Here is a 224,403-nt window from a genome sequence, read left to right on the forward strand (position 1 = left end):
GAAGGCGACCTGATCGTCGTCCTGGAAGCCATGAAGATGGAACAGCCCCTCAACGCCCACAAGACCGGCACCATCAAGGGACTGACCGCCGAAGTCGGCGCCTCCCTCACCTCCGGCGCCCCCATCTGCGAGATCAAGGACTGAAGCGCAGCCGTACGGCGGTGAAGGCCGTACGGCGGTGAAGTGAGTCGGCCCCTGGCGCATGTCGCCGGGGGCCGGCCGCGTTCCGGGGACCGACGACCAGCCGCCCGCCTCGTGCGGGCCGGGCGCGTGGCGGGCCGGTCAGCGGCGCCGCAGGTCCGCCACGCGTCCGCGTTCGGCCGGGGCCGGTTCGGGCAGTGCCGTGGAGCGGAGGGGGGAGGCGCCCGGTACGTGGCTTCTGCGGGGTCCCGGCAGGGAGGTGCGGCGGCCCGCCGGGACCTGCTCACCCCCCGGGTTTCCGCTCGCCCCCGCAACGGCGATCTGGACGCCCTGGTCGGCGAGGGCCTGCAGTTCGGTGACCGCGCGGTCGTCGTGGGCCGGGGGCTCGTCGGTGACCAGGCGGGTGATCAGGTCCGTCGGCACGGTCTGGAACATGGTGTCCGTGCCGAGCTTGGTGTGGTCGGCGAGGACCACGACCTCCGCGGCGGCCTGGACGAGGGCCCGGTCGACGGATGCCGAGAGCATGTTGGAGGTGGACAGGCCGCGTTCGGCGGTCAGGCCGCTTCCGGAGAGGAAGGCCTTGGAGACGCGCAGGCCCTGGAGGGACTGCTCGGCGCCGGAGCCGACGAGGGCGTAGTTGGAGCCGCGCAGGGTGCCCCCGGTCATCACGACCTCCACCCGGTTGGCGTGGGCGAGCGCCTGGGCCACCAGCAGGGAGTTGGTGACGACCGTCAGGCCCGGCACGCGCGCGAGGCGGCGGGCCAGCTCCTGCGTGGTCGTACCCGCCCCGACCACGATGGCCTCGCCCTCGTCGACGAGGCTCGCGGCGAGGTCGGCGATGGCCGTCTTCTCGGCGGTGGCGAGATGCGACTTCTGCGGGAAGCCGGACTCACGGGTGAACCCGCCCGGCAGTACCGCACCGCCGTGGCGGCGGTCGAGGAGTCCTTCTGCCTCCAGCGCGCGCACGTCCCGCCGTACGGTCACTTCGGAGGTCTGGACGACGCGGGCGAGCTCACGGAGCGACACGGCACCGTTCGCTCGCACCATTTCGAGGATCAATTGGCGACGTTCAGCAGCGAACACGAAACTGACAGTAACCCCAGCGACCGTCTGGTTTCAGCAGTTTGCGGCGAATAGCAGAAGTTGTTCGCAGTGTGGGACGCGAAGTGGTATAGGGCGCCGATCGGTGCGGTTTCGCCACCTGTCGGCGCCCTTGCCCGCCTGACCAGCGGGAAGCCGGCCAAGGCCGTCAGCCCTCCGCGCTCGCCCTGCGGGTGTGCAGCTGCCGGGCGACTTCCGCGATCGACCCCGAAAGGGAGGGGTACACGGTGAAGGCGTTCGCGATCTGTTCGACCGTCATATTGTTGTCGACGGCGATCGAGATGGGGTGGATCAGTTCCGAGGCGCGCGGCGCCACCACGACACCGCCGACGACGATCCCGGTGCCCGGCCGGGAGAAGATCTTCACGAAGCCGTCCCGGATGCCCTGCATCTTCGCGCGCGGGTTGCGCAGCAGCGGCAGCTTGACCACGCGCGCGTCGATCTTGCCCGCTTCCACGTCCGCCTGCGTGTAGCCGACGGTGGCGATCTCGGGGTCCGTGAAGACGTTGGAGGAGACCGCCTTCAGGTCCAGCGGGGCCACCGCGTCGCCCAGGAAGTGGTACATGGCGATCCGGCCCTGCATGGCGGCCACGGACGCGAGGGCGAAGACGCCGGTCACGTCACCGGCCGCGTAGACGCCGGGGGCGGTGGTGCGCGAGACCCTGTCGGTCCAGATGTGCCCGGACTCGCGCAGCTTGACGCCGGCCTCCTCCAGGCCCAGGCCCGCGCTGTTCGGGACGGCGCCGACGGCCATCAGGCAGTGCGTGCCGGTGATGACCCGGCCGTCGGCCAGTGCCACCTCGACCCGGTCGCCGACGCGCTTGGCGGACTGCGCGCGGGAGCGGGCCATGACGTTCATGCCCCGGCGCCGGAAGACGTCCTCCAGCACGGCGGCGGCGTCCGGGTCCTCGCCCGGCAGCACGCGGTCGCGGGAGGAGACCAGGGTGACCTTGGAGCCGAGGGCCTGGTAGGCGCCGGCGAACTCGGCGCCGGTGACGCCGGAGCCGACCACGATCAGCTCTTCCGGCAGCTCGTCGAGGTCGTAGACCTGGGTCCAGTTCAGGATGCGCTCGCCGTCGGGGCGGGCGTCGGGCAGCTCGCGGGGGTGGCCGCCGGTGGCGATGAGGACGGCGTCGGCGGTGAGGGTCTCCTCGGTGCCGTCGGCGGCGGTGACGACGACCTTGCGGGACCCGTCCAGGGCCTGCATGCCCTCCAGCCGGCCGCGCCCGCGCATGACCCGGGCGCCGGCGCGCGTGACGGAGGCGGTGATGTCGTGGGACTGGGCGAGCGCGAGGCGCTTCACCCGGCGGTTGACCTTGCCGAGGTCCACCCCGACCACCCGGGCCGACCGCTCCAGCGGCGGGGTGTCGTCGGCCACGATGATCCCCAGCTCCTCGTAGGAGGAGTCGAAGGTGGTCATCACCTCGGCCGTAGCGATAAGGGTCTTCGACGGCACGCAGTCGGTCAGCACCGACGCTCCGCCCAGACCGTCGCAGTCGACGACGGTCACCTCCGCGCCGAGCTGGGCGGCCACCAGGGCCGCCTCGTATCCGCCGGGTCCGCCACCGATGATCACGATCCGAGTCACGTACTCCATTGTCCCGCACGCTTCAAGGTGCTACTGCCCGGGGGCGCCGCCGGGCCGCTCCCGTGACGCACGGGACGCGCGGGACGTCTGCCGTACCCTCTCCCCATGTCGCTCTATGCCGCCTACGCCGGCAACCTCGACGCGCGTCTGATGTCCCGCCGCGCCCCGCACTCCCCGCTGCGCGCCACCGGCTGGCTGAACGGCTGGCGGCTGACCTTCGGCGGCGAGCAGCTCGGCTGGGAGGGCGCGCTGGCGACGATCGTGGAGGACCCGCTGGCCCAGGTGTTCGTCGGCCTGTACGAGATCGCGCCGATGGACGAGGAGTCGCTCGACCGCTGGGAAGGGGTGGGGCTGGACCTGTACCGCCGGGTCCGGGTGCGCGCGCACACCCTGGACGGCGAGGAGCCGGCCTGGGCCTACGTCCTCAACGGCTACGAGGGCGGGCTGCCGTCGGCGCGCTATCTGGGCGAGATCGCCGACGCGGCGGAGTCGGCGGGCGCCCCGCACGACTATGTGATGGAACTCCGCAAGCGCCCCTGCTGAGGCCGGCGACCCGCCCCTTACCTCCCGTTTCGTCCGCCCTTTGTGGAAAACGACAAGGCAACGGACACAATCCCGTGCGCTCTGTCATCTACGCGCGTAGGCGAAGAGCGGTTACCCTCATCGGCGTGAACGCATCTCTTCTTCCGGACGACATCCAGGGCGACCCCTACGCCGCCGCCGACGCCGCCGCCGCGCGCCTGCGCGCCCTCACCGGCGCCGAGACCCACGACGTCGCCCTCGTGATGGGCTCCGGCTGGGCTCCGGCCGTCGACGCGCTGGGCGCCCCCGACGCCGAGTTCCAGGTCACCGAGCTGCCCGGCTTCCCGCCGCCGGCCGTCGAGGGGCACGGCGGCAAGATCCGCTCGTACTCCTTCGGTGACAAGCGCGCCCTGGTCTTCCTGGGCCGCACCCACTACTACGAGGGCCGTGGCGTCGCGGCGGTCGCGCACGGTGTGCGCACGGCGGTCGCGGCCGGCTGCAAGACCGTGGTGCTCACCAACGGCTGCGGCGGCCTGCGCGAGGGCATGCGCCCCGGCCAGCCGGTGCTGATCAGCGACCACATCAACCTCACGGCGACGTCCCCGATCGTCGGCGCGAACTTCGTGGACCTGACCGACCTGTACTCGCCGCGCCTGCGCGCCCTGTGCAAGGAGGTCGACCCCACGCTGGAGGAGGGCGTCTACGCCCAGTTCCCCGGCCCGCACTACGAGACCCCGGCCGAGATCCGCATGGCCCGCGTCATCGGCGCGGACCTGGTCGGCATGTCCACCGTCCTGGAGGCCATCGCCGCGCGCGAGGCGGGCGCCGAGGTGCTGGGCATCTCCCTGGTCACCAACCTGGCCGCGGGCATGACCGGCGAGCCCCTCAACCACGAGGAGGTCCTCCAGGCCGGCCGCGACTCGGCGGCCCGGATGGGCCAGCTGCTGGCGCAGGTGCTGGGCAAGCTGTAAGCGGACGCGGGCGCCGCGGCGCCGGTGACGGGACCCCCGTCGCGTCCGCCGCCCGGCCGGCGGTTTCCGGACGGGCGGGCGGGCGTACGGGGGTCCGGGGGCGAAGTCCCCAGCGACGACTAGGAGAGGTTGATCCCAAGGTGCACGACGATCTCATCGCCCGGGCCAAGGCCTGGCTCGCCGAGGACCCCGACCAGGAGACCCGCGAGGAGCTGGCCAAGCTGATCGACGCCGGTGACACGGCGGAGCTGTCGGCCCGTTTCAGCGGCACGCTGCAGTTCGGCACTGCGGGCCTGCGCGGCGAACTCGGCGCCGGCCCCATGCGCATGAACCGGAGCGTCGTCATCCGCGCCGCCGCCGGACTCGCCGCGTACCTGAGGAAGCAGGGGCAGGGCGACGGACTGGTGGTCATCGGCTACGACGCCCGGCACAAGTCGGCCGACTTCGCCCGGGACACCGCCGCCGTGATGACCGGCGCCGGCCTGCGTGCCGCCGTACTCCCCCGCCCGCTGCCCACCCCCGTGCTGGCCTTCGCGATCCGGCACCTCGGCGCGGTGGCCGGCGTGGAGGTCACCGCCAGCCACAACCCGCCCCGGGACAACGGCTACAAGGTCTACCTGGGCGACGGCTCCCAGATCGTGCCGCCCGCGGACGCGGAGATCGCCGCCGAGATCGACGCCATCGCCTCCCTGCACGACGTACCGCGCCCGGACGCCGGCTGGGAGGTCCTGGACGACTCGGTCCTGGACGCGTATCTGGCCCGTACGGACGCCGTCCTCGCCGCGGACTCCCCGCGCACCGCCCGCACGGTCTACACGGCCATGCACGGCGTCGGCAAGGACGTGCTGCTGGCCGCCTTCGCCCGGGCCGGCTTCCCCGAGCCGGTGCTGGTCGCCGAGCAGGCCGAGCCGGACCCGGACTTCCCGACGGTCGCCTTCCCGAACCCGGAGGAGCCGGGCGCGATGGACCTGGCGTTCGCCCGGGCCCGGGACACCGACCCGGACCTGGTCATCGCCAACGACCCCGACGCCGACCGCTGCGCGGTGGCCGTCAGGGACGGCGCCGACTGGCGGATGCTGCGCGGCGACGAGGTCGGCGCCCTGCTCGCCGCCCACCTCGTCCGCCGCGGCGCCACCGGCACCTTCGCGGAGTCGATCGTCTCCTCCTCCCTGCTCGGCCGGATCGCCGAGAAGGCGGGGCTGGCGTACGAGGAGACCCTGACGGGCTTCAAGTGGATCGCCCGCGTGGACGGCCTGCGCTACGGCTACGAGGAGGCCCTCGGCTACTGCGTGGACCCCGAGGGCGTGCGCGACAAGGACGGCATCACCGCCGCGCTGCTGATCACCGAGCTGGCGTCGGTGCTGAAGGAGGAGGGCCGCACCCTTCTCGACCTGCTCGACGACCTCGCCGTGGAACACGGTCTGCACGCCACCGACCAGCTGTCGGTGCGGGTCCAGGACCTGTCGCTGATCGCGGACGCGATGCGCCGGCTGCGTGAGCGGCCGCCGGCCGAGCTGGCCGGTCTGCGCGTCGTCCGGGCCGAGGACCTGGCCCGCGGCTCCGAGAGCCTGCCGCCCACCGACGGCCTGCGCTACACCCTGGACGGCGCCCGGGTCGTCGTCCGCCCCAGCGGCACCGAGCCGAAGCTGAAGTGCTACCTGGAGGTCGTCGTCCCGGTCTCCGCCCCGGCCGCCCTGCCGGCCGCCCGCGCCCGCGCGACCGAACTCCTGACCGCGGTCAAGCGCGACCTGTCGGCGGCCGCCGGCATCTGAACCACCACACACCTGAGCGGGTGCCCGTGCCTTCTGGGCACGGGCACCCGCTCAGGTGCGTTTCCGCGACCCCGAGGGGGTGCGGCCGTCCCTTCGCTCAGCCGGTCGCCAGCAGGATCGCCAGCAGCACCGCTCCCGCCGCCGCCGGGGCCATCACCTCGTAGGCCCACCGCACGCCGGTCTCGCCCTGCGCGGGCTCGGCCGTGCCGTGCTGGTCCAGGAGGTCGCGCAGGTCGTCCATCACCTTGTCGGTGTCGGCGCGGGTCGGCCCCGTGTCCGGGCCGCGCAGGGCGAACCCGCCGAGGCCCAGGCCGCTCGGCCCGAGCCCGCCGCCCCGGCCGCCCGGCGTCCCGCCCCGGGCCGCGTCCGCCGCCGCCCGCTGCTGCCGGCGCGCCGCCTTCTTGCGGGCGCGCAGCGAGACGGGGATCGCCCACAGCTGGTACTTGCCGCCGGACTTGGCGAGGACCTCGTTGGTGTAGCCGGAGCGCAGGCCGGCGACCTCCCCCCAGGGCAGGCTGATCACCCGGAACGGGTTGCGTACGCGCAGCCGCTCCTCGTTGGCGAAGACCGCCGGGCGGAGCGTGAAGGCGACGATCAGCGGCACGACCAGGATCAGGCCGGCCAGTGCCAGCCACGGGGTGCGGCCGTGGCCCTTGAACAGCGCGTCGAAGCCCAGCCAGAGCACGACCAGGAGCAGCAGCGCACCCCCCGCCAGCCCCAGGGGTGAACGGTAGATCCGGTCGTTGCCGGCGGGCACCGGAGGCTGTGACGCGGGTGACGGGTGGTCCGGGGTGGTCATGGGCCGATTCTGCCCCACACCCACGCCCCACCCCAGCCCCACCCGGACACCCCCGGCCAACGGCACGCCCACCCCCAGACGCCCCGGCCTACGGCACGCCCGGCCCCCGGACACCCAGACCGACGGCACGCCCGGCCCCACCCGGACACCGAGCCCCCGCCCCCCGTGTCCCACGCTCCGGGACTTCCCATCCGCTACGCGCGTAGATATGCTCGTCTGGTGACCATGCCCACTACCGCATCCTCAGCCCACGTTCTCTCGGACGTCGCCGCGTCCGACAGCACGCTGCGCCGCTTCCTGCACGGGCTGCCCGGCGTCGACGCGGTCGGCCTGGAGGCGCGCGCCGCGTCCCTCGGCACCCGCTCCATCAAGACCACCGCGAAGGCGTACGCCATCGACCTCGCCATCTCGATGGTCGACCTGACGACGCTGGAAGGCGCGGACACCCCGGGCAAGGTCCGGGCGCTCGGCGCCAAGGCGGTCCACCCCGACCCCACGGACCGTACGACGCCCACGACGGCCGCGGTCTGTGTCTACCCCGACATGGTGGCCGTCGCCAAGGAGGCCGTCGCCGGCTCCGGCGTGAAGGTCGCCTCGGTGGCCACCGCCTTCCCGGCCGGCCGCGCCGCGCTCGACGTGAAGCTGGCCGACGTGCGCGAGGCCGTCGCCGCCGGCGCCGACGAGATCGACATGGTCATCGACCGGGGCGCCTTCCTGGCCGGCCGGTACCTGAAGGTGTACGACGAGATCGTCGCCGTGAAGGAGGCCTGCGGGACGAGCGCCCGGCTGAAGGTCATCTTCGAGACCGGCGAGCTGTCGACGTACGACAACATCCGCCGCGCCTCCTGGCTCGGCATGCTGGCCGGCGCCGACTTCATCAAGACCTCCACCGGCAAGGTGGCCGTCAACGCGACCCCCGCGAACACCCTGCTCATGCTGGAGGCGGTGCGCGACTTCCGGGCGCAGACCGGTGTCCAGGTCGGCGTGAAGCCGGCCGGCGGCATCCGCACCACCAAGGACGCGATCAAGTTCCTGGTGCTGGTCAACGAGACCGCGGGCGCGGACTGGCTGGACAACCACTGGTTCCGCTTCGGCGCCTCCTCGCTCCTCAACGACCTGCTGATGCAGCGCCAGAAGCTGGCCACGGGCCGCTACTCCGGCCCCGACTACGTAACGGTGGACTGATCCCCATGGCATCCGCATTCGAGTACGCGCCCGCGCCCGAGTCCCGCTCGGTCGTCGACATCGCCCCCTCGTACGGCCTGTTCATCGACGGCGAGTTCACCGAGGCCGCCGACGGCAAGGTGTTCAAGACGGTCTCCCCGTCCACGGAGGAGGTCCTCTCCGAGGTCGCCCAGGCCGGCACCGAGGACGTCGACCGCGCGGTCAAGGCCGCCCGCAAGGCGTTCGAGAAGTGGTCGGCGCTGCCCGGCGCCGAGCGCGCCAAGTACCTGTTCCGCATCGCCCGCATCATCCAGGAGCGCAGCCGCGAGCTGGCCGTCCTGGAGACGCTGGACAACGGCAAGCCGATCAAGGAGACCCGCGACGCGGACCTCCCGCTGGTCGCCGCGCACTTCTTCTACTACGCGGGCTGGGCCGACAAGCTCGACCACGCCGGTTTCGGCGCGAACCCCCGGCCGCTGGGCGTCGCGGGCCAGGTCATCCCCTGGAACTTCCCCCTGCTGATGCTGGCGTGGAAGATCGCCCCGGCCCTCGCGACCGGCAACACGGTCGTCCTGAAGCCGGCCGAGACCACCCCGCTGTCGGCCCTGTTCTTCGCGGACATCTGCCGCCAGGCCGGCCTGCCCAAGGGTGTCGTCAACATCGTGACCGGTGACGGCCGGACGGGCGCCGCGCTGGTCGCCCACCCGGACGTCAACAAGGTCGCCTTCACCGGCTCGACCGCGGTCGGCAAGGAGATCGCCCGCACGGTCGCCGGTACGGCGAAGAAGCTGACGCTCGAACTGGGCGGCAAGGGCGCCAACATCGTCTTCGACGACGCGCCGCTCGACCAGGCCGTCGAGGGCATCGTCAACGGCATCTTCTTCAACCAGGGCCAGGTCTGCTGCGCGGGCTCCCGCCTGCTGGTGCAGGAGTCGGTCCAGGACGAGCTGCTGGACGCCCTCAAGCGCCGGCTGTCCACGCTCCGCCTCGGCGACCCGCTGGACAAGAACACCGACATCGGCGCGATCAACTCCGCCGAGCAGCTGGCCCGGATCACCGCGCTGGCCGAGCGGGGCGAGGCGGAGGGCGCCGAGCGCTGGTCCCCGGCCTGCGAACTGCCGTCCTCCGGCTACTGGTTCGCGCCGACGCTGTTCACGAACGTCACCCAGGCGCACACCATCGCCCGCGAGGAGATCTTCGGCCCGGTGCTGTCGGTCCTCACCTTCCGTACGCCCGACGAGGCCGTCGCCAAGGCCAACAACACCCAGTACGGCCTGTCGGCCGGCATCTGGTCCGAGAAGGGCTCGCGCATCCTGGCCGTCGCGAACAAGCTGCGCGCCGGTGTCGTCTGGTCCAACACGTTCAACAAGTTCGACCCGACCTCGCCGTTCGGCGGTTACAAGGAGTCGGGCTTCGGCCGCGAGGGCGGCCGCCACGGCCTGGAGGCGTACCTCGATGTCTGACCGTTTGAGTGTCTTCAAGACCTACAAGCTGTACGTCGGCGGGAAGTTCCCGCGTTCCGAGAGCGGCCGGGTGTACGAGGTGACGGACTCGAAGGACAACTGGCTGGCCAACGCCCCCCTCTCGTCCCGCAAGGACGCCCGGGACGCGGTGGTCGCCGCGCGCAAGGCGTTCGGCGGCTGGTCCGGCGCGACCGCCTACAACCGCGGCCAGGTCCTCTACCGCGTCGCCGAGATGCTGGAGGGCCGGCGCGAGCAGTTCGCGCGCGAGGTGGCCGACGCGGAGGGCCTGTCCAAGTCGAAGGCGGCGGCCGTCGTGGACGCGACGATCGACCGCTGGGTCTGGTACGCGGGCTGGACCGACAAGATCGCCCAGGTGACCGGCGGCGCCAACCCGGTCGCGGGCCCGTACTTCAACCTCTCCTCCCCCGAGCCGACCGGTGTGGTCGCCGTCGTGGCGCCGCAGGAGTCGTCCTTCCTCGGCCTGGTGTCGGTCGTGGCCCCGGTGATCGCCACCGGCAACACGGCGGTCGTGATCGCCTCCGAGAAGGCCCCCCTGCCGGCCCTGTCCCTGGGCGAGGTGCTCGCCACGTCCGACGTCCCGGGCGGTGTCGTCAACGTCCTGTCCGGCCGTACGGCGGAACTCGCGGCGCCCCTGGCCGCGCACCAGGACGTCAACGCGATCGACCTCGCGGGGGCGGACGAGGCGCTGGCCAAGGAGCTGGAGATCGCGGCGGCCGACAACCTCAAGCGGGTGCTGCGTCCCCAGCCTGTGGATTACTTCGAGACGCCCGGCATCGAGCGGATGACGGCGTTCCTGGAGACGAAGACGGTGTGGCACCCGACGGGGTCGCTGGGTGCGGGAGGGTCTTCGTACTGAGGTCCCGGGGCGCGTTCAGTGCCCCAAGGACGCGAGGACCGGCCCGGCCAGGGGCACGCTGCCCAGCGAGCGGGCCTGGGCCAGCGGAGCCGTCAGCATCCGGGTGCCGACCGGCTGGAAGTCGGCCACCTGGGTGCCGACGCCGTTGTCCAGCGGGTCGACGCCCGTGCCCGCCAGCGGGTTCGGCTTGAGGCCGGCGACCGGGCCGGTGACGTAGCCGACGATGCCCGTCACGGCGCGCAGGCCGGCCTCGGGGTCGATGCTGCCGGGGTCGGCCATGCGGTAGGTCACGCCCGAGCCGGAGACCGTCTCGGCGGACGCCGTGGCCGCCCCGGCGCCCAGGGCCGCCCCGGCGGCGGCGAGGACCACCAGGGCGCGCTGTGCGGCGGAGTGCTGGGGAGAAGCGTGTCGGGCCATCGTTGCTGCCACCTTCTGCTGCACTGGGTAATCGTGTCGGCACGAAGGGTAGTTGAGGCGGGGCTCACGCTCAAAAGCCGACCCGCGGGGTCGGCAGGCGGTCCGCCATACGTCAAACTGGTGTTCCGTGAGCATTCATCCTCCGTCTCCCGCCCGTGTCGTGCTGCTGTGCGGCCCCTCGGGCTCGGGCAAGTCCCTCGTCGCCGCCCGCTCCGGGCTTCCCGTGCTGCGCCTGGACGACTTCTACAAGGAGGGTGACGACCCGACTCTGCCGCTGGTGGAGGGAAGTTCGGACATCGACTGGGACCACCCGCGGTCCTGGGACGCGGACGTCGCGGTCGAGGCCATCGCCCGGCTGTGCGCCACGGGGTCGACGCCGGTGCCGGTGTACGACATCGCGCTGAGCGCCCGTACCGGCGAGGAGACGCTGCACATCGGCCGTACCCCGCTGTTCATCGCGGAGGGCATCTTCGCCGCGGAGATCGTCGGGCGCTGCCGGGAGCTGGGGGTGCTGGCGGACGCGCTGTGTCTGTCGCGCGGGGCGTTCACCACCTTCCGGCGGCGTTTCCTGCGCGATCTGAGGGAGGGCCGCAAGTCGGTGCCGTTCCTGCTGCGCCGCGGCTGGCGGCTGATGCGCGCGGAGCGGTCGATCGTCGCCCGCCAGGTGTCCCTCGGCGCGCACCGCTGCGACCGGGACGAGGCGCTGGGCCGGCTGGCGGCAGCGGCGGCGGGCCGTCAGGCGCGGCAGCAGACGCCGGCCTGAGCGTCGTAGCGGACACGCCAAGCCGCCCGAGGGCGGACAGGCGAAACGGGACTGGCCGGTCCCCCCGGTCCACCAGTCCCGTTCCTGTTCCTCCCCCGTATTCCCCCGTGTTCCCCCGTGGGCCCACCCCCCAGTGGTCCCCACTCCCCCCGTGTTCCCCCCTCGGGCCACTCCCCGGGTGGCCCCGCCTTCAGGCGACCAGTTCGCCGAAGGCGGTCTCTTCGTCCCGGCCGAAGCTGAGGACCTCGTCGTCGCGCAGCCGGCGCAGCGAGCGCCAGATGCTGGACTTCACCGTGCCGACGCTGATGCCGAGGATGTCGGCGATCTCCGGGTCCGTGCGGCCCTCGTAGTAGCGCAGGACCAGCATGGTGCGCTGGAGTTCGGGCAGCCGGGCCAGCGCCTGCCACAGCACCGCGCGCAGCTCGGTGCCGCGCATCGCGTCCGTCTCGCCGGGCGTCTCCGGCAGTTCCTCGGTCGGGTACTCGTTGAGCTTGCGCCGCCGCCAGGCGCTGATGTGCAGGTTGGTCATGGTGCGGCGCAGGTATCCGCCGACCGCGGCCTTGTCGCTGATCCGGTCCCACGCCCGGTACGTCGAGAACAGCGCGCTCTGCAGCAGGTCCTCGGCCTCGTGGCGGTCGCCGGTCAGGTGGTAGGCGGTGGCGTACAGGGAGGCGCGGCGCTCCTGGACGTAGGCGGTGAACTCCGCCTCCGACAGCGAACGGCGCTCCCCCGGGCCCTCCCCGTACGCGGTTCCCCCGTGCGTTTCCCCCGTGTGCGCGTCAACCACCGACATGTACGCCGGATGCTGACGCCCGGTGCCGCGAGCGCACCCCCGCCCGCTCACGGCACCGGACTTCTCGGTTCCCCGGTGCACGTCGTGCAGACGCGTGACCACTGCGCTGGTGCTGATGCTGTGCAGCGTGTTCATCTCGCGCTCCCCGTCGTGGACTTCCGGTGGATCTGTCGTACCGGGCCGTTCCGGCTCGCCGTCCGGCCCGTGACGAAAAGCCTGCCGGGGCGAGTTCATGGCCGTGTCCGTCGACTGTCACAGACCTGTCACAGGGGTCCCGCGGGTGTCCGGCCGTGCCGGTCACCGGCCGCGCACGGCCAGTCGCGATGGGCGAGGAGTGGTGCGGGCCGGTCGTACGACACCCCGTCCATGGGCCAGAATGAGGCCGTGCCTTCCCTGTTGCTGATCGAGGACGACGACGCCATCCGTACGGCCCTGGAGCTCTCCCTGACGCGCCAGGGACACCGGGTGGCCACCGCTGCCAGCGGCGAGGACGGTCTGAAGCTGCTGCGCGAGCAGCGGCCGGACCTGATCGTGCTGGACGTGATGCTGCCCGGTATCGACGGGTTCGAGGTCTGCCGCCGCATCCGGCGCACCGACCAGCTCCCGATCATCCTGCTGACCGCGCGCAGCGACGACATCGACGTGGTGGTCGGGCTGGAGTCGGGGGCCGACGACTATGTCGTCAAGCCGGTGCAGGGCCGGGTGCTGGACGCCCGGATCCGGGCCGTGCTGCGGCGCGGTGAGCGCGAGTCCAGCGACTCGGCGACCTTCGGCAACCTCGTCATCGACCGTTCGGCGATGACGGTCACGAAGAACGGCGAGGACCTCCAGCTGACCCCGACCGAGCTGCGGCTGCTGCTGGAGCTGAGCCGGCGGCCCGGTCAGGCGCTGTCCCGGCAGCAGTTGCTGCGGCTGGTGTGGGAGCACGACTACCTGGGCGACTCGCGCCTGGTCGACGCGTGTGTGCAGCGGCTGCGCGCCAAGGTCGAGGACGTCCCGTCTTCCCCGACGCTGATCCGTACCGTCCGTGGTGTCGGTTACCGCCTGGACGCCCCTCAGTGACCGGAACGCGAGAAGGGCTGCGCGGCTGGGCCGCGGGGCGTGGCGGAAGTCTGTCGCGGCTGCGGTTCACCAGTCTGCGGCTGCGCCTGGTGGTGGTGTTCGCGCTGGTCGCGCTGACCGCCGCGGTGTCGGCGTCGGGCATCGCCTACTGGCTCAACCGGGAGGCGGTGCTCACCCGCGCCCAGGACGCGGTGCTGCGCGACTTCCGGCAGGAGATGCAGAACCGCGCGGGCGCGCTGCCCGAGCACCCGAGCCAGGACCAACTCCAGCGCGCGGCGGGCCAGATGGCCGCCAGCAGCCAGCGCTTCAGCGTGCTGCTGGTCGCCACGGACGCCGACGGCAAGACGGTGTACGGCAACTCGGGCGGCATCAACGGCTTCGCGCTGGAGGACGTGCCGTCGTCGCTGCGCGCGGCCGTGACCGAGCGGCAGCGGGTGACCGACCAGAACAAGGAGCCGTACCACCTGTACTGGCAGCGGGTCGTGGACCACGGCACGCCGTTCCTGGTGGCCGGGACGCGCGTCATCGGCGGTGGCCCGACCGGCTACATGGCGAAGTCGCTGGAGCCGGAGGCCAAGGACCTCAACTCGCTGGCCTGGTCGCTGGGCATCGCCACCGGTCTCGCGCTGATCGGCGCCGCGCTGCTCGCGCAGGCCGCCGCCACGACCGTGCTGAAGCCGGTGCACCGGCTCGGGGTGGCCGCGCGCCGGCTCGGCGAGGGCCGGCTGGACACCCGGCTGCGGGTCTCCGGCACCGATGAACTCGCCGATCTGTCACGGACGTTCAACAACGCGGCCGAGGCGCTGGAGAAGCGGGTCGCGGAGATGGCCGCGCGGGACGAGGCGTCCCGCCGGTTCGTCGCCGACATGTCGCACGAGCTGCGCACCCCGCTCACCGCCATCACCGCCGTCACGGAGGTGCTGGAGGAGGAGCTGGAGGCGGAGACCGGCAGCATGGACCCGATGATCGAGCCCGCGGTCCGGCTGGTGGTCAGCGAGACCCGGCGGCTGAACGACCTGGTCGAGAATCTGATGGAGGTCACCCGCTTCGACGCGGGCACCGCCCGGCTGGTCCTGGACGACGTGGACGTCGCCGACCAGATCACCGCCTGCATCGACGCCCGGGCCTGGCTGGACGCGGTCGAGCTGGACGCCGAGCGCGGCATCCACGCCCGGCTGGACCCGCGCCGGCTGGACGTGATCCTCGCCAATCTGATCGGCAACGCGCTCAAGCACGGCGGGTCGCCGGTGCGGGTGTCGGTGCGGGAGGCGGAGGACTCGGTCGAGATCCGGGTCCGCGACCACGGGCCGGGCATCCCCGAGGACGTCCTGCCGCACGTCTTCGACCGCTTCTACAAGGCGAGCGCCTCCCGGCCGCGCTCCGAGGGCAGCGGGCTCGGCCTGTCCATCGCCCTGGAGAACGCCCACATCCACGGCGGCGAGATCACCGCCGCGAACTCTCCCGAGGGCGGCGCGGTGTTCACGCTCCGGCTGCCCCGGGACTCCTCGCCGCTGACCGAGCAGGACGGCGAAGACGGCGGGGGCGGCGGAAACGGCGGGGGCAACGGAAACGGCAAGGAAGGCAAGGGCGGCAAGGACGCGCGGGACGGCGCGGGGAAGGAGGGGTCATGACCATACGACGCCTGGTGGCACTCCCCCTCCTCGGCGCGCTGCTCACCGGCTGCGGCATCCGGGCCACGGAGGTGCCGACCGACTTCGGGGCGGCGCCGTCCCGGGTGCCGTGCTCGCTGGCCGGGCCGGACCGGTCCGCGCAGTCCTCGCGCGGGGTGCCGGTGCAGGTCTTCCTGCTGTGCGGGGCGTCCCTGGTCGCGGTGGACCGCACGGTGCCGGTCCCGGAGGGCACCCCGGACGCCCGGCGCCGGGTGATCGTGGCGCAGGGGCTGCTGGACCAGCTCGCCGCGTCCCCGTCGGCCGCGGAGCGCTCCGCGGGCTATACGACGTACGTCCCGGGTGCGCTCGGCGTGCGCGGGCCCGGCCCGAAGGACCCCGAGGACGCGCTCCGGCTGAGCACGGCACCCTCGCGCCTGTCCTCCCAGGCCCTGGCCCAGCTGGTGTGCACGCTGTCCGACTCGGCGGCCACGGAGGGCGACGGCTCGGTCATCCTGGGCGGCCCGGACGCGGGCCCGCTGCGGCGCTACGAGTGCACGGACGAGGTCCGCGACCACCCGGCCGGCACCCGGCCACCGTCCGGCGAGGTCACGGGGTAGACGGGGCGGTCCGGCCGGTGACCCCTCCGGGTGGTTCCCTCCGGGTGGTTCCCTACGGGGGATGCTCTACGGGGTCACGTCGGCGGTCGTCGGCGTGCCGTGCCGGAACGTCGGCGCGGCGGAGCGAAACGCCGTCCCGGCTCAGGCGAAACGTCGTCGGGGCGGAGGCGAAACGTTTTCACCCCGGAACCGTTTCGCACCGTGGCCGCGTCTAGGGGGGCGTGCAGCGTCAAGGCTCCATCGGCGGCAGCGCCGCGATCCGCATCCGTGTGACGGGGGGTGTCCTCCTCGCCACGCACCTAGCCCTCGTCGCCTGGCTGATGCTGCGCCCCCTGGACGTCCCCTGGGTGATGCCCCCGAATCTGCGCCCGCTGGCCGGGATCCGGGCCGATCTGGCGCTGGGCTGGCCCGGGGCCGCCCGGCCGCTCGGCGAGGGTCTCGGGCTGCTCGCCCCGCTGGGCGTGCTGCTGCCGGCGGCGCACGGCAGGCTCACCGTCTCCCCGCTCGCCTCGCTGCTGCGGACGGCCGCGGCCGGCGCGCTGATCTCCCTGGGCATCGCCCTGTTGCAGACCGGGGTGCCGGGTCGGGTGGTGGACGTCGACTCGCTGCTGCTGAACACGGCGGGGGTCGTGCTGGCCCACCTGGCCGTCGTACCGGCGGGCCGGTCCTGGCTGCGCCGGCGGGCGGTGCGGGAACCGGGCGCGGCGGCCGGACCGGCGGTCAGCATCGCGGAGGAGCTGTCTCAGGGCCGTACCCCGACGATTCCCAGGGTCGGGATCGCACCTTAGAGTGATGCTTCGTCCTCTTCGTCCGCCTACCGTGGAAGGCAGTTGAGGAGCCCGCCCAGGGCCCCGTCACCGGCTCGGAAGCGAGCCGACGACCACGGAGGAGCCGACATGACCGCCCTTTCCCGCCCCACCCACGGCCGCGTGATCGGCGGAGTCTGCGCCGGACTGGCCCGGCGCTTCGGTACCTCGGCCACGACGATGCGGGTGATCTTCCTGGTGTCCTGCCTGCTGCCGGGCCCGCAGTTCCTGCTGTACATAGCGCTGTGGCTGCTGCTGCCGTCCGAGGACAAGGCCCGCACCGCCTGGTGAGGCACCGAGCCGCCCAACGAGCGGCGGGGCGAGCACGGTACGGGGGCGCGGCCGGACGTGCCGGAGCGCCCCGCGTGACCTGCGGTGGCCGGGGTCAGCCGAGCGGAAGCCCGTTGACCGGCGTGCCCTTCGTGGGCAGGCCCTTGACCGGCAGTCCGCCGAGCAGACCGGCGACCGGCTTGGTCGGACCCTCGGCCACGGCGCGCTCGGCGACGGGCTGCGCGGCGACCAGCCCCTTGCGGGCGACCGGCACCGCGGCGGCGACACCGCGCTTGGCCAGGGGCTTGAGCGTCTTCACCGCCCCGCTGTCGGGCAGCGAGTCCACGACCTGCCCGGGCGGCAGCAGCTTCGTGACGGTGTCCAGGGTGTGGGCGGCGTCCGGGGCGGCCGGGGCCGCGTTGGCCGCGCCCGCGCCGAGGGCGGCGACGGCGGCGCCGAGGGCGGCGACACCGAGGGTCTTGGCAGCAGACTGCTTCATGGTGCATGCGTCCTTGCGTGCGGAGACAGGGGCTCACGAACGATCTGAGCGATCCACGACCGTAAACACCGCACACCATCCGCCGCAAACACCGAAATACGGACGCCGGGGGAGATCACACCCGTTTTCCGCGCCGCCCGCCCTGCGGTGGTCGGCCCTCCGAGCGGGCGGAACCGCTGGTAGGCGCGGTCTGCCGGAACAGCCATTCGGATTCCAGCTCGGCGTATCCGGGTTTGACCACCTCGTTGATCACCGCGAGTCTTTCATCGAAAGGAATGAACGCCGATGTCATCGCATTGACGGGACCGGCGGCCGGGCCGTCCTCCACCGGATCACCTGATCGTCAGCCCGCGTCCGGGTCCCGCTGCGATGCTTTTCCGTCGATACGCAACGGTGACCCGCCGTACGGGTTTCGTCCACCGCCCCTTCTGACACTGTTCTGTCATGGGACAGCAAGCGACGCCGGTGCGAACGGCCAGGCTGGGAAAGGCGGTCGGCCCGGCGCCGGCACCGGTGTGCGGAGCGGTGCTGCTGCTCCCCGACGGCGAGGAGGCATCGACCCGCCGGCCGTCCCCCGTGCGGCCGCTCTCCCTGATCCGCTCCCTGGGCCGCGCCCTCGCCCGGGCGGGCCGCGCCGAGGGGCTGGCGGTGCACCGCGTCCAGTACCGCTACCGCGGCTGGAACGGCGGCGAGGCGCATCTGGCGGCGGACGCCGAGTGGGCCACCGAGGAGGTCGTACGCCGCTACGGCGACGTCCCCGTGTGCCTGGTCGGTGTCGACATGGGCGGCCGGGCGGCACTGCGCTCCGGCGGTCACGAGGCCGTCAACTCCGTGGTGGCGCTGGCCCCGTGGCTCCCGGAGGAGGACGTGGCCGCTCCCGCCGAACCGGTGAAGCAGCTGGTGGGCCGCCGGGTCCTGATCGCGCACGGCACGAACGACGAGCGCACCGACCCGGAACTGTCGTTCCGCTACGCGGCGCGGGCGAAGAAGGCGAACCGCGAGGTGTGCCGCTTCGAGGTGCACTCCGACGGCCACGCACTGCACGGCCACCGCTCCGAAGTCCTCGCCCTGACCACCGACTTCGTCCTGGGCGCCCTGTTCGGCCACCCCGTCTCCCGCCCGGTGGAGGACGCCCTGGCGGCTCCCCCGCCGATCGGCCTGAGGATGCCGCTGGCGGCGGGGTTCGGGCGGTCGTTGCGGCGGTAGCGCGGGGTGCGGCTCGGCGGAAACCGTGCACCGGCCGGATCGGGCCGCCGGGAGGGGCGTCGGACTCGTCCGGTTCCCCGGCCGTGCCCGTCGTACGCGACCCCCTCGACGGAAAGCATCCCGCCCGCCCCGGTCGGCCCTGCCCTGGTGGGGCGCGCGTGGGCCGCTCGGCGCGCAACCGGCGGTGCGCCGAAGGGCCGGCGCCGGCGGCAGACCGCCCGCGGCGGCCACCGCCTCTCCCCTTGGGTTTCCGCGGACGGGAATGGCCCTCAGGGAAGGAGGTTGCCCCTTCTCGAGAGCAGGAACTTCTTGAACGCCGCCACCGGTGGGGTGTCCGGGCGGTCGGCCAGCCACGCCACGCCGATCTCCCGGGCCGCGCGCGGGGCCGTGACCGTCAGTTCGACCACGCCGGGGCGGGGGACCGTCGGCGGGGGCAGCAGGGCCACGCCGAGACCGGCCGCGACCAGGCCCCGCAGGGTTTCGGCCTCCTCGCCCTCGAAGGCGACCCTCGGCCGGAAGCCCGCCTGGCGGCACAGGTCGTCGGTGATGCGGCGCAGGCCGTAGCCGGGCTCCAGGGTGACGAAGGTTTCCTCGGCCGCCTCGGCCAGACGGATGCGGCGGCGGGCGGCCAGCCGGTGGTCCGCGGGGACGACCAGGCGCAGCTTCTGCTCGTCCAGGCGGCGGGCGACCAGGTCGGGGGCGTCGGGCACCGGCGAGGTGAGGCACAGGTCCAGCTCGCCGGCGCGCAGCCGCTCCAGCATCGCCTCGCCGTAGTTCTGCACGAGGCTGAAGCGGACGCGCGGGTGGTCGGCGCGGAAGGCGTGCAGCAGGCCGGGTACGGTCTCCGCGCCCATGGTGTGCAGGAAGCCGAAGGCGACCTTGCCGGTGGCCGGGTCGGCGTCCGCGCGGACCTCCTCGGCGGCCCGTTCGATCTCGGCGAGGGCCCGCTCGGCGGAGGCGAGGAAGGTGCGGCCGGCGGTGGTCAGGGAGACCGTGCGGCCGTGCCGGGCGAACAGCTCGACGCCCAGGTCCCGTTCCAGGCGGGCCATCGCGCGCGAGAGGGTGGACTGGGGGACGTTCAGCTCCTGCGCGGCCCGGGTGACGTGCTCCGTGCGGGCCACCCCGGCGAAGTAGGCGAGGCGCGGCGCGAGCAACAGCGCCATGTCTTCTGTGTCACTGAACGGTGACAGCCGGGCCCGTGAGCTTCGCTGATGCGCCATGGGAACGATTATGGCCGTTCCATGCATTGGACGCATGAGCCGCGTGGTCCTTACGGTCGAGGCATGTCTCCCGCCAGTACCGGGGCGTCCACCAGTGTGGGCGCCGTACCGTCCGTTCCCGTCCCCGACTCCTCCGGCTCCGACACCGGCGGCTCCGACTCCCGTATGACTCCGGGCGGCCCCGGCTACCGCCGGATGAGCCTCGCCCTCTTCCTCGCCGGGGTCGCGACCTTCGCCCTGCTGTACTCCACCCAGGCGCTGCTGCCGCTGATCTCCGGGGAGTTCGGGGTGGCGGCGAGCGAGGCGAGCTGGACGGTGGCGGCGGCGACCGGCGGACTCGCGCTGTTCGTGCTGCCGATGAGCGCCCTGTCCGAGCGGTTCGGCCGCCGTACGGTGATGACGGCCTCGCTGGCCGTCGCCGTCGCCGTGGGTCTGCTGGTGCCCTTCGCGCCGTCGCTCGGCGCGCTGGTGGTGCTGCGGGGCGTGCAGGGCGCGGCGCTGGCCGGTCTGCCGGCCTCGGCCACGGCCTACCTGGCCGAGGAGGTCCGGCCGAAGGCGCTGGTCACCGCGATCGGGCTGTTCGTGGCGGGCAACAGCGTCGGCGGCATGAGCGGCCGGGTGATCACCGGCTGGGTCGCGCAGGAGTGGGGCTGGCGGATCTCCGTCGGCGTCATCGGCGTCCTGGCGGTCGCGTGCGCGGTGGCGTTCCGGCTGCTGCTGCCCGCCCCGCGCCACTTCACGCCCGGCTCGCTGCGGCCCCGGGTCCTGCTCGGCACGGTCCGCGGCCACCTCGCCGACCCGCTGCTGCGCCGCCTGTACGCGATCGGCGCGCTGTTCATGACGGTGTTCGGCGGCGTCTACACGGTGATCGGCTACCGGCTGACGGCGACGCCGTTCGGGCTGCCGCAGGGCATCGTGGGCTCGATCTTCCTGGTGTACCTGGTGGGTACGGTGTCCGCCTCGGCCGCGGGCCGGCTGGTGGGCCGGTTCGGCCGCCGGGGCGCGCTGTACCTGGCGGGCGGTACGACCGCGGCGGGCCTGCTGCTGTCGCTCGCCGCGTCGCTGCCGCTGGTCCTGCTGGGGCTGGTGCTGATCACGGCGGGCTTCTTCGCCGGGCACGCGGTGGCCTCCTCGGCGGTCGGCAAGACGGCCACGCACGGCCGCGCCCAGGCTTCGGCGCTGTACCAGTCCGCGTACTACATCGGCTCCAGCGTGGGCAGCACGGTCGGCGCGCTGGCCTTCCGCACGGGCGGCTGGGCGGGCACGGTCGGCGTCGGCCTGCTGGCGGTGGCGGGCGTGGTGGCGATCACGGTGCTCGGTTCCGTGGCGGCGCGGCGGGCGGTGGCGCGCCCCGGGCGGGCTTCCGTACGGGCCGCGGCGCACTGAGACCGCCCCCCGCTGTGACCTCCGGGCACTGACGCCTCCGGGCACCGGGCGGCCCCCGCGCACCGGGCATTTTCCGACTCCGGCGGTCATTGTCGGTGGGCTGCGGTAGCTTCCGAGGTGCTGGGGCGCGACGGTGCGCCACCGGGACGGCCGCAGGGGTGGGTGGACGATGGGCAACGGAACGGCGACGGCGGACCTCGATGTCGCGCTGGAGAAGCACCGGACCGAGCTGACGGGGTACTGCTACCGGATGCTCGGGTCCTCCTTCGAGGCCGAGGACGCGGTGCAGGACACCCTGGTGCGGGCCTGGCGGAACTACGAGAAGTTCGAGGGCCGTTCCTCGCTCAGGTCGTGGCTGTACCGGATCGCGACGAACGTGTGCCTGGACATGCTGTCGGCGGGCAACAAGCGGGCCCGGCCGATGGATCTGTCGGAGGCCACCCCGCTCGCGCAGGCGGCGCTCAACCCGCGCCCGGACCACACCTGGCTGGAGCCGATGCCGGACGCGCGGGTGCTGCCGGCCGTGGCGGACCCGGCGGAGGCGGCGGTCGCCAAGGAGTCGGTGCGGCTCGCCTTCATGGCGGCGCTCCAGCAGCTGCCGCCCAAGCAGCGGGCGGTGCTGATCCTGCGCGAGGTGCTGGCGTGGAAGGCGAGCGAGGTGGCCGAGCTGCTGGAGACCTCGGTGGCCTCGGTGAACAGCGCCTTGCAGCGGGCCCGGGCCACGCTCGCGGAGCGGTCGGACGCGGGGGCCGAGGGGGCGGTGTCCGATCCGCTGGACGAGGAGCAGCAGAGGCTGCTGGAGCGGTACGTCAAGGCGTTCGAGGGCTACGACATGACGGCGCTGACGGCGCTGCTGCACGAGGACGCCATCATGACGATGCCGCCGTTCGACCTGTGGCTGCGCGGCACGGCCGACATCACCGGCTTCATGCTGACCATCGGCGCCTCCTGCGCCGGGTCCCGGCTGGTGCCGGTCCAGGCCAACGGCCTGCCGGCGTTCGCGCACTACAAGCCGGACCCGGAGAACGGCGGGTTCACGCCGTGGGCGGTGCAGGTGCTGGAGATCTCAGCCGGCCGGATCACCGGTTTCCACTGCTTCCTCGACACCCAGCGGTGGTTCCCGCTGTTCGACCTGCCCCTCCGTCTGGAGGCGGAGGCCGACCAGGCCCAGCAGGGCGACTAGCGCGGGACCGGCGTCCCGCAGCCGTATCCGCCCGCCGGCCCGGCGGGCGGTCAGCTCCAGCCGGGCGAGCAGATCGACGGCGGCCAGCCCCGGCGGCCCGAGCCCGCCCACATCACACACCACCACCCCGCCCGCCCCGCCCGCGAGCGCTTCCCGCACCCGGGCACACCACCCCGCCACCTCACCGGGACGGACGGGACCGCTCAGCACGAGCACGGCGACGGGCGTCTTGGCATCCACGTGCGGATAGACCGCCGGGGCGGCCGGAACTCATCGCGGGTGGGCCACCGCGACCGGGAATGCCGAACGGGACCGGTGCAGGTCCACCGGTCCCGTTCACCCGCATGGGGAAACCGCAGGTCAGGCGATGCGCTCCAGGACCACGGGGGTGGGCTCGAAGGCGGTGCCCGGGGCCGCGATGTCGTAGGAGTCCGTCACGGCCTGGAGGGCGTACTCGAAGCGTTCGGGGGTGTCGGTGTGGAGGGTGAGGAGGGGCTGGCCCTCGGTCACCCGGTCGCCGGGCCTGGCGTGGAGTTCGACGCCGGCCGCCGCCTGCACCGGGTCCTCCTTGCGGGCGCGGCCGGCGCCCAGGCGCCAGGCGGCGATGCCGATGTCGTAGGCGTCGAGGCGGGTCAGGACGCCGGTGGCGGGGGCCTTCACCACGTGCTGTTCCTTCGACGTGGGCAGCGGGGCGTCCGGGTCGCCGCCCTGGGCCGCGATCATCCGGCGCCAGACGTCCATCGCCGAGCCGTCGGCCAGCGCCTTCGCCGGGTCGGCGTCCTTCAGCCCGGCGGCGTCCAGCATCTCGCGGGCCAGCGCGAGCGTCAGTTCCACGACGTCCGCCGGGCCGCCGCCCGCCAGCACCTCCACGGACTCGCGGACCTCCAGGGCGTTGCCCGCCGTCAGGCCCAGCGGGGTGGACATGTCGGTGAGCAGCGCGACCGTCTTCACCCCGTGATCGGTGCCGAGGCCGACCATCGTGGACGCCAGTTCGCGGGCGTCCTCGATCGTCTTCATGAAGGCGCCCGAGCCCACCTTGACGTCCAGGACCAGCGAGCCGGTGCCCTCGGCGATCTTCTTGGACATGATGGAGGAGGCGATCAGCGGGATGGCCTCGACGGTGCCGGTGACGTCCCGCAGCGCGTAGAGCTTCTTGTCGGCGGGGGCCAGGCCGTCGCCCGCCGCGCAGATCACAGCGCCGGTGGTGTCCAGGACGTCCAGCATCTCCTCGTTGGAGAGCAGGGCGCGCCAGCCGGGGATGGACTCCAGCTTGTCCAGGGTGCCGCCGGTGTGGCCGAGGCCCCGGCCGGAGAGCTGGGGCACGGCCGCCCCGCAGGCCGCGACGAGCGGGGCCAGCGGCAGGGTGATCTTGTCGCCGACGCCGCCGGTGGAGTGCTTGTCGGCCGTCGGGCGGGACAGCGAGGAGAAGTCCATGCGCTCGCCGGAGGCGATCATGGCCGCGGTCCAGCGGGCGATCTCGCGGCGGTTCATGCCGTTCAGCAGGATCGCCATGGCGAGCGCGGACATCTGCTCGTCGGCGACCTCGCCGCGGGTGTACGCGTCGATGACCCAGTCGATCTGCTGGTCGGTCAGCTCGCCGCGGTCCCGCTTGGTGCGGATGACGGAGATGGCGTCCATGGCCATGGCTGGGGCTTCCTTCCGGGAGGTGCGAAGTGTGCGGCCCCCCTGCGAACGGTGCAGGGGGGCCGTACGGCGTTACTGGGTGAGATGGTCCGGGCCGAAGGCCTGGGGCAGCATCTCGGCGAGCGTCAGGACGCCCGCGGGGGTGTCCAGCAGCAGGTCCGGGCCGCCGAACTCGTACAGCAGCTGGCGGCAGCGGCCGCACGGGACCAGCAGGGCGCCGGCGCCGTCGACGCAGGTGAAGTGCGTCAGCCGGCCGCCGCCGGTGCGCTGGAGCTCGGAGACCAGGCCGCACTCGGCGCACAGGCCGAGGCCGTAGGAGGCGTTCTCCACGTTGCAGCCGGTGACCGTGCGGCCGTCGTCGACCAGGGCCGCGACCCCGACCGGGTAGCCCGAGTAGGGGGCGTAGGCGTGGGACATGGCCTCCCGCGCCCGGGCGCGCAGCGGCTCCCAGTCGAAGGCGGCGTCGTCCCGGGTCACTTGCCCTGGCCCTTCCGGTAGCGCATGCCGTCCGCCTTGGGCATCCGCAGCCGCTGCGCGGACAGCGAGAGCACCAGCAGCGTGACGACGTACGGGGTGGCGCCCACGAAGTCGCTCGGGACCTCGTCGGTGAGCAGGTACCAGACCAGCACCAGCACGGCCATGACGGCACTGACCACGCCCTGGACCACGGCCTTCTTGTACAGCTTCCAGCCGGCCAGCAGCGCCAGCAGGACGACCAGGAGCAGCAGCAGCGCGTGCACGGTGACACCGCCGTTGCGCAGCTGGAGGGCGTCGGAGTAGCCGAACAGGCCCGCGCCCATGGCCAGCCCGCCGGGCCGCCAGTTGCCGAAGATCATGGCGGCGAGACCGATGTAGCCGCGGCCCGCGGTCTGGCCCTCCAGGTAGGTGTGCGAGGTGACCAGCGCGAGGAAGGCGCCGCCGAGGCCGGCCAGGCCGCCGGAGACGGCGACGGCCGCGTACTTGTACTGGTAGACGTTGACGCCGAGGGACTCCGCGGCGACCGGGTTCTCACCGCAGGAGCGCAGCCGCAGGCCGAACGGGGTGCGCCACAGCAGCCACCAGCTGCCGACGAACAGCAGCACGGCCACGATCGTGATCACGGACAGGTTGGTGACCAGCCCGCCGACGATGCCGGCGAGGTCGGAGACCAGGAACCAGTGGTGCTTCTCAAGAGAGGCGAGGCCGTCGGACAGACCGGGGACGGTGATGTCGGGCAGCGAGTCCGCGGGCGGGGACTGCTTGGGGTTGCCGCCCTCCTGCGCCGCCGAGCCGTCGGCGAAGAACAGCTTGGCGAGGTACTGGGTGGCACCGAGCGCGAGCAGGTTGACGGCGACACCGGAGACGATGTGGTCGACGCCGAAGGTGATGGTGGCGACGGCGTGCACCAGGCCGCCGAGGACACCGAAGCCGATGCCGCACAGCAGGCCGAGCCAGGGGCTGGACTGCCAGCCGACCCAGCCGGCGCCGAAGGTGCCGAGGATCATCATGCCTTCGAGGCCGATGTTGACCACGCCGGCCCGCTCGGACCACAGGCCCGCGAGCCCGGCGAGGCCGATCGGCACGGCGAGGCCGAGCGCGGCGGCGACCTGGCCGGAGGAGTCCAGCTGGTTGGAGTCGGTGATCATCCGGACGGCCGCGAGGAGCAGCAGGGCGCCGGCGACGATCATGAGGACCTGGCCGAGGGAGCGGCCCGAGCGCTGGGGCGCGCCGGGTGCCTTGGGCGCCGCGGGCGGCGGCGTGTCGGTCATCGTGGCAGTCATCACGCCACCTCCTGCTTCTTCGTCGGGGCGGCGGCCTGGGCGGCGAGTTCCGCGCCGACCCGCTGCTGCTGGCGCTTGAGGCCGTAGCGCCGGACGACCTCGTAGGCGATCACGACGCACAGGACGATGACGCCCTGGATCACGCCGAGGATCTCCTTGTCGTAGCCCTGGAACTCCAGGTGGTTGGTGGTGCGCTCCAGGAAGCCCCAGAGCAGGGCGCCGAGCGCGATGCCGATCGGGTTGTTGCGGCCGAGCAGCGCGATGGCGATGCCGGTGAAGCCGATGCCGGTGGGGAAGCTGTTGTCGTACTGGTGGCTCTCGTTCAGCAGCGTGGGCATGCCGATCAGACCGGCCACCGCACCCGAGATGATCATGCTGGTGGCGACCATCTTCTTCACCGACACACCGCTCGCGGCGGCCGCGCTCTCGGACTGGCCGACGGTGCGCAGGTCGAAGCCGAACCGGGTGCGGCCGAGCACGAACCAGTAGGCGAGGCCGACGATCACGGCGACGACGATGAAGCCGTCCAGCACACCGGCCGGGCCGGTGTCGATGCTGAAGAAGAACGAGGACGACGGCAGCGGCTCGGTGGAGACCAGGGTGCCGCCCTGCTGGAGTTCGCCGAGCCGCTCGGGCTGGAGCAGATAGCCGATGACGGCGGTGGCGATGGAGTTCAGCATGATGGTCGCGATGACCTCGCTGACGCCCCGGGTCACCTTCAGCACACCGGCGATGGCCGCCCACAGGGCGCCGGTCGCCATGGCGCAGATCATGATCAGCGGGATGGCGATCCAGCCGGGCACGGCCAGCGCGCCGCCGAGGACGGCGGCGATGAACGCGGCGAGCCGGTACTGGCCGTCGACACCGATGTTGAACAGGTTCATCCGGAAGCCGACGGCGACCGCGATACCGGCGAGGTAGTACGTGGTGGCCTTGTTCAGGATGTAGACCTGGCTGTCGCTGGCGAAGCCGTAGCTCATCATGTCGCTGAACGCGGCGCCGGGGTTCTTGCCGGTCGCGAGGATCACCAGGGCGGTGACGACGAGCGCGGCGACGACCGCCAGCAGCGGCGCGGCGATGCCGAGGGCCAGCCGCTCCTTGTCGATGCGTGAGGTCAGCTTGTTCATCGCTCGTCGTCCTCTGTGTGCTCCAGGTGGCCGGTGGCCGCACCCGTCATGGCGGAGCCCAGCTCTTCGGGGGTGATGGTGGCGGGGTCGGCGTCGGCGACCAGGCGGCCCCGGTACATCACCCGCAGGGTGTCGGACAGGCCGATCAGCTCGTCCAGGTCGGCGGAGATCAGCAGGACGGCCAGGCCCTCGCGGCGGGCCTCGCGGATGTAGTCCCAGATGGCCGCCTGGGCGCCGACGTCCACACCGCGGGTGGGGTGGGCGGCGATCAGCAGCTTGGGGTGGTGGCTCATCTCGCGGCCGACGATCAGCTTCTGCTGGTTGCCGCCGGACAGCGAGGCCGCGGTCACGTCGATGCCGGGGGTGCGGACGTCGTACGACTTGACGATCCGCTCGGTGTCGGCGCGGGCCGCCTTGATGTCGAGCAGCGCGCCGCGCGAGTTGGGCTTCTCGCTGACGTGGCCGAGGATGCGGTTCTCCCACAGCGGGGCTTCCAGCAGCAGGCCGTGGCGGTGGCGGTCCTCGGGGATGTAGCCGATGCCGGCCAGGCGGCGGTCGCGGGTGGCGGCGCCGGAGATGTCGGCGCCGTCGAGCGTGATGACGCCCGCGTCGGGCTGCCGCATGCCCATGATCGCCTCGACCAGCTCGGACTGGCCGTTGCCCTCCACGCCGGCGATGCCGAGGACCTCGCCCTTGTGGATGGTGAAGGAGATCTCGTCGAGGATGACCCGCTCGATGCCGTCGAGGCCGGTCTGCGTCAGGTGGACGCCGTCCAGCGTGAGCATCGGGACGTCCGTGACGGTGGACTCCTCGGTGTCCGGGCTGGGCAGCTCGCTGCCGACCATCAGCTCGGCCAGCTGCCTGGGGGTGGTGGTGCGCGGGTCGGCGGTGCCGACGGTGGTGCCGCGCCGGATGACGGTGATCTCGTCGGCGACCGACAGCACCTCGCCCAGCTTGTGGGAGATGAAGATGACGGTGAGGCCCTCGGCCTTCAGCTCGCGCAGGTTGTCGAAGAGCGCGTCGACCTCCTGCGGCACGAGCACGGCGGTCGGCTCGTCGAGGATGAGGGTGCGGGCGCCGCGGTAGAGGACCTTGAGGATCTCCACGCGCTGGCGGTCGGCGACGCCCAGCTCCTCCACGAGGACGTCGGGCCGGACGTTCAGGCTGTACGCGTCCGAGATCTCCTTGATCCTGGCGCGGGCCCGGCCCCCGATGCCGTGCAGCTTCTCCGCGCCGAGGACGACGTTCTCCAGCACGGTGAGGTTGTCGGCGAGCATGAAGTGCTGGTGCACCATGCCGATGCCGCGGGCGATGGCGTCGCCGGGGTTGTGCAGGACGACCTGCTCGCCGTTGACCGTGATGGTGCCCTCGTCCGGCTGCTGCATGCCGTAGAGGATCTTCATCAGGGTGGACTTGCCGGCACCGTTCTCACCGCACAGGGCGTGGACGGTGCCCGTGCGTACGGTGATGTCGATGTCGCGGTTGGCGACGACGCCGGGGAAACGCTTGGTGATGCCGCGCAGTTCGACGGCAGCGGGCGGGCTGGACGCGTTGATGGCGCACTCTCCTCGGGGAAAGAGGCTGCGGGGAGGGGGCAGGCGTCGGCGACGCTAGCGCGGCAACTCCGCGCTACACGCGTAGAGTTGACACATTGTTATGGCTCGGCGAGGGGGCTGGGGAGGCCCCCGCGCCGAGCCGGGGTCCGAGCGGACCCATCAGGTCACGGGGTGGTCTTGACCTTGATGGAGCCGTCGACGATCTTCTTCTTCGCCGCGTCCAGCTTGGCCTGGATGTCGTCGATGAAGCCGCCGCTCGGGGACAGCTTCACGCCGTCCTGGGCGAGCGCGTAGGTGTGGGTGCCGCTCAGCGGCTTGCCGTCGTGGACCGACTTGACGAAGTCGTACACGCCGAGGTCGACGTTCTTGACCATCGAGGTCAGGATCGAGTTCTTGTACTTGGCCAGACCCGGGACGTTGTACTGGTCCGAGTCCACGCCGATCGCCCAGGCGCCCTTCTTGCCCGCGACGGCCTCGATGGCGCCGTTGCCGGAGGAGCCGGCCGCCGTGTAGACGACGTCGGCGCCGTTGTCCAGCATGCCCTGCGCGGCCTCCTTGCCCTTGTCGGGGCTGGCGAAGCCGGAGGTGTCCGAGCCGTGCGACAGGTACTGGGTGTCGACCTTGATCTTCGGGTCGGTGTCCTTGACGCCCTGGACGTAGCCCGCCTCGAACTTCTTGATCAGCGGGACGTCGACACCGCCGATGAAGCCGACGTGCTTCGACTTGCTCTTCAGCGCGGCGGCGACACCGGCCAGGTAGGAGCCCTGCTCCTCGGTGAAGGTGATGCTGTCGACGTTGGTGCCGTTCACGACCGAGTCGACGATGCCGAAGCTGGTCTTCGGGTACCTCGCGGCGACCTTGGTCATGGAGGCGGCGTAGGCGTAACCGATGCCGACGATCGGGTTGTAGCCGGCCTCCGCGAGGTCCGACAGGCGCTGCTCGCGGTCGGCCTCGGTGTCGGAGGTCTTGGCGGTCAGCTCCTTGATCTCGCCGCCGAACTCCGTCTTCGCCTTGTCGGCACCGCGCGCGGCGGAGTCGTTGAAGGAGCGGTCGCCACGGCCGCCGACGTCGAAGGCGAGGCCGACCTTGACCCCCTTGCCGCCACCGGAGGACGGGGAGGACTCCTTCTCGGAGGAGGTGCTGCCACAGGCAGTGGCAGTCACGGCGAGAGCTGCGGACGCGATACACGCAGCAGAAAGCTTGGCTACCCGGCGCACGGGAAGGCTCCTTCACCTGACCTGAGCGCCATGTCGGCGCTTGATGGGAGCACCTTGTCAGCGCTCCGGCCGAGTCGCCCCTTCGGCGTCGGCTTCGCGGCATCGTAACGCGCGTAGATGTCGCAAAAAACCCTCTCGGGAAGCCGTTATCGATTCGAGGCAAACACCGTCTGAACTCGGACTCCGGGTCGTATACGGGCCGCGTCGCCGTCCGTGTGCGAATGGCTTGCGTCCGTGTTGCGCCGCAGGGGGGAACGGCCCCGGGGACCCTCCGCCGGGGGCCGTGACACTACGGTCCTCCCGTCACCTCTCCGCCGTGGCCGCGTCCAGGAAGGCGGCGGCGGTGAACATCTCGACGCCCACCTTGATGGCGTGCTCGTCGGCGTCGAAGTCGCCCTGGTGCAGGTCACGGACCCGGTGCTCGCCGGGCCGGCGCACGCCGAGCCGGGCCAGCGCGCCCGGCACGTGCTCCAGGTACCAGGAGAAGTCCTCGCCGCCGAGGCTCTGCTGGGTGGTCTCCACCGACTTGGTGCCGCACCGGGCGACCATGGCCCGGTGCAGCAGCTCGGTGGACTGCCGGTCGTTGACGACCGGGGGCACCCCGCGTACGTAGGTGATCTCGGACTTGGCCCGGTGCATGGTGGCGACCTCGTCGATGGCCGCGTGCACGATGTCGGGGGCGTGCCGCCAGGTCTCCAGGTCCAGGCAGCGCACGGTTCCGGACAGCTCCGCGTGCTGCGGGACCACGTTCGGCGCGTGCCCGGACTCGATCCGGCCCCAGGTGAGGGCGAGCCCGACGCGGGTGTCGACCCGGCGGGCGATCAGCGCGGGCACGTCGACGGCGACCCGGGCGGCGGCGGTGACCAGGTCGGTGGTCAGGTGCGGCCGGGCGGTGTGCCCGCCGGGGCCGTCGAGCGCGACCTCCAGGCAGTCGCAGGCGCTGGTGATCGCCCCGGTCCGCAGTCCGATCTTCCCGGCCTCCACCCTCGGGTCGCAGTGCACCGCGAGGATCCGGCCGACGTCGGTCAGCACGCCGTCGGCGATGGAGGACAGGGCGCCGCCGGGCAGCACCTCCTCGGCGGGCTGGAAGACCAGCCGCACCGGGCGCGGCAGCAGGCCCTTGGCGTGCAGGTCGGCGAGGACCAGCCCGGCGCCGAGGACGACGGTGGTGTGCACGTCGTGACCGCAGGCGTGCGCGCGGTCGGGCACGGTCGAGCGGTACGGGCAGCCGTCCTTGGTGTCCGGGATGGGCAGCGCGTCGATGTCGGCGCGCAGCGCGAGCAGCGGTTCCCCGGGCCGCTCGCCCTCCGTGAGCCCGATGTCGCAGACGAGCCCGGTCCCGGAAGCGAGCACCCGGGGCCTCAGGCCGGCCCGTTCCAGCCGCTCCTTGATGGCGGCGGTCGTACGGAACTCCTGGTTGCCCAGTTCGGGGTGCATGTGCAAGTCGCGCCGGAAGGCGACGAGTTCGGCGTGCAGGGACTCGCTCAGCACGCCGGGGAGCACATCCCCCGAAAGGCCGGACTCGGACTCTTGCGACATCAATTGCTTCACCCTCTGAAGGGTAGGACGCCCGCTGATCAACTACCCCCGGAATGACGAAAGTTCAGTCCGTTAGGGGACGTAAATCTGACCGGCGGACGCATGGCTGCGGACTTTGGCGGGTAAACCCTCTGTTTCTCTCCTTCCACGCATACCACGCCTCGACGGGATCACGCGCGCCGTATCCAGGAACCGGACCCGGGGCATCCGGCTGGGACCGGTCGGCTAGAAGTGCTCGACCTGCTGCCCCTCCGGGACCTGGTAGCAGCCGGAGACGACATCGACGCTCAGCATCGGCGGGTTGTCCTTCGCCATCTGGGTGATACGCACGCTGGCCTTCTTCGCGTCGTTGTCAGCCGTGAGCCTCAGGTTCTTGTTTCTGCTGGTGTCCGGCCCGTACGCGACGATCTTCCAGCCGTGCTTCGGCAGCGCCTCCCTGAGCCGTTGCATGGCTGTCTCAAGGTCGCCGGGGGACGCCGGGGTGAAGCTCCATGGATGGAGAACCCGGAAGTACTTTTCCGGATCCTTGCCGGAACACTCCGTCACCGTCGCGCGACTGTCGGACGTCTTGCCCTTGACACCGATCAGGTCGTAGATACCGCTGGAAACAGCTTCCACCTTGTCCGCGGCGTCACTCGACGTGCTCGTGCCGGCGGAGGGGGTGTCGGAACCGTTGTCGGTCATGTCGCATCCGGTGAGGGTGATGAGCGCGAGGGGCATGGCGACCGCGAGGACGCCCAGCTTGATCTTCACGTCGGGGAGTCTCTCCTACTTCACATGATCCCAGGAACCGGGTGGCCCGAACGGCCCGTACGAGGGCTTCAGCTGCACGTCGTCGCCCTTTCCGACAACGACCAGCCCCTGGTTCAAGAGGCTGTCGGAGTCAGGGTTCCAGTACCCGCCGTGCCCATGGGTGTTCGTCTCCATCTGATTGGCACCGAAGCCCGGGTCGCTCGGGATGATGGTGCCGTCTCCCCCGAGGAAGGAGCGGCCCAGTTCCGGAACCGGATCCGAACCGCCCTCCTCGTTCCACACGTGCCCCTTGTGGACGTCCAGCTCGTCGGCGCCGGACACCAGGACACCGGGGCTGCCCGCGAAGACGACGTCGTCGGCGTTGAGGGTCCCCTTCTGGGCCGCGGCACCGATCAGAGTCGATCCGTAGGAATGGCCGATCACAGTTCGGTGCGGTGGTGCATCACCCGTGTGTGACGCCTCGAGTCCGTCCAGGAACTTGTTGAACGCCGGCGCACCGTTGTAGGCGTAGCTGTCGTGCCGCGCGTCCTTGACGACCTCGTCCGGCGCGTCGTAGCCCAGCCAGGTGATCGTGGAGACAGACTGTCCGCCGGACTTGGCGTGGGCCACCTCCCACAGGTTGACCATCCGGTTGATGTTGCCCTCGATGCTGTTCAGGTCGGACGTCGTACCGGGTACATAGACTGCCTGGTGGTCCGCGGTGTCGGGGTTGCCGTTGGCGACGATCGCGCGGCCGTCTTCATCGGCGCTGAATCCCAGCAGGTAGGCCTCGGGAAGCCCCCGCTCACCGGTTCTGTCGAAGCGCTCCTGGATCTTGTTGATGCCGTGGAGCGAATTGGTGAGGTGCTCGTAGCGCTCGCCGTACTTCTTGTGCCATTCCATCCACTCGTCGGTGTGCACCTTCGACGCCCAGCCGCCCCCGCCGTGGATGTAGGTCCACTCGTTCGCGGGCGGCTTCGGTATGGAGTTGAGTTCCAGTTGGTAGCGAGCCCGGGTCTCGTCCAGGACGATGCGGTTGGCCTCGTCGCGGACGGCGGACGGGATGCCGTCGAGCTTGCCGACGCTGTCGGGACGCAGCGAGACCCAGGCCGCGCGCTGCTCCTCGCTCAGATCCTTCCACCAGGCCGCGTTGTCCTTCGGGCTGCCGTCCTTGGGCGGCTGCGGCAACGAGTCGAGGTACTTCTTGCCGGCGTCGCTCACGCCGTCCTGGTCGGACTTTACGTCCGCCCAGTCCCGGTCCGAGACCTTCAGGTCGTCGTCCGCCTTCAGCGCGCGCAGCTTCGGGGCCCACTTGGCGTCCGCCTCGGCGGCCTCCTTCAGCGCGTCGCCGATCCGGTTCGCGAATCCGATGGCCTTGCCGAAGTTCGGGTTCGGGTGCTGGTGGATGGCCTGCTGCTCGATCGCGTTGGCCGTCGCGTCGGTCGAGCTGGTGGAGGCGGACACGGTGCCGCCCTCGGGGACCTTGCCGTCGACCTCCTTGCCGCCGGCCGGGAACGACACCGAACCGTCGGCGCCGACCGTGCACCCGGCCGCCTCGGCGTCCTGCACGGCCGCCTCCAGCTTCCTCTTGGCCGCCGCCATGTCGGAGGCGAAACCGTTCAGCGCGGTGCTGACCAGCCCACACTCGGTCTGGGTGTAGTGGAAGTTCTTCGACAGTTCCGCCAGCTCCGCCAGAGCGGCGTTCGCCGCCGCGCCCTCGAGCTTGTTGCGGATGCCCGCAGAGACCTTGTTGTCGATCGTGTCCTTGGCCGAGCCGGCCATCCCACTCACGGCCCGGTACCCGTCCGCCGCCTCCTCGTACTCGGACGGCTGGAAAGCCTTTAAGGTCGCAAGATCCATAACCTCCGGTCACCGGCCCTTCGCCTGGCCGCCGACCGCCTCGGTGTCCTTGTACCCGGCGCTGATCTTGTCCAGCTCCGACTTCACCTCCGTGTCGGACACAGCGAGGTCGAGGCCCGTCCGCTCAAGGAGTCCCCCCAGCGCGGCGCACCGGCCGTTCACCTTGCCGACGTACTGCTTCCAGGAGTCGTACAGCTCCTGCTGGGCCGCTGCCGACTGGCATCCGGCGGTGTCGCCCAGCCCCGCCTGCCCGTCGTCCAGCTTCCCCAGCGCCTTGCCGATGTCGTCCTGCAGGCCCGAGACGTCCGCACCAGCCGTCGCCCAGGCCTTCTTGTCGGACTTCAGGCGCTCGTAACCCACCCCCATGGGGTCGGCGTGGTTCAGCTGCATCCCCGTGGAGCCGCGGGCCGCGGCATCCGCCTTCAGTCGCTCCCACTCGTCCCACGCCATGCGTGATGTTCTCCCCGTTTGCCCGTCTCCCCGATTTCGGCGGCCCTCCGCCGTCTCATGCGGGTCGTGTGCACAACGTGAAGAGGGCTGCCGAGATGTTGTGAAGGAGGCTACCGAGATGTGACGACAGGGCGCCTGAGTATCCGTACTCATACCTCCGGCTAGGCCAGGCTCACCGCCGCCAGCCGGTGGACGTCGCGGGCCGTTCCGGTGACTCCGGACAGGAAGCCCTGGGCGCGTGGGGAGGCGGTGTCCGTGAGCCAGGCCGGGTCGATGTCGCACACCGCCACGCGCACCCCCGTGCCGGCCAGGGCCAGCGGGAGGGTGTGGACGACCGTGGAGGGGAAGCTGAGGATCGTCCGGCCGACGGGTCCGCGCCGGGCGATCAGCTCCAGCGGGAGTTCCGGGCGGACTATCTCCAGTCCCGTCTCGGCGGCCAGCCGGCGCAGCTTGTCGGGGTGCTCGCGGCGGTGGGCGAAGTAACGGGTGGCGCCGTGCGCCTTGGCCAGGGCGCGGACGGCCTCCAGATAGCGCTCGCCGTCCACCACCCCGGTCTCCACCAGCGAGGTGCCGACCATGTCGGCGCCGGCGGTGACGGTGGGCGGGCCGAAGCGGGCGCGGGTCCAGGCGAAGCCGTTGGCGGTGACGGTGACGCCGTCCGGGATCTCGGACACCGGCATGGAGGAGAACACCTCGACGCGCCGCCGGGCGTTCGGGGTGAGGCGGCGCCGGGCGGAGGAGGAGACCGGCGCGAAGAGCAGGTCGCGGGCGCCGGGCCGGCCGCCCTTGCGGTGCCAGCGGACCAGGCGTTCGCCGCGGGCCAGCTGGGCGACGAACTCCATGGTCGCGGTGCCGTCGTCGACCACGACCAGGTCCTTGGCCCGGGTGATCGTCAGCAGCAGTTGTACGTAGCGGGAGAACGGGTCTCCCATGACGATGCGGTCGGCCCGGCGCAGCACGCCCGCCAGTCCGCCGATGGTCTGGAAGGGCGCGGAGGCGCCGCCGCGTGCCTCCTCCCAGCGCACCCGGTGCCCGTCCTCCCGGGCCAGGTCGGCCATGCGGCGCAGCTGGCCCCGGGTCATGGGGTCGGTCGGGGCCAGCACGACGACGGTGAGGTCCGCTCCGGCCGCCGGCGCCCGGTCCCCCGGCGCCCGCCTGCCCAGCGCCCGCCGGACCGCGGCCCGCCGGGACTGCGGGGGCACGGCGCCGAGCGCGGCGGGCGCGGGCGGGGCCGGCTCGGGCAGGGCCGGCTCGGGCAGGGCCGGTACGGGGACGGCGGCCTGCCCCGGCAGCAAGGCGGTAGCCGGATCGCTGCCGCCCGGGCGAGCGGCCGCGGCCGGATCCGCACCGCCGGTTCCCGCTCCCTGCGCTCCCTGCGCGCCTTCCGCGTCCGGTGCTCCCGGCGCTTCCTGCGCACCGGCCGCTATCCGGCCCGCGTGCAGGTGGGCCCATTCCAGGACGTTCAGCAGCTGCACCGGGCTCTCCACGAAGGCGAGCGTGCGGGCGGGGGGGCCGGACTGACCGGCGCGGGGGCTCATCGGCGTACGACCGTCCCGTCGTCAGTGACCTGGATTCACACCGTGACCGGCTCGCCGGCCGCCGCGGCGATCTCGGCGTCCGCGACGACACCGGAGACCCGGCGCAGCTTCTTCATCGGGCCCATTTCGGAGTCGTAGACCTTCTTGACGCCGTCGCCGAGGGAGGCCTCGATGGTGCGGATGTCGCGGACCAGGCGCTGCAGGCCCTGCGGCTCCACGGAGGCGGCCTGGTCGGAGCCCCACATGGCGCGGTCCAGGGTGATGTGGCGCTCGACGAAGGTCGCCCCGAGCGCGACCGCGGCGAGGGTGGTCTGCAGGCCGGTCTCGTGGCCGGAGTAGCCGATCGGGACGTTCGGGTACTCCTTCTCCAGCGTGTTGATCACGCGGAGGTTCAGCTCCTCGGCCTTGGCCGGGTAGGTGGAGGTGGCGTGGCAGAGCAGGATGTTGTCGCTGCCCAGGACCTCCACCGCGTGGCGGATCTGCTTCGGGGTGGACATGCCGGTGGAGAGGATGACCGTGCGGCCGGTGGCGCGCAGGGCGCGCAGCAGCTCGTCGTCGGTCAGGGAGGCGGACGCCACCTTGTGGGCGGGCAGGTCGAACTTCTCCAGGAAGGCGACGGCCTCGGTGTCCCACGGGGAGGCGAACCAGTCGATCCCCTTCTCCTTGCAGTAGGCGTCGATCTGCCGGTACTCGTCCTCGCCGAACTCCACCCGGTGGCGGTAGTCGATGTAGGTCATCCGGCCCCAGGGGGTGTCGCGCTCGATGTCCCACTGGTCGCGGGGGGTGCAGATCTCGGGGGTGCGCTTCTGGAACTTCACGGCGTCACAGCCGGCCTCGGCGGCCACGTCGATCAGCTTGAAGGCGTTCTCCAGCTCACCGTTGTGGTTGATGCCGATCTCGCCGCAGATGTAGACGGGCTTGCCGGGGCCGACCTCGCGCGTACCGAAGGTGCGCAGACGGGACTGGGTGCTCATCAGGGGGTGTCCTTACTTGGGGAGGGAATCGAGAGAGGGGCCGAGGATCCAGCTGGCGATCTCCCGGATCGCGCCGTCACCGCCGGGGACGGTGGTGACCGCGCGTGCGGCGCCGCGTACGACGTCATGAGCGCTCGCGACCGCCACGGGCCAGCCCACGAGGGCGAAGCAGGGCAGGTCGTTGACGTCGTTGCCGACGTAGAGCACGCGCTCCGGCGCGATGCCCTGCTCCTCGCACCACTGCTTCAGCGCGAGGTCTTTGCGGTCGACGCCGTGCAGCACGGGGATCTTCAGCTTGCGTGCGCGGGCGGCGACGACCGGGTTCTGTTCCGTGGACAGGATCAGCAGCTTCAGGCCGCTTCGGCGGAGGGCCGCGACGCCGAGGCCGTCGCCGCGGTGCACGGCGACGAACTCCCGTCCCTCGGAGTCGATCAGCACCCGGTCGTCGGTCTGGGTGCCGTCGAAGTCGAGGACGACCGCGTCCACGTCGGCGGCGGTCGGCAGCGCGCCGGGGCGGTCCGCGTCGAAGAGCGGCGCGAGGGCGCGGGCCCGGGCGAGGTCGTGCGGGTCGTCGATCTCCAGGACCCGGGCGGGGTCGGTGCGGACCAGTTCGGTGCGGCCGAAGAAGCGGTGGCCGTGCGTGCGGAAGCCGGCCGCGTCCATGGCGTAGGCGGCGCCGGTCTCCAGGAAGTCCTGGGGCCGGTCCTGGCGGCGCGGGCGGTAGGACTTGTCGTGGTTGACGCCCGTGCCGCCCTCGGCCTCGGTGTCGCCGTCGCGCCAGACGAAGCCGTGGAAGGGGGCGACGGTGACGGCGGTGTCGGCGCCGTGCTCGACGACCGCGGCGGCCACCCCGTCGATGTCCTCCCGCAGCAGGAAGGGGCTGGTGCACTGCACGAGCAGGACCGCGTCGACGGCCGCGCCGTGCAGGGCCTCGTGGGTGTCCATGGCGTGCCGGACCGCGGCCTCGGAGGTGGCGGTGTCCCCGGCGATCGCGGCGGGCCGCAGGACGACCTCGGCGCCGGCCTCCCGCGCGGCGGCGGCGATGGCCTGGTCGTCGGTGGACACGACGACGTCGGTCACCAGCCGGGCGGCCCGGCACTCGCGCACCGCGCGGGCCACCAGCGGGACCCCGCCGACGGGGGCGAGGTTCTTCGCGGGCACGCCCTTGGAGCCGCCGCGCGCGGGGATGACGGCGAGCACCCGGCGGACCGAGGCGCCCGGGTCCGCTTCCGAGTGGGACATGGGCTCTACTCCTTGCGATGAGGTCACAGCTCGCCCATCCGCCGGATCACGGGGGCGACCCGCTGGACGCCGTGCCGGTAGGCGCCGCGGGCGGCGCGGCGCACGATCTGCCGGACGGGGCCGGGCGACTTGTCGGCGGCGGGCGCGCCGGGCAGCGGGACGCCGTCGGGGCCGAGGTGGTGGCGGGCGAGGATGCCGGGCAGATAGCCGGGCGCGGTCTCGGTGGTGTAGTAGGGGGCGAGGGGCGGCAGTGCGCCGGGCCGGTCGAGCAGCTTGGCGATGCGTTCGCGGGCCGCGTCGAAGGCGGTGGCGTACGACCCGTCGGCGGCGACGCCCTGCCGGGCCACCCACTCCTCGTCCGGCACCGGCCGGTGTCCGGCGTCCAGTTGGTCCCAGGAGGCGAGGCAGCCGGAGCCGGTGAAGTGGTGGTTGCCGAGCACCTCGCGCACCCCGAGGTCGGTGAGGACGGCCGTGGGGATACGGCGGTGCAGGGCCTCCAGGGCGGCGGTGGAGCTGACCGTGACCAGCAGGTCGGTACGGTCGAGCACCTCGCCCATGTGGCCGTAGACCAGCCGGAGGTTGGCGGGCAGGTCCTTGCCCTGGGCCAGCTTCTGGTACGGCAGTTCCTCGATGTGGGTGGTGTGTTCGCCGGGCTTGGAGCGCAGCTTGAGCAGCACCTCGCGCTCGGGGTGGCGGCGGGCGTGGCCGATGAGGCGGTCGAGCAGGTAGGTGCGGTCGCGGCGGCTGTCGGGCACGGACGGCTGGGCGGCGAACACCACGGTGTACGGGTCGTGTTCCCCGGTGTACGGGGCCCCGCCGAGGAAGGGCAGCGCGACCTCGGTGACGGCGGAGGCGTCGGCGCCCACGCCCTCGTACACGGCCCGGAACCGGTCGGCGTCGTGGCGGGAGTTGGCGAGGACGAGGTCCGCGCCGTGCCGCAGCAGCAGTCCGTCGGTGAGCTTCTCGTAGACGACGCCGACGTAGCCGGTGACGACCACGGGCCGCTTCCCGGAGCCCCAGGCGGCGCGCAGCCCGTGCAGCATCGCCTGGACGCCGCCGCCGACCAGGGCGAGGACGAGGACGTCGGGCGGCGCCTCGCCCATCTCGCGCAGGAACTCGACGCCGGTGACCTCGCGCAGGGAGTCCGCGCGGACGCCGACTTCCTCCAACTGGCGGGCGGTCGGCGTGGCGCGTCCGCGCAGCAGGTAGCCGTCGAGCCGGACCTCGGCAGCGGCGGGAGTGAGCCGGCGCGCGGTGAGCGCGCCCCACTTCCACCGGGTGTCGGAGTCCGCCAGGACGGCGACCCGCAGGGACTTCGTAGCACTTGCTGGCACGTCCAAGACGCTAGGAAGCGTGGGAGAGGAACCGCCCAACCGGAATACAACAAACGGTTAACAGCACATCGCCGAAAGGCGAACCGGCGCGCGACCGGGTGAAAAAACAGGGTGGTTCACCGCATTGCCACGCGCAGTTCACCGGAAATCAAGCAGTCGTCCAGAATGCGGGCCGGGCGTGCCTCTACCGTCGTTCGCGTGGTGAAGCTCTCGGTCATCGTGCCCTTCTACAACGTCCAGCACTACGCGCCAGACACGCTGAAGAGCCTGCGTGCGAACGCACGTGAGGATTTCGAATTCATTCTCGTCGACGACTGTTCGCGCGACGAGACGCCGGAGATCCTCGCGCGCGCGGAGCGCGAACTGCCCGGCGCGGTCCTGGTCAGACACGAGCAGAACGGAGGGCTGGCCACCGCCCGCAACACCGGCATCGACCGGGCCCGCGGGGAGTACCTGACGTTCCTCGACGGCGACGACTGGCTCGCCCCCGGCTACTACCCCCAACTGGTCGCTGCAATGGACGAGTTGGGGTGCGACTTCATCCGCACCGACCACGTCCAGTGCACCGGCCGGTCCCGGGCCATCCACCGGGTGCCGCAGGGCCGCCGCGGTGTGGTGCTGAACCCGCGGGAGGCGATCCTGCCCGCCGACCGCTCCACCTCCGTCGACTACGCGTACGCCTGGGCGGGCGTCTACCACCGCCGGCTGGTCGACCGGGGCCTGCTGCACTTCACCCACGGGCTGCGCACGGCCGAGGACCGGCCGTGGATCTGGAAACTGCACCGCGAGGCGGAATCCTTCGCCGCGCTCGGCCTGCTCGGCGTGTACTACCGGCGCGGTGTCGCCTCGTCGCTCACCCAGATCGGTGACGTCCGGCAATTGGATTTCATTCGCGCGTTCGACCAGGTGATCGAGGAAACGGCGCGTGACCCCGAGGCCGATAAGCTGCTGCCGAAGGCCGTGCGCACCTATTGCGCCATCATGGCCCATCACCTCGGATCGATCGAGAGGTTCGAACCCGCCGTGGCCCGACAATTGCGTTCGCTGAGCGCAGCCGCGCTGAAGAGACTTCCGCAGGACGTGCTGGCGCAGGTCATGGACTCGATGGACGCGCAGCGCGCGGGCCGGCTGCGGCGGCTGCGGCGCCGGCCCACGGCCGCCCGGACGGTGACCGTCTGATGCCCCGGACCACCCACATCTTCTGCGCCTCCACGCTGTACGGCGCGGCGACCCTGGCCGCCGCCCTCGACGCCGGACTGTTCGGGCCGGCCGACCGCCGGCTGCTGCTGGTCACCAACAACGCGGCCAATCCCGAGACCACGCCGTCCGTGGACCGGATGCCGGGCTTCACCCGCATCGCCGAGCGCTTCGACGGGGTGCTCTCCTGGAACGAGACCATCGCGCCGCTGCACCCCAGCGGCTGGGGGCCGCGCGCCAATGACATCCCCATGTGGGAGCGGTACGTACGGCTGCTGTGGGAGCTGGGCGACGACCAGGTCCGGCTCACCGTGGAGTCGGTGCAGGTCAACCCGGCTCTCGCGCTGTGCCAGCTGTTCACCGGTGCCCCCGTCGACGTCTACGCCGACGGCCTCATAAGCTATGGCCCCACGCGCGACAAGATCGACCCGTTGGTCGGTACGCGCATCGAGCGCCTGCTCCATCTGGACCTGGTCCCCGGGCTGACCCCGCTGCTGCTCACCGAGTTCGGGGTGCGCCCGGAGCTGGTGCCCACCGAGGCCTTCCTGAAGGTGCTGGGGCAACTCGCCGAGGACGACACGGAGTTGCCCGGTACCGGCGAACCACGGCCCGCCCTGCTCCTAGGCCAGTACCTCTCGGCGCTGGACATCCTGACCGCCGCCGAGGAGGAGGAGCTGCACCTGAGGATGGTGCGCGGCGCGGTCGCGCTCGGCCACCGCAGGCTGGTCTTCAAGCCGCACCCGGTGGCGCCCGCCCGCTGGTCCCGGATGCTCCAGCAGGAGGCGGACCGGCTCGGCGCCGAACTGACCCTGCTGGACGTGCCGGTGCTGGCGGAGGTGGCCTTCCAGCGGCTGCGTCCGGCGCTGGTCGCCGGCTGCTTCTCCACCGCGCTGTTCACGGCGGCCACGTTCTACGGCCTGCCCGTCGCCCGGGTCGGCACGGACACCGTCCTGGCCCGGCTCACGCCCTACCAGAACAGCAACCGGGTCCCGGTCACCCTCGCCGACGCGCTGCTGCCCGACCTCGGCGACGCCGGTGCCGTGACCGGCTGGCGCCCGCCCTCGCGGGAGCGGGTGGAGGAACTGGCCGCGCTGCTCGGGGCGGTGGGCTTCGCCATGCAGCCCAAGATCTACCCGGGGCTGCGGGGTGCCGCCGAGAGCTACCTCGCCCGGCACCTGGACGCGGACACCTGGCGCTACTTCAAGCGCCGCCGGCTGACCGCGCTGGCCCTGCCGGGTGCGGTGCCCGCGCAGCTGGCGTTCATCCCGCGCAACGCGACCGTGCGCAGGCTCGCCCGCCGGGCCCGCGCGCTCACCCCGCGCCCCAGACGCTGAGCCGAACCCCCGCCCCCACTGAGGGCGGGAGGCTTCCGTCCCCGCGTCACCGTCCCGTGCGTTACGTCATCCCGGGGACAGGTGTGCGGCAGGCGGGAGGGACCACGCGTACCCGGGTAGACGTCCGGCGCCCCCGTACCCGCGCGGTACGAGGTCCCGCCCGTCCCCCACGCGGAGGGTCCCGCGATGCACGCGTCCGACCTCGCCCTGTCCGCCGGCCCGAAGGATTCCGCTCCCGCCGCCCCATCGCAGCGGCCCGCCTCCCGGCTGCGGGCGCTGGACGGTCTGCGGCTGCTGGCCGCGCTGATGGTCTGCCTCTACCACTTCGCCGGGCGGGGCGGTCCGGTGGCCGGCGCGTGGCAGGAGTCCCCCGGCCGGCTCTTCCCCACGCTCTCCCGGGCCGCCGTCTACGGCTGTCTGGGCGTGCAGTTCTTCTTCGTCATCAGCGGCTTCGTGATCTGCATGAGCAGCTGGGGACGGACGCCCGGCCAGTTCTTCCGCTCCCGGGTCGCCCGGCTGTACCCGGCGTACTGGGCCGCGCTGCTGCTGGTCACCGGGGCCTGTCTGCTGCTGCCGGATGTCGTGCGGCCGGCGCGCCCGGACGAGTTCCTGGTCAACCTGACGATGCTGCAACAGCCGCTGGGCGTGCCCCGGGTGCTGGGCGTGTGCTGGACGCTGTGGGCCGAGGCGCGCTTCTACGTGCTGTTCGCCCTGTGCGTGGTCCGGCGCGGGGTCACCTACCGCCGGGTGGTGCTGTTCTGCGGCCTGTGGACGCTGGCCGGCGTGCTGGCCCGGGTCGCCCGTGAGCCCCTCCTGGACGAACTGGTGATGCCCGAGCACGCCCCCTTCTTCATCGGCGGTCTCGCGCTGTACCTGGTCCACCGCCACGGCGGCGACCCGCTGCTGTGGGGGATCGTCGCGGTCTCCTGGCTGCTCGGCCAGCACTCCTGCGTGACGGGCCTGTGGCACCCCGGCGCCCAAGGCGGCGACTTCCACCGGGACCCGTACGTCGTCCAGGCGGTCGTCACGCTCGCCTTCGCGGCCGTGGCGGTGGTGGCGCTGGGCCGGCCGCGGTGGGCGGACCGGCGCTGGCTGACGGTGGCGGGGGCGCTGACGTACCCCTTCTACTTGATCCACGAGCACCTGGGCTGGTTCGTCATCCGGGTGGTGCGCCGGGACGTGGGGCTCGGGCCGTGGCCGACGCTCGGTGTGACGGTGGCCGGGCTGCTGGGACTGGCCTGGCTGCTGCACCGGTTCGTGGAACGCCCGCTGGGCCCGTGGCTGAAGCGGGCGCTCCCCGCACCGTCGGCCGGGGCCCTCGCGGACGTTCCCTCCAGGCCTACCGCCGGCGGGCGCGGATCTGCTTCACGGCCTTGCGCACGGCGGGGTGGCGGCGCAGTGCCTCGGCCCGTACGGGGCTGCCGCCGGGCAGGCGCAGGCTGGTCAGGCGGCGCTTCTTGAAGTACCGCTGGTGGTCCGCGAGGTGGGCGGCGAGCCAGGCGGCCGCCTCCTCGCGCAGCCCGGGGTGCTTGCGGGACTGCATGCAGTAGCCGACGGTGCGCACCAGCGGGCCCAGTTCCCCGCCCAGCGTGTCCAGCGGCAGCGGGGTCCCGACCGTGTCGCGTTCGGCGTCGGGCAGGGCGGCGTCGATGAGGGTGAGCGGGATGCGGTTGCTGTTCTCGTACGGCGTGATGCGTTCCAGGAGCAGTTCGGTGCCGACCCGGGCGACCGGGATGCCGTAGAAGGCGGCGGCCGTCATCAGCGCGGTGGAGAAGCAGCCGATGACCAGTTCCGGCTTCAGGTGGGCGAAGACGGTCTCGGCGAGGACGGGTTCGCTCAGGACGGTCAGCCGGATCCCGAGTTCCTCCGCCGCCGCCTCCAGCGAGGTGTTGTAGACGGCGGGTGCGCTGGGGTGGGGCTTGAAGAGCACGGAGCGGTGCCCGGCGCGGGCGGCGGCGCGCACCATGCGGACGTGGAGTTCCTCCTCCTCGTCCTGGGTGATCAGGTCGATGGCCGAGAGGTACTGGCCGAGCAGCACGGCGGTGGGGCGGTGCTCGGCGGGGAGGCGGTCGGCGAGGATTCCGGCGCCCTCCTCCCCGATCCGGGCGAGCACGTCCACGATGGCCTCGTTCGGCACGGGTTCGGGCCGGACCCCGTACTCGGCCAGGAGCATCGGGCGCAGCCCGGGTATCAGGTCGAGGTGCAGCACGCGCGCGATGCGGCTGCTCATGCCGTGCGGGATGCGGTTGCGGGTGGGGCCGTAGCTCATCAGGCCGTCGGCGTACACGTGGATCGGGCTGTCGGCGAAGATGTCGGCGACCGCGCGGGAGGGGTTGGCCTGGATGGACTCGCAGGCGATCTCGACCGGCTCGTCACCGAGGTTCCAGGCGAGGCGTACGGCCTTCTCCCACATCACCAGGTCCTGGCCGCGCGGTGACCAGCCCGCCGGGTGGTGCGGGGCTATGAACTCGTTCCAGGAGCGGACCTCGTCGAACTCCGGGCGTATCTGCTCGAATCCGGCCATCCGGTCCAGCGGGGTGCCGACCTCGGGCACGGCCGCGGTGTTGCTGACCACGAGGATCCGGCGGTGCTCGGAGCGGGGGCCGAAGAGTCCGGCGCGCAGGGCGGCGGTGACGGTGGCGGCCGCGTACTGGGTGGCCGAGAAGAAGATCTGGGTGGTGCCGCTCATGCCGCGACTCCCTTCATTCCGCCGCGTATGCGCCTGAGGACCTGTACCCGCTCCTCGCCCATGCCGAGGAGGGCCTCGTTCAGCTGCTCCTCCGTCATCCGGTCCAGCACCTCGGCGGCCCGCCGCCGCAGCTCGGCGGCGACGGCGCGCTCGAACCGGTCGCGCTGGAGGAGCTGGTGGGCGATGACGACGCAGTAGTTGCGCAGCGCCTTCTTGCGCAGCCGGTCCGCCTCCGGGTCGTCGGCGAGTTCGGCGAGGACCAGGTCGAAGGAGCGGAAGAAGTCCAGCTGGCGCACGTCGCCGATCTGGGTCAGCGAGCTCGCCACGCCCCTGCGGTAGAAGACGCCGCGCAGGCTGGCGACGGCGTAGGACTCGGCCCTGCGGTGCAGTTCCCAGATCCAGGGCCGGTCCTCGGCGGTGCGCAGCCCGTCGTGGAAGCGCAGCATCCCGCGGTCGAGGAGGCGGCGGTGGTAGACGCCGGCCCAGGCGTAGGGGTAGTCGACCATCGTCGTGTCGTCCACCGGGAGGATCGAGGTGCGGGGGTCGAGCGGGGTGTGCCTACGGCCTTCCGGGGCCCGGTGGACCATGCGCTGGACGCCGGTCACCTGGACGTGGTCGGTGCGCACGAAGTCGACGTCCAGCCGTTCGATCCGGTCCACCAGGTCGGCCAGGTAGCCCGGGGCGAGCCAGTCGTCGCCGTCGAGGAAGGTGAGGTAGCGGCCTTCCGCCGCGTCGATGCCGGTGTTGCGCGCGGTGGCCAGCCCGCCGTTGCGCTCGTGCTGGATCACCCTGCTGTGGGGCAGCCGCTTCGTCAGTTCCAGCAACGCCTCGTACGTGTGGTCCTTGGTCGAGCGGTCCTCGATGAACAGGAACTCGAAGTCGTCGCGGGCGTTGTTGACGCAGCTGGCGACGGTCTCCGGGATGTAGCCCTCGACATTGAAGCAGGGGATGATCACCGACAGTCGCGGGGAACGGTTGGTCACACGGACACCTGGGCTCTCTCAGGGGCGGGTCGCTGCGACCGTAGAAAGCGCTCGCCGCCAGGGGGCGACATCCGCCGGAACGCGGGGTGAACGCGAGGTGGCGGCTGTCCTCGTTCAGCCGATCCCGTACCGCGCCGCGATCCCCGCGAGGAGCAGTTCCAGCCCCTCCTCGAACTGCTGGTCCCAGTCGTCGAAGAGCAGCTTCCCGGCCGCGGCGGCCAGGGGGTACCCGGCCAGCCGCCGGGCGCGCTCTTCCAGGTCGTACCCCTCGCCAGGGTCGTCGGGGAACGGCCGTACCCCCTGTTCCTCGGTGACGAAGCCGAGGGTGTACAGGTGCGTGGTGCGGCCCGCGTGCACGGCCTGGGCGAGGGTGAGGCCGGACTCCGTGAGCAGCCGCAGGTTCGCCTCCAGTTCGGGGGCGTGTTCGGTGCCGGTGAAGCGCGAGCCGCTGAAGACCCGGGCGCCGTCGCGGTAGCCGAGCAGCGCGCCGCGCAGGTGCCGGTTGATCTTCAGCAGCCGCTCCCGCCAGGTGTCGGCGGGGTCGAGCGCGGCCCCGGCGATCGTCCGCCGGTACATCTCGGTGGCCATCTCGTCCAGCAGCGCCCGCTTGTCCTTGAAGTGCCAGTACAGCGCGGGTGCCTTCACGTCCAGCTCCCGGGCGATGGCCCGCAGGGTCAGCCCCTCCAGGCCGGTCTCGTTCAGCAGCCGCAGGGCCGTGTCGGCGACTCGTCCACGGTCCAGGGGCGCGCGTTTCTCCGGCTTCACGCTTGACAGCTTAACGCCGTTAAGGGCAGGCTCGCCATCGACAGCACTTAACGTCGTTAAGGGGATATGCGATGGATGTTCTGATAGTCGGGGCGGGTCCGACGGGTCTGGCCCTCGGCATCGACCTCGCCCGGCGCGGGGTCGACGCGCTGATCGTGGAGCGGGCGGACGGGCTGTTCCCCGGCTCCCGCGGCAAGGCGGTCCAGCCCCGCACCCAGGAGGTCTTCGAGGACCTCGGCGTCCTGGCCGAGGCCCGCGCGGCGGGCGGCCCCTACCCGCCCCGGCTCCTCTGGCAGGACGGCGAACCCCTCGGCGCGGAGCCCATGTTCGACCCGGTCCCGGCGGACGAGGGCACGCCGTACACCGAGCCGCTGATGATCCCGCAGTGGCGGACGCAGGAGATCCTGCACGCCCGGCTGACCGCGCTGGGCGGCAAGGTCGCCTTCGGCCGCGAGGTGACCGGCCTGCGGCAGGACGCGGACGGCGTGACGGTGGACTGCGCGGACGGTACGGCGCTGCGCGCGGCGTACGTGGTCGCGGCCGACGGCGGGCGCTCGACGGTCCGGCGCGCGCTGGGCGTGGGGATGGCCGGGGAGACGGTGGACGCGGCCTCGTTCCTGGTGGCGGACGTGCAGGTCAAGGGCCTCGACCGCGACCACTGGCACATGTTCCGGGCGGCCGGGGAGATCGGCCTCGCGCTGTGCCCGCTGGCCGGGACGGACGACTTCCAGTTGCAGGCGCGCCTGGCGGAGGGCACAGCGCCGGAGCCCACCCTGGACGGCGTCCGGGCGCTGGTGGCCGACTTCACCCATCTGGACGCCGACAGCGTGACCGGGCTGCGCTGGATCTCCGGTTTCCGGTCGCGCACCGGGCTCGCGGACCGGTTCCGGGTGGGCCGGGTCCTCCTCGCCGGCGACGCGGCCCACGTGCACTCGCCGGCGGGCGGCCAGGGCCTGAACACCAGCGTCCAGGACGCCTACAACCTGGGCTGGAAGCTGGGCGCGGTGCTGCGCGGCGGGGCACCCCAGGCGCTGCTGGACACCTACGAGGAGGAGCGCCGGGCCACCGCGGCCGGCGTGCTCGGCCTGACCACGGCGGTGCACCGCGGTCAGGTGCGGCGCGGAGCGGCGACGGTGCAGCTGGGCCTGGGCTACCGGGAGTCGTCGCTCAGCGTGGAGGACCGCACGGCCCCGGCGGGGCTGCGGGCGGGCGACCGGGCCCCCGACGGCCGGGTGGACGGCACCCGGCTCTTCGACGTGTTCCGCGGGCCGCACTGGACCCTGCTCGGCGCGTCGGTGCCGGGCGTGCGGTCCCTCCCGTCGGCCCCGGAGTCCTACGGCCCGGGCGTCTTCCTGATCAGGCCCGACGGGTACGTCGGCTGGGCCGGCGAGACGACCGCGGGCCTGACGGAATACGCCGCACGCGTGGGCGGCCTGACGGCGCCGTAGCCCCGGCCCGGGCGGCCTGACGGCGCCGTGGCCTCACGCGCCGGCCAGGGACAGCTTCACCGCGAAGCCCAGGAACAGCGCGCCCGCCGCCGTGGTGGCCGTCGCCGACAGGCGCCTGCGGCGGCGGAAGGCGGCGGCGAGGCGGGTGCCGCTGAATATCAGGGCGCTCAGGTAGAGGCAGCTCGCGATCTGGGCGAGGGTGCCGAGGACGACGAAGGAGAGGGCCGGGTAGGCGTAGTCCGGGTCCACGAACTGGACGAAGAAGGCGACGAAGAACAGGATCGCCTTGGGGTTGAAGAGGCTGACGACGAAGGCACGGCGGAAGGGCCGCTCGTCGGCGGACTTCACGGGCGCCGCCTCCTCGGCGGCCGGTTCGCGGCGGTCCAGCCACAGCTGCCGGGCCGCCCGCAGCATGCCTATCGCCAGCCAGGTCAGATATCCGGCGCCGGCGTACTTCACGATGCCGAACAGCACGGCGTTGGCCTGGAGCAGGGAGGCCACCCCGGCGGCGGACAGGGTCATCAGCACGGTGTCCCCGCACCACACGCCCGCCGCCGCGGTGTACCCCGCCCGTACGCCGCGGCGGGCGGCGACGGACAGGACGTAGAGGGAGTTGGGGCCGGGCAGCAGCACGATCAGGATCAGGCCCGCGAGGTACGTGGGGAGGTCGATGACACCGAACATGCGGGGAGTGTCGCACGCGGGTACGACAATGGACCCGGACGGTCCGAAGAACGGTACGCGCGGCACGCCATCCAGAACGCGTCCGATCAGAACGTGTCCGATCAGAACGTGTCCGATCAGAACGTGTCCGAGGGAACGTGGCTCCCCCAGACCTCCCGCAGCGCCCCGCACACCTCCCCCACCGTCGCCCGGGCGCGCAGCGCCTCCCTCATCGGGTAGAGCACGTTGTCCTCCCCCTCGGCCGCCGTCCGCAGCGCGTCCAGGGCCGCCGCCACCGCCCGCCGGTCCCGGTCCGCCCGCAGCCGGGCCAGGCGCTCGCACTGCCGGGACTCGATCGCCGGGTCCACCCGCAGGGGCACGTACGGCTCCTCCTCGTCGAGCCGGAACCGGTTGACGCCGACGACCACCCGGTCACCGGACTCGGTCTCCCGCGCGATCCGGTACGCGTTCCGCTCGATCTCGGCCTTCTGCAAGCCCCGTTCGATCGCCGCGACCGCCCCGCCCGCCTCCTCGACCCTGCGCATCAGGTCCAGCGCGGCCTCCTCCAGGCCGTCCGTCATCCGCTCGACCGCGTAGGAGCCCGCGAACGGGTCCACCGTCGCCGGTACGTCCGTCTCGTGGGCCAGCACCTGCTGGGTGCGCAGCGCCAGCCGCGCGCTCTTCTCGGTGGGCAGCGCGATCGCCTCGTCGAAGGAGTTGGTGTGCAGGGACTGGGTGCCGCCGAGGACGGCCGCCAGGGCCTGCACGGCGACCCGGACCAGGTTCACCTCCGGCTGCTGGGCCGTCAGCTGGACCCCGGCCGTCTGGGTGTGGAAGCGCAGCATCCACGACCTGGGGTCGCGCGCGCCGAACTGCTCCCGCATCACCCGCGCCCAGATCCGGCGGGCCGCGCGGAACTTGGCGACCTCCTCCAGCAGCGTCGTACGGGCCACGAAGAAGAAGGACAGGCGGGGCGCGAAGTCGTCCACGTCCAGGCCGGCCGCGAGCGCCGTACGGACGTACGCGATGCCGTCGGCGAGGGTGAAGGCGATCTCCTGCGCGGGGGACGCGCCCGCCTCTGCCATGTGGTAGCCGGAGATCGAGATCGTGTTCCACCTCGGGGTCCGCGCGGTGCAGTAGCGGAAGATGTCCGCCGTCAGCCGCAGGGACGGCCTGGGCGGGAAGATGTACGTGCCGCGCGCGATGTACTCCTTCAGCACGTCGTTCTGGATGGTGCCGGTGATCCGGTCCGCGGTGACGCCCTGCTCCTCGGCGACCAGTTCGTACAGGAGCAGCAGCAGGGCCGCCGGGGCGTTGATCGTCATGGAGGTGGAGACCCGGTCCAGCGGGATACCGTCGAACAGCACCCGCATGTCCTCCAGCGAGTCGACGGCCACGCCCACCTTGCCGACCTCGCCGTGTGCCAGGGGGGCGTCGGAGTCGTGGCCCATCTGGGTGGGCAGGTCGAAGGCCACGGACAGGCCGGTGGTGCCGTGGGCGATCAGCCGGCGGTAGCGGGCGTTGGACTCGGCGGCCGTGCCGAAACCGGCGTACTGGCGCACGGTCCAGGGGCGGCCGGTGTACATGGTGGGGTACACGCCCCGGGTGAACGGGTACGCGCCCGGTTCGCCCAGTTTCCGCCCCGGGTCCCAGCCGTCCAGGTCGGCCGGACCGTAGACCGGCTCGATGGGCAGACCCGATTCCGACTCACGTGCCATGGCCGCCTCCGCGGTACGACGCGTACCCCTTCGGCCGTGCCCCGTCACACGGCGACGGACACGCGGCGCCGGACACGCGGCGCCGGACACGCGGCGCCGGACACGCGGCGCCGGACACGCGGCGCCGGGCACTCGGCGGCAGGCACCCGGCGGACGGAGTCGGCGGCGGCCACGCGGGGAAGCATCCCCGGCATGAGGATTACGGGGAGACCCGCCGCCCTGCTCGCGTCGGCCGCCGCGGTTTCCGCGCTCGCCGCCCTGGCCGGCTGCACCGTGCAGCCCCAGGACACCGACGCCAAGCACGGCCTGCCGGTCCACATCCAGTTACCCTCCAGCCCCGCCGCCGCGCCCACCGGCATGGCGGGGACCACACCGACCACACCGACCACGCCGACCACACCACCCCCGCCTGCCACCACGCCCACCCCGGCCGCACCTCCCGCGCCCCCGCCCCGGGTGCTGTGGGCGCACGGCAGCAGCGGCCCGGCCGTACGGGAACTCCAGGCGCGGCTGCGCCAGGTGGGCTGGCTGTCCGCCACGCCGACGGGCACGTACGGCCCGCAGACCGTGCGGGCCGTCCTCGGCTTCCAGGCCAAGCGCGGCCTGCCGGCGACCGGCAGGCTGGACACCGTCACCTGGCAGCGGCTGCTCGCCATGACGCACCGGCCGACGCGGTGGGAGCTGTACCCGATGGGCGGTCAGCCGGCCGCCGCGCCCGACGCGCGCTGCATGACCGGCCGGGTGCTGTGCATCGACAAGACCAGCCGGACCCTGCGCTGGATGATCGACGGGCGCACGGTGGACACGCTGTCCGTCCGGTTCGGCACCCAGTACACGCCCACCCGGGAAGGTGTGTTCAAGGTCTACTGGAAGTCACGGCACCATGTGTCGACGCTCTACCACTCCCCGATGCCGTACGCGATGTTCTTCAGCGGCGGCCAGGCGGTGCACTACTCCGCCGACTTCGCGGCGCGCGGGTACGCGGGCGGTTCGCACGGCTGCGTCAACGTGCGGGACGAGGCGGGGATCGCGCGGCTGTTCGCCCAGGTGAAGGTCGGCGACAAGGTCGTCGTCTCCCGGTGAGGCTGCGGGGCGCGGGCGGGACCGGGGGAACGTGTCCCGCCCGCGCCAGGTGCACGAGCCTTGGGGTACGGGGGGAACCCCGGCTCCGTGCGACGGCCGATGACCAGTCGGCTCACTCTGTACTGCGTCACGGGCTTCAAAAACGTCACACCTGGCGCGGAAGAATTTTCTCGCTCTGGCAAAACCGCAGGTCAGAGGGGTGCGGGCGGGGCGGTCAGAGTGCGGAGTGGGCGGTGTGGCCGGAGGGGGCGGAGTGGGCCGGGCTCGGCGCGGCGCCCGTCCGCGCGCGGTCCGGTCGGCCCGGACGCGGCTGCGAGTGATCCGGTCCGCCGGGACGCGGGGCGGCGGCGGAGGGGGCGGGCACGGCACCCCCGGGGCGTCCGCCGCCATGGCCGGGCTCCGGACGGACGGGACCGGCGCCGCTCCCCTTGCCCCGACCCTTGCCACCCTTGCCCTCTTTGCCCTTTTTAACCTCTTTGTCTTCTTTGCTGCTTTTATCCCTCTTGTTGTTGCCGGTGCTCCCGTCCTCCTCGTGCCCGGTACCGGAGGCACGGCCGTCGGCGGCCAGCAGGACCTCGCAGTACCGGCTCACGCGGGCGGCCCCGCCGGCCAGGTGCTCCAGGGCGCGCCGACGGCCGGTGTCCAGGTCCTCGCCGTCCCGCAGGGCACGGCAGGCGTCGGCGTCGCGGAGCCATCCGGTGCCGGGGGTGGTGGCGGTGTCCCGCTCGGGGGACTTGCGGGCCTCGTGGGTCTCGCCGGGCTTCGTATCCCGGCTGCCTCCGGTCCGGCCGCCCGGTGTGCCCTCGGCAGCGGGGGCGCTGCTTTCCGCTCCGCCGTCCGGGGCGGCCCGCGGGGACGGGGAGGCGAGCGGCCGTCCGGTGGCCGTACCGGCGGTGACGGCGGGGCGGGGCCGGGCGTCGCCGAACGGTGTCGGGAGCGCTCCGCTGCCGGCGGCCACGGCGACCCCGCCGAGCGTGCCGGCGGTCAGCGCGGCGGCGAGCGCCAGGCGGGCCGGGCGCGCCGGGCGGATCCGGCGGGGGCGCCGGGCCCGGATTCCGGTACGGGTCCGCGCGGCGCCGCGGATCGGGCCCGCGTCGGCGCCGGACGCCGGTGCGCGGGCGGCTGAGGGGGCGTGCGCGGCGGCGGTGCGCTCCGCCCCGGCGGCCTCGCGGGCCTTGCGGAACGCGGCCAGCGCGGCCTGCTCGCCGGGGAGCTCACCGGTGGCCGGGGCGGCCTCGGCGGACAGCGCGCCGAGCGCCCGGGCGAGGCGTTCGGCCTGGTCACGGGCCGAGGGGTCGACGGCTTCCAGCGGCTCACCGCGCAGCAGACGTTCCGCCGTCCCACGGTCCAGCCACTTGTCCTGCTCGTCGGCCATCACATGTCCTTCTGCGTCCGCGTACGCGTATGCGTCACAGTTGCGGACGTCACCGCGCCGCGGCGCGGTTCTCGCTGTGGCGGGAGGGCGTCGAGTCCGCCCGCCGATTCCGGATCCGCGCCGATCAGCTCCGCGAGCCGTTTCAGACCGCGGTGCGCGGCGGTGCGGACGGCGCCCGCGCGTTTGCCGAGCGTCTCGGCGGCGGTCTTGGCGTCCAGGCCCACGACCACGCGCAGGACGACGGCCTCGGCCTGGTCCTGCGGGAGCCGGGCGATCAGGGACAGGGTGCTGTCGGTGGCCAGGGCCTCGATGGCCTCGCCGGCCGTGTCGGACTCGGCGGGCCGGCCGGTCAGCTCGGTCTCGTCGCCGCCTATGGCCGGGCGCCGGCCGCGCATGCGTATGTGGTCCAGGGCGCGGTTGCGGGCTATCCGGGCGGCCCAGCCGCGGAACCGGTCGGCGTCGCCGCTGAAGCGGTCCAGGTCACGGGCGATCTGGAGCCAGGCCTCGGAGGCGACGTCCTCGGCGTCCGGATCACCGACGAGGGTGCGGACATATCCGAGCAGCCGGGGATGCACGGCGCGGTACATCGTGCGGAACGCGGCCTCGTCCCCGCCCTGTGCCGCGCGCACCGCGGCGGTCAGCTCCGCGTCGTCCCCCAGCACCGTACTCCCTTTACGCCTGTCCTCGGTCGGCGCGAAAGGCACGTTACGGCGTGAATGGGCCGCTCGTCCATGTCCATAGAAGATGCAACTAACTCGTGACCAGATGCGGATGTGCGGAAGGTGAGAACGGTGCGGACGTGATGTGGCGGGGTGTGACACAAACCGCACGCACGGCGCTGAAGGAAGTACGGGCCGCACGCGACCCGTACGCGCGACGGCCGGGGCCTCTCCTGTGGGGGGTGGCGGCCCCGGCCGTTGCCTCGCGGGCTCACGCCGGGCGTACGGCCGCTTCGGTGTCGGCGCAGTCCCACTCGCACTTTCCGGGATGGCCTTTGTAGATCGTGCAGGCCGACCCCAGGCGCGTTCTGGTCTTCAGGCAGACCTCGGCGTCGACGACCCACTGCATCCCCGGGTTGTCGAGCCAGCACAGGTACACGTCCCTCTCCAGCTCGGAGCCGCTGCGCAGCCACGTGGCGTGGAACTCGTGCTCTTCTCCGCCAAGCACACACCGGAGGTCGTCCAGGAACGCCCAGTCGACTTCACCGTGGTCGGCGCAGGGCAGTCGCTGTGCCCATCGGAAGGTGTGATCACTGATCTCGCAGGTGCTCGTGCAGCGCAAGGTCATCCCCGCACCACCCTCGCCTGCGCGCCGGCCTCGATGGTGAGCGCCAGCTCTTCGGCCGCCTCGATCCCGATGCACGGGATGACCAGGAAGCCGCCCGCGGAGTCGATCAGCACGTCCACGAGGGAGCCGGCCCGCATGATGGCCTTTTCGAGGCGGGCCCGTGTGTCAACTGTCCTTGGCGGGTGTTCCATTGATCGCCTCCTCCGGGTGCCGCTCCCGCAAAGTGAGCCCGTCGCGCAGGAGATGGAGGATTTCGCGGGCCTGGTACACGTTGCAGTCCCCGAGGCGCACCACCCAGCGGCGGTCCTCGGCGGGGGCCAGGCGGGTGTGGAACTGCGGAAGCCGGATGCCCGCCTTCTCCAGGGTCTCGGCCAGGGCGAAGGTGGTCTCCCCGACCTCCAGCACCTGCCTGATCCCCAACTTGGGGATCTCTTCACCGCCGGGCTTCTCGCCGTCAACCTGAGCCGACTCTGTCAGTCTTTCGGGCACGATGATTCCTCTCCGTAGTGCTGCGACTACCGGACAGGTTCAGCATGGGACCACGCCTGGAAAGCGTTCAACGTGTTGGCAGCGAACGGAAGGTTGGTGAAAGACGCTTGAACCGCAAGGAGTTGAACCCCGACGCGTCACCGCAAGCGGCCTACGGCGCGCGTCTGCGCAGCCTGCGGGAGGCTCGCGGCTGGACCCAGGAAGACCTGGGCACCCGGACCGATTACTCCAGCGTGCACATTTCGGCCGTCGAAACTGGCCGCAAGCCTCCGACCCTTCGCTTTTCGCGTAGCGCGGACAGAGCATTCGGCCTCACGGGAAGCGCGGATTCGTTCGAGCGCGAGTACCGGCAGATCCGGCACGGCAACCTGCTGGAGGGCTTCCCCGAGTTCGTCAAGCACGAGGGCAGGGCGGCGGAAATCCGGCTGTACGAGATCGGGATCATCCCCGGCCTGCTCCAGACACCGGAGTACGCGCGTGTCCTGGCGGACAGTGCCGTGCACCGAGGGACCATCACGCCCGAACAGGCGGAGGAACGAGTCTCGTTCCTGGCGCAACGGCAGGCGGCCCTGGAGCATCCCCGCCACCCCACGATGCTGGTGGTGATGGATGAGAGCTGCATCCGCCGACAGGTCGGCGGACCCAAGGTCATGAGGGCCCAGCTCGACCGGTTGATGCAGTTCGCCGAGCTGCCGAACACCGTGCTCCAGATCGCACCCTTCGACATGGGGGAGCGTCGCCCGTTCGACCTGCCCATGACCTTATTGACGATGCCGGACCTGTCCGTGATCGCGTACGCGGAATCCCAGACGCGAGGCCACCTGGAGCGCGAAACGGCAGCCGTACTGCCCCTGTTGGCGGGCTACCATCAGTTGCAGGCAGATGCTCTGCCCCAGGCTGCATCGGTGGCCGTGATCAAAGAGGCATGAAAGGGCACCCCGTGACGACCGAGTCCCCCCGCTGGTTCAAGTCCTCCTACAGCAACAACGGCGGCCAGTGCATCGAGGTCGCCACCAACCTCGCCGCCGCCCACGACGTGGTCCCCGTCCGTGACTCCAAGAACACCGACGGCGCCGTACTGAACTTCACCACCGGCACCTGGTCCTCCTTCATCGCGTACGCCGCCGCACAGAGCGTCTGAAACCCCGCTCGTGAACGCCTCCTCCTTTCGCTGTAGTGGGAGGAGGCTCACTCTTCATCCAAGCGGCATGAAAGGGCACCCCATGACGTCCGAGGCCCCCCGCTGGTTCACGTCCTCCTACAGCGACAACGGCGGCGCCTGCATCGAGGTCGCCACCAACCTCGCCGCCGCCCACGACGTGGTCCCCGTCCGTGACTCCAAGAACACCGACGGCGCCGTACTCAGCTTCACCACCGGCACCTGGTCCTCCTTCATCGCGTACGCCGGTCAGCCACGTCCACGCCCGTCTTCCACGGCCCCGTCCCCGGCGAGTTGGCGGGCCAGCCGGCGCAGGCCCCGGTAGGCGGCCGTACGGACGGCGCCGGGGCGTTTGCCGAGGACGCGGGCGGCGGCCGGGCCGTCGAGGCCGACGACCACCCGCAGCAGCACCGCCTCGGCCTGGTCCGGCGGCAGCGCGCGCACCAGTTCCAGCGCCCGCTCGGTGGACAGCGACTCCAGGGCCTGCTCGTGGGTGCTGTGCCGGCCGGGCAGGTCCAGGGCGTCCTGTTCCAGCGGCGCGGGCCGGGGCCGGGTCCGCTGCCGGCGCAGGTGGTCCAGCGCGCGGTGCCGGGCGATGGTCGCGGTCCAGCCGCGGAAACCGGCGCCGTCGCCCCGGAACCGGTCGAGGTCCCGGGCGATCTCCAGCCATGCCTCGGAGGCGACGTCCTCCGCCTCGTCACCGACCAGGCCCCGCAGATAGCCCAGCAGTCCCGGGTGCACGATCCGGTAGGCCACCGCGAAGGCGGTCTCGTCGCCGTCCTGGGCCCGTGCCACGGCCGCGCCCAGCTCCCCGTCCCGCGGCTGCGGGCGGCGGGGTTCGACTCCCTGGCCCAAGACCGTCCTCGTTCGTGCCGAGTTCCTGGCCACTGCGTGGCGCCTGCCTCAACGGTTGCGACACGCTCCGGCCGTGTCGGTCGCCCTCCACGATCATCAGCGTCGGCCCCGACGGAAGTGTCACAGCGGAACGACGACCAGGGAAGGAAGGCCGGGGAGGAAGGCAGAACACCCGGGGAAGCCCGCCTCAGCTCCCGGCCGTCGCCTCCCGGCACAGCAGCCCCAGCGAGCCGTGGCCGCCGTAGCAGCGGCGGGCCTCGTCGATGGGGTCCCACAGCCGGCCGTCGGGGGTGCGTATCCAGTGCTCGCCGCCCGTCGCCCACCACTCGGCGCCGGTCCGGCGGACGATGACCTCGCCGGCGTAGGCGCCGAAGCCGCGCAGGACGCTGCGGACGGCCGCGTACGGCGCCCGCTCCCGGCGTATCTCCTCGATCATCCGGTCCACCCGCCACAGGCTCCGCGCCGAGTAGTCGAGCCGCACCCGGGCGCCCTCGCGCATGGTCGCCACCGCGTCCGCCGCCCAGCGCGCGGGTTTCACCGCGACGCGCGGCCTGGTCTCGCGGCGCGCGGGCCCGTACGGGGCCGTCGGACGGGCTGTCGCACCGGCCGGCACCGGGCCGGTGGCGTGGGCGGTCACATGGGCTGTCGCTTCGGCTGTCATGTGGGCTGTCACATAGGGAAGAGCGGTCCGGGGCGGGGTCGCGTCACAGGGTTCCGCCCTGTTTCGCCAAACGTTTCGGCAACCGCCGCAGGACCGCCCCACGACCACCGCACGAAGGTCACAGGCCCGCCCGCGCCCCCGCTTCCGCCGTGTTGCGCGCCCGGCGCGAGACCACCGCGCGCAGCACCCGGCGGCCCTCCACCGTCACCTCCAGCGCCCGGCGCAGCCCCTGGGCGCCGTGGTCCGCGAGCAGTTCCAGGACCATGGCCTGCCGGCGCAGCTCGGCGGCGACGAGCGGCGACGCACCGGCGTCCCCCGCGTCCGCCCGGAGGGCGTCGTCCCCCGCCGCCGGGTCCAGCAGCCGGTGGACGCCGAGCGAGGCGACGGAACAGGCGTCGGCCCAGGGCCGCAGCGCGTCGGCGGTGCGCTCGGCCGGGGCCGACTCCAGCATGCGGTGGACGAGCAGCGCGGCCTCGTCCCCGGCGGGCCGCCCGGCGCCGAGCAGGTCGCGGGCCCGCGTGAGCTCCCCCGCCCAGCCGGAGCCGTCGGCGAGGCTCGCCCACAGCGGTCGCAGCACCTCGTCGTCGCCACCGAGCAGCGGAAGGCACCGATCAAGACAAGCCAGCCCACCGGCGGCCAGCGCGCGTTCGTCGGCCCGTGCGATCAGTTCCACCAGGCTCATGGAAAGCCTCCCTCACCAGGGCACCGACCGGTACGGAGCCCGCACTTCCCCTTACTGCGTGCGACGGCGCGGGAGTGTCACAGCGGTCGGTTTTCAGCCAATCGCCGGGGCGGGGAAGGGCGTCTCGCCCGAGCGCAGCTTCCGCTCCTGCAACCCGGTCAGCTTCAGGACCACCAGGACGGCGAGGACCGCGGCCGCGATGTCGAGCACGTCGGAGACCAGCATCGCCTGGGCGGCGTCGTACAGCTCGTCCGCCGTCTCGGCACGCCGGGAACGCGTGTCGGCGAACCGGCCCACCAGGAGGTCGACGAGCCACAGCGTCCACCAGGCGTTGACCAGCGCGTGCCCGGACCGCGCACCCCAGGGGCCGCTGGCGTCCCAGGAGTCCGCGACGATCCGGCGCGGGAACCAGAGGTTCACCACCGGGCAGAACCAGGCGCCGATGGTCCAGCCGAGCCGCAGGCGGTGCCGGGAGGCGTCGAACACCCCGGCGTTCACCCGCACCCGCCACAGCCAGCACAGATAGACCACCATCGTGGCCACCAGCGCCACGCCCTGGAGGATGCCGGAGAGGCCGTAGAGGTCGTCCGCGTGATCGGCCCGGCCGATCACGTCACCGCCCACGACGCCGTCGGCGAGATCCCTGGTCACGTCCATCTCCAGCAGGTCCGCGTAGCAGGCGAACAGGTCGGTGGCGACGACCAGGCCGAGCAGCACGGCGGTGGCCCGGGCGAGCGCGGCCGGCGAGCGCGGCCAGGCGCCGGGCGGGGCCGGCTGCGGGTACGGCGGCACGGGCATGGGCGAGGTCATGACGAGGTCCCCCCGAGAAGACAGAAGAGAGGCGGGACGGCGCGTGGTCCTCCCCGGACCGGGGCGCCGCCCGATGGCACCGGCACGTACGGCGCCGGCGAGCGCGGACACCGGAACATACGGTCGCGCGCCCCCGCGCGTCCACCCTGTTCTCTCCCCCGCCCGGTACGCTCCCCGTTCTCAGCCCAACCGGTCCGCCAGCTTCCGGAAGTCCGTCCAGGACAGCGCGGGCCGGTCCGGGTTCCACAGTTTCTGCACGGTGGCCCGCAGCGGCATCCGGATCCCGGCGGCGACCTGCGCCTGCGTCTGCGCGTGCGGGAAGTCGCACCACACGGCGAACGACCCGCCGAGGATCTGCCCGTCGTAGCGCGCGGGCACGGCGGTCCGGCCGCGCACCACCCTCGGGGTCCACTGCTCGTAGATGCGCTGTCCGGTCGGATAGACGAAGGTCTGCGGCTGGCCGAGCACGTAGTAGAGGAACTCGTCGTTGTAGTTGAGCAGCTGCCGGCCCGCGCTCAGGTACTCGGCCGGCGGCCGGGCGCCGATCTCCTTGCCGGTCCAGTAGGCGACCTGGAGCGAGGGGTCGGCCTGTACGGAGGTACCCCGGAAGAAGCCGTCGTTCCAGGCCCGTACGGTCCTGCCGTGGGCGCGGACGGTGGCGGCGCGGTCGTTCAACCAGCCGGTGGTGAGGTCGGCGACCGTCCCGCCGGGGCCGTACTTGCGCTTCGCGGCGGCGGCCAGCTGCGGGTACGACGCCTGCGGGTCGCGCGCCATCAGCGCCTGGTACTCGTCGCCGCCCAGGTGCCACCGGCCGCCGGTGAACAGGCCGGCGTACTCGTTCAGCAGGTCGTCCACGAGCCGGGCCGAGGCGTCCTTGGAGATGTCGACGGCACCGCGGAGCACCACCCCGTTCGCCTTGCGCAGCCGCAGGTCGGGGTGGGCGGCGAGGACCGCGCCCAGGTGTCCCGGGGAGTCGATCTCGGGGACGACGGTGATGTGCCGGCTTGCCGCCAGCGCCACGATCTTCTTGACCTGCGCCTTGGTCAGGTGGTCCGGGGAGACGATCTCGGGGTGGCTGTCGGACTCGATCCGGAAGGCCTGGTCGTCGGAGAAGTGCAGGCCCAGCTCGTTGAACTTCAGGTCCCCCAGCTCGCGTATCCGGTCCTCGATCCAGGCCGCGGAGAACGGCTTGCGCGCGATGTCCAGCATGAACCCGCGCACCTGCTTGGCCGGCTGGTCGCGCACGACGCCCTCCGGTGCCGTGCCGCCGCCGCGGACCTCCTGCTTCAGGGTGCGGGTGCCGTAGAAGACCCCGGCCTCGCCGGGCCCGGTGATGTCGACCCGCCCGCCCCGGACGGTCAGCGTGTACGACTCCTGGTTCCCGCCCCCGCCGCCGAGCGCGAGCCGTACGTCGCCCGCCCGGGCGTCGTTCCGCTGCCCCGCGTACGCCAGCCCCAGCTCCCCGGCCACCAGCCGGCCCTCGTCGGCCAGCGCCGGATCGGCCACCACCACCCGCGCGCCGGGCCGGGGCCGCCAGCCGGGGCCGCGCTCGGGAGTGTGCGAGCGGACCGCGGGTATCGTGCGCGGCGCCTTCGACAGCGGGTACGACCGGCTCGGGCTCGGCGCCGCCGACGGGGTGCCCGGTGCCGTGGGTCCCGTGCCGGTGCCCGTACCGGTGCCGGTGCCGGCCACCCGGCCGGAGGCGGACCGGCGCGCGTCGTTCCCCGGCGGCGCGCTACCGCCGTCCGCCGAGGCCCACACGCCGACGCCCGTGCCGAGCGCGACCGTCCCCGCGAACGCGGCGGCCATCACCGCCCGCTTCCGTATCACCTGCCGCGCCGGTCCCCGGCGCCCACGCCTGTGCTGGGTCACCCTGCCAACGTACGACCGTTCCCCGGTTCAGCGGTCAGCCGGACGCAGCGAAACTCTGCCGTTCGAGTGAAATTCCGTTATCGCTCGGACACCGTATGACCACTCTCGATAACCTGACGACACTCACATCCTTCACACAATCCCCAGCCGCACCACACGTGACGCGAGGACCGACGCTGCCCGCCCACCCTCTGCCGTACCTCCCCAAGCCGCTCGACGCCTTCAACACCGCGTCCGCCGACGAGGCGCGCACCCTGCTGCTGCACTGTCTGCGCAGCCCGCGCTGGTCCGACCGGATCGCCGCGCACCGCCCCTACCCCGACCTGGACTCCCTGCTGGCCGCGGCGGACGAGGCGACGTACGACCTGTCCCCGGCCGACCTCGCCGAGGCCCTGGCCGGCGAGCGCCTGCCCGAGCTGCCCGAGGACACGTACTCCGCGGCCCACACGGCCCTCGGCGCCGCGCACGCCGCCTACGAGGCCCGGTTCGGCCACACGTTCGTCATCTATCTGGGCGACATCCCCGCGGACGAGGTCATCGACCACATCCTCCAGGCGATCCGATCACGATTGGCGAACGATCCGGAGGACGAGCGGGTGGTGGCGGCGGAGCAGCTCCGCCGTCTCGCGAAAGGAAGAATCGCGGCATTTCTCAGCGTCGCGAGGAGCCGTGCGACCAGCCACAACGCTCCCGCACCGGGTAGATAACCGGACACACCGCACCGGGCTAGCCCAACCGCGTGCCACTTTGATCACACCGGTAGGCCCCCCGTCAGCCACGGCGCGTCGCCTCGCTACGATGCTGGGGGCCGGTGGACCGTACCCGGCCGGGCCCGACCGACAGAGAAGCCGGCGCGGCCCTAGTCCCCGCACCCGGAGGGTTCTTCCGTGCCGGCTGGAACGCTGTACCGCGGCCGGGAAGGAATGTGGTCCTGGGTGGCTCACCGAGTCACCGGCGTCCTCATTTTCTTCTTCCTGTTCGTTCACGTGCTGGACACCGCTCTCGTGCGTGTCTCCCCCGAGGACTACGACAAGGTCGTAGCCACGTACAAGACGCCGATCGTCGCGCTGCTGGAGTACGGCCTCGTCGCCGCCATCCTCTTCCACGCGCTCAACGGCCTGCGCGTCATCGCCGTCGACTTCTGGTCGAAGGGCCCGCGCTACCAGAAGCAGATGTTCTGGACCGTGATGGGTGTCTGGATCGTCCTGATGGCCGGGGCGATCTACCCGGTCCTCGGCCACGCGTACCGCGCACTCTTTGGGAGCTGACGCCGATGTCCACGACTGAAACCCCCGCTTCCGGAGTCGGCCCCGTGGAGGGCGCCCCCGTCTACACCGTCGACCACCCGGCCCCGCTGATCGAGGCCCCGCGCAAGCGCACCAAGAAGACCCCGAAGTCCACCCGGGGCAACTTCGAGCTGGCGGCGTGGCTGTTCATGCGCCTGTCCGGCATCGTGCTGGTCGTCCTCGTCCTCGGCCACCTGCTGATCCAGCTGGTGCTGGACGGCGGTGTCTCCAAGGTCGGCTTCGCCTTCGTCGCCGGCCGCTGGGCGTCGCCGTTCTGGCAGGTCTGGGACCTGGTGATGCTGTGGCTGGCGATGCTGCACGGCGCCAACGGCCTGCGCACGGTCATCAACGACTACGCCGAGCGGCCGGCCAGCCGGCTGTGGCTGAAGGCACTGCTCTACACCGCCACGGTGTTCACCATCCTGCTGGGCACGCTGGTGATCTTCACCTTCGACCCGAACATCCGCTAGGCACGGGGCTGCGAGAATCATGAAGATCCACAAGTACGACACCGTCATCGTCGGCGCCGGCGGCGCGGGCATGCGCGCCGCCATCGAGGCGACGAAGCGCAGCCGCACCGCGGTCCTGACCAAGCTCTACCCCACCCGCTCCCACACGGGCGCCGCGCAGGGCGGCATGGCCGCCGCGCTCGCCAACGTGGAGGAGGACAACTGGGAGTGGCACACCTTCGACACGGTCAAGGGCGGTGACTACCTGGTCGACCAGGACGCCGCCGAGATCCTGGCGAAGGAGGCCATCGACGCCGTCCTCGACCTGGAGAAGATGGGCCTGCCGTTCAACCGGACCCCGGACGGCACCATCGACCAGCGCCGCTTCGGCGGCCACTCCCGCAACCACGGCGAGGCCCCGGTCCGCCGGTCCTGCTACGCCGCGGACCGCACCGGCCACATGATCCTCCAGACGCTGTACCAGAACTGCGTCAAGGAGGGCGTGGAGTTCTTCAACGAGTTCTACGTCCTGGACCAGCTGATCACCGAGGTCGACGGCGTCAAGAAGTCCGCCGGTGTCGTGGCGTACGAGCTGGCCACCGGCGAGATCCACGTCTTCCAGGCGAAGGCCGTCATCTACGCCTCCGGCGGCTGCGGCAAGTTCTTCAAGGTGACGTCGAACGCCCACACCCTGACCGGTGACGGCCAGGCGGCGGTCTACCGGCGCGGCCTGCCGCTGGAGGACATGGAGTTCTTCCAGTTCCACCCGACCGGCATCTGGCGCATGGGCATCCTGCTCACCGAGGGCGCCCGCGGCGAGGGCGGCATCCTGCGCAACAAGGACGGCGAGCGCTTCATGGAGAAGTACGCTCCCGTCATGAAGGACCTGGCGTCCCGTGACGTCGTGTCCCGCTCCATCTACACGGAGATCCGCGAGGGCCGCGGCTGCGGTCCCGAGGGCGACCACGTGTACCTGGACCTGACCCACCTGCCGCCGGAGCAGCTGGACGCCAAGCTGCCGGACATCACCGAGTTCGCGCGGACCTACCTGGGCATCGAGCCGTACACGGACCCGATCCCGATCCAGCCGACCGCGCACTACGCGATGGGCGGCATCCCGACGAACGTCGAGGGTGAGGTCCTGGCGGACAACACCACGGTCGTCCCGGGTCTGTACGCGGCCGGCGAGGTCGCCTGTGTCTCCGTGCACGGCGCCAACCGCCTCGGCACCAACTCGCTGCTGGACATCAACGTCTTCGGCCGCCGCGCGGGCATCGCCGCCGCCGAGTACTCGGCCAAGGCCGACTACGTGGAGCTGCCGGAGGACCCGGAGTCCTTCGTCGTCGAGCAGATCGAGCGGCTGCGCACCTCCACCGGCAACGAGCGGGTGGCGACCCTGCGCCGCGAGCTGCAGGAGACCATGGACGCCAACGTCATGGTGTTCCGCACCGAGCAGACGATCAAGACGGCGGTCGAGAAGATCGCCGAGCTCAAGGAGCGCTACAAGAACGTGGCGATCCAGGACAAGGGCAAGCGTTTCAACACGGACCTCCTTGAGGCGATCGAGCTGGGCAACCTGCTCGACCTGGCCGAGGTCATGGCCGTCTCGGCCCTCGCCCGCAAGGAGTCCCGCGGCGGTCACTACCGCGAGGACTACCCGAACCGCGACGACGTCAACTTCATGCGCCACACCATGGCGTACCGCGAGGTCGGCGCCGACGGCTCGGAAACCGTCCGTCTCGACTACAAGCCGGTCGTCCAGACCCGCTACCAGCCGATGGAGCGTAAGTACTGATGGCTACCCCTGTTCTGGACAAGGCGGACGCGGCCGGCCGGCCCGAGCCCGGCTTCGCCGACTCCCCCTACATCACGGTCACGTTCCGCGTCCGCCGGTTCAACCCGGAGGTCTCGGCCGAGGCGACCTGGGAAGACTTCCAGCTGGAGATCGACCCCAAGGAGCGGGTCCTCGACGGTCTGCACAAGATCAAGTGGGACATCGACGGCTCCCTCACCTTCCGCCGGTCGTGCGCGCACGGCATCTGCGGCTCGGACGCGATGCGGATCAACGGCAAGAACCGCCTTGCCTGCAAGACGCTGATCAAGGACATCAACCCCGAGAAGCCGATCACGGTCGAGCCCATCAAGGGCCTGACGGTCCTGAAGGACCTGGTCGTGGACATGGAGCCGTTCTTCCAGGCGTACCGGGACGTCATGCCGTTCCTGGTCACCAAGGACACGAACGAGCCGACCCGTGAGCGGCTGCAGTCGGCCGAGGACCGCGAGCGCTTCGACGATACGACGAAGTGCATCCTCTGCGCCGCCTGCACCTCCTCCTGCCCGGTGTTCTGGAACGACGGCCAGTACTTCGGTCCGGCCGCGATCGTGAACGCCCACCGCTTCATCTTCGACAGCCGTGACGAGGCGGGCGAGCAGCGCCTGGAGATCCTCAACGACCGCGACGGCGTGTGGCGCTGCCGCACGACCTTCAACTGCACGGACGCCTGCCCGCGCGGTATCGAGGTCACCAAGGCCATCCAGGAAGTCAAGCGCGCCCTCATCACGCGCCGCTACTGACCTGCCGAGGCACCGCCGAGGGCCCCGCTCCGCCACGGAGCGGGGCCCTCGCGCGTGTCCGGGAGCCACGCCCCGCCGAGCCCCACCACAGTCCGCTGCGGTGGGGCTCCTCGCTTCCCGGGGACCGGGATCCTAATGTGACGACATGTCAGACGAAGAGTCGTACGAACTGCTCGGCTTCGACAACGTGCTGCTCCCCGTCGGCGACCTCGGCGAGGCCGTCGCCTTCTACGAGCGGGCGGGGTTCACCGTGGGCTTCCGGCTGGACGAGGCCGGCATCGCGGTGCTGAAGGTGGGCGCGGAGACGCCCGGCATCCTGCTGCGCTCCGAGGAGGGGCTGGGCCGGCGGCCGCCGCACTGGCCCTCGCCGCGCATCTGGCTGGAGGTGCCGGACGCGCGGGCGGCGGCGCGGGAACTGGCCGCCGCCGGCATCCCGGCGCTGGACGAGATGACCCAGGGCGCCACCGGCTGGACCGTGGAGTTCGCCGACCCTTGGGGCAATGTCCTGGGCTTCACGGACTACACCAAGCGCCCGGCACTGGCCCGCCGGAGCTGAGCCCCACCCCTCGGTTGAACGCGTTCAAAAACGGGTCTAGAGTCGTCCCTGTCAGCGTTTTGAACGCGTTCAAGAAGGGGTGGGGCATGGACCGCACCGTCATCGCCTACGTCATCTACCTGGTCGTCAGCGTCGCGCTGACCATCTGGGTGGCCCGCACGCTCAGCCGCAACGGACGCATCTTCCTGTCCGACGTCCTGCGCGGCGACGAGAGGCTCGCCGACGCCGTCAACCACCTCCTGGTCGTCGGCTTCTACCTCGTCAACCTCGGCTTCGTGGCGCTGTACCTGAGCGATGACGACACGGTCCAGGACACCCGCGGCATCTCCGAGGCCCTGTCCACCAAGCTGGGCGTGGTGCTGCTGGTCCTCGGCGCGATGCACCTGGGGAACGTGTACGTCCTCAACCGGATCCGCCGGCGCGGGATGCTGGAGCGCGAGCAGCTGCCCCCGGTCCGCCCGCAGGAGTGGATCGCGCCGAGGGCCGGGGCGTGACCGGCGTGACCCCCACGACCACCGCACCGGAGCGGGACCCCGCCGGGGTCCCGCTCCGCGGGCTGACCGTCCTGTACGACGACCGGACCGCCGTGGGCCTCCACCTGTGCGCCTGGCTGGCGCGCCGGCCCCGGCTGGTGCCGCTGGAGCTGCTGCCGGCCGGTTCGGCCGCGGCCCACGCCCGCTTCCCCGGACTCGGCCCCGGCGACCCCCTGCACGAGATCACCGTGGTCGGCGACTCCGGGCAGGTCTACCGGGGCTCGCGCGCCTGGATCGTCCTGCTGTGGGCCCTGCGCGAGCACCGCCCGCTCGCCCACCGGCTCGCCGACCCGGCCGGCGCCAAGGAGGCCCGCGGTGCCGTCCTCGCCGCGGCGAAATGGCGGGGGCCGCGGCAGCCCGGCGCCCAGTGGGGCGGTCGGGTCCACCAGCGGGCCGACGGCTGGTCCTACCACCCGGTGACGGGTTGGACCTACGCACCACCGTCCCGGGCGGGGACCGGTCCCGCCACTCGTTAGGCTCCTACCGTGCCCGCGAAGAACGACGGCCCCGAGGCGGCCGGACCCCACAGCAGCAAATCCGAGCAGACCCGCGCGCTGATCCTGCAGACCGCGATGCGGATGTTCCAGGAGCGCGGCTACGACAAGACGACCATGCGGGCCATCGCCAAGGAGGCCGGGGTCTCCGTCGGCAACGCCTACTACTACTTCGAGGGCAAGGAACACCTGATCCAGGGGTTCTACGACCGGATCGCCGCCGAGCACCAGGCGGCGGTCCGGTCGGTGCTGGAGCGGGAGACCGACCTGGAGGCGCGGCTCGCGGGAGTGCTGACCGCGTGGCTGGACATCGCCCGGCCGTACCACGAGTTCGCGGTGCAGTTCTTCAAGAACGCCGCCGACCCCGACAGCCCGCTCAGCCCCTTCTCCCCCGAGAGCGAGCACGCCCGCGAACAGGCCATCAGCGTGCACCGGGAGGTGCTGGCCGGGTCCAAGGCCAAGGTGGCCCCGGAACTGCGGGACGTCCTGCCGGAGCTGATGTGGCTGTCGCAGATGGGCCTGGTGCTGTACTGGATCTTCGACCGCACGGAGAACCGCGAGCGCAGCTACCGGCTGGCCCGGCGCGGGGCCCGGCTGACCGCGCGCGGGGTGGCCCTGGCCCGCTTCCGGGTGCTGCGGCCGCTGGTCATGGAGGTCCACGAGCTGTTCACGGACTTCCTGCCGGGCATGACGAGGGTCCTGCCCGACCCGGGGCGCGGGGAGCGGGAGAGCGGGTGATCACTTCCGGGTGAAGGCGCGGGAACGGGACACGTGGTCCGGGGACTGCCTACGATGATGCTCTCGACACCAGCCCCCAGGAGGCACGCGATGTCCGCTGCATCCGTCGAGCAGCCCTTCGACGCCGACGAGCCGTTCTCCCTGACGGCCATCGCCGACGAGATCATGGAGCGCCATCCGGGCTACCGCGTCGAGATCATCGGAGGCCACCTCCTCGTGACCCCTTCACCGGATGCCCCGCACGCCCGCGCTCTGACCGACCTCATGATCCCCTTCCTCGCCGCCGGATTGCACGGCGAGGAGACCGCGGTCCTCCAGAACGTCGCGATCAAGATTCCCACCGGTGCCGAGGACTACTGCATCCCCGACCTGGTGGTCGTGGACGCCGACGTCGACGACCACCTCATCGAGAACAACGCCTACGACCCGGTCTGCTTCCGCCTCGTCCTGGAGGTCACCTCCAATAACTGGCGGGACGGCCTGAAGACCAAGGTCGGCGCGTACGCCGAGGCCAAGGTGCCGGTCTATGTGGTGGTCGACCGCAAGCACCAGCGCCTCCACGTGCTCACCGAACCCGACGGGAGCGAGTACACCAGCCACCGCGTGCACGCCCCCGGCGAGACGGTGACGCTGCCCGACTCGGTCGGTACCGACGTCGCCCTCGACGTGGAGCAGATCATCAAGGCCGGTCAGAAGAAGTCCGACTGAGCGGACCCCACCGCAGCCCGAACACCCCCGCGCCCTCCCGGGCGCGGGGGTTTCCGTATGTTCGCTATGAGTTTCGGCGCAGTGCGCGCACTCCGCGCAACCCGATGACGCCGATGACCGTCCCCAATACGAAGGAAACGACCGCCAGCAGCAGGTGCACCCAGAAGTACGCGGTCGGGTGACCGTCGTCGAAGGCCAGACCGCTGCCGTCCTTGACGAGATTCTTGACGAAAGTGACCCAGATGACCCAGCTCCACACCCCGAAGGCGAGCAGGAACCAGGAGACAGGGCGGCTGAGCTTCATGAGTCCAGTATCGCCGTCCGGGGTCCGGGTCCGTGCCGGGGGTGCGCGCGGGTCCCTGCTCGTCGCCTCCGCCACGCTGTTCTCCCTGGCCGTCACCGCGCCCGCCGCCCTCGCCGCCCCCTCCCCCACCACGAGCCCGACGGCCACTCCCCCGGCGCAGATGTCCACCCTCGGCGGCGCCCGGCTCGGGATGCCCGGCACGCAGGTCAACCTCGCCCCCGGAGTGCCGGTGCTGCCCCAGGGCCTGACCGCCCGCTCCTGGATCGTCTCCGACGCCGAGTCGGGCCAGGTCCTGGCCGCGCACAACGCCCACTGGCGGCTGCCCCCGGCGAGCACGCTGAAGATGCTGTTCGCGGACACCGTGCTGCCCCGGTTCCCCAAGGACACCCGGTACAAGGTGGCCCCGGCCGACCTCAAGGGGGTGGGCGACGGCTCCAGCGTGGTCGGGGTGAAGGAGGGCGTCACCTACTCCGTGCGGGACCTGTGGCTCGGGGTGTTCCTGAAGTCGGGCAACGACGCGGTGCACGTCCTGTCCGCGATGAACGGCGGGGTGGAGCGGACCGTCGAGGACATGCAGAAGCACGCCGAGGAACTCCAGGCGCTGGACACGCAGGTGGTCTCGCCCGACGGCTACGACGCGCCGGAGCAGGTTTCCTCGGCGTACGACCTGTCGCTGATCGCCCGCTCGGGCCTGCAGAAGAAGGACTTCCGCGACTACTGCTCGACGGTCAGCGCCAAGTTCGGCGCCACCGAGATCCGCAACACCAACCGGCTGCTGAGCGGGGACAGCGACGTGCCGGTCTACCAGGGCATCGCGGGCGTGAAGAACGGCAACACCACGCACGCGGGCGCCACCTTCACCGGGGTGGCCGAGCGCGGCGGCAAGGTGCTGCTGGTCACGGTGATGAACCCGGAGAAGCACGACCACAACGAGGTCTACAAGGAGACCGCGAAGCTGTTCGACTGGGGCTTCCAGGCGGTCGGCAAGGTGAACCCGGTGGGAGAGCTGGTGCCGCCGAGGAGCGCCGCGCCGGCCGGGTCCGCCTCCTCGGCGAGCCCGCAGTCGCCCGGCACGGGCGGCGCGCCGGGGGCGAAGGCGGCGGCGAGCGCCCCCGTCGCCTCCGGCTCCAGCGGCGTCGGGACCGCCCTGGCCATCGCGGGCGGGCTGCTGGTGCTGCTCGGCGGCGGGGCGTTCCTGGTCAACCGCCGGTGGCCGCTGCCGGACCTGATGCGCCGCCGGTCCCGTCCCTGACGTCGGCGGCCTCGGCGGCTTCGGTGACCTCGGTCTCCTTGCTGCCCGTCGCCGTCCAGGCGGCGCAGAACAGGACGAGTTTCGCGGTGAAGTTGATCCACAGCAGCAGGGCCACGGGGACCCCGAACGCGCCGTACAAGCTCTTCGCGGCAACCCCCTGGACATAGCCGCTGAGCAGCAGTTTCAGCAGTTCGAAACCGACCGCGCCGAGCAGGGCGGCCACCAGCAGGCGGCGGCGCGGCGGCTCGACCCCGGGCAGCAGGGTCAGGACGTAGAGCAGGACCAGGAAGTCGGCGAGCACGGCGACGACGAACGCGGCGACCTGCAACAGCGCGGTGCCCCAGCCGTGCTCGTCCAGGCCGAACTGCCTCGACACCAGGCCGACGGCGGCCGAGGCGAGGGTGGAGGCGGCGAGCGTGACCAGCAGGGCGCCGCCGAGGCCGAGCAGGATCACGGTGTCCTTCACCTTGGCCAGCACCGGGTTCTCCCCCTGGTCCGGCAGCTCCCACACCGCGCGCAGGCAGTCCCGGACCTGGCCGACCCAGCCGATGCCCGTGAACAGCAGCGCCGCGCCCGCGATGACCCCGACGGTGCCCGCGTTCTGCGCCAGGGAGGTGAGGTCCAACTGCTCGGACAGGCCCGGGAACTGGTCGGCGATCCGCTGCTCCACGGTCTTCTGCCGGGCCGGGCTGAGGGTGGCGGCGGTGACGGCGGCGGCCACGGTCAGCAGCGGGAACAGCGCCACGAAGCTGACGAACGTCATGGCGGCGGCCAGCCGGGCCCACTTCACCCGGTCCAGCCGTTCGTAGCACCGCCACGCGTGGGTGATCGTCAGGCGGGTGACGATCGGCCCGATGCCGGGCAGCCTCTTCAGCCAGTCCATGATCCGACTCTGCCCGCTGCGCGGGGATGCCAACACCGCGTTTCGCCGCCGGAACGGTCATATGGGGGCGATACGGTCATCTGTCATGAAGGATGCCACCGAACTGCCCCGGTCCCTGCTCGTCCTCGGCGGCACGTCCGAGATCGCGCTGGCCACCGCGCGCCGTCTGATCGCCCGCCGCACCCGCACGGTGTGGCTGGCCGGGCGCCCCTCGCTCGCGCTGGAGAACGCGGCCGGAAGCCTGCGGGCGCTGGGCGCGGACGTCCGCACCGTCGCCTTCGACGCGCTCGCCCCCGAGTCCCACGAGGGCGTCCTCGGCAAGGTGTTCGCCGAGGGTCCGGTCGACATGGTGCTGCTCGCCTTCGGCATCCTCGGCGACCAGGCGCACGACGAACGCGACCCGGTCCGCGCGGTCCGGGTCGCCCAGACCAACTACACCGGGGCCGTCTCGGCGGGTCTGGTCGCCGGCCGCGCCCTCCAGACCCAGGGCCACGGGTGGCTCGTCGTGCTGTCCTCCGCCGCCGCCGAACGCGCCCGCCGCGCCGACTTCATCTACGGCTCCAGCAAGGCCGGCCTGGACGCCTTCGCCCAGGGACTCGGGGACGCCCTGTACGGGACGGGCGCGCGGGTCATGGTCGTACGCCCCGGCTTCGTGCGCACCCGCGCCACGGCGGGCCGCCCGCGCAGCCCGCTCGCCACCACCCCGGAGGCGGTGGCCGCGGCCGTCGAACTGGGCCTGCGCCGCGACGCGGAGACGGTGTGGGTGCCGGGCACGCTCCGCCTGCTGACGGCGGCCCTGCGGCACACGCCCCGGGCGCTGTTCAGGCGGCTTCCGCTCTAGCGTCACGGGCGGGTCACTGCGGGACGCGCGGCGCGCACACCTCCGCGTGTCCCGGCTGGACCGGTACGACCGGCCCCCCGAACGTGTACTCGCGCAGCTTGCGCCAGACACTGTCGGCGCCCTGTTCGTACAGCGCGAAGCCGGTGCACGGCCACTCGGCCTCGTAGTCGGCCAGCTCCTCGAAGGCGCGGTCCATCGCCGCCTCCTCGATGCCGTGCGCGACGGTGACGTGCGGGTGGTACGGGAAGAGCAGTTCGCGCGCCAGCGGCCCGGACGCCTCCCGGATGCGCTGCTGGAGCCGGGTGCACGCCTCGGCGCCCGCCACGACCCGGACGTAGACCACCGGCGACAGCGGCCGGAAGGTGCCGGTGCCGGACAGCCGCATCGGGAACGGCCGGCCCGCCGCGGCGACCTCGGTCAGGTGCGCGTCGACGGCGGGCAGGTCGGCCTCGTCCACCTCGGTCGGCGGCAGCAGCGTGACGTGGGTGGGGATGCCATGAGCCGCGGCGTCGCCGAAGCCCGCGCGCCGCTCCTGGAGCAGGCTGCCGTGAGGCTCCGGGACCGCGATCGACACGCCGATCGTTACGGTCCCCACGTCGTCTCCTGTCGTCGCGTCTGTCGTCGTCTCGGCCGCCTGGCCACGGCCGTTGGCATCGACTGTACGGCCACGGGTGCCCCGTGGGCAGGCGCAGCGGAAGTGATGTGCAGCGCTCCGCCCGCGCGGACCCGTGCGGTCGTACGCCTCAGTGCTTGGCCGGGAGGAAACCCACGCGGTCGTACGCCTGGGCGAGGGTCTCGGCGGCCACCGTCCGCGCCTTCTCGGCGCCCTTGGCGAGGATCGAGTCCAGCGTCTCGGCGTCGTCCAGGTACTGGTGGGTGCGCTCGCGGAACGGGGTGACGAAGTCGACCATGATCTCGGCGAGGTCGGTCTTGAGCGCGCCGTACATCTTGCCCTCGTACTCCTGCTCCAGCTCGGCGACGGTCTTGCCGGTGAGCGTGGAGTAGATGGTGAGGAGGTTGGAGACGCCCGGCTTGTTCTCGGTGTCGTAGCGGATCACCGTGTCGGTGTCGGTGACCGCGCTCTTGACCTTCTTGGCCGTGGTCTTCGGCTCGTCCAGGAGGTTGATCAGGCCCTTCGGCGTGGACGCCGACTTGCTCATCTTGACCGCCGGGTCCTGGAGGTCGTAGATCTTCGCCGTCTCCTTGAGGATGTACGGCTTCGGGATCGTGAAGGTGTCGCCGAAGCGGCCGTTGAAGCGCTCGGCGAGGTCCCGGGTCAGCTCGATGTGCTGGCGCTGGTCCTCGCCGACCGGCACCTCGTGGGCCTGGTACAGCAGGATGTCCGCGACCTGGAGGATCGGGTAGGTGAACAGGCCGACGGAGGCCCGGTCGGCGCCCTGCTTGGCGGACTTGTCCTTGAACTGGGTCATGCGGGACGCCTCGCCGAAGCCGGTGAGGCAGTTCATGACCCAGGCGAGCTGGGCGTGCTCGGGGACGTGGCTCTGCACGAAGAGGGTGCAGCGGTCGGGGTCCAGGCCCGCGGCCAGCAGCTGGGCCGCGGCCAGGCGGGTGTTGGCGCGCAGTTCCGCCGGGTCCTGCGGGACCGTGATCGCGTGCAGGTCGACCACCATGTAGAAGGCGTCGTGGGACTCCTGCAGGGCCACCCACTGGCGGACGGCGCCGAGGTAGTTGCCGAGGTGGAACGAGCCAGCCGTGGGCTGGATGCCGGAGAGCACGCGAGGTCGGTCAGCCATGTTTTTCATTGTCGCAGAGAGTGTGAGGGGTTCGGTGCGTGGGGAACCGCGGGCCCGGCGTGGCCGGGCCCGCGGTTCCCCACGCCCCTTACGGGGCGCTTCAGCCGAGGTCGACCTGCGGGTACAGCGGGAAGCCCGCGACCAGGTCCGTGGCGCGGCGGGCGATCTCGTCGGCGACCTTCTCGTCCAGGACGTGGGCCGCCTTGGAGGGCGCGCCGGACTTGGTGGTGCCCGGCTCGGTGGTGGTCAGGACGCGGTCGATCAGGGCCGCGACCTCGTCCATCTCCGCCGTGCCGAGGCCGCGGGTGGTCAGCGCGGGGGTGCCGACGCGGATGCCGGAGGTGTACCAGGCGCCGTTCGGGTCGGCCGGGATGGCGTTGCGGTTGGTGACGATGCCCGAGTCGAGCAGGGCCGCCTCGGCCTGACGGCCGGTGAGGCCGTAGGAGGCGGCGACGTCGATCAGGTTGAGGTGGTTGTCGGTGCCGCCGGTGACGAGGGTGGCGCCGCGGCGCATCAGACCCTCGGCGAGGGCGCGGGAGTTGTCCACGATGCGCTGGGCGTAGTCCCGGAAGGCGGGCCGGCGGGCCTCGGCGAGGGCGACGGCCTTGGCGGCCATGACGTGCGGGAGCGGGCCACCGAGGACCATCGGGCAGCCGCGGTCCACCTGGTCCTTGAGGGAGTCGTCGCACAGCACCATGCCGCCGCGCGGGCCGCGTAGCGACTTGTGGGTGGTGGTGGTGACGATCTGGGCGTGCGGGACCGGGTCGAAGTCGCCGGTGAGCACCTTGCCGGCGACCAGCCCGGCGAAGTGCGCCATGTCGACCATGAGGGTGGCGCCGACCTCGTCGGCGATCTCGCGCATGATCCGGAAGTTCACCAGGCGGGGGTACGCGGAGTAGCCGGCGACGATGATCAGCGGCTTGAACTCGCGGGCCTGGGCGCGCAGGGCGTCGTAGTCGATCAGGCCGGTGGCCGGGTCGGTGCCGTAGGAGCGCTGGTCGAACATCTTGCCGGAGATGTTCGGGCGGAAGCCGTGGGTGAGGTGGCCGCCGGCGTCCAGGGACATGCCGAGCATGCGCTGGTTGCCGAAGGCCTGGCGCAGCTCGGCCCAGTCGGCGTCGGTGAGGTCGTTGACCTGGCGGACGCCGGCCTTCTCCAGGAAGGGCAGCTCGACGCGGTCGGCGAGGACGGCCCAGAACGCGACGAGGTTGGCGTCGATGCCGGAGTGCGGCTGGACGTAGGCGTGGCGGGCGCCGAAGAGTTCGCGGGCATGCTCGGCGGCGAGGGCCTCGACGGTGTCGACGTTGCGGCAGCCGGCGTAGAAGCGGCGGCCGATGGTGCCCTCGGCGTACTTGTCGCTGAACCAGTTGCCCATCGCGAGCAGGGTCGCCGGGGAGGCGTAGTTCTCGGACGCGATCAGCTTGAGCATCCCGCGCTGGTCGGCGACCTCCTGGCCGATGGCGTCGGCGACGCGCGGCTCCACGGCGCGGATGACGTCGAGGGCGGCGCGGAAGGCGGTGGACTCGGTGGAGAGGGGGGCGGCGTTCTCGGGCATCGGGGACCTCCGGACGGTGTGCGTACAGCGTTCACGTTCGGCCCAGGCGCACGGCACTCTTACCGCTCGGGCCGCTCCCTGATGGTCCGTCCCATCCCAGCGCGCCAGTCACGGCCCGGGTGTCAGCCTACCGGGCGCGCCGGGAGCCGAGATCCCGCGTCCACCATGCGAGTGGGGTTAAGAAGGAGGTCATCGTCGTATCCGGGCCGATCCGGGAGGGTCCGTGACCGCTGCCGCCGAAGACCTCATCGCCCTCGCCGAGGCGCACTGCGCGCCCACCTACGCTCCGCTGCCGGTGGTGCTCGCCACCGGTGAGGGGGCGTGGCTGACGGACGTGGCGGGGCGGCGGTACCTGGATCTGCTGGCCGGTTACTCGGCGCTGAACTTCGGGCACGGCCATCCCCGGCTGGTCGAGGCGGCCCGGCGCCAGCTCCAGCGGCTGACGCTGACCTCCCGCGCCTTCCACCACGACCGGTTCGCGGCGTTCTGCGCCGAGCTGGCGGAGCTGTGCGGGATGGAGATGGTGCTGCCGGCGAACACCGGCGCGGAGGCGGTGGAGGGCGCGATCAAGACGGCCCGGAAGTGGGGCTACCGGGTGAAGGGGGTGCCCGCGGAGATGGCGAAGATCGTCGTGGCGGGCGGCAACTTCCACGGCCGTACGACGACCATCGTCAGCTTCTCCACGGACTCCGAGGCGCGGGCGGACTTCGGGCCGTACACGCCGGGGTTCGAGATCGTGCCGTACGGCGACCTGACCGCGCTGCGCGGGGCGCTGACGGAGAACACGGTGGCGGTGCTGCTGGAGCCGGTGCAGGGCGAGTCGGGGGTGATCGTGCCGCCGGCCGGTTATCTGGCGGGGGTGCGGGAGCTGACCCGGGAGCGGAACGTGCTCTTCGTCGCCGACGAGATCCAGTCCGGGCTGGGCCGGACCGGGCGGACCTTCGCGTGCGAGAACGAGGGGGTCGTGCCGGATGTGTACGTGCTGGGCAAGGCGCTGGGCGGCGGGATCGTGCCGGTGTCGGCGGTGGTGTCGAGCGCGGCGGTGCTCGGGGTGTTCCGGCCGGGTGAGCACGGGTCGACGTTCGGCGGGAATCCGCTGGCCTGCGCGGTGGCGCTGGAGGTGATCGCGATGCTGCGGACCGGGGAGTACCAGGAGCGGGCGGCCCGGCTGGGCGAGCGGCTGCACCGGCTGCTGGGCGAGCTGGCCGGGACGGGCCGGGTGACGGCGGTGCGCGGGCGGGGGCTGTGGGCCGGGGTGGACGTCGCCCCGGCGGTGGGTACCGGGCGCAAGGTCGCCGAGCGGCTGCTGGCCCGTGGGGTCCTGGTCAAGGAGACCCACGGGGCGACGATCCGGATCGCGCCTCCGCTGGTGATCGGCGAGGAGGATCTGGACCGGGGCGTGGAGCAGCTGCGGGCGGTGCTGTTCGAGGCCTGATCGGCGCGGGCCTGATCAGCGCAGGGGGAGGTCGGTGCCGTGCTCCGCGGCGGGCCGGGGACCGAAGAGGCGCCGGTCGGATTCCTCGATGGCCACGTCGTTGATGCTCGCCTCGCGGCGGCGCATCAGGCCGTACGCGTCGAACTCCCACAGTTCGTTGCCGTAGGAGCGCCACCACTGTCCGTCGGTGTCGCGGCACTCGTACTGGAAGCGGACGGCGATGCGGTCCTCGTGGAAGCTCCACAGGCTCTTGCGCAGCGCGTAGTCCCGTTCGCGGCGCCACTTGTCGGTGAGGAAGGCGACGATCTCCTCCCGGCCGGTGAGGAACCGGTCGCGGTTGCGCCAGACGGAGTCCTCGGTGTACGCGAGGGCCACCCGGTGGGGGTCGCGGGTGTTCCAGGCGTCCTCGGCCGCCTGGACCTTCTGGCGGGCGGTCTCCAGGGTGAACGGCGGGTAGGGCGGGCGGGCTTCGGGCACGGCGGTCTCCTCGGGCAGGTCGGAGCAGAGGGGGCGGAAGCGACGGGTGGAGAACGGTCGTTCTCCATCGCTGCGGCTAAGGTAGAGAACGACCGTTCTCAACGTCAAGGAGACACGAGGAGCCCCGATGCCCGCCCCCGCCACCGAGGAACGCGACCGCCTGGACCGCGCGGCCCTGCTGGACACCGCCGAGGCGCTCTTCTACGCGCACGGCATCCAGGCGGTCGGCATGGACCGGGTCCGGGAGGCGTCCGGGCTGCCCCTGAAGCGGATCTACCGGCTGTTCGCGACGAAGGAGGACCTGGTCGTCGCCGTGCTCCGGCGGCGCGACCGGCGCTGGCGGGAGAGCCTGGCCGCGCACGTGGAGCGCGTCGCCGGTCCGCGCGAGAGGGTGCTCGCGGTCTTCGACTGGCTCGCCGCGTGGTGCGCCGAGCCCGGCTTCCGCGGCTGCGCCTGGATCAACGCCCACGGGGAACTGGGCGCGGCCTCGGAGGCGGTCCTGACCGAGGTCCGCGCCCACAAACGCGCCTTCCACGACCAGTTGTCGGGCTGGGTCCGGGCCACGGGACTCCCGCTCACCGAACCCGTGTACCTGCTGGCCGAGGGAGCCATCGTCACGGCGGGCATCACGGGCGACCCGTCGGCGGCGGGGCATGCGCGCAAGGCGGTGGAGGCGTTGCTCCGGGGCGCGGCCGACTAGAGGATCACGTGCGGCAGGAAGCGGGCGTACTCGTCGGTGATCAGGCCGGTGGACTCGCGGATGCCGAGGCCCGCCGGTTCGCCGGCGACGACCCAGGTGCCGAGGACGACGTGGTTGCCGTCGAAGGCGGGGAGGGGGGCCAGCTGCTGGTAGCAGCAGGGGTCCTCGCGGGGGGCCGGCGGGGTGCCGGGATCGTGGACGGTGATGCCCGCGCCCTCGCGGCCCAGCAGGGGCTTGGCCACGTAGCCGGTGGTGGTGGCCAGTTCGCGGGGGCCGTCGAGGTAGGCGGGCAGGAGGTGGGGGTGGCCGGGGTACAGCTCCCAGAGGATCGCCAGCAGGGCCTTGTTGCTCAGCAACATCTTCCAGGCCGGCTCGATCCACAGGGTGCTGCCGGTGCCGCCGCCGTTGTCCAGGGTGTCCAGGACGTGGGGGCCGAAGGAGTCGGTGGTGAGCCACTCCCAGGGATAGAGCTTGAAGATGCCCCGGATGAAGCGGAGCCGGTTGTCGACGAAGCGGCCGGAGAGGGAGTCCCAGCCGATCTCCTCCATGGCGAGCCAGTCCGTGGTGAGACCGGCCTGCTCCGCCGTCTCCTTCAGATAGGCGACCGTCATCAGGTCCTCGCCGAGTTCGTCGGCGGCGGAGTGCGCGAAGTGCAGGGGCGCGCCGGGCGGCAGCAGCGCGGCCTGGGCACGCCAGGCTTCCACCAGGCGTTCGTGCAGGGAGTTCCACTGGTCGGCGCCGGGAAAACGTTCCTCCATCCAGAACCACTGCGGGGAGGCCGCCTCCACCAGCGAGGTGGGCGTGTCGGCGTTGTACTCCAGCAGCTTCGCCGGGCCGGTGCCGTCGTAGCGCAGGTCGAAACGGCCGTAGAGGGAGGGCAGTTCGGCACGGCGGTGCCAGGACTCGGTGACCGCGGCGGCCACCCGGGCGTCGGTGATGCCGAGGTCGGCCAGCCGGTCCTCGGTCACGATGTGGTCCGCCGCCGCGAGGCACATGCGGTGCAGTTCCGCGACGGTGTCCTCCAGCGCCTCGACCTCCTCCAGGGAGAAGACGTAGTAGGCGCTCTCGTCCCAGTACGGGTGCAGGGAGCCGTCGGGGTGGCGGGTCAGGGGGTAGATCAGGCCCTGGGCCTCGACGGTCTGCTGCCAGCCGGGGCGGGGGGGCGTGGTGCGGCGTTCCATGCGTCCCCTCCGGTCAGCCGCCGGAGCTGCCGTGGCCGCCGCCGAAGCCGCCGCGGCTCACCCCGCCGCCGCCGTTGTCGTACGACGAACCACCCGAGCTGCTGCTTCCCGAACCGCCGCCCGAACCACCGGACTTGGTGAAGGAGCCGCCGTCGACCCAGCCGTTCTTCTCCTTGCCGTCGTAGTACCAGGCGGCGTTGACCGGCCGCTTGGCGCCCTTCTTGACGGGCTTCTTCCGGCCGGAGGAGGAGCCGCTCCCGCTCGTCGTCTTGCAGTCCTTGTCGGAGACGACCTTGTAACCCTTGGAGACGTTGTAACTGTCGCGGTCCACACAGCGTTTGTCCGGATCGGACGAGCAGGCGGTGAGGGCGGCGGCCAGCAGGCCCACACCGCCCAGGACGACCGTGCCGGAGCGGAGTTGCCTTCCGGTGTGCGCCATGGTGTGTCTCCCCCGTCGGATGAGTGTTCGGCGGTCAGCCTAGAGACGCGGCGCGCCCACGCCCAACCGGGGGTGGCCTCCGGGCGCCCGCGCCGCCTTATGGCAGTACCCGGCACAGTGCCTCCAACGCTCCCGTCCACGCGCTGTCCGAGGGGGTGCCGTAGCCGACCACCAGGGCGTCCGAGGGGTCGGGCGGCGCGTCGGTGTGGCGGTAGTAGGACAGGCCGTGCAGGGCCAGGCCCTGGAGGTCCGCGGCCTGGACCACCGGCTGTTCCAGGCCCGGCGGGAGGCGCAGCACCGCGTGCAGTCCGGCCGCGATGCCGGTCACCCGCACCGTCGGCGCCCGGTCCGCCACGGCCGCGGTGAGGGCGTCCCGGCGGCGCCGGTAGCGCAGCCGGGCGGAGCGGACGTGCCGGTCGTAGGCGCCGGAGGTGAGGAACTCGGCCAGCGTCAGCTGGTCCAGCGCCCCTACGGTGTCGACGTGCCCCTTGGCCGCCACCGCCTCCTGCGCGAGGGCCGGCGGCAGCACCATCCAGCCCAGCCGCAGCCCGGGCGCGAGGGACTTGCTGGCGGTGCCCAGGTAGACCACCCGGTCGGGGTCCAGGCCTTGGAGGGCGCCGACGGGCTGGCGGTCGTAGCGGAACTCGCCGTCGTAGTCGTCCTCCAGCACCAGTGAGCCGGTGCGCCGCGCCCAGTCCACGACGGCGGCCCGCCGGTCGGGGTGCAGCGGGGTGCCCATCGGGAACTGGTGGGCCGGGGTGAGCAGGACCGCCGCGGCGCCGTCCGGCGGGCGCGGGTCGGTGCCGAGCGCGTCGTAGGGCAGCGCGGGGGTGGCCAGGCCCGCCGCGCGCAGCAGCCGCCAGTGCACGTCGAGGCCGTAGGACTCCACCGCGACCGTGTCCGCCCCGCGCGCCCGCAGCAGGGTGCCGAGGACGCGCAGGGCGTGCGAGGTGCCGGCGGTGATCACGACGGTGTCCGGGGTGGCGCGCACGCCCCGGACCCGGGCCAGGTATCCGGCGAGGGCGGTGCGCAGTTCGCGCCGGCCGCGCGGGTCGCCGTAGCCGAGGGCGTCGGAGGGGGCCGTGGCCAGCGCCCGGCGGGCGGCCTTGAGCCACTCGGCGCGCGGGAAGGCGGCGAGATCGGGGGTGCCGGGGACCAGGCTGTGGGCGGGGCGGCCGGGCTCCCGGCGGCCCGGCCCGGACGGGGCGGGCGGCGGGGCCACCACCCGGTCGGCGACCCGGGTGCCGGAGCCCTGCCGGGCGGTGAGCCAGCCCTCCGCGACCAGGTCGGCGTAGGCCTCGGCGACGGTGTTGCGGGCGATGCCGAGGTCGGCGGCGAGGGTCCGGGAGGACGGCAGCCGGGTGCCGGGGGCCAGCCGGCCGGTGCGCACCGCGTCCCGCAGGGCGTCGGTCAGGCCCCGGCGCAGGCCCCCCGCGAGAGCCGGTTCGAGATGCAGGTCGACGCCCAAAGTGGCCCAGGATTCCGCCATGGGAATGGACCATACCCCTGGGCTGCCTCGCTCCTAGGGTCGAAGACATGAGCACGCACGAGGAACCCGTCACCTACGCCCCCGAAGAGCCCGCGCGGCTGCGCTGGGCCCAGCACGCGCCCGAGGTCTACAAGGCGATGATCCAGCTGGACGCCGTCGCCAACCAGGGCCTGGACCCCCGGCTGCGCGAGCTGGTCAAGATCCGCGCCTCCCAGGTCAACCACTGCGCGCGCTGCCTCGACATGCACTCCAAGGACGCCCTCGCGGCCGGCGAGAGCGTGGAGCGGATCGTCCAGCTCGGCGCCTGGGAGGAGTCCCGGCACTTCTACACCGAGAAGGAGCTGGCGGCCCTGGAGCTGACCGACGCGATCACCGTCCTCACGGACGGTTTCGTGCCGGACGAGGTCTACGAGCGGGCCGCCAAGCACTTCGACGAGGCCGAGCTCTCCCGGCTGATCGCCGCCATCGCCGTGATCAACGCCTGGAACCGGTTCGGCGTGTCCACCCGGACGCCTCCGGGCCACTACCACCCGGGGCAGCACAAGTGAACCGTACCCAGCTGCTGGACCCGAAGGTCGCCCAGGCGATGGCCGCGGTCAGCGCGGCGGCCAAGAAGGGGCTCGGCGATCCGGGCCTGGCCGAACTGGTGATGATCCGCGCCTCGCAGATCAACCACTGCGCGTTCTGCCTCGACATGCACCTGGGCCTGGCCCGCAAGCACGGGGAGTCCGAGGACCGCATCCACTTCCTGAGCGCCTGGGAGGAGACCGAGGACCTCTACAGCGAGCGGGAGCGGGCCGCGCTGGCGCTCACCGAGGCGGTCACCGTGCTCACGGAAGGGTTCGTGCCCGACGAGGTGTACGAGGCCGCCGCCAAGCACTTCGACGAGGCGGCGCTCGCCCACCTCATCGCCCTGATCACCGTCATCAACGGCTGGAACCGCCTGATGGTCAGCCGCCGTGTGCCACCGGGAGGGCGGCAGCCATGAGCAAGGCGGAGCAGTTCCGCGCCCTGCACCGGGGGCGCGCCCCGGGTGATCCGCTGGTGCTGCCCGGGCCGTGGGACGCCGCCGCCGCGCGGGTCCTCGCGGAGGCCGGTTTCCCGGCGCTGGCCACGCCGAGCGCCGGGGTGGCCGCCTCCCTCGGGTACACGGACGGGGCCACCCCGGCCGACGAGATGTTCGCGGCCGTCGCCCGGATCGCGCGGGCGGTGGACGTACCGGTCTCGGCGGACGTGGAGGGCGGCTACGGGCTCGCGCCCGAGGAACTGGTCGAACGGCTGCTGGAGGCCGGCGCCGTGGGCTGCAACCTCGAGGACTCGGACGGGGGTGTCCTCAAGGACCCGCACGCGCACGCCGAGTTCCTCGCCGGGGTGCGCCGGGCCGCCGCCGACCGGCTGTTCGTCAACGCCCGCATCGACGTGTTCGTGCACGGCGACGGCGATCCGGAGCGGGCCATCGAGCGGGCCGCGCTGTACCGCGCGGCGGGCGCCGACTGCGTCTACCCGATCCTCGCCCCGGCCGAGCTGGTGCCGCTGCTGCGGTCGGGGATCGAGGGCCCGCTGAACCTGCTGGCCCGGCTGGACGGGGACGGCCCCTCGCCCGCCGCGCTCGGCGAACTCGGGGCCACCCGCGTCACGTTCGGGCCGGGCCTGCAGCGGCGGACGGCGGCCGCGCTGCGGGAGATCGCCGCCGGGCTGCTGCCGTAGGCCGGGCAGGCCGGGGGTGTCCGGTCAGGGCAGCCACTTCTTCCACACGGACGGGTGGCTGTCCACCCACTTCTCCGCCGCCTCGGCCGGCGAGAGCTTCTGCTCGGCGATCATCAGCGACACCTCGTTCTGGTCCTCGGTGGTCCACCGGAACTTCTTCAGGAAGGCCGCCGCCTCGCCGCCGGACTTCGCGAAGTCCGCGTTGAGGTACTTCTTCAGCGGGGTGTGCGGGTAGCCGCAGGCGACCTTCGCCGGGTCGGCGTCGCAGCCCTCCTTGTGCGGCGGCAGCCTCACCTCCGTCATCGGCACCTTCTCGAACAGCCACTGGGGTGCGTACCAGTACGTCAGGAAGGGCTTCTTCTCCTTGGCGAACCGTTTGATCTGGGTGATCTGCGCGGCCTCGGAGCCGGCGAAGACGACCTGGTAGTCCAGCTTCAGGTTCTTCACCAACGCCTTGTCGTTGGTGACGTAGGACGGGGAGCCGTCCATCAGCTGTCCCTTGCCGCCGCTCTCGGCGGTGCGGAACAGCGGGGCGTACTTGTCCAGGTTCCGCCAGTCGGTGATGTCCGGGTGCTGCCTGGCGAGGTACGTCGGCACGAACCAGCCGATGTGGCCGGTCACCCCGAGGCCGCCGCCGGGCGCGACCGTGCCCTTCTCCTCGACGTAGCGCTTCTCCTGCTCCGGGTGGCCCCAGTCCTCCAGCAGGGCGTCGACCCGGCCCTGGCTGAGCGCGTCCCAGGCCGGCACCTCGTCGACCTGGACGGTGTCGACGCGGTAGCCGAGCTTGTGCTCCAGGATGTACTGGGCGACGGCCGCGTCGGACTGCGCGCCCACCCAGGACTGCACGGACAGGGTGACCGTCTTCGCGCCCCGGGCGTTGGCGAACGGGCTGGCCTGTTTGGTCATGTCGGCGGCGCCGCAGCCGGTGGTCAGGGCCAGGGCGGCCACGGCGGCCGTGATCGCGATGCGGCGCATGTCAGGCTCCCTTCCCCGCGCGGCCCCGGGCCGGCTGGGTCACCCGGTCGAGCATCAGGCCCAGGCAGACGATGGCGGCGCCGGCCACCAGACCGGTGGCCAGGTCGCCCTGGGCGAGGCCGAAGGCGACGTCGTAGCCGAGGGCGCCGCCGCCGACCAGGCCACCGATGATGACGACGGCGAGGACCAGGACCACGCCCTGGTTGACGGCGAGCAGCAGCGCGCGCCGGGCCAGCGGGAGCTGCACCTGCCACAGCTGCTGCCGTCCGGTCGCGCCCAGCGAGCGCGCGGACTCCAGCGCCGCCTGGTCGACCTGGCGCAGGCCCTGCGCGGTGATCCGGACGACGGCCGGGAGGGCGTAGACGACGGCCGCGGCGACGGCGGGGGCGCGGCCGACGCCGAACAGGGCGACGACCGGGATCAGGTACACGAACTGCGGCATGGTCTGGAACACGTCCAGGACCGGGCGCAGGGCGCGGTCGACGCGGGCGCTGCGGGCCGCGGCGATGCCGGTGGCCAGGCCCAGTACGAGGGTGACGGCGACGGCGGCCAGCACCTGGGAGAGGGTGTCGAGCGACGGCTCCCACACCCCGAGCACACCGATCGCGGCCATGGCGAGGACGGCGGTCAGCGCGGTGCGCCAGGTGCCGATCGGCCAGGCCAGGGCGGCGACCACGAGCAGCACCGACCACCAGGGCATCCCTTGCAGCCCGGCGCGGACCGGGTCCAGCACCCAGGTGGTGAAGTGCCCCGCCCAGTCGGCGGTGCCGCCGACGACCGGGACGCCGGAGTAGAGGTGGTCGGTCATCCAGTCGACGGCCCGGTTGACCGGTGCGGCGATCTCCAGGGACCAGCCGGCGGGCCAGTCGGTCGCGCCGAGCAGCCGGGCGGCGAGGGCGGCGGCCACGGTGCCGGCCAGGAGGACGGCCCAGGCGACGAGCCCCGTCCGGGCGCCGGTCTCCGGGCGGGCGGTGCCGTCGCCCGCCGCCGAGGTGAGCCGGTCCAGCACGATCGCGAGCAGGACCAGGGGGATGCCGGCGGCGAGGGCCGCGCCGACGTCGACCGAGGCGAGCGCCTGGTAGACGCGGTCGCCGAGGCCGCCGGCGCCGATGACGGCGGCGATGACGGCCATGGACAGCGCCATCATGATCGTCTGGTTGAGGCCCAGCAGCAGCTCCTGGCGGGCCAGCGGGAGGCGGGCGGTCAGCAGCCGCTGGCGGCGGGTGGCGCCGAGCGACTCCACGGCCTCCAGGACTTCGGGGTCGGCTCCGCGCAGGCCGAGCGCGGTGAGGCGGGCCATCGGCGGGGCGGCGTAGACGACGGTGGCGAGGACGGCCGCGGGCACGCCGATGCCGAAGACCAGGACGACGGGGAGGAGGTAGGCGAAGGCCGGGAGCACCTGCATGGTGTCCAGGACCGGGCGCAGGGCGCGGTCGAGCCGGTCGGAGAGGCCCGCGGCGAGACCGAGGAGCGCGCCGACGACGACGGAGGCGAGGACCGCCACGACCATCAGGGCGAGGGTCTGCATGGTCGGCACCCACATGCCGAGGGCTCCGCAGGCCAGGAAGGCGACGGCCGTGCCGGCGGCCAGGCGGAGACCGGCCAGGCGCCAGGCGAGCAGGGCGCCGAAGACCGTGACACCGGCCCAGCCCGCCGCGAGGAGGGTGAGGTAGACGGCGCGTACGGCGACGACGACCGCGTTGCTGAGGTGGCCGAGGAAGTACAGGAACAGCGGGTGGCTGTCCCGGTTGTCGATGACCCAGTCGCTGGCGGAGGCGAGGGGTTTGTCGAGGCTGACGGTCAGGGAGTGCGGCCAGGTGCCGTTGCCCCAGCGGCTGAGCACGGGGAGGAGGACGGCGGTGAGCAGGGCGAGGAGGAGGAGTTTGGCGGCGGCCCGGCTCCTGAGCAGGCGGGGGGCCTTGGTCCGGGCGGTGGGGAGACTGAGCGTCGCCATCAGACGGCCTCCCGGGTGCTGCTCGCGGGGGCCTCGGGTGCCGGGCGGCGGTCGCGGCGGTCGCGGCGCTCGCCGGGTGCGGGGTTCCCCGGGGCGGGTGCGTTGCCGGCGGCACGGGCGCCTGCGGCAGAGGCGGAGGCGTCACCGGCGACAGGGGCGGGCGCGTCGCTCACCGCCGTGGCGGTTCCGGCCGAGGCGGGTGCCGTGATGGTTCCGGCCGGGGCTTCGGGGGTGACGCCCGCCACGACGCCCAGCAGCCGGTCGTGGTCGACCACGCCCAGGCAGCGGCCCGCGTCCATCACCCGGGCCGGGGCGCCCGCCCGGGCCACCGCCTCGATGGCCTCGGCGACCGTGGCCTCGGGGCGCAGGGCCGGGCCGTGCGCGGCGTCCTCGGGGGACACCGGGCGCATGGCGGTACGGCAGGTCAGCACCTGTTCGCGGGGGACGTCCCGGACGAACTCGCGGACGTAGTCGTCGGCCGGGGCGCCGACGATCTCCTCGGGGGTGCCGAGCTGCACCACGCGGCCGTCGCGCATCAGGGCGATGCGGTCGCCGAGTTTCAGGGCCTCGCTCAGGTCGTGGGTGATGAACACCATCGTGCGGCCCTCCTCCCGGTGCAGCCGGGTCACCTCGTCCTGCATGTCCCGGCGGATGAGGGGGTCCAGGGCGCTGAACGGCTCGTCGAAGAGCAGCACCTCGGGGTCCACGGCCAGGGCCCGGGCGAGGCCCACCCGCTGGCGCTGGCCGCCGGACAGCTGGCCGGGGCGGCGCTTCTCCATGCCGGCCAGGCCGACCTTGGCGACGAACTCGGCGGCGCGCTCCCGGCGTTCGGAGCGGCCGACGCCCTGGATCTCCAGGCCGTAGGCGACGTTGTCGAGGACGGTGCGGTGCGGGAGCAGCCCGAAGTGCTGGAAGACCATCGCGGCCCGGTGCCGGCGCAGTTCGCGCAGCCGGGCCCGGTCCATCGCGCGGACGTCCTCGCCGTCGATGGCGATGGTGCCCGCCGTCGGCTCGATCAGCCGGGTCAGACAGCGGACCAGGGTGGACTTGCCGGAGCCGGACAGGCCCATGACGACGAAGACCTCGCCCTTGCGGACGTCGAAGGAGACGTCCCGGACGGCGGCCGTGCAGCCGGTGCGGGAGCGCAGCTCGGCGGGGGTCAGCGCGGTGAGCTCCGGGTCGGCGGGGACGCGTTCGGGCTTGGGGCCGAAGACCTTCCACAGGCCGGACACCGAGAAGACGGGCTCGGCCGTGGTGGGCGGCTTGCGGGTGGGGACGGTGAGGGTCATCGCAGGTCACCTCCGATCAGGTCGACGGCCTTCTCCCCGACCATGAGCACCCCGATCATCGGGTTCACGGCGGGCATGGTGGGGAAGACGGACGCGTCGGCGATGCGGATGCCGTCGAGACCGCGGATGCGCAACTCGGGGTCCACGACGGCGAGTTCGTCGTCGGCGGCGCCCATCTTGCAGGTGCCGGCCGGGTGGTAGACGGTGTGGGCCGCCTTGCGGGCGTACTCGCTCAGCTCGGCGTCGCCGGTGACCTCCGGGCCGGGGCACACCTCGCGCTTGAGCCAGCCGGCCAGCGGCTCGGCCTTGGCGACCTCGCGGGCGATGCGGATGCCGTCGACCAGGGTCCGGGCGTCGTAGTCGTCCTCGTCGGTGAAGTAGCGGAAGTCGAGGGCCGGCTTGACGGAGGGGTCGGCGCTGGTCAGGTAGAGGCGGCCGCGGCTCTTCGGCTTGGGGATGTTGGGGGTCATGGAGACGCCGTACTCCGGCCGCTCGTAGCCGAGGCGCTCCGGGTTGTCGGTGAACGGGATCTGGTAGAAGTGGAACATCAGGTCCGGTCCGGCGTGCTCCGGGTCGCGGCGCACGAACAGGCCCGCGTCGGAGTCCATCGCCGAGTTCTCCGGGATCGGGCCGTGGGTCTCCCAGACGATGACCGACTCGGGGTGGTCGAGCAGGTTCTCGCCGACGCCCGGCAGGTCGTGCACGACGGGGATGCCGAGCGCTTCGAGGTCGGCGCGGGGGCCGATGCCGGAGTGCAGCAGCAGGCGCGGGGAGTCGACGGCGCCCGCGCACAGCACGACTTCCTCGCGGGCCCGGATCAGCAGCTCCTCGCCGTCCTTGGTGCGCACGTGCACGCCCTCGGCGCGGGTGCCGTCCAGCCGCAGCTTGTACGCCCAGGTCTCCAGCAGGATCGTCAGGTTCGGGCGCTCGTCCATCACCGGGTGGAGGTAGGCGACGGAGGCGGAGGAGCGCTTGTTGTCCTCCGGGTGGTAGGCGAGGTCGAAGAAGCCGACGCCCTCGGTGAACGGCGCGCGGTTGAAGCCCTCGACGCGGGGTACCCCGAGCGCCGACCGGGCGGCGTCGACGAAGTCGCGGGCGATGGCGTTCCGGTCCTTCTCGTCGACGGAGACGATGTTGTTCTTCAGGCGCGCGAAGTAGGCCTCCATGGGGACGGCGCCCCAGCCCTTGGCGCCGGCGGCCTCCCACTCGTCCCAGTCGGAGGGCAGGGGCTTGAAGGAGATGAGGGTGTTGTGCGAGGAGCAGCCGCCGAGGACGCGGGCGCGGCTGTGCCGGATGTGGGAGTTGCCGCGGGGCTGCTCCACCGTCGGGTAGTCGTAGTCGAGTTCGCCGCCGAGCAGGCCCATCCAGCGGCGCAGGGTGAGGACGTCGTCGCGGCCGACGTCGCTCGGGCCGCCCTCGATGACGGCGACGGTGACATCCGGGTTCTCGGTGAGGCGGGAGGCGATGACGGACCCTGCCGTGCCGCCGCCGATGACGACGTAGTCGTAGACGTGGGGGGTGGTGTCGGGCATGGGGGTACTACTCCAGGGGCTCTGCTCGGTTCGGAGGTGAGGAGGTGCGGGGCGGAGGTGCGGAAGGGCTGACGGAGGCCGGCCGGTGGGCCGAGGCGATCGGCCGGCGGGCTGAAGGGGGGTCAGCCGCCGGCCGGGCGTCAGCCGGCGAACCAGCGCACCGGCTTCGGCGCGAGGTTCTGGTAGACGTGCTTGGTCTCGCGGTACTCGGCGAGCCCGGCGGGGCCCAGTTCGCGGCCGGTGCCGCTCCGGCCGAAGCCGCCCCACTCCGCCTGCGGCAGATAGGGGTGGAAGTCGTTGATCCAGACGGTGCCGTGCCGCAGCCGGGACGCCACCCGGCGGGCCTTCGCGGTGTCCGCGCTCCACACCGCGCCGGCCAGGCCGTACTCGGTGTCGTTGGCGAGGCGGACGGCCTCCTCCTCGGTGCGGAAGGTCTCGACGGTGAGGACCGGGCCGAAGACCTCCTCGCGGACGACGCGCATCTCGCGGTGGCAGGCGTCGAGGACGGTGGGCTCGTAGAACCAGCCGGTCGCGGGGCGCTCGGGTGACGGCTCGGGCCGCTTGCCGCCGCAGCGCAGGACGGCACCCTCCGCCAGGGCGGAGGCGACGTACGCCTCGACCTTGGCGCGCTGCTGCTCGGAGACCAGCGGACCGCACTCGACGCCGTCCGCGGTGCCGCGGCCGAGCCTGATCTTCTGGGCGCGGCGGGCGAGTTCGGTGACGAAGCGCTCGCGGACGGACTCCTCGACGATGAGCCGGGCGCCGGCCGAGCAGACCTGGCCGCTGTGGATGAAGGCCGCGTTGAGGGCCTGGTCCACGGCGGTGTCGAAGCCCTCCTCGGTGGCGCAGGCGTCGGCGAAGACCACGTTGGGGTTCTTGCCGCCGAGTTCGAGGGCGACCTTCTTGACGGTGGGCGCGGCGGCCTGGGCGACCTTGGTCCCGCTGGCCAGGCCGCCGGTGAAGGAGACCAGGTCGACGTCGGGGTGCTCGGCCAGCCGGGCGCCGACGGTGTGGCCGGGGCCGGTGACGAGGTTGGCCACTCCGGCGGGCAGACCGGCCTCGGCGAGCAGCTCGATCAGCGCGATGGTGGTCATCGGGGTGATCTCGCTGGGCTTGACCACGAAGGTGTTGCCGGCCGCGAGCGCCGGGGCGATCTTCCAACTTGCCTGGAGGAGCGGATAGTTCCAGGGGGTGATCAGCGCGCAGACGCCGACCGGTTCGTGGACGACCACGCTGTGGATGTCGGGCGAGCCCGCGTCGACCACCCGGCCGGGGGCCTCGGCGGCGACCAGGTCCGCGAAGTACCGGAAGGCGTCGGCGACACAGTCGATGTCGACGCGGCCCTCCTCGACGGTCTTGCCCGCGTCCCGGCTCTCCAGCAGGCCGAGTTCCTCGCGGTCGCGCACGAGGAGGCCGGCGACGCGGCGCAGCAGCGCGGCGCGTTCGGCGGCCGGGGTGCCGGGCCAGGGGCCGTGGTCGAAGGCCTGCCGGGCGGCGGCCACCGCGCGGTCGGCGTCCTTCTCGTCGCCCTCGGCGACCACGGCGAACGGCCGGGCGTCCGCGGGGTCGAGGATCTCCCGGGTCGCGCCGGAGACCGCTGCCAGCCACGCGCCGTCCGCGTGGATGGTCGCCTGGGGCTGTCGTTCCGTTCTGTCCGCCATGATCGGTGTTGCCTTCCGTTCCTGTTCGGTGCCCCTGTGTCACACGCATGTCACGCTCGGGGACCGTCGCCGCCTGCCCAGGGCCCCGGCCCCGCATGCGGAATCGGTGGCCGAACGTGCTCGGGGTCACGGAAAACGGGGGTGATAACGGATGAAAACGGAAGGCGGACCCGGCTATCCGCCCGCCGGCCCCGGCGTCAGCAGCTCCCGTACGCAGTCGCGCAGCCAGGCGTGGGCCGGGTCGGCGTCGTGGCGCGGGTGCCAGGCGAACCCCACCGTGATCTTGGGCAGTGGCAGCGGGATCTCGAAGGGGACCAGTCCGAGGGCGTCGGCCAGCGGGCGGCCCCATTCGGTGATCAGCCCGATGAGGTCGGTGTCGCGCAGCACGAACAGGGAGGCCGGATAGCTGCCGACGCTGCCCACCACCCGGCGCCTCAGGCCGAGTCCGGCCAGGGCGTCGTCGACGGGCCCGCGCTGTCGGCCGCGCCGGGAGACGATGAGGTGCCCCGCCGCCCCGGCGAACCGCTCGGGCGTCACCTCGCCCTCCAGCAGCGGGTGCCCGGCGCGTACGACGCCGAGCATGCGGTCCTCGTGCACGGTCTCCACGTGCACCTCGGGCGCGGCCGAGTCGATCATCCCGACCTCCAGGTCGGCGATGCCCTGCCGCAGGTACGGGGCGTCCGTGTGGCTCTCGCTCAAAAAGCGCAGGCGGATGCCGGGGGCCTCGCGGGCGGCGCGGGCGAGGAGGGCGGCGCCGTGGGTGGCGGCGATCATGTCGTGGCCGAGGACGGTGAAGGTGCGGGTCACCGTGCGCAGGTCGGTGTCCCGGCCCGGCGCGAACAGGGCGCGGGCCCGCTCGACCACCGCGCCGACCTCGGCGCGCACCGCGAGCGCATGCGGTGTCGGCACCATCCGGCGGCCGGCGCGGACCAGCACCGGGTCGCCGAGCGCCTTGCGGATCCGGCCGAGGGTGCGGCTCATCGCCGGCTCGGACAGGTGCAGCCGGCGGGCGGCGCCCTGCACGCTCTCCTCCTCCAGCAGCACGTCCAGCGCGACCAGCAGATTCAGGTCCAGACCCGTGGATTGCGTCATGTGCAGGCATTCCTTGCGAAGGTTGCACTGGAAGTCATGTCGGTGGCGAGCCTACGGTGAGGACGCATCCCACACCACCCACCAGCTCCCGGGAGGAGCCGTGCCGGCGCACGCCCTGACCCGCCCCGTCCTGCTCACGCTGTGCGCCTGTGTCCTGGTCGCGCAGAGCATGGTCGCGGCGATCAACCTGCTGATACCGCAACTGAGTTCGTCCGGCCTGCACCCCTCGCACACCCAGATCCTGTGGACGGTCGACGCCTACGTCATCGTCTTCGCGGGCCTGCTCATCCCGGCCGGCGCGCTCGGCGACCGCCACGGCCGCAAGGGCGCCCTGCTCGCGGGGCTCGCCCTGTTCGCCGCGGGCGCCGCGACCAGCGCGCTGGCCCCCGATCCGGCGCTGCTGGTCGCGGGCCGGGGCCTGTCCGGCGCCGGGGCCGCGCTGATCACCCCGGCGACGATGTCGATCCTGGTGCACCTGGCCGGGCCGGAGCGCCGCGCCCAGGCGATGGCGTCCTGGACGCTGGCCATCGGGCTGGGCGGCATGGCGGGCAACCTGGGCGGCGGGCTGGCCGGCCAGTACCTGTCCTGGCGGGCGCTGTTCGCCGCGATGGTGCCGCTGGCGGCCGTGCTCGCCGCCGCCGTGGCGGTGACCACCCCGCGCACCGCCCGCTCCGCGCAGGGCAGCCCGGACCCGGCCGGCACCCTGCTGCTCATCACCGGGCTGGTCGCGGTGCTGTTCGGCATCATCGAGGGGCCCGGCCACGGCTGGACCTCGGCGCGCATCCTGACCGCGTTCACGGCGGGCGCCCTGCTGCTGGCCGCGTTCACCGGGCACGCCCTGCGCTCGCGCGCCCCGCTGTTCGACCCGAGGGTGTTCCGCTCCGCCGGGCTGCGGGCGACCACCCTGGGCCTGGCCACGGGTTTCTTCGGCCTGTTCGCCCTGTTCTTCGTCAACTCGCAGTACCTGCAACAGGTCAAGGGCTACGGCCCGGCCGTGACCGGGGTCGCGATCGTGCCGCTGATCGTCGGCATGGCCCTGGTCCCGAGGTTCGCGGCCCGGTGGTCGGCGCGTCCGCGTCCGGTGGTCGGCACGGGGCTGGCGCTGATCGGCCTCGGTCTGCTGGCCGCGTCCACGGCGGACGCCCACACCCCGTACCCGCTGTACGCCTGCTGGCTGCTGGTCATCTCGGCGGGCACGGGCATGGCCATGCCGGCCCTCACCCTGGGCGTGGTGGTGTCCCTGCCCGCGCACCAGGCGGGCCTCGGCTCCGGCCTCGGCACCTCGGCCCGCGAGATCGGCGCCGCCCTCGGTGTCGCCGTCGCCGGCACCGCCCTGGCGGGCCACACCGACTTCGCGAGCGGCATGGGCCCGGCCCTGCGGGTGGTGGGACTGACGGTCCTGGCGGCGACGGTCCTGGTCGTCACCGGCCACCGCACCCCCGGCCGGCCGCCCCGCACGGCTCCGGAGACGCCGACGACTCCAGCGACACGGGAGCCGGTGGCCTGAAACATACGTCGGCCCTCACTCGACGGCACACAATGCGGGCCCCGACCGAGAGGACCCGCCGTGCGCCGTATCCCGGCCTGTGTACTGACCGACGCGGCCCCGCCCCGGGTGAGCGGCGGCCACGCGCTGGACCGCTTCGTACAGATCGGCTCCCTCACCAAGGCGCTGACCGGCACGTTGCTCGCCCGGCTGGCCCAGGCGGGCGTGGTCGAGCCCGGCGACCCCGTCGAGCGGTGGCTGCCGGCACCGTCCGGCACCGGCATCACCCTGCTGCACCTGGCCCGGCACACCTCGGGACTCCCCCGGCTGCCACCCGGCCTCGGACGCCGGGACCCGTACGCGACTTTCGGCCACGCGGAGTTGGAGCGGCTGGTGCGCGGCCTGGACACCGTCACCGTGCGCCCGCCGGGCGACGAGGAGTACTCCAACCTGGGGTACGCCGTCCTCGGCGCCGCGCTGGCCGCCGCGGGCGGGGCATCGTACGAGGAACTGCTGGAGGCGCACGTCCTGCGGCCGACGGGCGTCACCGAGGTGACCGCCCGCCCGGCTCCCGCGCGGCGGCTCACGGCACCCGGTCTGCTGCCGGGGACGCGGCGCGGGCCCTGGACGATGGACGCGGCGATCCTCCCGGCGGGCGGCCTGTGGGCGACGCCGCGTGCGGTCGCCGCGCTCGTCGTGGCGCTGCTGGTGGAACGCCGGCTGGGCGAGCCGGCCGTGGGCTGGCAGTCGGCGGGGCCGCTGTACTGGCACAACGGCGCCACCCGGGACGCGTCGGTGTTCGCCGGGGCGACGGCGGACGGGCGGTGGGCCGTGGTGCACCGGCTGAACGGCCGGGCGGAGGACACCGACCGGGCCGGGATCGCGCTGCTGCGACGGGCGTAGGGCCCGCGTCGGCGAAGCCGGAAACGACGAGGTCCCCTTCCGTCGCAGCGGAAGGGGACCTCGTGTGTGGAGCGCCGGGCAGGCCTTGCACCTGCATCTCCCCGCAGGAAGCGGGGCGTCTTTCCTTGGACCACCAACGCACAGTCGGCTTCCGGGAGTTCCGGTGGCCGGTGTGTGATCAACTATAGCCCACACCGGCCGCCGGAGTCACCTCGCGCCGGCTCAGATGAGGCCGAGGGCGCGGACCGCCTCGCGCTCCTCCGCCAGCTCCTTGACGGAGGCGTCGATGCGGGTGCGGGAGAACTCGTTGATCTCCAGGCCCTGGACGATCTCGTACTTGCCGTCCTTGCAGGTGACCGGGAAGGAGGAGATCAGGCCCTCCGGGACGCCGTAGGAGCCGTCCGACGGGATGCCCATGGAGGTCCAGTCGCCCTCGGCGGTGCCGTTGACCCAGGTGTGGACGTGGTCGATGGCGGCGTTGGCGGCGGAGGCGGCCGACGAGGCGCCACGGGCCTCGATGATCGCGGCACCGCGCTTGGCGACGGTCGGGATGAAGTCCTCGGCCAGCCACTGCTCGTCGTTCACGACCTCGGCGGCGTTCTTGCCGGCGACGGTGGCGTGGAAGATGTCCGGGTACTGGGTGGCGGAGTGGTTGCCCCAGATGGTCAGGCGCTTGATGTCGGCGACCGAGCTGCCCGTCTTCTTCGCGAGCTGGGTCAGCGCGCGGTTGTGGTCCAGGCGGGTCATCGCGGTGAAGCGCTCGGCCGGGACGTCCGGCGCGGCGGCCTGCGCGATGAGCGCGTTGGTGTTGGCCGGGTTGCCGACGACGAGCACCTTGATGTCGTCCGCCGCGTGGTCGTTGATGGCCTTGCCCTGCGGCTTGAAGATGCCGCCGTTGGCCTCCAGCAGGTCACCGCGCTCCATGCCCTTGGTGCGCGGGCGGGCGCCCACCAGCAGGGCCACGTTGGCGCCGTCGAACGCCACGTTCGGGTCGTCGGTGATGTCGATGCCCTGGAGCAGCGGGAAGGCGCAGTCGTCCAGCTCCATGGCCGTGCCCTCGGCGGCCTTCAGCGCGGGGGTGATCTCCAGGAGGCGCAGCTTGACCGGCACGTCCGCGCCGAGCAGCTGGCCGGAGGCGATGCGGAAGAGCAGGGCGTAACCGATCTGGCCGGCCGCGCCGGTGACGGTGACGTTCACGGGAGTGCGGGTCATGGCGTTCTCCGTATGACAGCTGGCGGTGGGGCGTCCCTGCCCCGGGCGGATGATCGATCTCTTGGTATCAAGAGAGATCAGCGGTCAGGCTATCGCGCATCCGGCATGTGAGACCCCCGGGGCCGTGTGGCTCACCCCACAAGGGGACCAGAGGGGCGTAACGCCTGGCCGGCGGCGTGCGAGTCCCCCAACGAACAGCGGCCGTCCGCCGTCCGGGAGAGGAGGGACGACGACGGCCGCCGGTGGGGGGGCCGGAGATCCGGACTCCCGTGGGGGTACGGTTCGCGTGCCCGGGATCCGGCCGCCTATGCGCGCCCGCCGGAATTTCTCACTCCGTGCAGCCGGTCTGCCCCGAGGCGAGCGTGGCGCACGCCCTGGCCTGGGCCGGGTTCCGTACCGCGACCATCGGGGTGTACCCGATGGTGTCCCCCGCGGCGGTGATGTCCCCCGTCTGCCGCTCCTTGCCCGCGGTGACCCGCACCGTGTCGCCGGGCGCGCCGCTGGTGATCCGGCCCCAGACCGTGCCGCACACCTTGCTGTAGCGGACTTCCAGGGTGGTGGTGCCCACGGTGGCGGTCTTGGCGGTGGACACCTGGTCGCCGCCGCACCCCATGGCCTCGGCGTCCTTGCCGGTGCAGGCGGACCCGGCGCACTTGACGCCGGGCGGCGGGGTGGCCGGGGCGGAGGCCGACGGGGAGGGCGACCCGGACCCGGCGGCCGTGCCGTCGCCGCCGCGGTGGGTGACGTAGAAGACCCCGCCGATGAGGGCGAGCACGCCGACCAGCCCGGCGAAGAACATCACCACCTGCTGACGGCGCGCGGACCAGCGCTCTCCCGGCGCGGGGCGCCCCTTGGGAGTGCGGGCGGGACCGGGCACGGCACCGGCGGACGGGGTGCCGGCGGGCGGGGTACCGATGGAAGGGGTTCCGGCGGGCGGGGTGCCGAGGGGGCGGGTGGCGTCGAGTCCGGCCAGGCCGCCGAGGAAGCCGGGCGGGGTGGTGGCCGCGGTCGTGTTCGGGCGGCCCGGGGGCCGGGCTCCCGGGCGGGCGCTCGCCTGGGAGGGGCCTCGGTAACCGGCCACGCCCCAGGAGTTCTTGACGGGCGCGCCCGCACCGCCGGCCGCCGCGCCGGAGCCACTCCCGCTCACCGCGTCGGAGCCGGAGCCGGAGCCGTCCCGGGTGGCCGTGCCCGCGTCGCCGCCGGCCGTACGCCCGCCGCTCCCGTTCCCCGGGCCGTCCGCCGCGCCGTCGCGGACGCCGGTGGCGGCGTCCCGGGCCGACGGCTGGGCCGGGATGGCCGGCGTGACCCAGCCGGGGCCGGAGCTGCCGGCGCCGCCCTTACCGGAGCCTTTCCCGGAGCCCTTGCCGAGCCCCTTGCCGACGCCCTGTCCGGCGCTGACGCCGACACCCTTGCCGACGGCCTGGCCGACACCCGTCCCGGCGGCCTGGCCCACGCCCTTGCCGAGGCTCGGTCCGACGCCCTCCCCGGCGCTCTTCCGGTCGCTCTCGCCCTCCGCGATCCGCAGCGCCTGCAGCGTGCTGCCGTCCCGCAGTTCCGCCCGGCTCCAGGAGCGTTCGGCCAGTTCCCACAGGGTGGTCAGCGGGCCCGGCGGGGTGCCGGTGACCTCGGCGAGGGCGATGACCGCGCCCTTGGGCGCCAGCAGCCGGCCGCCCAGGTACCGCTCCCAGGACGTCGCACCGTAGCCCGTCCGGTCGGCCAGTGCCGCGATGCCCAGACCGCTGCGGTCCACGAGTTGCCGCAGTTCGTCGGTGAACTCCCTGATCTGCGGGTCCAGATCGTCCGGCAAGGCTTTCCATCGAGGCATGGGTTCCCCCTCTTCCCCCGGTCGTGCTGTGGATCTCCCGCACCCCGGCCACCCACAGGGATGCGCTGACCAAGGATTCCAGTTCCCCGGGCCGGACGCACACCAGCGCGAAGGCCGGCAGCCGACGCGGGAACGAGGCGGTACGGCAGGTGGCCCGCGCCTCCCGGCGGGCGGGCGCGGGCCACCTGGCGTACGGCGGGCGCTACTTGGTGAGCGTGAAGTGCAGGATGTCCTTCAGGAAGGGCAGTTTCAGCAGCGGGTCGGGCTGGATCATCAGCGCCAGCAGGACGATCGCCAGGCCCAGGACGCCGTAGGTGGCGATGTCCGTGAAGCGGGAGCGTACGGCGAGCATGCCGACATCGGGCAGCAGCCAGCGCAGCACCGCGCCGCCCAGCAGGGCGAGGCCGATGATCAGCGTGCCCGCGCGGAACTCGTCCAGCGCGGTGATGAGCAGGCCGAGCGCGACCAGGCCGACGACGGTGAGCAGCGGCCACTGCCGGGCGGGCGCCGGCGCTCCGCCGGGCGCGGCCCGGCCACCGCCCTCGGGCCGGGCGGTGTCCCGCGTGAAGAGCGGGAAGCGGCGGGTGACGCGGCGCGGGCGTCCCGTGGCGTCCGGGGCGCTGACCGCGTCGCGCACCATCGGTTCCGTGTGCCCGCGGGCGTCCTCAGCCGGCACTGCGCTCCGCCGCCTCGACCACGTTGACCAGCAGCTGGGCCCGGGTCATCGGGCCGACACCGCCGGGGTTCGGGGAGATCCAGCCGGCCACCTCGGTCACGTCCGGGTGGACATCGCCGACGATCTTGCCCTCGGCGTTGCGGGAGACGCCGACGTCCAGGACGGCCGCGCCGGGCTTGACGTCCTCGGCGCGGATCAGGTGCGGGGAGCCGGCCGCCGCGATGACGATGTCGGCGCGCTTGAGGTGGGCGGACAGGTCACGGGTGCCGGTGTGGCACTGGGTGACGGTGGCGTTCTCGCTGCGCCGGGTGAGCAGCAGCGGCATCGGGCGGCCGATGGTGACACCGCGGCCGACGACCACGACCTCGGCGCCCTTGATCTCCACGCCGTGGCGGCGCAGCAGGGTGAGGATGCCGTTGGGGGTGCAGGGCAGCGGGGCGGGCTCGTTGAGGACCAGCCGGCCGAGGTTCATCGGGTGCAGGCCGTCGGCGTCCTTGGCCGGGTCCATCAGTTCCAGGACGCGGTTCTCGTCGATGCCCCGGGGCAGCGGCAGCTGGACGATGTAGCCGGTGCAGGCCGGGTCGTCGTTCAACTCGCGGACGACCGCCTCGATCTCCTCCTGGGTGGCGGTGGCGGGCAGCTCGCGCTGGATGGAGGCGATGCCCACCTGGGCGCAGTCGCGGTGCTTGCCGGCGACGTACTTCTGGCTGCCGGGGTCGTCCCCGACCAGGATCGTGCCGAGGCCGGGCGTGACGCCCTTCTCCTTCAGCGCCGCCACGCGGGCGGTCAGATCGGACTTGATCTCGGCTGCGGTGGCCTTGCCATCGAGAATCTGGGCGGTCATGTCCCCATCCTCGCGGATGACCCGGCCCCGGTTCCAATCCGGGTGTCACGGCGCGGTTGACGAGGTTGCACTTGCACAACACCTCCTGGCCCGGCTGGACAAGTAAGACGCTGTTAAAGAACGATGAGCACACAGTGCCGCGGGCAGTACCGGGGGGACGGACCGCATTTCTGTAGAACTCTCCTCCGCACCGTGCCGCGCGTCGTCCCCGCACTTGAGCAACACGACGGAGGAAGTCCGCCATGAGTTTCGGCGACCCGAACAACCCCTACGGCGCCCCGCAGGCGCAGCAGCCGGGCTACGGCTATCCGCAGCAGGGCCAGCAGCCCGGCTACGGCTACCCGCAGGCGCCGCCCGTCGGCGCGTACGGCATGCCGCCGGCGCCCGAGACCATGCCCGGCACCGTCAGCGCGGCCCGGGTGATGATGTGGGTGATCGTCGCCCTCCAGGTCGTCGGCGCCGGCCTGTTCGCGTTCGGCGCCATCGGCGTGAACGCCGCGAAGAACGACAACGAACTCAAGGACGACGCCGGCTTCCAGCAGCTCGCCGACTACTCCTCGGGCCTGCTGTGGGGGCTCACGCTGTTCGCCGTGGCCTGGGCGGTGCTCACCATCGTGCTGGCGCTCAAGTTCGGCAACGGCGGCAACGGCGTCCGCATCACGACGCTGATCTACGGCATCATCACCGCGATCCTCGGCATCTACCCGTTCATCCTCGTCGGCCTGGTGCACACCGTGCTCGCCATCCTGATCGCCTGCTTCGTCGGCGGTTCCAAGGGCTCGGCCTGGTTCAACCGCCCGCGGTACTGAGCCGCGACAGCACACCGGCACACTCCACAGGCCGCGTCCCGTCCGCTCGGACGGGACGCGGCCTGTGCCGTACGGTCCCGGTCCCGACCGCCGGCCGGCGATCGGGACCACGCTCAGGTACGGGGCTCAGTGGAAGAAGTGGCGCGTGCCCGTGAAGTACATGGTCACGCCCGCCTCCTTGGCGGCCTCCACGACCTGCTCGTCGCGGATCGAGCCGCCCGGCTGGACGATCGCCCGGACCCCGGCGTCGATCAGGATCTGCGGGCCGTCGGGGAAGGGGAAGAAGGCGTCGGAGGCCGCGTAGGCACCCCGGGCCCGCTCCGCGCCGGCCCGCTCGACGGCCAGCTTGCAGGAGTCGACGCGGTTGACCTGGCCCATGCCGACACCGACCGAGGCGCCGTCCTTGGCGAGCAGGATCGCGTTGGACTTCACCGCGCGGCAGGCCCTCCAGGCGAAGGCGAGTTCCTTCAGCTCCGCCTCGGAGAGCGCCTCGCCGCTGGCCAGCGTCCAGTGGGCGGGGTCGTCGCCGTCGGCCTGGAGCCGGTCGGTGACCTGGAGCAGCACACCGCCGTCGATGTGCTTGGCCTCGCCCGCGCTCGCCGGGGCGCCCGGGGCCTTCAGCACGCGGATGTTCTTCTTCTTGGCGAGGGCCTCCAGCGCGCCCTCCTCGTAGTCCGGGGCCACGATGACCTCGGTGAAGATCTCGGCGACCTGCTCGGCCATCTCCTTGCTGACCGGCCGGTTCACGGCGATCACACCGCCGTACGCGGAGACCGGGTCGCAGGCGTGCGCCTTGCGGTGGGCCTCGGCGACGTCCGCGCCGACCGCGATGCCGCAGGGGTTGGCGTGCTTGATGATCGCGACGCAGGGCTCGTCGTGGTCGTACGCGGCACGGCGGGCGGCGTCCGTGTCCGTGTAGTTGTTGTACGACATCTCCTTGCCGTGCAGCTGCTCGGCCTCGGCGAGGCCGCCGGTGCCGTCCACGTACAGGGCGGCGTCCTGGTGCGGGTTCTCGCCGTAGCGCAGGGTGGCCTTGCGCGTGTAGGTGGTGCCCGTGAAGTCCGGGAAGCGGGAGTCGTCGGCGGGGGCGTAGGACGCGGCGAACCAGGAGGAGACGGCGAGGTCGTACTCCGCGGTGTGCCGGAACGCCTCGGCGGCCAGCCGCTTGCGCGCGGCGAGGTCGAAGCCGCCCCCCTGGACCGCGGCGAGGACGTCGGCGTACCGCTCCGGGCTGGTGACCACGGCCACGGACGGGTGGTTCTTGGCGGCGGCGCGGACCATCGAGGGGCCGCCGATGTCGATCTGCTCCACGCACTCGTCGGGCGACGCGCCGGAGTCGACGGTCTCGCGGAACGGGTAGAGGTTCACCACGACCAGGTCGAACGGCTCCACGCCCAGCTCGGCGAGCTGCTCACGGTGGCTGTCCAGGCGCAGGTCGGCGAGGATGCCCGCGTGCACCTTGGGGTGCAGGGTCTTCACCCGGCCGTCCAGGCACTCGGGGAAGCCGGTCAGCTCCTCGACCTTGGTGACGGGGACGCCGGCGGCGGCGATCCGGCCGGCCGTGGAGCCGGTGGAGACCAGCTCCACACCGGCCTCGTGCAGCCCGCGGGCCAGCTCTTCGAGCCCGGTCTTGTCATAGACGCTGACAAGCGCACGGCGGATGGCCCGCTTGGCGTTGCTCTCGGCGGTCACTGGATAACTACCTTTCGTCCCTCAATGCGATAGCCGTGGCGGGCGAGCCGTCCCACGACCTCTACGAGCAGCCTTCGCTCGACTTCCTTGATGCGCTCGTGCAGCGCGCTCTCGTCGTCCTCGTCGCGGATCTCGACCACGCCCTGGGCGATGATCGGCCCGGTGTCGACGCCGTCGTCGACGAAGTGGACGGTGCATCCGGTCACCTTGGCCCCGTACGCGAGCGCGTCGCGGACGCCGTGGGCGCCGGGAAAACTGGGGAGCAGGGCGGGATGGGTGTTGACGAAGCGTCCGCCGAACCGGGCCAGGAACTCCTTGCCGACGATCTTCATGAACCCGGCGGAGACCACGAGGTCGGGCTCGTGCGCGGCGACGGCCTCGGCGAGGGCGGCGTCCCACTCCTCGCGGGTGCCGTGGTCCTTGACCTTTCGCACGAACGTGGGGATGCCGGCGCGCTCGGCCCGGGCCAGCCCCTCGATGCCTTCGCGGTCGGCGCCCACGGCCACGACCCGGGCGCCGTACGTCTCCGGGCCGACGGCGGCGATCTCGTCCAGCAACGCCTGCAGATTGGTGCCGGAGCCGGAGACCAGCACGACGAGGCGCTTGACTGCCGGGCCGGCGGAGGTGGCGGCCACGATGGGGCCCTTTCTCGGGGGTGCGATCCGTGTTCGGCCGGCTTGTACGGTCGTACGAATGCTTCACGCCCCCGGATACGGGGAAGTCTACGAAGCGGCCGGCCGTCAGCAACGATACCGGCACTCCGGACGGGCCCCTCGGGACGGGTGGCCGGCCGGACGGTAGCGTTCGCGGGGAATCACGAAAGAGCAACCTCGGGAACGCGGTCGTCGTGCGGTGCGTTCACGCAGAGGAAGCTCACGACGGAAACTGCCGTAGTCACCCAGGGGAAGACGCTCTTTTGATGCCCGATCGCAGCCTGCGACACCTCACGTTCCCGCCGCGCCCGGCCCAGGGAGGCGAGCGGGGCGCCGCACTGCTGCGCGAGCGCCCGTCCTCGCCGCCGGCCCACACTCCGGGAGGCGGGGGCGACGGCGCCGGGCGGGGCGGTTTCGGGCAGGGTGGCGAGCGGCAGGACGACAATCCGTTCGCGCCGCCGCCGGAGGGCGCTCCGGACCGGCCCTGGCGGCCCCGGACTCCGGGGAATCAGGGACATCCCGGGGGTGCGGGCGGTCCCGGACACGGGCCGGGTCAGGGGTCCGACGCGGGACAGCAGGGCCAGGGTCAAGGTCATGGTCAGGACCATGGGTACGCCCCGTGGCCGGGGGCCGGTGCGGGACAGGGTCCCGGGCAGGGTCAGGGTCAGGGTCCCGGTCAGGGGCAGGCGCCCTGGGGCAGTCAGTGGAGTGACCGGCAGCCCGGGCGCTCCTCCGACGGCTTCGGCCGGCGACCGGGCGGCGGACCGCAGGGGCCCGGCGGACCGACCGGCCCCGGCATGCGCTGGGACCCGAGGGACCCGGCCCAGCGGCGCGCGCGGTTCGCCCTGCTCTCCGGCATGTGGGCCGTCTTCTTCGTGCTGTTCAGCTGGCCGTACGTGGCGCTGCTGCTGGGCGCGCTGTCCCTGTACTGGGGCAGCAGCGCGCTGCGCGCCAAGCCGCGTTCCCAGGCCCCGGACGCCCCGGCGGCCCCGCCCGGCCGCCCGCAGACGACGGCGGCCGTCGGCGGCCTGATCACGGCGTCCCTGGCGCTGGTGCTGGTGGCCTCCACGTTCACCGTCCAGCTGGTCTACCGCGACTACTACACCTGCGTCGGCGACGCCCTCACCCATGAGGCCAAGCAGTCCTGCGAGACCCTGCTGCCGCACGAGCTGCGGGGCGTACTGGGCGACCAGGACGGCTGAGGCCGCCGGTCTCACCCGGGGTCGCTCGGCGCCTGTCGCCCGGGGCCCGCTCACCCGGTGGAGCCGGGGCGGCGCTCGGGCGGTTGTTCCGGGTCGGCGGGCGGCTGCCCGGCGGACGGCGGCTCGGCGAGGGGTTGCCCGGCAAAAGGTTGCTCGGCGGCCGACGGCTCGGCAGGTGACAGCCCGGCCGGGGGCGGGTCGGCCAGGGGTGGGTCGGCCAGGGGTGGATCGGTGGCCGGTGGGGCGGCGGGGCCGGACGCGGCCTGCCGCAGGGCCGCCCAGCGCGAGGCGCGGGCCACGTCGTCGTGCCAGTCGCCGGTACGGGGCTCGGTGAACGGCGTGGGGAACGGGTCCGCGGCGGGGAGGAAGTCGTAGAGGTCCTCCTCGGCGGCCTCGGCCTCCGCCCGCGCGGGCACCTTCCGCCTGCCCCAGCCCCACCGCCCGGTCCCGGCGCCATCCTCGCGGCCGGCCGGTCCCGGCACCGTACCGGCCCCGGCCGGAGTCCCGGGAGCGCCCGCTTCCGCCGCCCGACTCGTGCCGGGGCCCGTCACCCCGCCGGTGTCCGGCGCCTCTCCGACCGCCTCCGGCCCCGCCGGGGCCGAGGGCACGCGGGCCACCGTCACGCCGTCCCCCTGCTCCCCTCGCGCCGCCTCCGGCGCCGTACTCCCCGTCCCCTCCGCCGGTCGCGGGCGCCGGCCGCGCAGCAGCCGCCAGGCGCGGACGATCAGTGCCACCGGCAGCGCGAACACCGGCGTCCAGAGCCCGGCCGCTCCCCCGGCGCGCGGCCACAGCGGGCCGAAACGGGACAGCGCGGCCACGCCCAGGGGGCCGCCGGCCAGGGCGGTGAGCAGGGCGACGGCCGCCGCGCAGACCGCCGCCGTCAGCAGCACCACCCCGGCGGTCTGGCCGGCCGACCAGCGGGCCCGGGCCGGCTCCCCGGGTCCCGGCGGCCGTACCGCCGCCCGCGCCACGAACCACCCCGCCGTCATCCCGGCCACCGCCGGCACCAGCCCCACCACCCAGTGCTGCGGGGTACCGGCACCCGGTTCCGGCACCGCGGCCAGCAGCGGGAACGGCGGCAGCAGCGGGGCGGGGTCGGACGCGAACGGGCCGACCAGGTGCCCGGCGCCGAGGGCGAACCCGGGGCCGAGGGCGTAGGAGGCGGCCCACAGCGCGGCGTTGGGCAGCAGCGCGATGCCGAGCAGCAGCACGGCGAACCGGCCCGTCCAGCCCTCCGTCAGCTGGAGGAAGGACGCCCGCGCCGCCGCGCCGTGCCACACCAGCGACACCCCGACCAGCAGGGCGCCGCCGCCGAGCAGCACGGCGGTGGCGGCACCGGCGGCCCGGGCCGCCGCGCCCAGCCGGGCCCGCTCGTCCGTGCCGAACACCGGCCGGCGCACCCGTTCCGGCAGCACCGCGAGCACGCGCAGCAGGGGCTCGGCCGGGCAACCGTGACCCGCCCACACCCCGGCACCGGCCGCGCTCGCCACCACGGCCGGGAGACATACCGTCAGCCAGCCCCAGTGGGGACGCAGTTCACCGCCGGAGCAGTACAGGGCCACGGCGACGCCGACGCCCAGGTAGCCGAGGACCACCCCGGTCCACGCCGTGCGCGCGGGCACCGGTGGCGGGCCGTCCGGTTCGGCGGGCGCGTCGGTGGCGTCCCGCGCCGCCCGGTACAGCAGCCACACCGGCAGGACGAGCAGCAGCAGCGGGGTGACGCCGACGGGCATGGGGGTGCCGGAGAGCGTGCCGGTGCGGACCAGTTCGACACCGTGCCCCAGCAGCCACAGGGCGGCGGTGACGTGCAGCGCGCCGGCCGGTCCGCTGTCGGGGTACGGCGAGCTGACCCACAGCGCCATGACGAGGACCGCCATGGCGCCGAGGCCCAGGCCGGCCGCGACGGCTCCGCCCAGCAGGCTCGCGGCGAGTCCGGGCGAGCGGTCGCGCAGCCGGGACAGGGCGGGTGACGACGAGGAGCGCACGGTCATCCGGATCACGCACGCCATGCTCCCAACGACACGCGCTTTCCCGGTGTAACGGGCGAACCGCCGCTGTGTCGCCCAATATATGTTTATGTTCTTTTTCGTACGAAAGGGTGCATGGTGACGACGCAGAACCCTGCCGGTCCGCCACCGTCGGACAGCCGCCGACGCCCGCGCCGGTCCCGGCCGCTGACGCCGGTTCAGAAGCCGGCCGGGCGGACGGCCCCGGACACCACGGATGCCGGACCGGAGCGACGGGCCGGCCTGCCCGATGCCCCGTCCGACCAGCCACGGCAGTTGACGCCCGCTCAAGCCTTCGACGCCCTCTACGCCTTCTGCGCCCCCGCCCTCGTACGCCAGACCTACCTGCTCACCGGGCGCCGGGAGCTGGCCCGCGAGGCGGTGGAACGGGCCTTCCAGCTGGCCTGGCAGCGCTGGCCGGACGTGGCCCGGGACCGGGATCCGGCCGGATGGGTGCGCGCGGTGGCGTACGACTGCGCGCTCTCCCCCTGGCACCGCTTCCGCCCCCGCCACCGGTCCCCGGAGCCCCCGCCCGCCGACCCGGCCGACCGGGAACTGCTGCACGCGCTGCTCACGCTGCCGCCGGCGTACCGGCGCACGCTCGTCCTGTACGACGGGGTGGGGCTCGACCTGCCGGAGACGGCGGCGGAGACGGAGGCGAGCACCCCGGCCGCCGCCAGCCGGCTGACCCATGCGCGCGAGGCGGTGGCCGCGCGGCTGCCGGAGCTGGCGGATCCCGCCGCGCTCCACCGCCGGCTGCTCGAACTCGCCTCGGCCGAGCGGCTGGGCTCGGCCCGGCCGACCCAGGTGCGCACCGGCTCCGAACGCCGGAACGTCTTCTGGACCCGGGCGGCCATCGCCTTCACGGTGACGATCGTCGGCGCCACGACGCTCACGCTGCGGACGGCGCCGACGCGCTACGAGCCGCCGATCGCTCCGGCCCAGGCGGTGCGGGGGGTGCCGGCGGCGGGGGTGATGGGCCCGCTGTCCCGGGAGGAACGGGCCCTGCGCGAGAAGCTGAGGAAGGCGGAGACCAACGGCCCGGAGAGGGTGTTCCCGGAGCCACGGTGAAGCCCGGGCCGACCGGTGGTGGGCGGGTCGGCCGGTGGTGGGCGGGTCGGCCGGTGATGGGGCGGGTCGGCCGGTGATGGGGCGGGTCGGCCGGTGGTGGTGGGCGGGCCTTGCGAAGACCAGGCGGAAACATCGGCAGGCCCGCCCCGGGCGACGGGGCGGGCCTGCCGATGACGGGCCGGGGCCGGTCAGGCCGAGAGGATCTCCCGGGCCAGCTTCGCCGTCTCGGTCGGGGTCTTGCCGACCTTGACGCCGGCGGCCTCCAGGGCCTCCTTCTTGGCCTGTGCGGTGCCGGAGGAGCCGGAGACGATGGCGCCGGCGTGACCCATGGTCTTGCCCTCCGGCGCGGTGAAGCCCGCGACGTAACCGACGACCGGCTTCGTCACGTTCTCCTTGATGAACGCCGCGGCACGCTCCTCGGCGTCACCGCCGATCTCACCGATCATCACGATGAGGTCGGTCTCGGGGTCGTCCTGGAACGCGGCCAGGGCGTCGATGTGGGTGGTGCCGATGATCGGGTCGCCACCGATGCCGACGGCGGTGGTGAAGCCGATGTCCCGCAGCTCGTACATCATCTGGTACGTCAGCGTGCCGGACTTCGACACCAGGCCGATGCGGCCCGGCTTGGTGATGTCGCCCGGGATGATGCCGACGTTCGACTGGCCCGGGGTGATGATGCCGGGGCAGTTCGGGCCGATGATGCGGGTCTTGTTGCCCTTCTTGCCGGCGTACGCCCAGAACGCGGCCGTGTCGTGCACGGCGATGCCCTCGGTGATGACGACGGCCAGCGGGATCTCGGCGTCGATGGCCTCGACGACCGCGTCCTTGGTGAACTTCTCCGGCACGAAGATGACGGAGACGTTGGCGCCGGTGGCCTCGATGGCCTCCTTGACGGTGCCGAAGACGGGTACCTCGGTGCCGTCGAAGTCCACGGTCTGACCCGCCTTGCGCGGGTTCACGCCGCCCACGACGTTCGTGCCGTCACCGAGCATGAGCTTGGTGTGCTTCATGCCGGTGGCGCCGGTCATGCCCTGGACGATGACCTTGCTGTCCTTGTTGAGCCAGATAGCCATGGTGGTTTGAGTCCTCGTCCTCGTACTTACTTGGCGGCGGCCAGCTCGGCGGCCTTGTCGGCCGCGCCGTCCATGGTGTCGACGCGCTGCACCAGCGGGTGGGCGGCGTCCGTGAGGATCTTCCGGCCCAGCTCGGCGTTGTTGCCGTCGAGGCGGACGACGAGCGGCTTCTCGACCTTCTCGCCGCGGTCCTCCAGGAGCTTCAGGGCCTGCACGATGCCGTTGGCGACCTCGTCGCAGGCGGTGATGCCACCGAAGACGTTCACGAAGACGGACTTCACGTCCGGGTCGCCCAGGATGATCTCCAGGCCGTTCGCCATGACCTGGGCGGAGGCGCCGCCACCGATGTCCAGGAAGTTGGCGGGCTTGACGCCGCCGTGCTTCTCACCGGCGTACGCGACGACGTCCAGGGTGCTCATGACGAGACCGGCGCCGTTGCCGATGATGCCGACCTCGCCGTCCAGCTTGACGTAGTTGAGGCCCTTCTCCTTGGCGGCCGCCTCGAGCGGGTTGGCGGCGGCCTTGTCGTGGAGCTCGTCCCAGTCGTGGCGGAACTCGGCGTTGTCGTCCAGCGACACCTTGCCGTCGAGGGCGATGACCTCACCGGAGGCGACCTTGGCCAGCGGGTTGACCTCGACCAGGAGCGCGTCCGACTTGATGAAGGTGTCCCACAGCTTGACCAGGACGTTCGCGACCTTGTCCGCGACCTCGGCCGGGAACTTGGCGGCCTCGACGATCTCGCGGGCCTTGGCCTCGTCCACACCGTCGATGGCGTCGATCGCGATCTTGGCGACGGCCTCGGGGCGGGTGGCCGCCACCTCCTCGATCTCCATGCCGCCCTCGACGGACGCGATGGAGAGGAAGGTGCGGTTGGCGCGGTCGAGGAGGAAGGAGACGTAGTACTCCTCGAGGATCTCCGGAGCGGTCTCGGCGATCATGACCTTGTGGACCGTGTGGCCCTTGATGTCCATGCCGAGGATGTCCGTCGCACGGGCGACGGCCTCGTCCGGGGTGGCGGCCAGCTTCACGCCACCGGCCTTACCGCGGCCACCGACCTTCACCTGCGCCTTGACGACGGACTTGCCGCCGAGCCGCTCGGTGATCTCGCGCGCCGCCTCAGGCGTGTCGATGACTTCACCGGCCAGCACCGGTACATCGTGCTTGGCGAAGAGGTCCCTCGCCTGGTACTCGAACAGGTCCACGCGCTTCCGTCCCTATCAGTGATCTCGCGGTTCGTTGGATGCGTGGGCGTGCCGCGAAGGGCAACGTGACGTCCGCTTGTCACAAGGGAGGCGCACACGGTGTCCGAGCGCGCGGCATGTCCGTCTCGCAGGTTATCGCCGCTTGAGGGGGCTCCCTAAATCGAGGGTCACACACGCGCGGTGATACCTGTCACATGATGCCGCGATCACTGGCACGGGGTGCCGCCGTATGGGTGCGGTTGCGTGCCCACGGGTGGTCTGCGCGGTCTGCGCGGTCTCACCGGGCGGGAACGGGCCAGGTGAGACGCGCGGCTCCGGGCGCTCCGGGCGGCTCCACGCGGTTCCGGATGGTTCCGTGCGGCCCTGGACGGTCCGGGGCCGTGCCGGGGCCGGCGGCCGTCCGGGGTCAGGCCGGGTCGGGTATCGGCAGCGGGCGCTTCTCCAGGGCCGCCGCCATCACCTCGGGGAACAGGTCGGGGGTGCAGGCGAAGGCCGGTGCGCCGAGCGCGGCGAGCGCCGCCGCGTGCTCCCGGTCGTACGCGGGCGCGCCCTCGTCCGACAGCGCGAGCAGCGCGACGAACTGCACCCCGGACGCCTTCATCGCGGCGACCCGCTTGAGCATCTCGTCGCGGATGCCGCCCTCGTACAGGTCGCTGATCAGCACGACGACGGTCTCGGCCGGCCGGGTGATCCGCTCCTGGCAGTAGGCGAGCGCCCGGTTGATGTCCGTACCCCCGCCGAGCTGGGTGCCGAAGAGCACGTCGACGGGGTCGTCCAGCTGGTCGGTGAGGTCGACGACCGCCGTGTCGAAGACGACGAGCCGGGTGCTGATCGACCGCGTGGAGGCGAGGACCGCGCCGAACACCGACGCGTAGACCACGGACGCCGCCATCGACCCGGACTGGTCGATGCAGAGCACGACCTCCTTCTTCACCGACCGCGCCGCCCGCCCGTAGCCGATCAGCCGCTCGGGTACGACCGTGCGGTACTCCGGCAGGTAGTGCTTGAGGTTGGCCGCGATGGTGCGGTTCCAGTCGATGTCGTGGTGGCGCGGGCGCTGGACGCGCGCGCTGCGGTCCAGGGCGCCGGTGAGGGTGGCCCGGGTGCGGGTGGCGAGCCGCTTCTCCAGCTCCTCGACCACCTTGCGCACCACCGCGCGGGCCGTCTCCCGGGTCGTGTCGGGCATCGCCTTGTGCAGCGAGAGCAGCGTGCCGACCAGGTGCACGTCGGGCTCCACCGCCTGGAGCGTCTCCGGCTCCAGCAGCAGGGAGGCCAGGCCCAGCCGGTCGATGGCGTCGCGCTGCATGACCTGGACGACGGAGGACGGGAAGTAGTCGCGGATGTCCCCGAGCCAGCGGGCCACGGACGGTGCCGAGGCGCCGAGCCCGGCCGCACGCTCCCGCCCCGCCTGCGGCTTGTCCCCCTTGCCGTAGAGCGCGGCCAGTGCGCCGTCCATCGCCGCGTCCCGGCCGGTCAGCGTGCATCCGGTGCCGTCGGCCTGGTCCCCGCCGAGCACCAGCCGCCAGCGCCGCAGCCGCTCCCGCGCCGGGTCGGCCGCCTGTACCGGTGCCGGTGCCTGTACTGGTGCCTGTGCCTGTGCCTGTACTGGTGCCGGTGCCTGTCCGGCCGTCGTGTCCGTCATGTGCCCACCCCCGCGAGGCTCTCGTGACCTGTCGTCTTCGTCGTGTCCGCCGTGTCCGTGCCGTCGTCCGCCGCCAGGCCGAGCAGCAGCCGCAGCACGGGCAGCACGGCGTCGGCGCGCGCGGTGTCCGGTCCGGCGGCGAAGCCGGGGACCACGGTCGCCTGGGCGGCACCGCCCGGACGGTCACCGGGGCCGCGCCGGACCAGTTCGCCGAGGGTTCTGCGCACCCCCGGCTCGTACGCCGCGAAAGTGCGCCGCAGCAGCGGCAGTACGTCGGTGAAGGCGTCCGACGGCACCCCGGTCAGCCAGGTGTCGAGCAGGCCGAGCAGCCGCTCGTCGTGGACGAGCAGCAGTCCGCCCCCGCCACCGGCGAAGCCCTCGATCCAGGCGGCGGCAGCGGGCGGCGGCGTGCCCGGCGACAGCGCGAGCCCCATCAGCCGGGCCGCCTCCCCGGGCGGCAACGCGCCGTCGTCCAGCAGCAGCCGCACGGCCCGCCCCCGGATGACACCCGGCGCGGTGTCCCGCAGCGACAACGCCCGCAACACCCCCCGCCAGCGCTCCCGCAATCCCCCACCGACCGCACACCCGGACCCGCCCCCGGAAGGCGCGCGTTCCCTGCCGGGGGCCTGGCCGTCCGCATGGGTGGCCTCCCCCTGAGGGGCTTGGCCATCTCTGCCGGGGGCCAGGCCGTCTCCGTCCTGACCTGCGCCTTCTTCGCCACCGGTCGTCTCCGCGGGCCAGTCCGCGGGGGACGCGCCGCCGGCCTCCGCGCTCGTCCCGGCCAGGCTCTCCGTCAGCAGGCCCACCGCCGTGTGGACGGCGTCCACGTGGGCGCGCATCTCCTCCGCGGCGTCCGCGTCGAGGGCGGCGCAGGCCGGGGGCAGGCCGACGAAGACGCGCTCGGCGAGTCCCGCGGCGACCTCGGCCAGCGCCCCGGTGTCGGTGCCGCGCACGTCGCCGTAGCGCAGCGAGCGGACCAGGGCGGGCAGGGCCTGGGCCAGGTGACCGACGTCCGTGTCCAGGGCGGCCCGGTCGGCGAGCACCCGCATCACCACGGGCAGCGCCTCCGGCAGCCCCGCCAGCAGGCACTGCTCGGCGAGCGCGGTGACGTCGGCCAGGGCGCGCGCCGCCGCCGCGTCCGCCTCGGCCCTGGCCCGGGCCGCCGCCTGTACGGTCGTCCCCCACACGCCCGCCTCGGCGACCCGCACCGACAGCTCCGGTTCCCAGCGCAGCCGCCAGGTCTCCCGGAAGGTGCCCGTGCCGCCCCGGGACCGGACCGGCTCGCCCCAGTCGACGCCGAGCAGCCGCAGCCGGTGCAGCAGCCTGCTGCGCCCGGCGTCGGTGTCACCGCGCAGGTCCAGCTCGAGATCGCGCTCCAGCGCCTCGGGCTTGAGCCGCAGGGAGCGCTGCTGCCGGGTCAGGTCGCGCTGCAACGGCACCGCGGGCGCCGACTCGGGTACCTCCCCCAGGGCGTCCCCGACCACCAGCCGGTCGTGCACCAGCGCCAACGGCACGTCCGACCCTTCGCACAGCACCGCGCGCACGGCGTCCGTGGTCTCGCCGAGGCCGGGCAGCGGGCGGCCGCGCAGCGCGGCCAGCGTCTCCGCGAGCCGGACGGCCTCGATGACGTGCGCGGAGGACACGATCCGGTCCTCCTCGCGCAGCAGTCCCGCCACCTTGGTCAGCCACCGCTCCACCGGCCGGTCGGGGGCCTGGAAGAGATGCCCGTACCAGCCGGGCGACTCGATGCCCGCGCCGTACCCGCCGGACCGGGCCAGCCTGCGGTGCGTCCACGGCACCCAGGTCACGTCGGTCTTCACCTTGGGCAGGCCCCGGAGCAGGGACCGGTCGGCGGTGACGGTGGTCTTCTCGCGGAGCGCGGGTACGTGCCAGGCCCCGCACACCACGGCCACGGCGGGTCCGAACTCCTTGCGCGCCGCCCGCAGCCGCAGCCGCATGTGCGCCTCGCGGACGAGGTCCCGGCGCCCGCCGGCGCCGTACCGCTCGCGCAGTGCCGTCATGGCCTCCCCCACCGCCGTGAACGGCGCGAAGGGGTCGTCGGCGCCCGGCCCCCGGTGCTCCACGACGTCTTCCCACCAGCGTTCCGGATCGTCGTACCCGGCCGCCTCGGCGAGCACGGCGAGCGGATCGACACGGAGGACGTCCCCGACATCGTCGGACCCGGCCCGACGGCCAACGGGACCAGGCGCGTGCTCGCCGCCGTCCTCCTCACCCCCACCAGCCTCGGCCCCGGATCCCCCCGCTTCCCCCGCTTCCTCCGCCCACGCCAGCGTGTGCGTGGCCGGCAGGTCGATGAAGCGGGCCGGTACGTCGTGCTCCAGGGCCCAGCGGATGGCCACCCACTCGGGGCTGAACTCGGCGAACGGCCAGAACGCCGAGCGGCCGGGCTCGTCCACGGCGTGCGCGAGCAGGGCGACCGGGGGCCGCAGACCGGGATCGGCGGCCGGCGGGATCAGCGGGTCGGCCTCGGGCGGGCCCTCGATGAGGACGACGGCGGGCCGGGCCGCCTGGAGCGCGGCGCGCACCGCGCGCGCGGAACCGGGTCCGTGGTGCCGTACGCCCAGCAGCAGCGGCCCGGCGTCGTAGGCCGTGCTCTCCGGGGCGCCGGTCACGCGCTCACCTCCCGGCAGGCGCGGTAGAAGTCGGTCCAGCCCTCGCGCTCGCGCACGACCGTCTCCAGGTACTCCTGCCAGACCACCCGGTCGGCGGCCGGGTCGCGGACGACGGCGCCGAGGATGCCGGCGGCGACATCGCCCGGCCGCAGCACGCCGTCGCCGAAGTGGGTGGCGAGGGCGAGGCCGTTGGTCACGACGGAGATGGCCTCCGCCGTGGACAGCGTGCCGCTGGGGGACTTCAGTTTCGTGCGGCCGTCGGCGGTGACGCCGTCGCGCAGCTCCCGGAAGACGGTGACGACCCGGCGGATCTCCTCGATGCCGTCGGGCGCGGCCGGCAGGTCCAGGGAGCGGCCGAGCTGTTCCACCCGGCGGGTGACGATGTCCACCTCGGCGTCGGCGCTCTCGGGCAGCGGGAGCACGACGGTGTTGAAGCGGCGGCGCAGGGCGCTGGAGAGGTCGTTGACCCCGCGGTCGCGGTCGTTGGCGGTGGCGATGAGGTTGAAGCCGCGGACCGCCTGGACCTCCTCGCCGAGTTCGGGGACGGGCAGGGTCTTCTCGGACAGGATGGTGATCAGCGTGTCCTGCACGTCGGCCGGGATCCGGGTCAGCTCCTCCACTCTGGCCGTCATGCCCTCGGCCATGGCCCGCATGACGGGGCTGGGCACGAGGGCGTCGCGGCTCGGGCCGTGGGCGAGGAGCCGCGCGTAGTTCCAGCCATAGCGGATGGCCTCCTCGGGGGTGCCGGCGGTGCCCTGCACCAGCAGCGTCGAGTCCCCGCTGACGGCGGCGGCCAGGTGCTCGGACACCCAGGTCTTGGCGGTGCCTGGGACGCCGAGCAGGAGCAGGGCGCGGTCGGTGGCGAGCGTGGTGACGGCGACCTCGACGATGCGGCGCGGGCCCACGTACTTGGGTGTGATCACCGTGCCGTCCGGCAGGGTGCCGCCGAGCAGATAGGTCGCCACCGCCCACGGCGACAGCTTCCAGCGGGCCGGGCGCGGGCGGTCGTCCTGCGCGGCGAGCGCGGCGAGTTCGGCCGCGAAGGCCTGCTCGGCGTGCGGTCGCAGCGCCTGCTCGGTCTGGTCGCGGTGGGGTGTGGCGGTCGTCGGTTCCACGGACACAGTCATGGCTGAGGCCCCCTCCAGCTCGGCCGGTTCGGTTCTGGCATCCACCGTGCACCACGCCACTGACAATCGCTGTGACCTGCGCAAACGCGCTCGCCGGGCCGATTGTCAGTGGCGGGGCCTACCGTCGGTGGCATGACTGAGCAGGGGGTGCGCTGGACCGCGGAGCAGGTGCTGGCACTGGCGCCTGACGCCGCGTCACGCAAGGCGGGGAGCAAGCTCGGGGTGGCCGGACCGTGGTCCGGGACCGGGAGCGGAGAGGGGACGGTGTGGGGGCTGTGCAAGGGCAGTGGCAGCAGGCCGTACCAGACGGTGGTGGACCTGGCCGGCGCGACCGGTCCGGGATACAAGTGCAGTTGTCCGAGCCGTAAGTTCCCGTGCAAGCACGCGCTCGGCCTGCTCCTGCTGTGGGCGGGCGACGAGGACGCGGTGCCGGCCGGGGAGCGGCCGCCGGACTGGGCCGGGCAGTGGCTCGCGGGCCGGCGCGGCCGGGAGGAGGCCAGGAAGACCCGGGGTGAGGAGGGTTCGGCCGGCGGTGCCGCCGATCCGGAGGCGGCCCGGCGGCGGGCCGAGCGCCGGGCCGAGCGGGTCACGGCGGGCGCGACCGAGCTGGAGCAGCGCCTGGCGGACCTGCTGCGCGGCGGCCTGGCCGCGGCCGAACAGACGGGGTACGGCTGGTGGGACGAGACGGCGGCCCGCATGGTCGACGCCCAGGCCCCGGGCCTGGCCGCACGCGTCCGGGAGCTGGGGGCCGTCCCGGCGTCCGGCGCGGGCTGGCCGGCACGGCTGCTGGAGGAGTGCGCGCTGCTGCACCTGCTCGACCAGGGCTGGCTGCGCCGGGCCGGGCTGCCGGACGCCCTCGCGGCCACGGTCCGCTCCCGGATCGGTCTGCCCGCGGCGCCGGACGGTCCGCCGCTGCGCGACCGCTGGCTGGTCCTCGCGCAGTACGACGTGGTGGACCCGAAACTGACGACCCGCCGGATATGGCTGCACGGCGCCGGATCCGGCCGGACCCGGCAGGTGCTGTCCTACGGCGCGGCGGGCCGGGCCCCGGAGCTGTCCCTGCCGGTCGGGCTGGCGCTGGAGGCGGAGCTGACGACGTATCCGGGCGGGGGCCGGGCCCGGGCCGCCCTGGGCGAGCGGTTCGCCGCGCCGGCGCCGGCCGCGTTCCGGCCGCCGGGGACGACCACCGCCGAGGCGGCGGCCCGCTACGGCGAGGCGCTGCGCGACGACCCCTGGCTGGAGTCGGTCCCGGTGACCTTGGACCGGGTGATACCGGTCCCGGACGGCGACCGGTGGCAGCTGGCCGACGCCGATGCGGACACGGCCCTGCCGCTGACCGGGCCGGCCCGGTCCCGGCCCGGCCTGTGGCGGCTGGTCGCGCTGTCCGGCGGCGCCCCCGTCACCGTGTTCGGGGAGTGCGGCCACCGCGGGTTCACCCCGCTCACGGCCTGGCCGGAGGGGACGGGCGAGGCGGTGCCGCTGTGCTGACCGGCGGTATCTGGACACGAGGGCGGGCAGGCGAAGGGGAGGGAGCACGATGAACGGGGCACCGAGCGGCAGGGACACGGCGATACCGGACGGCACCTGGAAGGACGGCACCTGGGAGGACGGCACCTGGGAAGAGCTGGTCACCACCGCGCTCCTCGGCACCGACCGGCGCGCCCCGGCGCACGTCCCGCCCGGCCGTACTGCACCGGCGGCGCTGCTCGACGCGGCGGCCGTGGCCACCGTACGGCGACGGGCCGGGCTGCGCCCCGGACGGGCGGCGCACCGGCCCGAGCGCGCGCCCGCCGATCCGCGCCCGCCGCTGCCCGCGGCGGCGGCCCGCCGGCTCACCACCCTGCTGGCGGACCGGTCCGGGGGCACGGGCGGCGGGCGGCGGGGCAGCACCCCGGACCTGATGGAACTGCTTCCGCAGTGGCTCGCGGCGGCCAACGCGCGCGGGTACGCGGCGCCCCCGCAGGCGCTGCCCGCCCTGCTGGACGCGGCCCGCGGGCGTACCGACCTGCGCCCGGCGGCGCTGGCGTTCGCGGGCCCGCGCGCCCTGTGGCTGGCCCGGCTGAACCCGGACTGGCGGTTCGCCCTGCGCGCGGCCCCCGGCGGCGGGGCGGCGCTGCCGGACACCGAGGACGCGGAGGCGGTGCGCCGGCTGTGGCGGGAGGGCCTGTTCGCGGAGCGGGCGGCGCTGCTCGGCGCGCTGCGCGCCCGCACGCCCGAGCGGGGGCGGGACCTGCTGGCGTCGACCTGGGCGACGGAGCGGGCGGAGGACCGGCTGATGTTCCTCGACTCGCTGCGCACGGGCCTGTCGGACGCGGACGAGCCGTTCCTGGAGCAGGCGTTGGGCGACCGCAGCCGCAATGTCCGGGCCACCGCGGCGGACCTGCTGTCGGCGCTTCCGGGCTCGGCGCTCGCCGCGCGGATGGCCGTACGCGCCACGGCGTGTGTGGCCCTGGACCGTACCGGGGACGCGCCGGCGATCGTGGTGGAGGCGCCGCTCGAATGCGACGCGGACATGGAACGCGACGGCGTGGTGGCCACACCCCCGGCAGGGAGGGGGGAACGGTCGTGGTGGCTGGGGCAGTTGGTGGAGTCCGCTCCGCTCGGCACCTGGCCGCGGCGGCTGGGTGGGCGGACCCCCGAGGAGATCGTGGCGCTGCCGGTGACGGACGGCTGGCAGGGCGAACTGCACGCGGCCTGGTGCCGGGCGGCGGTCCGGCAGCGGGACGCCGCGTGGTCGCGGGCGCTGCTCGGCTCTCCGTCGGCGCCGGAGGCGGGCGGGCCGGGCGCGGTGTCCCTGGCGGAGCGGGCGAAGCTGCTGGCCGCGCTGGGGCCGGAGGACCGGGCCGCGTGGGTGGCCGGGTTCATCGCCACGCACGGTCTGTCGGAGGCGTTCCAGCTGCTCGGGGTGTGCGCGGTGCCCTGGGCGCCGCCGCTGGGCCGGGCGGTGGTGGACGCCCTCGACATCGCCCGGGAGGCGGGCAGTTACCCGTGGAGCTTCAGCGGGGTGATGGGGCTGGCGGAGCGCTGCCTGGACCCGGCCGAGGCCACCCGGCTGGAGACACTGCTGTCGATACCCGACGAGCCGGAGGACGCCGCGCCGGGCGCCGGCGGGTACTGGGCGGAGGCGTTCCAGCGGCTGGTCACCACGCTGCGGCTGCGGGCGGAGATGGCACGGGAGCTCATGCCGCCCGCCGGGCCGGAGGAGGGGGGCGCTCAGCCGCCGGACGCGGCCGGCTGACGGACGTTCTCCCGGACCCACTCCACGATGGCCGAGGTCGTCGCGCCGGGCGTGAAGATCTCCGCGACCCCCTTCTCCTTCAGCGGCGCGATGTCCTCCTCCGGGATGATGCCGCCGCCGAAGACGAGGATGTCCTCGGCGTCGCGCTCCTTGAGCAGGTCGATGACCGCGGCGAACAGCGTGTTGTGGGCGCCGGAGAGGATGGACAGGCCGATCGCGTCGGCGTCCTCCTGGATGGCGGTGTCGACGATCTGCTCCGGGGTCTGGTGGAGCCCGGTGTAGATGACCTCCATACCGGCGTCGCGCAGGGCCCGCGCGATGACCTTGGCCCCGCGATCGTGACCGTCGAGCCCCGGCTTGGCGACCACCACGCGGATCGGACCGGCTGCCACACCCATCACTGCCTCCATCAAGCGACCACGGAAGCGATCGCTTCCGTCCGTACCGACAAGTACCGCACTTTTGGCGCGTCCCGCCATCGTCGAAGTGAACGAACGTTATCCCCAGCATCCCGCACCGGGCAGTTTTACGGTGCGCGGCGAGGGGGAAATCACATGGTGGGACATGAGGCACACGGGAGTCGAGGACGACCCCCGCGTGCCGACAGGAGGTCGGCCAATGAAGGTCACCGGGGTACTGCCGCTCTTTTTCCCGTCCTGCCGCCGCCTGTGGCCGGACAGACTGGCCGGACTGTCCGGGACGCTGCTCCGGGCGACGGCCCTGGAGGCCGCGATCCTGGCGGGCCACCTCCTGCTCTATCCGACCGGCCTGATCCGGGAACGCCACCCCGCCGCCCTGCCCGCCCCCGGCGACGGCACCGCCCGGCTGCCGGTCCGGCCGGCCCCGCCGGTCGTGCTGCTGCACGGCTTCATCGACAACCGCTCGGTGTTCGTCCTGCTGCGCCGCGCCCTCGCCCAGCACGGCCGGCAGCGCGTCGAGTCGCTGAACTACTCCCCGCTGACCTGTGACATACGCACCGCCGCCGAGCTGCTCGGCCGGCACATCGAGGAGATCTGCGCACGCACCGGCAGCGCGCGGGTCGACATCGTCGGGCACAGCCTCGGCGGCCTGATCGCGCGCTATTACGCCCAGTGCCTCGGCGGCGACCAGCGGGTGCGCACCCTGGTCACGCTGGGCACCCCGCACTCCGGGACCCGGGTGGCACCGCTGGCGGACGCGCATCCGATCGTGCGGCAGATGCGGCCGGGCTCAGCGGTGATCGAGGAGCTGGCCCGGCCCGCACCCGGCTGCCGGACCCGGTTCGTGAGCTTCTGGAGCGACCTGGACTCCCTCATGGACCCGCTGGAGACGGCCTGCCTGGAGCATCCCGATCTCGACACGCTCAACATCCGGGTGAGCGGCATCGGGCATCTCGCCCTGCCCGTGCACCCGGCCGTGGCCGCCGCCATACGCGAGGCCCTCGACGCCCCGCACCCCGGGGACCGGACCACCGGCGGCCTGACGGTGGCCTGAGACCGGCCGCACCGAGGAGGCACGGGCGCCTCACAGCACGTACACAGTCGACACAAATCGCCGCGAGACATCGAACATTCTTCGAACGCAAGGCCAAAGTCGCGTTGGGAGCCCCCGAAACACGGCCGAATGCCCGTTTACGGCTCACACGAAACCGTCCGAAGATTGTCGCGCCCAGGTACTGCCGGGTACAGTCGCCGCACTGCTCTGGCAGCCCCTGTTGTCGAGGCGAAAGAGAAGTTGGTGAACGACCGTCACCCGTCGGGGACGATGACCACCCCGGCCCCGGCTTCCGACGCCTCCACCGGGCACTACGCGCCGTACGGAGCACAGGAAGCCCCCTACGACGACCTCACCACGTACGGCGGCTATGACGCCACCGGTTTTACCGACGGTTCCGGGAGCGCGGCCTTCCACGCGGACCCGCTCTTCGGCAGCCTCCCGGGCAGCGAGCCGACCACCGGCGCGTACGGCACCGCCCAGTGGCAGACCGGCACCGGCCAGTTCCCGGCCTACGACGCGTACGCGGCCGGACATGTCGGCGCCTACGACTCCGGTGTCTACGACAGCACCGCCTGGACCGTCCCCGCGCAGACCACCGGAAACGATGTCAGCGGCCAGTGGGACACGAGCACCTGGCAGCAGGCCGGCCCCTCGGGCGCCGCCGACACCACCCAGCAGTGGACGTGGGGCACCCAGACCTTCGACACGGGCGCGTACGACGCCACGCAGTGGAACTCCGCCGGACAGACCACGCCGGCCGAAGCCGAGCAGGACGGGGAACCGTTCGACCGGCAGGCCACCGCGACGTTCGAGGCGGTCGGGGCCCACGCCCCCGGCGACCCGGCCACGCCCACGGCCTACGAGCAGGAGCCGTACGGCGACACCGGGTTCACCGAGCCGCCGTCCGCCTCCGGCGAAGCGGACGCCACCGGCGAACTGCCCGCCGTGACCGGGCTGCTGGACGGCCAGGAGGAGATCGCCCCGGTACCGGCGGCCCGTACGGGCTCGCGCGGCGCGGCCCGCTCCCGGCGCCGTACGCCCGCCAAGCGCTCGGCGCTGCTGACCGTCGCCGTGCCCTCGGCCTGTGTGATGGGGGTCGCGGGGATCGCCGCCGCCTCGGTCGGCACGTTCGGCGACGAATCCAAGGACACCTCCACCACCACCGCGGACGCGCAGCCGGTCAAGCCGGCGGTCGCCAACAGCAAGCTGGACTCCCAGCTCCAGACCCTCTCCGCCGGGGCCGACGACTTCGCCGACCGGGCGAGCCGCACCCAGGAGCGGATCGACCTCAAGGCGCAGCAGGAACTGGAGAAGAAGAAGGCGGCGGCCGAGGCCGCGCTCAAGGAGCGGCTGCGCCCCAAGTTCGCGCTGCCGGTCGCGCAGCACGGGCTCAGCGCCTACTACGGCCAGGCCGGCATCAACTGGATGTCGGTGCACACCGGCATCGACTTCCCGGTCTCCTACGGCACCACGGTGTTGGCCGCCACCGACGGCACCGTCACCACCAAGTGGAACAGCGCCTACGGCAACATGATGATCGTGACGGCGAAGGACGGCACGGAGACCTGGTACTGCCACCTGTCCAGCTACCGCGTCGCCTCCGGTACGACCGTCAAGGCCGGCGAGCCCATCGCCTACTCCGGCAACTCGGGCAACTCCACCGGCCCGCACCTGCACTTCGAGGTGCGGCCCGCGGGCGGATCGGCCATAGACCCACTGCCCTGGCTGCGCAGCCACGGCCTGGATCCCACCTAGCCGACAGGGCCCCGCTTCCCGGCGGGGCCCTTTTCGCGTGCGCGGGCTACAGCTTCTCCACCGGCGCGTACCGCAGCAGCAGCCGCTTCGGCTTGGCGTCGCCGAAGTCGATCGTCGCCTCCGCGTTGCCGCCCGTGCCCTTCACCGCGACGACCGTACCGAGCCCGAACTGGTCGTGGGTGACCCGGTCCCCGACGGCCAGCGCGACCACCGGCTTCTCCGCGGTGCGCCGGGTGGCGAACCCGGACGCCCCCGAAGCCGAGGAGCGCGAACGGGACGAGGACAGCGAGGCCGCGACCCCGGACGCCGGCGCCGTGGCCCCGGTCCGCTTCCACTCCACATGGGTGGGCGGGATCTCCTCCAGGAAGCGGGAGGGCGGGTTGTACGACGGCTGGCCCCAGGCGCTGCGCAGCGCCGCGCGCGTGAGGTACAGCCGCTCCCGCGCGCGCGTGATGCCGACGTACGCCAGGCGCCGCTCCTCCTCCAGCTCCTTCGTCTGGCCGAGGGCCCGCATGTGCGGGAAGACGCCGTCCTCCATGCCGGTCAGGAACACCACCGGGAACTCAAGGCCCTTGGCGGTGTGCAGGGTCATCAGCGTGATGACGCCGCCGTCGTCCTCCTCGTCGGGGATCTGGTCGGAGTCGGCGACCAGGGCGACCTGCTCCAGGAAGTCGGCCAGCGTCCCCTGCTCGCCCTCCCCGCGCTCCTGCTCGAACTCCAGGGCCACGGCCGCGAGCTCCTGGAGGTTCTCGATCCGGGTCTCGTCCTGCGGGTCGGTGGAGGACTGGAGTTCGGCCAGGTATCCGGTGCGCTCCAGGACCGCCTCGAGGACGGTGGCCGGTCCGGCGCCGGACTCGACGATCGTGCGCAGCTCCTCCATCAGCGCGTTGAACCGCTTGACCGCGTTGGTGGAACGCGCGGCCATGCCGTACGCCTCGTCCACCCGCTTCAGGGCCTGCGGGAAGCTGATCTTCTCCCGCTGGGCGAGGGCGTCGACCATCGCCTCCGCGCGCTCGCCGATGCCCCGCTTGGGCACGTTGAGGATGCGGCGCAGCGGCACCGAGTCCTCGGGGTTGGCGAGGACGCGCAGGTAGGCGAGGACGTCCCGGACTTCCTTGCGCTCGTAGAAGCGGACCCCGCCGACGACCTTGTAGGGCAGGCCGACGCGGATGAAGACCTCTTCGAAGACACGGGACTGGGCGTTGGTGCGGTAGAAGACGGCGACGTCCGAGGCGCGTGCCTCACCCGCGTCGACCAGGCGGTCTATCTCGTCGGCGACGAACTGGGCCTCGTCGTGCTCGGTGTCGGCGACGTACCCGACGATCCGGGAGCCCTGGCCGGCGTTGGTCCACAGGTTCTTCGGGCGGCGGGACTCGTTGCGCTCGATGACCGCGTTGGCGGCGGACAGGATGGTCTGCGTGGAGCGGTAGTTCTGCTCCAGCAGGATCGTCGTCGCGTCCGGGTAGTCCTCCTCGAACTGGAGGATGTTGCGGATCGTCGCGCCCCGGAAGGCGTAGATCGACTGGTCCGCGTCACCCACGACGCACAGCTCGGCCGGCGGGACGTCGTACTCGCTCGGCGGGACGTCCGTCTCGCCGCCGGAGTGCTCCCCCGTGCCCACGAGCTCCCGGACGAGGGCGTACTGGGCGTGGTTGGTGTCCTGGTACTCGTCGACCAGGACGTGCCGGAAACGGCGGCGGTAGTGCTCGGCGACGTCCGGGAAGGCGCGCAGCAGGTTGACCGTCGTCATGATCAGGTCGTCGAAGTCCAGCGCGTTGGCCTCGCGCAGCCGCGACTGGTAGAGCGCGTACGCCTGCGCCAGGGTCTTCTCGAAGCCGTCGGTGGCCTGGGCGGCGAAGTCCTCCTCGTCGATCAGCTCGTTCTTCAGGTTGCTGATCTTGGCGCTGAAGGACTTGGGCGGGAAGCGCTTGGGGTCGAGGTCCAGGTCACGGCAGACCAGGGCCATCAGGCGCTTGCTGTCGGCGGCGTCGTAGATCGAGAACGACGAGGTGAAGCCGAGCTTCTTGCTCTCCCGGCGCAGGATGCGCACGCACGCGCTGTGGAAGGTCATCACCCACATCGCGTTCGCGCGCGGGCCGACGAGCTGCTCGACGCGCTCCTTCATCTCCCCCGCGGCCTTGTTGGTGAAGGTGATCGCGAGGATCTGGCCCGGGTGGACGTTCCGCTCGGCCAGCAGGTGGGCGATGCGGTGGGTGAGCACACGGGTCTTGCCGGAGCCGGCGCCGGCGACGATGAGCAGCGGGGAGCCGGCGTGCACGACGGCGGCGCGCTGGTTCTCGTTCAGCCCCTCCAGGAGGGCCGCCGGGTCCAGCGCGGGGCGCGGGGCGCCGTCGCGGTAGTGGGTGTCCCGGTCCGGCGGCAGGTCGAACTTCCCGCCGAACAGATCGTCCGGAAGCGGCTCCGGAGCGTGATCGTCCTCGGGCGGTGGCGGGGGCTCCTCCTCGCGCCCGCGAGGGGGCTGGAGGTCCGCCAGGAAGCTGTCGTCAAAGAGGCTGCTCATCGCTCTACGAGTCTAGGGCGCCCCACCGACAACCGGTCGCCGTCCCCGGAACATGGCCCGTTTCCGGGGCGGTTGATCTTGCCGGGCTCTCTGTGTCACCCCGCGGAAACACCTGGTCACCCATGCGCGGCCCGGCCCCCGGGTCACGGAAATGTATCGGACATAGCGCGCACCAACCTTCACAGAAGACTCACGAGTTGGCTAGGTTGCCGTCAGGCCGCACGACCACCCTCCGGCGAACCTCGCCGGGCCGTACGGCCTCCGCCGAGTCCGGCACGCCCCGCGCGGTGCCCGGAGCCGGGGACCCACCAGCCCGGGCCGAATCGGCCGGCTCCCGACCGGGGCGAAGCCGTGGGGCGCCCCTCGCCGGCACCCGCCCGAGCCCACCGGCAGGCGGCAGCACGGAAGGAGTCGCCCCCCTTGGCGTCGCACCGCAAGCCGCGCCCCGGCGGCAGCCAGCCGGCAGGCGTCCACACCCCCGCCCTGGCCGCCGCCGCCCTGACCTCCATGGCGGTGTTCTCCCCGCCCGCCGAACCCGCCCTCACGACCGGCCGGGGCGTCCCGACTCCCGAGGAGATCGCACGCAAGATCGACGACTTCTACCGCCAGGCGGAAACGGCACTGGAGACGTCCACCGAGAACGACGGCGCCAGGGAGCGACGTGGACGCGGAACGCGGGGGGTCCGCGCGGCGCGGGGTGGGCGCGGGGAGCGGGGCGGGTGGACCGAGGGTGAGCGGGCACGGGTCGCGGGCGGTGAGGGTTCCGGCGGGCGTGCGGAGCGGGACGGTGGCGGGGAGGGGGACGGGTGGACCGACGGCAGTGGACGAAGGGAACGGGATCGGCACGCCGACGCGGGCGGGGATGGGCCACGGGTCGGGGACGCTGGGTGGGGCCCGGGTCATGGGCAGGGCGCGGGTGCTGAGCGGGAGAGGCGCCCGGAACTGGCCGGGTGGGCCGCGCCGGCCGAGGCCGCCGAGACCCCGCGCACCGCGGAGGGCAGCCTCCAGCGACTCCGTGACGAGGTCGCACGGCGCGCCCGGCAGCGCACTCTGCCCAGCGCGCGAGGCGTGATCCCGGCTCAGCGCGCCATCGCCCAGCAGGGGACGGCCCAGCGCGGCATGGGTCCGGCCCGGGGCGGTACGGGTCCGGGTGTCCAGGGCGGTACGGGTCCGGGTCAGGGGGAGCGCGGAACGGACGAGACCGGCCGCGGCACGGCGCGGGTCGTTCCGGGCATGAGCCAGGCCGAGCGCCGTGGCGACCGCACCGGGGCCGGCCCGAGCCAGGCCGAGTCAAGCATCGACCGGACGGAGCGCGGTACCGAGCTCATCGAGCGCGGGACCAAGCGCCCCGCCGTCCATGGGACCGGCCCCGTCCCTCCCGGGGTCGGCCATGCCCCGCCTGGGACCGGTCCGAGCAGCCGCAGTGCCGACCACGTCAGCCGCAGCACCGGCGAAGCCGAGCGCGCCACCGCTTCCGCCGGAAGCCCGACGGTCATCGCTCCACCTCTCCAGGCCACGGCGCCCCCTCGAACCATGCCGCCCATGCCGTCCATGCCGTCCATGCCGACCGCCCAGGGAGCCGTCGGCGTGGCAGCGCCGACGGGCAGCCGCCTGGAGCCCACCGTCCGCCGGCCGGACACCACCGCCAGTCGACCGGCCGCCCCCGCCGACAGGCCGGCCACCCCCGCCGGCGGGCCGGCCACCCCCGCCGGCGGGCCGAAGGCCGCCAAGGTCGTCACCAGGGAAAAGCTCACCTACGCGCGCGTGCTGCTGTCCCAGCGGATCGCCCGGACCCCCGGCTCACCCTCGGGCACGTACGCGACCAAGGCCGGCAAGGCCGTCGCCTTCGCCCGCGCCCAGCTCGGCAAGCCATGCGTGTGGGGCGCCGCCGGCCCCGGCTCCTACGACTGCGCCGGGCTCACCCAGGCCGCCTGGAAGTCCGCCGGCGTCACCCTCCCGCGCACGGCACGCGAGCAGGCCGGCGTCGGCGTCCCGGTCCCGCCGGCCGAGGCCCGCCCCGGTGACCTGGTCTTCTTCCATGACGACGCGGACCACGTAGGCCTCTGCACGGGCCACGGCATGATGATCCACGCGCCGAGGCCAGGCGCGTACGTCCGCGAGCAGCCGGTCGCCGCCCTCGGTGAGGGAACCGTCCACAGCGTGGTACGGCCGGGCTGACGCCGGCGCAGGCCCGGCATCGGACGCCCTGACGCTCACCACGGCTCCGAGTCGACCAGACACGGCAACACGCCACACTGACCTCGTGACCGACAACGTCCTCGTGATCGTGTCCGGCCTTCCCGCCAGCGGAAAGAGCACCCTCGCCCACCGCCTCGCCGATCAGCTGGGTTGGCCCGTCATCGACAAAGACGCAATCCTCGAAACCCTCTTCGACTCCCTCGGCGTCGGCGACCACGCATGGCGGCACCGGCTCAGCCGCGCCGCCGACGGCATCCTCCTCACCATCGCCGCCCAGGCCAGACACGCCGTTCTCGACAACTGGTGGCATCACGACACCGCACCCGGACGCCTGCGTCAGCTCGATGCCCGTCTGATCGAGATCCACTGCGACTGCGACCCGGCACTCGCCGCAGAGCGCTTCCTGCGACGCACCCGCCATCCGGGCCACCTCGATCCGCGGCTCACCCCCGAACAGGTCGCCGAGCGCGTCGCCACCATCCGCGCCACCTACCCGGGCCCCCTACGCCTGGGCGGCCCACTGCTGACCATCGACACCAGCGGGCCTCTCGACATCACGGCGATCGTCGAGGACGTCCGCGCCCTCCTGGCTACCTGATCAGCCCGGGGCCTGCCCGGGGTCAGGTCCAGAGGACGGCGATGAAGATGTTGGCCATGGTCAGCAGGCCGACCAGCCCGAAGACGCCCTTGTCGATCCGTTCCTCGTCGCGCTTCACATAGACAAGGCCCAGGATCACGATCAGCAGGGCCAGCTTCACACCGAGCTTGATGTTGTTGAGGTGGTGGTCGTCGGCCTGGTTGAGCCCGATCAGAGCGACACCGGTGACCAGCATGGTGAGCGCGCCGTGCAGCATCCCGGGCACGAACCGGGCCGTGCCCTGGCCCATCGCCTTCATCTGGGTGAGGAAACCGCCGAGCAGCGCGGCGATTCCGATGATGTGCAGGCCGACGAAGAGATGGATGAGTACGTCCATGGAGCCGGAGCCTAACGAGCACCCACCCGCCATCCCGCCACCGACCCCTGCCGTCAGTCCCCGACCGGCCCTGACGGCCGCCGGCCCAGCCCCGGAGGACGGCACACCGACTCAACCCCGCCGACCCTCCAACCCACCCCTGCCGCCCCTGTCGTGCATAAACGCGCACCCCATAGCACCCCACCGCCCCGCCAGTCACCGTTTCCCCGCTTTGATCACCACGCTCCGTGAAGGCGACGCCTCAGGAGCAGCCATGTGATCGCATACGGTCGCGCAACGGTCGACAGGGACCACTTCCGTACACCGCGTTACCCGTACGTCACTATCCGTTTTAGCGTCCTCCTCCAGGTGACCGGCCCCCATCGCCGTCCGCGGCAACCGGCCACCACCGCCGAGAAGAGCCCGGCGGCGGCCACTCCCCCTGTACGGGCCGCCGCGGGGCACGTACCGACCGCTCGGTCGTACGAGTCGCAGGAAGGACGTGACGGTTCCAGGTGGCAGCCCACCGCAAGCCCCCACAACGCCCGCTCACCGGCCCTACGGTCCGGGCGGCCGCCACTCTCGCCCTGGCGGGCGCGGCCACCGCGACCTGCTTCGACGGGACGGGGCACGCCGAGCCCCAGCCGACTCCGTCACAGGTGAAGGCCAGGGTGGCCACGCTGTACCGGGAGGCCGAGGCCGCCACCGAGAAGTACAACGGGGCGAAGGAGGAGGCGGACGCGGCCCAGCGGCGGCTGAGCGCGCTGCAGGACGAGACCGCCCGCAGGCAGCAGAGGCTGAACTCGGCCCGGAACGCCCTGGGTTCGATCGCGGCGGCGCAGTACCGGGACGGCGCGATCGACCCGGCCTGGCAACTGGCCCTCTCCAGTGACCCCGACCGGTACCTGGACGGTGCCGCGTTCGCCGAGCGGGCCGGAGACCGGCAGGCCGCCGCGGTGTCACGGGTCCGCGGGCAGTTGCGGGAGATCGAGCGGCTGCGCGGCGCCGCACGCGTCGAAGTGAAGTCGCTGCGGTCCCGGCAGACCGAGCTGCGCCGGTACAAGAAGACCGTCACCGGCAAGCTGGACGAGGCCCGGCGGCTGCTCGCCCGGCTGGCTCCGAGCCGGCGCGGCGAGATCACCGGCGCCGACGCGCCCCCGGAGCGCGCCTCCCGGTCGGCCGCCGATCCGCGGGAGGCGCTGGAGCGGGCCGGGTCCGTCCTGGCTCCCAGCGGACGCGCCGCGGTGGCTGTCGCCTACGCCTACGGCAAGCTCGGCAGCCCCTATGTGTGGGGGGCCACGGGCCCGAACGCCTTCGACTGCTCGGGCCTGGTCCAGGCCGCCTACCGCGCCGCCGGTCTCTCCCTGCCGCGCACCTCTTACGCCCAGATCAACGCGGGCCGACGGGTGTCCCGCTCGGAGCTGCTCCCGGGCGACCTGGTGTTCTTCTACCCGGGCATCAGCCACGTCGGCATCTACGTGGGCGGCGGCCGGATGATCCACGCCCCGAACCCGTCGGCTCCGGTCCGCGTGGCCCCGGTCGACCAGATGCCCTTCGCGGGGGCGACCAGGGTGGCGTAAGCGACGGGTGCGGGTGGTCCCGTACGGGTCAGACCAGCCGGCGCGCGGTCGCCCAGCGGGTCAGCTCGTGCCGGTTGGACAGCTGGAGCTTGCGCAGGACCGCCGAGACATGGGACTCGACCGTCTTCACCGAGATGAACAGCTGCTTGGCGATCTCCTTGTAGGCATAGCCCCGGGCGATCAGGCGCAGCACTTCGCGTTCCCGCTGGGTGAGGCGGTCCAGGTCCTCGTCCACGGGCGGGGCGTCGGTGGAGGCGAAGGCGTCCAGGACGAACCCGGCCAGCCGCGGGGAGAAGACGGCATCGCCCTCCTGGACGCGGAAGATCGAGTCGATCAGGTCGGTGCCGGTGATGGTCTTGGTGACATAGCCGCGGGCGCCGCCGCGGATCACCCCGATCACGTCCTCGGCGGCGTCCGACACGGACAGTGCGAGGAAGCGGACGGGCCGCTCGGCGTCCGCCGTCAGCGCCGCGCACCGGCGCAGCACCTCGACCCCGCCGCCGCCCGGGAGGTGCACGTCGAGGAGGACCACCTCGGGCCGGGTGGCGGTGATGACCGCGACCGCCTGGTCGACGTCCGCCGCCTCGCCGACCACCTCGACGCCGGTCTCGGCGGTCTGGCCGATCTCGGCCTGGACGCCGGTGCGGAACATCCGGTGGTCGTCCACGAGCACCACCCGCACGTGCCGCCCGTCCGCGTCGGCACCGGGTTGGCCGGACCCGGCCGCCTCCGCCGCCCCCACCGTGCCGTTCGCCTCGGTCGCGTCGCTCATGACGTCTTCTCCGCCCTCTCCATCTCCAGCTCGACCTCGGTGCCGCCGTCGGGCACCGCCCGCAGCCGGGCCGTGCCGCCGTGGCGCTCCATGCGGCCGATGATCGATTCTCTGACACCCATGCGGTCGGCGGGTATCGCGTCGAGGTCGAAGCCGGGACCGCGGTCCCGCACGGACACGAAGACCGATGTGCCCTCGACTTCGGCGTAGACCTGTACGGCACCGCCCTCGCCACCGTACTTGGCGGCGTTCACCATGGCCTCACGCGCGGCCTGCATCTGCGCTGCGGTCCTCTCGTCCAGCGGGCAGTCGCCGACGATGACGACCTCGATGGGCACACCGTGCTTGTCCTCCACCTCGGCGGCGTTGCGCCGCACCGCCTCGGCGACCGTGTCCGGCTCGTCGTCCTCGTCCTTGCCGGTGCCCTCCGGCTTGTACAGCCAGGTGCGCAGGTCGCGCTCCTGGGCACGGGCGAGGCGGCGCACCTCGCTCGCGTTCTCGGCGTTGCGCTGGATCAGGGTGAGGGTGTGCAGCACCGAGTCGTGGACGTGGGCGGCGACCTCGGCGCGCTCCTGGGCGCGGATGCGCATCAGGCGCTCCTCGGAGAGGTCCTGGGTCATGCGGACCAGGTAGGGACCGGCGAGGAGGGTGATGCCGACGAGGACGGCGAGCGCGGCCTGCAGCACCGCGCCCAGGTGAGCGGTCGATCCCTGGAGGACGAAGACGGCCGTGACCCCGGCCGTGACGAGCAGGACGCCACCGGCCGCGCGCAGCAGGGTGAGGGTGCGGCGCCGTCGGCCGGCCTCGACCCAGCGGGCCCGGCGGGCGTTGTCCGCTTGGCGCCAGACGAGGGCGACACCGGCCGCGACGAGCACGGCGGGCACCAGGTAGGCCTTGGTCGCGCTGCCGAGGTTGACGCTGCGCACGAAGATCATGGAGACGATGACCATGAGGAGCAGGGCGGCGATCTGTCCCCGGTCCGGTCTGCGGGCCATCAGTCTGCGCCGGCCGTCCGGTGTGGTCTCCGTGCCCACCAGCGAGGGCTTCTGGCCGCCGACGCCGAGCGGGACGAAGAACCAGAACGCGGCGTAGAGCAGCGCTCCGAGCCCGTCGGCCATGAGCAGGCCGGCGAAGACGAGCCGCACCCAGACCACGGGCAGCCCGAGATGCCCGGCGAGCCCTCGCGCCACTCCGCCGAGCCAGCGTCCGTCGCTGCTGCGGTAGAGCTTGCGCGGGGGCCGCGGGTCGTCGAGTGGCAGGCTTGCGGCTTCCGGCATGCCAACGATGGTCACACGGGCGGCGGGGCGGAGCATCAGGGTCGGCCCCGGAGACGCCCCTGATCTTCCGTCGGGGCCGGTCCGGGTGGGCGGCTCGTGCGGGGGGTCCCGGCGGTCCGTGCCGCTCGAACGCTTCCCCGCCCCGCCTCAGGGGCGATTTCAGGGTTGGCCCAGGGTCGTCCCGACTGCCGCCGGGGCGGCCGGGCGGTCACCATGGACGCATGACCGATCACGAGCACGCCGCGACGGGTCCGGGACCCGGCCCCGGCCCCGGCCCGCGCCCGGCCCCGGGCACCGGGCCGACGGATGCCGCGCCCGCCGCGACGGGGAAAAGCGGAGCGGCCGGCCCCGGCTCCCCCGCCCACCCCGGCTTCCGCGCCCGTTCCCGGGGCGGCGCCCCTTCCCCCGCGCAGGAATCGGAGCGGCAGGACAGCCCCCGGCTTCCCGAGCGGTTCCGGCGCGACCGCGGGCACAAGATGATCGCGGGCGTGTGCGCGGGCCTGGGACGGCAGACCGACATGGACCCGGTGATCTTCCGGATCACCCTGGCCGTGCTGTCCGCGACGGGCGGCCTGGGCCTCATCTTCTACGGCTTCGCCTGGCTGCTGGTGCCGTACGAGGACGAGGAGGAGAACGAGGTCCGCAAGCTGTTCACCGGCCGGGTCGACGGCCAGGCACTGGCCGCGGTCCTGTTCGCGCTGGTCGGCTGCGGGATCTTCCTGACGATGCTGAGAAACGGCGGGGTGCTGGCGTTCGCCACGGTGCTCTCGCTACTGCTCGCGGGCGCGGGGTACTGGTCGAGACGCCGTGACGCCGCCGACCACGATCCCCTGGCGGCGCAGGCCGCCGCCGACGCCCCACCGGAGGCCCAGGCGCCGCCGGTCGTCACCTTCCCGTCCTGGTGGCGGGACCCGATCGTCAAGGACGGCACCCATGTCGGCGGCACCGGCTATCTGTGGGGGCCCGGGGACGCCCGCGGCCGGGACCTCACCTCGGTCCTGGACGTCGGCATCGCCACTCCCTGGACGCACACCGGGGCGATACCCGCGCCGGCGGCCGAGCCCCCGAGACCGCGCGGCCCGCGCTGGATCGGCGGCTGGGTGTTCCTGCTCGCCCTGTTGGCGGGCGGCCTGGGCACCTGGTCCGGCTGGCACACCCATCCGCTCGGCACCAGCCTGCAGACCGGTCTGGCCTGCGCGCTGGCGGTGTTCGGTCTGGGCATAGCGCTCAGCGCGTTCCTGGGCCGGACGGGAGCCGGGACGGTGTTCTGGGCGCTGGTCACGGCGGCGCTGCTCGCCGGGGCGGCGGCGCTGCCCCGGGACATCACCACCGACTGGAAGGAGGCGACCTGGAAGCCGGCCGCGGCGGCCCAGGTGCGGTCCGGGTACGACCTCGGCACGGGGCGGGGCACGCTGGACCTGACCCGGGTGCACCCGGCCCCCGGGCAGACGGTCGCCACGGACGCCCGGGTGGGTGCGGGACACCTGAAGGTGATCGTGCCCGCGGATGTGACCGTGCGGATGGACCTGGATGTGGGGGTGGGCGACATCCGGTTGCCCGGGGACCGTGGAGACGACGTGGACGTGCGTCCCGGCAGGCATCGGAACGTGACACTGGCACCGGCCCAGGGCACGGCGGGGGTGTCCGGGAGGCCGGGCACGCTGGATCTCACGCTCGGCGTGGGAATGGGACAGGTGGAGGTGAGCCGTGCTGCGTCATGAGTTCCAGCCCGGGAGGCTGGTCACCGGGCTCTTCCTGACCGCCACCGCCGTGGCCTACGCGGGAGACGCGGGCGGTCTGTGGGACACCCCGTGGTTCCTGGTGGTTCCGCTGGTGGTGGGCGGCCTGTGTCTGGCCGGTGCCACGGCCGTGCTGGCCCGGGCGGTTCGGGGACGGGGCGGCGCCGAGGAGGGTCAGCGGTAGCCGCCGGGCCACCGCCGGGCCCGCCAGGCGGCGTCCACGGAGAAGTGGGGCGCGCCGGCGAGGACCAGGGGGAGCCAGGCCATCAGGTAGGCGAGGTCGTTGCCGTAGTAGTAGGGGGTGGTGGCCCAGCTCACCGTCAGCCAGAGGCTGAGCGAGATCAGCGCCCCGCCGAGCGCGGCGAGGCGGCCGAGGAGGCCGAGGAGGGTGGCGATGCCGACGGCCAGTTCACCGAGGGCGATGGCGTAGCCGAAGCCGACCGGGCTCTTCAGGGCCAGGTCGATCAGGGCCGGGATCGCGGCGGAGCCGCGGGCGGCGCGCATGGTGTCGCCGATCGAGCCGGCGCCGGCGGACTGCATGAAGGCGCTGTCGGTGAGCTTGTCCAGGCCGGCGTAGACGAAGGTGGCACCCAGGAAGAGGCGCAGGGGCAGCAGGGCGTAGTGGGTGGCGGTGTCCCGGAGGCTGCGGGGCTCGTTCAGCCGGGGAATGCGCGTATCCGTCCGCATGCCGTGAGTCATCGCTACAAGCCGCCTTTCACCCGCCGTGCCCCCTGATGTGACGATACGTATGACGAAGGGAGCCCGTTCAATCCTGTCCTGGATGATTTTCCGGATTTCGGCCCTCCGTGGCGAGCCCGCCCCTCAATCCGTCACCTGGAGCGGGTACCGGTTCGTCGCCACGCCGGCCGCCGTGATCACTTGGACGTCCACCGCTCCGGGCTCCACGTCCGCGGGTACGGGCACGGTCAGGGTGGTGTCCGTCGGATTGCGGAAGCCGCCCGTGACGGGGATCAGGGGGACGTGGACGTCGACCGCGCCGATGCGGACGACCGTCCGGGAGAGCCGGTCGGCGCTCTGGGCGCCGGGCGGGACGAAGCCGCTGCCCCGGATCTCGATGTCGTCGCCGGTGCGGACCGGGCCGTCGAGGTCGCCGGGCTCCCGGGCGCGGACCACCGAGTGGATCACCGGCCGGCCGCCCTCGGCGTACTTGCCGGCCAGATAGGTCGCCGCCGAGATCAGGACGACCACGCCCAGGCCCCAGGGCAGGTCGGGCAGCCGGTCGGGGCGGCGGGCCAGCCGTACGGCGGCGAACAGCAGGGCGACGGCGGTGATGGCGAGGTACTGGATGTCGGTGAAGGCGCCCCGGCCGGAGTCGTCGGTGAGCAGGTCGGCGGCGCGCGGCCGGTGGGCCGGCACCTTCTGCAGCCGCTGGGCGTGGACGCGCGTGGCCACGACCCGGCGGACCAGGACGGCGACGGCGCACACGACGGCGAGGACGGTCACCGTGCCCGCGCCGTGCGCCAGAGCGAGGCCATTGATCAGCGCGTCGCGTTCGGCGTGGCCGGAGGCGGCGGCCAGACGGAGGGAGAGCAGCAGGACGGCATAGCCGATGAACAGCACCCAGCAGGCGGCGACGGTACGGGAGGTGGAGATGCGGTTGTCCTCGCCGATCACCGGGGCGAGCGCTCCGCCGCGCGCCCGGTGCAGGAGGCAGGCGGCGGTCAGCGCGCCGGCGACGGCGAGCGCGGCGAGCAGGGCCGCGGTGCGGGCACCGGTCCAGCCCGCGCCGGTCGCGGTGAGCGCCTCGGCGAGCAGCAGCGCGGTGACCGTGCCCCACACCGCGCACACCGTGCGCAGCCACAGCCCGGCGAGCCGGACCGCGCCCTCGGCGCGACTGTGTTCGGCGACGGCCTCGGCCCGCTGGGTGAGTTCCTCGGACACCCACTGGCGGGACGCCGAGGCCGAGTGGGCCACGGCCGCCGGCAGCCCCCGTCCGGCGGCGAGCTCGTCGCGCCGGCGCAGGAACGCGGCGACGGCGCGCCGGTGCCCCTCCCGGGCGCCGTGCGGGCAGTCGCCGCAGGCGCAGCCGCCCTCGTGGGCGCCCCGGGCACCCGTGTCCGCTCCCGCCTCCGGCACCGTCACGTCCGACGCCCGCCTTCCCCACGACCTGCCGGCCCCGCCGGCCCCACCGATGTCACCCACGACGCACGCGACGCACGTAACGCACACGACGGTCCGGCAACTCCCCTGTGCCGACAGCGAATTGTGCCGTACCAGGGGGCCTGTGGGGTGGCCGGTCCGGGTCAGCGGGGGTGAACCCGGGACCGCCGTGTTGACCCGGCCCCGGGGATCCCGCTCCGCGGACGGCTCAGCCCAGCAGGTCCGGTTCGGCGCGGCTGATGTCCTGCCACAGCGGCTGGTAGGTGATCCAGGCCACGAGGTCGCCGCCGAGCTGTTCGCGGGTGGCGACGGCCGCCTTGTAGTCGATGAGCACCGGCCGGCCCGCCGCCTTGGCCGTCAGCTGCACCTGGCAGCAGCGCTCCAGGGACAGGAACCACCAGGCGGCGGCGTCCACCGAGTCGGCGACGGTGAGCAGTCCGTGGTTGCGCAGCACCAGTGCCTTGCGGGAGCCGAGCGCGGCGGCGATGCGGCGGCCCTCCTCGGCGTCGACGGTGACGCCGGTGTAGGCGTCGTAGAGGGCGAGGTCCTCGTAGAAGGCGCAGCTCTCCTGGGTGAGGGGGTCGATCAGGTCGCCGAGGGCGGCGAGGGCGCGGCCGTACACGGAGTGGCAGTGGGCGACGGCGACCACGTCGGGGCGGGCGGCGTGCACCTGGGCGTGCACGGTGAACGCGGCCTGGTTGACGTGGTAGCGGCCCTCGATCACCTGTCCGTCCTGGTTGGCGAGGACCAGGTCATCGACGGTGACGTGCTTGAACGGCATGCCGAACGGGTTGACCCAGAAGCAGTCGGTGTACTCCGGGTCGCGGGCGGTGATGTGTCCGGACACCCCGTCCTCGAACCCCGCCCGTCCGAAGATCCGCAGGGCGCCCGCGAGCCGCTCCTTGCGGTGTCTGCGTTCGTCCTCGGCCGACTCGTGCAGGGGCGGCATGGCGAAGTGCAACCGGTCGGTGGGCAGCGGCAGGGGCGGAGTGGGCCCGTGCATGGATCCTCCAGCGGGGTATCACGGTACGGGCCGGAAGGTACCCCCGGCCGGCGCAAAAAGGCAGAGCCGTCCGGTGAAGATGACGCGCGCGATGAATACCCGACAGAGGATGTCGGGATGGGGCGGCAGGCTGGCGCACATGAACTGGACAGCCTTCCGTACCGCCGCGCCCGGCCTGGCGGCGATCACCGAGGAGCGCTTCGGCGCCTACCGGCACCACGTCCTCGCGACCCTCCGCAGGGACGGCTCGCCCCGCACCTCCGGTCTGGAGGTCAGATTCCTGGACGGGGAGCTGTGGCTCGGCATGATGCCGCGTTCCTTGAAGGCCCTGGACCTGCTGCGCGACCCGCGCTTCACCCTCCAGGCCAACCCCGGCGACGGCACGGACCCGGGCGGCGGCGACATCCGGATCGGTGGGCGGGCGTACGAGGTCGGGGAGGGCGCGGCCAAGGCCGCCTATGTGAAAGAGGTGGAACCGCCGCAGCCGTTCCACCTCTTCCGCACCGAGCTGACGGAGGTCGTCCGCACCTACGTCGAGGACGACAGGTATCTGGTCGTCCAGGTCTGGCAGCCCGGCAAGCCCCTGCGCACGCTCAAGCGCGCGTAGGGCCTACTCCCACTCGATCGTCCCCGGCGGCTTGCTCGTCACGTCGAGCACGACCCGGTTGACGTCCCGGACCTCGTTGGTGATCCGGGTCGAGATGCGGGCCAGGACGTCGTAGGGCAGCCGGGACCAGTCGGCGGTCATGGCGTCCTCGGAGGAGACCGGGCGCAGCACGATCGGGTGACCGTAGGTGCGGCCGTCGCCCTGGACGCCCACGCTGCGGACGTCGGCGAGCAGGACCACCGGGCACTGCCAGATGTCGCGGTCCAGGCCGGCCGCGGACAGCTCCTCGCGGGCGATGGCGTCGGCCTCGCGCAGCAGGTCCAGCCGCTCCTTGGTGACCTCGCCGACGATCCGGATGCCGAGGCCGGGCCCGGGGAAGGGCTGGCGCTGGACGATCTCCTCCGGCAGGCCCAGCTCCTTGCCGACCATGCGGACCTCGTCCTTGAACAGCTTGCGCAGCGGCTCGATCAGCTTGAACTCGAGGTCCTCGGGCAGGCCGCCGACGTTGTGGTGCGACTTGATGTTAGCGGTGCCGGTGCCGCCGCCGGACTCCACCACGTCCGGGTAGAGGGTGCCCTGGACCAGGAACTCCACGGCCGGACCCTCGTCGGCGATGATCTCGGCCTGCGCCTGCTCGAAGACGCGGATGAACTCCCGCCCGATGATCTTGCGCTTCTCCTCGGGGTCGGTCACCCCGGCGAGCGCCTTCAGGAAGCGCTCCTCGGCGTCGACGACCTTCAGCTGGACGCCGGTGGCCGCGACGAAGTCCTTCTCGACCTGCTCGGTCTCGCCCTTGCGCATCAGACCGTGGTCGACGTAGACGCAGGTCAGCTGGGAGCCGATGGCCTTCTGCACGAGGGCGGCGGCGACGGCGGAGTCCACCCCGCCGGACAGGCCGCAGATCGCGCGCTTGTCGCCGACCAGCTCGCGGATGGCCTGGACCTGCTCCTCGATGACGTTGCCGGTGGTCCAGTCCGGCTTCAGCCCGGCACCGCGGTAGAGGAAGTGCTCCAGCACCTGCTGGCCGTGCGTGGAGTGCATGACCTCGGGGTGGTACTGGACGCCGTAGAGCTTCTTGTCGTCGTTCTCGAACGCGGCGACCGGGACGACGTCCGTGGACGCGGTGACCGTGAAGCCCTCCGGGGCGGCGGAGCAGGCGTCACCGTGCGACATCCACACGTGCTGCTCCTCCGGGGTGCCCTCGAAGAGGGTGGAGGACGACCTGGAGACGTGCAGGTCGGTGCGGCCGTACTCGCGGGCGCCGGTGTTGTCGACGGTGCCGCCGAGGACCTGCGCCATCAGCTGGAAGCCGTAGCACATGCCGAAGACGGGGACGCCGGACTCGAAGATCTCGCGGTCGAGGCGGGGCGCGCCCTCCTCGTACACCGACGAGGGGCCGCCGGAGAGGATGATCGCCGCGGGCTTCTTGGCGAGCATCTCGCGGACCGGCATGGTGCTCGGCACGATCTCGCTGTAGACCCGCGCCTCGCGGACGCGACGGGCGATGAGCTGGGCGTACTGCGCGCCGAAGTCGACGACCAGGACGGTGTCGGGGGTGGCGGCAGACTGGGTCGCTGATGACACGGGGTGCCTTCTGGTGGTCGGGCGGGGGTCTGTACTTCCGATTCTAACGGGGTGGCCGCCAGACCTCCGAGACAGCCGCCGTGGCATACTGGCCGCATGCGCAAGCACTCGACCTTCGTCTTTACCTATGGCATCCGGCCCGCCGGCTGCCATGGTCGTGCTGCTTGAGCCAACCGCCAAGCGACTTCCCAGGCGCCCCGGGCCGACAAGGCCCGGGGCGCCTGTCGTATACCGGGTTTTGTCGCCCAGGGTTTCCGTCACCCCTTCCAGGAGCCCCGGATGACCCAGATGACCCAGACGCCCCAGGTGACCACCACCCCTGAGGCAACCATCGCCGACGCCCGCGAGCGCATCGACGCGCTCGACGACCGGATCATCGGCCTGATCCAGGAGCGGATGGCCGTCTCCGCCGTCGTCCAGCAGACCCGGATCGCCTCCGGCGGGCGGCGGGTGCACCTGTCCCGCGAGATGGAGATCCTCGCCCGCTACCGGGACGCCCTCGGCAAGCCCGGCACCGGCCTGGCCATGACCCTGCTGGAGCTGTGCCGGGGTCGCGTCTGAGTTCTGTTCCCGCTCTCACCCGTACGGTGCCGTGACCGGCCCGCGCACCGCTTCGTTGAGGGGTGTGTCCGTGCCAGCCAGGGGCGGGCGACAGAACCACGCGTGGCTCACCGGAGCGATGAGGCGTACGGGTCGTGCCGTACGCCGTGGGACCTCGCTCCGCGATGTGACCGGACGGCAGGGGACAGCAGCCCGGTCATCCAAGAGAACGGCCGGCTCCGGGGACGCCCGGGGTCGGCCGGCGAACATCCGAACATCTGCCCATCCGAACATCACAGACAGTACGTGGCGCGGTGCCGTCCCCGGGCATCGGCGCCGATGCGAGCAAGGGCCCCGCGGCCCCTCCGTCCCGCGGGGCCCTTCGCCCTGCCCGGACTCCACCCGCACCCCTGCACTGTGACCGAGATCACACACCGAATGTGGCCCCGGCGGGCAACCCTCGCGGCTCTCGGCTGATCAAACCTGCGGATCAAGAAGCGGTGGCCGGGACCTGCTTTCGGAGGGGGATGCAGGTCCCGTCCGTCGTGACCGACCTTCACGACCACCCTTCACGACCACCCCTCGCGGCCGTCCTTCCTGACCGCCCTCGCACCGGTCACTTCTTCGGCGGTACCGCCGGCACCCCCAGGAACGGCAGCCGCAGCGCGCCGAACGCGTCCGCCGGGACCACCGGGGACTCGGGCTCCACCGGCGCCAGCCGCTGGTACGCCGCCCCCTGTGCCGGACGCGGGTCCTCCTCGCCCTTGTTCGGCCAGAACGACATCGCCCGCTCCGCCTGCGCGGTGATCGTGAGCGAAGGGTTGACGCCCAGGTTCGCCGAGACCGCGGCGCCGTCCACGACCGAGATGCCGGGGTGGCCGTAGAGCCGGTGGTAGGGGTCGATCACGCCCGTCTCCGGGGAGTCGCCGATGGGGCAGCCGCCGAGGAAGTGCGCGGTGAGCGGGGTGCCCATCAGTTCGCCGATGTTGCTGCCGGCGAAGCCGTTGATCTCGGCGGCGAGCGCGGAGGCGGCCTCGGTCGCGGCCCTGATCTGCTTGGGGTTGGGCGCGCCGTGCCCCTGCCGGGCGGTGAGCAGACCCCTGCCGGGCCCGGTGGGTTTCAGGTACGTGGTCAGCGAGTTGTCCAGGGACTGCATGACCAGGCCGATGATGGTCCGCTCCGACCAGCGCCGGTTGGACAGCGAGCGGGCGACCTGGACCGGGTGCCGGGCCGCGTTCGCCAGCCAGGCCAGCACGCGCGAGGAGCCTTCCGTGTACGGCACCTGGAGGATGGACAGGCTGCCCATCGCGTTGGAGCCCTTGCCGTAGCGGACCGGCTCGATGTGGGTGTTCTCGTCGGGGTGGACCGAGGAGGTGATGGCGACGCCCCGGGTGAAGTCGGCCCTCGGCGCGCCGGTCGCCCGGCGATAGCGGCGGTCGTCGGTCTGCGCGCCCACCAGTGCCTCGGAGTTGGTGCGGGTCAGGTCGCCGAGCCGGGGGGACAGATACGGCAGCTGGCGGCCCGCCTTCATGCGGTGCAGCAGGGTCTGGGTGCCGTAGGTGCCGGCCGCGAGGACGACCCTGCGGGCGGTGAATATCCGGCCCTCGGCCTTCCGCTTCCGGTCCGTCGGCAGGGTCGCCACCGCGTAGCCGCCGCGCGAGTCGTCGGTGACGGACACGACCGTGGTCATGGGGTGGACGACCGCGCCCGCCTTCTCGGCGAGGTGGAGGTAGTTCTCGTTGAGGGTGTTCTTCGCGCCGTGCCGGCAGCCGGTCATGCACTCGCCGCACTCGGTGCAGGCCCGCCGGTCGGGCCCGGCCCCGCCGAAGTACGGGTCGGGCACCCGCTCGCCGGGCCGGGCCGTCGCCTTGCCGTCGGCGTCCCGGCCGTCGCCGAAGAACACGCCGACCGGGGCGAGATGGAAGGTGTCGCCGACGCCCATCCGCCCGGCCGCCGCCTTCAGATGGACGTCGGAGGGGGTCATGGTGGGGTTGAGCCGCACCCCGAGCATGCGCCGGGCCTGGTCGTAGTACGGCTTCAACTCCTCCTGCCAGTCGGTGATGTGCCGCCACTGGGGGTCGTCGAAGAACGCCTTCGGCGGTACGTAGAGGGTGTTGGCGTAGTTGAGCGAGCCGCCGCCGACGCCCGCGCCGGCCAGCACCATGACGTTGCCCAGCAGGTGGATGCGCTGGATGCCGTACATGCCGAGCCGGGGCGCCCAGAGGTAGTTCTTCAGGTCCCAGGAGTTCTTCGGGAGGGTGGCACGGGTGAAGCGGCGGCCCGCCTCCAGCACACCGACTTTGTAGCCCTTCTCCGTCAGGCGCAGGGCGGACACCGAGCCGCCGAAGCCGGAGCCGACGATGATGACGTCGTAATCGTAGGCGTCCTGGGGCACGTGTTCTCCTCGTTGAGTGGTGCGTGCGGGCCGTCTGTGGTCTCTCGCGCGGATTCCCCCGCGCCCCTGGCCGGTTACCTGAACCGGAAGGCCTTCATCAGGCGCAGGCTCGTGCTCATGAACCGGGCGTACGCCTCGTCGTCCATGCCGAGTGAGGGCGCCATCGGCAGCAGCCGCTGCTGGGCGACGGTCTGGGCCTCGGTGTACTTGAGGATGCCCTCGGAGCCGTGGCGGCGGCCGAGGCCGGAGTCCTTCATGCCGCCCATCGGGGACTGGGCACTGCCGTAGGCGGGCGCGTAGCCCTCGTTGACGTTGACGGTGCCGGTGCGCAGGCGGGCGGCGATGTCCCGGCCGCGGCGGGCGTTCGTCGTCCACACGGACGCGTTCAGGCCGTACGGCGTGGAGTTGGCGCGCTCCAAGGCCTCGTCGTCGGTCCGGAAACGGTAGACGGAGACGACCGGACCGAAGGTCTCCTCCTCGCAGACGGCCATGGCGGGCTCGACGCCGTCGAGGATGGTGGGCTCGAAGAAGTACGGGCCGATGTCGGGGCGGGCCACACCGCCCGCGATCACCTTGGCGCCCTTGGCGACGGCTTCCTCCACGTGCCGTTGCACGGTCTTCAGCTGGCGTTCCCCGACCAGCGAGCCCATGTCGGCGCCGTAGGCGAGGGAGTTGCCGAGCCGCATGGCCCGGGTGCGGGCGGCGAACCGGTCCAGGAAGGCGTCCGCGACGGACTCGTGGACGTAGAGCCGCTCGATGGAGATGCACAGCTGGCCGGCGGAGGAGAAGCAGGCCCGGACGGCACCGGCGGCGGCCTTCTCGACGTCGGCGTCGTCCAGCACCAGCATGGCGTTCTTGCCGCCGAGTTCGAGGGAGACGCCGACCAGGCGGGAGGCGGCGCCGACGGCGACCTCGCGGCCGGTGCGGGTGGAGCCGGTGAAGGAGACGTAGTCGGCGTGCCTGACCAGCTCGGGGCCGACGACCGGGCCCTCGCCGAGGACGACCTGGAAGACGCCGTCGGGCAGCCCGGCCTCGATCAGCAGGTCCCGCGCCCACAGCGCGGTGAGGCAGGTCTCGGTGTCCGGCTTCATCACCACGGCGTTGCCCGCGACGAAGGCGGGCAGGGCGTCGCCGACGGACAGCTCCAGCGGGTAGTTCCAGGGGGCGATCTGGCCCACCACCCCGCGCGGATGGCGCAGTTCGGTGACCTTCGTCAGGACCGGGACGGCGCCGGTGTGCCGCCTGGGCCGCAGATAGGCGGCGGCGCGGCGGCCGTAGTGCCGGGCGGCGACGGCGACCGCCTGCACCTCCTCGTGCGCGTGCAGCCGGGCCTTGCCGGTCTCCAGCTGGATCAGGTCCAGGACTTCGGCCTGCCGCTCCAGCACCAGGTCGTGGAAGCGCAGCAGCACGGCGGCGCGCTGCCGTACCGGGGTCGCCGCCCACACGGTCTGCGCGGCACGGGCCGCCGCGAAGGCGTCCCGGACGTCGTCCGGGGTGGACTCCGGCAGGTCGGCCAGCTTCTCGCCGGTGAAGGGGGCGTGGTTGGCGGTACGACCGGAGCCTGTGACGCCCTTGGTGAGCCGGGCCACCAGCTGCGGGGTGACCACGTCGGCGGCGGTACGGGCGCCGTCGGGGGCGGGCGCGAGCGGGTTGGTACCGGCGATGTCCGGGGCCTGCGTGTCCGTCATGACGCGCAGGGTATGCCGCGGCGCGGCCTTTGTGTACCCGTCGGTAACGCGGATTCACCTGCCGCTCACATCCCGCCAGTGATCACTGGCAGAGAATGCGCTGATCAGGGCGTTGACGGGGTGACGATCAGCCGGCTCCAGGTTTTTCGCCGTCCAAGCGGACGGCCCTCATCCGCCGGCCGAGAAGGTGTCCACGGCCACGTCGAAGTACTCCCGTGCCTCGCGGACCTTGCCGGCCGGCGCCGACACCCACACGTCGTACAGCCTGCCGTTCTCCTCCCAGCACAGGTCGTAGGTGTGGCGCGGGCCCTCCGCGGCGCTGAAGCCGTTCCAGGTGAACTCCCAGAAAGCGGCCCGGTGTCCGGCGTGCGTGGTGGGGGTGACCCGGCCGTCGTGGTAGCCGGGGTTGTTCTCGGGGCCGGCGGCGGCGGAGCGCTCCAGCACGCCCCGGGGGCCGCCGGGCTGCGGTCCGGTGACCTTGACGCCCAGGCGGAAGGTCTGCCCCGGCGAGAGGTAGTAGACGCGTTCGCCGCGCGGGCTGCGGGTGAAGCCCTCCGGGACGGCGAGGGAGAAGCCGGCCGGGTCGTGGGCCGTGCGGTAGCCGGAGGGCGCGGTGTGCGCGCCGGTGCCGGGCCGGCTGGTGCGCCCGGGTGAGGGAGTGGCCGGCGTCGGAAAGGGTGGCGTACCCGTGGTGCCGGTCGCCGGGGTGGTGGCGGTGCCGCCCGGGGTGCCGTCGCCCGCGCCCCCGCTCTGGTGGAGTAACAGCACGGCGGCCGACACGCCCGCCCCGGCCAGCGCCGCGACGAGCAGCGACGCCACCAGCGCCCCGCGCGGGGCCGGGCGGGCCGGGGGCGGCTGGGCCGTCGGGTGGGCCGGGCCGGGCGGCGGCGGCACGCCCTCGGGCAGGTCCGGCCGGGTCGGCGAGTAGGCCACCGGGGGCTTGTGGGTCCGGCCGCCGATCCGGTGCAGGCGCCCGATGCCGTGCGCCCCCGCCGGGCGGTGGCCGCCCGGCGCGGCCGGGGTCCGGCCGGTCTCCAGGTACGTCCGCAGCATCCACTCGGCGTCCGCCGCGCCCAGCCGCAGGTCGGGATCGCGCTCCAGCAGCCCGAGGACGACGGGCAGCAGCGGTTCGGCCTCGGCCGGCGGGCGGATCTCGGCGGAGACGACGGCGTGCAGGATGCCGCCCAGCGAGTCGCGCCGGAACGGGGATTCGCCGCTGAGCGCGGTGCACAGCAGCGCGCCCAGCGACCACAGGTCGGACTCCGGGCCGGTGCGCAGCCCGGACATCCGCTCCGGAGCGGTGTATTCGGGCGAGCCCACGAAGGAGCCGGTCTCGGTGAGCGTGGTGGCGCCCTCCACCTGCGCGATGCCGAAGTCGGTGAGGACGACCCGGTCGGTGCCGGACTCGATCAGGACGTTCGCGGGCTTGATGTCCCGGTGCAGCACCCCCGCCTGGTGCGCGGTGTGCACCGCGCTCAGCAGGGCGATGCCGATCCGCGCGGCCTCGGCGGGGCCGACCGGGCCGTCCCGGGCGATGCGTTCGGCGAGCGAGGGGCCGTCGACCAGTTCCATCACGAGGTACGGCCGGCCGTCGTGTTCCACCACGTCGTGCACGACGATGATGTGCGGATGCCGTAACTGGCAGACCGCGCGGGCCTCGCGGAAGGTACGGTCGCGGCGGCGGCGCGCGTCGTCGTCCGGGAGCGAGTCGTCCGGAAGGAACTCCTTGACCGCCACCCGACGGCCCAGCACCTCGTCGCTCGCCCGCCACACCACGCCCATGCCGCCGCGCCCGACGCGTTCCTCCAGGCGGTAACGGCCCGCGATCAGCCGGAAGCCGCCGGCTCCCTCGGTCCCCATGCGCCCCATCATGCCGCAGCGGGCGCCCGTGTCCTCGAAATCCGGTCGCCCTACGGGGGTGTGCGGATCACCGGTCGGACAGCCGTTCCCGGCGCGGACGGCGCAGTCGGGGGCGGTGGGCTCAGCGCGGCTCCTGCCAGCCCTGGAGCACCGCCTTGAACTGCTTGCTGGTCCGGTCCCAGTCCGCGGCGGGCGAGGATATGTAGATCACGTACTCGGTGCCGTCACGCGAGATGTACGTCTCCTCCGCGGCGCGCCGCGGCCCCGGGAAGGCGCTGTCCTTGGCCAGCGCGGTCCAGGTGTACTCCCAGACGGAGCCGCCGAGGTCGCGGTAGACGTTCTTCTCCAGCCGGACCCGCTGGTAGTCGGCCAGCCGCCGGGAGAGCTGGCCGTCCAGGTCGAGCTGGTGGGAGTAGGCGTCCTTGAAGTCGGGCGAGGTGTCGATGGCGATGCGGACGAAGTGCTCGCCGCCATCGGGCGTGTAGTCGACCTGCCTCAGGTCGCCGGGCACCCCGACGACCTTGCGCGACCAGCCCTTGGGCAGGTAGAGGCCGAAGCCCCACTCGTCGTCGTACCGGCGCCAGGAGGCCGGGATCGTGCCGTCGGTGCCGGGCGTGGCGCTGCCGCTCGCGGAGGCGGACGGCGTGCCCGGGCCTCCGTTCGCCCCGCCGCCGTTCCCGGTGCCGGTGCTCCACTTCTGCACGGCCACCGCGCCGCCCGCGCCGAGCACCGCCGCGAGGGCGACCACGAGCGCGAGGGTGCGCAGCCGGCGGCGGGGCCGGGCCGGTGCCGGGATACCTGCCGGGCCGGACGGTACGGGCCCCACGGCCGTCGGACCGGTGCCGGTGCCGGAGCCGTTCGCGCCCGCCATGCCTCCGGGGAGGGTGCCACCGGCCGGATAACCGCCGGGAAGGGTGCCGCCGGCCGCGTAACCGGCCGGTGCGTGGCCCGGATCGGCCGTCCCGGGGGTGTGTCCGCCCGCGCCCCGGGCCGGCGGGAACTCCCGCGCGGTGCGCGGCGTACGCCCCTCCGCCGCCTCGGCGAGCATCCGCTCCGCCTCCTCGAAGCCGGGCCGCCCGGCGGGGTCCTTGCACAGCAGGGCGGTGATGACCGGGGCGAGCGGACCGGCGTGCCGCGGCTCGTCCGTGTCCTCCTCGACGATCGCCTGCATCGTGCTCAGCGGCGAGGTCCGCCGGAACGGCGAGCGGCCCTCGACCGCCGTGTACAGCGTGGCGCCGAGCGCCCACAGGTCGGAGGCCGGGCCGGGGTCGTGCCCGCGCACCCGCTCGGGGGCCAGGTAGTCGACGGAGCCGACGACCTCCCCGGTGCGGGTGATGGTGGAGTCGCCCTCTATCTGGGCGATGCCGAAGTCCGTCAGCAGCACCCGGCGGTCCTTGCCGAGCAGGACGTTGCCGGGCTTGACGTCCCGGTGCAGCACACCGGCGGCATGCGCGGCGCGCAGCGCCCGCAGCACCCACAGCCCTATCCAGGCGGCCTCCACCGGCTCCACGCGGCCCCGCTCCTTGACCACGTCGGCCAGCGAGTCGCCCTCGACCAGCTCCATCACGATCCACGGCCGGCCGTCGTGTTCGAGGACGTCGTGCACGGTGACGACGGCGGAGTGGTTGATGCGCGCGGCGGCCCGCGCCTCGGCACGGGTCCGGGCCAGCAGCACGGCCCGGTCGCCGTCGGAGGCGTAGAGCGCGGCGGTCAGCTCCTTGACGGCGACCATCCGGTGCAGCACCTCGTCGTGGGCGCGCCACACCCGGCCCATGCCGCCGCTGCCGATGGAATCGGCGAGCCGGTAGCGGCCTGCTACGAGCAGGCCCTGCTTCTGATTCACGTTGCCCCGCAATGCTCTTGACAGGGCCAGACTAAGGACCGGCCTCCCCCCAGGGAACCAGCGGGGTGCACCGGTGACCGCACTGTGACGATGGTCGTTTTCGCGCGAGAAAGGGAACCGCGGCCCCTGTGTCCGCGCGGCTCAGCGCGTGTGGCGATACGTCGCTCAGCCCGTGTGGCGATACGTCGCGACGGCCTGCTCGTACAGCCGGGTCACCTGGTCCCGTTCGGCATCCGGGCCGCGTACCTGCACGATGTGGTAGCGGCCGTTCAGCAGCAGCGCCATGTTCCGTACGAACCGGTCCCGGCCCTGCCCGTCGGTCCAGGTGAACTGCCCCTCGGCCATGGTCCGTCCGCCCACCTCGGTGGTCCGCAGACCGCTCGCGGTGGACCAGCTGGAGTCGCGGTACGGCTGGAGTTCCCGTTCCTTGTCCCGCTGGTAGGCCATGGGGTCGCTGCCGTAGGCGGACGCGCCGTCCCGGCCCGGTACGACGATCAGCTCGAAGTCCCCGTGGGCGTAGACCACCTGGCCGCTGCCGTTCCTGGGGCTGCGGTCCCAGCCCTCGGCGACGGCGACCCGGAAGCCGTCGGGGTCCTTGCGCAGGGCGAACCCGTCGGGCACGGCAGGGTCCCCGCCGGTCTGGGTCTCGGTCGCGGGCGCGGAGGCGCCCTCGTCCGGGGTGCTCTGCCCGGCGGAGGGCTGCCGGGTCTGCGCGGGCAGCGGGCCCGTCCGCCCGGCGCTGCCGGTACGGTCCCCGCCGGACTCCTGCCTGGGCATGAAGAGCATCGCGTAGGCGACCCCGCCCGCCAGCAGGAGCAGGATCAGCAGGAGCAGGGTCCGGCCGAGGCTGCGCGGCGAACGGGCCTCCCCGGAAGCCCGCTTGTGCCGGCCGTGCGGGTTCGCCACGACCGCGCCCGCGCGGCGGCGGCGCACCAGCTCGCCCCGGCGCCGCACGATCGGCAGCCGGCGCGGGTCGGCGGGCGGCACGGGGACGACCCGGGTACCGGCCTCCGGCTCCGGCGCGGACCGCACCAGGGAGCGCAGCCAGCCGCTCAGCTCCTCCACGTCCGGCCGCTCGGTAGGGTCCTGACGCAGCAGCGACTCCACCACCGGGCGCAGCGGGCCGCACTCCTCGGCGAAGGCGGGCGGCTCGGCGCACACCAGCTGCACCAGCTCGGCCGTGGACTCCTCCGGGTACGGCGCGTGTCCCTGTACGGCGCGGAACAGCAGCGCGCCCAGCGCCCACAGGTCGGTGGCGGGGCCGATGGGCGCGGCCAGCTGCCAGTTCCGGTGCACCGGCCCGGCCTGCTCCGGCGCCCATCGCTCGGTCACCGGTCCCACCACGGCCATCCGCACCTGCCGCGCCCGCTCGGCGGCAAGCGCGGTGCCGGGACCCCGGCGTACGGCACCGGGGGCGTCCCAGCCGGGCACGGGGGCCGGATCCGAGAGGTCGTCGGGGTCGTGACGGCGGACGGGAGAGAGGCCGGACTCCGAGGCACCGTAGGGCTCGGGACGCTGGCCGGGACCGGCACCCGAATCCGAGGAGCCGTACGGGTCGAAGGCGCGGCCCGAGCCGGGCGCCGGCAGCCCTGCGGGGCCGTCGGCCGGCGGGCGCTGCCGGTCGTGTGCCTGGGGCGGGACACGGCCGGGGTGCCGCGGCGCCGGGGACAGGTCCAGTCGCCGGGTGCCGCCGTCCAGGGCCTGGGCGGCACCGGCGTCCTGGGGTGTACCGCCCTCCAGTGCCGGGGATGTGCCGCCGGCCCCGGGACGCGGCGCGGCCCCGTGCCAGGGCGCGCCGCGCACGCCGTACGGGTCGGCTATGCGGCCCGGCGGCACCGCGCTGCCCGGGTCCGACGGGGACGACGGGCCCGGGTTTGACGGGTACGGCGGCTCGGCCGGATCCGAGGGGTACGACCCGCCCGGATCCGAGGAGTACGGCGGGCCCGGTTCCGAGGGGTACGACGGGCCCTGATCCGAGGGGTACGGCGGCTCGGCCGGGTCGTCGGTCCGGCCGGTGCCGGCGACCGCGTCGGCCGGCGGGCGGGCGCCGGGCAGGGCGGGGCGCCGGCTGTGCTCCGCCTCGTGCACCCGGGCGGCGGCCCGGGCGCCCGCGCGGTAGGCGGCGATGGCCCCGGCCCGCGCGGCCCGGACGTCGGAACCGGTCTCCAGAGCGGGCTGCCCCGCCGCGCCGGAGCCCCCGTCCCCGCCGGGCGCCGACAGCGCACCGGCGGCCCGGGCCTGGATGGCGGCCCGCCGCGCGGCCTCGGGGTCGACGTCCGCCACACCCGTGCCACCGCCGGAGACCGCAGGGCCGGCAGGGCTCCTGGGGCCGTCCTCGTCCGTCTCCGCCCAGCCCGTGTGCCCGGCCGGGCCGGTGCCGAGGGCCTCCCCCGTGCCCCCGCCGCCGGCCGGGTCGTCGGTGGCCGGCACCGGGTCGTACCCGCTGAGCGCCTCCTCCGCCGCGCCCGCCGCGAGACCGGTCAGCACCACCCGGCCGTCGTCGCAGACCAGAACCGTGCGGACGGTGATGTTGCGGTGCACCCAGCCATGGGCGTGCAGCACCCGCAGGGCCATGAGCACGTCGGAGGCGACCTCGGCCGCCCGGTACGGCGTCAGCGGCCGCTCGGTGAGCAGGGCGGCCAGCGGACGCGCGGCCACCAGCTCGCTGACGATCCACAGGGACCCGCCCTCGGCGAACACGTCGAAGACCTGGTCCAGGCGCGGATGGTCGGGTACCCGGGCCGCGGCCTGCGCGGCCTCGACGGCGCGCCGCACCGCCGGGTCGGCGGGCCGCCGGGTGGCGCCCCTGACCTCCGCCGGCCGGCGGGAGGGGCGCTCACGCGCGGTGAACCCCTCGGGCAGCCCCTCGGCGTCGAGCACCTCGGCCTCGACGACCTCCGGCAACGGCACCTGCCGGACGAGGACTTCCTGACCGCTGTAGGTGTCGAAGGCCCGGCTCTCGGTGAACTCGTAGGCGTCGGACGGCGGCAGCGGCAGGCGGTAGCGGTCGGCGAGCACCCGACCCGCGTAGTCGTCCACTGTGCCTCCCTCGGCCGCCCGGCTGGTCATGTCCGTTCGTCCCACGACCCGTTGCGCACCCGCCCGCGACCGCGTACGGTCCGCGACCCTTCACGATACGTGCCAGAGGCAACCCGCACGGTATGGATGACGGATTCTCGGGCACCAAACCGGCGTGTGGCGTCTACGACTTGGGCCGGAAGGACTTCGTCAGCGTCTTCCAGGTGTCCTTGCGCAGGTCGCCGTGCCAGTCGGCGTCCCGCGCGGTGTACATCAGCGCGTAACCGAGGTGGTCGTTCACCACGAACCCCCGGTCGATCGTGCGGAACTCGGTGCCGTCGTCGACATAGGTGAACTCCCAGTCGGCCGTGTTCCAGCCGCGGTAATCCACCTTCTCGATGCGGACCTTGTGGTACTGGGAGCGCACCATGTACCGCTCCTGGTTCCGCCAGTCCGCCACCGGGTCGTCCTTGGGCGTGCCGGTCCAGGCGACGAGCAGCTTCTGCCCGCGGGGACCGGTGTAGCGGTCCCCGGACCGGCCGGTGGTCTGGTACTTCCAGCCCTTGGGCAGCCCGATCGAGTAGCCCTGGTCGCCCTTGCGGGTGCTCTCGGCCGGCGCGCTCCCGCCGTCCTCCGACCCGGACGCGGTGGAGTCGGCGGAGGCGCCCGGGTCGCCGGCCGACGGACTCGCGCCGGCGCCCGCGGCGGAACCGGTGGCGGTGGACGCCGAGGACGCGCCGTCCGTCCGCGCCCCGCCGTCCGGGCTCTTGGCGGCGTCCTCGTCCCGCTTGGCGGACGCGCCGGCCGCGGGCTTGGCCCCGCTGTTCTTGCCTTCGTCGCCGCTGTCGCTGAGGGCGAAGGCCAGCACGGTCCCGAGCACCGCGAGCACGACCACGGCGACGATGACCACCAGCGTGCGCTTGGGCACCACATCGGTCAGCGGGGCCTTCGGCACCGGCCGCGGCGGCAGGTCCAGGTCCGGCGGCGGCACCACGGGCCAGCCGGAAGCCGGCTTGTTCGCGCTGGAGTTCGGCCCGGCGGCGGCACCGGGCGCCCCTACGGCACCCGACCGCACCCCACCGGGGGAACCGGGCCGCGCCCCGCCGAGGGACCCCCCGGCGGCGGGCCGGCCGGTGACGGCACCCCCGGCGCCCGGTGCACCCCCGGAGCCGGGCAGTGCGCCGGGAGCCCGCGGCGCGCGGGGTGCGGGCGGCGCGGACGGCGCGCTCCCGCTCTTGGTCCGCGTGGTGGCCGCGCCGGTGGCCGCCCCCGCCGCCTTGCGCACCGAGCGCAGCGCGCCGCGCAGCTTCTCCCCGGCCTCCTCGCCCCGCCTGCCGTCCGGCCCGCCGGGCTGGACCGGCAACGGAACCACCCGGGTGGCGTCCATCGGCTCCGGCTCGGGCGCGTGGATCACCGCGTTGAGCATGGCCCGCGCCCCGGCGTCGTCGAGCCGCTTGGCCGGGTCCTTGCTCAGCAGGCCGTAGATGACGTCCCGCAGCGGCCCGGCGTTCTTGGGCTCCTCCAGCGGTTCGGTCATCACCGCGGTGAGCGTGGCGATCGCCGAGCCCTTGTCGTAGGGCGGCGTGCCCTCGACCGCCGCGTACAGCAGACCGCCGAGCGACCACAGGTCGGCCGCCGGTCCCGGCTTGTGGCCGCGGGCCCGCTCCGGGGAGATGTAGGAGGGGGCGCCGACCAGCATGCCGGTGGAGGTGATGGACGGGTCGCCCTCGACCTGCGCGATGCCGAAGTCGGTGAGCACGACCCGGCCGTCCTCGGCGATGAGCACGTTGGACGGCTTCACGTCCCGGTGCAGGATGCCCTCCCGGTGCGCGGAGCGCAGCACGTCCAGGATGGCGAGCCCCACCTCGGCGGCGCGCCTCGGCTTCAGCACGCCGTCCTCGCGGATGACCTCGGCCAGGGACTTGCCCTCGACCAACTCCATGACGATCCAGGGCCGGTCGTCCTCGTCGACCACGTCGAAGACCGTCACCGCGCTGTTGTTGCGGATCCGGGCGATCGCCTTGGCCTCGCGCAGGGTGCGCGTGATCAGGCGCCGCTTCTCCTCCTCGTCGATGTTCGACGGGAACCGCAGTTCCTTGACGGCGACCGTCCGGCCGAGGGTCTCGTCCTCGGCGCGCCAGACCGTGCCCATACCGCCTCGGCCCAGCACCTCCCCCAGCCGGTACCGCCCGGCGAGGAGACGCCGCTCGCTCTTGTCCTGACGAGTCTCCTGACGAGATGTACCCGCCCGCTCCGCCTCCGACATGCGTCCCCTCATACAACCCGCCCTGACAGAGCCTCCATTGTCTCTCACCCGGCAAGTGCCCGGCGCCCAGGGGCCCCCTGGCCCGGCCCCGCCCTCCCCACCGTGGAAACCCCCTTGAAGCAGGCGTTCCGCTTATCGGGATGAGGGGTCGTAAGAGCGGAGGAACCGGTCTGCCGACGCTTCGGACAGTCCTGTCCATACCGGTATCCCCGGCGCCGCCCCTCGCCCCGGCAGCGCGTCAGGACTCCTCCCCGAGCCTCCGGGAAGCCGCACCTGACCACCCTTCAAGCCGGCGTCGAGCGCACCGCCGGTCCGGCCGCGCGGGGCGAGCGCGCCGAGGCGGAGCCGAGGGCGGTGTCAGGGGCCGTCGGCGAACCACCCGGCCTGCCGCCGGGCCTCCCGCCGAGGACGCAGCGTGAAGGCCTCGGCGGCGTCAGTCCGTCGCGGTGCGGCGGGCGTAGGCGCGGGCGGCGCGGGCGCGGTCGCCGCAGCGGGTGGAACACCACTGGCGGCGGCCGTGCTTGAGCAGGAACCGGTTGCAGGGCGGGGAGGCGCAGGCGGTCAGGCGGCCGGCGTCGGGGGAGGTGAGCAGGTCGGCGGCGTCGGCGGCGATGACCGCGAGGGCGTGCTCGACGAGCGCGGTGGTGGGGTGGGGTGCGACGCGGCGGGGGCCGGTCGTCTCGTCCCACACCAGCAGGGGCGCGGTGGGGACACGGGCCATCGCGTCGTTGACCGCCGTGACGGCGGCGGGCAGGGCGGGCCGTCCGGTGACCCGGGAGACCAGCAGCGACCTGATCTGTTCACGCAGCGAGCGCAGCCGGACCGCGCAGACCTCCGTCAAGCCGGCGCCGTCCGGGGCGAGGCCGCGCCGCGTCAGCCACCGCTCGGCCTGCGCCGGGGTTCCCAGGAGGTCGGTCGTGTGCCCGCCGGGCAGGGCGAGGGCGCTGTTGGCCAGGGCCAGGGCGGGGTGCTCGGCCTCGCCCGGCGCCGACGGCGGGGCGGCTTCTCCCCTCACGGACTCATCCATATTTCTCATGGTACGGGTTGCGTCCATCCGTGAGACACGCGTACGGTCGAGTCACGGTTAACAAGCGACCTATCCGTGAGGAACTTCTGCCATGTCTTCCCCGGCCCTGCCCGCGTCCCCGTTCCCCGTCCGCGTTTTCGGCGGCCCGACCGCCCTCTTCGAGTACGGCGGCCTGCGCTTCCTGACCGATCCGACCTTCGACGGTCCCGGTGACTACCCCCGCGGCGACGGCCGGTATCTGACCAAGACCGCCCCCTCCGCCGGCACCCCCGACGCCCTCGGCCCCATCGACGTGGTCCTGCTCTCCCACGACGAGCACGCCGACAACCTCGACAAGTCCGGGCGGGCCCTGCTCCCCGCCGCCTCCCTCACCCTGACCACGCCCGGCGGCGGCAAGCGCCTGGCCGAACACCTGGGAGAGAAGGTGCGGGGCCTGGCCGACTGGGAGTCGGTCGAACTGGACCGCCCCGACGGTGGCACGGTCACCGTGACCGGCGTCCCCGCCCTCCACGGCCCCGGCCCGCGCGAGGAGGTCGAACCGGTCACCGGCCAGGTCGTCGGCTTCGTCCTGACCGGCGAGGGCCTGCCCACCGTCTACGTCAGCGGCGACAACGCCTCCCTCGACGCCGTCAAGGAGATCGCCGAACGCTTCGCCCCGGTGGACACCGCCCTCGTCTTCGCCGGAGCCCCCCGCTTCCCCGGCGTCTTCTTCGACGGCCGGTGCGTCGTCCTGGACAGCGCCCAGGCCGCCGAGGCCGCCCGCCTCCTCGGCGCCCGCCGCGTGGTACCCGTCCACTACGACAGCTGGGCCCACTTCACCGAAGGGCGCGACGAGCTCGTCGCCGCCTTCACCGCCGCCGGCCTCGCCGACCGCGTCGACTTCGGCATCCGAGGCTGACTCCGTCGGCTTCGGCATCCGTGGCCGGCTCCGTCGGCTTCGGCACCCGCGGCCGGCTCCCGTGCACCGGAGTCCCGTGCCCGCTGGACGCGAGCGGTACTCAGCCACTGGGGACGGAAGCGCTGCCCGGCCACTGTTCCGCCCCGTAGGCCCCGGAGCCTACAGCGGCACGATGTCCGGTGCCCCCAGCCGGGCCGCGTCCGCCGTCTGGTCGTCGGGCTGGAGCTGGGACTCGCGCTCGGCCTCCACCCGCTTCTCGTAGTGCTCGACCTCGCGGGCTATCTGATCCGCGTCCCAGCCGAGGACCGGCGCCATCAGCTCGGCCGCCTCCCGGGCGCTGCGGGTGCCCCGGTCGAAGGTCTCGATGGAGATGCGGGTGCGGCGGGTGAGGACGTCGTCCAGGTGCCGCGCGCCCTCGTGCGAGGCGGCGTACACCACCTCGGCGCGCAGATAGTCGTCGGCGGCGCCCAGCGGTTCGCCGAGCGCGGGGTCGGCGGCGACGAGTTCCAGGAGCTCCTCGGCCAGCGAGCCGTAGCGGTTGAGCAGGTGTTCCACGCGGACCACGTGCAGTCCGGTGCGGGCGGCGATCCGCGCCCGCGCGTTCCACAGCGCCTGGTAGCCCTCCGCGCCGATCAGCGGGGTCTCCTCGGTGACGCAGTCGGCGACGCGCATGTCCAGGCCGTGCACCGCCTCGTCGACGGCGTCCTTGGCCATCACCCGGTAGGTCGTGTACTTGCCGCCCGCCACGACCACCAGCCCCGGCGCCGGATGGGCGACCGTGTGCTCGCGGGACAGCTTGCTGGTGGCGTCGGACTCGCCGGCCAGCAGCGGACGCAGCCCGGCGTAGACCCCCTGCACGTCGTCGCGGGCGAGCGGGACGGCCAGCACCGAGTTGACGTGTTCGAGCAGGTAGTCGATGTCGGCGCTGGACGCGGCGGGGTGGGCCTTGTCCAGGTCCCAGTCGGTGTCGGTGGTGCCGATGATCCAGTGCCGGCCCCAGGGGATGACGAACAGCACGGACTTCTCGGTGCGCAGGATCAGGCCGGTGGTGGAGTGGATGCGGTCCTTGGGCACGACCAGGTGGATGCCCTTGGAGGCGCGGACGTGGAACTGCCCGCGCTCGCCCACCATGGCCTGGGTGTCGTCGGTCCACACGCCGGTGGCGTTGACGACCTGCTGAGCGCGGATCTCGTACTCCCCGCCGCCCTCCACGTCCCGCACCCGGGCGCCCACGACCCGCTCGCCCTCGCGCAGGAACCCGGTCACCCGCGCGCGGTTGGCCACCTTCGCGCCGTACGACGCCGCCGTGCGCACCAGGGTCGCCACGAAGCGGGCGTCGTCCATCTGGGCGTCGTAGTACTGGAGGGCGCCGACAAGGGCGTCCTTCTTCAGGCAGGGGGCCACGCGCAGGGCGTGACGGCGGGTCAGGTGGCGGTGCATCGGCAGGCCCCGGCCGTGGCCGCGGGCCATCGACATCGCGTCGTACAGCGCGACGCCCGAGCCCGCGTACAGCCGCTCCCAGCCCTTGTGCTGGAGCGGGTAGAGGAACGGCACCGGTTTGACGAGGTGCGGGGCGAGGCGTTCGAGCAGCAGGCCGCGCTCTTTGAGGGCCTCGCGGACCAGGGCGAAGTCGAGCATCTCCAGATAGCGCAGGCCGCCGTGGATGAGCTTGCTGGACCGGCTGGAGGTGCCGGACGCCCAGTCCCGGGCCTCGACCAGGCCCGTCGACAGGCCCCGGGTGACCGCGTCCAGCGCGGTGCCGGCGCCGACCACGCCGCCGCCGACCACCAGCACGTCCAGCTCGCGTTCCGCCATCGCCGCCAGCGCCTCGGCGCGCTGCGCCGGCCCCAGTGTCGCTGTCCTCACCGCTGCCTCCCGCTGTCGCTGACTCGCTCGCGTCGGCCGCACCCGGTGGGCGTAGGCCCGTCATGCCCTCCTCATGCCCACATGATGACCGCGATGCGCCGCTTCAGCCACCACGGGTTCCCCACCTGTGGACAACTCGCGCACAACCACGGCAAGACACACAAACACAATCACACATAACGGTCATATGTGTACCTAGTCTGTCAGTGCGCCCGCTCTCGCTGTCCACAGCGGTTGCGCACCTGTCCCGCTTCGGCTACTGGGAAGGACGGCCCACGCATGCCCGCAGACCTCGCCGTCATCGGACTCGGCCCCTACGGACTGCCGCTCGCCCAGGCCGCCGTCGCCGCCGGCGTCCGCACCGCCGGCTACTCCACCGGCCCCGAGGCGGGCCCGCTCAGCGCCGCCGAGCTGCGCCGGATGCACTCCGGCGGCTTCCGGCTCGCCACCGACCCGGCCCAGCTCGGCCGGGTGCGCACCGCGGTGATCTGCGCACCCACCCCGCGCGGCGCCGACGGCGGCCTCGACCTCGGCCAGGTCGAGGCCGCCGCCCGCACCCTGGCCGCGCACCTGCGCCCGCACACCACGGTCATCCTGGAGTCCCCCGTACTGCCCGGGACCACGGAGGAGTTCCTGCGCCCGCTGCTGGAGGACGGCTCGGGCCTGCGGGCCGGCCGCGACTTCCACCTCGCCTACTCCCCCAGCCGCGTCGACCCCGGCAGCCGCGCCCACACACCCGCCGGCACCCCGAAGGTCATCGGCGGCCTCACCCCCGCCTGCACCGAGTCCGCCGCCGCGTTCTACGGCCGGCTCACCGACAAGGTGGTCCGCGCGCGCGGGCTGCGCGAGGCGGAGACCGTGCAGTTGCTGGAGACCAACTACCGGCACGTCAACATCGCGCTGGTCAACGAGATGGCCGTGCTCTGCCACGAGCTGGGCGTGGACCTGTGGGACGTCATCCGGTGCGCGGAGACCAAGCCCTTCGGCTTCCAGGCGTTCCGGCCGGGCCCCGGCGTCGGCGGGCACGGCGCCGCACAGGACCTGACCGGGCACGCGACCCGCACCCTGCGCATGGTCGAGCTGGCCCAGCAGGTCAACAGCCGGATGCCCCGGTACGTCGTCCAGCGCGCCGCCACGCTCCTGAACGAGCACGGCAAGTCCGCGCGCGGGGCCCGGGTGCTGCTGCTCGGCGTCACTTACAAGCCCGACCTCGCCGACCTCCAGGGCACGCCCGCACGGGAGATCGCCGTCCGGCTGATGGAGTTCGGCGCGTCCGTGAGCTACCACGACCCGTACGTGCCCGCCTGGAACGTCCTGGACCGCCCGGTCCCGCGCGCCGACTCCCTCTACGAGGCCGCCGCCGACGCCGACCTCACGATCCTGCTCCAGCACCACCGCACGTACGACTTGCAGGGCCTGTCGGTGAAGGCCCAGCTCCTGCTCGACACCCGGGGCGCCACACCCACGGGGGCGGCGCACCGGTTGTGAAGGGGGGCGCGCGGGAGTGTGGGGGCCGGGGACTGGTGGCGTCGGAATTTCACCGCCGGTACCTTGGGGACGGACGGAGCCCACCGCAGGGGTCGACTGCGGCAGGCTCCTGGATGGATCACGGAGTGTCCACCCCTATGTCTCTTAGGGGTGGCCGCTCACCATCCGAAAATCCGCAAGATCCACCTCCTCCGGAACTTCACCCCGAACACAACCGTGCGCCCCCTTTCGCGCAGTGCGCCCGGGCAGAGGCGGTCCGGGCATGCGAAAGGGCCGGCCGTTCACCAGGAACGACCGGCCCTCGGGGCGTCGCGGGGACCGCCCGGCGGTTATCGCCGGTGCTGGCTGTCCGCCACCGTCACCTCGACCCGCTGGAACTCCTTCAGCTCGCTGTAGCCGGTGGTGGCCATGGCGCGGCGCAGGGCGCCGAAGAAGTTCATCGAGCCGTCCGGGGTGTGCGACGGACCGGTGAGGATCTCCTCGATCGTGCCGACCGTGCCGAGGCCCACCTTCTTGCCGCGGGGCAGCTCCTCGTTGACCGCCTCCATGCCCCAGTGGTGGCCCTTGCCGGGCGCGTCCGTGGCGCGGGCCAGCGGGGAGCCCATCATGACGGCGTCGGCGCCGCAGGCGATCGCCTTGGGCAGGTCGCCGGACCAGCCGACACCGCCGTCCGCGATCACGTGCACGTACCGGCCGCCGGACTCGTCCATGTAGTCCCGGCGGGCCGCGGCCACGTCGGCGACGGCCGTCGCCATCGGGACCTGGATGCCGAGGACGTTGCGCGTGGTGTGCGCGGCGCCGCCGCCGAAGCCGACCAGCACACCGGCCGCACCGGTGCGCATCAGGTGCAGCGCGGCGGTGTACGTGGCGCAGCCGCCGACGATCACCGGGACGTCCAGCTCGTAGATGAACTGCTTGAGGTTCAGCGGCTCGTGCGAGGACGACACGTGCTCCGCCGACACCGTGGTGCCGCGGATGACGAAAATGTCCACGCCCGCGTCCACGACCGCCTTGGAGAACTGGGCGGTGCGCTGCGGGGAGAGCGCGGCGGCGGTGACCACACCGGCGTCGCGCACCTCCTTGATGCGGGCGCCGATCAGCTCCTCCTTGATCGGCGCCGCGTAGATCTCCTGGAGGCGGCGGGTCGCCTGCTCGGCGGGCAGCTCGGCGATCTCGTCCAGCAGCGGCTGCGGGTCCTCGTACCGGGTCCACAGGCCCTCGAGGTTCAGCACGCCGAGGCCGCCCAGCTCACCGATGCGGATCGCCGTGGCCGGGGAGACCACGGAGTCCATGGGGGCGGCCAGGAACGGCAGCTCGAAGCGGTAGGCGTCGATCTGCCAGGCGATCGAGACCTCCTTCGGGTCCCGCGTACGGCGGCTGGGGACGACGGCGATGTCGTCGAAGGCGTACGCCCGGCGGCCGCGCTTGCCGCGCCCGATCTCGATCTCAGTCACGTCTTGGCCTTTCCCTGATGCGTTTCAGCGTCTTCCAGTATCGCCGACGGCTGTGCCGGCGACCCCCCACCCATGCGGCGAGGGCGGCCCCGGAGTCCTCCGGAGCCGCCCTCGAAGAGCCTCACGCGTGCGCGCGCGTCACTTCTTGCCGCTGTAGTTCGGTGCCTCGACCGTCATCTGGATGTCGTGCGGGTGGCTCTCCTTCAGGCCCGCCGAGGTGATCCGCACGAACCGGCCGTTCGCCTGGAGCTCGGGCACGGTCCGGCCGCCGACGTAGAACATCGACTGGCGCAGGCCGCCGACCAGCTGGTGGACGACGGAGGACAGCGGGCCGCGGTAGGGCACCTGGCCCTCGATGCCCTCGGGGATCAGCTGCTCGTCGGAGGCGACGCCCTCCTGGAAGTAGCGGTCCTTGGAGAAGGAGCGCCGGTCGCCACGGGACTGCATGGCGCCGAGGGAGCCCATGCCGCGGTACGACTTGAACTGCTTGCCGTTGATGAACAGCAGCTCGCCCGGGGACTCCTCACAGCCCGCGAGCAGCGAGCCCAGCATCACCGTGTCGGCGCCCGCGACCAGGGCCTTGGCGATGTCGCCGGAGTACTGCAGACCGCCGTCGCCGATCACCGGGACACCGGCGTCCTTGGCGGCGAGCGCGGCCTCGTAGATCGCGGTGACCTGCGGCACGCCGACGCCGGCGACGACGCGGGTGGTGCAGATGGAGCCGGGGCCGACGCCGACCTTGATGCCGTCGGCGCCCGCGTCGACCAGGGCCTGGGCGCCGTCGCGGGTGGCGACGTTGCCGCCGATGACGTCCACGCCGGAGGAGTTCGACTTGATCTTGGCGATCATGTCGCCGACCAGCCGGGAGTGGCCGTGCGCGGTGTCCACGACGATGAAGTCGACACCGGCCTCGATCAGGGCCTGGGCGCGCTCGAAGGCGTCACCGGCCACACCGACCGCCGCGCCGACCAGCAGGCGGCCCTCGGCGTCCTTGGCGGCGTTCGGGTACTGCTCCGCCTTGACGAAGTCCTTGACGGTGATCAGGCCCTTGAGGATGCCCTCGTCGTCGACCAGCGGCAGCTTCTCGATCTTGTGCTTGCGCAGCAGCTCCATGGCCTCCGGGCCGGAGATGCCGACCTTGCCGGTGACCAGCGGCATCGGGGTCATGACCTCGTGCACGCGGCGGCTGCGGTCGCTCTCGAAGGCCATGTCACGGTTGGTGACGATGCCGAGGAGCCGCTTGTCGCCGTCGGTCACCGGGACGCCGCTGATGCGGAACTTGGCGCACAGCGCGTCGGCCTCGGCGAGCGTGGCCTCCGGGTGGATGGTGATCGGGTCGGTCACCATGCCGGACTCGGAGCGCTTCACCAGGTCGACCTGGTTGGCCTGGTCCTCGATGGAGAGGTTGCGGTGCAGGACGCCGACACCGCCCTGGCGGGCCATCGCGATCGCCATGCGGGACTCGGTCACCTTGTCCATGGCGGCGGACAGCAGCGGGATGTTGACCCGCACATTGCGGGAGACGTACGAGGTGGTGTCGATCTCGTCGGGCGCCATGTCCGACGGGCCCGGCAGCAACAGCACGTCGTCGTAGGTCAGCCCGAGTGTCGCGAATTTACCGGGCACTCCGTCGACGTTGGCAGTCATGACACCTTCCCCAAATGGCCTTGATCGGTGCGGATGTCCATGCTAACGGGAAGCATCGCTAGCAAATTCCACGGTAACGGCTCGCATCAGGCTTCGTATCTTCGTACGAAACCGTCGCCGCGCGGGTGCGGGGACGGGGTTACGGGGCTCCGTCCAGGGGGATTACTGCTCGGCGAGCGCCCTCAGGCGGCTCAGCGCCCGGTGCTGGGCCACGCGGACCGCGCCGGGTGACATTCCCAACATCTGCCCGGTCTCCTCCGCGGTCAAGCCCACGGCGATGCGCAGCAGCAGCAGTTCGCGCTGGTTCTCCGGCAGGTTGGCCAGCAGTTTCTTGGCCCACTCGGCGTCGCTGCTGAGCAGGGCGCGCTCCTCCGGGCCGAGGGAGTCGTCGGGCCGCTCGGGCATCTCGTCGGACGGCACCGCCGTCGACCCGGGGTGCCGCATGGCGGCGCGCTGGAGGTCGGCGACCTTGTGCGAGGCGATGGCGAAGACGAACGCCTCGAAGGGCCGGCCGGTGTCGCGGTAGCGCGGCAGCGCGAGCAGGACCGCGACGCAGACCTCCTGGGCGAGGTCCTCCACGAAGTGGCGGGCGTCGCCGGGCAGCCGGGACAGCCGGGTGCGGCAGTAGCGCAGCGCCAGCGGGTGGACCCGGGCGAGCAGGTCGTGCGTGGCCTGCTCGTCCCCGTCGACGGCACGATGCACGAGCGCACCGATCGCCCCAGGGGCCGTGCCCGCCTCGTCGTCGCGCATCGGTCCATGGTGCCCTGTGGCCGCGCGGTCCGTCGCATCGTGCTCGTGGTTGTGCACCGAAGCGTTATGAGCAGGTGCGCCGGCACTCATCCCCTGCGCCCTCCCCTTCCGCTCGACCGACTCGTCCCCGAGAGACTCCACATCTCAAGGATGCGGCATCCGCGCCGAAACGAGCGTCGCGCGTCCGGCGGGCCGCCTCGCGCACGCCCTTCCGGGGGCCCGGCAGAGCGTACGCCGCCCGGCCGCACACCCCGCACCAGGGGCGCCCACCTGCGCCGGAGCACCATCTCCGGGCACCGCACACGCCGGAACACGCGCTCGCCCGCCGGGGTGAACGGACGACGCGTACGACGGCGAGGCGCACGGCGGGGACGTACGCCGACGCGGGTCGGACCCGGCCGCCACCGGTGCGGCGACGGCGGGCGGGCAGGTAGACCGGCCGCGACCGGACACCGGCAGGCGAAACTGGGCCGGAGAGCGCCGGGCAAGGCCTGATCGGATACCCAAAGGCAAGGCCGGGCAAGACCCGACACCGAAAGGCAAGACCGGGCAGGGCCCCGGCCGGAGACCGCCGGCGCGAACCGCTCGGATGCCCCGGCCGCCGCATGCGCCCGGCCCGCACCTCCTCCGAGGCGGCCGGGCCCCGGCCCGCCACCCGAAGTGTCAGGCCCGGCCCGTCACCCCGGCCGCCGGCTCCGGTGTGTCACCCCGGGAGCCGGCCCCGGTGTGTCACCGGACCGGGCGCCGGCGCCTGTCACGCGGCCCGACCCCGGCGCGTGTCAGCGGACCAGGCCCCAGCGGAAGCCGAGAGCCACCGCGTGGGCGCGGTCCGAGGCGCCCAGTTTCTTGAACAGGCGGCGGGCGTGCGTCTTGACCGTGTCCTCGGAGAGGAACAGCTCACGGCCGATCTCGGCGTTGGAGCGGCCGTGGCTCATGCCCTCCAGGACCTGGATCTCACGCGCGGTGAGCGTGGGCGCCGCTCCCATCTCCGCCGAGCGCAGCCGGCGCGGGGCGAGCCGCCAGGTCGGGTCGGCGAGCGCCTGGGTCACGGTGGCCCGCAGCTCCGCGCGCGAGGCGTCCTTGTGCAGGTAGCCACGGGCGCCGGCGGCGACCGCGAGGGCCACGCCGTCCAGGTCCTCGGCGACGGTGAGCATGATGATGCGCGCGCCCGGGTCGGCGGACAGCAGCCGGCGCACGGTCTCGACGCCGCCCAGACCGGGCATGCGCACGTCCATCAGGATGAGGTCGGAGCGGTCGGCGCCCCAGCGGCGGAGGACTTCCTCGCCGTTGGCCGCCGTCGTCACACGCTCGACACCGGGCACGGTCGCGACCGCGCGGCGGAGCGCTTCTCGGGCAAGCGGGGAGTCGTCGCAGACGAGGACGGATGTCATGACCGCCCTCCGCAGCTGATGCGCGTCACCTTGAGCCTCCAGGCTGGTACGGAATCGTCACCTGTGCGGTCGACCGTCTCGGACGCCTGCCCGAGCGCTTGTTCTTTCAACCGCCTCCGCACTCTCAACGACGGTCACTCGAAAGAGTTACGGGCCCGCGTGCCGTCTTCGGCACTCTATGTGAGGGGACGGACACGGTGCAGACATGACCGTCGGACTCTCAACTTTTCATCACAACCTATGACCCATTTGGCCCCTTTTCTTCCCGTTTCGCAGTGTCCGGGGCTAGATTCGCAATGAGTCATATTTTCATCTCCTTAGACCGGAGATGTACGGTCGTTGGCACCGTACCCGCCCAGATCGGCGACAAGGGGTCACGTAATGGCAGATTTCTCCCGCCTTCCCGGACCGAACGCGGACTTGTGGGACTGGCAGCTGCTGGCCGCCTGCCGCGGCGTGGACAGCTCGCTCTTCTTCCACCCGGAGGGCGAGCGCGGGGCGGCTCGGAGCGCTCGCGAGAACTCGGCCAAAGAGGTCTGCATGAGGTGCCCGGTCCGTGCGGAGTGCGCGGCGCACGCGCTGGCGGTACGCGAGCCGTACGGCGTCTGGGGCGGCCTGACCGAGGACGAGCGCGAGGAGTTGATGGGGCGGGCGCGCAACCGACTGGTGACGGCCTCCACCACCGGCGGGGACACCGCCCAGGATCACTGAAGGAACGTTTCTCCGGAGCGAGGTCCGCCCACCGGGTGCGTCCGCCCGCGCGGGGTCGCGCACCCGTGCCAACGGCGTGCGTCCCCCTGCGCGTACCCCTGCGCGCGCCCGGCCGCTACATCCGCCCGGCCGCCCGGGCCAGTTGCTCCAGCGTCGCCGCCACGGCCGGCACCTGGGCCAGGTCGGGCAGGGTCAGGGCGACGATCTCGCGTCGTACCGCCGGTTCCAGCCGTACCGCGCGCACCCCTCGCGGCCGTACCGACTCCACGGCCAGGCGGGGCAGCACGGCGACCCCGAGACCCGCGCCGACCAGGCCGACCACGGCGGGATAGTCGTCGGTGGCGAAGTCGATGCGCGGGGTGAACCCGGCCCCCTCGCACACCTCGACCAGCTGGCCGCGGCAGCGCGGGCAGCCCGCGATCCACGGTTCCTGGGCCAGCTCGCCGATGGCGACGGTCTCCGCGCGCGCGAGCCGGTGCCGTTCGGGCACCAGGGCGACCAGGCGGTCCGTCAGCAGCGGGCGTACGACGAGGTCGTCCCAGTCCTCGGCGACCGCGGCGCCCTCGTAGCGGAAGGCCAGGGCGAGGTCGCAGTCGCCGTCCCGCAGCAGTGTCACGGACTTCGGGGGCTCGGCCTCCTCCAGCGAGACGCGGGTGCCGGGGTGGGCGGCGCGCAGGGCGGCCAGGGCCGTCGGGACCAGCGTGGAGCTGCCGCTGGGGAAGGAGACCAGCCGGACCCGGCCCGCGCGCAGACCGGCGATGGCGGCGACCTCCTCCTCGGCCGCGGTGAGCCCGGCGAGGATGCCGGAGGCGTGCCGGACGAGGGCCTCGCCGGCCTGGGTGAGGCGCATCTCGCGCCCGTTGCGGACCAGCAGCGGGGTGCCGACCGAGGCCTCCAGGGCCTTCATCTGCTGGCTGACGGCGGGCTGGGTGCAGCCCAGTTCGCGCCCGGCCGCCGAGAAGGAGCCGGTGGTGGCGACGGCGCGCAGGACGCGCAGATGACGAGCCTCGATCACCCTTGGAGCATAAGGCAGCCTTTGGGCGGAGCGCTCGATAAAGCGTCGACGCTTTGGGTGCCGATCGCTTAGCGTGCTGGGATGAAGCTTCTCTCCGTCAATGTGGGCCGTCCCCTGCCGGTGCCGTACACGAGCCAGCCGGACGGTCTGACCGGCATCGACAAGCAGCCCGCCGAAGGGCCGGTGCGGGTGACGGCGCCCGGCCCGAAGGGGGTCGGCGCGAGCGGGCTGGCCGGGGACGCGGTGTGCGACACGCGCCATCACGGCGGGGACGACCAGGCGGTGTACGCGTACGCCCGCGAGGACCTCGACGCATGGGAGCGGGAGCTCGGCCGGCCCCTGGCCAACGGCTGCTTCGGCGAGAACCTGACGACGGAGGGGCTGGACGTCTCCGGGGCGCTGGTCGGCGAGCGCTGGCGGATCGGTCCGCGGGTGGTGCTGGAGGTGACCGCGGGCCGCATCCCGTGCGCCACGTTCCAGGGCCACATGGGCGAGCGCGGCTGGGTCAAGAGGTTCACCCGGAAGGCCGCGACGGGTGCCTACCTGCGGGTGATCGAACCGGGTGAGATCCGCTCGGGCGACCCGGTGGAGATCGTGTACCGGCCGGACCACGGGGTGACGGCGGCGATGCAGTTCCGCGCGGTCACCACCGAGCGCGAGCTGCTGCCCCGGCTGCTCGCGGCGGGCGAGGCCCTGCACTCGGAGACGCTGGCGCAGGCCCGCGAGTTCGTGGCGCGGCGGCAGGACTGACCGGCCGTCGGCCGGCCCGGGGCGGCCCCGCGCCGTCAGCGGAGGCCGTCGGTCCGGGTCACTACGCTTGGGCCATGACAACGGCTCTGATTACGGGATCGACCGCGGGGATCGGTGCCGCGTTCGCGCGGCGGCTGGCGGCGGAGGGGCAGGACCTGGTGCTGGTGGCCCGGGACACCGGGCGGCTGCGCGAGCAGGCGACGGAACTGCACGACCGGCACGGCGTCGAGGTGGAGGTGCTGCCCGCCGACCTCTCCCTGGACGAGGGCATCGAGGCGGTGGCCGGCCGGCTCGGCGACCGCAAGAACCCGGTCGACCTGCTGATCAACAACGCCGGCTTCGGCAACAAGGGCCGCTATCTGGACGTCTCGATGGCGGACGAGCTGCGGATGCTGAAGGTGCACTGCGAGGCGGTGCTGCGGCTGACCTCGGCGGCGGCCGGGGCGATGCGCGAGCGCGGCCGGGGCGGGGTGGTGAACGTCGCCTCGGTGGCCGCCTTCGTGCCGCGCGGCACCTACGGCGCGTCGAAGGCGTGGGTCGTGCAGTTCACCCAGGGCGCGGCGCGGGACCTGGCGGGCAGCGGGGTCCGGCTGATGGCGTTGTGCCCGGGCTTCGTGCGCACCGAGTTCCACCAGCGGGCCGGGATGGGCACGGACAACATCCCCGGCTGGCTGTGGCTGGACGCCGACAAGCTGGTGGCGGCGGCCCTGGCCGACCTGGCCCGCGGCCGGACGGTGTCCATCCCGGACCCCCGGTACAAGGCGCTGATGGGGCTGGTGAAGGTCACGCCGCGCGGGCTGCTGGGCGGGATCAGCTCCCGTACGGGGCGCAAGTACGGACCGCGCTAGCGCACGGGTGGCGCCGCCGTCCCGGTGGGAAAATGGGCGGGACGGTTACCGGACCAGGGGGGCCGGAGGCGGCGTCATGACCTTCGTACAGCTCATCGAGTGCCGGACGAGCCGGCTGGACGAGATGAACCGGCTGATGGACGACTGGCTCCGGCGGGCCCATGGGAGACGGACGGCGACGCACGCGGTGGTCGGCCGTGACCGCTCGGACGCGTCGCACGTGGTGGAGGTCGTGGAGTTCCCCTCGTACGAGGAGGCGCGGCGGAACTCGGACCTGCCGGAGACGGAGCGGGTCTTCCGGGAGCTGGCCGCGCTGTGCGAGGAGCGGCCGACGTTCACCGGTCTGGACGTCGTACGGGACGAGCGGCCGGCGGAACGTGCCGTGCGCCGGTTCTTCCGGGCGTTGGGCACGGCGGGCGAGCTGCCGCCGCTGAACGACCTGCTGGACGAGGACGTCCACAGCCGCGATCCGATGAACCCGCAGGACACCATCGGGCTGGACCACGCGCGCGCCGAGTTCCGGATGTGGCGCGGCGCCTTCGACTTCGCGTTCACGGTCGAGGACGTGCTCGCCGAGGGCGACCGGGCCTGCGCCCGCTGGTCCTGGCGCGGCACGCACCGCGGCGACTTCCTGGGGATCGCGCCCACCGGCCGGCCGGTCGCCATGACCGGGATGACACTGTTCCGCTTCGCCGCCGACGGAAAGATCACCGAGCTGTGGTGGCAGCACGACCAGCTGGGACTGATGCAGCAGCTCGGGGCGCTGGACGAGCTGGAGCGGTAGGCGGACAGGGCGAAGGCCCGGCACCCTCGGCGGGTACCGGGCCCTCACTCACGGGCGTCTGCCTCAGTGGGCGTGGCCGTGGCCGTGGCTGTGGCCCGCGGCGGCCGGCTCTTCCTCTTCCTTCTTCTCGACGACCAGGGTCTCGGTCGTGAGCAGCAGGGAGGCGATGGAGGCGGCGTTCTCCAGGGCGGAGCGGGTGACCTTGACCGGGTCGATGACGCCGGCCTTGATCAGGTCGCCGTACTCGCCGGTGGCGGCGTTGTAGCCCTGGCCCTTGTCCAGGTCCTTGACCTTGGACACGATGACGTAGCCCTCCTGGCCGGCGTTCTCGCCGATCCAGCGCAGCGGCTCGACCACGGCGTTGCGGACCACGGCGACACCGGTGGCCTCGTCGCCGGTCTTGTCGAGGTTGCCCTCGAGGACCTTGGAGGCGTGGACCAGAGCGGAGCCACCACCGGAGACGATGCCCTCCTCGACCGCGGCGCGGGTCGCGGAGATGGCGTCCTCCAGACGGTGCTTCTTCTCCTTCAGCTCCACCTCGGTGGCGGCGCCGACCTTGATCACGCACACGCCGCCGGCCAGCTTCGCGAGGCGCTCCTGGAGCTTCTCGCGGTCCCAGTCGGAGTCGGTGTTCTCGATCTCGGCCTTGATCTGGGCGACGCGGCCCTGCACGTCCTCGGACTTGCCGGCGCCGTCGACGATCGTGGTGTCGTCCTTGGTGACGGTGACGCGGCGGGCGGAGCCGAGCACGTCGAGGCCGACCTGGTCGAGCTTGAGGCCGACCTCCTCGGAGATGACGGTGGCGCCGGTGAGGACGGCCATGTCCTGGAGCATCGCCTTGCGGCGGTCGCCGAAGCCGGGGGCCTTCACCGCGACGGCGTTGAAGGTGCCGCGGATCTTGTTGACGACCAGGGTCGACAGGGCCTCGCCCTCGACGTCCTCGGCGATGATCAGCAGCGGCTTGGAGGAGCCGGCCTGGATGACCTTCTCCAGCAGCGGCAGCAGGTCCGCGATGGCGCCGATCTTGCCCTGCGTGATGAGGATGTACGGGTCGTCGAGGACGGCCTCCATGCGCTCCTGGTCCGTCACGAAGTACGGCGACAGGTAGCCCTTGTCGAAGGCCATGCCCTCGGTGAAGTCCAGCTCCAGACCGAAGGTGTTGGACTCCTCGACGGTGATGACACCGTCCTTGCCGACCTTGTCCATCGCCTCGGCGATCAGCTCGCCGACCTGCTGGTCCTGGGCGGACAGCGCGGCGACGGCGGCGATGTCGGACTTCTCGTCGATCGGGCGCGCGGTGGCGAGCAGTTCCTCGGAGACGGCCTTGACGGCGGCGTCGATGCCCTTCTTCAGGGCGGCCGGGGAGGCACCGGCGGCGACGTTCTTCAGGCCCTCGCGGACCAGCGCCTGGGCGAGCACGGTGGCGGTGGTGGTGCCGTCACCAGCGATGTCGTTGGTCTTGGTCGCCACCTCCTTCACCAGCTGGGCGCCGAGGTTCTCGTACGGGTCCTCGATCTCCACCTCGCGGGCGATCGTGACACCGTCGTTGGTGATGGTGGGGGCGCCGAACTTCTTGTCGATGACGACGTTGCGGCCCTTGGGGCCGATCGTCACCTTGACCGTGTCGGCAAGCTTGTTGACGCCGCGCTCAAGGGCGCGACGGGCGTCCTCGTCGAACTTCAGGATCTTCGCCATGGCAGCGGGAGCCCTCTCGGAAATCTGTGGGTGAAAAACGCCGCGCCCCGGGCGCCCGGCTTCTTATCGATTCGCGGGGGCCAGGGGCGCAGCTTCAAGCAGAGAGTCGCTTGAGGTGATTACTTCTCGATGATCGCGAGCACGTCGCGAGCCGAGAGGACGAGGTACTCGTCGCCGTTGTACTTCACCTCGGTGCCGCCGTACTTGCTGTAGAGGACGACGTCGCCGACCTTGACGTCGAGCGGAAGGCGCTCACCGTTCTCGAACCGGCCCGGGCCCACGGCGAGGACGGCGCCCTCCTGGGGCTTCTCCTTCGCGGTGTCCGGAATGACCAGGCCAGAGGCCGTGGTCTGCTCGGCGTCCAGCGGCTGGACCACGATGCGGTCCTCGAGCGGCTTGATGGCAACCTTGGAGCTGGCGGTCGTCACGATCCGACCTCCCCCTTCGGAGATCTCACGGGGTTAACTGTCTGAGGTGGCGACCAGGTCGATCCGTCGTCGCGGGTGCCGGACCTGCCCGTCGCGTTTGTTGGCACTCTCACCTGCGGAGTGCCAGACCCGAGACTATGACCGGGGTTAGCACTCGGTCAAGCGGAGTGCCAATGCCGTGCGGCGCGTCGGCGGTGAATCGGCCGTCGCGGCGTTGACCGGCGGGCCCGAGGGACCGGCTCCGCTAGAGGTAGTCCTCCAGGCGGCCCACCGTCAGACCCCGCTCCTGGGCCGCCCTGAGGACCCGTACCGTGCGCTCGCGCAGGGGGACGTCCGTCGACTCGTCGGGGTCCACGAGGACGATGTCGCCCGGGCCGAGGCCGCGGGTGAGGCCGGCCGGGGTGAGGGCGGTGCGCCACAGGACGACCGCGGAGATGCCGCAGTCGGCCGCGGCGCGCAGGGTGGTGGGGTCGTAGGAGCCGTACGGCGGGCGGAACAGGCGGGGGCGGACGCCCAGGCGGGCGCGGAGGCGGTCCTGCTGGCCGCAGATCTCGGCGCGCTGGCCGGCGTACGGCAGGCCGGCCGGGGCCCGGTGGTCGAGGGTGTGGTTGCCGATGCCGGCGCCGAGCGCGCGCAGGCGGGCGAAGTGGCGGTAGCCGGGGGCGGCGATGGAGTCGGTGAGGAACAGGGTGACCGGCAGGCGCAGCTCGCGGACCATGTCGACGAAGCGGGGGTCGCGTTCGGCCCCGTCGTCGTAGGTGAGGAAGACGACCGGGTCGCGGGTGGGGACGTGGTCGATCACCGGGGGCGGCGGGGCGGGGGCCGCCGGGTGTCCGGCGAGCGGGCGGGCCGGGGGCGCCGGTGAGAGGGCCGGCGGGCGGGCCGGGGACGACGGTGAGAGGGCCGGTGGGCGGTCCGGGGGTGCCGGGGGGCGGGCGAGCGGGCGGGTCAGCCCCCAGTGCCGGTAGTCCCGGCCGGGGGCGGTGGCGTGCGGGCGCACCCCTTCGGCGGCCTTCTTGCCGAGGCGCTCGATGGGGTCGACGGACTGGGCGCAGCCCGTCAGGAGCAGGGCCGGGGCGAGGACCGCGGCGGGGCCCCGCAGGCGCCTCACAGGTAGTCCTCCAGGCGGGCGACGGCGTAGCCCTCGCGGGTGACCTTGTCCAGGAAGCGCCGCATGTCGTCCACCATCGTGCCGTTCCAGTCGTCCCGGCCGCGGAAGTGGGTGAGGACGATATCGCCGGGGTGCAGCCGGCGGTCCCAGTCGCGGTACTCCCAGTGGTCGACGAAGACCTCCTCGTCCCAGATCGGCGCGTACTTGATGCCGCACTCCTTGGCGGCGCGCAGGGTGTCGCCGTTGTAGTTGCCGTACGGCGGCCGGAAGACGGTGGGCGCCTTGCCGAACTGCTTCTTCATGACGGTCTGCATGCCGCAGATCTCGTCGCGCTGCTCCTCGTAGGACAGGCCGGGCAGGTAGGGGTGGGTGAGGGTGTGGTTGTTCAGGGTGACGCCCTGGGCCTGCATCCGGCGGAAGTAGCCGTAGTCGTCCTCGATGACGTAGTTGCTGAGGAACGCGGTGTACGGCACCTTCAGTTCGCTCATCATGCGCAGGAAGGCCGGGTCCTTCTCGGCGCCGTCGTCGATGGTGAGGAAGACGACCTTCTGCCGGGTGGGGACGGTGGTGAAGACCGGGGGGAGGTTCTCCTCCTCCTGGCCGTCCACCTCGAAGCCGTCCCGGGGGGTGATCCGGGGCTTCTCGGCGGGCGGGGCCGGAGCGGTGAGCGGGGCCCGCTCCAGGCCCCAGCGCCGGGCGGCGGCGGCCAGCCGGGCGTGCTCCGCGGCCTGGCGGGCGCGGGGGTCCAGGGGGTGGCCGGGGCCGCCCTGGGCCGGGGCCGGGGCGGGGTCGCCGGCGCAGCCGGTCAGGAGGGCGGCCAGTGCGAGGGCGGTGGTGGCCGCGGCCGTCTTCGCGACCCCGGCCCGGCGTTCGGTGCCCGCCTTCGCGGTCCGCGCCCGACTTTTGTCATTTTGTACTACTGCTCGCATGGTGCCGGATCCTCCCAGGCCCCGGCCCGCGCCCCGGGCCGACACCGCCGCCGCGGGCGCACCATCCACCGACTGGCCCACAATGAGCCGGTGAACGACCTCGCTCTGCTCCTCACCCCCGAAGGCCGCGCCCTCCTCGACGAGGTGCGCGACACCGAGCCCGCGCGGGAACTGGCGGTGGCCACCCGGCTGCGCCGCGACCACCCCGCCGAACTGGTCTCGGCCGCGCTGGGCCAGGCCCGGCTGCGACAGCGGGCGGTGGCGAAGTTCGGGGCCGAGGACGCCGGCCGGATGTTCTTCACCCCGAACGGGGTCGAGCAGTCCACCCGGGCGAGCGTGGCGGCGTACCGGGCGCGGCGGCTGACGGAGCTGGGCGTGACCTCCGTGGCCGACCTGTGCTGCGGCATCGGCGGGGACGCCATCGCGCTGGCGCGGGCCGGGATCCGGGTGCTGGCCGTGGACCGCGACCCGCTGACCGCCGCGGCGGCCCGCGCCAACGCCGAGGCGCTGGGCCTGGCGGAGCTGATCGAGGTGCGCGAGGCCGATGTGACGGAGGTGGACACCGCCGGGTACGACGCGGTGTTCGCCGACCCGGCCCGGCGCGGCGGGCGCGGCCGGGTGTTCGACCCGGAGGCGTACTCGCCACCGCTGTCCTGGGCGGTCGAGACGGCCCGCCGGGCGCCGCGCGCGGCGCTGAAGATCGCCCCCGGCATCCCGCACGAGATCGTCCCGCCCGAGGCCGAGGCCGAGTGGATCTCGGACGGCGGGGACGTGAAGGAGGCCGTGCTGTGGTTCGGCACGGGGGCGCCGGGCGCCGTACGGGCCACCCTGCTGCCGGGGCCGCGCTCGCTGCTCGGCCGGGGCCTGCCGGACCCGGCGGTGCGGCCGGTGGGGCGGTACCTGTACGAGCCGGACGGCGCGGTCATCCGCGCGCACCTGGTCGCGGAGGTGGCCGAGGAGGTCGGCGGCGGACTGCTGGACGCGACCATCGCCTACGTCACCGCCGACGAGCCCCGGCCCACGCCGTACGCCACCGGCTACGAGATCACCGACCGGCTGCCCTTCAACGTCAAGCGGCTCAAGGCCCTGCTGCGCGAGCGCGGGGTCGGCACGCTGACCGTGAAGAAGCGCGGCTCGGCCGTCGAGCCGGAGGAACTGCGCCGCAAGGTACGGCCGCAGGGGCCGAACGCGGCCACCGTCTTCCTCACCCGGGTGGCGGGGGCGCCGACGATGCTGATCGGTCAGCCGCTGGCCTGATCCGCCCGGCGCAGCAGCAGCGCGCGTTCCCGTTCGTTGCGGGTCAGCTCCGCCGCCCGGAGGAACTCCTCGCGGGCCTCGGCGGCGCGTCCCAGCCGGGCCAGCAGGTCGCCGCGGACGCTGGGCAGCAGGTGGTAGCCGCGCAGCGCGGGCCCGGCGGCCAGGGCGTCCACCAGCTCCAGGCCCCGCAGCGGGCCCTCGGCCATCGACACGGCGACCGCGCGGTTCAGCTCGACCACCGGGGAGGGCGCGCGGACGGCCAGCAGGCCGTACAGGGCGGCGATGGCCCGCCAGTCGGTCTCCTCGTAGGTGTACGCCCGCGCGTGGCAGGCGGCGATGGCCGCCTGGAGGGCGTACGGCCCCGGCGGTCCCGCCGCGGTGGCTCCGGCGCGCTCCAGGGCGTGCACCCCGCGCGCGATGAGCATGCGGTTCCAGCGGCGACGGTCCTGGTCCTTCAGCAGCACCGGTGTGCCGTCGGGGGCGGTGCGGGCGGGGGTGCGGGCGGCCTGGAACTCCAGCAGCGCGGTCAGGCCGTGCACCTCGGGCTCCCCGGGCATCAGCCCGGACAGCACCCGGGCCAGCCGCAGGGCGTCCTCGCACAGCCCGGGGCGCAGCCAGTCGTCGCCGGCGGTGGCCGCGTACCCCTCGTTGAAGATCAGGTAGACGACGTCCAGGACGGAGCCGAGGCGGGCCGCGCGGTCGGGTCCGTACGGCGCCTCGAAGGCGACGTTCTTCGCCGCGAGGGTGCGTTTGGCGCGGACGATCCGCTGGGCGACCGTCGCCTCCGGCACCAGGAAGGCGCGGGCGATCTCGGCCGTGGTCAGACCGCCGAGCAGGCGCAGTGTGAGCGCGGTGCGGGCCTGCGGGGACAGCACCGGGTGGCAGGCGGTGAAGACCAGCCGGAGCAGGTCGTCGTCGATGCCGTCGGGGTCGGCGGGCTCCTCGGGCGGCGCGGTGGTCTCCAGGTCCCGGCCGATCTCGGCGAGTTTGCGGGCGTAGACCTCACGGCGCCGGATCAGGTCGACGGCCCGGCGCCGCGCGATGGCCGTCAGCCAGGCGCCGGGGTTGTCGGGCACCCCGTCCCGGGGCCACTGCTCCAGCGCGGCGACCAGCGCGTCCTGCGCCAGTTCCTCGGCGATCCCGACGTCCCGCACGATGCGCGCGACACCGGCGATCACTCGCGGCGCCTGGAGCCGGAAGACGGTCTCGATGGCCTGGGCGGGGGTCGGCCGGTCTGCCGTGGGCTGTGGTTCCACAGCCCACATGCAACACCGTGTGCGATCTTCGGCCAAGTGGCTCAGTACTCAGTACTCGACGATCTCCCGCAGCTCGCAGGCGAGGGTCCACTCCGGGCCGTGGATGCTCAGGAAGCGCCGGGTCCACTCCAGGGCCTCGGCGCGGTCCTTGCACTGCATGAACGCGTAGCCGCCGACGACCTCCTTGGACTCGGTGAACGGCCCGTCGGTCACGGAGGTCCGCTCGCCGTCCCAGGCCACCCGGACGGCCTGCGCGGCCGGGGTCAGCCCGGAGGTGTCGAGCAGGACGCCGGCCTTGGTCATCTCCTCGATCAGCTCGCCCATCCGCTGCATCAGCTCCGCGCTGGGGCCCCCGGCGGGCGCGGTGGACTCGTCGATGCGCACGAGCGACAGGTAGCGGGGCATGGTGTCTCCCTCGGTCGGGCGGCGGGGCCGTTCCCCGCCGCGCACCTGTACGTCGAACGGGAGACGCGTGGATCGACACGCGCCCGGAAAAAATCCGAGAAGTTTTCTCCCGCCGCTCCCAAGCCCCTGAAGCTCAGCGCAGGGACGCCCAGAGCCGGCTCGCCCGGGGCTCCTCGGGGATCACGCGGTTGGGGTCGGAGGGGGCCGTGACGACCGGCATCGTCACCGTCGTCACCCCGTCGGCGGTGAGGCCCTCCAGGCTGCGGCCGAGGCTCATCAGCTCGCCCAGGGAGTCCAGTGCGGTGTCGGTGGTCAGGCCCGCGGTGGCGGCGTCGGCGACCCGGTACAGCCGGGCCGGGTCGGTGAGCAGTCCGGCGTCGGAGACCTGCTCCAGCAGGGCCTTCACCAGCGTCTGCTGGAGCCCGATGCGGCCCAGGTCGCTGCCGTCGCCTATGCCGTGCCGGGTGCGGGCGAGGGCCAGGGCCCGCGTGCCGTCGAGGTGGTGGGTGCCGGCCGCGAGGTGCAGATGGCTGAGGTCGTCGTCGATGTCCTGGCCGGTGGTGACGTCCACCCCGCCGAGCGCGTCGACCAGCCGGGCGAAGCCGGAGAAGTCGATTTCGAGGTAGTGGTCCATGCGGACGCCGGTGAGGGTCTCCACGGTCTTCACCGCGCACACCGGACCGCCCACCGCGTAGGCGCTGTTGAACATCACGCCGTACGCCGGCGCCGAGGTGCGGCCCGAGTCGAGCGGGCAGGACGGGCGGGTGACGAGCGTGTCGCGCGGGATGCTGACCACGGTCGCCGCCGTCCGGCCCGCGTCGAGGTGCACGACCATCGCCGTGTCGGACCGGGCGCCCTCGCTGTCCCCGCCGCCCAGCTCCCGGTTGGCCGCGCCGCTGCGCGAGTCGGAGCCGAGGACCAGGATGTTCAGCGAGCCGGTGGGCACCGGGGAGGCGTCGGCGGAGCCGGCCGGGGCGGGGGTGAGCATCGCGCGGGCGGGCCGGTCGTCACCGAGCGCGCTGTCGATGTCGACGCTGGTGATGTTGTGGTTCAGGTGCCAGTACGCCCAGCCCGCCGCCGCCGCGGCCAGCACCAGGGTGCCCGTCAGGGTCAGGCCGGCGATCCGGAGCCCCTTGGACCGCCGGCCCGTCCGTCTGCCCGTGTCGCCTTGCTCCTCGTGTCGCGTCACGACAGGAACATAAGTCCGAATGATGAACGGGTTGTTAGCGCTTTCGGCGTAAGCCGGTTTTCTTGCGGAATTCTCATCCGGCGGCCGGCGCGGGGCCGTTGTGCGAGGCGCCGGGCCAGGAGACGGCGGCGCCGGGCCGGCACCTCGGGACGTCGGCCTCGGTACGTCAGCTCCCGGCCGGCGCCGGAGCGGCGGTGCTGGAGCGCACCACCAGGCTCGTCGCCAGCTCGACCCGGGTCGTCGCCCGCTCGTCCTCGGCCCGCCCCAGCTCCAGCACCAGCCGGGCCGCGGCCTCGGCCATCTCGGTCAGCGGCTGCCGTACGGTGGTCAGCGGCGGGCCCACCCAGCGGGCCACCGGCAGATCGTCGAAGCCGACCACGCTGAGGTCCTCCGGGATGCGCAGGCCCAGCTCGCGGGCGGCCTCGTACAGACCGAGCGCCTGGAGGTCGTTGCCCGCGAAGACGGCGGTGGGCCGGTCCGGGCGGCGCAGCAGCTGGAGCCCCAGGCGGTACCCGGCGTCGTGGTGGAAGTCGCCGGCCAGCACCAGCGAGGGGTCCACGGGCAGCCCGGCCGTCTCCAGCGCCGCCCGGTAGCCGTCCATCCGGGCGCGGCTGCCCATCATCCGGGACGGGCCGCTGATGGCGCCGATCCGGGTGTGGCCGAGTTCCACCAGGTGCCGGGTGGCGGCGAGCCCGCCCTGCCAGTTGGTGGCGCCGATGGAGGGTACGTCCGGGCCCGGGTCGCCGGCCGGGTCCATCACCACGAACGGGACGGAACGGCTGGTCAGCAGGGCCCGCTGGGACTCGTCGAGGTCCGACAGCACCAGCACCACGCCGTGCGGGCGGCGGGCGGCGACCTGGTCGGCCCAGGTGCGGCCGGGGGTGAGCCGGCCGGCCGACTCGGACAGCACCACGCTCAGCCCGGCGTCCCTGGCCACGTTCTCCACGCCCCGGATGACCTCCAGCGCCCAGGCGCTCTCCAGTTCGTGGAAGACGAGGTCGATCAGCGGCGAGCGGGACGCCTCGGCACGCCGGCGCCGGTAGCCGTAGGCGCGCAGCAGTTCCTCGACCCGGGTGCGTGTCGCCGGGGCGACGTCGGCACGGCCGTTGAGGACCTTCGAAACAGTCGGGGCGGAGACCCCGGCCTCCCGGGCGATCTCGGCGAGGGTCGCCGTCTGGGCTGCTGCGGGCTTCGGAGGCTTCATACCGGCGATCGTAGCGGCGCGGAAGCGTGCGACGAAGAATCGTGCGCCGCCTTACGCTTTCGAAACATTCGGATGCGAGCCCGAAAAATAGCGGAAACTTTCGCTCCCCGTGCACTCCGGACGCAACGCGAACACCCCGCCTCCGGTATCCCGGGGGCGGGGTGTCGAGTGGAGCGCCGGGCAGGCCTTGCACCTGCATCTCCCCGCAGGAAGCGGGGCGTCTTTCCTTGGACCACCAACGCACTTGCTTCGGGCCGGTGTTCCGGCCGTTCGCTGTGTGATGATCATAGCGCAGGAAGGGGGTGCCTCCGCAACTCAGCAGTCCCAGGAGTTCACATCGGCCTCAGGCGCCCCAGCTGTCAGTCGTCCCCCACCGACTCGAACCGCCACCGGTGCACGGTCCGCGTCACCAGCTCCGGGTCCGGCTCGGGCAGCTCCGGGAGCGGGGCGTCGTACGGCGCGTCCCACCAGGTGACGACCAGCACCCGGTCCTGCGGCGCGCGGAAGGTCTCGCGGCGCAGCGGCTCCCCGGGCAGGCGCTGGGCGCGGACCCAGGCGAGCAGGTCGGCGCCCCGCCCCTCGGCGGCCCGCGCCTCCCACATCAGTGCGACGGTCACGAGTACAGGTTCTCCTTGCTGACCTCGTGCACGTGGTCGTGGTCGTGGCCGTGCCCGGGCACGTGCGGGTCGGTCACCGGCAGGGAGGAGTCGGCCGACAGGTCCCAGTCGGAGGCGGCCCGGTTGCGGGCGACCATCTCGGCGCCCAGCGCGGCCACCATCGCGCCGTTGTCCGTGCACAGCTTGGGGCGGGGCACCCGCAGCCGGATGCCGGCCGCCTCGCAGCGCTCCTGGGCGAGGGCGCGCAGCCGGGAGTTGGCCGCGACACCGCCGCCGATCATCAGGTGGTCCACGCCCTCGTCCTTGCAGGCGCGGACGGCCTTGCGGGTCAGCACGTCGACCACGGCCTCCTGGAAGGAGGCGGCCACGTCCCGGACCGGGACCTCCTCGCCGGCCGCGCGCCTGGCCTCGATCCACCGGGCCACGGCGGTCTTCAGGCCGGAGAAGGAGAAGTCGTACGCCGGGTCGCGGGGGCCGGTCAGGCCGCGCGGGAAGGCGATGGCCCGCGGGTCGCCCTCCTTGGCGTAGCGGTCGATGACGGGACCGCCGGGGAAGCCCAGGTTCAGCACGCGGGCGATCTTGTCGAAGGCCTCGCCGGCCGCGTCGTCGATGGTCGCGCCCATCGGCCGCACGTCGGAGGTGATGTCCGCGGACAGCAGCAGCGAGGAGTGGCCGCCGGAGACCAGCAGGGCCATCGTCGGCTCGGGCAGCGGACCGTGCTCCAGCTGGTCCACGCAGATGTGCGAGGCCAGGTGGTTGACGCCGTACAGGGGCTTGCCGAGGGCGTAGGCGTACGCCTTGGCCGCCGAGACGCCGACGAGCAGGGCGCCCGCGAGGCCGGGGCCCGCGGTGACCGCGATGCCGTCCAGGTCCTTGGCGGCGACCCCCGCCTCCTTCAGCGCGCGGTCGATGGTGGGGACCATCGCCTCCAGGTGCGCCCGGGACGCCACCTCCGGCACGACACCGCCGAAGCGGGCGTGCTCGTCGACGCTGGAGGCGACGGCGTCCGCCAGCAGGGTGGTGCCGCGGACGATGCCGACGCCGGTCTCGTCACAGGAGGTCTCGATGCCGAGGACGAGGGGTTCGTCAGTCATTGATCTCGGTTCCTTGTACGGGGTCGGACCCGGCGGCGGTGCCGCTGTCGGGTCCCGTGGTCAGGCGCATCACCAGGGCGTCCACGTTGCCGGGCTGGTAGTAGCCGCGCCGGAAACCGACGGGGACGAAGCCGAAGCGTTCGTAGAGCTTCTGGGCGCGGACGTTGTCGACCCGGCACTCGAGCATCACGTCGGGGCACTCGAACGCGGTCGCCGCGCGCAGCAGTTCCGCCAGCAGGCGGGCGCCGAGGCCGGTGCCCTGGTGGTCGCGGGCGACGGCGATGGTCTGGACGTCGGCCACGTCACCGGCCGCGGCCAGGCCGCCGTACCCGACGATCCGGCCGTCGGCGGACTCGGCGACGAGATAGCAGCGGGTGGACTCGGGGCCCCGGGCGTGGGCCAGCTCGGACCAGAACATCCCGCGGGACCAGGCGTCCTCGGGGAACAGGTCCCGCTCCAGCTCCAGGACCGGGTCGATGTCCCACCAGCGCATCTCGCGCAGTCGGGGAGGTGCCGGCTGTGTCACTTGGGGGTGACCACCTTGTAGTTCTTGGGGACCTGGGCGTCCGGGCGGCGCAGGTACAGCGGCCGGGGCGCGGGCAGTTCCTCGCCCGCGGCCAGCCGCTGCGCCGCGAGCGAGGCGAGGGCGGCGGCGGACACGTGCTCGGGCTCGTGGGCGCTCGGGAACGTGTCCGGGTAGAGCAGCGCGCCCGCGCCGACCGCGGGCAGGCCCGCGACCCGCTCGGCGATGTCGGCGGGGCGGTCCACGGCCGGATCGGTCAGCCGGGTGCGGGAGTCGGCGTACGTCGCCCAGTAGACCTCCTTGCGCCGGGCGTCGGTCGCCACGACGAAGGGGCCCTCGGCGATGTCGGCGGCGTAGGCGAGGCCGTCCAGCGTGCACACGCCGTACACCGGGACACCGAGCGCGAGGCCGAAGGTGTCCGCGGTCATCAGGCCGACGCGCAGGCCGGTGTAGGGGCCGGGCCCGGTGCCGACGACGATGCCGGTGACGGACTCCAACTTCAGTCCGGCCTCGGCGAGGACCCGGTCGACGGCCGGCAGCAGCAGCTCTCCGTGCCGGCGCGCGTCCACCTGGCTCGACGAGGCGATGACGTCCGTGCCGTCGTGGAGCGCGACGGTGACGGCGGGTGTTGCGGTATCCAGAGCGAGCAAGAGCACGCGAACAGCCTACGGCGCCCGCGGCTCGCGCACGGCCGCCCGGGACGAACGGCCACCGGCTGCTACGGTCTCCACGAATACGACATATGCCTCAAAACAGTCTTGAAGTGGACGCGAAGCAGAGGTGGGCGCAGGTGGCAGGGACCAGCTCGGCGATCGTGGCCGGCCTCACCGCGGCGGCCCTGGGAACGGTCGGTTTCCTGGCGCTGCGGGCCCAGGCGACCGTACCGGCCGCGCTGCGCGACGGGGCGGCGGCCAGCGCGTCCGCGGCGGCGAAGGCGAAGGCCCCCCGGGACCGGCAGCACCCGACCGCCCTGCCGGGCGGCTCCGGTTCGGGCGAACGGGTGGTGTACTCGCTGGACGACGACCGGGTCTGGCTGGTCGCGCCCGGCAACCGGGTGCGGCGGACCTTCACGGTGCGTCCGGGCAGCGTCGATCCGGCGCCGGGCACGTACTGGGTCACCTCCCGCTCCAACACGGCCACCGGCACCGACGGCCTGCCCGTCGAGCACGTCGTGCGGTTCACCAGCGTGGACGGGGTGGTGATCGGGTTCAGCGCGGCCGTGCACGGCGGGCCGGGCCTGGCGGCCGACCCGAACGTGCGGACGGGCGGGATCCGGGAGAGCCGGGCGGACGGCGACGCGCTGTGGCAGTTCGCCACCATCGGGGTGCCGGTGGTGGTGATCCGGTAGCACGCCGAGCCGACGGCCGGTCGTGGGCGCTCAGCCCGTCAGCGTCTCCAGGCCCGCCCCGGACCACCGCTCCCCCAGGCCCGTCAGCGTCACGTGCCGGACCTCGTCCGTCGTGTCGCCGACCGCGCGGTGGATGACGACCTGGAGGCGGTCCTCGGTCAGTTCCTCGACCTTGCCCTCGCCCCACTCCACGACGATCACCGAGTCGGGCAGCGAGACGTCGAGGTCCAGGTCCTCCATCTCGTCCAGACCGCCGGCCAGGCGGTAGGCGTCGACGTGCACGAGGGGCGGGCCGTCGCCGAGGGACGGGTGCACCCGGGCGATCACGAAGGTCGGCGAGGTGACCGCGCCGCGTACCCCGAGCCCCTCGCCGAGCCCGCGGGTCAGGGTGGTCTTGCCCGCGCCGAGCTCCCCGCTGAGCATCACCAGGTCGCCCGCGCGCAGCAGCTCGGCCAGCCGTCGGCCCAGCTCCCGCATCCGCTCGGGGGAGGTGATCGTCAGCCGGATCTCAGCGGCCTGGTGCGCTGCCGGTGCTGCTGGTCGTTCCATAGCCACTTACGGTAGCCCCTGCGGGCACCGCTCCCGCGCGGGTGAGCAGGTCGGCGAGCCGGTCGGTGACCACCTCGGGGTGCTCCAGCATCACCAGGTGCCCGGCGTCCGGCACCAGCACCAGCTCGGCGTCGGGCAGCAGGCCGGCGATGGCCTCGCTGTGCTCGCTGGGCGTGACCAGGTCCCGCACGCCGGCCAGCACCAGCACCGGCAGGTCCCGGAAGCGGGCGAGCGCCTCGGTCTTGTCGTGGTCGGTGAAGGCCGGGTAGAACTCGGCGACGACGTCGATCGGCGTGGACTCGATCATCCGCTCGGCGAACCGCTCCACCGCCGGGTCGACCTCCCGGCCCGCGAACGAATACCGCTTGATGATCCCGGCGAACAGGTCGGCGGTGGCCCGGCGCCCCTTCTCCACCAGCTCCGCCTGCCGCCCGAGCGCCCGCAGCACCCCGGGCAGGATCCGGCGCACCGCGTTGACGCCGGCCACCGGGAGCCCGAAGTTGACCTCGCCGAGCCGGCCGGACGACGAGCCCACGAAGGCGGTGGCGACCACCCGGTCCCGGATCAGCTCGGGGTACTGGGCGGCCAGCGCCATCACCGTCATCCCGCCCATCGAGTGGCCGACCAGCACCACCGGGCCGTCGGGGACGGCGGCGTCCAGCACGGCCTTCAGGTCCCGGCCCAGCTGGTCGATGGTGACCGGCACCCGGTCCCGGGTCTGGGCCACGCCCCGCCCGGACCGGCCGTGGCTGCGCTGGTCCCAGTACACGCTCCGCACGACCCCGCGCAGGGCGGCCCGCTGGAAGTGCCAGGAGTCCTGGCTGAGGCAGTAGCCGTGGCAGAAGACGACGGTGACCGGGGCGGGCGCCTTGCGGCCGAAGAGCCGGCGCCGACGCGGGGAGACGTCCGGGCCCTGGTCGGGTTCGGCCTCGTCGACCTCGTAGTACAGCTCGGTGCCGTCGTCGGCGTACGCCGTGCCGGGGGTGCCGCGCAGGGTGCCGTACGGGCCGGCCGCGTCCAGCGCCAGCCGGGCCTTGCGGCGCACCTCACGCCCCACCGTCATCCGCTCCACGGCGACGCCGGCCGCCGCGCCCGCGGCGAGCACGCCCAGCGCGGCACCGGCGAGGCCGGTCGCCCTGCGCCAGCTCCCGGCCGCCCCCGCGGCGGAGGCGGAGGCGGCCGAGGCGACGATGTCCGCCACGGTCTCCGCGCTGCTCTCGCTCACGTACCGCTCCTCTTCCCCTGCTGGTGCCCGCCTGGACGGGTGAAACGGATGGTGACGCCGGATGGCCGGAGCCATCGGGTGGCGCCGGCGGTCCGTACCGCCGCCGACGCGACGGGGCCGGTGGCGCCGGTGGTCCGGGACGGGTTACCCGGCTTCCCGCTCGTTCACATGGACGCGCGGGACCCGGGTGCCGATGCGGGTGACGATCTCGTACGCGATCGTGCCGCAGGCCTGCGCCCAGTCCTCGGCGGTGGGCTCGCCCCGGTCGCCCGGCCCGAAGAGCACCGCCTCGGTCCCCACCGGGGGCTCGTCGCCGCCGAGGTCCACCACGAACTGGTCCATGGCGACCCGCCCGGCGACCGTCCGCCACTTGCCGCCGACCAGCACCGGTCCGGTGCCCGAGGCGTGCCGCGGGATGCCGTCCGCGTAACCGACCGGGACCAGGCCGAGGGTGGTCTCGCCAGGGGTGACGTAGTGGTGGCCGTAGCTGACGCCGTGGCCGCCCGGCGCGTGCTTGACGAGGGCCAGCGAGGCGCTGAGCGTCATCACCGGGCGCAGCCCGAAGTCCGCCGGGGTGCCCAGTTCCGGGCTGGGCGAGACGCCGTACATCGCGATGCCGGTGCGGACCAGGTCGAAGTGGCTTTCGGGCAGGGTGAGGGTGGCCGGCGAGTTGGCGATGTGCCGCACCTCGGGCCGTACGCCCCGCTCCTCGGCGTACGCCACCATCTCCCGGAACCGGGTGAGCTGGGCGGCGATGGACGGGTGCCCGGGCTCGTCGGCGCACGCGAAGTGCGACCACAGTCCGGTGATCCGGACCAGCCCCTCGGCCTCGGCGCGCAGCGCCTCGCCGACGAGTTCGGCCCAGTCGGCGCCGGGCTGGCAGCCGTTGCGGCCGAGCCCGGTGTCGGCCTTGAGCTGCACGCGCGCGGGCCGGCCCGCCGCGCGGGCGGCGGCGGTGACCTCGCGCAGCGCCCACATGCCGCTCAGCGACACGTCGATGTCGGCCTCGACGGCCTCCCGCCAGGGGCCGCCCGGCACCCACAGCCAGCACAGCAGGCGGCCGGACAGCCCGGCGGCACGCAGCGCGAGGGCCTCCTCGGCGGTGGCCGTGCCGAGCCAGGTGGCACCGGCCGCGAGGGCGGCGCGGGCGCACGGCACCGCGCCGTGGCCGTACGCGTCGGACTTGACGACGGCCATCACGGCGGCGCCCTTCGCCCGGGCGCGCAGGGCGCGCACATTGGCGCGCAGCGCGCCCAGATCGATCTCGGCGCGGGCGCGCAGGGCGGCGGTCGGCTCAGCTGCTGTCTCAGTCATCGCGCCCCAGTCTCTCAGAGGCCACGAACGGGCCCGGGGGGCCGGGGGCCGGGGCCGGACGCCGGGAGACGAGCTCCGGGAGCCCGGGCCTCGGCCCCGGAGGCTGGAGCCAAGCTCCGGGAGCCGGGAGCCTGGGCCGCGGGGGCCAGGGGCCGGAGCCGGGGGGCCGGGGCCGGACGCCGGAAGACGAGCTCCGGGAGCCCGGGCCTCGGTCCCGGAGGCTGGAGCCAAGCTCCGGGAGCCGGGAGCCTGGGCCGCGGGGGCCAGGGGCCGGGGCCGGACCCCGGGAACCAAGCCCTGGGGGCCGGCTCCCCGGACGCGGGGCTGGAGCCCGCGGGCGGAGTCCGGGACCCGGAAGCCGGGGGCCGGACACCGGGAGCCGGGAACCGAACGCCGAAGGCCGGGAGCCGAACGCCGAGGGCCGGGAGCCAAGTTGCCGCGTTCCCCACGCCCCCGGACCTCACCGCCGCCGGCGACGGCCCGGCCCCGCCGCACATCCACCCGGCCGGGGAGCCGACACTCACAGCGCGCCCGCCCCGACCAGGAAACCAGCACCCGCAAGACATCCGGCCCGCCCAGGAAACCGGCACCCGCAGCGCGCCCGCCCCCCCCCCAACACCCGCAACTCCCCCGGGCGCCGGACCCCGGCCACTCACCCCCGTACGTTCCGCCACGCCTGCGGAATGCGGGCCGCCACGTCGTGCGCCCCCACGGGGGCGCCCTGTGCGGCGAAGCGGCCCGCCAGGCCGTGCAGGTACGCGGCCGCGCTTCCGGCGTCCAGGGGGTCCAGGCCGGCTGCCAGCAGGGAGCCGGCGAGGCCGGAGAGCACGTCGCCGCTGCCGGCCGTGGCCAGCCAGGGGGTGCCGGTGGGGTTGACCCGGACCGGTCCGCCGCCGGGGCCGGCGACCAGGGTGGTGGAGCCCTTCAGCAGGACCGTCGCCCGGTACCGCGCGGCCAGTTCGCGCACCGCGCCCAGCCGGGCGGCCTCGACCTCCTCGCGCCGCACCCCCAGCAGCGCGGCGGCCTCGCCCGCGTGCGGGGTCATCAGCGTCGGCGCGGTACGCCCCCGTACGGTGTCCCGGTCGGCCAGCCGCAGCCCGTCCGCGTCGAGCAGCACGGGCACGTCCGCCGCCAGCACCTCGGCCACGGTCGCCGCGTCGTCCCCGGCGCCCGGCCCGGTCACCCACGCCTGCACCCGGCCGGCCTTGGCGGGACCGGCGTCGGAGACGAGGGTCTCCGGGAAGCGCGCGAGGACCGCGTCCCCGGCCGGGCCGACGTACCGTACGGCCCCGGCCCCGCCGCGCAGCGCCCCGGACACCGCCAGCACGGCCGCGCCCGGGTAGCGTGCCGAGCCCGCCGCGATCCCGACCACCCCGCGCCGGTACTTGTCGCTCTCCGCCTGCGGAGTCGGCAACAGCCGGGCCACGTCCGCGTGTTGCAGGGCCTGGAGTACGGCGTCGGCGGGCGGCGGTTCGATGCCGATGCCGACGAACCGGACCACTCCGGCGTACTCCCGCGCGGGATCCACCAGCAGCCCGGGCTTGTACGCGCCGAAGGTGACGGTCAGGTCGGCGCGCAGCGCGGCCCCCCGTACCTCCCCGGTGTCGGCGTCGACCCCGCTGGGCAGGTCCACGGCGACGACGGCGGCCCCGGACCGCGCGACCGCCTCGGCGAGCCGTGCGGCGTCCGGCCGCAGCCCGCCCTTGCCGCCGATGCCGACGATCCCGTCCACGACCAGGCGGGCCCGCGCGATCGCCTCCTCGCCCCGGTCCGCCGTGACGGTCCGGCCGCCCGCCCGGCGCAGCGCGGCGAGCCCTCCGGCGTGGGTCCGTTCCGGCGCGAGCAGGACGGCGGTCACCCCGGCGCCGCGCCGGGCCAGCCGGGCTCCCGCGTACAGGGCGTCCCCGCCGTTGTCCCCGCTGCCGACCAGCAGCACCACCCGGCTGCCGGACACCCGCCCGAGCAGTCCGGCGCAGGCGGCGGCCAGCCCGGCGGCGGCCCGCTGCATCAGCGCGCCCTCCGGCAGCCGTGCCATCAGGGCCCGTTCGGCCGCCCTTACCGTCTCCACGCTGTACGCAGTTCGCATGGCACCGAGTCTGCCCCCGAACCCGGGCCGTCCACACCCGCGGCGCCCGGCCCGGTCAGCCCTCGGCGATCACCACGGCCGAGGCCACACCGGCGTCGTGACTGAGCGACACGTGCCAGGCCCGTACGCCCAGCTCGGCCGCGCGCGCGGCCACCGTGCCCTTCACCCGCAGCCGGGGCTGCCCGGTGTCCTCCACGTACACCTCGGCGTCGGTCCAGTGCAGTCCCGGCGGCGCCCCCAGCGCCTTGGCCAGCGCCTCCTTGGCGGCGAACCGGGCCGCCAGCGAGGCGATGCCGCGCCGGTCCCCGCTGGGCAGCAGCAGTTCGCGCTCCACGAACAACCGGTCGGCCAGCCCCGGCGTCCGCTCCAGGGACGCCCGGAACCGGTCGATCTCGGCGACGTCGATGCCCACCCCGATGATGCTCATGCCGAGCACCCTACGACTCCGGCCGACGGCGTACCGGCGACACCACGTCGCCTACGCTGCGGAGATGACCACATCGAACGCTTATCTCTCCGGCCTGTTCTCGCTGGACGGCCGTGTCGCTCTGGTGACGGGGGGCAGCTCGGGCATCGGGCGGGCCGTCGCGGGGGCGCTGGCGCGGGCCGGGGCGAGCGTCGTGGTCGTGGCCCGGCGCGAGAAGGAACTCACCGACACGGTCGAGGAATTGACGGCCGACGGCTGCCGGGCCGCGTGGGTCAGCGGCGACCTGGGCAGCCGGGACGGGGTGCGCGCGGCCGCCGAGGACGCGGCGGCCGTGTTCGGGGAGCCCGACATCCTCGTCAACTCCGCCGGGATCAACCTGCGTCCGCCGCTGGGCGAGCTCGGCGAGGACGTGTGGGACACCACCATGGCGGTGAACCTGGAGGCGCCGTTCCTGCTGGGGCAGCGGTTCGGGCCGGGGATGGCCGGGCGGGGCTTCGGCCGGATCATCCACATCAGCTCCCAGCAGGCGCACCGGGCGTTCGTGCAGAGCGGTGCCTACGGCGTGTCGAAGGGCGCGCTGGAGTCGCTGGCCCGCTCCCAGGCCGAGGCCTGGTCGCCGTACGGGGTCACCTGCAACACCCTCGTCCCGGGCTTCGTGATGACCCCGCTGAACGCGCGGCTGTCGGCCGACCCGGAGCGGGTGGCGGCCCTGGCCGCGCGCACGATGACCGGCCGCAATGGCCTGCCCGAGGACTTCGCGGGCGCGGCCGTGTTCCTGGCGAGCGCTGCCTCCGCCTACATCACCGGCCAGTCGATCCACGTGGACGGCGGCTTCTCCGTCCACTGAGCGCGGGCGTGGCCCCGTACCGTCCGTCTCACTCCACGGTGACGGACTTCGCCAGGTTCCGGGGCTGGTCCACCTCGTTGCCCCGGGCCGTGGCCAGCTCGCAGGCGAAGACCTGCAACGGCACGGTGGCCACCAGCGGCTGGAGCAGCGTCGGCGTGGCCGGGATGCGGATCAGGTGGTCGGCGTACGGGACCACCGTCTCGTCGCCCTCCTCCGCGATGACGATGGTGCGGGCGCCGCGCGCGCGGATCTCCTGGATGTTGGACACGATCTTGTCGTGCAGGAGGGACCGGCCGCGCGGGGACGGTACGACCACCACCACCGGCAGGTCCTCCTCGATCAGCGCGATCGGGCCGTGCTTCAGCTCGCCGGCGGCGAAGCCCTCGGCGTGCATGTAGGCGAGTTCCTTCAGCTTCAGCGCGCCTTCCAGCGCCACCGGGTAGCCGACGTGCCGGCCGAGGAAGAGGACGGTGTTCTTCGTGGCCAGGGTGCGGGCCAGCGCCCGGACCGGCTCCATGGTCTCCAGGACCCGTTCCACCTCGTGCGAGATCCGGGAGAGGTCCTTGATGACCGCGTGGACCTCGTCGCCCCACTTGGTGCCGCGCACCTGGCCGAGGTACAGGGCGACCAGGTAGCAGGCGACGAGCTGGGTGAGGAACGCCTTGGTGGAGGCGACGGCGACCTCGGGGCCGGCGTGCGTGTACAGCACGGCGTCGGACTCGCGGGGGATGGTCGAGCCGTTGGTGTTGCAGATCGCGAGCACCTTGGAGCCCTGTTCGCGGGCGTGCCGCAGCGCCATCAGGGTGTCCATGGTCTCGCCGGACTGGGAGATGGCGATCACCAGGGAGCGGCCGTCCAGGATCGGGTCGCGGTAGCGGAACTCGCTGGCCAGCTCGACCTCGCAGGGGATGCGGGTCCAGTGCTCGATGGCGTACTTGGCGATGAGGCCGGCGTGGAAGGCCGTACCGCAGGCGACGATGACGACCTTGTCGACCTCGCGCAGTTCGGAGGGGCTGATCCGCACCTCGTCCAGGGTCAGCGAGCCGCTGGGGTCGATGCGGCCGAGCAGGGTGTCGGCGACGGCCTTGGGCTGCTCGGCGATCTCCTTGAGCATGAAGTAGTCGTAGCCGCCCTTCTCGGCGGCGGAGGCGTCCCAGTCCACGTGGTAGGAGCGGATGTCGGCCGGGCGGCCGTCGAAGCCGGTCACCGTGACGCCGTCCCGGCGCAGTTCGACCACCTGGTCCTGGCCCAGCTCGATCGCGGAGCGGGTGTGGGCGATGAACGCGGCGACGTCGGAGGCCAGGAACGCCTCGCCCTCGCCGACGCCCACCACCAGCGGGGAGTTGCGGCGGGCGCCGACCACCACGTCCGGTGCGTCGGCGTGCACCGCGACCAGGGTGAACGCGCCTTCCAGCCGGCGGCACACCAGCCGCATCGCCTCGGCGAGGTCGGCGGTGGCGGAGAACTCCTCGGCGAGCAGGTGGGCGACGACCTCGGTGTCCGTCTCGGAGGTCAACTCGTGCCCGCGCTCCTCGAGTTCGGCGCGCAGCACGGCGAAGTTCTCGATGATGCCGTTGTGCACCACGGCGACCCGGCCGGCGTTGTCCAGGTGCGGGTGCGCGTTGGCGTCCGTGGGCCCGCCGTGGGTGGCCCAGCGGGTGTGCCCGATGCCGGTCGAGCCGGTCGGCAGCGGCCGTTCGACCAGCTCCTTCTCCAGGTTGACCAGCTTCCCGGCCTTCTTCGCGGCGGCCAGCCCCCCGTCCGCGAGCACGGCTACCCCGGCCGAGTCGTAGCCCCGGTACTCCAGCCGCTTCAGCCCGGCCATCACGACATCCAGCGCCGACTGTGACCCTACGTATCCCACGATTCCGCACATGAGCGGCAGCCTAAGGGCCACAACCGATCAGAAACGCCCGAACCTTGCCCGGAATCGGAAATTCCCACCGTCGTACGAAGGGTCAGGGGCACACGCTCGGCACCGACACGGGGGGGCGAAAGCCGGTCAACATCAGAAGACCATCACACAGATGACATAGCGCTCACACAGAAAACGCACAGCATCCACACATCAATAAGAGCTGGTCGGCGGGCACCTCGGCGGCCACGGCCGTGCACAGGAGGGCACACGACTTTGCGCCAGTCCGCATGGGGCCGGACAGCAAACGCCTGTCCGAACCTGCGCGTGCCTGCCTAAGGTATCGCCGCGCGCCGACGGAGCCTGACCCCCTCCGTCCTCACGCGCACCACCGAGCGGCCGGGGGAACGGTGTCGCTCACGGGGAGGGAGCGCACCACCATGCCGTCGCACCGGCTGACCGCGGACACCGACGTCTCTCACATGCCGCGCTTCTGAGGCGCTTTCCGGCACCACCGCTTCTCCGTGCCTGCGGCCGCCTTCCGGCCCGCACCCCTGACGCATGCAGAAAGGGACTCTTCCGTGCGCCTCAAAGCACATTCACGCCCGCCCAGGAGACTCAGATTACGCGGACCGGCGTCCGCCGTGACCTCCGTCGCCGCACTGGCCGTCGTGGCTGGCATCGCGGTACAGCCCGGTTCGGTGCGGCTGTCCGCCGAACCGGCGGGAAGCTACGGGTGGTTCGAGGACACCGCCGCGGAACAACTGCGGCAGGACCAGTGCCTGATGAACGACGTCCTGCGGCTGGGCGGCGCGTCGATGGCCGCGACCGCCCAGGACGGCCTGAACCAGCCCGCCGACAAGTTGCACACCCTTGCCGACCGGCAGCATTGGGAGAAGACCCCGCTCGCCGTCGCGTTCAAGAAGGACCGGGACGCAGCCGACCGGGAAATGAGCGAACTGGACGCTCTCCGGGCCGCCTGGGCGAAGCCCCTGAAAGGCCTGTCGGCTCCCGGCGGTTTCGCCTCCCTCGAGTTCTCCACCCCGCCCGACGGCAAGGACGGCTTCTACAACCGAACGGGGCTGACCGCTTGGGTGGCCGCCCGGCACTGGGATTCCGACTACGACCTCTACAAGGAGGCCACTCCGCAGGCCGACGACCAGACCCGCAAGGCGGTCGAGGAACTCGGCGGCCCGCTGTACGGGAAACTCCCCGAATCGTCCCTGGAGCAGTCCGCATGGGAGCGTGCGTACGACGAGTACCGGGCCTTCGACTACCTGTTCGACCCCATCGACGGCATGGGCGCGGACGATGCACGTATCTTCCTCTCCTCCGGTGGATTCCCGCGCACGGCTCCGCAGCCGGGTACGCCGGAGTTCCGTATCGCCGTGGAGGACATCAAGACACGCTTCGCCGCGTGCGGCTGGCGTGACCCGCTGGTCCCGGGCAACGTGCTCGACGACATCACGTCCGCCGCCGCCGACGAGTGGCAGCAGGAAATCGCCTCCCAGGCCACTCAACGCAACCAGATCATCGACGCCAACAAGACCGCGGTCGACGCCCTCGCCAAGGGCGCGAAGGCCGTTGGCGACCTCCTGGGGAACTCCTGGACCGCGGACCGCCTGGCACGGTGGCAGGCCTACTGGATGCCGGGGGGCGTCGGCTGGGTGGGCACCAGTCCGACCGTCATCGAGGTGCACGCCGCACAGGGCAAATGCCTTGATGTCCAGGGCGGTAAGGACCAGAACGGTACGCCGGTCCAGGTCTACACGTGCAACGGCTCGCCGGCGCAGCAGTGGGAGCTCCGCGGCAGCGACGACAACCTCTCGCTGATGAACCTGGCGACCTACAGATGCCTCGATGTCGACAAGAACAGTCCGGCGAACGGCACGAAGATCCAGATCTGGTCGTGCAACTCGGCTCCGTCCCAGACCTGGCAGACCACGATCCGCGCTACCACCAGCCTGAAGAACACCGGTACGGGCAAGTGCCTGGACCTGCACACCTTCGCCAGCGGCAACGACGCCCAGCTCTACACCTGCAACGGCACGGACGCGCAGAAGTTCGACATCACCCCCTCGGGCCATAACGGTGACGCCACGTGGGACTACCCGGACAAGGCGCAGTTCGACAAGGTGAAGGCCGCGATCGTCACCGCCCAGAAAAACGTCGGGCCGCAACGTGCCGTGATCAAGTCCCAGCTCGCGGCCGCGCGACGGGCCGCGGCCTCGTCGGACGCGGCGATCCAGGCCGCGTACGGCATCGCGGACACCAATGGCGCACCACGGGGCCGCGGGCTCCTCGTGGGCCAGCAGAAGGACCAGGTCACCAAGGGAGCGGTGGCCGCGCTGGAGGCGCTGGAGAAGGCCGGTGAGACGGCCGATGCCGCGACCCGTGCCGCCGCCGGGGACAGCGCGACCATCACCCAGCGCGCGCTGGCACAGGCCGCACAGGCGAAGGCGGAGTTCCGCAAGGAGGCCGCGAAGGCTGCCGAATGGCAGGCCAAGGCTGCGGCGGACGCCGCCAGGGTGCACCGGGACAACGCCAAGCAGGACAAGGAAACCGCGGAGGCCAGGCTCGCCGACGCGCTCAAGGCCGAGGGGGACGCCAAGGCGGCTGCCGCCGACGCGCACGCCAAGCGGCTCGCGGCCGAGGCCGAGGAGAAGACGGCCCAGGCGGAGAAGGAGAAGGCCGCGGTCAAGCGAGCCGAGACCGCCGAGCACAAGAAGAACGCCGAGTCCGAGGCGGTGAACGCCAAGGAGGCCAAGGACAAGGCCGAGGCAGCGGAGAAGACGTCCGCGAGCAAGCGGGACGACGCGGTCAAGGCGCGCGACCACGCCCAGGACATGCGCGACGATGCCTGGGACGCCGAGCAGAAGGCCGAGGCGGCCCGTGCCAAGGCCTACGCCAAGGAGGCCTACGCCGACTCGCTCGACTCCGGCCCCGCGGCCGAAGCGGCCCGCGCCGCCGCGAACGACGCGGACAAGGCCGCCGACGACTCCGAGGCGGCGGCCAAACGGGCCCGCTCGGAAGCCGATGCCGCCACCCAGGCAGCGACCGACGCCGATGCCGCCGCCACCCGCGCCGAGGCGGCAGCCAAGCGGGCCCGTTCCGACGCGGACGCCGCCCAGGCCGACAAACTCAAGGCGGACGCGGCGGTCAAGACCGCCACCGACGCGACCGCGGAGGCCATCAAGGCCTCCCAGTACGCCGCCCTCGATGCGAAGACGGCCGTCCGGCTCGCCGGCGAAGCCGACGAACACGCCAAGGACGCCAAGACTCAGGCGGACACCGCCCACCAGGAGGCCGGCAAGGCGGTGGCCGCCGCGGCGAAGGCCGCCGGATTCGCCCATGTCACCGCCCAGGCGGCCGTGAACGCCCATACGGCGGCCCAGCAGGTCGCCGCTCCCGCCAACGACGCCATCCAGCTCGGTTCCCCCTATGTCGGCACCGACTCGGCCGCCGGGCTCGTCGTGCTGACCGGGCAGTCGGCGAAGTCGATCGCCGAACAGCAGCAGGCCGTCGCCGACGCGCACGCCAAGAGGGCCGCGGCCGAGGCCCAGGCCGCCAAGAACCTCGCCGACCAGGCAAAGGGCGACGCGAAGGAGGCCTATCAGCACGCGGCCAATGCCGCACAGCACGCCTCAAACGCCCGTACGTATTCCAAGGAGGCCCTCGACTACGCGGCCGACGCCGCCAAGGCCGCATCGGCCGCCGCCTCGTCGCTGACCCGCACCATCGGGTACGACAAGCAGGCCACCGAGGACGCCGAGGCCGCCGACAAGGCAGCGGGCAGGGCCGAGAGCCACGCCAAGGACGCCCGCGCCTCCGCCGACACCGCCGAACTCGACGCCGAAGCCGCCCGCTCGGCAGCCGTCCAGGCCGAACAGGCCGCCAAGGAAGCCCGAGCCGCGGCCGACCGCGCCGACACCGCCGCGACCGAGGCCGAACAGGCCGCGAAGGACGCCGGCGAATACGCCAGGCAGGCCCAGGCCGCTGCCGACAGGGCCGAGAAGGCCGAGAAGGCCAGGCGCATCGACACGGGAACCGTCGCCGACGAACGCGGCTCCCTCGGCAACGTCTTCTATGTCATCGACCGCGTCGAGCGGGCCGGCAGCCCGGAGGTCGTCAGCAAGACGAAGAGCTGCGACAACTGGATCAGCAAGCTCTTCTACAAGGGCGACTGCACGATCACCTCGAAGATCCGGTTCACGGCGACCCTCGACCTGTATCTCTGCACCACGGAGGATCCGAACCCGCAGCAGTACACCTGCCCGACCGACGCGACGGACTACCTGGGCCAGGTCAAGGTCAAGGACCTGTCCCAGACGGTCTCGCACACGATCACGATCGCGGAGTTCCAGGAGAACGTAGACCCGGTCGACATCCTCTTCGGCAGCTGGATCACATGCGCCCAGAAGATCGTCCCCGGCGGCGAGACCGGAAGCCTGGGCGGCTGCGCCTGGGCGACCGTGGACGTCATCTCACTCTCCGCGGGAAAGATCATCCGCCCCATCGCCGAGGCCCTGCGCGCCGTTGACGCCGCGTTCGTCACCGGGGTCGGCGTCCGGGACGCGTTCAAGTCCCTCAAGGCCCTGGAAGGCGTGGACGCGACGGCGGTCGCCGCAATCGAGAAACAGGTCGAGATCTACGAGGAAGTCCGTACGGCGTGCTCGGTGAACAGCTTCCCCGGCCACACCGACGTGATCCTGGCCGACGGCAGCCGCAAGGCACTGCGTGACGTACAGACCGGCGACCTGTTGCTCGCCACCGATCCGGAGACGGGACGCACACGGGGTGAGCCCGTCACCCGTACGTTCCACCACGACGCCACCGACCTGGTCGACGTGGTGCTGACCGACGGTGGCCGCCTCACCAGCACACCTGGACACCGGCTGTTCGTGGTCGGCCGCGGCTGGACCATGGCATCCGATCTCCGCCCCGGAAACACCCTGCGCACCCCCAGCGGCGTGCGCACCGTGGCCGCACTGACCGACCGGCGGGAGACGAGGCCCCGGACGGTGTACGACCTGACCGTCGCCGGCCTGCACACCTTCTACGCCGTGGCGGGGGACAGCCCCGTCCTGGCCCACAACTGCAATGACCTCGTCTACGACGGGAAGAAGTTCTCGGGGCTGGCCCACACGCTGGACGAGCACGTAGCCGGTAACGTCACCGAACGGGAGGCTGTGAATCTGGCCATCGCCAAGACAGCCCGGAACAACGGGCGTATAACCCCGAACAGCCTGTTCGTCGACCAGCAGACCGCCCAGCAGGTCGTTGACTACGCGCTGGCCGGCAACGCAAAAAGGATTACGAAGTGGCTCCAAAAGTCCAGGGAACCCGACCTGGACTGGGACGGGTACTTCGGCGCAAGGAACTCCCTGGGCAAGGTCTACTATCCGGACGAAAGCGTAAAGACCGCAGGGAACGGCTACCACATCAGACTCATACGAGCGCCGGGCCACAAAGCTGGTTTCTATGTGCAGTCGTGTTATCCGAAGTGAGAGGTGGAGGGCAGGATGTCGCGTTTCACGGACTTCGACTTCGGTGTGCCCCGGGTGATGGGTCTGTTCCATCAGGACTGGAGTCACGACGGGGGCTCGGCCGCCGAAGTCGTCGCCAAGTACTTCGCGGCCTCGGGGGGCAAGGAGGTGCTGGCGGTACACCGGGATGCCCGGGTTCTCGGCAACCTCCCTTCTCCGGCGCTGGAGGTGCTCTGGTACGCCGGCACGCAGTACATGCCTGACCTCCAGCCCTTGGGAGGGGCAGCCGAGTGGACGCGGACGGTCGTCGAGCTGTGTGAGGCACGGCTGTCCACGGGCGCGGAGGCAGACCCGTTCACAGGCGCGGACGCGGAGGACGGCGCCGCCTGCCTCGACGCGGTCCTCGCCGAGATCGACGCGGCACGGTTCCTGGACCCCGAGGTCCGAGCGGCGCTCACCGACTGCGCGCGCCGCTGCACCCCGGACCTGGCGTTCCGGGTGCTGCTCAGAACGATGAGATGCGCGCCGGACGCCTCACTGTCCCCGGATCAGTACCAGCGGCTGGAGGCCGTCGGATCGGCCCTCCAGTACGGCGAGTTCGTCGTTGACAACGTGAAGTACCTGGTCGAGCGGCCGTAGCGGCACGGATCGGGTCCCTCCCCGGACGGCTCGGGGAGGGACCCGATCCGGTCTCCCCGGAAAAGCACGTGACCCACCCCACCCCCCACCCCGTTCAAACTCCGTTAACAATGGACTGTGATCTCACCGGTCTCCTCGATGCCCCGGAGCGCCCACCGGCACAGGCCGGAGGCGACTCCCTACGTCGATCTCACCCGCGCCGAGTGGAGCGCGCTGCGCGACAAGACACCGTTGCCGCTCAGTGCCGAGGAGGTGGAGAAGCTCCGCGGTCTCGGTGACGTGATCGACCTGGACGAGGTGCGGGACATCTACCTCCCGCTCTCCCGGCTCCTCAACCTCTACGTCGGCGCCACGGACGGTCTGCGCGGCGCGCTGAACACGTTCCTCGGGGAAAAGGGCTCCCAGTCCGGCACCCCGTTCGTGATAGGCGTCGCCGGCTCCGTGGCCGTCGGCAAGTCCACCGTCGCCCGCCTGCTCCAGGCCCTGCTCTCCCGCTGGCCCGAGCACCCCCGCGTGGAACTGGTCACGACGGACGGCTTCCTGCTGCCCACCCGGGAGCTGGAGGCCCGCGGCCTGATGTCGCGGAAAGGTTTCCCCGAGTCCTACGACCGCCGGGCCCTGACCCGGTTCGTCGCCGACATCAAGGCCGGCAAGGACGAGGTGTCCGCGCCGGTCTACTCCCACCTGATCTACGACATCGTGCCGGGCGAACGCCTCGTCGTCCGCCGGCCGGACATCCTCATCGTCGAGGGCCTGAACGTCCTCCAGCCCGCCCTGCCCGGCAAGGACGGCCGTACCCGGGTCGGTCTCGCCGACTACTTCGACTTCAGCGTGTACGTCGATGCCAACACCGAGGACATCGAGCGCTGGTACCTCAGCCGCTTCCGGAAGCTGCGGCAGACCGCGTTCCAGAACCCGTCGTCGTACTTCCGCAAGTACACCCAGGTCTCCGAGGAGGAGGCCCTGGACTACGCGCGCATGCTCTGGCGGACCATCAACCGGCCGAACCTGGTGGAGAACATCGCCCCGACCCGCGGCCGGGCCGGCCTCATCCTGCGCAAGGGCCCGGACCACAAGGTGCAGCGGCTGCGGCTGCGCAAGCTGTAGCCGGTCCGGTTGGATGGGCGCATGCTGCATCTGCGCCTGATCACCCCGGCCGGGCGGACGGAGGAGGTGGTGCGGCTGATCGAGCGTACGGTCGGCACCACCCACCTCGTCGTCCTGCCCGGCACCGCCCGCGACCCCGCCGGCGACCTCGTCCTGTGCGACGTGGCGCGCGAGGCGGGCGACGAACTCATCGCCGGGCTACGGCGGCTGGGCCTGGAGGAGACCGGTTCCATCGCCGTGGAGAACATCGGCCTGTCACTGTCCCGGCGGGCCGAGGAGGCCGAGAAGGAGGCGCCCGGCGAGGGCGCGGACGCGGTGCTGTGGGAGGGCCTGATCGAGGCCACCCACGAGGAGTCGACGCTCTCGGTCACCTACCTCGCCTTCATCACCCTCGCCACGATGATCGCCGCCTGCGGTGTGGTGCTGGACAACGCGATCCTGATCGTGGGCGCGATGGCCGTCGGCCCGGAGTTCGGCCCGCTGGCCGGCATCAGCGCGGCGCTGGTACGGCGCCGGCCACGGCTGGCGCTGCGCTCGGTGACCGCGCTGCTGGTGGGCTTCGCCGTGGCGATGGCGGTGACGGGCGGCTTCGCCACGGTCATGGACGCCCTCGGTCTCTTCCACCGCTCGGACCTGGAAGGCGACCGGCCCAACACCGCGTTCGTGTACGCCCCCGACGCCTTCTCGTTCATCGTCGCGGTCCTGGCCGGCATCGCCGGCATCCTCTCGCTGACGTCCGCGAAGTCGGGGGCGCTGGTGGGCGTGGCCATCTCGGTGACCACGGTCCCGGCCGCGGCCAACGCGGCGGTGGCGCTGGCCTACGGCGACATGTCACAGACCAGCGGCTCGACCCGCCAGCTTCTGCTGAACCTGCTGGGCATCGTCCTGGCGGGAACGGTCACCCTGTTCGCCCAGAAGTACTTCTGGAAGCGTCAACGAGAACGCCCCCGAAGGGGCGCCCGGTCCTAGCCCAGCGCCGCCTTCACCGCGTCGGCCAGCCGCCCGGCGACCGCGCGGGCCTGCTCGATGTCCGCGGCCTCGACCATCACCCGCACCAGCGGCTCCGTGCCCGACGGACGCAGCAACACCCGCCCGGTCGCGCCGAGTTCCCGCTCCGCCTCGGTGACCGCGGCGGCGAGGTCGGCGGACGTCCTCACCCGCGACTTGTCCACGTCCGGCACGTTGATGAGGACCTGCGGCAGCCGCTCCATGACGGAGGCCAGGTCGCGCAGCGTACGGCCGGTCTGCGCGACCCGCGCCGCCAGCAGCAGGCCGGTCAGCGTGCCGTCGCCGGTGGTGGCGTGGTCGAGGATGATGACGTGCCCGGACTGCTCGCCGCCGAGGCCGTAGCCGTGCTCCTTCATCTCCTCCAGGACGTACCGGTCGCCCACGGCCGTCTGTACGAGCCGGATGCCCTCGCGCTCCATCGCCAGCTTGAAGCCGAGGTTGGACATCACGGTGGCCACGACCGTGTCGGACGGCAGCGCGGACCGCTCCCTGAGGGCCAGCGCGAGCACGGCGAGGATCTGGTCCCCGTCCACCTCCTCGCCGGTGTGGTCCACGGCCAGGCAGCGGTCGGCGTCGCCGTCGTGCGCGATGCCGAGGTCCGCGCCGTGTTCGAGGACCGCGGCCTTGAGCAGGTCCAGGTGGGTCGAGCCGCAGCCGTCGTTGATGTTGAGGCCGTCCGGGTCGGCACCGATCGTGACGACCTGGGCGCCGGCCCGGGCGAACACCTCCGGCGAGACCCCCGAGGCCGCGCCGTGCGCTTCGTCCAGGACGATCTTCAGGCCGTCGAGCCGGTTGGGCAGCACCGCGAGCAGATGGGCGATGTACTGCTCGGAGCCCTCGTCGTACGACCGTACGCGGCCGACGCCGGCGCCCGTCGGCCGCTGCCAGGGCTCACCGTGCCGGTGGGAGTCGTAGACCGCCTCGATCCGGTCCTCCAGCTCGTCGGCGAGTTTGTGGCCGCCGCGGGCGAAGAACTTGATGCCGTTGTCCGGCATGGCGTTGTGGCTGGCGGAGAGCATCACGCCGAGGTCCGCGCCGAGCGCGCCGGTCAGGTGCGCCACCGCGGGCGTCGGCAGCACGCCGACCCGCAGGACGTCGACGCCCGCGCTGGCCAGCCCGGCCACCACCGCGGCCTCCAGGAACTCCCCGGACGCGCGCGGGTCCCGACCGACCACCGCCGTCGGCTTGTGGCCCTCGAAGGTGCCCGCCTCGGCCAGCACGTGCGCCGCGGCGACGGAGAGGCCCAGCGCCAGCTCGGCCGTCAGATCCGCGTTGGCGACACCGCGCACGCCGTCCGTGCCGAAGAGTCGTCCCACTTGTCCTCCTGAGGAAGCATCGTTGTCGGAAAGCGGACCGCGCCGCGTCGGGTGGCAGGCGACCCGGTATCCGATCACACAAGCCTTTGAGCGTCTTGTGCCGTTATACGCCCTTGGCTGGGATAAGCGAACGCCCCGGGGGCACATGTGGCGTGCCGCCGGGGCGTTCGGAGTACGCGGGGCCGAAGCCCGTACCACGTACGAGCAGGCAGCGAAGCTTAGCGCTTGCTGTACTGCGGAGCCTTGCGGGCCTTCTTCAGACCGGCCTTCTTGCGCTCGACCGCACGGTCGTCGCGCTTGAGGAAGCCGGCCTTCTTCAGCGGGCCGCGGTTGTTGTCGACGTCGGCCTCGTTCAGCGCGCGGGCGACACCGAGACGCAGCGCACCGGCCTGGCCGGAGACACCGCCACCGGCGATGCGGGCGATGACGTCGTAACGGCCGTCGAGCTCAAGGACCTTGAACGGCTCGTTGACTTCCTGCTGGTGCACCTTGTTCGGGAAGTAGTCCTCGAGGGTGCGACCGTTGATCTTCCACTTGCCGGTGCCCGGGACGATCCGGACGCGGGCGATGGCGTTCTTGCGGCGGCCCAGGCCGGCGGCCGGCTGCGGCTCGCCGAAGCGGGAGGCCAGGGACTCCGAGGTGTACTCGCCCTCGACGGGGACCTCGGACTCGGTGGTGTAGCTGTCGATGTCAAGCTCTTCGAGCGGCTGCTCGGCAGTGGTCTCGGCCACGATTCTCCTCAGATTCTGTTCAGTCTTAGGGGGTGGCCGGACTTACTGCGCGACCTGGGTGATCTCGAACGGCACCGGCTGCTGGGCCGCGTGCGGGTGCTGGTCACCCTTGTAGACCTTCAGCTTCGAGAGCATCTGACGGCCCAGGGAGTTCTTGGGGAGCATGCCCTTGACGGCCTTCTCGATGGCCTTCTCCGGGTTCTTGTCCAGCAGCTCGTCGTAACGGACGGAGCGCAGACCACCCGGGTAGCCGGAGTGGCGGTAGGCCATCTTCTGGGTCCGCTTGTTGCCGGACAGGTGCACCTTGTCGGCGTTGATGATGATGACGAAGTCACCAGCGTCGACGTGCGGCGCGTAGATCGGCTTGTGCTTGCCCCGGAGGAGGGTCGCAGCAGTGGTGGCGAGACGGCCCAGGACAACGTCCTGAGCGTCGATGACGTGCCACTGGCGCGTCACATCGCCGGGCTTGGGGCTGTACGTACGCACGGTTCGTAGCCTTCGCTTCGAGTGAATGGTCCTAAACAAGGTCACCGAAACGATCACGACAGCCTTGACCCACGGCGGCGACGCAAACCGCGTGCGTGGGGTCGCTGGTCATCGGCCCGGTGGACCGGTGTAAGGGCCCGTCCCGTGAGAATGAGCAAGCCAATACACAACGAAGAAGCAGGTTACCGGCTGGCCCCCGGGCGGGTCAAAACGAGGCGGTCCCCCGCACGGCCCCCGTGTCAACCGGGCCCCGTCTAAGATGCGCCCCATGAGTTACGGGCAGGGGGGACCCCAGTCTCAGTGGGATCCCTGGAAACCGCATTCCCAGCAGCCGTGGAACAGCGGAGAAGACGACGGGACGCCCGACTGGGCCGCGCTCGCCGAGGCCTCCGAGACCCGGAACAAGCGCCGCAAGCTGTTGTTCATAGCCGGCGGGGCGCTGGCCACGGTCGCGATAGGCACCGCGGTCGCCGTTGCCGTCGTGTCCGCGAACGGCGGTGATCCCGAGGCCGGCCCGAGCACCCTGCCCGCCACCGCCTCCCTACCCGGCACCGGCACCGCGACGCCGTCCTTCGAGCCGACGAGCGCGCCGCCGCCGCTGAACCCGGCGGACTTCATATCCAGCGCCAAGAAGGACACCGCTCCGCTCGGCCCCGACACGCTCTTCCCCGGCAAGCAGCTCACCCTGGGCGACACCGTGTACACGAAGGGCGCCACGGACGACACCTCGGCCTGCGCCTCCGTCGCCGGCGGCACCCTGCCGGGCGTCCTCACCGCCAACGGCTGCACGCGTCTGCTGCGCGCCACCTACACCCACGGCGACATCGCGGTCACCGTGGGCGTCGCCGTCTTCGACGACGCGGCGCGGGCGGCCCGGGTCAAGGCGCAGACCGACGACCGGTCCATCGTCCGCTCGCTGTTCGGCAAGGGCGGCGTCAAGCCCTTCTGCGACGGGGCCTTCTGCCGCTCCACGCGCAATGCCTACGGCCGCTACGCCTACTTCACCATCTCCGGCTTCACCACCGGCAAGGACGTCACCAAGAAGGACACCGCCGTCTTCGGCGCCGGCAACGGCCTGGCCCAGTTCACCGTGAACCGGATCCACCGCCGCGGCCAGGAGCAGGCCGAGGCCGCCGCCCGGTAGCCTCCCGACCGCGCGCCCGCTCCCGCTCCCGCTTTTAGTACCGCTTCAGCCGCAGCCGCAGCGGCAGCACCGCCGACTCCAGCTGGGTGCGCAGCGTCATCTTGGACTCTCCCTCGGTGCGCTCGGTGAACCGGATGGGGATCTCCACGGCGGTGTGCCCGGCCCGGACGGCCCGGTACTTCAGCTCCACCTGGAAGCTGTAGCCGGCGCTGTCCAGGGACGTCAGACCGACGTCCCGCAGGGTCCGCGCCGACCACAGGTTGAACCCGGCGGTGATGTCCCGGATGTCGGTGCCGAGGATGGCGCGCGCGTACCGGTTGGCGAACCGGGACAGCAGCACCCGGTGGGCGCCCCACTCCTCGTCCAGCGAGCCGCCCTCGACGTACCGGCTGCCGACCACCAGCCCGGCGCCGGAGTCGAGGGCCGCCCGGAGCATGCGGGGCACCGCCTCCACCGGGTGGCTGCCGTCGGCGTCCATCTGGACGACGTACTCGGCGCCCTCGTCCAGCGCGGCGGACATCCCGGCGGTGTACGCCCGGCCCAGCCCGTCCTTCTCGGTGCGGTGCAGCACGCTCATCCGGGTCCGGCCGCCGCCGTTGTACTTCTCGGCGAGCTCCTCGGCGATCCGCCCGGTGCCGTCCGGGCTGGAGTCGTCGACGATCTTCAGCTGGAGCCCGTCCAGCTCCAGCCCGAGCACGGCCTCGGCCATGCCCGGCAGGTTCGCCGCCTCGTTGTACGTCGGCATCACCACGGTGACCCGGGCCTCGCTCTGTGCCATCACTGTCCCTCCCCTGCGGGCGCCGGCCTGTCCGGTGCCCGGAACGTCTTGCGCGCGTCGTCCACGGCCTCCGGGTCGTACCCGGTGACCCCCGCACGGCTCACGGCCGGCTCGGCCACCCTGCCCCGGCGCCCCATGTCGATCGTGTCCACCTCGCGCGGCAGCCCCCTCTTCAGGAGGTCTTGGTCCAGATGCGGTAGTGACCGGTGCCGCTGGAGTTGCGGAAGGGCAGGTCGGCGAGGAGCCGGTAGTGCGGGTTGCCCTTGACCGCGTCCACGACGACGGCGTCCACCCGGGGGTTGGTGAGGCCGTCCAGGACGATCAGGTCGAACTCGCCGTCGCGCAGTGCCGCCCGGTAGGCCTCGTCACCCTGGTGGTACGTGCCCTTCTTGTCCGTGTACTCCAGGGCGAACACGCCCTGCCACTGCCGGTGGGTGGTCTTGTCCCGCAGGTAGTAGACGGGCACCTCGGGGGTGGAGGCGAGGTAGTGGCCCTCGCGGTCCACGTGGGAGTCGACGACCTGGATCATCTTCGAGGAGTCGGGCCAGACGCCGAAGCGCCAGTCCGCCTGCGAGATGCCGAGGCAGAGCGTCGCGGTCCACAGCATGATGCCGAGCTGGGGGTAGCGGAAGTGGGCGCCGATCAGCCGGGTGACGCCGACCCCGGCCATCGGCGCGGCGAACAGCAGGCCGAAGCCGACGTGCTTGAACAGCGAGACGACGGTGCCCAGGTGGATCTGGTAGGCGGGCGCGAGCAGCGCGGTACCGCACAGCACCAGGCCGAGCAGGGCCCGCCAGCGCCATCCGGGGTTGCCGAGCCGCTGGGCGGCCGGGGACTCGTTCATCCGGCTGCGCCGCACATAGGAGACCGCGCCGCCGACGGCGGTGAGGAACATCAGCCCGCCCCACTCGCCGGACCGCTGGAGCAGCAAGGCGGTGCTGTCGGAGCCGTGGTCCCGGTTGGTCGTGGTCTGCCGCACGCCGTCCATCAGGTCGGTGCCGTACATGCCGGCCCCCAGCACCGCGCCGATGCCGAGCGCGAGCAGCAGCATCCGCAGGACCGCCTTGCGGCCCTGGTGCGGCCAGCCGGTGAGCAGCGCGAGCACGACGATGGTCGGCAGGTACAGGCCGGCCGCGTACTTCACGCCGACGGCGAGGACGGCGACGGGAACGGCGAGCAACACCGCGGCCACCGGCGCCCGGTCGGTGCGTACGACGATCCAGGTGGCCAGGGCCAGCAGGAACACCGCGGCGGCGTCGTAGGTGGCGAAGTAGCCCATGACGACCGTGGACTGCACGACGGCGAACAGCGCGGCGCCGGCCAGCGCGGCCCGCTCGTTGAACAGCCGCCGGGTGAAGGAGTACAGCAGCCCGGTGGTGCCCAGCATGAACGCCAGGCTCAGCAGGCGCGCCCCGGTGAGGCCGAGGACGTCGTCCACGGCGGCGGCGAGCACCGGGTACAGCTGCGGCGAGCCGGAGAAGTAGGCCGCGTAGTCGATGGGCAGCGGGGTGCCGTGCAGCAGGTGCTGGAGCTCGGCGTGGCCGGCCGCGAGGTAGAGGGCCTCGTCCTGGAACGCGGTGTTGGCCAGGCGCAGCGAGAGCACCGCCTGGACGGCCAGCACGCACAGCAGCACGGCCCGGCTGACCCAGGCGCGGCGCCGGCTGGCGGCCATGTCCCAGCCGACCTCGGGCGTCTCGGGCACGTGGTACCCGGGCTCGGCGGGCGCGGCCGGCTCCTCCTCGGCGGTCTGGCCGGGGTACGCCGGCTGACCGTCCGGCTGCTGGTAGGCGTGGGCCCCGGGGTCGTACCCGTACCCCTCGGGTATGTCGTACCCCTGGGGGACCGGGTGTCCCTGGGCGATCCCGTAGTCCTGCGGGGTGTCGTACTCCTGGGGGACCTGGTGGTAGCCCTGCGGGGTGTCGTACCCCTGCGGGACCGGGTGCCCCTGTGCGACCCCGTGATCCTGCGGGGTGTCATACCCCTGGGGGACCTGGTGGTAGCCCTGCGGGACCTGCTGGTAGCCCTGCGGGGCGTCGTAGTCCTGCCGGACCTCGTGGCCCTGCGGCCGGCGCGGGAGGTAGCCGTCGGAGTTGAACCAGCCGCCCTGCTGCTCCTCCTCGGCGTACGGGTCGTAGGGCTGCGGGGTGTAGTACTCGGGGCGAGAGGTCATGACGGCTTCCGTACGTCGAAGCCGAAACGGTCGTCGGCGGCCAGGCGCTTGAACTCCGTCAGCGCCAGCGGGCTCGCCTCCAGCCGCCAGTCGGCGCGCTTTTTGTAGTCGAACCAGATGAAACCGAGCATGTCGTCGTCCGCCGCGACGCCCGCGAACAGGTTGCGGACATCGGCCCGCCGCCGCTCGCCCGGCATGGCCGCGGTCTCCAGCAGCAGCATCGGCTTCTTGGTGAAGGTGCGGATCTCGTCCCGGGTCGGCCCGAAGACACTGTCGAAGGCGTTGTCCTGGCCGATCGTGAAGTAGCCGACCAGACCGATCCAGTCCACATAGGCGTCACCCGGGTAGTACGGCTGGAGCCGTACGTTCTTCACCGGGTTGACGATGTTGGGCGCCCAGGCCCAGATGACGTTGGTGGCGCCGACGTCGACGAAGGTCTGGTGGATGTGGCGCCAGGCGGCCACGTACTGGGCCGGGGTCGCGTGGTGCGTGCCCCACTTCTCCCAGTGGCCGTTGAACTCGTCCGCGAAGTCCATCACCACGGGCAGGTTCAGCCTGCGCACCGCGGTCGCGTACTCCTTGAGGTACGCGTCCGACCTGCCCGCCGCGATGTCGGCGAGGGAGGTGTCGAAGGGCTCCCAGGACATCAGCGTCAGGGCGCCCTCGGCCCAGGCGTTGCGCACACCGGTGGCGTCGAAGCCGTCGCCCCAGGCGGCGTAGTACTCGATCAGGTTGGGCTGCTTGCCGGTCCTCGCCGTGTACACGTCGATGTTCTTCATCGAGATCGGCGCGCCCGGCACGGCCGCCCCGTAGTACTTCTTCGCCGGCTTGATCAGGGGGGTGACGTCGTAGGGGATGTCCTGGGGGCTCGCCGAGGAGCGCGGGGCGCCCCCGCCGGACTCCGGGGAGCCCCCGGAGTCGTCCCCGAGCAGCGAGCAGCCGCCGAGCGCGAGCACGCCGGCCAGGGCGCAGGCCAGGGCCGCGCCGGCCATACGGAACCGTTCCTTCAGCATCAGGCGGCCTCCGCCCCGGACCGCGGCTGCACCAGCACGCGGCCGACGACCAGCGCGTAGAACAGCCCCGAGGACAGGATCAGGGCGAAGTCCGGGGCGTTCATGGTGAACGTCCGGTACACCGCCGCGGTGACCCACACCAGCGCCGTGCCGCCGCTCCACGCCCACATGCCGATCCAGAACCGCCGCGTCTTGTTCTTCTTGGCGCCGGAGGAGCCCGTCGGCTGCCAGCCCATGCGGTTCTTGCGCAGGATGTCCCAGATGGCGAAGACGTGCGCCCAGCCGTACATCATCCGCGTCGCCCAGGCCTCCAGGCGGTACGGCGCCCGGTGCCACATCGGGAAGACGATCGTGGTGTAGAGGATGCTGGGCAGCACCAGCAGCAGATGCTCGACCTTGAGCTTCTCCGGCATCACCAGCAGCAGCACGATCGGGATGACCGGGGCCGCGAAGGTGAACAGCGCGGTGTGGATGTAGTAGAAGAAGCCGGACATGTAGCACAGCCGGCTGGACAGCCTGATCTTCGCCTGCCAGAACTTGCGGCTGCCGAGCAGGCTCATCGAGCCCGAGCACCAGCGGTACTGCTGGTTGAAGAAGGCACCCGCGCTGTCCGGGCAGACCCCGGTGGACACCGCGACCGGGACGTACCTGAGGTCCCAGCCGAGCCCGCGCAGGTCGAACCCGGTGTGCACGTCCTCGGAGTGCTCGATCAGCGTGGTGCCGCCGTTGGTCTCCAGCGCCGCCCGCCGGTAGATCGCGCAGGAGCCGACGCAGATGGCGCCGTCGCTGCCCTGCCGGGAGACCTGCACGGAGCGGTAGAACAGCTCCTGCACCGCACCCGCGCCGCGCTCGATCCAGTTCTGCGAGTCGAGCACCCGGAAGTACTGCGGGGACTGGACGATGCCGATCCGCGGATCGTCGTCCATGTACGGCAGCAGTTCCTCCAGCAGATCGGCGCGCGGGGTGAAGTCGGCGTCCAGGATGAGGATGTACGCGCCGTCGGACTGGGCGAAGCCGAAGTGCAGATTGCCGGCCTTCTTGAACCAGCCCCGGTTCTCCCGGGTGCCGTAGCGGAAGCCGAAGTCCCGGGCCATCGCCGCCAGCTCGGGGCTCGCGCCGTCGTCCAGCACGAACGGCACGCACACCCCGGGGTACCGATCGGCCATCGCCCGCACATGCCGCCAGGTGTTGTGCAGCACCTCGATGGGCTCACCGCACACCGGCAGGAACACGTCCACGCTCGGGTACACCTCGGGCCGCCAGTTCTGCACCAGCCGCCGGTGGTGGGCGATGTCGAAGTCCCGGGTGAAGCCGTTCACCCGCAACGACACCAGGTAGTAGATCACCGTGAAGGCGAGCAGCGGCGTGTAGATCCACAGCACCGGCGTGGACGCCGCCAGCTTGAACTGGCTCAGCACCAGGCAGCAGAAGCTGATCAGTGAGCTGATCGTCAGAATCCACAGGTGCCGTCGCGCGTAGGAGTACTTCTCCTTGTCCGTCGGCGGGAGCGGCAGCAGCCCCAGCGGGGCCGTTCCGCCCCGCCCGGCCCGTCGCCGCCCACCGCTCTGCCGTGCCGCACGACGCCCCCCGGCCCGTACGGAATCCACTGAAGTCATTCCGTTGTCCCACCCCGGGCCTTACCGACCCGTCGACCCCCCAGCCAATCCCGGCCTCCCCATCGAACGTACGGCCGGAACGCGCAACTGTATCCGAGCGGTATGAAACGCGTAAGAGTCGGTAAGGGCTAATACGCCCGGGCAAGTCCGGACATGGGTCGTAAGCGACGCGAAATGCGACGTACCTAACAGGTTTCGCATCCCGGAAGTCCGGGAAGCGAGCGCTTGTTCCGGGCCTCCTTGCTGCGGGCCGCGAGCAGTTCGTCGGCCGGGTAGCCGACCTCCTCCAGCGTCAGCCCGTGCGGCCGTACGACATGCACGGCGGAGTCCCGTACGCCCGCGGCCAGCACCTTGCCCGGCCACTCCGGCCCCCGGTGCCCGTCCCCGACGAACAGCAGCGCGCCGATCAGCGAGCGCACCATGTTGTGGCAGAAGGCGTCCGCCCGCACGGTCGCGGTGATGATCCCGTCCTCGCCCCGCACCAGGCTCAGCTCCTGGAGCGTACGGATCGTGGTCGCGCCCTCGCGCTTCTTGCAGTAGGCGGCGAAGTCGTGCTCCCCGAGCAGCGCCCGCGCGGCCTCGTTCATGGCGTCCACGTCGAGCGGCCAGTCGTGCCACAGCACATGGCCCCGCAGCAGCGGGTCCACTCCCCCGGGATTGTCGGTGACCCGGTAGGCGTAGCGCCGCCACACCGCCGAGAACCGCGCGTCGAACCCGCTCGGCGCCTCGCGCAGCGCCCACACCCGGACGTCCTTCGGCAGCCGGCCGGCCAGCCGCTTCAGCAGCTTCTGGTGGTGCTCGCGCCACAGCTCCTCGGGCAGATCGACGTGCGCCACCTGCCCCCGGGCGTGCACCCCGGCATCGGTGCGCCCGGCCACGGTCAGCTCGTACGTCTCCTTGGACCGCGTGACCGTCCGCAGGGCGTCCTCGATCTCCCCCTGCACGGTCCGCCGGCCCCCGGCCTGCTTCGCCCAGCCGTGGAAGGCGGTGCCGTCGTAGGACAGGTCGAGCCGGACCCGGACGTGCCCGGGTGCTACTTCATCACTCACGTACAGATCCTCTCAGGTACACGAAAGCGGGCCCGCTCCTCGAAAGGAACGGGCCCGCAACGCCCTCAAGGGGCAGAACGCTTACGCGTCCTTCGACTCCTCGGCGGGAGCCTCGGCGGCCTCGGTCTCCTCGACCTTGGTCTCCTCGGCCTTGGCCTCGTCGGCCTCCTTGACCGCGCGCTTGGTCGCGGCCTCGGCCTCGCCCACGGCCTTCTGCTGCACCGTCAGCGCCTCGACCAGCTCGATGACGGCCATGGGCGCGTTGTCGCCACGGCGGTTACCGATCTTGGTGATGCGGGTGTAGCCACCCGGACGGTTCTCGTAGCGCGGGCCGATCTCGGTGAAGAGCGTGTGGACGACGCTCTTGTCCGTGATCACCTGAAGCACCTGGCGGCGGTTGTGAAGGTCACCCTTCTTCGCCTTGGTGATCAGACGCTCGGCGTACGGGCGCAGGCGGCGGGCCTTCGCCTCGGTGGTGGTGATCTTGCCGTGCTCGAAGAGGCTCTTCGCGAGGTTCGCGAGGAGCAGCTTCTCGTGCGCGGCGCTGCCGCCCAGACGGGCACCCTTGGTGGGCTTCGGCATGGTTCTTCTCCTAGGTGTCTGCCCCGGCCGTATCAGGTACCGGAGTCAGTATCTGAGCAGGCGGTCGCCTGTCAGAGATCCGGGGTCCGCTGACGCGAACCCCGGAAGCAGAGACTCAGTACTGCTCGGTCTCCACGAAACCCGCGTCCGCGTCGTCGTCCGCACCGAAGGCGTCCGCGGCGGCCGTGGGGTCGAATCCGGGCGGGCTGTCCTTCAGGGCCAGGCCCATGCCGGCCAGCTTCGCCTTGACCTCGTCGATCGACTTCGCACCGAAGTTGCGGATGTCGAGCAGGTCGGCCTCGGAACGAGCCACGAGCTCACCCACGGAGTGGATGCCCTCGCGCTTGAGGCAGTTGTACGACCGAACGGTGAGCTCCAGCTCCTCGATCGGCAGCGCCAGGTCCGCGGCCAGGGCGGCGTCCGTCGGGGACGGGCCCATGTCGATGCCCTCGGCGTCGATGTTCAGCTCGCGGGCGAGACCGAACAGCTCGACCAGGGTCTTGCCGGCGGAGGCCATGGCGTCACGCGGACGCATCGCCTGCTTGGTCTCGACGTCGACGATCAGCTTGTCGAAGTCGGTGCGCTGCTCGACACGCGTGGCCTCGACCTTGTACGTGACCTTCAGCACCGGCGAGTAGATGGAGTCGACCGGGATACGGCCGATCTCCTGGCCCACCTGCTTGTTCTGCACGGCGGAGACGTAGCCGCGACCGCGCTCGACGGTCAGCTCCATCTCCAGCTTGCCCTTGCCGTTGAGCGTGGCGAGGACGAGGTCGGGGTTGTGCACCTCGACACCGGCCGGGGGCGCGATGTCGGCGGCGGTGACCAGACCCGGGCCCTGCTTGCGCAGGTACATCACGACCGGCTCGTCGTGCTCCGAGGAGACGACCAGCTGCTTGATGTTGAGGATCAGGTCGGTGACGTCCTCCTTGACGCCCGGCACGGTGGTGAACTCGTGCAGGACACCGTCGATCCGGATCGAGGTGACGGCGGCACCCGGGATCGAGGAGAGGAGCGTACGGCGCAGGGAGTTGCCGAGGGTGTAGCCGAACCCCGGCTCCAGCGGCTCGATCACGAACCGGGAGCGGAACTCGTCGACGACCTCTTCGGTCAACGAGGGACGCTGAGCGATCAGCATGTGTGGATCAGATCCTTCTTTCGTGGACGCCCGCTATTTGACGTCCGACGGAAACCGCGCCCGTGAGAAGCGCGGGTACTGCAAGGGTACGGGCGGCACGACCCGAAGGAGCCGTACCGCCCGGAAACCCCAGCCAGTCGAAGCGAGCGTCAGACGCGACGGCGCTTCGGCGGGCGGCAGCCGTTGTGCGGGGTCGGGGTGACGTCCTGGATGGAGCCGACCTCGAGACCCGTGGCCTGGAGGGAGCGGATCGCGGTCTCGCGACCGGAGCCCGGGCCCTTCACGAACACGTCGACCTTGCGCATGCCGTGCTCCTGGGCGCGGCGGGCGGCCGACTCGGCGGCCATCTGCGCGGCGAACGGCGTGGACTTCCGGGAGCCCTTGAAGCCGACGTGGCCGGCGGAGGCCCAGGAGATCACGTTGCCGGACGGGTCCGTGATCGAGACGATCGTGTTGTTGAACGTGCTCTTGATGTGCGCGTGGCCGTGAGCGACGTTCTTCTTTTCCTTGCGGCGCACCTTCTTGGCAGCGCCCTGACGACCCTTGGGGGGCATCTAATAACTCCTACGGGAGGTGGTCGGTCCTACAGCGAAGACCGTGGACAGGCGTCCGCTGCGGACTACTTCTTGCCCGGCTTCTTCTTGCCGGCGATGGCGCGACGCGGGCCCTTGCGGGTACGGGCGTTGGTGCTGGTGCGCTGACCGCGGACGGGCAGACCGCGACGGTGACGGAGACCCTGGTAGCAGCCGATCTCGACCTTGCGGCGGATGTCGGCCTGGATCTCGCGACGGAGGTCACCCTCGGTCTTGATGTTGTTGTCGACGTACTCGCGGATCGCGACGAGCTGCTCTTCCGTCAGGTCGCGGACGCGGGTGTTCGGGTCGACGCCGGTCGCAGCCAGCGTCTCCTTCGAGAGGGTCCGGCCGATGCCGAACACGTAGGTGAGGGCGACCTCCACGCGCTTTTCGCGCGGGATGTCAACACCGGAAACGCGTGCCATTCAATGGCTCCTGGTGATTCTTCGGAGGTCTTCCGCAGGACCGGCTCCCGGCCGCCGTACCAGGTACGAACCGGGTCCCCGGCCTCCGAACCGGGGGTATCGAGCTGGATGGCTCGGGCCCTGCGTATGAACATATTCAGCTCGCGTCGCGCGAAACTCTGCGATAGAGGTGCAGAGGGAAACGGTCGTGCGTCAGCCCTGGCGCTGCTTGTGGCGCGGGTTCTCGCAGATGACCATGACCCGGCCGTGACGGCGGATCACCCTGCACTTGTCGCAGATCTTCTTGACGCTCGGCTTGACCTTCATGGGGTGAGGTTCTCCGGGTCAGTGCCATCGCACCGGGCGGGCCCGGGGCGCGGGCAAGATCTACTTGTACCGGTAGACGATCCGGCCACGCGTCAGGTCGTACGGAGACAGCTCCACCACGACCCGGTCGTCAGGGAGGATGCGGATGTAATGCATACGCATCTTGCCGCTGATGTGTGCCAGGACCTGGTGGCCGTTCTGGAGCTCGACCTTGAACATGGCGTTCGGCAGAGACTCGACGACAGTGCCCTCGATCTCGATGGCACCTTGCTTCTTGGCCACGCTTCGCCCTTCGAATCGACTACCTTGATCGACTCCACCGTGCACCGATTGTGAGCATGCAGGCATGCGGGTGCACAAGAGCCGACGAGTCAGTCTACGTCGGCGCACCCGGAAAGGCGAATCGGGGAAGTCTGCCCCATGGGAGTGATCCTTACGCGACCGGGGCAGCACAACGTCGCGCCGCGCCCGCGCGCGGCGATCGATCGGAGCGGACGGCGGGGTCTCAGGCCAGCGGATCCGGCGCCGCGGTGATGCCGAACTCCGCGAGCTTCGCCCTGCCCCCGTCGGGAGCCGTGAGCACCAGCGGCCCCTGCGAGTGCTCCCAGTTGGACGACCAGGTGCCGTCGGTCGTGATGACCGTCCAGTCGTCGGAGAGAACCTCGGACGGCCTCCGACCGGCGGTCGCGGCTCGGCCCCGCTCAGGCCAAGGGGTCCGGCGCCGCCACCACACCATACTCGGCCAGCTTCGCCTTGCCCCCGTCGGGAGCGGTCAGCACCAGCGGCCCCTGCTCGGTCAGGGCGACGGAGTGCTCCCAGTGGGAGGACCAAGTGCCGTCGGTCGTGATGACCGTCCAGTCGTCGGACAGGACCTCGGTCTTCGGGGTGCCGAGGGAGATCATCGGCTCGATGGCCAGGCAGAAGCCGGGGACCAGCTTGGGGCCCTTGCCGCGGCGCCGGTCGACGTAGTTCAGCAGGTGCGGGTCCATGTGCATCTCGGTGCCGATGCCGTGGCCGCCGTAGTCCTCGATGATCCCGTACCGGCCGCCGCCGGGCTTGGGCTGGCGGCGGATGTAGGTCTCGATCGCCCGGGAGATGTCCACCAGGCGGTTGCCCTGCTTCATCGCCGCGATGCCGGCCCACATCGACTCCTCGGTCACCCGGGACAGCTCGATCAGCTCCGGGGAGTGTCCGGAGCCGACGAAGGCCGTGTAGGCGGCGTCACCGTGCCAGCCGTCGACGATCGCGCCGCAGTCGATGGAGATGATGTCGCCGTCCTTCAGGACGACGTCGTCGGAGGGGATGCCGTGCACGACCACGTCGTTCACGGAGGTGCAGATGGTGGCCGGGAAGCCGCCGTAGCCGAGGAAGTTCGACTTCGCGCCGTGCTCGGCGAGGACCTTGCGGGCCACCTCGTCCAGGTCCCGGGTGGTCGCGCCGGGCACCGCGGCCTCTCGCGTGGCCGCGTGGATGGCGGCTACGACCAGGCCCGCCGCCCGCATCTTCGCGATCTGCTCGGGGGTCTTGATCTGCACCATGGGGGGCCTGCGCTCTCCGTCACTCACGTCGACTGGGGTACCTGTACAACAGTACGGCCGCGGCGCCCGGCAAGGGCACCGCGGCCGGAGGGGCCGGGATCTACTTCCCGGCCTTCTCGCGCTTGAGGGCCTCCAGCGCCCGCTGCGTGATCTCGTCCACCGGGCCCAGGGAGGAGATCGTCACGACCAGCTCCTGAGCCTTGTAGTAGTCGATGATCGGCTCGGTCTGCGTGTGGTAGACCTCCAGCCGCTTGCGGACGGTGTCCTCGGAGTCGTCGTCACGCTGGTACAGCTCGCCGCCGCAGACGTCGCAGACGCCCTCCTGCTCCGGCTTGCTGTAGGTCACGTGGAAGACGTGCGAGGAGTCGTTGCGGCAGATGCGCCGGCCGGCGATCCGCTTGACGACCTCCTCCTCGGGGACCTCCAGGTCGAGGACGGCGTCCAGCGTCATGTGCTCGTCCCGCAGCAGCTCGTCCAGCGCCTCCGCCTGCGAGACGTTGCGCGGGAATCCGTCCAGCAGGAAGCCGTTCTCCGCGTCCGGCTGCTCCATGCGGTCCTTGGCCATCGCGATGGTCACCTCGTCGGGGACGAGGTTGCCGGCGTCCATGTAGGACTTGGCGAGCTTGCCCAGCTCCGTCTGCCGGCTGATGTTGGCGCGGAACAGGTCGCCCGTGGAGATGTGCGGGATGCCCAGCTTCTCTGCGAGCCGGACGGCCTGCGTTCCCTTACCGGCACCCGGCGGCCCGACGAGGACGATACGCATCAGCGGAGGAACCCTTCGTAATTGCGCTGCTGGAGCTGGCTCTCGATCTGCTTCACCGTCTCGAGGCCGACACCCACGATGATGAGGATGCTGGTCCCGCCGAAGGGGAAGTTCTGGCTTGCCCCAAAGCCCACCAACGCCATTGTCGGTACGAGAGCGATCAGACCCAGATACAGCGAACCCGGCCAGGTGATCCGGTTGAGCACGTAGCTCAGGTACTCAGCGGTCGGTCGGCCAGCCCGGATGCCCGGGATGAAGCCACCATACTTCTTCATGTTGTCGGCTACTTCCTCGGGGTTGAAGGAGATAGCGACGTAGAAGAACGCGAAGAAAACGATGAGCAAGAAGTACGAAGTGATGTAAATCGGGTGGTCGCCCTTGGTGAGGTTCTGCTCGATCCAGGTCTTCCAACCCGAGTTGCCCCCCGCGAACTGCGCCACGAGCGCCGGGATGTAGAGCAGCGAGGAGGCGAAGATGACGGGAATCACACCCGCCTGGTTCACCTTGAGCGGGATGTACGTGGACGTACCGCCGTAGGACCGGCGGCCGATCATGCGCTTGGCGTACTGGACCGGGATGCGGCGCTGGGCCTGCTCGACGAAGACGACGAGCCCGACCATGACCAGGCCGACCGCGATGACGGTGCCGAACTCGATCCAGCCGCCGGCCAGCGAGCCCTGCTTCTTGATGGCCCACAGCGCGGACGGGAAGGTCGCGGCGATCGAGATGAACATCAGGATCGACATGCCGTTGCCGATGCCGCGGTCGGTGATCAGCTCACCGAGCCACATCACCAGCGCGGTACCGGCGGTCATGCAGATGACCATCGTGATGGTCGCGAAGATCGCCTGGTCATCGACGATGCTCGTGGCGACCGAGCAGCCGTTGAAGAGCGCGCCGCTGCGGGCCGTGGCCACCAGGCCGGTGCCCTGGAGGATGGCGAGCGCCACGGTCAGGTAACGGGTGTACTGCGTGATCTTCGCCGTGCCGGCCTGGCCCTCCTTCTTCAGGGCCTCCAGGCGCGGGATCACCACGGTCAGCAGCTGGAGAATGATGCTGGCGGTGATGTACGGCATGATGCCGAGCGCGAAGACCGTGATCTGGAGCAGCGCGCCGCCGCTGAACATGTTCACGAGGCCGAACAGGCCCTGGTTGGCGCCGGCCTCCTTCACGCACTGCTGGACGGCCTGGTAGTTGACGTTGGGGATCGGGATGTGGGTACCGACCCGGTAGACCACGATGATGCCCAGCGTGAAGAGCAGCTTCTTGCGCAGGTCGGGCGTCCTGAACGCCCGGGCGAACGCGGTGAGCACGGTGCCTCCTGCGACCCCCGCGCAACTGCGTCAAGGGTGACGGTCTGAGGTTCGACGAATACGAAAAAGAACAGTGCAGGCCACCTTACCGGCGACCATGCCCCCCTAGGAACGACCAACCGGGGATACCTCATTGTGAGGTATCCCCGGTCGGGTTCGTTTACGTCATCGACGCTCCGCCTGAGGGACTCAGACGAGCTCGGTGACCGTGCCGCCGGCGGCGGTGATCTTCTCCTTGGCGGAGCCGGAGACGGCGTCGACCGTCACCTGCAGCGCCACGGAGATCTCGCCCTGGCCGAGGACCTTGACGAGGCTGTTCTTGCGAACGGCGCCCTTGGCCACCAGCGACTCGACGGTGACCTCGCCACCCTCCGGGTAGAGCGCGGCCAGCTTGTCGAGGTTCACGACCTGGTACTCGGTCTTGAACGGGTTCTTGAAGCCCTTCAGCTTCGGGAGGCGCATGTGGAGCGGCATCTGGCCACCCTCGAAGCGCTCCGGAACCTGGTAACGGGCCTTGGTGCCCTTGGTACCACGACCGGCCGTCTTACCCTTCGACGCCTCACCACGACCGACACGGGTCTTGGCGGTCTTGGCGCCGGGGGCCGGACGGAGGTTGTGAATCTTCAGCGGGTTGTTCTCCGCCATGATCAGTCGACCTCCTCGACCGTCACGAGGTGGCGGACGGTGTGCACCATGCCGCGGAACTCGGGGCGGTCCTCCTTGACGACCACGGTGTTGATCCCCTTGAGACCAAGCGACCGAAGGGTGTCACGGTGGTTCTGCTTGCTGCCGATGTAGGACTTGACCTGCGTGATCTTGAGCTGCGCCATGATTACGCACCCGCCCCGGCACGCGCACGAAGGAGAGCCGCGGGAGCGACGTCCTCGAGCGGCAGACCACGGCGGGCCGCGATCTCCTCGGGACGCTGCAGGCCCTTCAGGGCCTCCACGGTCGCGTGCACGATGTTGATGGCGTTGTCGGAGCCGAGCGACTTCGACAGCACGTCGTGGATACCGGCGCACTCGAGCACGGCACGCACCGGACCACCGGCGATAACACCGGTACCGGGCGACGCGGGCTTGAGCAGCACGACGCCGGCGGCCTTCTCACCCTGGATCGGGTGCGGGATGGTGCCCTGGATCCGGGGGACCTTGAAGAAGTGCTTCTTGGCCTCCTCAACACCCTTGGCGATGGCGGCCGGCACCTCCTTGGCCTTGCCGTAACCGACACCCACGGTGCCGTCACCGTCGCCCACCACGACCAGCGCGGTGAAGCTGAAGCGACGACCACCCTTCACAACCTTGGCGACGCGGTTGATCGCGACAACGCGCTCAACGTACGCGGTCTTCTCGGCGGCAGCAGCGCCGCCGTCACGGCCCTTCCGGTCCCGCCGCTCGCCGCCACCGGCACCGCTTCCGCGGCGCTGGGGTCCAGCCATTGGATTACCTCTCTCTTTCCGCTAGCTACAAGCGGCTCAGAACTTGAGCCCGGCTTCGCGGGCGGCGTCCGCCAGGGCCGCGATGCGGCCGGCGTACTGGTTGCCACCACGGTCGAACACGACGGCCTCGACACCGGCGGCCTTGGCACGCTCGGCGACCAGGGCGCCGACCTGCTTGGCCTGCGCGGACTTGTCGCCCTCGGCACCGCGGATCGACGCGTCCAGAGTGGACGCCGACGCCAGGGTGTGGCCCTTCAGGTCGTCGATCACCTGCGCCACGATGTGGCGGTTGGAGCGGGTCACGACCAGACGGGGGCGCTCCGCCGTACCGGCGATCCGCTTGCGGATCCGGATGTGACGGCGCTTGATCGCGGCGCGCTTGTAGGCGTCGCCCTTGAGGATCTTCTGCCCGTATGCCATGGCTTACTTACCCGCCTTTCCGACCTTGCGGCGGATGACTTCGCCCTCGTACTTGACGCCCTTGGCCTTGTACGGGTCGGGCTTGCGCAGCTTGCGGATGTTGGCCGCAACCTCGCCGACCTTCTGCTTGTCGATGCCCTCGACCGAGAAACGGGTCGGGGTCTCCACCTTGAAGGTGATGCCCTCGGGGGCCTCGACCAGGATCGGGTGGCTGTAACCGAGAGCGAACTCCAGGTTGGAACCCTTGGCGGTCACTCGGTAACCGACACCGCTGATCTCGAGCTTCTTCACGTAACCCTGGGTCACGCCGGTGATCATGTTCGCCACCAGCGTGCGGGAGAGGCCGTGCAGGGCCTTGCTCTGACGCTCGTCGTTCGGGCGCAGCACCTGGAGGGTGCCGTCCTCGCCCTTAGCGATGTCGATCGGCGCGGCAACGGTGTGGGTCAGTTCGCCCTTGGGGCCCTTGACCTTGACCGTACGGCCGTCGATGGTGACGTCCACGCCGGCGGGAACCGCGATGGGGAGCTTGCCGATGCGCGACATAGCTGTTTCCTCCGTTCCCTTCTGCTACCAGACGTAGGCGAGGACTTCCCCACCCACGCCCTTCTTGCCGGCCTGCTTGTCGGTGAGGAGCCCGTGCGACGTGGAGATGATCGCCACGCCCAGGCCGCCGAGCACCTTCGGCAGGTTGGTGGACTTCGCGTAGACCCGGAGACCGGGCTTGGAGATCCGCTTGATGCCCGCGATGGAGCGCTCACGGTTGGGGCCGAACTTCAGCTCCAGGACGAGGTTCTTGCCGACCTCGGCGTCCTCGACCTTCCAGCCCGTGATGAAGCCCTCCTGCTGGAGGATCTCCGCGATGTGAGACTTGATCTTGGAGTGCGGCATCGACACCGAGTCGTGGTACGCCGAGTTCGCGTTCCGCAGACGCGTCAGCATGTCTGCGATCGGATCAGTCATGGTCATGAATTGGCCTGTGGCCTTTCTCGCCGGGGTTTCCTATATGCGCCATCCCTCTCCCCGTACTTGTTCAGACGGGACGGGTGCGGTGCGGGGACCTACGGCGTAGTAAGTCGTTCAGGGCGGCAGAGCCCAACCCCACCAGCCTACGGCATGCGGGGTTCGGGCCCTGCCGTCCCGGTTGCTTACCGAGAGGTCCAGGAATCCCTAAATGAAGGGGATTACCAGGAGCTCTTGGTCACGCCCGGCAGCTCGCCACGGTGAGCCATCTCACGGAGGCACACGCGGCACAGGCCGAACTTGCGGTAGACGGAGTGCGGACGACCGCAGCGCTGGCAGCGGGTGTAGCCACGCACACCGAACTTGGGCTTGCGAGCAGCCTTCGCGATGAGAGCCTTCTTCGCCATCTCGCTCACGCCTCCTTGAACGGGAAGCCGAGGTGACGGAGAAGGGCACGGCCCTCTTCGTCGTTGGTCGCCGTGGTGACCACGGTGATGTCCATACCCCGGACGCGGTCGATCTTGTCCTGGTCGATCTCGTGGAACATGACCTGCTCCGTGAGACCGAAGGTGTAGTTGCCACGGCCGTCGAACTGCTTGGGGGACAGGCCGCGGAAGTCGCGGATGCGCGGCAGCGCGAGCGACAGGGTGCGGTCCAGGAACTCCCACATGCGGTCGCCACGGAGCGTGACGTGGGCACCGATCGGCTGACCCTCACGCAGCTTGAACTGCGCGATGGACTTGCGGGCCTTGGTGACGGCCGGCTTCTGACCGGTGATGGTGGTCAGGTCGCGGATCGCGCCCTCGATCAGCTTCGAGTCACGGGCGGCGTCACCGACACCCATGTTGACCACGATCTTGACGAGGCCGGGAACCTGCATGACGTTCTCGTACTTGAACTCGTCACGCAGCTTGCCCGCGATCTCCTCGCGGTACTTCTGCTTCAGACGCGGGGTGGTGGTGGTAGCCATCAGATGTCCTCACCCGTCCGCTTGGCAACGCGGATCTTGTTGCCCTCTTCGTCGAAGCGGTAGCCGACACGCGTGACGACCTTCTTGCCGTCCTTCTCCACGACCAGCTGGACGTTGGAGACGTGGATCGGCGCCTCGGTGGTCACGATGCCGCCGGCCTGGGAACCGCTGGCGGTCGGACCGGCCTTGGTGTGCTTCTTGACCCGGTTGACACCCTCGACCAGGACGCGCTCCTCGCGCGGGTAAGCGGCAATGACCTTGCCCTGCTTGCCCTTGTCCTTGCCGGTGATGACCTGGACCAGGTCGCCCTTCTTGATCTTCATGCTTACAGCACCTCCGGCGCGAGCGAGATGATCTTCATGAACTTCTTCTCGCGCAGCTCACGGCCGACCGGGCCGAAGATGCGGGTGCCGCGAGGGTCGCCGTCGTTCTTCAGAATGACGGCGGCGTTCTCGTCGAAGCGGATGTACGAGCCGTCCGGACGGCGGCGCTCCTTGACGGTGCGAACGATGACCGCCTTGACGACGTCACCCTTCTTCACGTTGCCACCGGGGATCGCGTCCTTGACGGTGGCGACGATGACGTCACCGATGCCCGCGTAGCGGCGACCGGAGCCACCGAGCACACGGATGCAAAGGATCTCCTTCGCACCAGTGTTGTCGGCGACACGCAGTCGCGACTCCTGCTGGATCACGTCTATCTCCTGATCGTCTGCCGGTTCCCGGCAGGGGCCTCAGTCATGAGCGCCCCTGCCGAGCCTGGCGGAACTGACCTGCGGGTTTGCCCGCAGGAATTACTTGGCCTTCTCGAGGATCTCGACGACGCGCCAGCGCTTCGTCGCGGACAGCGGCCGGGTCTCCATGAGGAGGACGCGGTCGCCGACGCCCGCGGCGTTCTGCTCGTCGTGGGCCTTGAGCTTGTTCGTACGGCGGATGACCTTGCCGTACAGCGCGTGCTTCACACGGTCCTCGACGGCGACGACGACGGTCTTGTCCATCTTGTCGCTGACGACCAGACCCTCACGGGTCTTGCGGAAGCCTCGGGCCTCGGTGTTCTGCTCAGTCACGTTGTTCTCGCTCATGCGTTCTCCACCGTTTCGATGCCCAGCTCGCGCTCGCGCATCAGGGTGTAGATCCGCGCGATGTCCTTACGGACGGCCTTCAGCCGACCGTGGTTTTCGAGCTGACCCGTCGCCGCCTGGAAGCGGAGGTTGAACAGCTCTTCCTTGGCCTCGCGGAGCTTGCCCAGAAGCTCCTCGTTGCCCAGCTCGCGCAGCTCGGACGCCTTGGTACCGGCCGACATCACGCTTCACCTGCCTCGCGCTTGACGATCCGGCACTTCATCGGCAGCTTGTGGGCCGCACGGGTCAGCGCCTCACGGGCGATCTTCTCGTTGGGGTACGACAGCTCGAACATCACACGTCCGGGCTTGACGTTCGCGATCCACCACTCCGGAGAACCCTTACCGGAACCCATGCGGGTCTCGGCCGGCTTCTTGGTGAGGGGACGGTCCGGGTAGATGTTGATCCAGACCTTGCCGCCACGCTTGATGTGGCGGGTCATCGCGATACGGGCCGCCTCGATCTGGCGGTTCGTGACGTAGGCCGGGGTCAGCGCCTGGATGCCGTACTCGCCGAACGCAACCTGCGTTCCACCCTTGGACATACCGTTGCGCTTCGGGTGGTGCTGCTTGCGGTGCTTGACCCTACGGGGGATCAGCATTTCGGTCAGGCCTCCGTTCCGGTGCTCTCAGCCGGAGCGGCAGCCGCGGGGGCCTCGGCCTTGGGGGCCTCGGCACCAGCAGCCTGCTGCGGCTTGCGACCGCGCCGCTCGCCACCGCGGCCACCACGGGCCGGGCGGTCGGCGCCACCGCGGGCCGGGCGGTTACCCGCACGGGCGGCAGCGTTCTCGGCGCGGACCTCGGCGATGTTCTTGACGTCGCCCTTGTAGATCCAGACCTTCACACCGATGCGGCCGAAGGTCGTCTTGGCCTCGAAGAAGCCGTAGTCCACGTTCGCGCGGAGCGTGTGCAGGGGCACACGGCCCTCGCGGTAGAACTCCGAGCGGGACATCTCGGCGCCGCCGAGGCGGCCACCGCACTGGATCTTGATGCCCTTGGCGCCGGCCTTCATGGCGGACTGCATGCTCTTGCGCATGGCCCGACGGAAGGAGACGCGGGAGGACAGCTGCTCGGCGACGGCCTGGGCCACCAGCTGAGCGTCCGTCTCCGGGTTCTTGACCTCGAGGATGTTGAGCTGGACCTGCTTGCCGGTCAGCTTCTCCAGGTCACCGCGGATGCGGTCGGCCTCGGCGCCGCGGCGGCCGATGACGATGCCCGGGCGAGCGGTGTGGATGTCCACGCGGACGCGGTCACGGGTGCGCTCGATCTCCACCTTGGAGATGCCGGCGCGCTCCATGCCGGACGTCATCATCCGACGGATGGCGACGTCTTCCTTGACGTAGTCCTTGTACAGCTTGTCGGCGTACCAACGCGACTTGAAGTCGGTCGTGACACCGAGCCGGAACCCGTGCGGGTTTACCTTCTGGCCCATTACCGGGTTCCTTCCTTGCTGCTGACGACCACGGTGATGTGGCTGGTCCGCTTGCGGATCCGGTAGGCACGGCCCTGGGCGCGCGGCCGGAACCGCTTCAGGGTCGGGCCCTCGTCGACGTAGGCCTCGGAAACGAAGAGGCTGTCGACATCGGTGTGGTCGTAGTTGTGCGCGGCGTTGGCGATGGCGCTGTCCAGCACCTTGCCGACGGGCACGGAGGCTGCCTGCGGAGCGAATCGCAGAACAGCCTGGGCCTCCGTGGCGTTCATGCCACGGATGAGGTCCACCACACGGCGGGCCTTCATGGGCGTCACGCGGATGTACCGCGCCTGTGCCCTGGCTTCCATGGTTGTCCCTTCAGAGTTACTTACGTGTCTGAATGCGATCCGCTACTAGCGGCGCTTCGACTTCCGGTCTTCCTTGACGTGGCCCCGGAAGGTGCGCGTCGGCGAGAACTCGCCGAGCTTGTGGCCGACCATCGACTCGGTGACGAACACCGGGATGTGGGTCTTGCCGTTGTGCACCGCGATCGTGTGGCCGAGCATGGCCGGGACGATCATCGAGCGACGGGACCAGGTCTTGATGACGTTCTTGGTGCCGGCATCGTTCTGGGCGTCCACCTTCTTGATCAGGTGGTCGTCGACGAAGGGCCCCTTCTTCAAGCTACGAGGCATCTCAACCCGTCCTTAGCGCTTCTTGTTCGTCTTGCGGCGGCGGACGATGTACTTGTTCGACGCCTTCTTGGGCGAACGAGTACGGCCTTCCTTCTTGCCCCACGGGGACACAGGGTGGCGACCACCGGAGGTACGGCCCTCACCACCACCGTGCGGGTGGTCGACCGGGTTCATGACCACACCACGGACGGTCGGGCGAACGCCCAGCCACCGCTTACGGCCGGCCTTGCCCCAGTTGATGTTCGACTGCTCGGCGTTGCCGACCTCGCCGACGGTGGCGCGGCAGCGCACGTCGACCAGGCGGATCTCACCGGAGGGCATGCGCAGGTGGGCGTAGGCGCCCTCCTTCGCGAGCAGCTGCACGGAGGCACCCGCGGAGCGGGCGAACTTGGCACCGCCACCGGGACGGAGCTCGATCGCGTGGATCGTGGTACCGACCGGGATGTTACGGAGGGCCAGGTTGTTGCCCGGCTTGATGTCGGCCCCGGGACCGTTCTCCACGGTGTCGCCCTGCTGCAGGTTGCGCGGGGCGAGGATGTAGCGCTTCTCGCCGTCGGCGTAGTGCAGCAGCGCGATGCGCGCGGTGCGGTTGGGGTCGTACTCGATGTGCGCGACCTTCGCCGGCACGCCGTCCTTGTCGTGACGACGGAAGTCGATCACTCGGTAGGCGCGCTTGTGTCCGCCACCCTGGTGGCGAACGGTCACACGACCGGCGTTGTTACGGCCGCCCTTGCTGTGCAGCGGGCGAACCAGCGACTTCTCCGGCGTGGACCGCGTGACCTCGACGAAGTCGGCAACGCTGGCGCCACGACGGCCCGGCGTAGTCGGCTTGTACTTGCGGATTCCCATTTCTCAGTCCTCGTCCGATATCGGACGATCCGGACCGCCCTTAGGCGGTCGGACCGCCGAAGATGTCGATACGGTCGCCCTCGGCGAGGGTCACGATCGCGCGCTTGCTGCCGGCACGCTGACCGAAGCCGGTCTTCGTGCGCTTGCGCTTGCCCTGGCGGTTGATCGTGTTGACCCCGGTGACCTTGACGTCGAAGACCGCCTGGACGGCCTGCTTGATCTGGGTCTTGTTGGCGTTCGGGTCGACGATGAACGTGTACTTGTTCTCGTCGAGGAGCGCGTAGCTCTTCTCGGAGACGACCGGCTTCAGCAGGACGTCACGGGGGTCCGTGTACGACTTGCTCAGCGGGGTCTCGACGGTGTTCTTGCCCTCGGTGGCGTGGCGACGCGCCTTGGCGACGCGCGCGGCCTTGGCGGCCTTGGCGGCCTTCGAGGCGATAGCGGGGTGACGGATGGCCATCAGACCTCGCTCCCTTCGGTGTCGTTGGCCTTCGGGCCGGCGACGAAGGACTCGAAAGCGGCCTGGGTGAAGACCACGTCGTCCGAGACGAGAACGTCGTACGTGTTCAGCTGGCCCGGCTCCAGGATGTGGACCTGGGGCAGGTTGCGGGCGGACAGCCACGCGGCCTCGTCGGAGCGCTCGGCGACCAGGAGCAGGTTCTTGCGCTCCGAGATCTTGCCGAACAGGCTCTTCGCGGCCTTCGTGGAGACCTGGCCCTCGACCACGCCGGAGACGACGTGGATGCGGTTGTGACGCGCCCGGTCGGTGAGGGCACCGCGCAGGGCGGCGGCCTTCATCTTCTTCGGGGTCCGCTGCGAGTAGTCACGCGGCACGGGACCGTGCACGACGCCACCACCGGCGAACTGCGGCGCGCGGGTCGAACCCTGGCGGGCGCGACCGGTGCCCTTCTGGCGGTACGGCTTCTTGCCACCACCACGGACTTCACCGCGGGTCTTGGTCTTGTGCGTGCCCTGGCGGGCAGCGGCCAGCTGCGCGACGACGACCTGGTGGATCAGCGGGACGCTGACCTTGGCGTCGAAGATCTCCGCGGGGAGCTCGACGGAACCGGCCTTGTCGCCCGCCGGCGAAAGGATGTCAACAGTGCTCATCGGTTACCTCAGGCCCCCTTGGCCGCGGTGCGGACCAGGACGAGGCCGCCGTTCGGACCGGGAACCGCGCCCTTGATGAGCAGCAGACCCTTCTCCGCGTCAACGGCGTGGACGGTCAGGTTCTGGGTGGTGACCCGCTCGTTGCCCATGCGACCCGCCATGCGGAGGCCCTTGAACACACGGCCCGGGGTGGCACAGCCACCGATGGAGCCGGGGGAGCGGTGCTTGCGCTGGGTGCCGTGACCGGCGCCGAGGCCACCGAAGTTGTGACGCTTCATGACACCGGCGAAGCCCTTGCCCTTGCTCTTGCCGGTGACGTCGACCTTCACGCCGGCCTCGAACACCGCAGCGGTGATCTCCTGGCCCAGCGTGTACTCGGAGGCGTCCGCGGTGCGGATCTCGACGAGGTGGCGACGGGGGGTGACGTCGGCCTTGGCGAAGTGACCCTTGAGGGGCTTGTTCACCTTGCGCGGGTCGATCTCGCCGAAGGCGATCTGGACCGACTCGTAGCCGTCGACGTCGTTGGTACGAACCTGGGTCACGACGTTGGGGCCGGCCTTGACGACGGTGACCGGAACAACACGGTTGTTCTCGTCCCACACCTGCGTCATGCCGAGCTTCTCGCCCAGGATGCCCTTGATCTGCTTAGCCATTCTCAGCCCACCAGCCTCAGAGCTTGATCTCGATGTCGACACCGGCCGGGAGGTCGAGTCGCATCAGAGAGTCAACGGTCTTGGGGGTCGGGTCGAGGATGTCGATCAGGCGCTTGTGCGTGCGCATCTCGAAGTGCTCGCGCGAGTCCTTGTACTTGTGCGGCGACTTGATGACGCAGTACACGTTCTTCTCAGTGGGCAGCGGCACCGGGCCCGCGACCGACGCACCAGTGCGGGTCACCGTCTCGACGATCTTCTTCGCCGAGGAGTCGATGACCTCGTGGTCGTAGGCCTTGAGCCGGATGCGGATCTTCTGTCCCGCCATGGCTACTCAGTAGTCCTGTCTCTCTAACGCTCTGGAACCCGGTGTTCCTCGTGCGTGACCCTTCACTCTCCGACCCACGCGGTCGGGCGTGTCGCGCTCCCGCTGACATGAATGTCCCTTGTCCGAACATCCCTGCGGGATTGACACGGCCCTTCCGGAACCGCGGACCGGGGACCTCGGGCCCACCGGGTGCCTGGCCGGTATCGCGCCCACGCTTCCCGGAAGATTCCCGTACGTCCGCCCCAGTGCTGCCCGAGGGCAGTTAGGACGACGAGTACTGTGGGACTCGCTTCCGGTCCTCCCGGCGGGAGGCGCGCAGCATCAACACTCGACCGAGCAACTCCGACAGTCTGCCATACGGGGCAGGCACAGTGCCAATCGGGCCGAAGAGATTACCCCGAAGGTGACGTAGGTCAAACCGCAGCGCCGGTGTGCCGCGTCCGGACTACCGGGTCAAGATCGCCGGCGCGGAAGATGTCACCGTGCACGACTCCCCGTACTCCTTCGTGATCTCGACGGACAATCCGATACCCCTGTCCGCCCCCGTCCCGGCGCACCTGCCCCCCGACGCGGAGCGGGCCGCGACGGTCCGCCACCGCTCCGGGAACATCCCGCTGGCCCGGGTCTACGCCTCCCGTACGGCCGGGCACACGCTCTGGATCCACACCGCCCCGGACGACCGCCCGCTGTGTTCCGTCACCCCCGCCGGCCCGGACGCCCACGACGTCCACGCGCCCGACGGCACACCCCTGGCCCGCGTCACCCGCCGCCCCGGCCGCCTGCTGCCCTGGCCCCGCCGGACCCGCTGGACCGCGCAGGTCGCCCATCCGTCCCGGCGGATCACGGGCAAGGCGGGCACCTGGTACGCCTGGCTGCTCTACGTGGTCACGGCGCCCGCCTGGCTGCTGTGGGTGCTCTGCGCGACGGTGTACTCCTTCTTCGACGGCAGCCCGGACGACTTCACCTTCGGCCGCCCCGCCCGCACCCGCTGGCACGCCCCCGGCACCGGCACGGTCCTGGACTACCGGGGCGTGAGCAAGGCGTACCGCCACGATCCCCGGGGCCTGGACGCCCGGGTGGCTTACGCACTGGCGGTCCTGCGGAGCGGGAACGGCGAGCGGATCAGAGCCTGAAGAGCGCCCCGCGCCAGGTCCACCCGGCACCGAGCACCGCCTCCTGCAAGGGCGTCTTCATCTCGGCGGTGTCGAAGCGGTAGTCCTCCGTGAACCGGATCTTCCCGTCGGGCCCCCGATCGACCGTCCAGCTCCGGGACACGGACCTGACCTGCCCCCGGGAGTACTCCGCCGACAGGACCAGCCTGGGCCTGTCGCCGACCCAGGTGACCTCCCACTCCCGGTCGAGCGCGCGCACCTCCCGCTTCTCCGGGACCAGCCGCATCCGTGTCTCCAGGGACCGGCTCACCTTGGCCCGCGCGAAGAAGCCGTGCCAGGCGGGCTCCCGGATCCGCCACTCCGCCACCAGATCGGCACCGCCGGTGTGCCCCTCCCGCACGACATACGGCACGTCGGGCCCGCCTACGGCGAGCAGGGCGGCGCGTACCTCCGAGGCGGGGCGGGGCGGGATGGGCCGGGGTATCTGGTGCCGGTGAAGCGGTCGCGGCCGGCTCATGTCGATCAGTATTGGGTGCCGAGGTCTGTACCCTCGGGTGCTCGCCAGCAACCGGAGACGACAGTCACCGAGAGCAGCGGTTCCTTTTCGTGCGGGTTACTGGGGGTGGACACCATCAAAACGGCGTTCACCGAGAACCGGTCCTTCTCCGAGTCCGCCGTGAGGGACGGCGACTTGGCCTCGCTGTTGGCGGGTCCGTAGTCGACGATCTTCCAGCCCTTCTTGGGCAACTCCTCCCGGAGACGCTGGAAGCCCGCCTTCAGTTCGTCCTCCGAGACACCGTAGACCGACCAGGGATGGCGGGTCTTGTAGAGGTGTTCGGAGTCCTCGTCGCAGAGCGAGACAGCGGGGCCCCGCTCGGTCGCCTTGCCCCCGTGGATGCCGATCATGTCGAAGATCTCGCTGGAAGCGGCCTTCGCCTTGTCGCGAGCCTTGTCCACGTCCAGCGTGGGGTACGTCGAGTCGGCCTTCTCGCTGAAGGATCCGTGAGCGGAAGGAGAGTGTCCGTTGTCATCCACTGTCTTCGAACATCCTGCCGTTATGAAAGAGATCGTTAGTGCGGCAATAAAGCCGGTGAAGGCGCTCCGATACCGCTTCTTTGCTGGGCTGATCATCGACCTCACCTACGGATCCACTACTTGGTTGTACCGGCCCGTGACCACGGCTGCCTGATTCTGAAGGCTGGTCGAATCTTCCTTCCAGTAGCCACTGTGACCACTCGTGTCGACAGCCATTCGATGCGCGCCGAACGCTTCGTCGGATGGCACCGTTTGCACGTAGCCGGCGTTGTACGGCAAGCCGTGCCAGGTCTCGACGTCCCATTTGTATCCGCCGAGGCCAGCGACCTTGCCTCCTAACGGCACCGCGTCGTTGCGCGCGGCGAGAGACCACACTTGGTCTTTGCCGACGTCCAGATCGTTCGCGTCGCCGACCAGCATGCCGGGACTGCCCGCGACGACGATATCGTCTGCGGCCAGGTGTCCCGGGGCCTTCGACGCGGCGCCCACGGTGGTTGATCCGTAGCTGTGGCCGATGACAGTAGTGTGGCTGGCATCCGGACCTCCCTGGACCGTTTGCAGTCCGTCCAGGAAGTTGTTGAGCTTGGGCGCTCCCTCGTAGGCCCAGTGTTTCTCCATGGCCTCGGGAACGATGCTTTGCGGGGCGTCGTATCCGATCCAGGTGATGGTGGCGGTGGACTTCCCAGGCGACAGTTGATGACTGGCGTCCCATATCTCCTGCATGCGTCCGATGTCACCGCGGGCTCCCGCCAGCTTGGACTTGGTACCCGGTACGTACACCACCGTATTGTCCGCCGTGTCAGGGTTGCCATTGGCCAGGATGACATGACCATTGCCTTTGAGGTCGAAGCCCAGCAGATAGGCCGGGGGCAGGTCGTCGACGCCGGTCCGGTCGAAGCGGGACTGGATCGCTTTCATGCCCTCGAGCTGGCCTTTGTACTTGCTGCCGCCCATGGCCTCCCAGGCGGTCCACTCGGGGTTATGAACCGCGCCGGCCGCCGTGTAGATCGTCTTCGGTGGCTCCGGCCCCAGCGCGTCGAGCTTCTGCTGCACCTGTGCGCGCGCCTCGTCGAGCACGATCCGGTTGGACGAGTCACGGACCGCGCTCGGCAGTCCGTCGAGCGCGCCGATCTCCGCGGGATACAGCGTCTGGTACCCCTCACGCTGCTCCTCTGTGAGACTTTCCCACCATTTCTTGTTGTCGGCGGGGGACTTTCCATCCGGGATGCCCTCTTTGCCGAGGTAACTGCCGACCGCCTGCTGGACGTCGCCCATGTCGCGGGCCTCGTCCATGAGCATGTCGTCTGTCACGGCGAGGCCGTCCGGCGCCTTGAGCTTGCGCAGGGTGCCGGCATACCGGTTGTCGATCTCGATCGCGCTGTTCACCGCCTGCGAGATGCGCTCGGCGATGTCCTCCGCCTTGCCCTTGTTCGGGTCACCACCGGCTTCCCCCGCGCCGGGCAGGAAGGGGACCGGGGCGCCCGGCTTGGCATCACCGGTTCCGGATGCCGCGCCGGGCGAACCGGGTAACTCGGTGCTCCGCGGGTACTCGACCGAGCCATCCTCGTGAACCGTGAATCCGAGGCCGGCCGCGTCATCGAGGGCCTGCTTCAGTTTCTTCTGGACGGCGGCGAGTTCCGAGGCAACGGCGTTCAAAGTGGTGCGTACGAGCCCGCACTCGCTGTGGATGTACTGGTAGTTCCGGCCTAACCTGGTCAGATCGCGCTCCGCCGACGTCAGCGCCTCGCCCTGCTGCGTCGCGCGGAGGGGGGCGGCCATATCCCGGTCGACCCTGGCGCGTGCGGCATCGGCCCGGTTGCTGACCGCGCTCCACCCGTCAGCCGCGTCCTCGTACTCGGTGAACTTCGCGTCACGTAACTGCTGCCATGTGAGCATGGTCCGCCTCACCGCGCCCAGTCGGGCTTCCCACCACCGGTGGGGACGCCATTGACCTTCCCGGCGACAGCGGGGTCGAGTTCACCGAAATCGCGACCGGTCTTGGCGAGCGCACCGTGCAGCCGACCGCACTCGTCACACACCGAGGTCAGCCGCTTCTCCCAGGTCGCCTGGATCTCGACCAGCGCGGTGCTGCTCTCGAAACCGTCGGTCCCGGACGCGACACCGTCGTGAGCGCTCTTGAGCTCCCGTAACGACGCGTCCGTTGCAGTCCGTAAATCCTGTGCGACGCCGGAGGCCCTGGTCCACGGCCCCTGCGACGCCTTCAGATCAGGACCTGTTCCCCCGGGCGCACCACTCGACCCCCCGCCTCCTGGATCGGCCAGATGGTCGATCTGCATCCGCTGGGCCGCCCCGGCCTTGAGCTGCTCCCATTCTTCCCACACCATCAATGCCCCCTGGCGCAGTGACAGCGCTGTACGCGCCTGACGATCCTGCCGACCTCGCGGTGGATCAGCTTAGGAGTGCGACGTCTCGGACGCCTGAGTACGACTACTCACTTCCACGCGGGGCAGCTGACCCACGAGCCCTGGCGTCAGCCGCGCGCAGCGTGGGCC

At 72.3% G+C, this 224,403-nt stretch carries 217 protein-coding genes, 1 tRNA gene, 4 pseudogenes and 1 riboswitch (1 of these 223 only partly in view); of the genes and pseudogenes, 72 read left to right on the top strand and 150 right to left on the bottom strand.

What is annotated here, in order from left to right; translation table 11 throughout:
* The coding region (locus IH25_RS38880; protein WP_157846914.1) for a biotin/lipoyl-containing protein at positions 1-144 on the top strand (144 nt) is incomplete at its 5' end.
* A gap of 138 nt (positions 145-282) precedes the next feature.
* Here the strand turns inward: IH25_RS38880 and IH25_RS0100010 are convergent.
* Complete coding sequence (locus IH25_RS0100010; RefSeq protein ID WP_078844069.1) at positions 283-1,224, bottom strand: DeoR/GlpR family DNA-binding transcription regulator; 942 nt, start codon at positions 1,222-1,224, stop codon at positions 283-285.
* A gap of 166 nt (positions 1,225-1,390) precedes the next feature.
* The gene (locus tag IH25_RS0100015; RefSeq protein ID WP_030600636.1) at positions 1,391-2,839 is read right to left on the bottom strand and encodes an NAD(P)H-quinone dehydrogenase; all 1,449 of its coding nucleotides are present in this window, start codon (positions 2,837-2,839) and stop codon (positions 1,391-1,393) included.
* 96 nt (positions 2,840-2,935) lie between these two features.
* Here IH25_RS0100015 and IH25_RS0100020 point away from each other — a divergent pair, with 96 nt between their 5' ends.
* From IH25_RS0100020 to IH25_RS0100030, 3 genes are all read left to right on the top strand, one after another.
* Positions 2,936-3,373 carry a gamma-glutamylcyclotransferase gene (locus tag IH25_RS0100020; RefSeq protein ID WP_030600640.1) on the top strand — a complete coding sequence of 146 codons (438 nt, stop codon included), beginning with the start codon at positions 2,936-2,938 and terminating at the stop codon, positions 3,371-3,373.
* Between the two features lie 125 nt (positions 3,374-3,498).
* Complete coding sequence (locus IH25_RS0100025; RefSeq protein WP_030600641.1) at positions 3,499-4,323, top strand: purine-nucleoside phosphorylase; 825 nt, start codon at positions 3,499-3,501, stop codon at positions 4,321-4,323.
* Between the two features lie 140 nt (positions 4,324-4,463).
* Positions 4,464-6,095, top strand: coding sequence for a phospho-sugar mutase (locus IH25_RS0100030; RefSeq protein ID WP_030600644.1), 1,632 nt, complete (start codon positions 4,464-4,466; stop codon positions 6,093-6,095).
* A gap of 97 nt (positions 6,096-6,192) precedes the next feature.
* Here the strand turns inward: IH25_RS0100030 and IH25_RS0100035 are convergent, their stop codons facing one another.
* Positions 6,193-6,894: a PH domain-containing protein gene (locus IH25_RS0100035; protein WP_030600648.1), complete on the bottom strand. Its 702-nt coding sequence runs from the start codon at positions 6,892-6,894 to the stop codon at positions 6,193-6,195.
* A 225-nt stretch (positions 6,895-7,119) separates the two neighbouring features.
* On the opposite strand from IH25_RS0100035, the gene deoC reads away from it, so the two are divergent.
* Genes deoC through IH25_RS0100050 form a run of 3 tightly spaced genes read left to right on the top strand, consistent with a single transcriptional unit; the run spans position 7,120 to position 10,398 of the window.
* Positions 7,120-8,079 carry a deoxyribose-phosphate aldolase gene (deoC, locus tag IH25_RS0100040; RefSeq protein ID WP_030600651.1) on the top strand — a complete coding sequence of 320 codons (960 nt, stop codon included), beginning with the start codon at positions 7,120-7,122 and terminating at the stop codon, positions 8,077-8,079.
* Between the two features lie 5 nt (positions 8,080-8,084).
* Entirely contained in the window at positions 8,085-9,521 is a 1,437-nt protein-coding gene (locus IH25_RS0100045; RefSeq protein ID WP_030600654.1) for an aldehyde dehydrogenase family protein, read from the top strand.
* Positions 9,514-10,398 carry an aldehyde dehydrogenase family protein gene (locus IH25_RS0100050; RefSeq protein ID WP_030600658.1) on the top strand — a complete coding sequence of 295 codons (885 nt, stop codon included), beginning with the start codon at positions 9,514-9,516 and terminating at the stop codon, positions 10,396-10,398. The genes IH25_RS0100045 and IH25_RS0100050 overlap by 8 nt, the downstream gene beginning before the upstream one ends.
* A 15-nt stretch (positions 10,399-10,413) precedes the next feature.
* Here IH25_RS0100050 and IH25_RS0100055 read toward each other — a convergent pair whose 3' ends face one another.
* Entirely contained in the window at positions 10,414-10,815 is a 402-nt protein-coding gene (locus IH25_RS0100055; protein ID WP_030600662.1) for a hypothetical protein, read from the bottom strand.
* Between the two features lie 127 nt (positions 10,816-10,942).
* Here IH25_RS0100055 and IH25_RS0100060 point away from each other — a divergent pair, with 127 nt between their 5' ends.
* Positions 10,943-11,578 (top strand): uridine kinase family protein, encoded by a 636-nt coding sequence (locus IH25_RS0100060; RefSeq protein ID WP_245172644.1) that lies wholly within the window; start codon positions 10,943-10,945, stop codon positions 11,576-11,578.
* A 190-nt stretch (positions 11,579-11,768) separates the two neighbouring features.
* Here the strand turns inward: IH25_RS0100060 and IH25_RS0100065 are convergent, their stop codons facing one another.
* The gene (locus IH25_RS0100065; protein ID WP_030600670.1) at positions 11,769-12,506 is read right to left on the bottom strand and encodes a SigE family RNA polymerase sigma factor; all 738 of its coding nucleotides are present in this window, start codon (positions 12,504-12,506) and stop codon (positions 11,769-11,771) included.
* Positions 12,507-12,755: 249 nt separating this feature from the next.
* Here IH25_RS0100065 and afsQ1 point away from each other — a divergent pair, with 249 nt between their 5' ends.
* The 5 genes from afsQ1 (at position 12,756) to IH25_RS0100090 (ending at position 16,757) form a co-directional block, all read left to right on the top strand.
* Positions 12,756-13,433, top strand: coding sequence for a two-component system response regulator AfsQ1 (gene afsQ1 / locus IH25_RS0100070; protein WP_106980762.1), 678 nt, complete (start codon positions 12,756-12,758; stop codon positions 13,431-13,433).
* Entirely contained in the window at positions 13,430-15,064 is a 1,635-nt protein-coding gene (locus tag IH25_RS0100075; protein WP_245172645.1) for a sensor histidine kinase, read from the top strand. The genes afsQ1 and IH25_RS0100075 overlap by 4 nt, the downstream gene beginning before the upstream one ends.
* Complete coding sequence (locus IH25_RS0100080; RefSeq protein WP_030600680.1) at positions 15,061-15,660, top strand: hypothetical protein; 600 nt, start codon at positions 15,061-15,063, stop codon at positions 15,658-15,660. Before IH25_RS0100075 ends, IH25_RS0100080 begins: the two co-directional genes overlap by 4 nt.
* Positions 15,661-15,881: 221 nt before the next feature.
* Positions 15,882-16,448, top strand: coding sequence for a VanZ family protein (locus tag IH25_RS0100085; protein ID WP_030600683.1), 567 nt, complete (start codon positions 15,882-15,884; stop codon positions 16,446-16,448).
* Between the two features lie 108 nt (positions 16,449-16,556).
* Positions 16,557-16,757, top strand: coding sequence for a PspC domain-containing protein (locus IH25_RS0100090; protein WP_014674578.1), 201 nt, complete (start codon positions 16,557-16,559; stop codon positions 16,755-16,757).
* A gap of 94 nt (positions 16,758-16,851) precedes the next feature.
* Here IH25_RS0100090 and IH25_RS0100095 read toward each other — a convergent pair whose 3' ends face one another.
* Positions 16,852-17,235 carry a hypothetical protein gene (locus IH25_RS0100095; RefSeq protein ID WP_030600689.1) on the bottom strand — a complete coding sequence of 128 codons (384 nt, stop codon included), beginning with the start codon at positions 17,233-17,235 and terminating at the stop codon, positions 16,852-16,854.
* Positions 17,236-17,350: 115 nt separating this feature from the next.
* Positions 17,351-17,536: pseudogene (locus IH25_RS38885) on the bottom strand (hypothetical protein); the annotation flags it as partial.
* Between the two features lie 143 nt (positions 17,537-17,679).
* Between IH25_RS38885 and IH25_RS0100100 the strand changes: the two are divergent.
* The gene (locus IH25_RS0100100; RefSeq protein WP_030600692.1) at positions 17,680-18,441 is read left to right on the top strand and encodes a dienelactone hydrolase family protein; all 762 of its coding nucleotides are present in this window, start codon (positions 17,680-17,682) and stop codon (positions 18,439-18,441) included.
* Positions 18,442-18,710: 269 nt separating this feature from the next.
* Here IH25_RS0100100 and IH25_RS0100105 read toward each other — a convergent pair whose 3' ends face one another.
* Positions 18,711-19,661: a LysR family transcriptional regulator gene (locus IH25_RS0100105; RefSeq protein ID WP_037654045.1), complete on the bottom strand. Its 951-nt coding sequence runs from the start codon at positions 19,659-19,661 to the stop codon at positions 18,711-18,713.
* A gap of 63 nt (positions 19,662-19,724) precedes the next feature.
* On the opposite strand from IH25_RS0100105, the gene IH25_RS0100110 reads away from it, so the two are divergent.
* Both IH25_RS0100110 and IH25_RS0100115 read left to right on the top strand, forming a co-directional pair.
* A complete protein-coding gene (locus tag IH25_RS0100110) occupies positions 19,725-21,047 on the top strand; it encodes an MFS transporter (RefSeq protein ID WP_030600700.1) in 1,323 nt (440 codons plus the stop codon).
* 169 nt (positions 21,048-21,216) lie between these two features.
* On the top strand, positions 21,217-22,230 hold the full coding sequence (locus IH25_RS0100115; RefSeq protein WP_030600704.1) for a sigma-70 family RNA polymerase sigma factor: 1,014 nt from the start codon (positions 21,217-21,219) through the stop codon (positions 22,228-22,230).
* Here IH25_RS0100115 and IH25_RS38890 read toward each other — a convergent pair.
* The 15 genes from IH25_RS38890 to IH25_RS0100185 all read right to left on the bottom strand — a co-directional run bounded on the left by IH25_RS38890 (position 22,114) and on the right by IH25_RS0100185 (position 39,203).
* Positions 22,114-22,470 carry an STAS domain-containing protein gene (locus tag IH25_RS38890; RefSeq protein ID WP_157846915.1) on the bottom strand — a complete coding sequence of 119 codons (357 nt, stop codon included), beginning with the start codon at positions 22,468-22,470 and terminating at the stop codon, positions 22,114-22,116. The two genes, IH25_RS0100115 and IH25_RS38890, sit on opposite strands and share 117 nt — an antisense overlap.
* A gap of 120 nt (positions 22,471-22,590) precedes the next feature.
* A complete protein-coding gene (locus IH25_RS0100120) occupies positions 22,591-23,874 on the bottom strand; it encodes a thymidine phosphorylase (RefSeq protein ID WP_030600705.1) in 1,284 nt (427 codons plus the stop codon).
* A gap of 72 nt (positions 23,875-23,946) precedes the next feature.
* Complete coding sequence (locus IH25_RS0100125) at positions 23,947-24,351, bottom strand: cytidine deaminase (protein WP_030600709.1); 405 nt, start codon at positions 24,349-24,351, stop codon at positions 23,947-23,949.
* Positions 24,348-25,634 carry an ABC transporter permease gene (locus IH25_RS0100130; RefSeq protein WP_030600714.1) on the bottom strand — a complete coding sequence of 429 codons (1,287 nt, stop codon included), beginning with the start codon at positions 25,632-25,634 and terminating at the stop codon, positions 24,348-24,350. Before IH25_RS0100130 ends, IH25_RS0100125 begins: the two co-directional genes overlap by 4 nt.
* Positions 25,634-26,761, bottom strand: coding sequence for an ABC transporter permease (locus IH25_RS0100135; protein WP_030600717.1), 1,128 nt, complete (start codon positions 26,759-26,761; stop codon positions 25,634-25,636). Before IH25_RS0100135 ends, IH25_RS0100130 begins: the two co-directional genes overlap by 1 nt.
* A complete protein-coding gene (locus tag IH25_RS0100140; protein WP_107058290.1) occupies positions 26,758-28,284 on the bottom strand; it encodes an ABC transporter ATP-binding protein in 1,527 nt (508 codons plus the stop codon). The genes IH25_RS0100135 and IH25_RS0100140 overlap by 4 nt, the downstream gene beginning before the upstream one ends.
* A gap of 197 nt (positions 28,285-28,481) precedes the next feature.
* Positions 28,482-29,534: a BMP family lipoprotein gene (locus IH25_RS0100145; protein WP_030600722.1), complete on the bottom strand. Its 1,053-nt coding sequence runs from the start codon at positions 29,532-29,534 to the stop codon at positions 28,482-28,484.
* Positions 29,535-29,837: 303 nt separating this feature from the next.
* The gene (locus tag IH25_RS0100150) at positions 29,838-31,073 is read right to left on the bottom strand and encodes an amidohydrolase (RefSeq protein WP_030600725.1); all 1,236 of its coding nucleotides are present in this window, start codon (positions 31,071-31,073) and stop codon (positions 29,838-29,840) included.
* Between the two features lie 225 nt (positions 31,074-31,298).
* The gene (locus IH25_RS0100155; RefSeq protein ID WP_030600730.1) at positions 31,299-31,826 is read right to left on the bottom strand and encodes a hypothetical protein; all 528 of its coding nucleotides are present in this window, start codon (positions 31,824-31,826) and stop codon (positions 31,299-31,301) included.
* Between the two features lie 15 nt (positions 31,827-31,841).
* Complete coding sequence (locus IH25_RS0100160; RefSeq protein ID WP_030600735.1) at positions 31,842-33,665, bottom strand: alpha/beta hydrolase; 1,824 nt, start codon at positions 33,663-33,665, stop codon at positions 31,842-31,844.
* Positions 33,666-33,674: 9 nt separating this feature from the next.
* Positions 33,675-34,115, bottom strand: a complete 441-nt coding sequence (locus tag IH25_RS0100165; protein ID WP_030600737.1) for a hypothetical protein — start codon at positions 34,113-34,115, stop codon at positions 33,675-33,677.
* 161 nt (positions 34,116-34,276) lie between these two features.
* Positions 34,277-35,653 (bottom strand): hypothetical protein, encoded by a 1,377-nt coding sequence (locus tag IH25_RS0100170; protein WP_030600740.1) that lies wholly within the window; start codon positions 35,651-35,653, stop codon positions 34,277-34,279.
* Between the two features lie 35 nt (positions 35,654-35,688).
* Entirely contained in the window at positions 35,689-36,627 is a 939-nt protein-coding gene (locus IH25_RS0100175; RefSeq protein ID WP_030600743.1) for an N-acetylneuraminate synthase family protein, read from the bottom strand.
* A 12-nt stretch (positions 36,628-36,639) separates the two neighbouring features.
* Positions 36,640-37,869 (bottom strand): N-acylneuraminate cytidylyltransferase, encoded by a 1,230-nt coding sequence (locus IH25_RS0100180; protein WP_030600746.1) that lies wholly within the window; start codon positions 37,867-37,869, stop codon positions 36,640-36,642.
* 23 nt (positions 37,870-37,892) lie between these two features.
* Positions 37,893-39,203 carry a DUF6716 putative glycosyltransferase gene (locus IH25_RS0100185; RefSeq protein WP_030600755.1) on the bottom strand — a complete coding sequence of 437 codons (1,311 nt, stop codon included), beginning with the start codon at positions 39,201-39,203 and terminating at the stop codon, positions 37,893-37,895.
* Between the two features lie 198 nt (positions 39,204-39,401).
* On the opposite strand from IH25_RS0100185, the gene IH25_RS0100190 reads away from it, so the two are divergent.
* The 3 genes and pseudogenes from IH25_RS0100190 to IH25_RS0100200 form a co-directional block, all read left to right on the top strand.
* Entirely contained in the window at positions 39,402-40,382 is a 981-nt protein-coding gene (locus IH25_RS0100190) for a glycosyltransferase family 2 protein (protein WP_030600758.1), read from the top strand.
* A complete protein-coding gene (locus IH25_RS0100195; RefSeq protein WP_030600760.1) occupies positions 40,382-41,734 on the top strand; it encodes a polysialyltransferase family glycosyltransferase in 1,353 nt (450 codons plus the stop codon). Before IH25_RS0100190 ends, IH25_RS0100195 begins: the two co-directional genes overlap by 1 nt.
* A 186-nt stretch (positions 41,735-41,920) precedes the next feature.
* Positions 41,921-43,042, top strand: a pseudogene (locus IH25_RS0100200) (acyltransferase family protein); the annotation flags it as partial.
* 31 nt (positions 43,043-43,073) lie between these two features.
* On the opposite strand, the gene IH25_RS0100205 reads toward IH25_RS0100200, so the two are convergent.
* The 3 genes from IH25_RS0100205 to IH25_RS0100215 all read right to left on the bottom strand — a co-directional run bounded on the left by IH25_RS0100205 (position 43,074) and on the right by IH25_RS0100215 (position 46,171).
* Positions 43,074-44,423 carry a polysialyltransferase family glycosyltransferase gene (locus IH25_RS0100205; protein WP_030600767.1) on the bottom strand — a complete coding sequence of 450 codons (1,350 nt, stop codon included), beginning with the start codon at positions 44,421-44,423 and terminating at the stop codon, positions 43,074-43,076.
* Positions 44,420-45,406: a glycosyltransferase family 2 protein gene (locus tag IH25_RS0100210; RefSeq protein ID WP_030600770.1), complete on the bottom strand. Its 987-nt coding sequence runs from the start codon at positions 45,404-45,406 to the stop codon at positions 44,420-44,422. Before IH25_RS0100210 ends, IH25_RS0100205 begins: the two co-directional genes overlap by 4 nt.
* A 114-nt stretch (positions 45,407-45,520) precedes the next feature.
* On the bottom strand, positions 45,521-46,171 hold the full coding sequence (locus IH25_RS0100215) for a TetR/AcrR family transcriptional regulator C-terminal domain-containing protein (protein ID WP_037654048.1): 651 nt from the start codon (positions 46,169-46,171) through the stop codon (positions 45,521-45,523).
* Positions 46,172-46,242: 71 nt separating this feature from the next.
* Here IH25_RS0100215 and IH25_RS0100220 point away from each other — a divergent pair, with 71 nt between their 5' ends.
* A complete protein-coding gene (locus tag IH25_RS0100220; protein ID WP_030600777.1) occupies positions 46,243-47,619 on the top strand; it encodes an FAD-dependent monooxygenase in 1,377 nt (458 codons plus the stop codon).
* A 33-nt stretch (positions 47,620-47,652) separates the two neighbouring features.
* Here the strand turns inward: IH25_RS0100220 and leuE are convergent, their stop codons facing one another.
* Positions 47,653-48,303: a leucine efflux protein LeuE gene (gene leuE, locus IH25_RS0100225; protein ID WP_030600780.1), complete on the bottom strand. Its 651-nt coding sequence runs from the start codon at positions 48,301-48,303 to the stop codon at positions 47,653-47,655.
* A gap of 116 nt (positions 48,304-48,419) precedes the next feature.
* Positions 48,420-50,000, bottom strand: coding sequence for an acyl-CoA mutase large subunit family protein (locus tag IH25_RS0100230; RefSeq protein WP_030600783.1), 1,581 nt, complete (start codon positions 49,998-50,000; stop codon positions 48,420-48,422).
* 192 nt (positions 50,001-50,192) lie between these two features.
* On the opposite strand from IH25_RS0100230, the gene IH25_RS0100235 reads away from it, so the two are divergent.
* A complete protein-coding gene (locus IH25_RS0100235; RefSeq protein WP_030600786.1) occupies positions 50,193-51,083 on the top strand; it encodes a L,D-transpeptidase family protein in 891 nt (296 codons plus the stop codon).
* Positions 51,084-51,297: 214 nt separating this feature from the next.
* Here IH25_RS0100235 and IH25_RS0100240 read toward each other — a convergent pair whose 3' ends face one another.
* The 5 genes from IH25_RS0100240 to IH25_RS0100260 all read right to left on the bottom strand — a co-directional run bounded on the left by IH25_RS0100240 (position 51,298) and on the right by IH25_RS0100260 (position 54,234).
* On the bottom strand, positions 51,298-52,458 hold the full coding sequence (locus IH25_RS0100240; protein ID WP_051753581.1) for a hypothetical protein: 1,161 nt from the start codon (positions 52,456-52,458) through the stop codon (positions 51,298-51,300).
* Positions 52,458-53,120, bottom strand: a complete 663-nt coding sequence (locus tag IH25_RS0100245) for an RNA polymerase sigma factor (protein ID WP_030600791.1) — start codon at positions 53,118-53,120, stop codon at positions 52,458-52,460. Before IH25_RS0100245 ends, IH25_RS0100240 begins: the two co-directional genes overlap by 1 nt.
* Before the next feature lie 268 nt (positions 53,121-53,388).
* Positions 53,389-53,745, bottom strand: coding sequence for a hypothetical protein (locus IH25_RS0100250; protein WP_030600794.1), 357 nt, complete (start codon positions 53,743-53,745; stop codon positions 53,389-53,391).
* The gene (locus IH25_RS41060; RefSeq protein ID WP_167346001.1) at positions 53,742-53,882 is read right to left on the bottom strand and encodes a hypothetical protein; all 141 of its coding nucleotides are present in this window, start codon (positions 53,880-53,882) and stop codon (positions 53,742-53,744) included. The genes IH25_RS0100250 and IH25_RS41060 overlap by 4 nt, the downstream gene beginning before the upstream one ends.
* 28 nt (positions 53,883-53,910) lie before the next feature.
* Positions 53,911-54,234 (bottom strand): hypothetical protein, encoded by a 324-nt coding sequence (locus tag IH25_RS0100260; RefSeq protein WP_030600795.1) that lies wholly within the window; start codon positions 54,232-54,234, stop codon positions 53,911-53,913.
* Between the two features lie 107 nt (positions 54,235-54,341).
* Here IH25_RS0100260 and IH25_RS0100265 point away from each other — a divergent pair, with 107 nt between their 5' ends.
* The 3 genes and pseudogenes from IH25_RS0100265 to IH25_RS0100275 all read left to right on the top strand — a co-directional run.
* On the top strand, positions 54,342-55,163 hold the full coding sequence (locus IH25_RS0100265; RefSeq protein WP_030600798.1) for a helix-turn-helix domain-containing protein: 822 nt from the start codon (positions 54,342-54,344) through the stop codon (positions 55,161-55,163).
* Positions 55,164-55,174: 11 nt separating this feature from the next.
* Positions 55,175-55,375: a DUF397 domain-containing protein gene (locus IH25_RS0100270; RefSeq protein WP_030600801.1), complete on the top strand. Its 201-nt coding sequence runs from the start codon at positions 55,175-55,177 to the stop codon at positions 55,373-55,375.
* 82 nt (positions 55,376-55,457) lie between these two features.
* Positions 55,458-55,634 (top strand): annotated as a pseudogene (locus tag IH25_RS0100275) (DUF397 domain-containing protein); the annotation flags it as partial.
* Positions 55,635-55,642: 8 nt separating this feature from the next.
* Here IH25_RS0100275 and IH25_RS0100280 read toward each other — a convergent pair.
* From IH25_RS0100280 to IH25_RS0100300, 5 genes are all read right to left on the bottom strand, one after another.
* A complete protein-coding gene (locus tag IH25_RS0100280) occupies positions 55,643-56,248 on the bottom strand; it encodes an RNA polymerase sigma factor (protein WP_030600807.1) in 606 nt (201 codons plus the stop codon).
* A 187-nt stretch (positions 56,249-56,435) separates the two neighbouring features.
* On the bottom strand, positions 56,436-56,909 hold the full coding sequence (locus IH25_RS0100285) for a hypothetical protein (RefSeq protein ID WP_245172646.1): 474 nt from the start codon (positions 56,907-56,909) through the stop codon (positions 56,436-56,438).
* A gap of 118 nt (positions 56,910-57,027) precedes the next feature.
* Positions 57,028-57,591: a hypothetical protein gene (locus IH25_RS0100290; RefSeq protein WP_030600813.1), complete on the bottom strand. Its 564-nt coding sequence runs from the start codon at positions 57,589-57,591 to the stop codon at positions 57,028-57,030.
* Positions 57,592-57,684: 93 nt separating this feature from the next.
* Positions 57,685-58,401 carry a DUF4328 domain-containing protein gene (locus IH25_RS0100295; protein WP_030600814.1) on the bottom strand — a complete coding sequence of 239 codons (717 nt, stop codon included), beginning with the start codon at positions 58,399-58,401 and terminating at the stop codon, positions 57,685-57,687.
* A 180-nt stretch (positions 58,402-58,581) separates the two neighbouring features.
* Positions 58,582-60,210 carry a beta-N-acetylhexosaminidase gene (locus IH25_RS0100300; RefSeq protein ID WP_030600816.1) on the bottom strand — a complete coding sequence of 543 codons (1,629 nt, stop codon included), beginning with the start codon at positions 60,208-60,210 and terminating at the stop codon, positions 58,582-58,584.
* A 221-nt stretch (positions 60,211-60,431) separates the two neighbouring features.
* On the opposite strand from IH25_RS0100300, the gene IH25_RS0100305 reads away from it, so the two are divergent.
* The 10 genes from IH25_RS0100305 (at position 60,432) to IH25_RS0100350 (ending at position 67,611) form a co-directional block, all read left to right on the top strand.
* Positions 60,432-60,980, top strand: a complete 549-nt coding sequence (locus IH25_RS0100305) for a 2-oxo-4-hydroxy-4-carboxy-5-ureidoimidazoline decarboxylase (RefSeq protein ID WP_030600818.1) — start codon at positions 60,432-60,434, stop codon at positions 60,978-60,980.
* A 180-nt stretch (positions 60,981-61,160) separates the two neighbouring features.
* The gene (sdhC, locus tag IH25_RS0100310; RefSeq protein ID WP_037654050.1) at positions 61,161-61,541 is read left to right on the top strand and encodes a succinate dehydrogenase, cytochrome b556 subunit; all 381 of its coding nucleotides are present in this window, start codon (positions 61,161-61,163) and stop codon (positions 61,539-61,541) included.
* Positions 61,542-61,546: 5 nt separating this feature from the next.
* A complete protein-coding gene (locus tag IH25_RS0100315; protein ID WP_030600821.1) occupies positions 61,547-62,029 on the top strand; it encodes a succinate dehydrogenase hydrophobic membrane anchor subunit in 483 nt (160 codons plus the stop codon).
* 19 nt (positions 62,030-62,048) lie between these two features.
* Complete coding sequence (gene sdhA, locus IH25_RS0100320; protein ID WP_030600822.1) at positions 62,049-63,803, top strand: succinate dehydrogenase flavoprotein subunit; 1,755 nt, start codon at positions 62,049-62,051, stop codon at positions 63,801-63,803.
* On the top strand, positions 63,803-64,582 hold the full coding sequence (locus IH25_RS0100325) for a succinate dehydrogenase iron-sulfur subunit (protein ID WP_030600823.1): 780 nt from the start codon (positions 63,803-63,805) through the stop codon (positions 64,580-64,582). Before sdhA ends, IH25_RS0100325 begins: the two co-directional genes overlap by 1 nt.
* 145 nt (positions 64,583-64,727) lie before the next feature.
* Positions 64,728-65,138: a VOC family protein gene (locus tag IH25_RS0100330; RefSeq protein WP_030600824.1), complete on the top strand. Its 411-nt coding sequence runs from the start codon at positions 64,728-64,730 to the stop codon at positions 65,136-65,138.
* Between the two features lie 86 nt (positions 65,139-65,224).
* Positions 65,225-65,632 (top strand): hypothetical protein, encoded by a 408-nt coding sequence (locus IH25_RS0100335; protein WP_030600825.1) that lies wholly within the window; start codon positions 65,225-65,227, stop codon positions 65,630-65,632.
* Positions 65,629-66,147: a hypothetical protein gene (locus IH25_RS0100340; protein ID WP_030600826.1), complete on the top strand. Its 519-nt coding sequence runs from the start codon at positions 65,629-65,631 to the stop codon at positions 66,145-66,147. Before IH25_RS0100335 ends, IH25_RS0100340 begins: the two co-directional genes overlap by 4 nt.
* A 9-nt stretch (positions 66,148-66,156) precedes the next feature.
* Positions 66,157-66,903 (top strand): TetR/AcrR family transcriptional regulator, encoded by a 747-nt coding sequence (locus tag IH25_RS0100345; RefSeq protein WP_030600829.1) that lies wholly within the window; start codon positions 66,157-66,159, stop codon positions 66,901-66,903.
* 90 nt (positions 66,904-66,993) lie between these two features.
* Positions 66,994-67,611 carry a Uma2 family endonuclease gene (locus IH25_RS0100350; RefSeq protein ID WP_030600831.1) on the top strand — a complete coding sequence of 206 codons (618 nt, stop codon included), beginning with the start codon at positions 66,994-66,996 and terminating at the stop codon, positions 67,609-67,611.
* A gap of 64 nt (positions 67,612-67,675) precedes the next feature.
* Here IH25_RS0100350 and IH25_RS0100355 read toward each other — a convergent pair whose 3' ends face one another.
* Complete coding sequence (locus IH25_RS0100355) at positions 67,676-67,915, bottom strand: SCO4848 family membrane protein (RefSeq protein ID WP_030600834.1); 240 nt, start codon at positions 67,913-67,915, stop codon at positions 67,676-67,678.
* On the opposite strand from IH25_RS0100355, the gene IH25_RS0100360 reads away from it, so the two are divergent.
* Positions 67,914-69,167, top strand: coding sequence for a D-alanyl-D-alanine carboxypeptidase family protein (locus tag IH25_RS0100360; RefSeq protein ID WP_051753583.1), 1,254 nt, complete (start codon positions 67,914-67,916; stop codon positions 69,165-69,167). The two genes, IH25_RS0100355 and IH25_RS0100360, sit on opposite strands and share 2 nt — an antisense overlap.
* Here the strand turns inward: IH25_RS0100360 and IH25_RS0100365 are convergent.
* Positions 69,115-70,050 carry a YihY/virulence factor BrkB family protein gene (locus IH25_RS0100365; RefSeq protein ID WP_030600840.1) on the bottom strand — a complete coding sequence of 312 codons (936 nt, stop codon included), beginning with the start codon at positions 70,048-70,050 and terminating at the stop codon, positions 69,115-69,117. The genes IH25_RS0100360 and IH25_RS0100365 overlap by 53 nt on opposite strands.
* Positions 70,051-70,135: 85 nt before the next feature.
* On the opposite strand from IH25_RS0100365, the gene IH25_RS0100370 reads away from it, so the two are divergent.
* On the top strand, positions 70,136-70,891 hold the full coding sequence (locus IH25_RS0100370; RefSeq protein WP_030600844.1) for an SDR family NAD(P)-dependent oxidoreductase: 756 nt from the start codon (positions 70,136-70,138) through the stop codon (positions 70,889-70,891).
* A gap of 13 nt (positions 70,892-70,904) precedes the next feature.
* Here IH25_RS0100370 and IH25_RS0100375 read toward each other — a convergent pair whose 3' ends face one another.
* The 3 genes from IH25_RS0100375 to IH25_RS0100385 form a co-directional block, all read right to left on the bottom strand.
* Positions 70,905-71,486, bottom strand: a complete 582-nt coding sequence (locus IH25_RS0100375; RefSeq protein WP_030600847.1) for a 2'-5' RNA ligase family protein — start codon at positions 71,484-71,486, stop codon at positions 70,905-70,907.
* 148 nt (positions 71,487-71,634) lie between these two features.
* Positions 71,635-72,654: a tryptophan--tRNA ligase gene (gene trpS, locus IH25_RS0100380; RefSeq protein ID WP_387873759.1), complete on the bottom strand. Its 1,020-nt coding sequence runs from the start codon at positions 72,652-72,654 to the stop codon at positions 71,635-71,637.
* 91 nt (positions 72,655-72,745) lie between these two features.
* On the bottom strand, positions 72,746-74,200 hold the full coding sequence (locus IH25_RS0100385; protein ID WP_030600852.1) for a glycine hydroxymethyltransferase: 1,455 nt from the start codon (positions 74,198-74,200) through the stop codon (positions 72,746-72,748).
* Between the two features lie 33 nt (positions 74,201-74,233).
* Positions 74,234-74,322: riboswitch (ZMP/ZTP riboswitch) on the bottom strand.
* Between the two features lie 101 nt (positions 74,323-74,423).
* Here IH25_RS0100385 and rocD point away from each other — a divergent pair.
* On the top strand, positions 74,424-75,635 hold the full coding sequence (gene rocD, locus IH25_RS0100390; RefSeq protein WP_030600855.1) for an ornithine--oxo-acid transaminase: 1,212 nt from the start codon (positions 74,424-74,426) through the stop codon (positions 75,633-75,635).
* Between the two features lie 15 nt (positions 75,636-75,650).
* Here the strand turns inward: rocD and IH25_RS0100395 are convergent, their stop codons facing one another.
* Entirely contained in the window at positions 75,651-76,112 is a 462-nt protein-coding gene (locus IH25_RS0100395; protein WP_030600860.1) for a nuclear transport factor 2 family protein, read from the bottom strand.
* Between the two features lie 127 nt (positions 76,113-76,239).
* On the opposite strand from IH25_RS0100395, the gene IH25_RS0100400 reads away from it, so the two are divergent.
* Entirely contained in the window at positions 76,240-76,812 is a 573-nt protein-coding gene (locus tag IH25_RS0100400) for a TetR/AcrR family transcriptional regulator (RefSeq protein ID WP_030600863.1), read from the top strand.
* Here IH25_RS0100400 and IH25_RS0100405 read toward each other — a convergent pair.
* From IH25_RS0100405 to pdxR, 3 genes are all read right to left on the bottom strand, one after another.
* Positions 76,809-77,993 (bottom strand): glutathionylspermidine synthase family protein, encoded by a 1,185-nt coding sequence (locus IH25_RS0100405; RefSeq protein ID WP_030600867.1) that lies wholly within the window; start codon positions 77,991-77,993, stop codon positions 76,809-76,811. The genes IH25_RS0100400 and IH25_RS0100405 overlap by 4 nt on opposite strands.
* Before the next feature lie 13 nt (positions 77,994-78,006).
* The gene (locus IH25_RS0100410) at positions 78,007-78,432 is read right to left on the bottom strand and encodes a hypothetical protein (RefSeq protein ID WP_030600870.1); all 426 of its coding nucleotides are present in this window, start codon (positions 78,430-78,432) and stop codon (positions 78,007-78,009) included.
* Between the two features lie 97 nt (positions 78,433-78,529).
* Entirely contained in the window at positions 78,530-79,921 is a 1,392-nt protein-coding gene (pdxR, locus tag IH25_RS0100415; RefSeq protein ID WP_030600873.1) for a MocR-like pyridoxine biosynthesis transcription factor PdxR, read from the bottom strand.
* Between the two features lie 47 nt (positions 79,922-79,968).
* Here pdxR and IH25_RS0100420 point away from each other — a divergent pair, with 47 nt between their 5' ends.
* The 3 genes from IH25_RS0100420 to IH25_RS0100430 are packed head-to-tail and all read left to right on the top strand — an operon-like array spanning position 79,969 to position 81,628.
* On the top strand, positions 79,969-80,469 hold the full coding sequence (locus tag IH25_RS0100420) for a carboxymuconolactone decarboxylase family protein (protein WP_030600876.1): 501 nt from the start codon (positions 79,969-79,971) through the stop codon (positions 80,467-80,469).
* On the top strand, positions 80,466-80,909 hold the full coding sequence (locus tag IH25_RS0100425; RefSeq protein WP_030600879.1) for a carboxymuconolactone decarboxylase family protein: 444 nt from the start codon (positions 80,466-80,468) through the stop codon (positions 80,907-80,909). The genes IH25_RS0100420 and IH25_RS0100425 overlap by 4 nt, the downstream gene beginning before the upstream one ends.
* Positions 80,906-81,628, top strand: a complete 723-nt coding sequence (locus IH25_RS0100430; protein WP_030600882.1) for an isocitrate lyase/PEP mutase family protein — start codon at positions 80,906-80,908, stop codon at positions 81,626-81,628. Before IH25_RS0100425 ends, IH25_RS0100430 begins: the two co-directional genes overlap by 4 nt.
* Before the next feature lie 24 nt (positions 81,629-81,652).
* Here IH25_RS0100430 and IH25_RS0100435 read toward each other — a convergent pair whose 3' ends face one another.
* From IH25_RS0100435 to IH25_RS0100460, 6 genes are all read right to left on the bottom strand, one after another.
* Complete coding sequence (locus tag IH25_RS0100435) at positions 81,653-82,603, bottom strand: ABC transporter substrate-binding protein (protein ID WP_030600884.1); 951 nt, start codon at positions 82,601-82,603, stop codon at positions 81,653-81,655.
* 1 nt (position 82,604) lies between these two features.
* Positions 82,605-84,557, bottom strand: coding sequence for an ABC transporter permease (locus IH25_RS0100440; protein ID WP_030600887.1), 1,953 nt, complete (start codon positions 84,555-84,557; stop codon positions 82,605-82,607).
* On the bottom strand, positions 84,557-85,846 hold the full coding sequence (locus IH25_RS0100445; RefSeq protein WP_051753585.1) for a quaternary amine ABC transporter ATP-binding protein: 1,290 nt from the start codon (positions 85,844-85,846) through the stop codon (positions 84,557-84,559). The genes IH25_RS0100440 and IH25_RS0100445 overlap by 1 nt, the downstream gene beginning before the upstream one ends.
* A complete protein-coding gene (locus tag IH25_RS0100450; RefSeq protein ID WP_030600892.1) occupies positions 85,843-87,378 on the bottom strand; it encodes a GMC family oxidoreductase in 1,536 nt (511 codons plus the stop codon). Before IH25_RS0100450 ends, IH25_RS0100445 begins: the two co-directional genes overlap by 4 nt.
* A gap of 140 nt (positions 87,379-87,518) precedes the next feature.
* Complete coding sequence (locus IH25_RS0100455) at positions 87,519-89,039, bottom strand: aldehyde dehydrogenase family protein (protein WP_030600895.1); 1,521 nt, start codon at positions 89,037-89,039, stop codon at positions 87,519-87,521.
* Positions 89,040-89,213: 174 nt separating this feature from the next.
* The gene (locus tag IH25_RS0100460; RefSeq protein WP_037654053.1) at positions 89,214-90,131 is read right to left on the bottom strand and encodes a LysR family transcriptional regulator; all 918 of its coding nucleotides are present in this window, start codon (positions 90,129-90,131) and stop codon (positions 89,214-89,216) included.
* A 100-nt stretch (positions 90,132-90,231) separates the two neighbouring features.
* Here IH25_RS0100460 and IH25_RS0100465 point away from each other — a divergent pair, with 100 nt between their 5' ends.
* A complete protein-coding gene (locus IH25_RS0100465) occupies positions 90,232-91,638 on the top strand; it encodes an MFS transporter (RefSeq protein ID WP_037654055.1) in 1,407 nt (468 codons plus the stop codon).
* 60 nt (positions 91,639-91,698) lie between these two features.
* Positions 91,699-92,520: a serine hydrolase domain-containing protein gene (locus IH25_RS0100470; RefSeq protein WP_030600904.1), complete on the top strand. Its 822-nt coding sequence runs from the start codon at positions 91,699-91,701 to the stop codon at positions 92,518-92,520.
* A 222-nt stretch (positions 92,521-92,742) separates the two neighbouring features.
* On the opposite strand, the gene IH25_RS0100480 is transcribed toward IH25_RS0100470, so the two are convergent.
* The 4 genes from IH25_RS0100480 to IH25_RS0100495 form a co-directional block, all read right to left on the bottom strand.
* Positions 92,743-93,732: a malate dehydrogenase gene (locus tag IH25_RS0100480; RefSeq protein WP_030600907.1), complete on the bottom strand. Its 990-nt coding sequence runs from the start codon at positions 93,730-93,732 to the stop codon at positions 92,743-92,745.
* Between the two features lie 328 nt (positions 93,733-94,060).
* Positions 94,061-95,557, bottom strand: a complete 1,497-nt coding sequence (locus tag IH25_RS0100485; RefSeq protein WP_030600910.1) for an XRE family transcriptional regulator — start codon at positions 95,555-95,557, stop codon at positions 94,061-94,063.
* 202 nt (positions 95,558-95,759) lie between these two features.
* Complete coding sequence (locus IH25_RS0100490) at positions 95,760-96,197, bottom strand: DUF3017 domain-containing protein (protein ID WP_209445249.1); 438 nt, start codon at positions 96,195-96,197, stop codon at positions 95,760-95,762.
* 25 nt (positions 96,198-96,222) lie between these two features.
* Complete coding sequence (locus tag IH25_RS0100495; protein WP_030600916.1) at positions 96,223-97,077, bottom strand: bifunctional methylenetetrahydrofolate dehydrogenase/methenyltetrahydrofolate cyclohydrolase; 855 nt, start codon at positions 97,075-97,077, stop codon at positions 96,223-96,225.
* A gap of 242 nt (positions 97,078-97,319) precedes the next feature.
* Here IH25_RS0100495 and IH25_RS0100500 point away from each other — a divergent pair, with 242 nt between their 5' ends.
* Complete coding sequence (locus IH25_RS0100500; protein ID WP_030600918.1) at positions 97,320-97,886, top strand: hypothetical protein; 567 nt, start codon at positions 97,320-97,322, stop codon at positions 97,884-97,886.
* Positions 97,887-98,012: 126 nt separating this feature from the next.
* Here IH25_RS0100500 and purH read toward each other — a convergent pair whose 3' ends face one another.
* Both purH and purN read right to left on the bottom strand, forming a co-directional pair.
* Positions 98,013-99,578 carry a bifunctional phosphoribosylaminoimidazolecarboxamide formyltransferase/IMP cyclohydrolase gene (gene purH / locus IH25_RS0100505; protein ID WP_030600921.1) on the bottom strand — a complete coding sequence of 522 codons (1,566 nt, stop codon included), beginning with the start codon at positions 99,576-99,578 and terminating at the stop codon, positions 98,013-98,015.
* Positions 99,575-100,213: a phosphoribosylglycinamide formyltransferase gene (gene purN / locus IH25_RS0100510; protein ID WP_030600924.1), complete on the bottom strand. Its 639-nt coding sequence runs from the start codon at positions 100,211-100,213 to the stop codon at positions 99,575-99,577. Before purN ends, purH begins: the two co-directional genes overlap by 4 nt.
* A 284-nt stretch (positions 100,214-100,497) precedes the next feature.
* Between purN and IH25_RS38895 the strand changes: the two genes are divergently transcribed.
* Entirely contained in the window at positions 100,498-101,433 is a 936-nt protein-coding gene (locus IH25_RS38895) for a hypothetical protein (protein WP_030600929.1), read from the top strand.
* 50 nt (positions 101,434-101,483) lie between these two features.
* Here IH25_RS38895 and IH25_RS0100520 read toward each other — a convergent pair whose 3' ends face one another.
* Complete coding sequence (locus tag IH25_RS0100520) at positions 101,484-103,442, bottom strand: cell division protein PerM (RefSeq protein WP_245172647.1); 1,959 nt, start codon at positions 103,440-103,442, stop codon at positions 101,484-101,486.
* 273 nt (positions 103,443-103,715) lie between these two features.
* On the opposite strand from IH25_RS0100520, the gene IH25_RS0100525 reads away from it, so the two are divergent.
* Positions 103,716-104,510, top strand: a complete 795-nt coding sequence (locus IH25_RS0100525) for an RNA polymerase sigma factor (RefSeq protein WP_394298407.1) — start codon at positions 103,716-103,718, stop codon at positions 104,508-104,510.
* A 188-nt stretch (positions 104,511-104,698) separates the two neighbouring features.
* Here IH25_RS0100525 and sucD read toward each other — a convergent pair whose 3' ends face one another.
* From sucD to IH25_RS0100550, 5 genes are all read right to left on the bottom strand, one after another.
* Positions 104,699-105,583, bottom strand: a complete 885-nt coding sequence (gene sucD, locus IH25_RS0100530) for a succinate--CoA ligase subunit alpha (RefSeq protein ID WP_030600937.1) — start codon at positions 105,581-105,583, stop codon at positions 104,699-104,701.
* A 26-nt stretch (positions 105,584-105,609) separates the two neighbouring features.
* Positions 105,610-106,785, bottom strand: coding sequence for an ADP-forming succinate--CoA ligase subunit beta (gene sucC, locus IH25_RS0100535; RefSeq protein WP_030600940.1), 1,176 nt, complete (start codon positions 106,783-106,785; stop codon positions 105,610-105,612).
* A 406-nt stretch (positions 106,786-107,191) separates the two neighbouring features.
* Entirely contained in the window at positions 107,192-108,427 is a 1,236-nt protein-coding gene (locus IH25_RS0100540) for a VWA domain-containing protein (RefSeq protein ID WP_245172648.1), read from the bottom strand.
* On the bottom strand, positions 108,424-111,060 hold the full coding sequence (locus tag IH25_RS0100545) for a DUF5682 family protein (RefSeq protein ID WP_030600946.1): 2,637 nt from the start codon (positions 111,058-111,060) through the stop codon (positions 108,424-108,426). The genes IH25_RS0100540 and IH25_RS0100545 overlap by 4 nt, the downstream gene beginning before the upstream one ends.
* On the bottom strand, positions 111,057-112,187 hold the full coding sequence (locus IH25_RS0100550; protein ID WP_030600949.1) for an ATP-binding protein: 1,131 nt from the start codon (positions 112,185-112,187) through the stop codon (positions 111,057-111,059). Before IH25_RS0100550 ends, IH25_RS0100545 begins: the two co-directional genes overlap by 4 nt.
* 132 nt (positions 112,188-112,319) lie before the next feature.
* Between IH25_RS0100550 and IH25_RS0100555 the strand changes: the two genes are divergently transcribed.
* Entirely contained in the window at positions 112,320-113,675 is a 1,356-nt protein-coding gene (locus IH25_RS0100555; protein ID WP_030600951.1) for an SWIM zinc finger family protein, read from the top strand.
* A gap of 49 nt (positions 113,676-113,724) precedes the next feature.
* Positions 113,725-115,425: a DUF5691 domain-containing protein gene (locus tag IH25_RS0100560; protein WP_245172649.1), complete on the top strand. Its 1,701-nt coding sequence runs from the start codon at positions 113,725-113,727 to the stop codon at positions 115,423-115,425.
* Here the strand turns inward: IH25_RS0100560 and IH25_RS0100565 are convergent.
* A complete protein-coding gene (locus IH25_RS0100565) occupies positions 115,401-115,823 on the bottom strand; it encodes a cobalamin B12-binding domain-containing protein (protein WP_030600962.1) in 423 nt (140 codons plus the stop codon). The genes IH25_RS0100560 and IH25_RS0100565 overlap by 25 nt on opposite strands.
* 220 nt (positions 115,824-116,043) lie before the next feature.
* Between IH25_RS0100565 and IH25_RS0100570 the strand changes: the two genes are divergently transcribed.
* Positions 116,044-116,898, top strand: coding sequence for an esterase/lipase family protein (locus IH25_RS0100570; protein ID WP_030600964.1), 855 nt, complete (start codon positions 116,044-116,046; stop codon positions 116,896-116,898).
* A 243-nt stretch (positions 116,899-117,141) separates the two neighbouring features.
* Entirely contained in the window at positions 117,142-118,656 is a 1,515-nt protein-coding gene (locus tag IH25_RS0100575) for a M23 family metallopeptidase (protein ID WP_037654063.1), read from the top strand.
* Positions 118,657-118,702: 46 nt separating this feature from the next.
* Here the strand turns inward: IH25_RS0100575 and pcrA are convergent, their stop codons facing one another.
* The gene (gene pcrA / locus IH25_RS0100580; protein WP_030600968.1) at positions 118,703-121,177 is read right to left on the bottom strand and encodes a DNA helicase PcrA; all 2,475 of its coding nucleotides are present in this window, start codon (positions 121,175-121,177) and stop codon (positions 118,703-118,705) included.
* Between the two features lie 1,542 nt (positions 121,178-122,719).
* Between pcrA and IH25_RS43165 the strand changes: the two genes are divergently transcribed.
* A complete protein-coding gene (locus IH25_RS43165; RefSeq protein ID WP_394298408.1) occupies positions 122,720-123,355 on the top strand; it encodes a C40 family peptidase in 636 nt (211 codons plus the stop codon).
* Positions 123,356-123,440: 85 nt separating this feature from the next.
* On the top strand, positions 123,441-123,974 hold the full coding sequence (locus IH25_RS0100590; RefSeq protein ID WP_051753589.1) for an AAA family ATPase: 534 nt from the start codon (positions 123,441-123,443) through the stop codon (positions 123,972-123,974).
* 22 nt (positions 123,975-123,996) lie between these two features.
* Here IH25_RS0100590 and IH25_RS0100595 read toward each other — a convergent pair whose 3' ends face one another.
* Positions 123,997-124,350: a hypothetical protein gene (locus IH25_RS0100595; RefSeq protein ID WP_030600974.1), complete on the bottom strand. Its 354-nt coding sequence runs from the start codon at positions 124,348-124,350 to the stop codon at positions 123,997-123,999.
* A gap of 494 nt (positions 124,351-124,844) precedes the next feature.
* Between IH25_RS0100595 and IH25_RS0100600 the strand changes: the two genes are divergently transcribed.
* Positions 124,845-125,909 carry a C40 family peptidase gene (locus IH25_RS0100600; RefSeq protein ID WP_030600978.1) on the top strand — a complete coding sequence of 355 codons (1,065 nt, stop codon included), beginning with the start codon at positions 124,845-124,847 and terminating at the stop codon, positions 125,907-125,909.
* Positions 125,910-125,937: 28 nt separating this feature from the next.
* Here IH25_RS0100600 and IH25_RS0100605 read toward each other — a convergent pair whose 3' ends face one another.
* Positions 125,938-126,681, bottom strand: coding sequence for a LuxR C-terminal-related transcriptional regulator (locus IH25_RS0100605; RefSeq protein ID WP_030600981.1), 744 nt, complete (start codon positions 126,679-126,681; stop codon positions 125,938-125,940).
* Complete coding sequence (locus IH25_RS0100610; RefSeq protein ID WP_037654096.1) at positions 126,678-127,958, bottom strand: ATP-binding protein; 1,281 nt, start codon at positions 127,956-127,958, stop codon at positions 126,678-126,680. The genes IH25_RS0100605 and IH25_RS0100610 overlap by 4 nt, the downstream gene beginning before the upstream one ends.
* Before the next feature lie 221 nt (positions 127,959-128,179).
* Between IH25_RS0100610 and IH25_RS0100615 the strand changes: the two genes are divergently transcribed.
* Together IH25_RS0100615 and IH25_RS0100620 are read left to right on the top strand one after the other, a co-directional pair.
* Positions 128,180-129,679, top strand: a complete 1,500-nt coding sequence (locus IH25_RS0100615) for a PspC domain-containing protein (RefSeq protein WP_030600988.1) — start codon at positions 128,180-128,182, stop codon at positions 129,677-129,679.
* A complete protein-coding gene (locus IH25_RS0100620; RefSeq protein ID WP_030600994.1) occupies positions 129,666-129,881 on the top strand; it encodes a hypothetical protein in 216 nt (71 codons plus the stop codon). Before IH25_RS0100615 ends, IH25_RS0100620 begins: the two co-directional genes overlap by 14 nt.
* Here IH25_RS0100620 and IH25_RS0100625 read toward each other — a convergent pair.
* The 3 genes from IH25_RS0100625 to IH25_RS0100635 all read right to left on the bottom strand — a co-directional run bounded on the left by IH25_RS0100625 (position 129,872) and on the right by IH25_RS0100635 (position 132,821).
* Positions 129,872-130,396, bottom strand: a complete 525-nt coding sequence (locus tag IH25_RS0100625) for a DoxX family membrane protein (RefSeq protein ID WP_030600997.1) — start codon at positions 130,394-130,396, stop codon at positions 129,872-129,874. The genes IH25_RS0100620 and IH25_RS0100625 overlap by 10 nt on opposite strands.
* Positions 130,397-130,519: 123 nt before the next feature.
* The gene (locus tag IH25_RS0100630; protein ID WP_037654065.1) at positions 130,520-131,800 is read right to left on the bottom strand and encodes a hypothetical protein; all 1,281 of its coding nucleotides are present in this window, start codon (positions 131,798-131,800) and stop codon (positions 130,520-130,522) included.
* 226 nt (positions 131,801-132,026) lie between these two features.
* Entirely contained in the window at positions 132,027-132,821 is a 795-nt protein-coding gene (locus IH25_RS0100635; RefSeq protein ID WP_030601005.1) for a class II aldolase/adducin family protein, read from the bottom strand.
* 139 nt (positions 132,822-132,960) lie between these two features.
* Here IH25_RS0100635 and IH25_RS0100640 point away from each other — a divergent pair, with 139 nt between their 5' ends.
* On the top strand, positions 132,961-133,428 hold the full coding sequence (locus IH25_RS0100640; RefSeq protein ID WP_030601008.1) for a pyridoxamine 5'-phosphate oxidase family protein: 468 nt from the start codon (positions 132,961-132,963) through the stop codon (positions 133,426-133,428).
* A gap of 3 nt (positions 133,429-133,431) precedes the next feature.
* Here IH25_RS0100640 and guaA read toward each other — a convergent pair whose 3' ends face one another.
* Positions 133,432-135,012: a glutamine-hydrolyzing GMP synthase gene (gene guaA / locus IH25_RS0100645; protein ID WP_030601011.1), complete on the bottom strand. Its 1,581-nt coding sequence runs from the start codon at positions 135,010-135,012 to the stop codon at positions 133,432-133,434.
* Positions 135,013-135,291: 279 nt separating this feature from the next.
* Here guaA and IH25_RS0100650 point away from each other — a divergent pair, with 279 nt between their 5' ends.
* Positions 135,292-135,573, top strand: coding sequence for a chorismate mutase (locus IH25_RS0100650; protein WP_030601014.1), 282 nt, complete (start codon positions 135,292-135,294; stop codon positions 135,571-135,573).
* A 595-nt stretch (positions 135,574-136,168) separates the two neighbouring features.
* Here the strand turns inward: IH25_RS0100650 and IH25_RS0100655 are convergent.
* The 7 genes from IH25_RS0100655 to IH25_RS0100685 form a co-directional block, all read right to left on the bottom strand.
* Positions 136,169-137,947 carry a GMC family oxidoreductase N-terminal domain-containing protein gene (locus tag IH25_RS0100655; protein ID WP_030601017.1) on the bottom strand — a complete coding sequence of 593 codons (1,779 nt, stop codon included), beginning with the start codon at positions 137,945-137,947 and terminating at the stop codon, positions 136,169-136,171.
* A 74-nt stretch (positions 137,948-138,021) separates the two neighbouring features.
* Positions 138,022-139,635: a succinic semialdehyde dehydrogenase gene (locus IH25_RS0100660; protein WP_030601023.1), complete on the bottom strand. Its 1,614-nt coding sequence runs from the start codon at positions 139,633-139,635 to the stop codon at positions 138,022-138,024.
* Positions 139,636-139,803: 168 nt separating this feature from the next.
* The gene (locus tag IH25_RS0100665; RefSeq protein ID WP_030601026.1) at positions 139,804-141,495 is read right to left on the bottom strand and encodes a serine/threonine-protein kinase; all 1,692 of its coding nucleotides are present in this window, start codon (positions 141,493-141,495) and stop codon (positions 139,804-139,806) included.
* A gap of 121 nt (positions 141,496-141,616) precedes the next feature.
* Entirely contained in the window at positions 141,617-143,269 is a 1,653-nt protein-coding gene (locus IH25_RS0100670; protein WP_051753611.1) for a serine/threonine-protein kinase, read from the bottom strand.
* A gap of 234 nt (positions 143,270-143,503) precedes the next feature.
* Positions 143,504-146,377, bottom strand: coding sequence for a protein kinase (locus tag IH25_RS0100675; protein WP_037654067.1), 2,874 nt, complete (start codon positions 146,375-146,377; stop codon positions 143,504-143,506).
* Positions 146,378-146,540: 163 nt separating this feature from the next.
* Positions 146,541-148,622 carry a serine/threonine-protein kinase gene (locus IH25_RS0100680; RefSeq protein ID WP_030601035.1) on the bottom strand — a complete coding sequence of 694 codons (2,082 nt, stop codon included), beginning with the start codon at positions 148,620-148,622 and terminating at the stop codon, positions 146,541-146,543.
* Positions 148,623-149,055: 433 nt separating this feature from the next.
* Positions 149,056-149,649 (bottom strand): CGNR zinc finger domain-containing protein, encoded by a 594-nt coding sequence (locus tag IH25_RS0100685; RefSeq protein ID WP_030601039.1) that lies wholly within the window; start codon positions 149,647-149,649, stop codon positions 149,056-149,058.
* A 91-nt stretch (positions 149,650-149,740) separates the two neighbouring features.
* On the opposite strand from IH25_RS0100685, the gene IH25_RS0100690 reads away from it, so the two are divergent.
* Entirely contained in the window at positions 149,741-150,547 is an 807-nt protein-coding gene (locus tag IH25_RS0100690) for an MBL fold metallo-hydrolase (RefSeq protein ID WP_030601042.1), read from the top strand.
* Positions 150,548-150,706: 159 nt separating this feature from the next.
* Here the strand turns inward: IH25_RS0100690 and IH25_RS0100695 are convergent, their stop codons facing one another.
* Complete coding sequence (locus tag IH25_RS0100695; protein WP_030601045.1) at positions 150,707-152,413, bottom strand: glycerol-3-phosphate dehydrogenase/oxidase; 1,707 nt, start codon at positions 152,411-152,413, stop codon at positions 150,707-150,709.
* A 279-nt stretch (positions 152,414-152,692) separates the two neighbouring features.
* Between IH25_RS0100695 and IH25_RS0100700 the strand changes: the two genes are divergently transcribed.
* Complete coding sequence (locus IH25_RS0100700; RefSeq protein WP_030601049.1) at positions 152,693-153,901, top strand: nucleotide sugar dehydrogenase; 1,209 nt, start codon at positions 152,693-152,695, stop codon at positions 153,899-153,901.
* A gap of 329 nt (positions 153,902-154,230) precedes the next feature.
* Here the strand turns inward: IH25_RS0100700 and IH25_RS0100705 are convergent, their stop codons facing one another.
* The 4 genes from IH25_RS0100705 to IH25_RS0100720 form a co-directional block, all read right to left on the bottom strand.
* The gene (locus IH25_RS0100705; RefSeq protein WP_030601053.1) at positions 154,231-155,355 is read right to left on the bottom strand and encodes a GuaB3 family IMP dehydrogenase-related protein; all 1,125 of its coding nucleotides are present in this window, start codon (positions 155,353-155,355) and stop codon (positions 154,231-154,233) included.
* A 138-nt stretch (positions 155,356-155,493) separates the two neighbouring features.
* Positions 155,494-157,002 (bottom strand): IMP dehydrogenase, encoded by a 1,509-nt coding sequence (gene guaB / locus IH25_RS0100710; RefSeq protein WP_030601055.1) that lies wholly within the window; start codon positions 157,000-157,002, stop codon positions 155,494-155,496.
* 162 nt (positions 157,003-157,164) lie between these two features.
* Complete coding sequence (locus IH25_RS0100715) at positions 157,165-157,752, bottom strand: sigma-70 family RNA polymerase sigma factor (protein ID WP_030601058.1); 588 nt, start codon at positions 157,750-157,752, stop codon at positions 157,165-157,167.
* A 779-nt stretch (positions 157,753-158,531) separates the two neighbouring features.
* Complete coding sequence (locus IH25_RS0100720) at positions 158,532-159,143, bottom strand: response regulator transcription factor (RefSeq protein WP_003948568.1); 612 nt, start codon at positions 159,141-159,143, stop codon at positions 158,532-158,534.
* Positions 159,144-159,524: 381 nt separating this feature from the next.
* Here IH25_RS0100720 and IH25_RS0100725 point away from each other — a divergent pair, with 381 nt between their 5' ends.
* Positions 159,525-159,854, top strand: coding sequence for a WhiB family transcriptional regulator (locus tag IH25_RS0100725; protein WP_030601061.1), 330 nt, complete (start codon positions 159,525-159,527; stop codon positions 159,852-159,854).
* A gap of 115 nt (positions 159,855-159,969) precedes the next feature.
* Here IH25_RS0100725 and IH25_RS0100730 read toward each other — a convergent pair whose 3' ends face one another.
* On the bottom strand, positions 159,970-160,869 hold the full coding sequence (locus IH25_RS0100730; RefSeq protein WP_030601063.1) for a LysR family transcriptional regulator: 900 nt from the start codon (positions 160,867-160,869) through the stop codon (positions 159,970-159,972).
* An 81-nt stretch (positions 160,870-160,950) separates the two neighbouring features.
* On the opposite strand from IH25_RS0100730, the gene IH25_RS0100735 reads away from it, so the two are divergent.
* The 3 genes from IH25_RS0100735 to IH25_RS0100745 all read left to right on the top strand — a co-directional run bounded on the left by IH25_RS0100735 (position 160,951) and on the right by IH25_RS0100745 (position 163,251).
* Positions 160,951-161,619: an MOSC domain-containing protein gene (locus IH25_RS0100735; protein WP_030601071.1), complete on the top strand. Its 669-nt coding sequence runs from the start codon at positions 160,951-160,953 to the stop codon at positions 161,617-161,619.
* Positions 161,620-161,693: 74 nt separating this feature from the next.
* Entirely contained in the window at positions 161,694-162,467 is a 774-nt protein-coding gene (locus IH25_RS0100740; RefSeq protein ID WP_030601073.1) for an SDR family NAD(P)-dependent oxidoreductase, read from the top strand.
* 76 nt (positions 162,468-162,543) lie between these two features.
* A complete protein-coding gene (locus tag IH25_RS0100745) occupies positions 162,544-163,251 on the top strand; it encodes an ester cyclase (RefSeq protein ID WP_030601075.1) in 708 nt (235 codons plus the stop codon).
* Positions 163,252-163,314: 63 nt separating this feature from the next.
* Here IH25_RS0100745 and groL read toward each other — a convergent pair whose 3' ends face one another.
* The 4 genes from groL to IH25_RS0100765 all read right to left on the bottom strand — a co-directional run bounded on the left by groL (position 163,315) and on the right by IH25_RS0100765 (position 167,414).
* Positions 163,315-164,946, bottom strand: a complete 1,632-nt coding sequence (groL, locus tag IH25_RS0100750) for a chaperonin GroEL (RefSeq protein ID WP_030601077.1) — start codon at positions 164,944-164,946, stop codon at positions 163,315-163,317.
* Between the two features lie 119 nt (positions 164,947-165,065).
* Positions 165,066-165,374, bottom strand: a complete 309-nt coding sequence (gene groES, locus IH25_RS0100755) for a co-chaperone GroES (protein ID WP_004955293.1) — start codon at positions 165,372-165,374, stop codon at positions 165,066-165,068.
* Between the two features lie 244 nt (positions 165,375-165,618).
* Positions 165,619-166,485: a polysaccharide deacetylase family protein gene (locus IH25_RS0100760; protein ID WP_030601079.1), complete on the bottom strand. Its 867-nt coding sequence runs from the start codon at positions 166,483-166,485 to the stop codon at positions 165,619-165,621.
* Complete coding sequence (locus IH25_RS0100765; protein WP_030601084.1) at positions 166,482-167,414, bottom strand: polysaccharide deacetylase family protein; 933 nt, start codon at positions 167,412-167,414, stop codon at positions 166,482-166,484. Before IH25_RS0100765 ends, IH25_RS0100760 begins: the two co-directional genes overlap by 4 nt.
* Positions 167,415-167,504: 90 nt before the next feature.
* Between IH25_RS0100765 and IH25_RS0100770 the strand changes: the two genes are divergently transcribed.
* On the top strand, positions 167,505-168,671 hold the full coding sequence (locus IH25_RS0100770; RefSeq protein WP_030601086.1) for a THUMP-like domain-containing protein: 1,167 nt from the start codon (positions 167,505-167,507) through the stop codon (positions 168,669-168,671).
* Here the strand turns inward: IH25_RS0100770 and IH25_RS0100775 are convergent.
* The 9 genes from IH25_RS0100775 to tsaB all read right to left on the bottom strand — a co-directional run bounded on the left by IH25_RS0100775 (position 168,656) and on the right by tsaB (position 175,615).
* Positions 168,656-169,936, bottom strand: a complete 1,281-nt coding sequence (locus IH25_RS0100775) for an RNA polymerase sigma factor (RefSeq protein WP_030601088.1) — start codon at positions 169,934-169,936, stop codon at positions 168,656-168,658. The genes IH25_RS0100770 and IH25_RS0100775 overlap by 16 nt on opposite strands.
* Before the next feature lie 39 nt (positions 169,937-169,975).
* Positions 169,976-170,332, bottom strand: coding sequence for a YciI family protein (locus tag IH25_RS0100780; RefSeq protein ID WP_030601092.1), 357 nt, complete (start codon positions 170,330-170,332; stop codon positions 169,976-169,978).
* Between the two features lie 133 nt (positions 170,333-170,465).
* Positions 170,466-171,521 carry an LCP family protein gene (locus IH25_RS0100785; RefSeq protein WP_030601094.1) on the bottom strand — a complete coding sequence of 352 codons (1,056 nt, stop codon included), beginning with the start codon at positions 171,519-171,521 and terminating at the stop codon, positions 170,466-170,468.
* A gap of 166 nt (positions 171,522-171,687) precedes the next feature.
* A complete protein-coding gene (locus IH25_RS0100790) occupies positions 171,688-172,725 on the bottom strand; it encodes a LacI family DNA-binding transcriptional regulator (protein WP_030601097.1) in 1,038 nt (345 codons plus the stop codon).
* Positions 172,726-172,894: 169 nt separating this feature from the next.
* Positions 172,895-172,967, bottom strand: a tRNA-Gly gene (locus tag IH25_RS0100795).
* A 117-nt stretch (positions 172,968-173,084) separates the two neighbouring features.
* Positions 173,085-173,342, bottom strand: a complete 258-nt coding sequence (locus IH25_RS0100800; RefSeq protein WP_030601100.1) for a hypothetical protein — start codon at positions 173,340-173,342, stop codon at positions 173,085-173,087.
* The gene (tsaD, locus tag IH25_RS0100805; RefSeq protein WP_030601103.1) at positions 173,339-174,436 is read right to left on the bottom strand and encodes a tRNA (adenosine(37)-N6)-threonylcarbamoyltransferase complex transferase subunit TsaD; all 1,098 of its coding nucleotides are present in this window, start codon (positions 174,434-174,436) and stop codon (positions 173,339-173,341) included. Before tsaD ends, IH25_RS0100800 begins: the two co-directional genes overlap by 4 nt.
* The gene (rimI, locus tag IH25_RS0100810; RefSeq protein WP_030601105.1) at positions 174,429-174,929 is read right to left on the bottom strand and encodes a ribosomal protein S18-alanine N-acetyltransferase; all 501 of its coding nucleotides are present in this window, start codon (positions 174,927-174,929) and stop codon (positions 174,429-174,431) included. Before rimI ends, tsaD begins: the two co-directional genes overlap by 8 nt.
* 29 nt (positions 174,930-174,958) lie before the next feature.
* On the bottom strand, positions 174,959-175,615 hold the full coding sequence (tsaB, locus tag IH25_RS0100815; protein ID WP_030601107.1) for a tRNA (adenosine(37)-N6)-threonylcarbamoyltransferase complex dimerization subunit type 1 TsaB: 657 nt from the start codon (positions 175,613-175,615) through the stop codon (positions 174,959-174,961).
* 134 nt (positions 175,616-175,749) lie between these two features.
* Here tsaB and IH25_RS0100820 point away from each other — a divergent pair, with 134 nt between their 5' ends.
* Positions 175,750-176,307, top strand: coding sequence for a hypothetical protein (locus IH25_RS0100820; RefSeq protein WP_030601109.1), 558 nt, complete (start codon positions 175,750-175,752; stop codon positions 176,305-176,307).
* Between the two features lie 30 nt (positions 176,308-176,337).
* On the opposite strand, the gene tsaE is transcribed toward IH25_RS0100820, so the two are convergent.
* From tsaE to IH25_RS0100845, 5 genes are all read right to left on the bottom strand, one after another.
* Entirely contained in the window at positions 176,338-176,856 is a 519-nt protein-coding gene (gene tsaE, locus IH25_RS0100825; protein WP_030601111.1) for a tRNA (adenosine(37)-N6)-threonylcarbamoyltransferase complex ATPase subunit type 1 TsaE, read from the bottom strand.
* Positions 176,816-178,081 (bottom strand): alpha/beta fold hydrolase, encoded by a 1,266-nt coding sequence (locus IH25_RS0100830; RefSeq protein WP_030601115.1) that lies wholly within the window; start codon positions 178,079-178,081, stop codon positions 176,816-176,818. The genes tsaE and IH25_RS0100830 overlap by 41 nt, the downstream gene beginning before the upstream one ends.
* A 144-nt stretch (positions 178,082-178,225) precedes the next feature.
* The gene (alr, locus tag IH25_RS0100835; protein ID WP_030601118.1) at positions 178,226-179,395 is read right to left on the bottom strand and encodes an alanine racemase; all 1,170 of its coding nucleotides are present in this window, start codon (positions 179,393-179,395) and stop codon (positions 178,226-178,228) included.
* Positions 179,396-180,047: 652 nt separating this feature from the next.
* Complete coding sequence (locus IH25_RS0100840; protein ID WP_030601121.1) at positions 180,048-181,481, bottom strand: bifunctional ADP-dependent NAD(P)H-hydrate dehydratase/NAD(P)H-hydrate epimerase; 1,434 nt, start codon at positions 181,479-181,481, stop codon at positions 180,048-180,050.
* Between the two features lie 55 nt (positions 181,482-181,536).
* On the bottom strand, positions 181,537-181,908 hold the full coding sequence (locus IH25_RS0100845) for a holo-ACP synthase (protein WP_030601126.1): 372 nt from the start codon (positions 181,906-181,908) through the stop codon (positions 181,537-181,539).
* Positions 181,909-181,972: 64 nt separating this feature from the next.
* Here IH25_RS0100845 and IH25_RS0100850 point away from each other — a divergent pair, with 64 nt between their 5' ends.
* Complete coding sequence (locus IH25_RS0100850) at positions 181,973-182,755, top strand: SDR family NAD(P)-dependent oxidoreductase (RefSeq protein ID WP_030601129.1); 783 nt, start codon at positions 181,973-181,975, stop codon at positions 182,753-182,755.
* Positions 182,756-182,783: 28 nt separating this feature from the next.
* Here the strand turns inward: IH25_RS0100850 and glmS are convergent, their stop codons facing one another.
* Positions 182,784-184,631 carry a glutamine--fructose-6-phosphate transaminase (isomerizing) gene (glmS, locus tag IH25_RS0100855; protein WP_030601131.1) on the bottom strand — a complete coding sequence of 616 codons (1,848 nt, stop codon included), beginning with the start codon at positions 184,629-184,631 and terminating at the stop codon, positions 182,784-182,786.
* A 764-nt stretch (positions 184,632-185,395) separates the two neighbouring features.
* On the opposite strand from glmS, the gene IH25_RS0100865 reads away from it, so the two are divergent.
* From IH25_RS0100865 to IH25_RS0100880, 4 genes are all read left to right on the top strand, one after another.
* Complete coding sequence (locus tag IH25_RS0100865) at positions 185,396-190,117, top strand: RICIN domain-containing protein (protein WP_245172656.1); 4,722 nt, start codon at positions 185,396-185,398, stop codon at positions 190,115-190,117.
* Positions 190,118-190,132: 15 nt separating this feature from the next.
* On the top strand, positions 190,133-190,735 hold the full coding sequence (locus IH25_RS0100870; protein WP_030601135.1) for a hypothetical protein: 603 nt from the start codon (positions 190,133-190,135) through the stop codon (positions 190,733-190,735).
* Between the two features lie 138 nt (positions 190,736-190,873).
* The gene (gene coaA / locus IH25_RS0100875) at positions 190,874-191,842 is read left to right on the top strand and encodes a type I pantothenate kinase (RefSeq protein ID WP_037654077.1); all 969 of its coding nucleotides are present in this window, start codon (positions 190,874-190,876) and stop codon (positions 191,840-191,842) included.
* A gap of 21 nt (positions 191,843-191,863) precedes the next feature.
* Positions 191,864-192,811 (top strand): DUF389 domain-containing protein, encoded by a 948-nt coding sequence (locus tag IH25_RS0100880; protein ID WP_030601139.1) that lies wholly within the window; start codon positions 191,864-191,866, stop codon positions 192,809-192,811.
* Here IH25_RS0100880 and glmM read toward each other — a convergent pair.
* From glmM to rplM, 3 genes are all read right to left on the bottom strand, one after another.
* Positions 192,808-194,166, bottom strand: coding sequence for a phosphoglucosamine mutase (gene glmM / locus IH25_RS0100885; RefSeq protein ID WP_030601142.1), 1,359 nt, complete (start codon positions 194,164-194,166; stop codon positions 192,808-192,810). The genes IH25_RS0100880 and glmM overlap by 4 nt on opposite strands.
* A gap of 218 nt (positions 194,167-194,384) precedes the next feature.
* Positions 194,385-194,897, bottom strand: a complete 513-nt coding sequence (gene rpsI, locus IH25_RS0100890) for a 30S ribosomal protein S9 (protein ID WP_030601145.1) — start codon at positions 194,895-194,897, stop codon at positions 194,385-194,387.
* Positions 194,898-194,939: 42 nt separating this feature from the next.
* Positions 194,940-195,383 (bottom strand): 50S ribosomal protein L13, encoded by a 444-nt coding sequence (gene rplM, locus IH25_RS0100895; RefSeq protein WP_014674395.1) that lies wholly within the window; start codon positions 195,381-195,383, stop codon positions 194,940-194,942.
* Positions 195,384-195,651: 268 nt separating this feature from the next.
* Between rplM and IH25_RS0100900 the strand changes: the two genes are divergently transcribed.
* Positions 195,652-196,527 (top strand): hypothetical protein, encoded by an 876-nt coding sequence (locus IH25_RS0100900; RefSeq protein ID WP_030601151.1) that lies wholly within the window; start codon positions 195,652-195,654, stop codon positions 196,525-196,527.
* A gap of 34 nt (positions 196,528-196,561) precedes the next feature.
* Here IH25_RS0100900 and IH25_RS0100905 read toward each other — a convergent pair whose 3' ends face one another.
* The 36 genes and pseudogenes from IH25_RS0100905 to rpsJ form a co-directional block, all read right to left on the bottom strand.
* Positions 196,562-197,305: a polyprenol monophosphomannose synthase gene (locus IH25_RS0100905; protein ID WP_030601154.1), complete on the bottom strand. Its 744-nt coding sequence runs from the start codon at positions 197,303-197,305 to the stop codon at positions 196,562-196,564.
* A gap of 172 nt (positions 197,306-197,477) precedes the next feature.
* The gene (locus IH25_RS0100915) at positions 197,478-199,475 is read right to left on the bottom strand and encodes a glycosyltransferase family 39 protein (protein WP_030601157.1); all 1,998 of its coding nucleotides are present in this window, start codon (positions 199,473-199,475) and stop codon (positions 197,478-197,480) included.
* Positions 199,472-200,488: a glycoside hydrolase family 26 protein gene (locus IH25_RS0100920; RefSeq protein ID WP_245172651.1), complete on the bottom strand. Its 1,017-nt coding sequence runs from the start codon at positions 200,486-200,488 to the stop codon at positions 199,472-199,474. Before IH25_RS0100920 ends, IH25_RS0100915 begins: the two co-directional genes overlap by 4 nt.
* Positions 200,488-201,906: a glycosyltransferase family 2 protein gene (locus IH25_RS0100925; RefSeq protein ID WP_030601163.1), complete on the bottom strand. Its 1,419-nt coding sequence runs from the start codon at positions 201,904-201,906 to the stop codon at positions 200,488-200,490. Before IH25_RS0100925 ends, IH25_RS0100920 begins: the two co-directional genes overlap by 1 nt.
* Positions 201,907-202,289: 383 nt before the next feature.
* Entirely contained in the window at positions 202,290-203,153 is an 864-nt protein-coding gene (gene truA / locus IH25_RS0100930) for a tRNA pseudouridine(38-40) synthase TruA (protein ID WP_030601166.1), read from the bottom strand.
* 81 nt (positions 203,154-203,234) lie between these two features.
* On the bottom strand, positions 203,235-203,735 hold the full coding sequence (gene rplQ, locus IH25_RS0100935; RefSeq protein WP_030601169.1) for a 50S ribosomal protein L17: 501 nt from the start codon (positions 203,733-203,735) through the stop codon (positions 203,235-203,237).
* Between the two features lie 115 nt (positions 203,736-203,850).
* Entirely contained in the window at positions 203,851-204,873 is a 1,023-nt protein-coding gene (locus IH25_RS0100940) for a DNA-directed RNA polymerase subunit alpha (protein ID WP_003966937.1), read from the bottom strand.
* Positions 204,874-205,022: 149 nt separating this feature from the next.
* Positions 205,023-205,427, bottom strand: a complete 405-nt coding sequence (gene rpsK / locus IH25_RS0100945) for a 30S ribosomal protein S11 (protein WP_003956432.1) — start codon at positions 205,425-205,427, stop codon at positions 205,023-205,025.
* Positions 205,428-205,492: 65 nt separating this feature from the next.
* On the bottom strand, positions 205,493-205,873 hold the full coding sequence (rpsM, locus tag IH25_RS0100950; protein WP_023547369.1) for a 30S ribosomal protein S13: 381 nt from the start codon (positions 205,871-205,873) through the stop codon (positions 205,493-205,495).
* Between the two features lie 192 nt (positions 205,874-206,065).
* Positions 206,066-206,179, bottom strand: coding sequence for a 50S ribosomal protein L36 (rpmJ, locus tag IH25_RS0100955; protein ID WP_003998809.1), 114 nt, complete (start codon positions 206,177-206,179; stop codon positions 206,066-206,068).
* Between the two features lie 60 nt (positions 206,180-206,239).
* Entirely contained in the window at positions 206,240-206,461 is a 222-nt protein-coding gene (gene infA / locus IH25_RS0100960) for a translation initiation factor IF-1 (protein ID WP_003948620.1), read from the bottom strand.
* A 223-nt stretch (positions 206,462-206,684) separates the two neighbouring features.
* Positions 206,685-206,858, bottom strand: a pseudogene (locus IH25_RS41865) (type I methionyl aminopeptidase); the annotation flags it as partial.
* Between the two features lie 22 nt (positions 206,859-206,880).
* Positions 206,881-207,717: a type I methionyl aminopeptidase gene (gene map, locus IH25_RS0100970; protein WP_030601174.1), complete on the bottom strand. Its 837-nt coding sequence runs from the start codon at positions 207,715-207,717 to the stop codon at positions 206,881-206,883.
* Between the two features lie 100 nt (positions 207,718-207,817).
* A complete protein-coding gene (locus IH25_RS0100975; RefSeq protein ID WP_030601176.1) occupies positions 207,818-208,480 on the bottom strand; it encodes an adenylate kinase in 663 nt (220 codons plus the stop codon).
* A complete protein-coding gene (gene secY / locus IH25_RS0100980; protein ID WP_030601178.1) occupies positions 208,480-209,793 on the bottom strand; it encodes a preprotein translocase subunit SecY in 1,314 nt (437 codons plus the stop codon). The genes IH25_RS0100975 and secY overlap by 1 nt, the downstream gene beginning before the upstream one ends.
* Positions 209,794-209,982: 189 nt before the next feature.
* Complete coding sequence (gene rplO / locus IH25_RS0100985; protein WP_030601181.1) at positions 209,983-210,438, bottom strand: 50S ribosomal protein L15; 456 nt, start codon at positions 210,436-210,438, stop codon at positions 209,983-209,985.
* A gap of 2 nt (positions 210,439-210,440) precedes the next feature.
* Positions 210,441-210,623 carry a 50S ribosomal protein L30 gene (rpmD, locus tag IH25_RS0100990; protein ID WP_003998814.1) on the bottom strand — a complete coding sequence of 61 codons (183 nt, stop codon included), beginning with the start codon at positions 210,621-210,623 and terminating at the stop codon, positions 210,441-210,443.
* 2 nt (positions 210,624-210,625) lie between these two features.
* Positions 210,626-211,231, bottom strand: coding sequence for a 30S ribosomal protein S5 (gene rpsE / locus IH25_RS0100995; protein ID WP_019753099.1), 606 nt, complete (start codon positions 211,229-211,231; stop codon positions 210,626-210,628).
* 36 nt (positions 211,232-211,267) lie between these two features.
* Positions 211,268-211,651 carry a 50S ribosomal protein L18 gene (gene rplR / locus IH25_RS0101000; RefSeq protein ID WP_030601188.1) on the bottom strand — a complete coding sequence of 128 codons (384 nt, stop codon included), beginning with the start codon at positions 211,649-211,651 and terminating at the stop codon, positions 211,268-211,270.
* Positions 211,652-211,654: 3 nt separating this feature from the next.
* Positions 211,655-212,194: a 50S ribosomal protein L6 gene (gene rplF, locus IH25_RS0101005; protein WP_030601192.1), complete on the bottom strand. Its 540-nt coding sequence runs from the start codon at positions 212,192-212,194 to the stop codon at positions 211,655-211,657.
* Between the two features lie 24 nt (positions 212,195-212,218).
* The gene (rpsH, locus tag IH25_RS0101010) at positions 212,219-212,617 is read right to left on the bottom strand and encodes a 30S ribosomal protein S8 (RefSeq protein ID WP_014674378.1); all 399 of its coding nucleotides are present in this window, start codon (positions 212,615-212,617) and stop codon (positions 212,219-212,221) included.
* A 215-nt stretch (positions 212,618-212,832) separates the two neighbouring features.
* A complete protein-coding gene (locus IH25_RS0101015; RefSeq protein WP_003948630.1) occupies positions 212,833-213,018 on the bottom strand; it encodes a type Z 30S ribosomal protein S14 in 186 nt (61 codons plus the stop codon).
* Between the two features lie 5 nt (positions 213,019-213,023).
* The gene (gene rplE / locus IH25_RS0101020; protein ID WP_030345436.1) at positions 213,024-213,581 is read right to left on the bottom strand and encodes a 50S ribosomal protein L5; all 558 of its coding nucleotides are present in this window, start codon (positions 213,579-213,581) and stop codon (positions 213,024-213,026) included.
* On the bottom strand, positions 213,581-213,904 hold the full coding sequence (gene rplX / locus IH25_RS0101025) for a 50S ribosomal protein L24 (protein ID WP_030601194.1): 324 nt from the start codon (positions 213,902-213,904) through the stop codon (positions 213,581-213,583). The genes rplE and rplX overlap by 1 nt, the downstream gene beginning before the upstream one ends.
* A gap of 2 nt (positions 213,905-213,906) precedes the next feature.
* Positions 213,907-214,275 carry a 50S ribosomal protein L14 gene (rplN, locus tag IH25_RS0101030; RefSeq protein ID WP_003998823.1) on the bottom strand — a complete coding sequence of 123 codons (369 nt, stop codon included), beginning with the start codon at positions 214,273-214,275 and terminating at the stop codon, positions 213,907-213,909.
* Positions 214,276-214,374: 99 nt separating this feature from the next.
* Complete coding sequence (gene rpsQ, locus IH25_RS0101035) at positions 214,375-214,662, bottom strand: 30S ribosomal protein S17 (protein WP_020941675.1); 288 nt, start codon at positions 214,660-214,662, stop codon at positions 214,375-214,377.
* Positions 214,659-214,883, bottom strand: a complete 225-nt coding sequence (gene rpmC / locus IH25_RS0101040) for a 50S ribosomal protein L29 (RefSeq protein WP_018564811.1) — start codon at positions 214,881-214,883, stop codon at positions 214,659-214,661. Before rpmC ends, rpsQ begins: the two co-directional genes overlap by 4 nt.
* Positions 214,883-215,302, bottom strand: a complete 420-nt coding sequence (gene rplP, locus IH25_RS0101045) for a 50S ribosomal protein L16 (RefSeq protein ID WP_009190136.1) — start codon at positions 215,300-215,302, stop codon at positions 214,883-214,885. Before rplP ends, rpmC begins: the two co-directional genes overlap by 1 nt.
* Positions 215,303-215,307: 5 nt before the next feature.
* Positions 215,308-216,132, bottom strand: a complete 825-nt coding sequence (gene rpsC, locus IH25_RS0101050; protein ID WP_010036723.1) for a 30S ribosomal protein S3 — start codon at positions 216,130-216,132, stop codon at positions 215,308-215,310.
* Positions 216,132-216,479 carry a 50S ribosomal protein L22 gene (gene rplV / locus IH25_RS0101055; protein WP_030601197.1) on the bottom strand — a complete coding sequence of 116 codons (348 nt, stop codon included), beginning with the start codon at positions 216,477-216,479 and terminating at the stop codon, positions 216,132-216,134. Before rplV ends, rpsC begins: the two co-directional genes overlap by 1 nt.
* 45 nt (positions 216,480-216,524) lie before the next feature.
* Positions 216,525-216,806, bottom strand: a complete 282-nt coding sequence (rpsS, locus tag IH25_RS0101060; protein ID WP_030601199.1) for a 30S ribosomal protein S19 — start codon at positions 216,804-216,806, stop codon at positions 216,525-216,527.
* Positions 216,807-216,818: 12 nt separating this feature from the next.
* The gene (gene rplB / locus IH25_RS0101065; protein ID WP_030601203.1) at positions 216,819-217,655 is read right to left on the bottom strand and encodes a 50S ribosomal protein L2; all 837 of its coding nucleotides are present in this window, start codon (positions 217,653-217,655) and stop codon (positions 216,819-216,821) included.
* Positions 217,656-217,695: 40 nt separating this feature from the next.
* Positions 217,696-218,115, bottom strand: coding sequence for a 50S ribosomal protein L23 (gene rplW / locus IH25_RS0101070; protein ID WP_030601206.1), 420 nt, complete (start codon positions 218,113-218,115; stop codon positions 217,696-217,698).
* Positions 218,115-218,765 carry a 50S ribosomal protein L4 gene (gene rplD, locus IH25_RS0101075; protein ID WP_030601210.1) on the bottom strand — a complete coding sequence of 217 codons (651 nt, stop codon included), beginning with the start codon at positions 218,763-218,765 and terminating at the stop codon, positions 218,115-218,117. Before rplD ends, rplW begins: the two co-directional genes overlap by 1 nt.
* 8 nt (positions 218,766-218,773) lie before the next feature.
* Positions 218,774-219,418 carry a 50S ribosomal protein L3 gene (gene rplC / locus IH25_RS0101080; protein ID WP_030601213.1) on the bottom strand — a complete coding sequence of 215 codons (645 nt, stop codon included), beginning with the start codon at positions 219,416-219,418 and terminating at the stop codon, positions 218,774-218,776.
* Between the two features lie 16 nt (positions 219,419-219,434).
* On the bottom strand, positions 219,435-219,743 hold the full coding sequence (gene rpsJ / locus IH25_RS0101085; protein ID WP_003948644.1) for a 30S ribosomal protein S10: 309 nt from the start codon (positions 219,741-219,743) through the stop codon (positions 219,435-219,437).
* A 482-nt stretch (positions 219,744-220,225) separates the two neighbouring features.
* On the opposite strand from rpsJ, the gene IH25_RS0101090 reads away from it, so the two are divergent.
* A complete protein-coding gene (locus IH25_RS0101090; protein ID WP_030601217.1) occupies positions 220,226-220,876 on the top strand; it encodes a hypothetical protein in 651 nt (216 codons plus the stop codon).
* Here IH25_RS0101090 and IH25_RS37180 read toward each other — a convergent pair.
* From IH25_RS37180 to IH25_RS0101115, 5 genes are all read right to left on the bottom strand, one after another.
* On the bottom strand, positions 220,866-221,372 hold the full coding sequence (locus IH25_RS37180; protein ID WP_342447320.1) for a hypothetical protein: 507 nt from the start codon (positions 221,370-221,372) through the stop codon (positions 220,866-220,868). The two genes, IH25_RS0101090 and IH25_RS37180, sit on opposite strands and share 11 nt — an antisense overlap.
* Before the next feature lie 5 nt (positions 221,373-221,377).
* Complete coding sequence (locus tag IH25_RS37185; protein ID WP_051753592.1) at positions 221,378-221,890, bottom strand: hypothetical protein; 513 nt, start codon at positions 221,888-221,890, stop codon at positions 221,378-221,380.
* A gap of 105 nt (positions 221,891-221,995) precedes the next feature.
* Entirely contained in the window at positions 221,996-223,786 is a 1,791-nt protein-coding gene (locus IH25_RS0101105) for an alpha/beta hydrolase (RefSeq protein WP_030601224.1), read from the bottom strand.
* A gap of 8 nt (positions 223,787-223,794) precedes the next feature.
* Entirely contained in the window at positions 223,795-224,235 is a 441-nt protein-coding gene (locus IH25_RS37190; protein WP_051753594.1) for a hypothetical protein, read from the bottom strand.
* A gap of 146 nt (positions 224,236-224,381) precedes the next feature.
* Positions 224,382-224,403 carry the end of a DUF397 domain-containing protein gene (locus tag IH25_RS0101115; protein ID WP_030601230.1) on the bottom strand. It continues 230 nt past the right edge of the window, so 22 of the gene's 252 nt are visible here — the last part of the coding sequence; the start codon falls outside the window, past its right edge; the stop codon is at positions 224,382-224,384.

The sequence above is a fragment of the Streptomyces achromogenes subsp. achromogenes genome, from assembly GCF_000720835.1.
Taxonomy (GTDB): domain Bacteria; phylum Actinomycetota; class Actinomycetes; order Streptomycetales; family Streptomycetaceae; genus Streptomyces; species Streptomyces achromogenes.

Bases quoted from the DNA above. Each gene is read 5' to 3' on its own strand.
- IH25_RS0100015 (WP_030600636.1), bottom strand. From the start codon at position 2,839: ATGGAGTACGTGACTCGGATCGTGATCATCGGTGGCGGACCCGGCGGA.
- IH25_RS0100020 (WP_030600640.1), top strand. From the start codon at position 2,936: ATGTCGCTCTATGCCGCCTACGCCGGCAACCTCGACGCGCGTCTGATG.
- IH25_RS0100035 (WP_030600648.1), bottom strand. From the start codon at position 6,894: ATGACCACCCCGGACCACCCGTCACCCGCGTCACAGCCTCCGGTGCCC.
- deoC (WP_030600651.1), top strand. From the start codon at position 7,120: ATGCCCACTACCGCATCCTCAGCCCACGTTCTCTCGGACGTCGCCGCG.
- IH25_RS0100045 (WP_030600654.1), top strand. From the start codon at position 8,085: ATGGCATCCGCATTCGAGTACGCGCCCGCGCCCGAGTCCCGCTCGGTC.
- IH25_RS0100050 (WP_030600658.1), top strand. From the start codon at position 9,514: ATGTCTGACCGTTTGAGTGTCTTCAAGACCTACAAGCTGTACGTCGGC.
- IH25_RS0100055 (WP_030600662.1), bottom strand. From the start codon at position 10,815: ATGGCCCGACACGCTTCTCCCCAGCACTCCGCCGCACAGCGCGCCCTG.
- IH25_RS0100065 (WP_030600670.1), bottom strand. From the start codon at position 12,506: ATGAACACGCTGCACAGCATCAGCACCAGCGCAGTGGTCACGCGTCTG.
- IH25_RS0100080 (WP_030600680.1), top strand. From the start codon at position 15,061: ATGACCATACGACGCCTGGTGGCACTCCCCCTCCTCGGCGCGCTGCTC.
- IH25_RS0100090 (WP_014674578.1), top strand. From the start codon at position 16,557: ATGACCGCCCTTTCCCGCCCCACCCACGGCCGCGTGATCGGCGGAGTC.
- IH25_RS0100095 (WP_030600689.1), bottom strand. From the start codon at position 17,235: ATGAAGCAGTCTGCTGCCAAGACCCTCGGTGTCGCCGCCCTCGGCGCC.
- IH25_RS0100100 (WP_030600692.1), top strand. From the start codon at position 17,680: ATGGGACAGCAAGCGACGCCGGTGCGAACGGCCAGGCTGGGAAAGGCG.
- IH25_RS0100105 (WP_037654045.1), bottom strand. From the start codon at position 19,661: ATGGCGCATCAGCGAAGCTCACGGGCCCGGCTGTCACCGTTCAGTGAC.
- IH25_RS0100110 (WP_030600700.1), top strand. From the start codon at position 19,725: ATGTCTCCCGCCAGTACCGGGGCGTCCACCAGTGTGGGCGCCGTACCG.
- IH25_RS0100115 (WP_030600704.1), top strand. From the start codon at position 21,217: ATGGGCAACGGAACGGCGACGGCGGACCTCGATGTCGCGCTGGAGAAG.
- IH25_RS0100120 (WP_030600705.1), bottom strand. From the start codon at position 23,874: ATGGCCATGGACGCCATCTCCGTCATCCGCACCAAGCGGGACCGCGGC.
- IH25_RS0100130 (WP_030600714.1), bottom strand. From the start codon at position 25,634: ATGACTGCCACGATGACCGACACGCCGCCGCCCGCGGCGCCCAAGGCA.
- IH25_RS0100135 (WP_030600717.1), bottom strand. From the start codon at position 26,761: ATGAACAAGCTGACCTCACGCATCGACAAGGAGCGGCTGGCCCTCGGC.
- IH25_RS0100150 (WP_030600725.1), bottom strand. From the start codon at position 31,073: ATGTCGCAAGAGTCCGAGTCCGGCCTTTCGGGGGATGTGCTCCCCGGC.
- IH25_RS0100160 (WP_030600735.1), bottom strand. From the start codon at position 33,665: ATGGATCTTGCGACCTTAAAGGCTTTCCAGCCGTCCGAGTACGAGGAG.
- IH25_RS0100165 (WP_030600737.1), bottom strand. From the start codon at position 34,115: ATGGCGTGGGACGAGTGGGAGCGACTGAAGGCGGATGCCGCGGCCCGC.
- IH25_RS0100170 (WP_030600740.1), bottom strand. From the start codon at position 35,653: ATGAGCCCCCGCGCCGGTCAGTCCGGCCCCCCCGCCCGCACGCTCGCC.
- IH25_RS0100175 (WP_030600743.1), bottom strand. From the start codon at position 36,627: ATGAGCACCCAGTCCCGTCTGCGCACCTTCGGTACGCGCGAGGTCGGC.
- IH25_RS0100180 (WP_030600746.1), bottom strand. From the start codon at position 37,869: ATGTCCCACTCGGAAGCGGACCCGGGCGCCTCGGTCCGCCGGGTGCTC.
- IH25_RS0100195 (WP_030600760.1), top strand. From the start codon at position 40,382: ATGCCCCGGACCACCCACATCTTCTGCGCCTCCACGCTGTACGGCGCG.
- IH25_RS0100205 (WP_030600767.1), bottom strand. From the start codon at position 44,423: ATGAGCGGCACCACCCAGATCTTCTTCTCGGCCACCCAGTACGCGGCC.
- IH25_RS0100220 (WP_030600777.1), top strand. From the start codon at position 46,243: ATGGATGTTCTGATAGTCGGGGCGGGTCCGACGGGTCTGGCCCTCGGC.
- leuE (WP_030600780.1), bottom strand. From the start codon at position 48,303: ATGTTCGGTGTCATCGACCTCCCCACGTACCTCGCGGGCCTGATCCTG.
- IH25_RS0100230 (WP_030600783.1), bottom strand. From the start codon at position 50,000: ATGGCACGTGAGTCGGAATCGGGTCTGCCCATCGAGCCGGTCTACGGT.
- IH25_RS0100235 (WP_030600786.1), top strand. From the start codon at position 50,193: ATGAGGATTACGGGGAGACCCGCCGCCCTGCTCGCGTCGGCCGCCGCG.
- IH25_RS0100240 (WP_051753581.1), bottom strand. From the start codon at position 52,458: ATGGCCGACGAGCAGGACAAGTGGCTGGACCGTGGGACGGCGGAACGT.
- IH25_RS0100250 (WP_030600794.1), bottom strand. From the start codon at position 53,745: ATGACCTTGCGCTGCACGAGCACCTGCGAGATCAGTGATCACACCTTC.
- IH25_RS41060 (WP_167346001.1), bottom strand. From the start codon at position 53,882: ATGCGGGCCGGCTCCCTCGTGGACGTGCTGATCGACTCCGCGGGCGGC.
- IH25_RS0100285 (WP_245172646.1), bottom strand. From the start codon at position 56,909: ATGACAGCCGAAGCGACAGCCCATGTGACCGCCCACGCCACCGGCCCG.
- IH25_RS0100290 (WP_030600813.1), bottom strand. From the start codon at position 57,591: ATGAGCCTGGTGGAACTGATCGCACGGGCCGACGAACGCGCGCTGGCC.
- IH25_RS0100295 (WP_030600814.1), bottom strand. From the start codon at position 58,401: ATGACCTCGCCCATGCCCGTGCCGCCGTACCCGCAGCCGGCCCCGCCC.
- IH25_RS0100300 (WP_030600816.1), bottom strand. From the start codon at position 60,210: ATGGCCGCCGCGTTCGCGGGGACGGTCGCGCTCGGCACGGGCGTCGGC.
- IH25_RS0100315 (WP_030600821.1), top strand. From the start codon at position 61,547: ATGTCCACGACTGAAACCCCCGCTTCCGGAGTCGGCCCCGTGGAGGGC.
- sdhA (WP_030600822.1), top strand. From the start codon at position 62,049: ATGAAGATCCACAAGTACGACACCGTCATCGTCGGCGCCGGCGGCGCG.
- IH25_RS0100325 (WP_030600823.1), top strand. From the start codon at position 63,803: ATGGCTACCCCTGTTCTGGACAAGGCGGACGCGGCCGGCCGGCCCGAG.
- IH25_RS0100330 (WP_030600824.1), top strand. From the start codon at position 64,728: ATGTCAGACGAAGAGTCGTACGAACTGCTCGGCTTCGACAACGTGCTG.
- IH25_RS0100335 (WP_030600825.1), top strand. From the start codon at position 65,225: ATGGACCGCACCGTCATCGCCTACGTCATCTACCTGGTCGTCAGCGTC.
- IH25_RS0100350 (WP_030600831.1), top strand. From the start codon at position 66,994: ATGTCCGCTGCATCCGTCGAGCAGCCCTTCGACGCCGACGAGCCGTTC.
- IH25_RS0100360 (WP_051753583.1), top strand. From the start codon at position 67,914: ATGAGTCCAGTATCGCCGTCCGGGGTCCGGGTCCGTGCCGGGGGTGCG.
- IH25_RS0100355 (WP_030600834.1), bottom strand. From the start codon at position 67,915: ATGAAGCTCAGCCGCCCTGTCTCCTGGTTCCTGCTCGCCTTCGGGGTG.
- IH25_RS0100365 (WP_030600840.1), bottom strand. From the start codon at position 70,050: ATGGACTGGCTGAAGAGGCTGCCCGGCATCGGGCCGATCGTCACCCGC.
- IH25_RS0100370 (WP_030600844.1), top strand. From the start codon at position 70,136: ATGAAGGATGCCACCGAACTGCCCCGGTCCCTGCTCGTCCTCGGCGGC.
- trpS (WP_387873759.1), bottom strand. From the start codon at position 72,654: ATGAAAAACATGGCTGACCGACCTCGCGTGCTCTCCGGCATCCAGCCC.
- IH25_RS0100385 (WP_030600852.1), bottom strand. From the start codon at position 74,200: ATGCCCGAGAACGCCGCCCCCCTCTCCACCGAGTCCACCGCCTTCCGC.
- IH25_RS0100400 (WP_030600863.1), top strand. From the start codon at position 76,240: ATGCCCGCCCCCGCCACCGAGGAACGCGACCGCCTGGACCGCGCGGCC.
- IH25_RS0100405 (WP_030600867.1), bottom strand. From the start codon at position 77,993: ATGGAACGCCGCACCACGCCCCCCCGCCCCGGCTGGCAGCAGACCGTC.
- IH25_RS0100410 (WP_030600870.1), bottom strand. From the start codon at position 78,432: ATGGCGCACACCGGAAGGCAACTCCGCTCCGGCACGGTCGTCCTGGGC.
- pdxR (WP_030600873.1), bottom strand. From the start codon at position 79,921: ATGGCGGAATCCTGGGCCACTTTGGGCGTCGACCTGCATCTCGAACCG.
- IH25_RS0100420 (WP_030600876.1), top strand. From the start codon at position 79,969: ATGAGCACGCACGAGGAACCCGTCACCTACGCCCCCGAAGAGCCCGCG.
- IH25_RS0100430 (WP_030600882.1), top strand. From the start codon at position 80,906: ATGAGCAAGGCGGAGCAGTTCCGCGCCCTGCACCGGGGGCGCGCCCCG.
- IH25_RS0100435 (WP_030600884.1), bottom strand. From the start codon at position 82,603: ATGCGCCGCATCGCGATCACGGCCGCCGTGGCCGCCCTGGCCCTGACC.
- IH25_RS0100440 (WP_030600887.1), bottom strand. From the start codon at position 84,557: ATGGCGACGCTCAGTCTCCCCACCGCCCGGACCAAGGCCCCCCGCCTG.
- IH25_RS0100445 (WP_051753585.1), bottom strand. From the start codon at position 85,846: ATGACCCTCACCGTCCCCACCCGCAAGCCGCCCACCACGGCCGAGCCC.
- IH25_RS0100450 (WP_030600892.1), bottom strand. From the start codon at position 87,378: ATGCCCGACACCACCCCCCACGTCTACGACTACGTCGTCATCGGCGGC.
- IH25_RS0100455 (WP_030600895.1), bottom strand. From the start codon at position 89,039: ATGGCGGACAGAACGGAACGACAGCCCCAGGCGACCATCCACGCGGAC.
- IH25_RS0100460 (WP_037654053.1), bottom strand. From the start codon at position 90,131: ATGACGCAATCCACGGGTCTGGACCTGAATCTGCTGGTCGCGCTGGAC.
- IH25_RS0100480 (WP_030600907.1), bottom strand. From the start codon at position 93,732: ATGACCCGCACTCCCGTGAACGTCACCGTCACCGGCGCGGCCGGCCAG.
- IH25_RS0100485 (WP_030600910.1), bottom strand. From the start codon at position 95,557: ATGCCTCGATGGAAAGCCTTGCCGGACGATCTGGACCCGCAGATCAGG.
- IH25_RS0100490 (WP_209445249.1), bottom strand. From the start codon at position 96,197: ATGGTGCGCGACGCGGTCAGCGCCCCGGACGCCACGGGACGCCCGCGC.
- IH25_RS0100495 (WP_030600916.1), bottom strand. From the start codon at position 97,077: ATGACCGCCCAGATTCTCGATGGCAAGGCCACCGCAGCCGAGATCAAG.
- IH25_RS0100500 (WP_030600918.1), top strand. From the start codon at position 97,320: ATGAGTTTCGGCGACCCGAACAACCCCTACGGCGCCCCGCAGGCGCAG.
- IH25_RS38895 (WP_030600929.1), top strand. From the start codon at position 100,498: ATGCCCGATCGCAGCCTGCGACACCTCACGTTCCCGCCGCGCCCGGCC.
- IH25_RS0100520 (WP_245172647.1), bottom strand. From the start codon at position 103,442: ATGGCGTGCGTGATCCGGATGACCGTGCGCTCCTCGTCGTCACCCGCC.
- sucD (WP_030600937.1), bottom strand. From the start codon at position 105,583: ATGGCTATCTGGCTCAACAAGGACAGCAAGGTCATCGTCCAGGGCATG.
- IH25_RS0100540 (WP_245172648.1), bottom strand. From the start codon at position 108,427: ATGACGGACACGACGGCCGGACAGGCACCGGCACCAGTACAGGCACAG.
- IH25_RS0100550 (WP_030600949.1), bottom strand. From the start codon at position 112,187: ATGACTGTGTCCGTGGAACCGACGACCGCCACACCCCACCGCGACCAG.
- IH25_RS0100555 (WP_030600951.1), top strand. From the start codon at position 112,320: ATGACTGAGCAGGGGGTGCGCTGGACCGCGGAGCAGGTGCTGGCACTG.
- IH25_RS0100560 (WP_245172649.1), top strand. From the start codon at position 113,725: ATGAACGGGGCACCGAGCGGCAGGGACACGGCGATACCGGACGGCACC.
- IH25_RS0100565 (WP_030600962.1), bottom strand. From the start codon at position 115,823: ATGGGTGTGGCAGCCGGTCCGATCCGCGTGGTGGTCGCCAAGCCGGGG.
- IH25_RS0100570 (WP_030600964.1), top strand. From the start codon at position 116,044: ATGAAGGTCACCGGGGTACTGCCGCTCTTTTTCCCGTCCTGCCGCCGC.
- pcrA (WP_030600968.1), bottom strand. From the start codon at position 121,177: ATGAGCAGCCTCTTTGACGACAGCTTCCTGGCGGACCTCCAGCCCCCT.
- IH25_RS43165 (WP_394298408.1), top strand. From the start codon at position 122,720: ATGCCGTCCATGCCGTCCATGCCGACCGCCCAGGGAGCCGTCGGCGTG.
- IH25_RS0100595 (WP_030600974.1), bottom strand. From the start codon at position 124,350: ATGGACGTACTCATCCATCTCTTCGTCGGCCTGCACATCATCGGAATC.
- IH25_RS0100605 (WP_030600981.1), bottom strand. From the start codon at position 126,681: ATGAGCGACGCGACCGAGGCGAACGGCACGGTGGGGGCGGCGGAGGCG.
- IH25_RS0100610 (WP_037654096.1), bottom strand. From the start codon at position 127,958: ATGCCGGAAGCCGCAAGCCTGCCACTCGACGACCCGCGGCCCCCGCGC.
- IH25_RS0100615 (WP_030600988.1), top strand. From the start codon at position 128,180: ATGACCGATCACGAGCACGCCGCGACGGGTCCGGGACCCGGCCCCGGC.
- IH25_RS0100625 (WP_030600997.1), bottom strand. From the start codon at position 130,396: ATGACTCACGGCATGCGGACGGATACGCGCATTCCCCGGCTGAACGAG.
- IH25_RS0100635 (WP_030601005.1), bottom strand. From the start codon at position 132,821: ATGCACGGGCCCACTCCGCCCCTGCCGCTGCCCACCGACCGGTTGCAC.
- IH25_RS0100640 (WP_030601008.1), top strand. From the start codon at position 132,961: ATGAACTGGACAGCCTTCCGTACCGCCGCGCCCGGCCTGGCGGCGATC.
- IH25_RS0100650 (WP_030601014.1), top strand. From the start codon at position 135,292: ATGACCCAGATGACCCAGACGCCCCAGGTGACCACCACCCCTGAGGCA.
- IH25_RS0100660 (WP_030601023.1), bottom strand. From the start codon at position 139,635: ATGACGGACACGCAGGCCCCGGACATCGCCGGTACCAACCCGCTCGCG.
- IH25_RS0100665 (WP_030601026.1), bottom strand. From the start codon at position 141,495: ATGGGGACCGAGGGAGCCGGCGGCTTCCGGCTGATCGCGGGCCGTTAC.
- IH25_RS0100670 (WP_051753611.1), bottom strand. From the start codon at position 143,269: ATGGGCCGGGTGTGGCGCGCCCACGACGAGGTGCTGCACCGGATGGTC.
- IH25_RS0100680 (WP_030601035.1), bottom strand. From the start codon at position 148,622: ATGTCGGAGGCGGAGCGGGCGGGTACATCTCGTCAGGAGACTCGTCAG.
- IH25_RS0100685 (WP_030601039.1), bottom strand. From the start codon at position 149,649: ATGGATGAGTCCGTGAGGGGAGAAGCCGCCCCGCCGTCGGCGCCGGGC.
- IH25_RS0100690 (WP_030601042.1), top strand. From the start codon at position 149,741: ATGTCTTCCCCGGCCCTGCCCGCGTCCCCGTTCCCCGTCCGCGTTTTC.
- IH25_RS0100700 (WP_030601049.1), top strand. From the start codon at position 152,693: ATGCCCGCAGACCTCGCCGTCATCGGACTCGGCCCCTACGGACTGCCG.
- guaB (WP_030601055.1), bottom strand. From the start codon at position 157,002: ATGACTGCCAACGTCGACGGAGTGCCCGGTAAATTCGCGACACTCGGG.
- IH25_RS0100715 (WP_030601058.1), bottom strand. From the start codon at position 157,752: ATGCGCGACGACGAGGCGGGCACGGCCCCTGGGGCGATCGGTGCGCTC.
- IH25_RS0100720 (WP_003948568.1), bottom strand. From the start codon at position 159,143: ATGACATCCGTCCTCGTCTGCGACGACTCCCCGCTTGCCCGAGAAGCG.
- IH25_RS0100725 (WP_030601061.1), top strand. From the start codon at position 159,525: ATGGCAGATTTCTCCCGCCTTCCCGGACCGAACGCGGACTTGTGGGAC.
- IH25_RS0100735 (WP_030601071.1), top strand. From the start codon at position 160,951: ATGAAGCTTCTCTCCGTCAATGTGGGCCGTCCCCTGCCGGTGCCGTAC.
- IH25_RS0100740 (WP_030601073.1), top strand. From the start codon at position 161,694: ATGACAACGGCTCTGATTACGGGATCGACCGCGGGGATCGGTGCCGCG.
- IH25_RS0100745 (WP_030601075.1), top strand. From the start codon at position 162,544: ATGACCTTCGTACAGCTCATCGAGTGCCGGACGAGCCGGCTGGACGAG.
- groL (WP_030601077.1), bottom strand. From the start codon at position 164,946: ATGGCGAAGATCCTGAAGTTCGACGAGGACGCCCGTCGCGCCCTTGAG.
- IH25_RS0100765 (WP_030601084.1), bottom strand. From the start codon at position 167,414: ATGCGAGCAGTAGTACAAAATGACAAAAGTCGGGCGCGGACCGCGAAG.
- IH25_RS0100775 (WP_030601088.1), bottom strand. From the start codon at position 169,936: ATGTGGGCTGTGGAACCACAGCCCACGGCAGACCGGCCGACCCCCGCC.
- IH25_RS0100780 (WP_030601092.1), bottom strand. From the start codon at position 170,332: ATGCCCCGCTACCTGTCGCTCGTGCGCATCGACGAGTCCACCGCGCCC.
- IH25_RS0100790 (WP_030601097.1), bottom strand. From the start codon at position 172,725: ATGAAGCCTCCGAAGCCCGCAGCAGCCCAGACGGCGACCCTCGCCGAG.
- tsaD (WP_030601103.1), bottom strand. From the start codon at position 174,436: ATGACTGACGAACCCCTCGTCCTCGGCATCGAGACCTCCTGTGACGAG.
- rimI (WP_030601105.1), bottom strand. From the start codon at position 174,929: ATGCGCTGGTGGGACATCGACCCGGTCCTGGAGCTGGAGCGGGACCTG.
- tsaE (WP_030601111.1), bottom strand. From the start codon at position 176,856: ATGGAACGACCAGCAGCACCGGCAGCGCACCAGGCCGCTGAGATCCGG.
- alr (WP_030601118.1), bottom strand. From the start codon at position 179,395: ATGACTGAGACAGCAGCTGAGCCGACCGCCGCCCTGCGCGCCCGCGCC.
- IH25_RS0100840 (WP_030601121.1), bottom strand. From the start codon at position 181,481: ATGCGAACTGCGTACAGCGTGGAGACGGTAAGGGCGGCCGAACGGGCC.
- IH25_RS0100845 (WP_030601126.1), bottom strand. From the start codon at position 181,908: ATGAGCATCATCGGGGTGGGCATCGACGTCGCCGAGATCGACCGGTTC.
- IH25_RS0100850 (WP_030601129.1), top strand. From the start codon at position 181,973: ATGACCACATCGAACGCTTATCTCTCCGGCCTGTTCTCGCTGGACGGC.
- glmS (WP_030601131.1), bottom strand. From the start codon at position 184,631: ATGTGCGGAATCGTGGGATACGTAGGGTCACAGTCGGCGCTGGATGTC.
- IH25_RS0100865 (WP_245172656.1), top strand. From the start codon at position 185,396: ATGAACGACGTCCTGCGGCTGGGCGGCGCGTCGATGGCCGCGACCGCC.
- IH25_RS0100870 (WP_030601135.1), top strand. From the start codon at position 190,133: ATGTCGCGTTTCACGGACTTCGACTTCGGTGTGCCCCGGGTGATGGGT.
- coaA (WP_037654077.1), top strand. From the start codon at position 190,874: ATGCCCCGGAGCGCCCACCGGCACAGGCCGGAGGCGACTCCCTACGTC.
- IH25_RS0100880 (WP_030601139.1), top strand. From the start codon at position 191,864: ATGCTGCATCTGCGCCTGATCACCCCGGCCGGGCGGACGGAGGAGGTG.
- IH25_RS0100900 (WP_030601151.1), top strand. From the start codon at position 195,652: ATGAGTTACGGGCAGGGGGGACCCCAGTCTCAGTGGGATCCCTGGAAA.
- IH25_RS0100905 (WP_030601154.1), bottom strand. From the start codon at position 197,305: ATGGCACAGAGCGAGGCCCGGGTCACCGTGGTGATGCCGACGTACAAC.
- IH25_RS0100915 (WP_030601157.1), bottom strand. From the start codon at position 199,475: ATGACCTCTCGCCCCGAGTACTACACCCCGCAGCCCTACGACCCGTAC.
- IH25_RS0100920 (WP_245172651.1), bottom strand. From the start codon at position 200,488: ATGCTGAAGGAACGGTTCCGTATGGCCGGCGCGGCCCTGGCCTGCGCC.
- rplQ (WP_030601169.1), bottom strand. From the start codon at position 203,735: ATGCCGAAGCCCACCAAGGGTGCCCGTCTGGGCGGCAGCGCCGCGCAC.
- IH25_RS0100940 (WP_003966937.1), bottom strand. From the start codon at position 204,873: ATGCTGATCGCTCAGCGTCCCTCGTTGACCGAAGAGGTCGTCGACGAG.
- rpsK (WP_003956432.1), bottom strand. From the start codon at position 205,427: ATGCCCCCCAAGGGTCGTCAGGGCGCTGCCAAGAAGGTGCGCCGCAAG.
- rpsM (WP_023547369.1), bottom strand. From the start codon at position 205,873: ATGGCACGCGTTTCCGGTGTTGACATCCCGCGCGAAAAGCGCGTGGAG.
- rpmJ (WP_003998809.1), bottom strand. From the start codon at position 206,179: ATGAAGGTCAAGCCGAGCGTCAAGAAGATCTGCGACAAGTGCAGGGTG.
- map (WP_030601174.1), bottom strand. From the start codon at position 207,717: ATGGTGCAGATCAAGACCCCCGAGCAGATCGCGAAGATGCGGGCGGCG.
- IH25_RS0100975 (WP_030601176.1), bottom strand. From the start codon at position 208,480: ATGCGTATCGTCCTCGTCGGGCCGCCGGGTGCCGGTAAGGGAACGCAG.
- rplO (WP_030601181.1), bottom strand. From the start codon at position 210,438: ATGGCGGAGAACAACCCGCTGAAGATTCACAACCTCCGTCCGGCCCCC.
- rpmD (WP_003998814.1), bottom strand. From the start codon at position 210,623: ATGGCGCAGCTCAAGATCACGCAGGTCAAGTCCTACATCGGCAGCAAG.
- rpsE (WP_019753099.1), bottom strand. From the start codon at position 211,231: ATGGCTGGACCCCAGCGCCGCGGAAGCGGTGCCGGTGGCGGCGAGCGG.
- rplR (WP_030601188.1), bottom strand. From the start codon at position 211,651: ATGGCATACGGGCAGAAGATCCTCAAGGGCGACGCCTACAAGCGCGCC.
- rplF (WP_030601192.1), bottom strand. From the start codon at position 212,194: ATGTCGCGCATCGGCAAGCTCCCCATCGCGGTTCCCGCCGGCGTGGAC.
- rpsH (WP_014674378.1), bottom strand. From the start codon at position 212,617: ATGACCATGACTGATCCGATCGCAGACATGCTGACGCGTCTGCGGAAC.
- IH25_RS0101015 (WP_003948630.1), bottom strand. From the start codon at position 213,018: ATGGCGAAGAAGGCTCTCATCGCGAAGGCTGCTCGCAAGCCCAAGTTC.
- rplE (WP_030345436.1), bottom strand. From the start codon at position 213,581: ATGGCTACCACCACCACCCCGCGTCTGAAGCAGAAGTACCGCGAGGAG.
- rplX (WP_030601194.1), bottom strand. From the start codon at position 213,904: ATGAAGATCAAGAAGGGCGACCTGGTCCAGGTCATCACCGGCAAGGAC.
- rpsQ (WP_020941675.1), bottom strand. From the start codon at position 214,662: ATGAGCGAGAACAACGTGACTGAGCAGAACACCGAGGCCCGAGGCTTC.
- rpmC (WP_018564811.1), bottom strand. From the start codon at position 214,883: ATGTCGGCCGGTACCAAGGCGTCCGAGCTGCGCGAGCTGGGCAACGAG.
- rplP (WP_009190136.1), bottom strand. From the start codon at position 215,302: ATGCTGATCCCCCGTAGGGTCAAGCACCGCAAGCAGCACCACCCGAAG.
- rpsC (WP_010036723.1), bottom strand. From the start codon at position 216,132: ATGGGCCAGAAGGTAAACCCGCACGGGTTCCGGCTCGGTGTCACGACC.
- rplV (WP_030601197.1), bottom strand. From the start codon at position 216,479: ATGGAAGCCAGGGCACAGGCGCGGTACATCCGCGTGACGCCCATGAAG.
- rpsS (WP_030601199.1), bottom strand. From the start codon at position 216,806: ATGCCTCGTAGCTTGAAGAAGGGGCCCTTCGTCGACGACCACCTGATC.
- rplB (WP_030601203.1), bottom strand. From the start codon at position 217,655: ATGGGAATCCGCAAGTACAAGCCGACTACGCCGGGCCGTCGTGGCGCC.
- rplW (WP_030601206.1), bottom strand. From the start codon at position 218,115: ATGGCCATCCGTCACCCCGCTATCGCCTCGAAGGCCGCCAAGGCCGCC.
- rplD (WP_030601210.1), bottom strand. From the start codon at position 218,765: ATGAGCACTGTTGACATCCTTTCGCCGGCGGGCGACAAGGCCGGTTCC.
- rplC (WP_030601213.1), bottom strand. From the start codon at position 219,418: ATGGCTAAGCAGATCAAGGGCATCCTGGGCGAGAAGCTCGGCATGACG.
- rpsJ (WP_003948644.1), bottom strand. From the start codon at position 219,743: ATGGCGGGACAGAAGATCCGCATCCGGCTCAAGGCCTACGACCACGAG.
- IH25_RS37180 (WP_342447320.1), bottom strand. From the start codon at position 221,372: ATGAGCCGGCCGCGACCGCTTCACCGGCACCAGATACCCCGGCCCATC.
- IH25_RS0101105 (WP_030601224.1), bottom strand. From the start codon at position 223,786: ATGCTCACATGGCAGCAGTTACGTGACGCGAAGTTCACCGAGTACGAG.
- IH25_RS37190 (WP_051753594.1), bottom strand. From the start codon at position 224,235: ATGGTGTGGGAAGAATGGGAGCAGCTCAAGGCCGGGGCGGCCCAGCGG.